Origin of the sequence: Finegoldia dalianensis, assembly GCF_046255015.1 — a bacterium.
Lineage (GTDB): Bacteria > Bacillota > Clostridia > Tissierellales > Peptoniphilaceae > Finegoldia > Finegoldia magna.
Genome location: NZ_JBDLBQ010000001.1, coordinates 1 through 230686, shown reverse-complemented (window position 1 = coordinate 230686; position 230686 = coordinate 1). Strand labels below are relative to the sequence as shown.

General features: G+C 29.3%; 230 protein-coding genes, 27 tRNA genes, 1 rRNA gene, 1 pseudogene and 1 other annotated feature (1 of these 260 cut by a window edge). Of the genes and pseudogenes, 63 read left to right on the top strand and 196 right to left on the bottom strand.

Annotated features, from left to right (window positions below; genetic code table 11):
- The 35 genes and pseudogenes from hrcA to ABDJ34_RS01125 form a co-directional block, all read left to right on the top strand.
- Positions 1–310: the end of a heat-inducible transcriptional repressor HrcA gene (gene hrcA / locus ABDJ34_RS01295; RefSeq protein ID WP_094205693.1), read on the top strand. It extends 737 nt beyond the left edge of the window; 310 of the gene's 1047 nt are visible here — the last part of the coding sequence; its start codon lies beyond the left edge, outside the window; its stop codon occupies positions 308–310.
- Positions 300–860 (top strand): nucleotide exchange factor GrpE, encoded by a 561-nt coding sequence (locus tag ABDJ34_RS01290; RefSeq protein ID WP_412701113.1) that lies wholly within the window; start codon positions 300–302, stop codon positions 858–860. The genes hrcA and ABDJ34_RS01290 overlap by 11 nt, the downstream gene beginning before the upstream one ends.
- A gap of 42 nt (positions 861–902) precedes the next feature.
- Positions 903–2729, top strand: a complete 1827-nt coding sequence (gene dnaK / locus ABDJ34_RS01285) for a molecular chaperone DnaK (RefSeq protein ID WP_412701112.1) — start codon at positions 903–905, stop codon at positions 2727–2729.
- Between the two features lie 98 nt (positions 2730–2827).
- The gene (dnaJ, locus tag ABDJ34_RS01280) at positions 2828–3946 is read left to right on the top strand and encodes a molecular chaperone DnaJ (RefSeq protein WP_412701111.1); all 1119 of its coding nucleotides are present in this window, start codon (positions 2828–2830) and stop codon (positions 3944–3946) included.
- Entirely contained in the window at positions 3946–4869 is a 924-nt protein-coding gene (gene prmA, locus ABDJ34_RS01275; protein ID WP_412701110.1) for a 50S ribosomal protein L11 methyltransferase, read from the top strand. The genes dnaJ and prmA overlap by 1 nt, the downstream gene beginning before the upstream one ends.
- Positions 4862–5587: an RsmE family RNA methyltransferase gene (locus ABDJ34_RS01270; protein WP_412701109.1), complete on the top strand. Its 726-nt coding sequence runs from the start codon at positions 4862–4864 to the stop codon at positions 5585–5587. Before prmA ends, ABDJ34_RS01270 begins: the two co-directional genes overlap by 8 nt.
- Entirely contained in the window at positions 5587–6879 is a 1293-nt protein-coding gene (gene mtaB / locus ABDJ34_RS01265) for a tRNA (N(6)-L-threonylcarbamoyladenosine(37)-C(2))-methylthiotransferase MtaB (protein WP_412701108.1), read from the top strand. Before ABDJ34_RS01270 ends, mtaB begins: the two co-directional genes overlap by 1 nt.
- Before the next feature lie 46 nt (positions 6880–6925).
- The gene (locus ABDJ34_RS01260) at positions 6926–7261 is read left to right on the top strand and encodes a histidine triad nucleotide-binding protein (protein ID WP_094203655.1); all 336 of its coding nucleotides are present in this window, start codon (positions 6926–6928) and stop codon (positions 7259–7261) included.
- A 94-nt stretch (positions 7262–7355) separates the two neighbouring features.
- The gene (gene rpsU, locus ABDJ34_RS01255; protein WP_002836438.1) at positions 7356–7535 is read left to right on the top strand and encodes a 30S ribosomal protein S21; all 180 of its coding nucleotides are present in this window, start codon (positions 7356–7358) and stop codon (positions 7533–7535) included.
- A 105-nt stretch (positions 7536–7640) separates the two neighbouring features.
- A complete protein-coding gene (locus ABDJ34_RS01250; RefSeq protein WP_412701107.1) occupies positions 7641–8258 on the top strand; it encodes an NfeD family protein in 618 nt (205 codons plus the stop codon).
- Between the two features lies 1 nt (position 8259).
- The gene (floA, locus tag ABDJ34_RS01245; protein ID WP_412701106.1) at positions 8260–9243 is read left to right on the top strand and encodes a flotillin-like protein FloA; all 984 of its coding nucleotides are present in this window, start codon (positions 8260–8262) and stop codon (positions 9241–9243) included.
- Positions 9243–9656 carry a hypothetical protein gene (locus ABDJ34_RS01240; RefSeq protein ID WP_316529322.1) on the top strand — a complete coding sequence of 138 codons (414 nt, stop codon included), beginning with the start codon at positions 9243–9245 and terminating at the stop codon, positions 9654–9656. Before floA ends, ABDJ34_RS01240 begins: the two co-directional genes overlap by 1 nt.
- Positions 9657–9762: 106 nt before the next feature.
- Positions 9763–10227 carry a ribosome maturation factor RimP gene (locus ABDJ34_RS01235; RefSeq protein ID WP_002836434.1) on the top strand — a complete coding sequence of 155 codons (465 nt, stop codon included), beginning with the start codon at positions 9763–9765 and terminating at the stop codon, positions 10225–10227.
- A gap of 9 nt (positions 10228–10236) precedes the next feature.
- On the top strand, positions 10237–11511 hold the full coding sequence (gene nusA / locus ABDJ34_RS01230) for a transcription termination factor NusA (protein ID WP_412701105.1): 1275 nt from the start codon (positions 10237–10239) through the stop codon (positions 11509–11511).
- A 25-nt stretch (positions 11512–11536) separates the two neighbouring features.
- Complete coding sequence (gene rnpM, locus ABDJ34_RS01225) at positions 11537–11800, top strand: RNase P modulator RnpM (protein ID WP_353317173.1); 264 nt, start codon at positions 11537–11539, stop codon at positions 11798–11800.
- 18 nt (positions 11801–11818) lie between these two features.
- Positions 11819–11947 (top strand): annotated as a pseudogene (locus tag ABDJ34_RS01220) (translation initiation factor IF-2 N-terminal domain-containing protein); the annotation flags it as partial.
- Between the two features lie 423 nt (positions 11948–12370).
- A complete protein-coding gene (gene infB / locus ABDJ34_RS01215; protein ID WP_394371397.1) occupies positions 12371–14110 on the top strand; it encodes a translation initiation factor IF-2 in 1740 nt (579 codons plus the stop codon).
- A gap of 7 nt (positions 14111–14117) precedes the next feature.
- Positions 14118–14483, top strand: coding sequence for a 30S ribosome-binding factor RbfA (gene rbfA / locus ABDJ34_RS01210; protein WP_094208602.1), 366 nt, complete (start codon positions 14118–14120; stop codon positions 14481–14483).
- On the top strand, positions 14473–15441 hold the full coding sequence (locus ABDJ34_RS01205) for a DHH family phosphoesterase (RefSeq protein ID WP_412701104.1): 969 nt from the start codon (positions 14473–14475) through the stop codon (positions 15439–15441). The genes rbfA and ABDJ34_RS01205 overlap by 11 nt, the downstream gene beginning before the upstream one ends.
- Positions 15425–16288, top strand: coding sequence for a tRNA pseudouridine(55) synthase TruB (gene truB / locus ABDJ34_RS01200; protein ID WP_412701103.1), 864 nt, complete (start codon positions 15425–15427; stop codon positions 16286–16288). Before ABDJ34_RS01205 ends, truB begins: the two co-directional genes overlap by 17 nt.
- Positions 16279–17205 carry a bifunctional riboflavin kinase/FAD synthetase gene (locus tag ABDJ34_RS01195; RefSeq protein WP_412701102.1) on the top strand — a complete coding sequence of 309 codons (927 nt, stop codon included), beginning with the start codon at positions 16279–16281 and terminating at the stop codon, positions 17203–17205. Before truB ends, ABDJ34_RS01195 begins: the two co-directional genes overlap by 10 nt.
- An 80-nt stretch (positions 17206–17285) precedes the next feature.
- On the top strand, positions 17286–17552 hold the full coding sequence (rpsO, locus tag ABDJ34_RS01190; RefSeq protein WP_002838220.1) for a 30S ribosomal protein S15: 267 nt from the start codon (positions 17286–17288) through the stop codon (positions 17550–17552).
- A gap of 46 nt (positions 17553–17598) precedes the next feature.
- Positions 17599–19743: a polyribonucleotide nucleotidyltransferase gene (locus ABDJ34_RS01185; RefSeq protein WP_412701101.1), complete on the top strand. Its 2145-nt coding sequence runs from the start codon at positions 17599–17601 to the stop codon at positions 19741–19743.
- A gap of 50 nt (positions 19744–19793) precedes the next feature.
- Positions 19794–20225 carry a dUTP diphosphatase gene (gene dut / locus ABDJ34_RS01180; protein WP_094223464.1) on the top strand — a complete coding sequence of 144 codons (432 nt, stop codon included), beginning with the start codon at positions 19794–19796 and terminating at the stop codon, positions 20223–20225.
- Between the two features lie 2 nt (positions 20226–20227).
- Positions 20228–22450 (top strand): DNA translocase FtsK, encoded by a 2223-nt coding sequence (locus ABDJ34_RS01175; protein ID WP_412701100.1) that lies wholly within the window; start codon positions 20228–20230, stop codon positions 22448–22450.
- Between the two features lies 1 nt (position 22451).
- On the top strand, positions 22452–22988 hold the full coding sequence (gene pgsA / locus ABDJ34_RS01170) for a CDP-diacylglycerol--glycerol-3-phosphate 3-phosphatidyltransferase (RefSeq protein ID WP_412701099.1): 537 nt from the start codon (positions 22452–22454) through the stop codon (positions 22986–22988).
- A gap of 67 nt (positions 22989–23055) precedes the next feature.
- On the top strand, positions 23056–24147 hold the full coding sequence (gene recA / locus ABDJ34_RS01165; protein WP_412701098.1) for a recombinase RecA: 1092 nt from the start codon (positions 23056–23058) through the stop codon (positions 24145–24147).
- Positions 24148–24177: 30 nt separating this feature from the next.
- Complete coding sequence (locus tag ABDJ34_RS01160; RefSeq protein WP_412701097.1) at positions 24178–25128, top strand: metallophosphoesterase family protein; 951 nt, start codon at positions 24178–24180, stop codon at positions 25126–25128.
- The gene (locus ABDJ34_RS01155; protein WP_353317166.1) at positions 25128–26711 is read left to right on the top strand and encodes an AAA family ATPase; all 1584 of its coding nucleotides are present in this window, start codon (positions 25128–25130) and stop codon (positions 26709–26711) included. The genes ABDJ34_RS01160 and ABDJ34_RS01155 overlap by 1 nt, the downstream gene beginning before the upstream one ends.
- Complete coding sequence (locus ABDJ34_RS01150; RefSeq protein WP_353317165.1) at positions 26711–26950, top strand: hypothetical protein; 240 nt, start codon at positions 26711–26713, stop codon at positions 26948–26950. Before ABDJ34_RS01155 ends, ABDJ34_RS01150 begins: the two co-directional genes overlap by 1 nt.
- The gene (locus ABDJ34_RS01145) at positions 26937–27599 is read left to right on the top strand and encodes a chromosome partitioning protein ParA (RefSeq protein ID WP_353317164.1); all 663 of its coding nucleotides are present in this window, start codon (positions 26937–26939) and stop codon (positions 27597–27599) included. The genes ABDJ34_RS01150 and ABDJ34_RS01145 overlap by 14 nt, the downstream gene beginning before the upstream one ends.
- 118 nt (positions 27600–27717) lie before the next feature.
- A complete protein-coding gene (gene rny, locus ABDJ34_RS01140) occupies positions 27718–29259 on the top strand; it encodes a ribonuclease Y (protein ID WP_353317163.1) in 1542 nt (513 codons plus the stop codon).
- Positions 29260–29327: 68 nt separating this feature from the next.
- Complete coding sequence (locus ABDJ34_RS01135) at positions 29328–30149, top strand: PHP domain-containing protein (protein WP_412701096.1); 822 nt, start codon at positions 29328–29330, stop codon at positions 30147–30149.
- Positions 30136–31302: a pyridoxal phosphate-dependent aminotransferase gene (locus tag ABDJ34_RS01130; RefSeq protein WP_412701095.1), complete on the top strand. Its 1167-nt coding sequence runs from the start codon at positions 30136–30138 to the stop codon at positions 31300–31302. Before ABDJ34_RS01135 ends, ABDJ34_RS01130 begins: the two co-directional genes overlap by 14 nt.
- A gap of 116 nt (positions 31303–31418) precedes the next feature.
- Positions 31419–32399, top strand: a complete 981-nt coding sequence (locus ABDJ34_RS01125; protein WP_227905275.1) for a tyrosine recombinase XerC — start codon at positions 31419–31421, stop codon at positions 32397–32399.
- Between the two features lie 75 nt (positions 32400–32474).
- On the opposite strand, the gene ABDJ34_RS01120 is transcribed toward ABDJ34_RS01125, so the two are convergent.
- The gene (locus tag ABDJ34_RS01120; protein WP_412701094.1) at positions 32475–32786 is read right to left on the bottom strand and encodes a LysM peptidoglycan-binding domain-containing protein; all 312 of its coding nucleotides are present in this window, start codon (positions 32784–32786) and stop codon (positions 32475–32477) included.
- 174 nt (positions 32787–32960) lie between these two features.
- Here ABDJ34_RS01120 and lexA point away from each other — a divergent pair, with 174 nt between their 5' ends.
- Positions 32961–33587 carry a transcriptional repressor LexA gene (gene lexA / locus ABDJ34_RS01115; RefSeq protein ID WP_002836400.1) on the top strand — a complete coding sequence of 209 codons (627 nt, stop codon included), beginning with the start codon at positions 32961–32963 and terminating at the stop codon, positions 33585–33587.
- 50 nt (positions 33588–33637) lie between these two features.
- Here lexA and ABDJ34_RS01110 read toward each other — a convergent pair whose 3' ends face one another.
- From ABDJ34_RS01110 to ABDJ34_RS00970, 29 genes are all read right to left on the bottom strand, one after another.
- Entirely contained in the window at positions 33638–34912 is a 1275-nt protein-coding gene (locus ABDJ34_RS01110; protein WP_412701093.1) for a methionine gamma-lyase family protein, read from the bottom strand.
- The gene (gene miaA, locus ABDJ34_RS01105; protein WP_353317158.1) at positions 34899–35843 is read right to left on the bottom strand and encodes a tRNA (adenosine(37)-N6)-dimethylallyltransferase MiaA; all 945 of its coding nucleotides are present in this window, start codon (positions 35841–35843) and stop codon (positions 34899–34901) included. Before miaA ends, ABDJ34_RS01110 begins: the two co-directional genes overlap by 14 nt.
- Entirely contained in the window at positions 35840–37723 is a 1884-nt protein-coding gene (mutL, locus tag ABDJ34_RS01100) for a DNA mismatch repair endonuclease MutL (RefSeq protein WP_412701092.1), read from the bottom strand. The genes miaA and mutL overlap by 4 nt, the downstream gene beginning before the upstream one ends.
- Positions 37716–40295 (bottom strand): DNA mismatch repair protein MutS, encoded by a 2580-nt coding sequence (mutS, locus tag ABDJ34_RS01095; protein WP_412701091.1) that lies wholly within the window; start codon positions 40293–40295, stop codon positions 37716–37718. Before mutS ends, mutL begins: the two co-directional genes overlap by 8 nt.
- 1 nt (position 40296) lies before the next feature.
- Positions 40297–41682 carry a tRNA (N6-isopentenyl adenosine(37)-C2)-methylthiotransferase MiaB gene (miaB, locus tag ABDJ34_RS01090; protein ID WP_412701090.1) on the bottom strand — a complete coding sequence of 462 codons (1386 nt, stop codon included), beginning with the start codon at positions 41680–41682 and terminating at the stop codon, positions 40297–40299.
- A 56-nt stretch (positions 41683–41738) separates the two neighbouring features.
- Positions 41739–42413, bottom strand: a complete 675-nt coding sequence (locus ABDJ34_RS01085; RefSeq protein WP_412701089.1) for a protein phosphatase 2C domain-containing protein — start codon at positions 42411–42413, stop codon at positions 41739–41741.
- 1 nt (position 42414) lies between these two features.
- Complete coding sequence (locus ABDJ34_RS01080) at positions 42415–43851, bottom strand: PASTA domain-containing protein (protein WP_353317153.1); 1437 nt, start codon at positions 43849–43851, stop codon at positions 42415–42417.
- A 90-nt stretch (positions 43852–43941) separates the two neighbouring features.
- Positions 43942–44733 (bottom strand): pyruvate, water dikinase regulatory protein, encoded by a 792-nt coding sequence (locus ABDJ34_RS01075; RefSeq protein ID WP_353317152.1) that lies wholly within the window; start codon positions 44731–44733, stop codon positions 43942–43944.
- A gap of 10 nt (positions 44734–44743) precedes the next feature.
- The gene (locus ABDJ34_RS01070) at positions 44744–46432 is read right to left on the bottom strand and encodes a glycine--tRNA ligase subunit beta (protein WP_412701088.1); all 1689 of its coding nucleotides are present in this window, start codon (positions 46430–46432) and stop codon (positions 44744–44746) included.
- A gap of 9 nt (positions 46433–46441) precedes the next feature.
- The gene (gene recO, locus ABDJ34_RS01065; protein ID WP_412701087.1) at positions 46442–47146 is read right to left on the bottom strand and encodes a DNA repair protein RecO; all 705 of its coding nucleotides are present in this window, start codon (positions 47144–47146) and stop codon (positions 46442–46444) included.
- Complete coding sequence (era, locus tag ABDJ34_RS01060; RefSeq protein ID WP_094205655.1) at positions 47146–48030, bottom strand: GTPase Era; 885 nt, start codon at positions 48028–48030, stop codon at positions 47146–47148. The genes recO and era overlap by 1 nt, the downstream gene beginning before the upstream one ends.
- Positions 48023–48418 (bottom strand): cytidine deaminase, encoded by a 396-nt coding sequence (gene cdd / locus ABDJ34_RS01055; protein WP_094205654.1) that lies wholly within the window; start codon positions 48416–48418, stop codon positions 48023–48025. The genes era and cdd overlap by 8 nt, the downstream gene beginning before the upstream one ends.
- Positions 48419–48425: 7 nt before the next feature.
- Positions 48426–49091, bottom strand: coding sequence for a diacylglycerol kinase (locus ABDJ34_RS01050; protein WP_265583425.1), 666 nt, complete (start codon positions 49089–49091; stop codon positions 48426–48428).
- 61 nt (positions 49092–49152) lie between these two features.
- Positions 49153–49614, bottom strand: coding sequence for an rRNA maturation RNase YbeY (gene ybeY, locus ABDJ34_RS01045; protein WP_094224673.1), 462 nt, complete (start codon positions 49612–49614; stop codon positions 49153–49155).
- Entirely contained in the window at positions 49595–50578 is a 984-nt protein-coding gene (locus tag ABDJ34_RS01040; protein ID WP_316532495.1) for a PhoH family protein, read from the bottom strand. The genes ybeY and ABDJ34_RS01040 overlap by 20 nt, the downstream gene beginning before the upstream one ends.
- Positions 50579–50610: 32 nt before the next feature.
- Positions 50611–54876 carry a PolC-type DNA polymerase III gene (locus tag ABDJ34_RS01035; RefSeq protein WP_353317148.1) on the bottom strand — a complete coding sequence of 1422 codons (4266 nt, stop codon included), beginning with the start codon at positions 54874–54876 and terminating at the stop codon, positions 50611–50613.
- Positions 54877–55926, bottom strand: a complete 1050-nt coding sequence (ispG, locus tag ABDJ34_RS01030) for a flavodoxin-dependent (E)-4-hydroxy-3-methylbut-2-enyl-diphosphate synthase (protein ID WP_353317147.1) — start codon at positions 55924–55926, stop codon at positions 54877–54879. It abuts the gene before it with no gap.
- Between the two features lie 50 nt (positions 55927–55976).
- Positions 55977–56981 carry an RIP metalloprotease RseP gene (gene rseP / locus ABDJ34_RS01025; protein WP_353317146.1) on the bottom strand — a complete coding sequence of 335 codons (1005 nt, stop codon included), beginning with the start codon at positions 56979–56981 and terminating at the stop codon, positions 55977–55979.
- 12 nt (positions 56982–56993) lie between these two features.
- Positions 56994–57773 carry a phosphatidate cytidylyltransferase gene (locus tag ABDJ34_RS01020; protein ID WP_412701086.1) on the bottom strand — a complete coding sequence of 260 codons (780 nt, stop codon included), beginning with the start codon at positions 57771–57773 and terminating at the stop codon, positions 56994–56996.
- The gene (locus ABDJ34_RS01015; protein WP_412701085.1) at positions 57770–58474 is read right to left on the bottom strand and encodes an isoprenyl transferase; all 705 of its coding nucleotides are present in this window, start codon (positions 58472–58474) and stop codon (positions 57770–57772) included. Before ABDJ34_RS01015 ends, ABDJ34_RS01020 begins: the two co-directional genes overlap by 4 nt.
- Before the next feature lie 128 nt (positions 58475–58602).
- Entirely contained in the window at positions 58603–59175 is a 573-nt protein-coding gene (gene pyrE / locus ABDJ34_RS01010; protein WP_412701084.1) for an orotate phosphoribosyltransferase, read from the bottom strand.
- Positions 59176–59185: 10 nt separating this feature from the next.
- Positions 59186–60082: a dihydroorotate dehydrogenase gene (locus tag ABDJ34_RS01005; protein WP_353317142.1), complete on the bottom strand. Its 897-nt coding sequence runs from the start codon at positions 60080–60082 to the stop codon at positions 59186–59188.
- Complete coding sequence (locus tag ABDJ34_RS01000) at positions 60075–60791, bottom strand: dihydroorotate dehydrogenase electron transfer subunit (protein ID WP_412701083.1); 717 nt, start codon at positions 60789–60791, stop codon at positions 60075–60077. Before ABDJ34_RS01000 ends, ABDJ34_RS01005 begins: the two co-directional genes overlap by 8 nt.
- Positions 60784–61635, bottom strand: a complete 852-nt coding sequence (pyrF, locus tag ABDJ34_RS00995) for an orotidine-5'-phosphate decarboxylase (protein WP_412701251.1) — start codon at positions 61633–61635, stop codon at positions 60784–60786. Before pyrF ends, ABDJ34_RS01000 begins: the two co-directional genes overlap by 8 nt.
- The gene (locus ABDJ34_RS00990; protein WP_412701082.1) at positions 61622–62818 is read right to left on the bottom strand and encodes a dihydroorotase; all 1197 of its coding nucleotides are present in this window, start codon (positions 62816–62818) and stop codon (positions 61622–61624) included. Before ABDJ34_RS00990 ends, pyrF begins: the two co-directional genes overlap by 14 nt.
- The gene (locus tag ABDJ34_RS00985; protein WP_002836363.1) at positions 62818–63246 is read right to left on the bottom strand and encodes an aspartate carbamoyltransferase regulatory subunit; all 429 of its coding nucleotides are present in this window, start codon (positions 63244–63246) and stop codon (positions 62818–62820) included. Before ABDJ34_RS00985 ends, ABDJ34_RS00990 begins: the two co-directional genes overlap by 1 nt.
- On the bottom strand, positions 63246–64166 hold the full coding sequence (gene pyrB, locus ABDJ34_RS00980) for an aspartate carbamoyltransferase (protein WP_412701081.1): 921 nt from the start codon (positions 64164–64166) through the stop codon (positions 63246–63248). Before pyrB ends, ABDJ34_RS00985 begins: the two co-directional genes overlap by 1 nt.
- 68 nt (positions 64167–64234) lie before the next feature.
- The gene (nth, locus tag ABDJ34_RS00975) at positions 64235–64861 is read right to left on the bottom strand and encodes an endonuclease III (RefSeq protein WP_094205639.1); all 627 of its coding nucleotides are present in this window, start codon (positions 64859–64861) and stop codon (positions 64235–64237) included.
- Entirely contained in the window at positions 64842–65675 is an 834-nt protein-coding gene (locus ABDJ34_RS00970) for a deoxyribonuclease IV (RefSeq protein ID WP_412701080.1), read from the bottom strand. Before ABDJ34_RS00970 ends, nth begins: the two co-directional genes overlap by 20 nt.
- 84 nt (positions 65676–65759) lie before the next feature.
- Here ABDJ34_RS00970 and rodA point away from each other — a divergent pair, with 84 nt between their 5' ends.
- Complete coding sequence (gene rodA / locus ABDJ34_RS00965; RefSeq protein WP_412701079.1) at positions 65760–66863, top strand: rod shape-determining protein RodA; 1104 nt, start codon at positions 65760–65762, stop codon at positions 66861–66863.
- Positions 66864–66871: 8 nt separating this feature from the next.
- Positions 66872–67342: an S-ribosylhomocysteine lyase gene (locus ABDJ34_RS00960; RefSeq protein ID WP_094207100.1), complete on the top strand. Its 471-nt coding sequence runs from the start codon at positions 66872–66874 to the stop codon at positions 67340–67342.
- Between the two features lie 21 nt (positions 67343–67363).
- On the opposite strand, the gene ABDJ34_RS00955 is transcribed toward ABDJ34_RS00960, so the two are convergent.
- From ABDJ34_RS00955 to ABDJ34_RS00880, 16 genes are all read right to left on the bottom strand, one after another.
- On the bottom strand, positions 67364–67996 hold the full coding sequence (locus tag ABDJ34_RS00955) for a thymidine kinase (protein WP_094208563.1): 633 nt from the start codon (positions 67994–67996) through the stop codon (positions 67364–67366).
- A 1-nt stretch (position 67997) separates the two neighbouring features.
- On the bottom strand, positions 67998–68582 hold the full coding sequence (locus ABDJ34_RS00950; protein WP_412701078.1) for a peptidylprolyl isomerase: 585 nt from the start codon (positions 68580–68582) through the stop codon (positions 67998–68000).
- A gap of 41 nt (positions 68583–68623) precedes the next feature.
- On the bottom strand, positions 68624–69322 hold the full coding sequence (locus ABDJ34_RS00945) for a response regulator transcription factor (protein ID WP_353317140.1): 699 nt from the start codon (positions 69320–69322) through the stop codon (positions 68624–68626).
- 8 nt (positions 69323–69330) lie between these two features.
- Positions 69331–70395, bottom strand: a complete 1065-nt coding sequence (gene selD, locus ABDJ34_RS00940) for a selenide, water dikinase SelD (protein ID WP_094207097.1) — start codon at positions 70393–70395, stop codon at positions 69331–69333.
- 11 nt (positions 70396–70406) lie between these two features.
- Complete coding sequence (locus ABDJ34_RS00935; RefSeq protein WP_308611201.1) at positions 70407–71045, bottom strand: helix-hairpin-helix domain-containing protein; 639 nt, start codon at positions 71043–71045, stop codon at positions 70407–70409.
- A gap of 100 nt (positions 71046–71145) precedes the next feature.
- On the bottom strand, positions 71146–72921 hold the full coding sequence (locus ABDJ34_RS00930; protein ID WP_412701077.1) for a C40 family peptidase: 1776 nt from the start codon (positions 72919–72921) through the stop codon (positions 71146–71148).
- Positions 72922–73154: 233 nt separating this feature from the next.
- A complete protein-coding gene (gene frr, locus ABDJ34_RS00925) occupies positions 73155–73712 on the bottom strand; it encodes a ribosome recycling factor (RefSeq protein WP_353317137.1) in 558 nt (185 codons plus the stop codon).
- Complete coding sequence (gene pyrH, locus ABDJ34_RS00920; RefSeq protein WP_094205628.1) at positions 73705–74424, bottom strand: UMP kinase; 720 nt, start codon at positions 74422–74424, stop codon at positions 73705–73707. Before pyrH ends, frr begins: the two co-directional genes overlap by 8 nt.
- Positions 74425–74546: 122 nt before the next feature.
- Entirely contained in the window at positions 74547–75221 is a 675-nt protein-coding gene (gene tsf / locus ABDJ34_RS00915; protein ID WP_094207094.1) for a translation elongation factor Ts, read from the bottom strand.
- A 78-nt stretch (positions 75222–75299) separates the two neighbouring features.
- Positions 75300–76112, bottom strand: a complete 813-nt coding sequence (gene rpsB / locus ABDJ34_RS00910) for a 30S ribosomal protein S2 (protein WP_094203599.1) — start codon at positions 76110–76112, stop codon at positions 75300–75302.
- Between the two features lie 115 nt (positions 76113–76227).
- Positions 76228–78294: a type I DNA topoisomerase gene (gene topA, locus ABDJ34_RS00905; RefSeq protein WP_094207093.1), complete on the bottom strand. Its 2067-nt coding sequence runs from the start codon at positions 78292–78294 to the stop codon at positions 76228–76230.
- A 19-nt stretch (positions 78295–78313) separates the two neighbouring features.
- Positions 78314–78856, bottom strand: a complete 543-nt coding sequence (locus tag ABDJ34_RS00900) for a class IV adenylate cyclase (protein WP_278725402.1) — start codon at positions 78854–78856, stop codon at positions 78314–78316.
- Position 78857: 1 nt separating this feature from the next.
- Positions 78858–79538: a metallophosphoesterase gene (locus ABDJ34_RS00895; RefSeq protein ID WP_412701076.1), complete on the bottom strand. Its 681-nt coding sequence runs from the start codon at positions 79536–79538 to the stop codon at positions 78858–78860.
- Positions 79539–79540: 2 nt separating this feature from the next.
- Positions 79541–81793, bottom strand: a complete 2253-nt coding sequence (locus tag ABDJ34_RS00890; RefSeq protein ID WP_412701075.1) for an ATP-binding protein — start codon at positions 81791–81793, stop codon at positions 79541–79543.
- A complete protein-coding gene (locus ABDJ34_RS00885; protein WP_412701074.1) occupies positions 81790–82866 on the bottom strand; it encodes a metallophosphoesterase family protein in 1077 nt (358 codons plus the stop codon). Before ABDJ34_RS00885 ends, ABDJ34_RS00890 begins: the two co-directional genes overlap by 4 nt.
- Positions 82867–82874: 8 nt before the next feature.
- A complete protein-coding gene (locus tag ABDJ34_RS00880; protein WP_035109486.1) occupies positions 82875–83114 on the bottom strand; it encodes a YdbC family protein in 240 nt (79 codons plus the stop codon).
- Between the two features lie 188 nt (positions 83115–83302).
- On the opposite strand from ABDJ34_RS00880, the gene ABDJ34_RS00875 reads away from it, so the two are divergent.
- Positions 83303–83920, top strand: coding sequence for a regulatory protein RecX (locus tag ABDJ34_RS00875; RefSeq protein ID WP_094224646.1), 618 nt, complete (start codon positions 83303–83305; stop codon positions 83918–83920).
- Entirely contained in the window at positions 83920–84195 is a 276-nt protein-coding gene (locus tag ABDJ34_RS00870; protein WP_094224645.1) for a GIY-YIG nuclease family protein, read from the top strand. The genes ABDJ34_RS00875 and ABDJ34_RS00870 overlap by 1 nt, the downstream gene beginning before the upstream one ends.
- A gap of 31 nt (positions 84196–84226) precedes the next feature.
- On the opposite strand, the gene rplT is transcribed toward ABDJ34_RS00870, so the two are convergent.
- The 15 genes from rplT to ABDJ34_RS00795 all read right to left on the bottom strand — a co-directional run bounded on the left by rplT (position 84227) and on the right by ABDJ34_RS00795 (position 98229).
- Complete coding sequence (gene rplT, locus ABDJ34_RS00865; RefSeq protein WP_225560683.1) at positions 84227–84580, bottom strand: 50S ribosomal protein L20; 354 nt, start codon at positions 84578–84580, stop codon at positions 84227–84229.
- Positions 84581–84598: 18 nt separating this feature from the next.
- The gene (rpmI, locus tag ABDJ34_RS00860; RefSeq protein ID WP_002836329.1) at positions 84599–84790 is read right to left on the bottom strand and encodes a 50S ribosomal protein L35; all 192 of its coding nucleotides are present in this window, start codon (positions 84788–84790) and stop codon (positions 84599–84601) included.
- Positions 84791–84803: 13 nt separating this feature from the next.
- Entirely contained in the window at positions 84804–85310 is a 507-nt protein-coding gene (infC, locus tag ABDJ34_RS00855; RefSeq protein WP_002838237.1) for a translation initiation factor IF-3, read from the bottom strand.
- Between the two features lie 171 nt (positions 85311–85481).
- A complete protein-coding gene (mprF, locus tag ABDJ34_RS00850; RefSeq protein WP_412701073.1) occupies positions 85482–87884 on the bottom strand; it encodes a bifunctional lysylphosphatidylglycerol flippase/synthetase MprF in 2403 nt (800 codons plus the stop codon).
- Positions 87885–87894: 10 nt separating this feature from the next.
- On the bottom strand, positions 87895–89634 hold the full coding sequence (locus ABDJ34_RS00845; RefSeq protein ID WP_412701072.1) for an ABC transporter ATP-binding protein: 1740 nt from the start codon (positions 89632–89634) through the stop codon (positions 87895–87897).
- A complete protein-coding gene (locus tag ABDJ34_RS00840; RefSeq protein WP_412701071.1) occupies positions 89624–91351 on the bottom strand; it encodes an ABC transporter ATP-binding protein in 1728 nt (575 codons plus the stop codon). Before ABDJ34_RS00840 ends, ABDJ34_RS00845 begins: the two co-directional genes overlap by 11 nt.
- Positions 91352–91431: 80 nt before the next feature.
- Positions 91432–93336 (bottom strand): threonine--tRNA ligase, encoded by a 1905-nt coding sequence (gene thrS, locus ABDJ34_RS00835; RefSeq protein ID WP_304064441.1) that lies wholly within the window; start codon positions 93334–93336, stop codon positions 91432–91434.
- A gap of 192 nt (positions 93337–93528) precedes the next feature.
- On the bottom strand, positions 93529–94824 hold the full coding sequence (gene hisS / locus ABDJ34_RS00830; RefSeq protein ID WP_412701070.1) for a histidine--tRNA ligase: 1296 nt from the start codon (positions 94822–94824) through the stop codon (positions 93529–93531).
- A 13-nt stretch (positions 94825–94837) separates the two neighbouring features.
- A complete protein-coding gene (locus ABDJ34_RS00825) occupies positions 94838–95965 on the bottom strand; it encodes a DUF6873 family GME fold protein (protein WP_412701069.1) in 1128 nt (375 codons plus the stop codon).
- 51 nt (positions 95966–96016) lie between these two features.
- A tRNA-Cys gene (locus ABDJ34_RS00820) sits at positions 96017–96090 on the bottom strand.
- Between the two features lie 3 nt (positions 96091–96093).
- A tRNA-Gly gene (locus tag ABDJ34_RS00815) sits at positions 96094–96168 on the bottom strand.
- A gap of 8 nt (positions 96169–96176) precedes the next feature.
- A tRNA-Phe gene (locus ABDJ34_RS00810) sits at positions 96177–96252 on the bottom strand.
- Positions 96253–96341: 89 nt separating this feature from the next.
- A complete protein-coding gene (locus tag ABDJ34_RS00805) occupies positions 96342–97067 on the bottom strand; it encodes a hypothetical protein (protein ID WP_094203584.1) in 726 nt (241 codons plus the stop codon).
- A 21-nt stretch (positions 97068–97088) separates the two neighbouring features.
- Complete coding sequence (locus ABDJ34_RS00800; protein WP_094205609.1) at positions 97089–97730, bottom strand: zinc dependent phospholipase C family protein; 642 nt, start codon at positions 97728–97730, stop codon at positions 97089–97091.
- Between the two features lie 58 nt (positions 97731–97788).
- The gene (locus ABDJ34_RS00795; protein ID WP_353317123.1) at positions 97789–98229 is read right to left on the bottom strand and encodes a macro domain-containing protein; all 441 of its coding nucleotides are present in this window, start codon (positions 98227–98229) and stop codon (positions 97789–97791) included.
- 86 nt (positions 98230–98315) lie between these two features.
- Between ABDJ34_RS00795 and ABDJ34_RS00790 the strand changes: the two genes are divergently transcribed.
- Positions 98316–99461 (top strand): tRNA(Met) cytidine acetate ligase, encoded by a 1146-nt coding sequence (locus tag ABDJ34_RS00790; RefSeq protein WP_412701068.1) that lies wholly within the window; start codon positions 98316–98318, stop codon positions 99459–99461.
- Positions 99462–99498: 37 nt separating this feature from the next.
- Here ABDJ34_RS00790 and map read toward each other — a convergent pair whose 3' ends face one another.
- The 4 genes from map to secG form a co-directional block, all read right to left on the bottom strand.
- On the bottom strand, positions 99499–100254 hold the full coding sequence (gene map / locus ABDJ34_RS00785; RefSeq protein ID WP_412701067.1) for a type I methionyl aminopeptidase: 756 nt from the start codon (positions 100252–100254) through the stop codon (positions 99499–99501).
- 8 nt (positions 100255–100262) lie between these two features.
- Positions 100263–101594 carry a hemolysin family protein gene (locus ABDJ34_RS00780; RefSeq protein WP_412701066.1) on the bottom strand — a complete coding sequence of 444 codons (1332 nt, stop codon included), beginning with the start codon at positions 101592–101594 and terminating at the stop codon, positions 100263–100265.
- Positions 101595–101764: 170 nt separating this feature from the next.
- Positions 101765–103777, bottom strand: a complete 2013-nt coding sequence (locus ABDJ34_RS00775) for a sodium-translocating pyrophosphatase (protein WP_094207075.1) — start codon at positions 103775–103777, stop codon at positions 101765–101767.
- Between the two features lie 24 nt (positions 103778–103801).
- Positions 103802–104026, bottom strand: coding sequence for a preprotein translocase subunit SecG (gene secG, locus ABDJ34_RS00770; protein ID WP_002836307.1), 225 nt, complete (start codon positions 104024–104026; stop codon positions 103802–103804).
- A gap of 205 nt (positions 104027–104231) precedes the next feature.
- Between secG and ABDJ34_RS00765 the strand changes: the two genes are divergently transcribed.
- The gene (locus ABDJ34_RS00765; protein ID WP_412701065.1) at positions 104232–104777 is read left to right on the top strand and encodes a DUF3793 family protein; all 546 of its coding nucleotides are present in this window, start codon (positions 104232–104234) and stop codon (positions 104775–104777) included.
- Positions 104778–104780: 3 nt separating this feature from the next.
- Positions 104781–105200: a flavodoxin gene (locus tag ABDJ34_RS00760; RefSeq protein WP_316514397.1), complete on the top strand. Its 420-nt coding sequence runs from the start codon at positions 104781–104783 to the stop codon at positions 105198–105200.
- A gap of 45 nt (positions 105201–105245) precedes the next feature.
- Here ABDJ34_RS00760 and ABDJ34_RS00755 read toward each other — a convergent pair whose 3' ends face one another.
- From ABDJ34_RS00755 to ABDJ34_RS00730, 6 genes are all read right to left on the bottom strand, one after another.
- Positions 105246–105719 carry a hypothetical protein gene (locus ABDJ34_RS00755; protein WP_035109473.1) on the bottom strand — a complete coding sequence of 158 codons (474 nt, stop codon included), beginning with the start codon at positions 105717–105719 and terminating at the stop codon, positions 105246–105248.
- Between the two features lie 76 nt (positions 105720–105795).
- Positions 105796–106284, bottom strand: a complete 489-nt coding sequence (gene coaD / locus ABDJ34_RS00750) for a pantetheine-phosphate adenylyltransferase (RefSeq protein WP_094224630.1) — start codon at positions 106282–106284, stop codon at positions 105796–105798.
- Positions 106277–106837: a 16S rRNA (guanine(966)-N(2))-methyltransferase RsmD gene (gene rsmD / locus ABDJ34_RS00745; RefSeq protein ID WP_316445269.1), complete on the bottom strand. Its 561-nt coding sequence runs from the start codon at positions 106835–106837 to the stop codon at positions 106277–106279. The genes coaD and rsmD overlap by 8 nt, the downstream gene beginning before the upstream one ends.
- 8 nt (positions 106838–106845) lie before the next feature.
- Positions 106846–108882 (bottom strand): ATP-dependent DNA helicase RecG, encoded by a 2037-nt coding sequence (gene recG, locus ABDJ34_RS00740; RefSeq protein ID WP_412701064.1) that lies wholly within the window; start codon positions 108880–108882, stop codon positions 106846–106848.
- An 88-nt stretch (positions 108883–108970) separates the two neighbouring features.
- The gene (locus tag ABDJ34_RS00735) at positions 108971–110596 is read right to left on the bottom strand and encodes a DAK2 domain-containing protein (protein ID WP_154272653.1); all 1626 of its coding nucleotides are present in this window, start codon (positions 110594–110596) and stop codon (positions 108971–108973) included.
- An 8-nt stretch (positions 110597–110604) separates the two neighbouring features.
- Positions 110605–110967 (bottom strand): Asp23/Gls24 family envelope stress response protein, encoded by a 363-nt coding sequence (locus ABDJ34_RS00730; RefSeq protein WP_002836299.1) that lies wholly within the window; start codon positions 110965–110967, stop codon positions 110605–110607.
- Between the two features lie 179 nt (positions 110968–111146).
- Between ABDJ34_RS00730 and rpmB the strand changes: the two genes are divergently transcribed.
- Entirely contained in the window at positions 111147–111362 is a 216-nt protein-coding gene (gene rpmB, locus ABDJ34_RS00725) for a 50S ribosomal protein L28 (protein ID WP_002836298.1), read from the top strand.
- 29 nt (positions 111363–111391) lie between these two features.
- Here the strand turns inward: rpmB and ABDJ34_RS00720 are convergent, their stop codons facing one another.
- From ABDJ34_RS00720 to ABDJ34_RS00605, 24 genes are all read right to left on the bottom strand, one after another.
- A complete protein-coding gene (locus ABDJ34_RS00720; RefSeq protein WP_353317118.1) occupies positions 111392–112024 on the bottom strand; it encodes a thiamine diphosphokinase in 633 nt (210 codons plus the stop codon).
- Entirely contained in the window at positions 112021–112560 is a 540-nt protein-coding gene (thiT, locus tag ABDJ34_RS00715; protein ID WP_094223403.1) for an energy-coupled thiamine transporter ThiT, read from the bottom strand. Before thiT ends, ABDJ34_RS00720 begins: the two co-directional genes overlap by 4 nt.
- A 16-nt stretch (positions 112561–112576) precedes the next feature.
- The gene (gene rpe, locus ABDJ34_RS00710; protein WP_353317117.1) at positions 112577–113227 is read right to left on the bottom strand and encodes a ribulose-phosphate 3-epimerase; all 651 of its coding nucleotides are present in this window, start codon (positions 113225–113227) and stop codon (positions 112577–112579) included.
- Positions 113227–114105, bottom strand: coding sequence for a ribosome small subunit-dependent GTPase A (gene rsgA / locus ABDJ34_RS00705; RefSeq protein ID WP_412701063.1), 879 nt, complete (start codon positions 114103–114105; stop codon positions 113227–113229). The genes rpe and rsgA overlap by 1 nt, the downstream gene beginning before the upstream one ends.
- Positions 114095–115978, bottom strand: a complete 1884-nt coding sequence (gene pknB, locus ABDJ34_RS00700) for a Stk1 family PASTA domain-containing Ser/Thr kinase (protein WP_353317115.1) — start codon at positions 115976–115978, stop codon at positions 114095–114097. Before pknB ends, rsgA begins: the two co-directional genes overlap by 11 nt.
- Complete coding sequence (locus ABDJ34_RS00695; RefSeq protein ID WP_412701062.1) at positions 115968–116705, bottom strand: Stp1/IreP family PP2C-type Ser/Thr phosphatase; 738 nt, start codon at positions 116703–116705, stop codon at positions 115968–115970. The genes pknB and ABDJ34_RS00695 overlap by 11 nt, the downstream gene beginning before the upstream one ends.
- Positions 116702–117751 (bottom strand): 23S rRNA (adenine(2503)-C(2))-methyltransferase RlmN, encoded by a 1050-nt coding sequence (gene rlmN, locus ABDJ34_RS00690; RefSeq protein WP_412701061.1) that lies wholly within the window; start codon positions 117749–117751, stop codon positions 116702–116704. Before rlmN ends, ABDJ34_RS00695 begins: the two co-directional genes overlap by 4 nt.
- Positions 117752–117800: 49 nt before the next feature.
- Complete coding sequence (gene rsmB / locus ABDJ34_RS00685) at positions 117801–119072, bottom strand: 16S rRNA (cytosine(967)-C(5))-methyltransferase RsmB (protein WP_412701060.1); 1272 nt, start codon at positions 119070–119072, stop codon at positions 117801–117803.
- 114 nt (positions 119073–119186) lie between these two features.
- Entirely contained in the window at positions 119187–119870 is a 684-nt protein-coding gene (locus ABDJ34_RS00680) for a zinc metallopeptidase (protein WP_412701059.1), read from the bottom strand.
- A 9-nt stretch (positions 119871–119879) separates the two neighbouring features.
- Complete coding sequence (gene fmt / locus ABDJ34_RS00675; RefSeq protein WP_412701058.1) at positions 119880–120812, bottom strand: methionyl-tRNA formyltransferase; 933 nt, start codon at positions 120810–120812, stop codon at positions 119880–119882.
- A complete protein-coding gene (gene def, locus ABDJ34_RS00670) occupies positions 120802–121290 on the bottom strand; it encodes a peptide deformylase (RefSeq protein WP_412701057.1) in 489 nt (162 codons plus the stop codon). Before def ends, fmt begins: the two co-directional genes overlap by 11 nt.
- Before the next feature lie 8 nt (positions 121291–121298).
- Positions 121299–123668 carry a primosomal protein N' gene (gene priA / locus ABDJ34_RS00665; protein ID WP_412701056.1) on the bottom strand — a complete coding sequence of 790 codons (2370 nt, stop codon included), beginning with the start codon at positions 123666–123668 and terminating at the stop codon, positions 121299–121301.
- Between the two features lie 6 nt (positions 123669–123674).
- Complete coding sequence (gene coaBC / locus ABDJ34_RS00660) at positions 123675–124841, bottom strand: bifunctional phosphopantothenoylcysteine decarboxylase/phosphopantothenate--cysteine ligase CoaBC (protein WP_412701055.1); 1167 nt, start codon at positions 124839–124841, stop codon at positions 123675–123677.
- Positions 124834–125031 carry a DNA-directed RNA polymerase subunit omega gene (gene rpoZ, locus ABDJ34_RS00655; RefSeq protein WP_094203559.1) on the bottom strand — a complete coding sequence of 66 codons (198 nt, stop codon included), beginning with the start codon at positions 125029–125031 and terminating at the stop codon, positions 124834–124836. Before rpoZ ends, coaBC begins: the two co-directional genes overlap by 8 nt.
- Entirely contained in the window at positions 125024–125611 is a 588-nt protein-coding gene (gmk, locus tag ABDJ34_RS00650) for a guanylate kinase (protein ID WP_353317106.1), read from the bottom strand. Before gmk ends, rpoZ begins: the two co-directional genes overlap by 8 nt.
- Before the next feature lies 1 nt (position 125612).
- Positions 125613–125864, bottom strand: a complete 252-nt coding sequence (locus ABDJ34_RS00645; RefSeq protein WP_002838275.1) for a DUF370 domain-containing protein — start codon at positions 125862–125864, stop codon at positions 125613–125615.
- Positions 125865–125871: 7 nt separating this feature from the next.
- On the bottom strand, positions 125872–126747 hold the full coding sequence (locus ABDJ34_RS00640; protein WP_412701054.1) for a YicC/YloC family endoribonuclease: 876 nt from the start codon (positions 126745–126747) through the stop codon (positions 125872–125874).
- A 70-nt stretch (positions 126748–126817) separates the two neighbouring features.
- Positions 126818–128554, bottom strand: a complete 1737-nt coding sequence (locus ABDJ34_RS00635; RefSeq protein ID WP_412701053.1) for an Rqc2 family fibronectin-binding protein — start codon at positions 128552–128554, stop codon at positions 126818–126820.
- A 9-nt stretch (positions 128555–128563) separates the two neighbouring features.
- Positions 128564–129013, bottom strand: a complete 450-nt coding sequence (gene smpB, locus ABDJ34_RS00630; protein ID WP_094205581.1) for an SsrA-binding protein SmpB — start codon at positions 129011–129013, stop codon at positions 128564–128566.
- A gap of 12 nt (positions 129014–129025) precedes the next feature.
- A complete protein-coding gene (gene rnr, locus ABDJ34_RS00625) occupies positions 129026–131131 on the bottom strand; it encodes a ribonuclease R (protein WP_412701052.1) in 2106 nt (701 codons plus the stop codon).
- Positions 131132–131207: 76 nt separating this feature from the next.
- Positions 131208–131822 (bottom strand): ATP-binding cassette domain-containing protein, encoded by a 615-nt coding sequence (locus ABDJ34_RS00620; protein ID WP_412701051.1) that lies wholly within the window; start codon positions 131820–131822, stop codon positions 131208–131210.
- On the bottom strand, positions 131809–132492 hold the full coding sequence (gene modB / locus ABDJ34_RS00615; RefSeq protein WP_412701050.1) for a molybdate ABC transporter permease subunit: 684 nt from the start codon (positions 132490–132492) through the stop codon (positions 131809–131811). The genes ABDJ34_RS00620 and modB overlap by 14 nt, the downstream gene beginning before the upstream one ends.
- Positions 132485–133291 (bottom strand): molybdate ABC transporter substrate-binding protein, encoded by an 807-nt coding sequence (gene modA / locus ABDJ34_RS00610; protein ID WP_412701049.1) that lies wholly within the window; start codon positions 133289–133291, stop codon positions 132485–132487. The genes modB and modA overlap by 8 nt, the downstream gene beginning before the upstream one ends.
- 67 nt (positions 133292–133358) lie before the next feature.
- Positions 133359–134153: a nitroreductase family protein gene (locus tag ABDJ34_RS00605; protein WP_412701048.1), complete on the bottom strand. Its 795-nt coding sequence runs from the start codon at positions 134151–134153 to the stop codon at positions 133359–133361.
- A 100-nt stretch (positions 134154–134253) separates the two neighbouring features.
- Here ABDJ34_RS00605 and ABDJ34_RS00600 point away from each other — a divergent pair, with 100 nt between their 5' ends.
- Positions 134254–136095, top strand: coding sequence for an ATP-dependent helicase (locus ABDJ34_RS00600; RefSeq protein WP_412701047.1), 1842 nt, complete (start codon positions 134254–134256; stop codon positions 136093–136095).
- 27 nt (positions 136096–136122) lie between these two features.
- Here the strand turns inward: ABDJ34_RS00600 and ABDJ34_RS00595 are convergent, their stop codons facing one another.
- Both ABDJ34_RS00595 and ABDJ34_RS00590 read right to left on the bottom strand, forming a co-directional pair.
- Positions 136123–136686 (bottom strand): redoxin domain-containing protein, encoded by a 564-nt coding sequence (locus ABDJ34_RS00595; RefSeq protein WP_002836263.1) that lies wholly within the window; start codon positions 136684–136686, stop codon positions 136123–136125.
- Between the two features lie 130 nt (positions 136687–136816).
- Entirely contained in the window at positions 136817–137773 is a 957-nt protein-coding gene (locus ABDJ34_RS00590; protein WP_412701046.1) for a DUF1002 domain-containing protein, read from the bottom strand.
- 177 nt (positions 137774–137950) lie between these two features.
- On the opposite strand from ABDJ34_RS00590, the gene ABDJ34_RS00585 reads away from it, so the two are divergent.
- Positions 137951–138037, top strand: a tRNA-Leu gene (locus tag ABDJ34_RS00585).
- Positions 138038–138305: 268 nt separating this feature from the next.
- Here ABDJ34_RS00585 and ABDJ34_RS00580 read toward each other — a convergent pair.
- From ABDJ34_RS00580 to ABDJ34_RS00565, 4 genes are all read right to left on the bottom strand, one after another.
- Positions 138306–138389: transfer RNA gene (locus ABDJ34_RS00580), tRNA-Leu, on the bottom strand.
- A gap of 3 nt (positions 138390–138392) precedes the next feature.
- Positions 138393–138469, bottom strand: a tRNA-His gene (locus tag ABDJ34_RS00575).
- Positions 138470–138594: 125 nt separating this feature from the next.
- Entirely contained in the window at positions 138595–139284 is a 690-nt protein-coding gene (locus ABDJ34_RS00570; protein WP_412701045.1) for a thermonuclease family protein, read from the bottom strand.
- 19 nt (positions 139285–139303) lie between these two features.
- Positions 139304–139978, bottom strand: coding sequence for a glucosaminidase domain-containing protein (locus tag ABDJ34_RS00565; RefSeq protein ID WP_412701044.1), 675 nt, complete (start codon positions 139976–139978; stop codon positions 139304–139306).
- Between the two features lie 116 nt (positions 139979–140094).
- Between ABDJ34_RS00565 and ABDJ34_RS00560 the strand changes: the two genes are divergently transcribed.
- Positions 140095–140170: transfer RNA gene (locus ABDJ34_RS00560), tRNA-Thr, on the top strand.
- Between the two features lie 30 nt (positions 140171–140200).
- Positions 140201–141088, top strand: a complete 888-nt coding sequence (locus ABDJ34_RS00555) for a DegV family protein (RefSeq protein WP_412701043.1) — start codon at positions 140201–140203, stop codon at positions 141086–141088.
- Positions 141089–141104: 16 nt separating this feature from the next.
- On the opposite strand, the gene ABDJ34_RS00550 is transcribed toward ABDJ34_RS00555, so the two are convergent.
- The 33 genes from ABDJ34_RS00550 to mraZ all read right to left on the bottom strand — a co-directional run bounded on the left by ABDJ34_RS00550 (position 141105) and on the right by mraZ (position 172927).
- The gene (locus ABDJ34_RS00550; protein ID WP_412701042.1) at positions 141105–142046 is read right to left on the bottom strand and encodes an RluA family pseudouridine synthase; all 942 of its coding nucleotides are present in this window, start codon (positions 142044–142046) and stop codon (positions 141105–141107) included.
- Positions 142025–142702, bottom strand: a complete 678-nt coding sequence (locus tag ABDJ34_RS00545) for a uracil-DNA glycosylase (RefSeq protein ID WP_412701041.1) — start codon at positions 142700–142702, stop codon at positions 142025–142027. Before ABDJ34_RS00545 ends, ABDJ34_RS00550 begins: the two co-directional genes overlap by 22 nt.
- Positions 142702–143148: a signal peptidase II gene (gene lspA / locus ABDJ34_RS00540; RefSeq protein ID WP_110058101.1), complete on the bottom strand. Its 447-nt coding sequence runs from the start codon at positions 143146–143148 to the stop codon at positions 142702–142704. The genes ABDJ34_RS00545 and lspA overlap by 1 nt, the downstream gene beginning before the upstream one ends.
- Positions 143149–143156: 8 nt before the next feature.
- Positions 143157–143933, bottom strand: a complete 777-nt coding sequence (locus tag ABDJ34_RS00535) for a YlmH/Sll1252 family protein (RefSeq protein ID WP_353317085.1) — start codon at positions 143931–143933, stop codon at positions 143157–143159.
- A gap of 1 nt (position 143934) precedes the next feature.
- Positions 143935–144207 carry a YggT family protein gene (locus ABDJ34_RS00530; protein ID WP_353317083.1) on the bottom strand — a complete coding sequence of 91 codons (273 nt, stop codon included), beginning with the start codon at positions 144205–144207 and terminating at the stop codon, positions 143935–143937.
- Positions 144204–144689, bottom strand: a complete 486-nt coding sequence (locus ABDJ34_RS00525; protein WP_094203538.1) for a cell division protein SepF — start codon at positions 144687–144689, stop codon at positions 144204–144206. Before ABDJ34_RS00525 ends, ABDJ34_RS00530 begins: the two co-directional genes overlap by 4 nt.
- A gap of 9 nt (positions 144690–144698) precedes the next feature.
- Complete coding sequence (locus ABDJ34_RS00520) at positions 144699–145379, bottom strand: YggS family pyridoxal phosphate-dependent enzyme (RefSeq protein WP_110058103.1); 681 nt, start codon at positions 145377–145379, stop codon at positions 144699–144701.
- Entirely contained in the window at positions 145379–146536 is a 1158-nt protein-coding gene (locus ABDJ34_RS00515) for an HlyD family efflux transporter periplasmic adaptor subunit (protein WP_353317080.1), read from the bottom strand. The genes ABDJ34_RS00520 and ABDJ34_RS00515 overlap by 1 nt, the downstream gene beginning before the upstream one ends.
- Positions 146537–146573: 37 nt before the next feature.
- Positions 146574–147800, bottom strand: a complete 1227-nt coding sequence (locus tag ABDJ34_RS00510; protein ID WP_412701040.1) for a peptidase U32 family protein — start codon at positions 147798–147800, stop codon at positions 146574–146576.
- 46 nt (positions 147801–147846) lie between these two features.
- Positions 147847–148491, bottom strand: a complete 645-nt coding sequence (locus ABDJ34_RS00505; RefSeq protein ID WP_094203534.1) for an O-methyltransferase — start codon at positions 148489–148491, stop codon at positions 147847–147849.
- The gene (locus tag ABDJ34_RS00500) at positions 148484–148822 is read right to left on the bottom strand and encodes a YlbF family regulator (RefSeq protein WP_094203533.1); all 339 of its coding nucleotides are present in this window, start codon (positions 148820–148822) and stop codon (positions 148484–148486) included. Before ABDJ34_RS00500 ends, ABDJ34_RS00505 begins: the two co-directional genes overlap by 8 nt.
- Position 148823: 1 nt before the next feature.
- Entirely contained in the window at positions 148824–150491 is a 1668-nt protein-coding gene (locus ABDJ34_RS00495) for a ribonuclease J (RefSeq protein WP_002836243.1), read from the bottom strand.
- The gene (locus ABDJ34_RS00490; protein WP_110058108.1) at positions 150492–150944 is read right to left on the bottom strand and encodes a Fur family transcriptional regulator; all 453 of its coding nucleotides are present in this window, start codon (positions 150942–150944) and stop codon (positions 150492–150494) included. It lies immediately after the preceding gene.
- Positions 150944–151186 (bottom strand): DUF1292 domain-containing protein, encoded by a 243-nt coding sequence (locus ABDJ34_RS00485; protein WP_094224597.1) that lies wholly within the window; start codon positions 151184–151186, stop codon positions 150944–150946. Before ABDJ34_RS00485 ends, ABDJ34_RS00490 begins: the two co-directional genes overlap by 1 nt.
- 2 nt (positions 151187–151188) lie before the next feature.
- Positions 151189–151602, bottom strand: a complete 414-nt coding sequence (gene ruvX, locus ABDJ34_RS00480) for a Holliday junction resolvase RuvX (protein ID WP_412701039.1) — start codon at positions 151600–151602, stop codon at positions 151189–151191.
- A gap of 52 nt (positions 151603–151654) precedes the next feature.
- On the bottom strand, positions 151655–151921 hold the full coding sequence (locus tag ABDJ34_RS00475; RefSeq protein ID WP_094205556.1) for an IreB family regulatory phosphoprotein: 267 nt from the start codon (positions 151919–151921) through the stop codon (positions 151655–151657).
- 13 nt (positions 151922–151934) lie between these two features.
- Complete coding sequence (gene alaS / locus ABDJ34_RS00470; protein WP_412701038.1) at positions 151935–154556, bottom strand: alanine--tRNA ligase; 2622 nt, start codon at positions 154554–154556, stop codon at positions 151935–151937.
- A gap of 10 nt (positions 154557–154566) precedes the next feature.
- Positions 154567–155754 carry an AI-2E family transporter gene (locus tag ABDJ34_RS00465; RefSeq protein WP_412701037.1) on the bottom strand — a complete coding sequence of 396 codons (1188 nt, stop codon included), beginning with the start codon at positions 155752–155754 and terminating at the stop codon, positions 154567–154569.
- A 2-nt stretch (positions 155755–155756) separates the two neighbouring features.
- Positions 155757–156164: an RrF2 family transcriptional regulator gene (locus ABDJ34_RS00460; RefSeq protein WP_002839398.1), complete on the bottom strand. Its 408-nt coding sequence runs from the start codon at positions 156162–156164 to the stop codon at positions 155757–155759.
- Positions 156165–156270: 106 nt separating this feature from the next.
- A complete protein-coding gene (gene leuS / locus ABDJ34_RS00455) occupies positions 156271–158679 on the bottom strand; it encodes a leucine--tRNA ligase (RefSeq protein WP_412701036.1) in 2409 nt (802 codons plus the stop codon).
- 37 nt (positions 158680–158716) lie between these two features.
- Positions 158717–158897: a binding site (T-box leader), on the bottom strand.
- Between the two features lie 47 nt (positions 158898–158944).
- On the bottom strand, positions 158945–160330 hold the full coding sequence (gene asnS, locus ABDJ34_RS00450) for an asparagine--tRNA ligase (protein WP_412701035.1): 1386 nt from the start codon (positions 160328–160330) through the stop codon (positions 158945–158947).
- Entirely contained in the window at positions 160327–161622 is a 1296-nt protein-coding gene (locus tag ABDJ34_RS00445) for a replication-associated recombination protein A (protein ID WP_316529803.1), read from the bottom strand. Before ABDJ34_RS00445 ends, asnS begins: the two co-directional genes overlap by 4 nt.
- A gap of 93 nt (positions 161623–161715) precedes the next feature.
- The gene (gene nrdR / locus ABDJ34_RS00440) at positions 161716–162168 is read right to left on the bottom strand and encodes a transcriptional regulator NrdR (RefSeq protein ID WP_002836229.1); all 453 of its coding nucleotides are present in this window, start codon (positions 162166–162168) and stop codon (positions 161716–161718) included.
- On the bottom strand, positions 162168–163250 hold the full coding sequence (gene ftsZ, locus ABDJ34_RS00435) for a cell division protein FtsZ (RefSeq protein ID WP_094224593.1): 1083 nt from the start codon (positions 163248–163250) through the stop codon (positions 162168–162170). The genes nrdR and ftsZ overlap by 1 nt, the downstream gene beginning before the upstream one ends.
- Positions 163251–163582: 332 nt before the next feature.
- Positions 163583–164305 carry a cell division protein FtsQ/DivIB gene (locus ABDJ34_RS00430; protein WP_412701034.1) on the bottom strand — a complete coding sequence of 241 codons (723 nt, stop codon included), beginning with the start codon at positions 164303–164305 and terminating at the stop codon, positions 163583–163585.
- The gene (gene murG, locus ABDJ34_RS00425) at positions 164292–165404 is read right to left on the bottom strand and encodes an undecaprenyldiphospho-muramoylpentapeptide beta-N-acetylglucosaminyltransferase (protein WP_412701033.1); all 1113 of its coding nucleotides are present in this window, start codon (positions 165402–165404) and stop codon (positions 164292–164294) included. The genes ABDJ34_RS00430 and murG overlap by 14 nt, the downstream gene beginning before the upstream one ends.
- A complete protein-coding gene (locus ABDJ34_RS00420; protein ID WP_412701032.1) occupies positions 165401–166510 on the bottom strand; it encodes an FtsW/RodA/SpoVE family cell cycle protein in 1110 nt (369 codons plus the stop codon). The genes murG and ABDJ34_RS00420 overlap by 4 nt, the downstream gene beginning before the upstream one ends.
- 4 nt (positions 166511–166514) lie before the next feature.
- Positions 166515–167840, bottom strand: a complete 1326-nt coding sequence (gene murD / locus ABDJ34_RS00415) for a UDP-N-acetylmuramoyl-L-alanine--D-glutamate ligase (protein ID WP_412701031.1) — start codon at positions 167838–167840, stop codon at positions 166515–166517.
- A 7-nt stretch (positions 167841–167847) separates the two neighbouring features.
- Complete coding sequence (mraY, locus tag ABDJ34_RS00410) at positions 167848–168810, bottom strand: phospho-N-acetylmuramoyl-pentapeptide-transferase (protein WP_316445296.1); 963 nt, start codon at positions 168808–168810, stop codon at positions 167848–167850.
- A 77-nt stretch (positions 168811–168887) separates the two neighbouring features.
- Entirely contained in the window at positions 168888–171125 is a 2238-nt protein-coding gene (locus ABDJ34_RS00405) for a penicillin-binding transpeptidase domain-containing protein (protein ID WP_412701030.1), read from the bottom strand.
- Positions 171125–171514: a cell division protein FtsL gene (locus ABDJ34_RS00400; protein WP_094205542.1), complete on the bottom strand. Its 390-nt coding sequence runs from the start codon at positions 171512–171514 to the stop codon at positions 171125–171127. Before ABDJ34_RS00400 ends, ABDJ34_RS00405 begins: the two co-directional genes overlap by 1 nt.
- Positions 171515–171549: 35 nt before the next feature.
- Positions 171550–172488: a 16S rRNA (cytosine(1402)-N(4))-methyltransferase RsmH gene (gene rsmH / locus ABDJ34_RS00395; protein ID WP_412701029.1), complete on the bottom strand. Its 939-nt coding sequence runs from the start codon at positions 172486–172488 to the stop codon at positions 171550–171552.
- 7 nt (positions 172489–172495) lie between these two features.
- Entirely contained in the window at positions 172496–172927 is a 432-nt protein-coding gene (gene mraZ / locus ABDJ34_RS00390) for a division/cell wall cluster transcriptional repressor MraZ (protein ID WP_035109458.1), read from the bottom strand.
- Between the two features lie 167 nt (positions 172928–173094).
- On the opposite strand from mraZ, the gene ABDJ34_RS00385 reads away from it, so the two are divergent.
- Complete coding sequence (locus ABDJ34_RS00385) at positions 173095–173766, top strand: class A sortase (RefSeq protein ID WP_094205540.1); 672 nt, start codon at positions 173095–173097, stop codon at positions 173764–173766.
- Between the two features lie 97 nt (positions 173767–173863).
- Here ABDJ34_RS00385 and ABDJ34_RS00380 read toward each other — a convergent pair whose 3' ends face one another.
- From ABDJ34_RS00380 to ABDJ34_RS00330, 11 genes are all read right to left on the bottom strand, one after another.
- Positions 173864–174589, bottom strand: a complete 726-nt coding sequence (locus ABDJ34_RS00380; protein ID WP_094207019.1) for an HAD family hydrolase — start codon at positions 174587–174589, stop codon at positions 173864–173866.
- Positions 174589–174969, bottom strand: coding sequence for a hypothetical protein (locus tag ABDJ34_RS00375; protein WP_412701028.1), 381 nt, complete (start codon positions 174967–174969; stop codon positions 174589–174591). The genes ABDJ34_RS00380 and ABDJ34_RS00375 overlap by 1 nt, the downstream gene beginning before the upstream one ends.
- A 94-nt stretch (positions 174970–175063) precedes the next feature.
- Positions 175064–175139: transfer RNA gene (locus ABDJ34_RS00370), tRNA-Lys, on the bottom strand.
- A gap of 18 nt (positions 175140–175157) precedes the next feature.
- A tRNA-Lys gene (locus ABDJ34_RS00365) sits at positions 175158–175233 on the bottom strand.
- A gap of 145 nt (positions 175234–175378) precedes the next feature.
- Positions 175379–176851: a hypothetical protein gene (locus tag ABDJ34_RS00360; protein ID WP_412701027.1), complete on the bottom strand. Its 1473-nt coding sequence runs from the start codon at positions 176849–176851 to the stop codon at positions 175379–175381.
- Entirely contained in the window at positions 176835–178118 is a 1284-nt protein-coding gene (locus ABDJ34_RS00355; protein WP_412701026.1) for a sensor histidine kinase, read from the bottom strand. Before ABDJ34_RS00355 ends, ABDJ34_RS00360 begins: the two co-directional genes overlap by 17 nt.
- A gap of 122 nt (positions 178119–178240) precedes the next feature.
- A complete protein-coding gene (locus tag ABDJ34_RS00350) occupies positions 178241–178930 on the bottom strand; it encodes a response regulator transcription factor (RefSeq protein WP_094207016.1) in 690 nt (229 codons plus the stop codon).
- Between the two features lie 36 nt (positions 178931–178966).
- The gene (locus ABDJ34_RS00345) at positions 178967–181870 is read right to left on the bottom strand and encodes a UvrD-helicase domain-containing protein (RefSeq protein WP_412701025.1); all 2904 of its coding nucleotides are present in this window, start codon (positions 181868–181870) and stop codon (positions 178967–178969) included.
- On the bottom strand, positions 181863–184541 hold the full coding sequence (locus tag ABDJ34_RS00340; RefSeq protein WP_412701024.1) for a PD-(D/E)XK nuclease family protein: 2679 nt from the start codon (positions 184539–184541) through the stop codon (positions 181863–181865). Before ABDJ34_RS00340 ends, ABDJ34_RS00345 begins: the two co-directional genes overlap by 8 nt.
- The gene (locus ABDJ34_RS00335; RefSeq protein ID WP_311437141.1) at positions 184534–186153 is read right to left on the bottom strand and encodes a nucleoside kinase; all 1620 of its coding nucleotides are present in this window, start codon (positions 186151–186153) and stop codon (positions 184534–184536) included. The genes ABDJ34_RS00340 and ABDJ34_RS00335 overlap by 8 nt, the downstream gene beginning before the upstream one ends.
- Entirely contained in the window at positions 186146–187111 is a 966-nt protein-coding gene (locus ABDJ34_RS00330) for an RluA family pseudouridine synthase (RefSeq protein ID WP_412701023.1), read from the bottom strand. Before ABDJ34_RS00330 ends, ABDJ34_RS00335 begins: the two co-directional genes overlap by 8 nt.
- Positions 187112–187171: 60 nt before the next feature.
- Between ABDJ34_RS00330 and ABDJ34_RS00325 the strand changes: the two genes are divergently transcribed.
- A complete protein-coding gene (locus ABDJ34_RS00325) occupies positions 187172–187561 on the top strand; it encodes an MltG/YceG/YrrL family protein (RefSeq protein ID WP_094208477.1) in 390 nt (129 codons plus the stop codon).
- Here the strand turns inward: ABDJ34_RS00325 and ABDJ34_RS00320 are convergent, their stop codons facing one another.
- Together ABDJ34_RS00320 and ABDJ34_RS00315 are read right to left on the bottom strand one after the other, a co-directional pair.
- A complete protein-coding gene (locus ABDJ34_RS00320) occupies positions 187562–188092 on the bottom strand; it encodes a DUF6648 family protein (protein ID WP_412701022.1) in 531 nt (176 codons plus the stop codon).
- A gap of 103 nt (positions 188093–188195) precedes the next feature.
- A complete protein-coding gene (locus tag ABDJ34_RS00315) occupies positions 188196–189194 on the bottom strand; it encodes an asparaginase (RefSeq protein WP_412701021.1) in 999 nt (332 codons plus the stop codon).
- A 142-nt stretch (positions 189195–189336) separates the two neighbouring features.
- On the opposite strand from ABDJ34_RS00315, the gene ABDJ34_RS00310 reads away from it, so the two are divergent.
- The 8 genes from ABDJ34_RS00310 to ABDJ34_RS00275 all read left to right on the top strand — a co-directional run bounded on the left by ABDJ34_RS00310 (position 189337) and on the right by ABDJ34_RS00275 (position 196959).
- On the top strand, positions 189337–190272 hold the full coding sequence (locus tag ABDJ34_RS00310; RefSeq protein ID WP_412701020.1) for a substrate-binding domain-containing protein: 936 nt from the start codon (positions 189337–189339) through the stop codon (positions 190270–190272).
- Between the two features lie 206 nt (positions 190273–190478).
- The gene (pstC, locus tag ABDJ34_RS00305) at positions 190479–191348 is read left to right on the top strand and encodes a phosphate ABC transporter permease subunit PstC (protein WP_412701019.1); all 870 of its coding nucleotides are present in this window, start codon (positions 190479–190481) and stop codon (positions 191346–191348) included.
- Positions 191338–192213, top strand: coding sequence for a phosphate ABC transporter permease PstA (gene pstA, locus ABDJ34_RS00300; protein ID WP_412701018.1), 876 nt, complete (start codon positions 191338–191340; stop codon positions 192211–192213). The genes pstC and pstA overlap by 11 nt, the downstream gene beginning before the upstream one ends.
- The gene (pstB, locus tag ABDJ34_RS00295) at positions 192213–192965 is read left to right on the top strand and encodes a phosphate ABC transporter ATP-binding protein PstB (protein ID WP_002836199.1); all 753 of its coding nucleotides are present in this window, start codon (positions 192213–192215) and stop codon (positions 192963–192965) included. Before pstA ends, pstB begins: the two co-directional genes overlap by 1 nt.
- Before the next feature lie 14 nt (positions 192966–192979).
- On the top strand, positions 192980–193636 hold the full coding sequence (gene phoU / locus ABDJ34_RS00290) for a phosphate signaling complex protein PhoU (RefSeq protein ID WP_154271189.1): 657 nt from the start codon (positions 192980–192982) through the stop codon (positions 193634–193636).
- Positions 193633–194301, top strand: a complete 669-nt coding sequence (locus ABDJ34_RS00285) for a response regulator transcription factor (protein ID WP_002838158.1) — start codon at positions 193633–193635, stop codon at positions 194299–194301. The genes phoU and ABDJ34_RS00285 overlap by 4 nt, the downstream gene beginning before the upstream one ends.
- The gene (locus ABDJ34_RS00280) at positions 194301–196004 is read left to right on the top strand and encodes a sensor histidine kinase (protein ID WP_353317055.1); all 1704 of its coding nucleotides are present in this window, start codon (positions 194301–194303) and stop codon (positions 196002–196004) included. The genes ABDJ34_RS00285 and ABDJ34_RS00280 overlap by 1 nt, the downstream gene beginning before the upstream one ends.
- A gap of 100 nt (positions 196005–196104) precedes the next feature.
- Entirely contained in the window at positions 196105–196959 is an 855-nt protein-coding gene (locus tag ABDJ34_RS00275; protein ID WP_353317054.1) for a DegV family protein, read from the top strand.
- A 33-nt stretch (positions 196960–196992) separates the two neighbouring features.
- On the opposite strand, the gene ABDJ34_RS00270 is transcribed toward ABDJ34_RS00275, so the two are convergent.
- The 3 genes from ABDJ34_RS00270 to amaP are packed head-to-tail and all read right to left on the bottom strand — an operon-like array spanning position 196993 to position 198328.
- On the bottom strand, positions 196993–197451 hold the full coding sequence (locus ABDJ34_RS00270; RefSeq protein ID WP_227905412.1) for an Asp23/Gls24 family envelope stress response protein: 459 nt from the start codon (positions 197449–197451) through the stop codon (positions 196993–196995).
- 22 nt (positions 197452–197473) lie between these two features.
- Positions 197474–197773, bottom strand: a complete 300-nt coding sequence (locus tag ABDJ34_RS00265) for a DUF2273 domain-containing protein (RefSeq protein WP_154254932.1) — start codon at positions 197771–197773, stop codon at positions 197474–197476.
- Between the two features lie 9 nt (positions 197774–197782).
- On the bottom strand, positions 197783–198328 hold the full coding sequence (gene amaP, locus ABDJ34_RS00260) for an alkaline shock response membrane anchor protein AmaP (RefSeq protein WP_094224567.1): 546 nt from the start codon (positions 198326–198328) through the stop codon (positions 197783–197785).
- A gap of 248 nt (positions 198329–198576) precedes the next feature.
- Here amaP and ABDJ34_RS00255 point away from each other — a divergent pair, with 248 nt between their 5' ends.
- Positions 198577–198909: a 3-hydroxyacyl-CoA dehydrogenase family protein gene (locus tag ABDJ34_RS00255; protein ID WP_353317053.1), complete on the top strand. Its 333-nt coding sequence runs from the start codon at positions 198577–198579 to the stop codon at positions 198907–198909.
- Between the two features lie 59 nt (positions 198910–198968).
- Here the strand turns inward: ABDJ34_RS00255 and ABDJ34_RS00250 are convergent, their stop codons facing one another.
- The 6 genes from ABDJ34_RS00250 to ABDJ34_RS00225 are packed head-to-tail and all read right to left on the bottom strand — an operon-like array spanning position 198969 to position 204962.
- Positions 198969–199988 carry a Gfo/Idh/MocA family protein gene (locus ABDJ34_RS00250; protein WP_412701017.1) on the bottom strand — a complete coding sequence of 340 codons (1020 nt, stop codon included), beginning with the start codon at positions 199986–199988 and terminating at the stop codon, positions 198969–198971.
- A gap of 8 nt (positions 199989–199996) precedes the next feature.
- Complete coding sequence (locus tag ABDJ34_RS00245) at positions 199997–201328, bottom strand: nucleotide sugar dehydrogenase (RefSeq protein WP_353317051.1); 1332 nt, start codon at positions 201326–201328, stop codon at positions 199997–199999.
- Positions 201321–201899, bottom strand: a complete 579-nt coding sequence (locus ABDJ34_RS00240) for an acyltransferase (RefSeq protein ID WP_154271195.1) — start codon at positions 201897–201899, stop codon at positions 201321–201323. The genes ABDJ34_RS00245 and ABDJ34_RS00240 overlap by 8 nt, the downstream gene beginning before the upstream one ends.
- Positions 201899–203086, bottom strand: coding sequence for a DegT/DnrJ/EryC1/StrS family aminotransferase (locus tag ABDJ34_RS00235; RefSeq protein ID WP_412701016.1), 1188 nt, complete (start codon positions 203084–203086; stop codon positions 201899–201901). The genes ABDJ34_RS00240 and ABDJ34_RS00235 overlap by 1 nt, the downstream gene beginning before the upstream one ends.
- A gap of 48 nt (positions 203087–203134) precedes the next feature.
- The gene (locus tag ABDJ34_RS00230; RefSeq protein ID WP_094205512.1) at positions 203135–203767 is read right to left on the bottom strand and encodes a sugar transferase; all 633 of its coding nucleotides are present in this window, start codon (positions 203765–203767) and stop codon (positions 203135–203137) included.
- A 1-nt stretch (position 203768) separates the two neighbouring features.
- Positions 203769–204962, bottom strand: a complete 1194-nt coding sequence (locus tag ABDJ34_RS00225) for a DegT/DnrJ/EryC1/StrS family aminotransferase (protein ID WP_412701015.1) — start codon at positions 204960–204962, stop codon at positions 203769–203771.
- A gap of 165 nt (positions 204963–205127) precedes the next feature.
- Here ABDJ34_RS00225 and ABDJ34_RS00220 point away from each other — a divergent pair, with 165 nt between their 5' ends.
- A complete protein-coding gene (locus ABDJ34_RS00220) occupies positions 205128–205541 on the top strand; it encodes a Fur family transcriptional regulator (RefSeq protein WP_412701014.1) in 414 nt (137 codons plus the stop codon).
- A 44-nt stretch (positions 205542–205585) separates the two neighbouring features.
- On the opposite strand, the gene ABDJ34_RS00215 is transcribed toward ABDJ34_RS00220, so the two are convergent.
- The 21 genes from ABDJ34_RS00215 to ABDJ34_RS00115 form a co-directional block, all read right to left on the bottom strand.
- Complete coding sequence (locus ABDJ34_RS00215; protein ID WP_412701013.1) at positions 205586–206356, bottom strand: XdhC family protein; 771 nt, start codon at positions 206354–206356, stop codon at positions 205586–205588.
- Positions 206346–207158 (bottom strand): selenium-dependent molybdenum cofactor biosynthesis protein YqeB, encoded by an 813-nt coding sequence (gene yqeB / locus ABDJ34_RS00210; protein ID WP_412701012.1) that lies wholly within the window; start codon positions 207156–207158, stop codon positions 206346–206348. Before yqeB ends, ABDJ34_RS00215 begins: the two co-directional genes overlap by 11 nt.
- The gene (locus ABDJ34_RS00205) at positions 207136–207726 is read right to left on the bottom strand and encodes an NTP transferase domain-containing protein (RefSeq protein WP_412701011.1); all 591 of its coding nucleotides are present in this window, start codon (positions 207724–207726) and stop codon (positions 207136–207138) included. The genes yqeB and ABDJ34_RS00205 overlap by 23 nt, the downstream gene beginning before the upstream one ends.
- 84 nt (positions 207727–207810) lie before the next feature.
- A complete protein-coding gene (locus ABDJ34_RS00200) occupies positions 207811–208614 on the bottom strand; it encodes a tetrahydrofolate dehydrogenase/cyclohydrolase catalytic domain-containing protein (RefSeq protein ID WP_412701010.1) in 804 nt (267 codons plus the stop codon).
- Positions 208611–209075, bottom strand: a complete 465-nt coding sequence (locus ABDJ34_RS00195; protein WP_353317046.1) for a metallophosphoesterase family protein — start codon at positions 209073–209075, stop codon at positions 208611–208613. The genes ABDJ34_RS00200 and ABDJ34_RS00195 overlap by 4 nt, the downstream gene beginning before the upstream one ends.
- Entirely contained in the window at positions 209056–209658 is a 603-nt protein-coding gene (rdgB, locus tag ABDJ34_RS00190) for an RdgB/HAM1 family non-canonical purine NTP pyrophosphatase (protein ID WP_412701009.1), read from the bottom strand. Before rdgB ends, ABDJ34_RS00195 begins: the two co-directional genes overlap by 20 nt.
- Positions 209658–211079, bottom strand: coding sequence for an Asp-tRNA(Asn)/Glu-tRNA(Gln) amidotransferase subunit GatB (gene gatB / locus ABDJ34_RS00185; protein WP_412701008.1), 1422 nt, complete (start codon positions 211077–211079; stop codon positions 209658–209660). Before gatB ends, rdgB begins: the two co-directional genes overlap by 1 nt.
- A gap of 1 nt (position 211080) precedes the next feature.
- Entirely contained in the window at positions 211081–212472 is a 1392-nt protein-coding gene (gene gatA, locus ABDJ34_RS00180) for an Asp-tRNA(Asn)/Glu-tRNA(Gln) amidotransferase subunit GatA (RefSeq protein ID WP_412701007.1), read from the bottom strand.
- Positions 212472–212753, bottom strand: coding sequence for an Asp-tRNA(Asn)/Glu-tRNA(Gln) amidotransferase subunit GatC (gene gatC, locus ABDJ34_RS00175; RefSeq protein WP_002836168.1), 282 nt, complete (start codon positions 212751–212753; stop codon positions 212472–212474). The genes gatA and gatC overlap by 1 nt, the downstream gene beginning before the upstream one ends.
- Positions 212754–212803: 50 nt before the next feature.
- On the bottom strand, positions 212804–214792 hold the full coding sequence (gene ligA, locus ABDJ34_RS00170) for an NAD-dependent DNA ligase LigA (protein ID WP_412701006.1): 1989 nt from the start codon (positions 214790–214792) through the stop codon (positions 212804–212806).
- Positions 214792–216966 (bottom strand): ATP-dependent helicase, encoded by a 2175-nt coding sequence (locus ABDJ34_RS00165; RefSeq protein ID WP_412701005.1) that lies wholly within the window; start codon positions 216964–216966, stop codon positions 214792–214794. The genes ligA and ABDJ34_RS00165 overlap by 1 nt, the downstream gene beginning before the upstream one ends.
- Before the next feature lie 129 nt (positions 216967–217095).
- Positions 217096–217929 carry an undecaprenyl-diphosphate phosphatase gene (locus ABDJ34_RS00160; RefSeq protein WP_094224548.1) on the bottom strand — a complete coding sequence of 278 codons (834 nt, stop codon included), beginning with the start codon at positions 217927–217929 and terminating at the stop codon, positions 217096–217098.
- Positions 217930–218031: 102 nt separating this feature from the next.
- On the bottom strand, positions 218032–219057 hold the full coding sequence (locus tag ABDJ34_RS00155; protein WP_412701004.1) for an ABC transporter substrate-binding protein: 1026 nt from the start codon (positions 219055–219057) through the stop codon (positions 218032–218034).
- Between the two features lies 1 nt (position 219058).
- Complete coding sequence (locus ABDJ34_RS00150; protein ID WP_035109446.1) at positions 219059–219832, bottom strand: ABC transporter permease; 774 nt, start codon at positions 219830–219832, stop codon at positions 219059–219061.
- 1 nt (position 219833) lies between these two features.
- Positions 219834–220643 carry an ABC transporter permease gene (locus tag ABDJ34_RS00145; RefSeq protein WP_412701003.1) on the bottom strand — a complete coding sequence of 270 codons (810 nt, stop codon included), beginning with the start codon at positions 220641–220643 and terminating at the stop codon, positions 219834–219836.
- On the bottom strand, positions 220633–221679 hold the full coding sequence (gene potA / locus ABDJ34_RS00140) for a spermidine/putrescine ABC transporter ATP-binding protein (RefSeq protein WP_154254914.1): 1047 nt from the start codon (positions 221677–221679) through the stop codon (positions 220633–220635). The genes ABDJ34_RS00145 and potA overlap by 11 nt, the downstream gene beginning before the upstream one ends.
- 12 nt (positions 221680–221691) lie before the next feature.
- Positions 221692–222231 carry a helix-turn-helix domain-containing protein gene (locus ABDJ34_RS00135; protein ID WP_102163593.1) on the bottom strand — a complete coding sequence of 180 codons (540 nt, stop codon included), beginning with the start codon at positions 222229–222231 and terminating at the stop codon, positions 221692–221694.
- Positions 222232–222373: 142 nt separating this feature from the next.
- On the bottom strand, positions 222374–223213 hold the full coding sequence (locus ABDJ34_RS00130) for a TPM domain-containing protein (protein ID WP_281682296.1): 840 nt from the start codon (positions 223211–223213) through the stop codon (positions 222374–222376).
- Positions 223214–223225: 12 nt separating this feature from the next.
- Positions 223226–223780, bottom strand: a complete 555-nt coding sequence (locus tag ABDJ34_RS00125) for a LemA family protein (RefSeq protein WP_311437151.1) — start codon at positions 223778–223780, stop codon at positions 223226–223228.
- Between the two features lie 8 nt (positions 223781–223788).
- Positions 223789–224964 (bottom strand): tRNA uracil 4-sulfurtransferase ThiI, encoded by a 1176-nt coding sequence (thiI, locus tag ABDJ34_RS00120; protein ID WP_412701002.1) that lies wholly within the window; start codon positions 224962–224964, stop codon positions 223789–223791.
- Positions 224965–226092 carry a cysteine desulfurase family protein gene (locus ABDJ34_RS00115; RefSeq protein ID WP_412701001.1) on the bottom strand — a complete coding sequence of 376 codons (1128 nt, stop codon included), beginning with the start codon at positions 226090–226092 and terminating at the stop codon, positions 224965–224967.
- A gap of 92 nt (positions 226093–226184) precedes the next feature.
- On the opposite strand from ABDJ34_RS00115, the gene ABDJ34_RS00110 reads away from it, so the two are divergent.
- From ABDJ34_RS00110 to ABDJ34_RS00100, 3 genes are all read left to right on the top strand, one after another.
- Entirely contained in the window at positions 226185–227030 is an 846-nt protein-coding gene (locus tag ABDJ34_RS00110) for a ribonuclease H-like domain-containing protein (RefSeq protein WP_412701000.1), read from the top strand.
- A complete protein-coding gene (locus tag ABDJ34_RS00105) occupies positions 227023–227634 on the top strand; it encodes a YczE/YyaS/YitT family protein (protein ID WP_412700999.1) in 612 nt (203 codons plus the stop codon). Before ABDJ34_RS00110 ends, ABDJ34_RS00105 begins: the two co-directional genes overlap by 8 nt.
- Before the next feature lie 83 nt (positions 227635–227717).
- Complete coding sequence (locus ABDJ34_RS00100) at positions 227718–228098, top strand: prepilin-type N-terminal cleavage/methylation domain-containing protein (RefSeq protein ID WP_412700998.1); 381 nt, start codon at positions 227718–227720, stop codon at positions 228096–228098.
- 94 nt (positions 228099–228192) lie between these two features.
- Here ABDJ34_RS00100 and ABDJ34_RS00095 read toward each other — a convergent pair.
- The 19 genes from ABDJ34_RS00095 to rrf all read right to left on the bottom strand — a co-directional run bounded on the left by ABDJ34_RS00095 (position 228193) and on the right by rrf (position 230678).
- Positions 228193–228268: transfer RNA gene (locus ABDJ34_RS00095), tRNA-Arg, on the bottom strand.
- A 215-nt stretch (positions 228269–228483) separates the two neighbouring features.
- A tRNA-Trp gene (locus ABDJ34_RS00090) sits at positions 228484–228558 on the bottom strand.
- A tRNA-Phe gene (locus ABDJ34_RS00085) sits at positions 228559–228634 on the bottom strand.
- 69 nt (positions 228635–228703) lie between these two features.
- Positions 228704–228780, bottom strand: a tRNA-Ile gene (locus ABDJ34_RS00080).
- Positions 228781–228800: 20 nt separating this feature from the next.
- Positions 228801–228891, bottom strand: a tRNA-Ser gene (locus tag ABDJ34_RS00075).
- 19 nt (positions 228892–228910) lie between these two features.
- Positions 228911–228999, bottom strand: a tRNA-Ser gene (locus ABDJ34_RS00070).
- Positions 229000–229004: 5 nt separating this feature from the next.
- A tRNA-Lys gene (locus tag ABDJ34_RS00065) sits at positions 229005–229080 on the bottom strand.
- 4 nt (positions 229081–229084) lie between these two features.
- A tRNA-Gln gene (locus ABDJ34_RS00060) sits at positions 229085–229161 on the bottom strand.
- A gap of 7 nt (positions 229162–229168) precedes the next feature.
- Positions 229169–229245, bottom strand: a tRNA-Arg gene (locus ABDJ34_RS00055).
- Positions 229246–229250: 5 nt separating this feature from the next.
- Positions 229251–229324, bottom strand: a tRNA-Gly gene (locus tag ABDJ34_RS00050).
- 38 nt (positions 229325–229362) lie between these two features.
- A tRNA-Tyr gene (locus ABDJ34_RS00045) sits at positions 229363–229447 on the bottom strand.
- Between the two features lie 26 nt (positions 229448–229473).
- Positions 229474–229549 (bottom strand) — tRNA-Thr (locus ABDJ34_RS00040).
- A gap of 5 nt (positions 229550–229554) precedes the next feature.
- Positions 229555–229631, bottom strand: a tRNA-Asp gene (locus ABDJ34_RS00035).
- Between the two features lie 42 nt (positions 229632–229673).
- Positions 229674–229749, bottom strand: a tRNA-Val gene (locus ABDJ34_RS00030).
- Between the two features lie 7 nt (positions 229750–229756).
- Positions 229757–229831, bottom strand: a tRNA-Glu gene (locus ABDJ34_RS00025).
- Positions 229832–230137: 306 nt separating this feature from the next.
- Positions 230138–230214, bottom strand: a tRNA-Met gene (locus ABDJ34_RS00020).
- A 4-nt stretch (positions 230215–230218) separates the two neighbouring features.
- A tRNA-Leu gene (locus ABDJ34_RS00015) sits at positions 230219–230307 on the bottom strand.
- 3 nt (positions 230308–230310) lie between these two features.
- Positions 230311–230385 (bottom strand) — tRNA-Asn (locus tag ABDJ34_RS00010).
- Between the two features lie 176 nt (positions 230386–230561).
- A 5S ribosomal RNA gene (rrf, locus tag ABDJ34_RS00005) occupies positions 230562–230678 on the bottom strand.
- Between the last annotated feature and the right edge of the window lie 8 nt (positions 230679–230686).

Genomic DNA, 230686 nt, shown 5'->3' with positions numbered 1-230686 from the left:
TAGTGAATACAGCGACTTAGACAAAGTCAAAAGCATAATAGAATACCTTGAAGACAAAGATAAAATAGTGAATATTCTTAATTCTTCAGATAATTTCTTGGACATTAAAGTGGGAGATGAAAATAACGAACAATCACTTGTTGAAAACACAATCATCAAGAGTTCTTATTTCTTCAACAAAAATAACATAGGTGTTATAGCTATTGTTGCTCCTATGAGAATGAATTATGAACTTTCAATAGAAGCTATGTTTAAATTATCTAGAAGAATTAATGGATTAATTATTAGGGGGGATTATTATGAAAGATAATGAAGAAAATTTAAAACAAAGTCAATCTTCTGAAGAGTTAAAAAACGAAGATCAAAACTTGGAAAAAGAAGATTTAAATAAAAACGAAAATGAGTCAATAAAAGAAGAAGTTGATAATGATAAAGATGAAATTGTAAATACTGAAATAGAGGATTTAAAAGACTCTTTAAAAAGATTACAAGCGGATTTTATCAATTATAAGAATAGAACAAATAGAGAAAGACAACAGTCTATTGAATTAGCCAACGAGTCTTTGATTTTGAAAATTCTACCTATAATAGATGATTTAGATAGAGCTATTGATAGTAAAGAAGAAAAAGATGAGTTCTCTAGTGGTGTTGAATTAATTAGAGACAACCTTCTATTATCACTAAAAGATTTTGGCTTGCAAGAAGTAGATTGTTCAGACAAATTTGATCCAAACTATCATCATGCAGTTATTACTGAAGATAGTGATAATGGTTCAGATATGATATTAGAAGTATTCCAAAAAGGATACATTTTAAATAATAAATGCATCAGACCTGCAATGGTCAAAGTTAGTAAATAAGAATTTTAAATATAGATAAAAATCTAAAAGGAGGATTTTATAATGAGTAAAGTAATAGGTATTGATTTAGGTACAACAAATTCAGCAGTAGCAGTTATGGAAGGTGGAGAATCTGTTATAGTTCCTAACTCTGAAGGTAATAGAACTACTCCATCAATTGTAGCATTTACTAAAGATGGTGAAAGATTAGTTGGTGAAACAGCAAAAAGACAAGCAATTACAAATCCAGACAGAACAATCACATCAATTAAAAGAGAAATGGGTACTGAATACAAAGTAAACATTGATGGTAAAGATTATTCTCCAGAAGAAATTTCAGCAATGATTTTGCAAAAATTAAAAGCTGACACTGAAAGTTATTTAGGAGAAGAAGTTACAGAAGCAGTAATTACTGTTCCAGCTTACTTTACAGACTCTCAAAGACAAGCAACTAAAAACGCTGGTAAGATTGCTGGTTTAAACGTAAAAAGAATAATCAACGAACCAACAGCGGCTGCATTGGCTTATGGTATTGATAAAGAAACTGATCAACACAAAGTTATGGTTTATGACTTAGGTGGTGGTACATTCGACGTTTCAATCCTTGAAGTTGGAGATGGCGTATTCGAAGTATTAGCTACACGTGGTAACAACAGACTAGGTGGAGATGATTTTGATGAAAAATTATTAAACTATCTTGCAGATGAATTCATGAAACAAAATAGTGTGGATTTGAGAAAAGATGCTACTTCTAAACAAAGACTTAAAGATGCAGCAGAAAACGCTAAGAAAGAACTATCTACAAGAGTTTCTACTAATGTTAACTTACCATTTATTTCTGCAGTAAATGGAACTCCAGTTCATTTAAATATGGATATTACAAGATCAAAATTTGATGAATTAACATCAGACTTGGTTGAAGAATCTTTAAAACCAGTAAGACAAGCACTAGAAGATGCTGGATTAAGTCACAACGATATTGAAAAAGTTTTATTAGTTGGTGGTTCTACAAGAATTCCAGCTGTTCAAGAAGCTGTTAAAAAATTAATAGGAAAAAATCCACAAAAAGATATTAACCCAGATGAATGTGTTGCTATTGGTGCAGCATTACAAGGTGGAGTATTAACTGGTGAAGTAAAAGATTTATTGTTACTTGATGTAACACCTTTATCATTAGGTATCGAAACTTTAGGTGGAGTATGTACAAAATTAATCGAAAGAAACACTACAATCCCAACTAAAAAATCTCAAGTATTTACAACAGCAGCTGACGGTCAAACATCCGTGGAAATCAAAGTGCTACAAGGCGAAAGAGAAATGGCAGCTGACAATACTTTGTTAGGACAATTCAACTTAACTGAAATTCCAGCAGCCCCAAGAGGAGTACCTCAAATTGAAGTAACATTTGATATTGATGCGAATGGTATTGTAAACGTAAGTGCTAAAGATTTAGGATCTGGAAAACAACAAGCTATGACAATTACTTCTTCAACTAAAATGAGCGATGAAGAAATCAAGAGAAAAGTTGACGAAGCAAGTAAGTATGCTGAAGAAGATAAAAACAAAAAAGAAACTATTGAAACAAAGAATAACGCTGAATCTGTAATTTACCAAGTTGAAAAGACAATCAAAGACTTAGGCGACAAAGTTTCAGAATCCGAAAAATCTGATATCAATTCAAAGGTAGAAGCTTTAAAATCAATCCTAGACTCAGGAGATAACAACGATATTAAAGCTAAGACAGATGAATTAACTCAAGAAATGTACAAATTAAGTTCTAAACTATATGAAAACACAGCTCAACAACCAGGAGCTTCACAAGAATCTAAAAAAGATGATGATGTTGTAGATGCTGATTATGAAGTTGTTGATGACGACGAAAATAAATAATAGCTAAAAAATCTTAAAAAAGGGGTAAAATTCTTACCCCTTGATTTTTTTGTATCTTTTAGTAAAATAGATAAGTCAGTAGATTAGGATGGTGAATAATGAAAAATTTGTACGAAATACTTGAGATTAATGAAAACGCAACTCAAGAAGAAATAAAAAAATCATATAGAAAATTAGCGAAAAAATATCATCCAGATATAAACAGTGGTGATCCTGGAGCTGAAAATAAATTTAAAGAAATTAACGGAGCATATGAGGTTTTAGGTGATAAAGAAAAAAGAAAAAAATACGATATGTACGGAGATAGAATATTTGATCAAGGATCAGGTGGAGGATTTTCAGATATCGGTGATATATTTGGTGATTTTTTCGGTGATATATTTGGTGGTTTTAGTTCTAGATCATATTCTAGAAATCCAAATGCCCCTAGAAAAGGTTCTAATATTCAAGTTGAACTGGAAATAGATTTTGAAGATTCAATTAACGGTATTAAAAAAGAAATTTCTTATAAGAAAAAGGTAAAATGTCATGTTTGTAATGGCGATGGAGCAAAGCCAGGAACAAAAAAGAGAAAATGCGATAAATGTAATGGTACTGGTATCATAAACGATACTAAAAGAACACCTTTTGGAATTTTTACACAACAATCAGAATGTGATAAATGTCATGGGGAAGGCTATGTAATCGATGAAAAATGTGAAAATTGTAAAGGTAAAGGATACGAAGTTCAAAGAAAAACAATAAACATTACTATACCTAAAGGAATAAACAATGGAGCTATCATGAGTGTAAAGGGCGAAGGTAATGATGGCGAAAACAATGGTAGTCCAGGCGACTTATATGTTATCATAAAGATTAGAGAACATGAATTTTTCAGAAGAATTAATAATGATATTGTTTTTGATATGCCTATCACATATGCTCAGGCTGTACTTGGTTCAAAAATTGAAGTTCCAACTTTAGATGGCATAGAAGAATTTGAACTTCCAGAAGGAACTCAACCAAATACAACATTTAAACTTAAATCAAAGGGAGTTCCATATTTAAATTCTAATACAAGAGGAGACATATTATTTACTGTTAAGATCATTGTTCCTAAAAAAATAAATAAAGCTCAAAAAGAAAAATTGATTGAATTTTCAGAAAGTATGAATCAAGAATTAAATGTAAATGAAAAGAAATCAATATTTGATAAAATAAAGGATATGTTTGAATAATGGAAAAATGGCTAAGCTTTGATATTAAATGTCCAAAAGGATATGACGAAATCATAAGTTCTATACTATACGATTTAGGAATAGAAAATTTACAAATAGATGATTATCAAGATGTTTTAGATTTTAAGAAAGATCAACCTTACTGGGTGGTAATAGACGACGAAGATTTTACACCACATGATAATGTAATCATTAAAGCTTTTTACGAAGATGATAAAGTAAATTATGAAGAAATTGAAGCAAAAATTAATGAATTCTCTATCAATAACAAGATAGATGTTCAAATTAGTAAGAACAAAGAAATTGATGATATGGACTGGGCTAATGAATGGAAAAAGTATTACGAACCATTTTATATTGGTAATATTCTTATAAAACCTAGCTGGATTGAAATAGATGAAACAGATCTCACCGTGTTAGAAATTAATCCAGGAATGGCATTTGGTACAGGACTCCACGAAACAACAAACTTATGTATTGAACAACTTCAACAGCTGCAGCTTGATAATAAGAGTGTTTTAGACATTGGTTGTGGATCAGGAATACTATCTGTAGCTTCTTCAAAATTAGGTGCTAAAGAAGTTTTTGCTACAGATATTGACCCATTAGCTGTAGAAGCAACATTAGATAATGCAGAACTGAATAAAATATCTAATATCAAAGCTGTAGAAGGCTCTCTACTAGATAAAGTTGATAAAAAATACGATGTAGTAATAGCTAATATTTTATTGAACGTATTAGACATTTTAATTCCAGATTTGCCAAAAGCGTTAGAAAAAGATGGCATTTTCATATGCTCAGGATTGATCAATTCTCAAAGAGATAACATTGTAAATATTTTAGAAAAAAACAACCTTGAAATTGTAGAAATATCTGAAAAAGGTGAATGGATAAGCGTAATAAGTAGGTTCAAAAATGTATAGAACTTTTCGAAATCCCAAAGATAAGATAGATGATAAAATTATAATAAAAGATGAAGATTATAATCACATCAAAAATTCTTTAAGACTTTCTAAAGGTGATTTGATTCATCAAGTAATTGGAGATACAACTTTTGTAACTAAAATTGAAGATATTACTCCCGATGAAATAATTTGTAAAATAATAGATGAAGATGACGTTCAATATGAATCTCCTTTGAACATTACTTTATATCAATGTATCCTTAAATCAGATAAAAATGAGTATATCATTCAAAAAGCCACTGAATTGGGTGTAAATAAAATTGTATTTGTAGAAACTGAAAGAACTGTTGTCAAATTAGATGAAAAAAAGTGGATTAAAAAACAGAATAGATTTGAAAAAATCGCACTAGAATCATCGAAACAGTCAAAGAGAACATCTATCCCTGAAATAGAAGGACTACTTAATATCAATGAAATATCAAATCAAGATAATAGTTTAAGTTTAGTATTCTATGAAAATGAAACAGAAAGCATTCAATCTTTGTTGACTAATTCAAATTATAAAGATATAAATATTTTCATTGGCCCAGAAGGCGGCTTATCTGAAGAAAATTTAAATGTTTTAAAGTCAAAAGGATTTAAATCAGTTTCATTGGGAAACAGAATTTTACGCGCAGATACAGCTCCAATTTGTGCTTTGAGTATTATTCAATATGAATTAGGAGATATAAAATAATGAAAAAAGTAAAATTTTCAACATTAGGTTGTAAAGTTAATCAATACGAAACAGAAGCTATGGCTGAATTATTTGTGAAAAATGGTTATGAGATTACAGAAGATTATAATTGCGATGTTTTTGTGCTTAATACATGTACCGTTACAAATTTGTCCGATAGAAAAAGTCGACAACAAATATCTAAGATTAGATCCGAGAACAGTAATGCAGTTATTGCTGTTGTAGGTTGTTACTCTCAAGTTAGTCCTGATGAAATAGAAAACATTCAAGGTGTAAATGTAATTCTCGGAACAAAATACCGAAAAGAAATCGTAGAACTATGTGAACTAGCAAAATCATCTAATAAAACTATAAACAAGGTCGAAAATATAGGTAAGAATAGAGAATTTGAAGAATTAACTATAAATACAGAGCATTCTATGACAAGAGCTTATATTAAAATTCAAGAAGGTTGTAGTCAATTTTGTTCGTACTGTATAATTCCTTACGCGAGAGGACCTATACGTTCTAGAAATATTAGAGATATTGTTTTAGAAGCAAAAAGATTAGCAGATAATGGTTTCAAAGAAATTGTACTGACAGGTATCCATGTAGCTTCATACGGAAAAGACTTAGAAAATGAAGATATTGGTTTAATTGATGTAATAGAAGATATCGGACAAATTGATAAAATAAAGAGAATAAGATTGAGTTCATTAGAACCAAGAATTGTCGACAAGCAATTTTTAGATAGATTAAGTAAAGTAGAACAATTTTGTGATCATTTTCATTTATCTTTGCAAAGCGGTTCTGATTCAATACTTCAATCTATGAATAGAAAATACGATACAGATTTATATGAAAAAACTATCAATTTAATAAGAGAATATTACCCAAATGCTGCAATTACTACAGATATAATAGTTGGTTTTCCTGGAGAAACTGATGAAGACTTTGAAAAAACATTAAACTTTGTTGATAAGATTCAATTTTCAAAAATACATGTGTTTAAATATTCTAACAGAAAAGGCACCGTAGCAAGTAAAATGAAAAATCAAGTATCTGGAGTTGTAAAAAAAGAGAGAAGTAAACTACTAATAGAAAAATCAAAATACTATACAGATAAATTTTTAGATAATATGTTAAATCAACCAATAAAAGTATTGTTCGAATCGAAAAATGATGATGGCTACATTAAAGGATATACAACAAATTATATAAGAGTAAAAAGAGAATATAATCCAAATCTTTCAAATAAAATAATAGACGTCATATGTAATAGAAGAGAAAATGAAGAACTTGTGTGTGAATAATTGAAAATTTAAATATTTTTTGGTATAATATCACCGGAGGCGAGTCATGGACTGTGTATTTTGTAAAATAGTTAATGGAGAAATACCTTCTAAAAAAATATATGAGGATGATTTGGTATACGCTTTTCACGACATCAATCCTGTTACTCCAGTACATTTTTTAGTTATACCTAAAGAACATATTTCTGGTGCTAATGATATTGATGAATCAAATTCACAAATAGTTGCTCATATATTTGAAGTAATTGCAAAACTAGCAAAAGAGTTCGATATTGATAAGTCTGGCTATAGAATAGTAAATAACTGTGGAGAAGATGGTGGACAAACAGTACATCACATGCATTTTCACGTGTTAGGTAAGAAAAAACTTAGCTGGCCATAAAAATATTGTTATTTTATTAGAATTGTGTTATACTATTTTGGTATAAATTCTGCTCTTTTGTGAGCATTCTTGCAATAAAGAGGGGAGGGAAACCATGTCAGAAATTAAAGTAGGAGAAAACGAATCATTAGATAATGCTATAAAAAGATTTAAAAGACAATGTGCTAGATCTGGAGTTTTATCTGAATATAGAAAAAGAGAACATTATGAAAAGCCTAGCGTAAAGAAAAAGAAAAAATCTGAAGCAGCTAAAAGAAAAAAAAGAAATTTCTAATGAAATTGATATTTAATGAAAGATTCCTTATAGGAATCTTTTTTTATTGCTTTTTTTAGTGTATAATTGTGTTATAAAGATATTTAGGAGGTGTTATCGTTTTCTATGGATATATTTTCTAATCATATTTTAAGTATGATTTTTTTAGCAGTAACATTTATTTGTATCACACTGCTTATGTTATCAAACAAGAAGATTAAATACGGTGTTCTAACTGCTGTTTTTTCTGTTCTATTTATTTTGTCTTATTATAATCACGGTGATATCAACATAGTAGGGATATTGGTATTTTTAATAGGGCTCTTATTCGTTGGATTAGAACTAATAGTTCCAGGTGGTTTTATTGCTGGAATTGTGGGTGTCTTATCAATAATTGTAGGTATAAGCATGATTATTAATAATCTGTACCTAGCGTTTTTAACAGTAGTTATTGCCATAACAATTGATGTTTTGTTTATATTAGTATTTTTAAGTAAAGATTTTGACTCAAGTAAATTCAATAAATTTGTTTTAAAGGAAACTAACTCAAAATCATTTACTCAGTCATCAAAAAAATACTTGAACAAAAAAGGAATTACTATAACACCTTTGAGGCCGAGCGGCAAAATCGAAATAGATGGCGATTATATTGACGCTATTACTAGGGGAGATTTTATTCCGAAAGGGTGCGAAGTTGTTGTTAGTGAAATAAAAGATTTTAAAATTATAGTAAGGAGAGTGTAAAATGCCATTTGAAATTCCATTTTTATTACCTATATTAATAGTTATATTGCTATTAGTATTCTTTTCGTTAGTTCCTGTAGGTTTATGGGTTACTGCTCAGTTTTCAGGAGTCCACGTTAAAATCTCACAATTAATAGGTATGAGATTACGTAGAGTTATTCCTAAAAACATTATAAATCCACTTATAAAGGCAACAAAAGCAGGATTAAATCTAACTACTAATCAACTTGAAGCGCATTATCTAGCAGGTGGTAATGTAAATACTTTAGTAAATGCATTAATCGCTGCACAAAGAGCGGATATTGAGTTAGAATTTGAGAGAGCAGCAGCTATTGATTTAGCTGGTAGAAATGTTTTAGAAGCAGTACAAGTTTCTGTTAACCCAAAAGTAATTGAAACTCCAAACATTGCAGCAGTAGCAATGAACGGTATTGAAGTCATTGTTAAAGCTAAGGTTACTGTTAGGGCCAATATTGAAAGATTAATTGGTGGTGCCGGAGAAGAAACTATAATAGCTAGAGTTGGTGAAGGCATCGTTACTACTGTAGGTTCATCAGAATCTCATACATCTGTTCTTGAAAATCCAGATTCAATCTCAAAAACTGTATTGAACAAAGGATTGGATTCAGGAACTGCATTTGAAATACTTTCTATTGATATAGCAGATGTCGATGTAGGAAGAAATATTGGAGCGAAACTACAAACAGATCAAGCAGAGGCGGACAAACGAATTGCTCAAGCAAAAGCAGAAGAAAGAAGAGCTATGGCTGTTGCAAAAGAACAAGAAATGATAGCAGAAATTCGTTCAATGAGAGCAAAAGTAGTTGAAAGTGAATCAAAGGTTCCACTAGCTATCGCTAAAGCTTTAGAATCTGGTAATTTGGGAGTCTTAGATTATTATAATATGAAAAATATTATAAGTGATACTGAGATGAGACAAGCTATCTCAGGAAATAGCGAAAAAATAAAAGAGGATGATAAGTAATGTTTTCTTTTCTATCTCTTGTAATTACGATAATAGTTGTAAAGTTTTTTGCTAATTATTTTATTCACATAAGTAGTTCGAGACGTTACCAAAAAAACTTTAACCGTAAGGATTATCGCAAGAAAAAGACATTAGAAGATTTAAGAAAAGATAAATCAAATACCAAATTATCTTATAATAAATCAAACAATTCTCAATACAATCAAAATAATATCAATAATTTTGAGCAAACAAATAAAAGAAAAGAAAATCAAAAATTAATTGATAAAGATTTTTTCGAAGAAAAAAACGACGAATTAGAATTGATTAGAGTTGAGATTAATGATGAATTTAAACATAAAGATGAATTGAAAAAAGCTATCATTATGAAAGAAATAATTGATAAGCCTTTGTCTTTAAGAAATAGAAGATAGTTTGATTATTATGATTAATTATGATACAATTAGTTTAGAATAAATTGTGGCTAAGAGTGGGGAATCCCACTCTTATTTATTTAAATAATTTACGAAAAGGAGATATATGAATAAGAAATATCTTAGGGAACTTATGAATAATGACCTCAGCCCTTTAATTGAAGATACTGGAATCGACTTTTATGATGTAGAATATTCAAATCAAAATGGAAAAAATATTTTGACTTTTTACATTGAAAAGGATGAAGGTCTAATATCAATTGATGATTGTGAGTTAATAAATAATAGAATAACTGACAAACTGGACGAAATAGATCCTATTTCAGATCCCTATTATTTAGAAATTGCATCAGTAGATATAACTACACCATTTACTAGAGATAAAGATTTCAAAAAAAATTTAGGGAATGTTGTAATAGTAAATTTATATCAAAAATTAGATAGTAAGAAAGAGTTCAAAGGTATTTTAAAAGATTTTAATGATCAAGAAATATCTTTAGAATTAGAAAAAAATCAAATTAAAATTGAAAGGAGTAATATATCATCGATTAAGCTTTCTTTATTCGATTGATAGTAATATATGAACAATGATTTTATAAAGGCTCTTGATGAATTAGAAAAATCAAAAAAAATACCAAGAGAAGTTGTTTTCGATGCTTTAGAAAAAGCATTGATTAAAAGCTATGAGAAAAATTTTGATTATCAAGACCATGAAAACGAAGAAAGTTCTGTAGAAGTTAACATAAATAGAGACAACGGTAAGGTGAATTTATATGCAATCAAAACTGTTGTTGAAAATGTTGAAGACAAAAATACTGAAATAAGTTTAGAAGAAGCTAAGACTATTAAACGTAAATACGATTTAGGTGATAAAGTGAAAATTGAAATAACACCTAAAAACTTCGGAAGAATAGCTGCTCAAACTGCTAGAAATATTGTTATTCAAAAACTAAAAGATGCAGAACGTGATAATATTTATAACGAATTTATTGACAGAGAAAAAGAAATAATCACTGGAACAGTTCAACGTGTTGAACGTGGGATTGTCTATATAGATTTGGGTAGAGTAGAAGGTATAATACCAGTTTCAGAACAAATAAAATCTGAAGAATATACTCCAAACAAAAGATTAAAACTTTTTATTAAAGAGGTTAAAAACACTACAAAAGGAGCTCAAATAATATTATCAAGGACAGATAATTCTCTAATAAAAAGATTATTTGAATTAGAAGTTCCGGAAATAAATGATGGAACTGTTGAGATTTTTAGCGTTGCAAGGGAACCTGGCTCAAGAACTAAGATCGCGGTATTCAGTAATGATGAAAATGTTGATCCAGTTGGCTCATGTGTAGGTTTCAGTGGAACCAGAGTTAAGTCTATTGTGGATGAGTTGAATGGCGAAAAACTTGATATTGTTATTTGGTCAAAAGATATTAATACTTTCATATCTAATAGTTTAAGTCCATCTGAAGTTATAGCTACATTCATTGACGAAGCTCAAAAAATATGCCGTGTAATTGTTTCAGAAGATCAATTATCTTTAGCTATCGGAAAAGAAGGACAAAACGCTAGACTTGCAGCTAAGTTAACGAACTGGAAAATAGACATCAAAGGACTTAACCAATACTTAGAATCTTATGAAGATGGTAGCTTGTCTGTTGAATTCGATGGAGAAGTAGATTTTCTAGAATCTAATGGTATTGAAGTTAGAGATGAAGATAAAGAAAAAATTTTTGATAAAATTAAATATCATGAATCAGATGATATAGAAGAAATTGAAGATATTGAGGATACTGAAGAAGATAATTCTTTAGAATCTGAAAACGCCGAAATTGCAGAAGATTCTGAAAATTAAATGTATTTAAGTTTTGGAGTATTAAATGAAAACTAAAAAAATTCCTTTAAGAAAATGTGTTGTTTGTGGTGAAAATAAACCAAAGCAAGAACTAATAAGAGTTGTTTTTAATAAAGAAGACGGAGTTTCTGTAGATTTGACAAATAAGAAAAATGGCAGAGGGGCTTATTTATGCAAGGATTTAAAATGTATAAACAAGGCAAAGAAAAACAGAAGACTAAATCAGGTTTTAAAAACAGATGTAGACGCACTTATATATGAGGAGTTAATTAACCATGTAGAAGATTAATCAAAAGGAGGTCTTTGTATGGAAAAGATAAGAGTATATGAATTGGCAAAACAATTGAATGTTTCAACAAAAGACTTAATGAACAAATTAAAAGAAAACAAAATAGAAGTTAAAAGTCACATGTCAACATTAGATAAAGACCAAATATCAAAAGTTAAATCTTTTTATGAAAAACCAAAAAAAGTTCAAAATAATCAAAAGAACAGTAATTCAAAAAAAGAAAATAGACAAGATGTAAATAAAATTTCAAAAGAAAACGTGGAAAGTAAATCGCATACTGAAGCTAATAAACAAGATGATAATTCTAAAAAAAGATTTAAACCAAAACATCCAAGAAATAATGATGATGAATCTGTATCTCATTTCGATAAGATAAAACATAAAAACAAATCTGAAATGAATGAAAAGCATGATTCTAAAGATAAGAAAAAGAATAAGAATTTTAAAAATAACAAAAATAAAAATTCTAACAAAAATAAAAATAATACAAATAACAAGAATAATAGAAATAATAAAAATAAAAAAGAAGAAGTCATCAAGAATGAGCCAAAAGAACCTAAGAAATTTATTATTCAACCTACAATTACAGTAAAAGATTTATCTGAGAAAATAAGTGTATCTATTAGTGAATTAATAATGAAACTAATGGAATTAGGTATAATGGCAAATCAAAACCAAGAAATTGATTTTGATACTGCTAGTTTAGTGGCTGGTGAATTCAATGTTATCGTTGAACAAGATGAAGTCGAAGATTTTGATGACGATGACGTGTTTAACCTAGATTTTGAAGATAAGGATGAGGATTTAAAAGAAAGACCACCTGTCATCACTGTAATGGGACACGTTGACCATGGTAAAACATCTATACTTGACAGAATTAGAAATTCTAGAGTAGCTGGTAGAGAAGCCGGAGGGATTACACAACATATTGGTGCGTATACTATTAGAGTTAACGACAAAAAAATAGTATTTTTAGATACACCAGGTCACGAAGCTTTTACAGCAATGAGAAGTAGAGGAGCACAAGTAACAGATGTTTCAATATTGGTAGTTGCTGCAGATGATGGTGTAATGCCTCAAACAGTAGAAGCTATAAATCACTCAAAAGCCGCAGGCGTTCCAATAATTGTCGCTGTTAATAAAATAGATAAAGAAAATGCTAATATAGAAAGAGTAAAAACTGAATTAGCTGAAAATGGATTGGTACCTGAAGACTGGGGTGGAGATACAGTTTTAGTTCCAGTTTCTGCTAGAACAGGTGAAGGTATTGATGAATTACTTGAAATGATTTTAATGGTCGCGGAAATGGAAGAACTAAAAGCTAATCCAAATAGACTTGCTGTAGGTACTGTAATTGAAGCTCAGTTAGACAAGGGAAGAGGTCCAACTGCTACAATTTTAGTGCAAAAAGGTACTCTAAAACATTCGGATATGGTATTTAGTGGACAAGCAAGTGGTCGTATCAGAGCTATGTTTAATGATCAAGGAAAGCAAGTTAAAAAAGCAGGTCCTTCAACACCGGTATTGATTTTAGGTTTAAACGAAGTACCTGAAGCTGGCGATATGATATACGCTGTCAAAGATGAAAAAGAAGCTAGAAATTATGCTCAAAAAATAAAAGACCATAACCGTGAAGAACAAATCAAGTCTTCTTCAAACGTGAACTTAGACGAGTTATTTGGAAAAATTTCAGACGGAGAAACTAAAGATCTTAATATTATAATAAAAACTGATGTTAAAGGTACAATTGACGCTATTAAACAATCATTAATAAAATTAAGCAATGATGAAGTAAAAGTTAATATAATTCACGGTGCTGTCGGTGGTATTACTGAATCTGATGTTAACTTAGCATCTGCATCAAGTGCTATAATCATTGGTTTTAACGTAAGACCAACTCAAGTGGCTTTGGATATGGCAAAAAATGAATCTATAGAAATAAGAACTTATAGAGTTATATATGATGCTATAGAGGATGTAAAAAATGCAATTACTGGTATGTTAAAACCACAATATCAAGAAGAAGTTTTAGGGAGAGCTACAGTTAGAGATACTTTCAAAGTTCCAGGAGTAGGTACTGTTGCCGGAGTATATGTTAATACAGGAAAAGTAACTAGAAATGCTGTGGTTCGTTTGTTGAGAGATGAAATATTAATTTTCGAAGGTCCTATTTCTTCATTGAAGAGATATAAAGACGATGTTAAAGAATTGACTCAAGGATATGAGGGCGGTATGGGCCTAGAAAATTATAATGACATTAAGCCAGGAGATGTACTGGAAGCATACGTGCTAAACGAAGTACAAAGATAGGAGAATTATGAATATTAAAAGAGTAAGAAGAATTTCATCAGAAATCAAAAAAGTTATTTCAAGTTCTATAATTAATTCACTAAAAGATCCTAGGATTGACAAACTAAATGTTTCTGTTACAGACGTAAAAGTAACAAATGATTTGAGTTTTGCTACAGTATATATTGCGGTAATAGGCGATGATGAAAAGAAAAAACAAACTCTTGAAGGATTGAATAAAGCAAAAGGATTCTTAAAAAAACAAATTGGTGAAAGTGTAGATTTAAGACATGTACCACAACTGATTTTCAAAATTGATGAAACTAGTGAAAAAAGTATGCATATTGAAAATCTAATAAAATCAATTCACGAGGAAAATTATAATGAAGATTAATAATGAAATCTTGAAATTTAAAGAGCAATTGAAGGATGCAAATTCAATTGCTCTAATTTCTCACTTAGACCCAGATGGTGATAACTTAGGCTCATTAACTGCTTTATCAAAAAGTTTACTAAATTTAGGGAAAAAGGTATATCCAATTGAGTTTGACAAAATTCCTGAAAATTTAAAATTTCTTCCTAATTTGGATTTGTTATCAGATAATACAGATATTAATATTAATATGATAATTTGTCTAGATTGTGCTAATTATGAGAGATTAGGTAAGATTGATGAGTTATTTAACAAAGCAAAATACAGAATAAATATTGACCATCATCAAAGTAATGAGTTTTACGGTGACGTTAACATAGTAAAAAAAGGTTATAGTTCAACTTGCGAATTAGTATTTGATTTAATAAATGAAATTAATCTACCAATTGATAAAGAAATTTCCATGTCACTTTTAACAGGAATTTCAACTGATACTGGAAGATTTTTATATTCTGCTACAACTGCTGATACATTAGCTAAAGCTTCTAAATTAGTTGAATATGGTGCAGACATGATGAAAATCAATGAATTAATTTATCAATCAAAAAAATTTGAAGCACAACTTTTAGAAAATGAAGTTTTATCCAAGACTGAAATTTATAATGATTATGTTGCAATTGGTTTTGTAATGACAGATCAATTAAATAAGTATAATGTTGAAGTTTCAGATATTGACAGTGTAATTAATACTTTCAGAGATACTGACAAAATCAAAATATCAGTATTGGTTAAACAACAAACTGAAAATGAGTTCAAGGTAAGTTTTAGAAGCAAAGGTAATATTGATGTAGGATTAATTGCCAAAAATCTTGGTGGAGGCGGTCATAAGAATGCTGCTGCCACAAGAATTACCGGTGTTTATGACGCAGTGTTAAATAAAATAAAAGAAGAAATTGATAGATATGGATTGCGTAATTAATGTTTTTAAGGAAAAAGGATATACATCTCAAGATGTTGTTTCTATATGTAAAGGAATTTTAAAAACTAAAAAGATTGGACACGCTGGTACTCTAGATCCTGATGCTACTGGAGTTTTGTTATTAGGCGTTGGAAAAGGAACTAAAATAACAGAATATCTAATGCAATATGGTAAAACATATATATTTGAAATGGTTTTTGGTACAAGTACAGATACTCTTGATTTGTCTGGTGATGTCACAGGTTTTTCTGATAAAACATACGATAAAGAAAAATTAAAACAAATTTTAGATGATTTAAATGGTAAAACCATTGAACAAATACCTCCGATGTATTCCGCGGTTAAAGTAAATGGAAAAAAACTTTATGAATACGCAAGAGAAAATAAAGAAATTAAGAGGAAATCTAGAAAAATTACAATTTATAATATTAAACCATTACATCTTCTAGAAAATTCATGTATAATCAAAATTAGATGTTCTAAGGGAACGTATATTAGAGTTTTAATAGAAGATATTGCCAAAAAATTAGATAGATTAGCATACATGAAATCACTTATCAGAGTAAATTCTGGTGGTTTTGATATAAAAGATTCAATAAAAATAGAATCGCTTAGAAAATGTAATATTGACGATGTATCATTTTCAGTCTACGAAAGTTTAACAGAAATGAAATCTATAAAACTTGATGATAATTTATATAAAAAAATTACCAATGGTGTTAAAGTGAACATCAACCACAAAAACATTGATAATATCAAAGTAGTTTGTAAGAATAAATTTATTGGAATCGGCAGTATTGAAGATAATATTTTAAAAATGAATAAGGTATTTGACATATGCAAATAATTGATTTAGACAAAGATAATGTAAAAATTAATATTGATGCTATTACTTTAGGAAATTTTGACGGATTACATTTAGCACATCAAAAACTTATAAATAAATGTGTTAGCTTAGGTAAATCAGGGGTTATTATATTCAAGTCACATACTTCAGAAGTTTTAAAATACGATAAGTTTAAAAACATATTAACAACGGATGATAAAATAAATATATTAAAAAGAATGAATGTAGATTACTGCTTAATCAAGTCATTTGATAAAGCTTTTTTATCCCTTAAGCCTGAAGAGTTTTTAAATTATGTGAAAGAGCATACTAATTTCAAAAATTTAGTTGTGGGCAAAGATTTCAAATTCGGAATTAATGCATCTGGTAATGTATCTACTTTAGAAGATTTTCAAAAAGTTTTTAATTATAAGCTCTACACTATAGATGACCAATTTATTAAAAGTGTCCCTATTAGATCGACAACAATTCGTAAATTTTTAATGAGTGGAGACGTTGAGAATGCTAATTCAATGCTCTACAGACCATTTAGTATTAAGGGAGTTGTCGTCGACGGTAAACATAGAGGAAGAAATTTAGGTTATCCTACTGCTAATTTAGAATGTAAACAATATATTATACCAGCAGCTGGCGTTTATTATACTAATGTTATTTATGATAACAAAATATACAAAGGCATAACTTCTGTAGGAGAAAATCTAACCTACGATGAGCATGATGTAAAGATTGAAACTCATATTTTAGACTTTAAAGGTGATTTGTATGGAAAAATTTTGACATTAGTATTCATAAACAAAATAAGAGATAATGTAAAATTTAATTCTGAGATTGAACTTATCAATAAATTAAAAAGCGATTATAATTTTGCAAAAAACCAAGATTTAGATTTACATTTACAAGATTATATGATAATATAAATAAGTACTACTGTTACATTGATATTCGAAACCTCAACGATATCGCTGTAATGGTGAATATTAAATTTATGGAGGAAATTATGTACAACAAAGAAATCAAAGAAGAAATAATCAAAGAATACCAAACAAAAGAAGGAGACACTGGTTCTCCAGAAGTTCAAGTAGCTTTATTGACTTACAGAATAAACTACTTAACTGAACATTTAAAGTCTCATAAGAATGATCACCATTCAAGAAGAGGTCTTTTCAAAATGATCGGTAAAAGAAGAAATCTTCTTAACTATCTTAGCAATAAAGACATTGAAAGATACCGTGATTTAATTAAAAGATTAAACATTAGAAGATAATTGAAAGAGCGGGTTTTTCCGCTCTTTTTATTTATAAGGAGAATATATGATAAAAAAATATGAATATGATTTATGCGGTAAAAAAATAGAAGTTACGATTGGAAAAGTTGCTGAACAAGCTAATGGAGCATGTTTAATTCAATCTGGAGAAACTGTACTTCTAGTTACTGCTGTAGGATCAAAAGAGCCACGTGAGGGAGTTGATTTCTTCCCATTAACATGCGATTTTGAAGAAAAACTTTATTCTGTAGGAAAAATCCCAGGAGGATTTATAAAGCGTGAAGGTAGACCTAGTGAAAAAGCTACATTAACTGCTAGATTAATCGATAGACCTTTAAGACCATTATTCCCTGAAGGATATCATAATGATGTACAAGTTATAGCTACTGCACTTTCTGTGGATCAAGATAATACTCCCGATATTTTAGCTATGATAGGATCATCTATCGCATTGAGCATTTCGGATATTCCTTTCTTAGGACCTACTGGTTCTGTAGCCGTAGGAATGATTGATGGTGAATTTATTATAAATCCTACGCAAGAACAAAGAGATAAGTCTGATCTTGAATTAACTGTAGCTGGTACTAAAGATGCTATCATGATGGTTGAAGCTGGATGTAATAATATTACTGAAAAACAAGTGTTAAAAGCTATTCTTAGAGCACATGAAGAAATCAAGAAAATTTGTGAATTTATTGAATCAATTCAAAAAGAATGCGGAAAACCAAAACAAGAATTCGTTCAACCAGAAAAAAATGTAGAGTTAGATGAAGAAGTAAAATCATTCTGTATTGAAGATTTAAAGAAAATTACAGTTAATGAAGATAAATTAGATAGAGAAGATCACATTAATACTCTTAAAAAAGATGTAGTGAATCATTTTGTTGAAAAATATGATGAAAGTATAGCTTCAAAAGTTTCTACTATATATGATGATTTAGAAAAAGCAGAAGTAAGACGTTTAATATTAGAAGATCATATCAGACCTGATAATAGAAAACTTGATCAAATTAGAGAAATAACTTGTGATGTTGATATATTACCTAGACCACATGGTTCAGGTTTGTTTAAAAGGGGTCAAACTCAAGTTTTATCTGTTACAACATTAGGAACTCCATCTGATGCACAAGTATTAGATGGATTAATTGAACAAGAAGATAAAAGATATATGCATCAATACAACTTCCCACCTTATTCTGTAGGGGATGCAAGACCTTTAAGAAGTCCAGGTAGACGTGAAATTGGTCACGGCGCTTTAGCTGAAAGAGCTCTATTACCTGTAATTCCATCAGAAGAAGAATTCCCATACACAATAAGAGTAGTATCTGAAGTATTAAGTTCTAACGGTTCTAGTTCTCAAGCATCTGTTTGTGGCTCAACACTTAGTTTATTAAATGCAGGTGTTCCAATAAAAGAACCTGTTGCAGGTATTGCCATGGGATTGATTAAGGAAGATGATAATGTTGTAATTCTCTCTGATATTCAAGGTTTAGAAGATCACTTAGGAGATATGGATTTTAAAGTTGCAGGTACAAAAGATGGTATAACTGCATTGCAAATGGATATTAAAATTACTGGAATTTCTGAAGAAATATTAACTGAAGCTTTAGAAAGAGCTAGAGTTGGTAGACTTCATATATTATCATTAATGAACGAATGTATAAGTGAACCAAATAAAGAAATTTCAAAGTATGCTCCTAGAATTATGGTAATTAATATTGCACCTGAAAAAGTAAGAGAAGTTATTGGACCAGGTGGAAAAGTCATAAACAAAATTATTGATGAGACTGGCGTGAAAATTGATACCGAAGATGATGGTAAAATTACAGTAGCTGGTGAAAACACTGAAAGTGCTCAAAGAGCCATAGATATGATTAAAGAAATAGTTAGAGAACCTGAAGTCGGTGAAAAATATTTAGGAAGAGTTACTAAGATTATGAATTTTGGTGCTTTTGTTGAAATATTACCTGGAAAAGAAGGTCTTCTTCACATATCTAATATAGCACATGAAAGAACTAATAAAGTTGAAGATGTTTTAAAAGAAAACGATGAAATAATGGTAAAGCTTATGGATATAGATGAACAAGGTAAGATGACACTGTCCAGAAAAGCTCTTTTACCAAAACCAGAAAGAAAAGAAAAGAAGAATTTTGATAAAAAATCTGAAGATAAAAATATAGAAGATAAATAATTAATAGTTGAGTAATATATTACTCAACTATATTTTTGAAAGGGGACATTATGAAAGTTAAAATAATTAATAAATCTAATAACCCTCTACCAAAATATTCAACAATTGGGTCTAGTGGTATGGATTTGAGAGCTTATACTGAAAATGATATAACTTTAAAACCACTTGAAAGAACTCTTGTACCTACTGGAATATATATTGCGATTCCAGAAGGTTATGAGGTTCAAATCAGACCAAGAAGTGGTTTGAGTATTAAACATGGAATAACTCTGATAAATTGTGTTGGTACTATAGACAGTGATTACAGAGGAGAATTAAAAATTCCTGTAGTCAATTTGTCGAATGAGGAATATACAATTTCATCTGGGGATAGAATTTGTCAAATGATACTTCAAAAATACGAAAATATTCAATTTGAGGAAGTTGAAGTACTAGATGAAACAGATAGAAATGATGGCGGATTTGGCCATACAGGCTACTAATTATGGCTAGAAATACTAAATCACGAAACAAAACTCAATCAAAATCTAATAGCAAAAAAAATGCTAAATCTTCGACAAAATTAATAATTATATTAGTGTTAATTATTTCACTTATTTTTATGGCTAGTAGCAGAGTTGGTGTTTTGGGAATTATTGTAAAAAATATATACTTTAATACTTTTGGCATCTTTTCATACGTTTTTATATCATTAGGTATACTGTATACAATATCGACGATATCTGATATAAACCATGGAAATAAACTAAGAAAAATTACTTATATATTGGCTGTTTCTTCAATTTTCGTAATGAGTTTAATTAGTATATCAAACTATCCAAATCTTAATATTAATCAAAGGATTGATTTGAATTTAAATTTAGCAAATGACTACAGTGGTATTGGAGTAATTGGAGCTATTATAGCATCAATATTAAACATTGCTATAGGCTACATAGGTTTATATGTTGCACTCGTTTTTTGTTCTTTGTTTTTTATATCTGCAATAATGAATTTAACTTTAAAAGAGTTATTTCAAGAATTTTTTACTTTTGTTAAAAAGACATTTATAGATATAAAAACAAAAAATAAAAAGAACAAAAAAAATAAAAGTATCGAAAAATCACACGAGATTAAGCAAAATAAACCTATAAAAGAAAGAATTTCTAAAAATCCTATTAAAGAAAAGTCTGATTTAAATAAATCTATAGAATATGAACCTCCAAAACCAAAACTCAACGATTATAAATCGAATGAAAAAGAATCTGGAGAACAACTATCTGTTATAGACTTTGGTGAATTCTCTGGACAAAGTAATTATACTTTTCCTCCATTAGAACTTTTGAAAAATGCGGAATATGCGGAGGATAATGATGATTCTGTATTACAGAAAGCAAAGATGATTGAAGAAACTCTAAAAAACTTTTCAATAGATGCGACTGTTGTTCAGATTGATAGAGGTCCTACTGTTACTTGCTACGAATTAGAGCCTAAAGCAGGCGTCAAAGTTTCAAGGATAGTTAATCTGGCAGATGACTTATCACTTTCATTGGCTACTAGTGGAATTAGAATACAAGCTCCAATTCCCGGTAAATCTGTAGTAGGAATTGAAGTAGAAAATGACGTTAAAAATTCTGTAATGTTAAAAGAGATTTTAATGTCTGATAATTTTGTAAAAGAAAAATCAATGATGCCAATAGCTTTAGGAAAAGATATTTCTGGGAAATGTATTGTAACTTCTGTTGATAAGATGCCACACCTACTTATAGCAGGAGCTACTGGTAGTGGTAAATCTGTTTGCATCAATACCATAATAATGAGTATTTTGTATAAGTCAAATCCAAATGATGTAAAACTTATATTGATTGATCCAAAAGTTGTAGAATTGAGCATATATAACAATATCCCACATCTTGCTATTCCAGTTGTTACGGATCCAAAAAAAGCAAGTGCCGCTTTAAATTGGGCTGTAAGAGAGATGGAAAGAAGATACCAAATATTTTCAGAGAATCATGTTCGAGATATCAAAGCTTACAATAAGAAAAATAAAAATGATGAACTTGAAAAACTACCTTATATTGTTATTATAATAGATGAGTTAAGTGATTTAATGATGGTCTCAGCAAATGATGTTGAAGATGCTATTTGTAGACTAGCTCAAATGGCAAGGGCATGTGGTATCCATTTAATCATTGCAACTCAGAGACCAACAGTGGATGTAATTACTGGTACAATAAAAGCAAATGTACCGTCTAGAATTTCTTTTGCTGTTAGTAGCCAAATAGATTCTAGGACTATTTTAGATCAATCTGGTGCAGAAAAGCTTATAGGAAGAGGGGATATGTTATTTTTCCCATCATCAATGGCAAAACCTAGTAGAGTTCAAGGCGCTTTTATTTCTGATGAAGAAGTAGACAATGTGGTTAAATTTTTAATAAATAAAAATGAAACTAATTATAAAGAAGAAATCATAGAAGACATAGATAAATCAGAAAGTATAGATCTTGAAGATGACGATACAGATATTCTATTTACAGATGCTGTAGAAATGATTTTGAAAGAAGATTCTGCATCAATTTCTCTATTACAAAGAAAATTAAAAATAGGATATGCTAGAGCGGGAAGAATTATAGATCAAATGGAAGAAAAAGGTATTGTTGGTCCTAGTGAGGGAAGCAAGCCTAGAAAAATTTTAATACCTAAAGATTATTTAGAAAGACGTGATTGATATGAATATTGCAAATAAGTTCACAACATTAAGAGTAATTTTAATACCATTTTTTGTAGCATCATTACTGATATTCAAAACAGACAATTATATACCTGCGTTAATATTTATAATCTCTGCAATAACAGATTTTATTGATGGTCAACTCGCTAGAAGGAAAAATTTAGTTACTACATTTGGAAAGTTTATGGATCCATTAGCAGACAAAATGTTGAGTTGCAGTGCATTAATTGTCCTAGTACAACTAGGAAAAGTTCCTGCATGGAGCGTGGTTATAGTTGTATTAAGAGAACTTACTATTAGCGGTTTCAGAATATTAGCTGCATCTAATGGAGTTACATTAGCAGCAAGTTATTGGGGAAAATCAAAAACTATGACACAATTTATCGCTATTGTTTTAATTTTAATTAATACTGCGGATAAATTAGGGTTTGCTTTAGATATGTACCTATATTATATATCGATTGTATTAACTGTAATCAGCTTATGTGATTATATTTTTAAGAATGTTAATGTATTAGATTTAAAAAATATATAATTATTTTTTGGTTTGTGGTATAATAAACACAAGAACTTATGTTCTGTTTAATTTTTAGGAGGTAGTCATGGATTTTGCTAATGGATCTGAAAAAGATCAAGCTTTAAGAGAAGCTTTTGCAAGCATTGAAAAACAATTTGGAAAAGGCTCTATAATGAAACTCGGAGATCATGTTCAAAAAGATATCGAAGCTATTCCTACTGGAGCTATAAATTTGGATGTTGCCTTAGGAATAGGTGGCTTACCAAGAGGTAGAGTTATTGAGATTTATGGACCTGAATCTTCTGGTAAAACAACTTTGGCACTCCATGTAGTTGCTGAAGCACAAAAGATGGGTGGTACTGCAGCTTTTATCGATGCTGAACACGCATTAGACGCAATTTATGCTAAAAACTTAGGTGTAGATACAGACAATCTTATCATTTCACAACCAGATACAGGTGAACAAGCTTTAGGAATATGTGATTCTCTTGTAAGAAGTTCTGCTGTAGATATTATTATCATTGACTCTGTTGCAGCACTAGTTCCAAGAGCTGAAATAGAAGGAAATATGGGAGACAGCCATGTTGGTCTACAAGCAAGACTAATGTCTCAAGCTTTACGTAAATTAACAGGTGTTATTTCCAAGAGCAATTGTACAGTTATTTTCATTAACCAACTTAGAGAAAAAGTTGGAATAATGTTTGGTAATCCAGAAGTTACAACGGGTGGTAGAGCTTTAAAATTCTATTCTTCAGTTAGAATTGAAATTAGAAGAGGAGAAGCTATTAGAAAAGGTGACGATATTGTTGGAAATCGTACTAAAGTTAAAATCGTCAAAAACAAAGTAGCACCTCCATTTAAACAAGTAGAATTCGACATTATGTACGGAGAAGGTATTTCTAAAATAGGTACAATATTAGACTTAGCCACTGACTGCAAAGTTGTAAAAAAAGCAGGTGCTTGGTACAGTTATGAAGATGAAAAATTAGGTCAAGGTAGAGAAAACTCCAAAGTATTTTTAGAAGAAAACCCAAAAATACTTGAAGAAATTATCGATAAAACTTATGAATTTTATGGATTAAGATCAAAAGAGGATTCGGAGGCTATCAAAAAAGAAAATAACGATGATATAAAAGACAAATCGAATAACGAAATAAGTGAGGATGAATTAGACTAGGGCAAGTATTACTTGCCCATTATTTCTATTATGAAGATATTATTTTTTACAGATACACATATAAAATCTAGAAATCCTAGATCTAGAATTGACGATTACGAAGATTCTATTTATAAAAAAATTGAAGAAATAAGAGAAATATCAATAAATGAAAATGTTGACATGATACTTCACGGTGGAGATTTGTTTGATAAAGCAGATGTTGGAATAAAAACAGCATCTAAATTTGGTAAATTATTTCAAACTTTTCCGAAGAAAATTCACATAATAAGTGGGAATCATGATATATATGGTTATAATCCAAACTCTATAGATAGAGCTATGATGGGACTATACAATTCATTAGATGTATTAGAACTAGTTGAAGAAGATAATCCTATTATCATGGAAAGGGATGGTTTGAGGGTTCAAATATCTGGCCAACCATATACTCATGATATTGATTCATCTGATAAATCCTATTATTATCCTAAAAGATTAGATAATGTAGACTATCATATACTAATGATACACAGCTTTTTATTGTATAAGAAATTTATTGAACAAATTGAGTATACTTTAATCGATCAAATTATGGATACTGATTGTGATATTGTTTTAAGTGGTCACTATCATACTGGATTTAAAACTGTAAAGGTCAATGAAAAGTTTTTTGCAAATCCAGGAAGTATTGCTAGAATGACTAATACTGAATCAGAAAGAAAAAGAATACCTAAGGTCTTGATAATCGAACTTACAAAAAATGATATCAAAATTGAAGAAATTTTTCTAAAAAGTGCTAAAAATAGTAGTGAAATTTTTTCTAATGATAAATTAAACCCGTATTCTATTAAAAACAAAAGCCTACTAGATATAAAAGAAAGACTATCAATGTTATCAAGCAATCCGATTATAGACATCAATAACAACTTAAAATCCATAGGAAGAGAAATGAAAATAGATGAAGAAATTATTGATGAAGCCATAAGGAGAATAGAATAATGTATATTACCGATATATATTTAACTAATTTTCAGTCATACGAACAAGGTCATTTTGAGCTTTCAGAAAAAGTAAACTTAATTACAGGTGCTTCTGATAGTGGGAAAACCGCCTTGATAAGAGCTCTATCATGGGTCTTATTCAATGATTACACAACGGATTTATTAATCAGAAATGGATACAATAATGTTGAAGTCAAAATTGTATTTAACAACGGTAATTTTATTTTAAGAGGTAGAAAAGGTAATACTAATTATTACTACATTAAAAACAATCCTGATAGTGAAGATATTAAGAAATATGAAAACTTCGGTAGAGAAATACCATCAGAAATTCAAAATGATTTTCTTTTTAAAAAAGTTAATCTCTTGAACGAGAAATACAATATTTTAATCGCTTCACAATTAGAAAATTCATTTTTACTGTCAGAAACAGATTCTACAAAAGCAAATGCTATCGGGAAACTAGTAAATATTGATATACTAGACAATGCATCCAGAAATGTCTCAAGAGAAATAAAAAGCACAAAAGGAGAATTAAATTTTAAAAAAAGTTTTATCAACGAAAAAGAAGAATCTCTAAATAAATATGATTATTTAAATGAAGAAAAAATAAAAATTGACAACCTAAAAGTTTTATACAATAATTTAGCCAAAAATTTTGAAAAATTAAATATATTGAAAACATTATCCATTAAACTTTCTGAATTAAATGTCAGGATTAAAAATGGTTATAAATACTTAGATAAATACAAGGGACTAGATATTTGTTCAGAAACTTTGCAGAATACAGAAGATAATATTTCTTCCTTCTCAAAACTTAATCAATTATATGAGTATTATCAGCAAATAATAAAAGGTATCAAATCTAGTAATGTAAAATTGAATAATTTAAGATATACGGATTTGGTATCAGAAATTATTGATAGCATCGATAAAAATCTTACACTATTGAAGTTTTTAAAACCATTACATGAAAGATTTACTTATGTAAATAGTAGTTTTAAAAATTATGAAAGTAAATTAGAAAAATTTAAACAAGTGCATAAATCCTATAATATCTTATTAAATACTCAAAATGATATCCAAATTTTAAATCAGTTATCTAATTTAAATGAAAATTACTATAGAATTAACCAAGAAATAAGGGATAATAGTCAGGTATTAACAAGTATTAATACATCTAAAGTATCAGAATTAACAAATAGAATTGATAGAAACAAAGAAAAATATATACAACTATATAAACTTAACATTTCATATCTAAAAATTAATAAAATCATTTTAGACCAAAATGATAAATTAGATAAATTGAATTCTATCAATAATTTACAAATTATATTATTAAATATTAACAAAGCTTTCGAATTGTTAACCAAACTAAAAATAATAAAAAACACCTTAGATGAAAAACAAGAGATTTATCAACAGAATACTATACTATTAGCTGAATGTAATTTTTTAATAGATGACTTGATAAATAAATACAAAGAAAATCTTTACAAAGAAAAAATATGTCCATTTTGTCTAAGTGAAATAGATGAAAATCATGTTACTCAAATAGTAAAGGAGTTAAGGAAATAATGAATACTAATGAACGTTTTAACAACATAAAAGAAAGACTTGATAAAGCTAAAGAAGAAAAAAATAGAGCCGAAATTGCGTTAGAAAATTTAGAGAAGCAAAAAGAAGATATACTTAACCAGTTGAAAGAATTAAATATAGATCCTGAAAATCTTGAATCAGAAATTACTAAACTTCAAAATCAAATCGAACAAGATTTACAAAAAGCTGAGGAGCTTCTTCCTGATGCAAAAATTTGATTTAACTCAAATTCAATCCAAAATCACTTCTCTGGAAATTAAGTATCAAAGTGAATTAGCGGTAAAAAAATCAATAGAAGAAGAAATATTAGCTACAAAAAAAAGCATTGATGCCCTTGAAAAGCAAATAGAAAAACTTGAGATCATCAAAATGCTCTATGACAAGACTTCAGAATATTCAAGAGAACAAGCTAAAATTCAAATAGAAAACCTTGTAAGTAGATGTTTAAGTTATATTTTTGAAAAAGAAATGAATTTTAAAATCGAAATAAAAATTAAAAATAACAATCCTTCTGCCAAGTTTTTTATAGAAGAGGACTTGGATATTGATGGTGAGATCAAAACTTTTACCTACGATATTGTCGATGCTAGAGGTGGGGGAGTAGTAGACATAGTTTCTTTGGCACTAAGAATTTCTTTTATCATGTTGTATGAGAATAGTCTTGCCAATATTATTGTACTTGATGAACCTTGTAAGCATGTTAGTGAAGACTATATACACAATGTAGCAAATTTTATCAATGAAATTAGTGAAGAATACAATAAACAAATTATAATGATTTCCCATAACGCTCACTTATCTGCTATTGGAGATATTAACTATAGAATTACAAATAGAAATAATACATCTGAAATAGATGTTATATAATTTTCTATTATATATCTAAATATTGACAATCAACGGTATTTGTACTACACTAAAAGAGTAAATTTATCCAAAAGATTTATTTAATGAATATTGAAAATTGAATAAAGGGGGTGTATTTATGAGCACCGCGACATCTTTAATAATTGGTATTCTTGCTGCAATATTAGGTATTGTAATAGGTTTCTTTTTGAGAAAAAGCATGGCTGAGAAAAAAATCAGAAGCGCTGAAGATTATGCTGTTAAAATAATTGAAGATGCAAACAAAGATGCTGAAGCTAAGAAAAAAGAACTATTAGTAGAAGCAAAAGATGAAATCTTTAAGATGAAAAGTGATTTAGATCGTGAAAACAAATCTCGATTGAAAGAAATCAGTCGTCAAGAAGATAGACTTAATTCTAAAGAAGAAAATTTAGAACGAAAAAATGCATCATTAGAGAAGAAACATAAAAAGCTAGATTCAGAATTAAAGAAAGCTGACGATATGCAACAAAAAATTCAATCCATAATAGATGAAAAGGAATTAGAATTGGAAAAAGTTGCAGGATTAACAAGCGATGAAGCCAAGGACATTGTTCTTGATAGAGTTAAATCTGAAACAATACGTGAGCAAGCTGCTATTATTAAAGAAATCGAATCCAAAACTAAGGAAGAATCTGAAAAATTTGCAAGAGAAATCATTAGTACATCAATTCAAAGATATGCTGCAGATCAAGTAGCGGAATCTACTGTGTCTGTTGTTAATTTACCTAATGATGATATGAAAGGTAGAATCATTGGTCGTGAAGGTAGAAACATAAGAGCATTTGAAACTTTAACAGGTGTAGATTTAATAATTGATGATACTCCAGAAGCTGTTGTATTATCAGCTTTTGATCCTGTAAGACGTGAAATTGCAAGAATCGCTTTAGAAAAACTTATAGTTGATGGAAGAATTCATCCTACTAGAATTGAAGAAATGGTTGAAAAAGCCAAGAAAGAAGTAGATAATACTATAAGAGAAAAAGGCGAAGAAGCTTGTGATGAAACTAATGTACATGGTTTACATCCAGAATTGATTAAAATTCTAGGTAAACTACATTACAGAACAAGTTATGGACAAAATGTTCTTAAACATTCTATTGAGGTATCTAATATCGCTGGAATGCTTGCAAGTGAACTAGGAGTAAACGTGAAATTAGCTAAAAGAGGTGGATTACTTCACGATTTAGGAAAAGCAATTGACCACGAAATCGAAGGACCACACGTTGAACTAGGCGTTAACGCCGCTAAAAGATTCAAAGAGCCTAAAGATGTTATCAATTGTATTGAGGCTCATCATGGAGATGTTGAACCGACATGTATCGAATCTATATTAGTTCAATCTGCTGATGCAATATCAGCAGCAAGACCTGGAGCTAGACGTGAATCTATGGAAAACTATATCCAAAGATTAGAAAATCTAGAACAAATAGCTAATTCATTTGATGGTATTGAAAGTTCTTATGCTATACAAGCCGGTAGAGAAATCAGAATTATGGTTAAACCAGAAGTTATTGATGAAAGCGCTATGGTTATATTAGCAAAAGATGTAGCTCATAAAATTGAAAGTGAATTAGAATATCCTGGACAAATTAAAGTAAATGTCATAAGAGAAAATAGGGTATCTGATTACGCAAAATAGGAATTAACTTAGAAGGTCAACATTTGTTGACCTTCTTCTAATATGAAAAACTTTAAAAGGATTTAAAAATGATTGATATGCACGTGCATTCTACAGAAAGTGATGGAAGATTAAGTATTGAAGTAATTCAAAAAACTGCAAATAAAAATCATATAGATGAAATTGCAATTACTGATCATGATATTTTAATGTCTGCTGATCCAGAACTTTGTAATACTAACATCATTAAAGCTGTAGAATTTGGTATAACTTACAAAAACAAAGAAGTACATATTCTTGGGTATTATGTAGATAGTTCCAATGAAAACTTACGAAAAATTTCTGAATTAGCCATAAATGATAGAGCAAATAGAATTGATATTTTTGAGAAAAATTTTGCTAAATTCAGAATCAAAATTGACAAAGAAAAAGTCCTAAATTATAGTAAGGATAAAGTTTTTTCTAGAAGTAATTTAGCTCAATATTTAGTAGATATTAATATATGCAAAAATAAAAACGAAGCTTTTAACGAATATTTATCTCCAAAAGGTAAATGTTATGTCGCAAAAAACTTCACATCACTACAAAACATTATTGATTCTATAAAATCAGCTAATGGAGTATGTGTTTTAGCACATCCTATAACATTGAATGATGATAATATTGTAGATGATATCATAGAAATGGGTATTGATGGAATTGAAGTAATTAATTCAAAGCATTCATTTACTGATATCAAAAAATATTTAAATATAGCTATAAAAAACAAACTAATATATACAGCAGGAAGCGACTGTCATGGAAAGCAGTTTGATGGTAACTATTTAATGGGAAATTTTGCATTAAATTATACAACACTTAAATCTATAAAAAAACTACACGAATTAAGGAGCAATTATGTTATCAAATAAAATTAACAGTATAAATCCATCTTTAACACTTGAGTTGAGTGCTAAAATTAATAAATTAAAAAAAGAAGGAATAAAAGTCTATAACTTTACAGTTGGAGAACCAGACTTCAAGACTCCAAGATATATAATTGATAAAACTTTAGAGTACTTGGATAACGGAATTGTGAGATATACTGATACTAGCGGAATACCTAATTTACGAGAAGAAATAAGTTTAAAACTTAACAAATGTAATCATATAAAATGCGATAAAGATTCTATAGTTGTATCCACTGGTGCTAAACAAGCAATAGTTAATAGCTTATTTGCATTAACAAATCCTAATGATGAAGTTCTTATACCATCTCCATATTGGTTAAGTTATCCTGAAATGTGTAAATTAACAGATTGTAAGCCTGTCATTTTACCATATAACGAAAACTTCAAAGTCGATGTCGATATATTAAACCAATATAAAAACTCAAACATTAAATGTCTTATATTAAATAATCCTTCTAATCCTACAGGAGTTATCTATTCAGAAGAAGAATTACTTAGTATTGGTAATTGGGCTGTCGAAAATAATGTATATATTATATCTGATGAAATTTACGAAAGATTATCATATGATAAAGATTTTATAAGTATAGCCTCATTATCTGATGAAATTAATGAGATAACAATAACAATTAATGGTTTTTCAAAGGCTTATGCAATGACTGGATTTAGGTTGGGATATTCTTGTAGCACTAATGAGGTCTCTAAGCTCATAAAAAGACTTCAAGGACATATTACATCCAATGCTAATACATTGAGCCAAATAGCCGGTTTAACAGCGTTAAAAGACGAATCTGATGAAGTAGAGCAAATGATTGGTGAATTTAAGTCCAGAAGAGACTATATAGTATCCAAACTAGATGAATTTGACATAGAATATATTTATCCAGCAGGAGCATTCTATATATTCATTAAAATAGATCAATTTTATAATAGTACAATTAATAATTCTTTAGAATTATGTAATGAATTGCTTTCCAAATATAACGTTGCATTCGTACCAGGTATTGTTTTTGGAGACGACAAATATATTAGAATGAGCTATGCAACAAGTATTGAAGACATTAAACAAGGATTAGAAAACTTAAAAAATTTTATAGTAGATCAAAAAATATAGCAAATTTTAATTGCTATATTTTTTTGACAATAGAGGAGGTTTTTGATAAAATTACAATGTCACAAAATAATAATTTTGTGACATTGTATATGAAAAATTTGGAGGTACTATGAACTATGAATAGCTATCCTATGATACTTATGGACTTTTTAGACTACTTAGAAACTATTAAAGGACGTTCGTCAAATACAGTTAAAGAATATGCTTACGATATCAATTTAATGATTAAATACATTATAGCGCGTAAGCAAAATATAAAATTAAAATCATTTGATGATATTGTTCAGATTGATTCTTCTAATGTAGATTTGAATTTTTTCAAAAATATTGATGTTATTGATCTGCATTCTTTTATGGGATTTTTAGATCATAATAGATCCAATGGTTCGTCTACACGCAGTCGTAAAACTTCTAGTATCAGAACGTTTTATAAGTATCTTATCAATATTAGAAAACTTGATATAATAAACCCTGCAGAACTCTTAGATTCGCCAAAAAAAAATATTAGACAACCAGTATATCTTACTCTAGATGAATCACTAAATTTACTTAAAGTTATACTACGTGAAAAAGATGAAGAAATAAAAGCTCGTGATTACTGTATTACAGTGTTATTTTTAAACTGTGGCATGAGACTATCAGAGCTTAGTAGCATAAACATCGATCATATAAAAACAAATACATTGAGAGTTATCGGTAAAGGAAACAAAGAAAGAACTGTTTATCTAAATGATATGTGTTTAGATGCTTTAGATAATTATCTTAAAATAAGACCAGAAATCGATAATGACGCACTATTTATCAGCAAAAAAAGAAATCGAATGAGCAATCGTGCAATACAGTACAGAATAGAACATTATTTAAAAGTTGGTGGATTTGACACTAGTATATACAGTGTTCATAAATTACGCCACACAGCAGCTACTTTAATGTATCAATATGGTGATGTCGATATAAAAGTATTACAAGAGATTTTAGGACATGAATCAGTGTCAACAACACAAATTTACACACATGTAGATAATAATAGTTTAAGAAATGCAGTAAATAAGAACCCTCTTAATAGCTTGAACAACGATTTAAAAAATAATAAGTAAGAAAAACAAAAAGATCAAGACATGCGCTTGATCTTCATTACTGTTATTAGATAGTATTAGGAGTATAACAGTATCTTATTTATTTATTAAAGGTATGTTCAAATGTTCGCCTACTTTAATTGAGCTACCCTCTATAAATCTATTGTATTGTTTTATTATAGATATAAATTGTCTTGTACTCATATTATCTGGTTTGAATTTTATAGAAATTTTCCATAATGAATCTGATGGTTCTACGATATAATACTCAGTGTTATATTCTTGATTCTGATAATTACCATAACTAAGATTAGACGTTAATACTAAAATCATCAAAGACAATGCTACAAAACAAATCGATATAAATCTAAAAAATTTGAACTTATTTGTAATTTTATATTTTTTCATATTTCCTCCCGTTCAGAAACTATTTTCTGTACATATGTTCTATGTTTTTATTCTACAACATATGTTCTTATATGTCAACAAAAATTTTTATGTTCTATTAAAAAAGGAAACAAATGTTTCATTTCTTGAAGAAATATGATATAATCAAGAAAAGAATAGAAAAGGAGTATATTAATGTACGATGATTTAACCTCTAAGCAAATAGAAATATTAAAATTTATAAAAAGATATATAGATTACAAAGGATATCCCCCTGCTATTCGTGAAATTGGTGATAGTTTGAATATCAATTCTACATCAACTGTTCATAACAATATTTTGAAATTAGAAATGAAGGGTTATTTAAGAAGAGATCCTTTAAAAAATAGAGCTTTAGAAATTATAGATAGTGTTTATGAAGAACAAGAAAACGAAATAAAAAAAGAGACTATAGATGTTCCTATTGTTGGAAAAGTTCAAGCTGGAATGCCAATTTTGGCCATAGAAAATGTCGAAGATACATTTCCTCTTCCTATTGAATATACATCACAAGGTGTAGTATTTATTTTGAAAGTCCAAGGAGAATCTATGATTGAAGATGGAATATTAAACGGTGATAAGATAATTGTACGAAAACAAAATACTGCAAATAATGGAGATATTGTCGTTGCATTAATGGATGAATCAGCAACTGTTAAAAGGTTTTACAGACATTCAGACCATATTGAACTAAGACCTTCTAATTCAACTATGTATCCTATTATTGTAAAAGATGTAGAAATTTTAGGAAAAGTTATTGGCCTATACAGAACTATTTATTAAATAATACCAAGAAAGCCTTCTTATTTTGCAATAGGAAGGCTTTTATTAATTTAGATTAGATTTTTATTTTTTAAATTCTTAACAACTTTCATACAAGCAAGTAATGCTTGATTATAACTTAGTGATCCTTGAAAATAAGCTACATATGGCTCTCTTAATGGACCGTCAGCTGAAATCTCTATACTAGAACCATCAATAAAGCTTCCAGATGCCATTATAACTTTATCATCATATCCTGGCATATCCCAAGGATAAGGAACTACGTGTGAATCTACAACAGATGATTCTTGAATAGATCTACAAAATTCAACAACTCTTTCTTCATTTTTTAAAATAATCGCACAAATTATATCACTTCTTTTATCTTCCACATCAGGTATTGTTTTAAATCCCAATTTTTTAAATACATGAGAAAATAATAATGCTGATTTCATAGCTTCTATTGTAATCTTGGGAGCCATAAATAACCCTTGCAGTGTGTTTCTAGTAGTGCCAAAAGTTATTCCTACTTCCTTCCCTATTCCTGGTGCTGTTAATGTATTCGCTACCCTATCGATGATGGATTTTTTACCAGCAATATATCCACCAGAAAGCGCTATTCCACCACCTGGATTTTTTATTAAAGATCCAGCAATAACATCACATCCAACCTCAATAGGTTCTTTGTATTCAGTGAACTCTCCGTAACAGTTGTCAACCATGATGATAATTTCGGGAAATTTTTCTTTGATAAATTTAGCCGCTTTTTCAATTTGTTCAATATTTATAGCATTTCTCAAGCTATATCCTGTTGATCTTTGAATAGCAATCATTTTTACCGAAGAGTCTATTTTAGATTCTACAGATTCTAAATCTATATTATTATCTACCAAATCGACATAGTCAAAGTCAATACCATACTCTTTTAAATTGCATGGTGAATTACCTTCTATGCCTATCACTTCTTGTAATGTATCGTAAGGCAAACCCGTAATATATAACAACTTATCTCCAGGTAATAATACGCCCTTCATCAATAAGCTTAAAGCGTGGGTTCCAGAAGCAATTGAAGGTCTAACAAGACAGTCTTCTGCCTTAAAAATATCCCTAAAAATCGCTTCACATTTATCTCTTCCAACGTCTCCATATCCGTATCCAGTTGTTGATGCAAAATCTGTAGCTTGTAACTTATTATCTTGGAAAGCTTTCAAAACCTTAAGTTGATTAACAAACTCCAAATTCTCCAATTCTTTAAATTTATCTGATAGTTGATTATTACTTTTTATTACTGTATCGTAGCTATAATCATCTACATCATACCATTCTTTTATTTTATCTTTTATCATATAACCATTCTTTCACATTTTCCAAACAAATTTTTTCAATATCTTCAAATTTTTTAAAATCTTTCAAATTCATCCAATGAATTCTTTCATCTTGTCTGAACCAAGTTAATTGTCTCTTGGCATATTTTCTGCTATTTTTTTTCATTAAACTAACCATATCTTTAAAAGAGATCTCATTATTCAAATACATGAAAGCTTCTCTGTAACCTATAGCTTGTATTGATTGGGAATTTTCATCTGTCATTTCATAAATGTACTTACATTCGGCCATAAAGCCTTCATCGATCATATCATCCACTCTTTGATTAATCCTTTCATAAAGGATATGTCTATCATCATTTAATCCAATTATATAAAAATCATAATCATCGTTATAATGATCGAATTTGTCATTTATTTCGCTAAATTTATGACCAGTAAGCTTATACACTTCAATTGCTCTAATAACACGTCTGACATTGTTCATATGAATTTTATTTGCCGACTCAGTGTCTATATCTTCTAAGATTTCGTGAAGTTTTTGATTACCTTGTGATTCTGCAATATTTTCCAATTCATATCTTAATTTTTCATCAGACTTAACAGTGTTAAACTCTAATTTATGTGTTATAGAATTGATATATAATCCTGTTCCTCCAACAATAATTGGAATTTTGTTTTTAGATGAAATTTCTTCAATTTTTTCTATGCAAAGGATTTGAAATTGCTCTACATTAAAATTCTCATCTGGTTCAACTATATCTATCAAATGATGTTTTATTTCTTTCTGATATTTTAGTTCGACTTTTGCAGTACCAATATCCATATACTTATAGATTTGCATAGAATCTGCAGAAATAATCTGACTGTTTAATCTTTTTGCTAAAAAAATACTCAACCTGGTCTTCCCTACTCCAGTAGGTCCGACGATTACAATACATTTTTTTTTCATTTTATCCTCATAAACATTTTTTCTAAATCTTTTTCATTCATTTCAATAAAAGTTGGCCTTCCATGAGGACAAGTTAATGGATATTCACATTTAAATAAATCTTCTAAAAGTTTAATTATTTCAAAGTTACTTAATGTATCGCCGGCTTTTACGCTCATTTTACAAGATCTCTTTATTACTTTAGACTCTATTACGTCAAAAGGATCATTTGAATTCTTAGCAATAGTATCCAAAATATCAGTAAATAAAAACTCAGCATTTGAATTTCCAAATAAATAAGGAACAGCACGAATAACAACGGAATCATCTGAAAAAACATCACTTTCATATCCCAATTCTTCAAATATATTCTTGTTATTCGTATATATTTCCATTAATTCATCAGTTAAAGATATATTAATTGGAAAAGCTAAATTTTGAGATATTACTTCTTTATCTTGGATTTGTTTTGTTAATTTTTCATAATTAATTCTCTCATGACATGCATGTTGATCAAACAAATATATTTTACTGTCAAACTCATCCTTAGCTAAAATATACGTTTTGAATAAAACTGTTAGTATATCAAATTTTTCATATTTTTTTAAAGAAGATTCAACTTTAATTTGTTCACTATCTTTATTAAATAAATTATTTTGATTTACTATCTTGTTAGCACCAAAAAAATCTTCGGTAGTTTTTGGCTTTCTGATAATATCTTCTGCTTCATCTTTATATTTTATATTTCTCAAATTGCTTAATTTTGAATTATCATTAAAAAGGTTATAAGAATAAGTTGGCTCTGATACCTTATCGTATTTATAGTTAGTTAAGTTAGAATCAGATTCAAAATAATTTTTTCTTAAATCTTTGTACTTGTCATCATCAGGAATTGACTGGCTAATATTTGCAATTCGTGAATTATTTTCTAATAAAAATCTAACTTTTTTATTAAGATCTTCCAATATTTCATCTAAAATAGAAATTTTAACTTTTTGTTTATTTGGATGAACATTAACATCTACAAGCTTTGGATTTATTTCAAAAAACAACCAAAATAATGGAAATCTTCCATTAGGTATTACAGATTTATAATTAGATTCTACAGTATTTCTTATGTCTTCAGATTTAACAAATCTTCCATTTAGAAATATATATTGCATTTGTCTATTAGCTCTATACAAATTATTATTTGAAATATAGCCATGGATTTTGTAATCTCGTGAATTTATATCTATATCAATTAAATTATTTGACATCGAAGTACCAAATAAGTTAATAATATTCTCCCTAATTGAAGAATTCTTTTTAGTCTCAAACAGAGTTTTGTTATCCTTAATGTATTTAATTGAAACTTCTGTATTGCAAATAGCAAATTTGTACATTGTAGTTGTTATTAGATTTGCTTCTGTCTGGTCTGACTTCATAAATTTTTTTCTTACAGGCACATTGTAAAATAGATCCTTGATTATTATCTTAGTTCCTACATTCATTGCAACATCAGATTCACTTATAACCTTTGAATTTCTAAACTCAACTTTCTTCCCTATTTTTTCTGATTTTGTTCTCGTACTAACAGAAAGTTTACTCACAGCAAGAATACTAGCTAACGCTTCTCCTCTAAAACCTAATGTCCTTATATCATACAAATCATCAAATTTTTCAAGCTTACTAGTTGAGTGTCTTTTAAATGCTAATTCTATTTCATTTTTTTCAATTCCAGAACCATTATCGCTAACAGATATAAAATCTTTCCCACCATTTTTAATTTCTACAACAATGGTATCACTTCCAGCATCTATAGAGTTTTCAACCAACTCTTTTATAACTGAAACAGGTCTTTCAATAACTTCACCTGCTGCGATTTTTTGAATTGTATCTTCTGACAATAACTTAATCATCTTTATCACCTAATTTCGAAGCCTTAATAACAAGCTCATTCAAAAGTTGTAGGGACTGAAGAGGAGTAATCTCATTTATATTAATACTTTTAATTTCATCCTTGAAATTTTCCAATTCATTAATGTTTTTTTCATCGTCATCATCGTTATTAACTGTAAAATCTGCAATTGGCAAATCAATTTTAGTATCTTCCTTGTCAATTTCTTTTAAAATTGATTTTGCACGTTTTATGAGAGTCTTTGGCATTCCAGCTAACTCAGCTACTTCAATACCATAGCTTTTATCAGTCGAACCTCTACTTATTTTTCTTAAAAATATAATAGAGTCATTAGTTTCTTTTATATCGACTTTCATATTAATGAGATTATCCAACTTTTTTTCTAATTCTGTAAGTTCATGATAATGAGTTGCAAACAAAGTTTTTGCTTTTATATTCTTTGAAATATATTCAACGATAGCCCACGCAAGACTAAGTCCATCAAATGTCGATGTACCTCGACCTATTTCATCTAGAACTAACAAACTATTTGAAGTAGCATACTTGATAATATTGCTCATTTCTTTCATTTCTACCATGAAAGTAGATTCACCTTTAAATAAATTATCGCTTGATCCAATTCTTGTGAAAATCTTGTCCACAATCGAAATATTTGCCTTGGTAGCGGGTACGAATGAACCAATTTGGTTCAATATGCAAATTAGGGCTACTTGTCTAAGATACGTAGATTTACCACTCATATTAGGTCCAGTAATTAACTGTATATCATTTTTCCCTGATCCTATTAAAATATCATTAGCTATAAATTCAGATTGACCCACACTTAACTCCACTATAGGATGCCTGGATTCTAGTACATCAATTAATCCATAAGTATTGATATCAGGCTTAATATAATTATTCAAATAAGCACATTTAGCAAGTGAATTTGACACATCAATGATTGCAATCAGATCAGCTGATTTTTTTATTCTAGACAAATTCTCTAGAATCATTTTTCTAATATTCTCAAATATCTTATATTCAAGTTCAAAGATTTCATCCTCAGAATCTAATATTTTTGATTCTATAGCTTCTAATTGTTTAGTCTTAAATCTTGATGAATTAGTTAATGTTTGTCTTTTTTCATAATCATCTCCAACTTTATTTAAGTTAGATTTGGTTACATCTATGAAGTAACCAAGTTTTTTATTAAATACAATTTTTAAGTTTTTAATTCCTAATCTATCTTTTTCAGACATTTCGTATTCTACTAATTCATTTTTTCCATTCACCCTGTTATATCTCAACTGATCCAATTCAGTAGAAAAATTAGATTTTATTAAGTTTCCTTCTGTCAAAGTTATTGGAGGATCATCAACTATTGATTTATCAATTAAATCGTATATATCTTGTAAATCATCTAATTTTTCTCCTAATAATTGCATGTTTTTCTTATTGCAATTTAAAAGATTTTTTAAATAAGGAATCTTTTCAATAGAAACCTTTAGAGCAATTAAATCCTTGGCATTGGCACTTTTATATGATAATTTAGCTATCAGCCTATCCAAATCGTATATACCATCTAGGCAATCTTCTAAATTAACTAATAACTCATAATCTTCAAAAATTTCTTCAACTCTATTTTGTCTAGTTAGAATTTCTTCTTTATCCATCAATGGTCTTTCTAGATAACTATGCAATAGTCTAGATCCCATAGAAGTTTTTGTATGATTCAATACTCCGAACAAACTACCATTTTTAGAATTTGTATATAAGTTTTTTTGAATTTCTAGATTAATAACGCTATTAGAATCAATTTCCATAAACTCATTAATATAATATTTACTAGAGCTATTGATATGAACTAAATCCTCTTGATATCTGAATACATATTTTAATAAATTCGCAACACAAATATTAGTTGTTTCACTGTTGCTATTATCGTATTTTATCTTGCTATTAATGAAATCTAAAGCATTAGTGCTATTATTAACAGTTGTTAATACAATAGAAAACTTAGTTGCTATTGTTTCTAATGATTTAACAGAAAACTCATGATCATTAAATATTATTTCTTTTGGAGTAATTTTTGAAATCTCGTTTTCGATTATTTTATAAATATCATCAGATGTATTATTAGTATACGAAATATTACCTGTTGAAATATCTATATATGAAATAGCTACTTCATTTAATTTTCTTGAAATACTCATCAAGTAATTAAAATTTCCAGTGTCAGAATTTTCATTTTCTATTACTGTAGCAGGAGTATAGATTTTAATGATTCCTCTTTTAACTAAACCTTTTACCAATTTAGGATCTTCAAGTTGTTCACATATAGCAACCTTATATCCTTTTGATACCAATTTATTAATATATACATCACTCACATGGTAAGGAATACCACACATTGGACATTTTTGGTTTTCTCCACAGTCTCTTTGTGTCAAAACAATTTCAAGTTCTTTGGAAGCTAGTAATGCATCTTCAAAGAACATTTCGTAGAAATCTCCTAATCTAAAAAATAATATACAATCTTTGTTCTGTTCTTTTATTTCTTTGTATTGTTTAATCATAGGAGTATAACCCATATTAATCCACCATTTCCCCTGTTAATGCAAAAGAATTAAAATCTACAATTTTTGTATTTATTAATTTCCCTATATAAGATTTATCACATTTAACATTTACTAACTTAAATGTTCTAGTTCTTCCTGTCATTACTTCTGGATTATTCTTACTTTCCCCTTCAATTAATACTTCTTGTATAGTACCAAGGTATGATTTGTTCTTCTCGTAAAAAATCGGATAAGCAACATCCAAAAGTCTATCTAATCTATCTTGTTTTACATCTTCATCAACTTGATCTTCAAACAAGTCAGCTTTTGTTCCTGGTCTTCTGTTATATTTAAATGTAAAAGCTTGTTCGTATCCAACCTTTCTAACCACATCTAAAGTGTCTTGAAAATCTTCTTCTGTTTCTCCAGGAAATCCTACTATAATGTCTGTTGAAAAAGTAATTCCTTGTACGCTTTTCTTTAATTTTTCTATCTTCTCTAAGTAAGATTCCTTAGTATATCTTCTGTGCATTCTTTCTAAAACCGAATTTGACCCAGCTTGAAAAGGTAGATGAATGTTTTCGCAAACTTTATCTAATTTACCCATAGCGTCAATTAATTCATCCGAGATATCTTTAGGATGACTTGTCAAAAATCTTAATCTTTCAAGTCCTTCAACATCATTAACCTTAGTTAATAATTCTGTAAACGTAACAGGTTTATCAAGAGTTTTTCCGTAAGAATTTACATTTTGCCCAAGTAAAGTTATATCTTTATAGCCTTGATCTACCATTCTTTTCACTTCAGATAAAATACTTTCAACAGATCTACTTTGTTCTCTACCTCTTGCATAAGGGACTATGCAATAAGTGCAAAAGTTATTGCATCCTGTCATTATATTTACATATCCAACATATTCATTGTCTCTTTTGATAGCAATATCTTCGTCAATATCATCTTTTCTTTCAATATCTACAACTAATTTTCCGCTGCTTAGGTGTCTATCTATAAGATATGGTAATGAATTTATGTTATTTACTCCAAAGACTATATCTACCTGTGGATATCTTTCTCTAATTATATCTCTTGCTGGACCAGTCTGCATCATACATCCACATACAGCGATTAGCATATCGGGATTCTCTCTTTTTAAGTTTTTTAATGCTCCCAATTGTCCATAGACTTTCATTTCTGCATTTTCTCTTACCAAACAAGTATTAAAAATTATAAAATCTGCATCTAATTTTTCATCAGATTGTTCAAACCCCATATTTTCTAGTAATGTTTTGATTTTTTCAGAATCATGCTCGTTCATTTGACAACCATGAGTAATTATCGAATAAGTTGGGGTATGTTGGTGTCTATTTATAAATAAATTAACATAAGAATTTGAAGGCAATTTATTATTGTTTTCTTCCATTTAAATCTCCTTTATAAAATATAAGCCATCGATATTCGACAGCTTATAAATAATTTCTATATTTTAATTAATGTAATTGTTATATTATCATCAGATTTATTAATTACATTTTTTAATAATGTATTGCATTTTTCTTTTACGTTTAAGTTTGATTTCAAAATATATTCAATACTCCTATTATCAATGAATTTGTAAAAACCATCTGTCGCCATTAATATTTGGTCATCATCGCTTAATTCTTTAATTATATAATCAGGTTTATCCATACTCAAAAAACCAAGTCCTCTTGTTATAGCATTTTTAAGATTTTCATTGTTTTTTACAACATGGTCTTTTGATATTTGATAAAACCCATATTCATTTTGTAAATAAGCTCTGCTATCTCCAACATTAAATAAATACATCGTATTTTCTTTAATAATAGAGGCTAAGAATGTTGTTCCTATATTATTTAGACAATTATTTGAATTTGAGAAATCCAAAATTTTATAACCTGCATGATGAATTGATCCATAAATCAAATCTTTCATGCTAAGTTTTTCCTCATAATGATTTTTAAAACAAATCAAAAACTCTTCAACAGCAATTTCTGATGCTTTTTCACCATATTTGCATCCTCCCATTCCATCCGCTATTAAAAATATTTTAGAATCTTTGAAAGTTTCATTTTTAAAGTAGTCTTCATTTTTTTCTCTAAAATCACCCTTATATGAAATAGAAAAATACTCCATTTTATTCCCCACTGTTATTTTCGTTTTTTCTAGTATTTTCATTATCAAATTCTTGATTATTATTTGAATTAGAATCATTATTATTTATACTAGAGTTATCAGTTTCATCTTCATTAGGTCTTTCATTTTCTTCAGGTGGAGTGTATTCATCTTCAATAGTTTCTGTTTTTCTTATTTTACCAGAACTTACAGTTATAGTTATGAAATCTCCATTTTGAATTTTTCTTCCAGCATCAATACTTTGGGCAATTACTACACCTTCATCATATACTGAGCTTTTTTTGTATCTAACTTTCTTAACATTTACACCTAGATTAGATAGCTCTTTTTTAGCTTTTTTCAAATTTAAACCAATTAAGTTAATCATTGTGTCTTCTTTTTCTAATCCAAGTTCTACCTTAATTTTTTTCTTAAATAAAAGCTTATCGCCAACTTTTGGACTCTGACCAATAACCACATATTTATTAAAATCTGACTTGTCCACGCTTACTGATTTGTCCACAACTAATTCAATGTCATTTGCTGTAGCTTGGTCAACAGCAAGCCTTAAGTTTTTCCCAACATAATCAGGTGCTTTTGGCCTCAAATTATAACAAAAAATAATTACTGCAGCAGCAAAAAAAGCTAATAATACAGATGTAAAATACACTAAAAAAGACTTAAGATAATTATGTGATTTCTTTTTATTTTTTATCTCTTCTTCCTCAAATAAATTTTCATCTATTTTATAGGACATATTTTTCTCATGCTCATTTTTTAAATCTAATTTAATTGTATTATCTATAGAATCATTATTTGAACCTGTCATTTTATAATTATTAATTTCATTTAAATCTTTCATAATACCTTGTGTATCATCATAAGAATTATTTCTTAGCTTTTGATAAAAGCTATTCAAATTACTATTTTCTATATCTATATTAGAATTTTCCAGAATTTCTAATAATACGCTTATATTATAATTTAACTGAGATTTACTATCTCCAAAATTTTTACCATCAAAGTTTTTAAAAATATCAATCTTAAGATTATTATTTTCATCTACTAACATATTATAAATTCGTAAATTTCCAAAAAATATTCCATTATTTTCAGAATAAATTAAAGATAATAAAATCTTTCTTAAAATATCTAATATAAATGGCTCTGAAACATTCTTTCTTTTGAACAAATTATCCAATGATATTCCATCAAAAAACTCATAAGTTAAAAAACACTTATTATTAGAACTAATCATTAGGTCATACATTTCAAGAATATTAGGATGATGTAAGTTTGATAAAGATTTTAAATTATTTGATAATGAATCAAAATATTTTTTGTCGTTATAATCCTTGAAACTAAGGTATCTATTTAATTTTTTATCATAAGCTTTAAATGTAGTAGAAAATTTGTCTTCATTTATTTTTCTTTGAATTTCGTATCTACTATTTTCCACATTTACCTCCAGTATTCTCTTAATATTTTATCATAATTCAATAGCTAAAACAAAAAAAGCTCTCAAAAAATGAGAACTTAAATTTTACTGTTATTTATCAATATATGAAATTATTTCATTAGAGGTTTCGTCAATTGTTTTATCCGTAACATTAATTATTTTACAGCCTATCTTGTTCATAATTTCTTTTGCATAATCAAGCTCTTTTTCTATCCTTGAATCATCTGAGTAGCCTAATTGCAAACCAATTTTAGCCATTCGATTTTCTCTGATATTATTAAGTTTATCAGAGTCAATAATCAAACCAATAATTTTTTTCTTATCAACTTTGAATAATTCAGATGGGACTTCTACTTCTGGTAAAATTGGAATATTACATACTTTATAATTTTTGAATGCTAAATTTAAACTCAATGGCGTTTTTGAAGTTCTTGAAACTCCTATTAATATAATATCAGCTTTTAAAATACCAAATTTATCCTTACAATCATCATATTTTACTGCAAATTCTAAAGCTTCCATCTTTTCAAGATATTCTTGGTCAACTTTTCTATTTAATCCAATATCGAATTTAGGTTGTTGCTTAAAAAACTTACTTGAAACTAATATAGGATATGATAGAACATCTACTAAATAAATCGATTCATTCATTTCTGTTTTCTCAATCAAATAATTCAGCAAATCACGATCTACGATTGTTGAAAATATTAGGATTTCTCCATTAATTTCGTTTAATATTTCATCAATCTGTTCTCTTCTAATAATTTTTGAGAATTTTTTTATTCTAACATTTTTAATATCAAAATGAACTTTAACAGCATCCAAAACTTGATTCGCTGTTTCACCCGTGGAATCAGAAATAACTACCATGGTTTTATTCATAACATTCTCCTTAATTTATTTTCTTAAATACACCTTTGAAAATTAATTTATAGTAAGGTAAGTCTTCATCAGAACAGTTTGCTAATTTTTCTAATAAATTGCACAAATTATTGGTATCTAATTCCATCGGAGTATACTTGCACTCACTAGAGTTTACCTCCAACATCTTTATAATTTGAATCATTAACTTGCCATTGTTTTTTGTGTTTATGTCATGAAGATTAGTCAATAAACGATTTAACTTAAAAATATTTAAATTGTTATAATTTATCACATCAACTTCATCAAAATCATACCCTAATTTTATACATTCATCCCTGTAAACATCAAGAATAATTCCTTTTATACTTTTTTCAAAATACTCATAATCTACTATTCCCTTGTCTTGGAGAAATACATATAAGATTTTAGTAATAAAATCACTTAAATTAAAATCTAATTCTGATCTAAGTATTATTGAAATCACAGATGTTATAGTTTTTCTTAACTTATAATTATATTTAAAATTATCATCACTACTAGATATTATGTAAGACATAACATATTCCATTTTATCAGAAATTGCAACAATTCTAGCAGCAGTTGAATTTGGAATGTTTTCAGATATGAATCTCGGTTTAATGTGTTCATATACTCCGTCATAAACAGTTTTATCTTCGCCATCAGACTTAGCATATAGTTTTCCAATTAAGCCGTGTAAATAAGGACATTTTTGTACAATTCCAGTTGCTTTATCCGCTTTACATAAAAATGCTATCCTTCTAACAGAATCAATAGTTTCGTTACTAACTGATAGCATTTTACATAATTCAATTGATATCTTTATTAGTCTTTGAGTTTTGTCATAAAAGTTACCATAATTATTGATATAATTGACTGTTTTCAAATCCTCAACAAAGTCTTCAAGTTTTCTATCTGATTTTTGGTTTATCAAATTATTTATTTCTTCTAATTTGTCATTAATTTCTTTAATCAAAATATGGGAATCTTCAGAACTCTTGTTTTTAGAGTAAACAAAAAAGTTTGAACTATTACCGTTATCGAATTCCATTGGTAATACCGTAAAATTCTCCATCAAAACTGTATAAAGTATTGATTTATCGATACACAAATATTTTTCGTCAAATGATCCTTCAACGCTTACAGGATAATCAAATTTATTTGCGTATTCGTTGAGTATGCTTTTGTTATTAATAATTGAACAACCATTTGCTCTAGCAAGTTTATTAGCGCTTTTTTCAAATGATTGTAATCTTTCTTCTTTTTTTAATATTATTTGATTTTTTCGTAACTCTGAAGAAAAATTGTTAAAAGTAGAAGAATTAACTAAGCTGTCATCTTTATCTTCTTTTAAGCCTTTGAATTCTATTGTTTTCTTTTCTTTTTCATTAAAAATTTTAATGTACAAGATAGACTCTCTAAATGATAAACTTTCAGAATCATATTTGTATTTGAAATTTACCGAATCAATAGCTTTATTTATTACATTTTCGTAATTTTCTAGTGTATATCCTAGATTTTCTATATTAGTAATGTAAATAAAAAAATGATCTTTTATTGTATCCAAATCTATATTTGAATATACTAATTGCAGTTTTTTTAATTCTTTTCTTATTTTTTCGTCAAGTGATCTATTTATAAATCCTATAAAATTCTCGGGAATATTATTAGTCACTATATCTATTAATAAGTTATACATTATTTCTCCTTATAAATATTCAAGGTAGCCTAATGACCCCAAATATTCAATTCCAAAATTGTTCATCGTGTATTTTAACAAAAATTTTAAAATTTCGTTTTCATTTATAGATTCATACTTTTTATTAACTATGTCATCATACCTATTTTTCATTAAGTATATCATATATTTTGCGTGTAAATTATCTATTTGGTAGTATTCTCCGTCAGAATCTACAAATCCACCATCTAAATAAAACCTGTTGTGACTATTTTGATAAAACATACTAGGTTGATATCCAAGATATGATACAAGTTTCAAAATAAACGCATTTATTAAAGCGTATTGATCTTCAGAATATTTGGATAAGAATATTACTGTTTTCAATATCAAAGCGTATACTTTTTCATTGCAAACTTCATTGTAAAAAATTGACTTTATTAAATCAACTATAACCAAACTAAATAATTCTGATTTATAGTTTGTTCTTATATTAAAATTAGAGTTAATTAAATCATAATCCACTAAATAATAGAATTGATTTCCTTTTTTTAAGGTAAAATCATTCACTGACAGAACATTAAATTCTATAATTGATTTCATGGAATTAATATTATTGATGAAAATTCCAATAATACCTTCTTCTTTACTGAAAACATTCAAAATTATAGAATTTTCTCCATAAATTATATGCTCCAACACAATAGCTTGTGTCTTGATGTAATCTTGTTCCATTAGTTATAACCCAAATACCTTAATCTAGAATCTTTATTTCTCCATTCTTCATCTATTTTAACCCATAGTTTTAGATTTACTTTTGCGTCTAATAATTGTTCAATATCAATTCTGGCATCAGTTCCAATTTTTTTAATCATTGATCCTTTTTTACCAATTACCATGCCCTTATGGCTTTTTTTCTCAACAATAATAGTAGCATCTATATCAATTAGATTCTTATCTTGTCTTTCTTTGAATTTTTCAATAGTTATAGCTATTCCATGTGGTAATTCATCAGATAAATTTATTAGTGCTTTTTCCCTAATTAGTTCTTGTACAATTTGTCTAATAGGTTGATCTGTTACGCTATCTTTGTCATAATACATTGGCCCTTCAGGCAAATTATTTTTTAAAGAAGTTAAATAACCTTCTACATTATCCCCATTTAATGCACTTATTGGAATTATTTCTTCAAATATTCCAACTTTACTGTACATTTCTACTATTTCATTGACATTATCGCTTGATATTTTATCTGTTTTATTGATTAGTAGAATGATTTTTGTATTAACTAATTTTAATTTTTTAATAATTTCAGAGTCTAGCTTTCCTATTTCTTCAGTAGTATCTACGATATATGTTATAACATCAACTTCGTTCAAAGTTGACATCGATACTTTAAGCATATAATCTCCAAGTTTATTTTTTGGTGTTTGTATCCCTGGAGTATCTAAAAATATTGCTTGCATATTTTCGTCAGTATATATCAATTGTATTTTATTTCTAGTAGTTTGAGGTTTGTCAGAAATAATTGTTAGTTTTTCTCCTAAAATTCTATTCAAAAGAGTTGATTTCCCCACATTACTTCTACCTATAACTGAAACAAATCCAGATTTAAACATTTACATCATCTCCACTAAAACCATGAGGTAATAAATCTTCAATATTATAAATTTTATACTCATTTTCATTTTTAGCTATTATTATTTTGGTATCTTCGTTAGAAAATTCTTTAATTACTTGTCTACAAACACCACAAGGATACGTAAAATCAGAATCTCCAATTATTAAAATAGTATCTATTAATTTAAATCCTTCAGAAACCATCTTCGAAATTGCTGTTCTTTCAGCACAAATAGTCGGACTGAATGAAGCATTTTCAATATTACAACCTCCATAATAGTTTCCTTCCTTGTCTTTGACACAACATCCTACGTTGTAATTAGAATATGGCGTGTATGCGTTTTGTTTATATTGCAATGCAATTTTATACATTTTATTAATTTCCATAATACTCCTAAATAATTACTTTAAATAATAATATTGCCACTAATGTCCCAATTATACCACCAACTATAACTTGACTCAGTGTATGAATTTTTCCTTCTACTCTACTTTCTGCAACCAAAAAAGCTATAAAATATGATAGTATTGTCACTAATGTATTATTAGCAAGAAGAGCAATTATTGTAGCGCTGCAAAAAGAAACCGATGCGTGACCACTCACGCTTCCACCTTGCAAATAAGTCCATTTATTCTGATATATAAAACTTTTTAAAACTAAAGTTATAACAACTACCAAAATCAAAGCTATAAATGTCAAATGAGTTGGTGAGTTCTGCAATTTTATAACTGCTGTATGACTAAGTGGTACAATCCTATCATAAAACATAAAATAACCTACAAAAATAGAATTAAAAGCAGCTAGTAGTACAGCCCCTGCACCTACATCTTTTGCTATTTTTGCTTTATCATCATACTTGTCATAAATCAAATCAACAATCGTTTCAATGGCGGTGTTAATCATTTCTGCCATTAATATAAATGTTATAGTTATGCACAAACAAGCCATTTCTACCCTTGATAAGTCAAACATTAATGATGCAATCATAACCAGAACGGTCATCAAAATGTCAGTTCTAAAATTTCTTTCATTTTTCAAACAATGAATAATTCCATCCATTGCATATTGAAAACTAGTAATAAAAGAAGTATTTTTAGAAATATTTTTATCCTTTGACTTCCTAATTAAATTCTTCATCTTTATAGATACCTATTTCTTTCAAGGCCGATTTTTCTTTATTTCTCATAATAATTTTATCACTTTCATCAATATGATCATAACCCAACAAATGAAACATAGAATGTACAACCAAGTACACAATTTCTCTTTTAATAGAATGATTGTATTCTTTAGCTTGTTCTAAAGCTCTTTTGCAGCATATAATAATATCACCCAAAAGATTTGTTTGAACTTGAAAATCATCTTCTAAAGGAAAGCTCAACACATCTGTTACACTATCTTTATTTCGATAATCTCTATTAAGTTCTTTAATTTCTTCTTCACTAACAAATGACAAAGATATCTCATAATTATCATCATTTAATTCTTGAAGCAAACATATTTTTATTGAGTTTTCAATATTCGATCTTAATTCATCATCAATTTGAAAATCATCTTGTCTATTACTTATCTGTATTATCATAATTTGACCTATTGTTATCTAATTTTTCATAAGCTCCAATAATTTTTTGTACTAGTGGATGTCTTACAACATCTGTTTTTTCAAATTCTAAAAAGCTTATTCCTTTTATGTCCCTAAGAATATTAGTCGCAACTAGTAATCCTGATTTTTTACCTCTTGGTAAATCTACTTGTGTAATGTCTCCCGTTACTATAGCTTTTGAACCATATCCTATTCTAGTTAAAAACATCTTCATTTGTTCATTGGTAGTGTTTTGCGCTTCATCTAATATAATATATGCATTATCTAAAGTTCTACCTCTCATATATGCCAATGGTGCTACTTCAATCAATCCTCTTTCTTTGAATTTTTCAAAATTTTCATAACCTAGTATATCAAACATAGCATCGTATATTGGTCTTAGATAAGGATCAATTTTTTCTTGAAGATCTCCCGGCAAAAATCCTAAACTTTCTCCAGCTTCTACAGCAGGTCTAGTTAAAATTATCCTATCCACTTCATTATTCCTAAATGCATTTATTGCCATCGCCATTGCCAAATAAGTTTTTCCTGTACCGGCAGGACCTATTCCAAAAACAATATCATTTTTATTAATCATTTCAACATAATTTCTTTGATTTACAGTTTTTGGCTTTAAAGGTTTACCTTTTGAATTGTAACAAATTATATAGTCCTTAATTTTTGAAATATTTTCTTGTTTTATTTTTTCTAAGTTAGAAAGCAAATAATCCAAATCTTGATCTGTTATTTCATTCCCGGATAAAGTATGTGTATTTAATGATTCTAAAAGATTACTAGCACTTTCAATATTCAAATCAGAACCACTAATTAGAATACCTTCTTCAGAAATCTTTAATATAACATCACAAGCTTCTTCAATTTTTTTTGCATTTTTTTCTAATTGACCAAAAATAAATGTTATTAATTTTTCATTATTAGTTTTGTAAATTAAATGTTTATCCATAATCACTCCATTTATCTAATTATAACATATCACTAAAAATCAAATAAACTTATTTGGTTTTCGTTTTGTAAACCATCTAAAACACCGTGGTTTTCTAGTATTTCTAAAGCTGTTTTATTAACTTTCGTTCTCATAGTAAAATCTTGTTTTGAAATAAAATCACCCTTTTGTATTTCTTCAAAAATAGCAATAGAGTTTGCATCGCTAACCCCTTCTAGTGCATTAAAAGGAGGTTGAATGAATCCTTTTTCTAATACTTTGAACCTAGCCTTATCAGATTTATACAAGTTAACTCTTGATTGTTTTATTCCTCTGCAATACATTTCTTCTGCTACTTCTAATACAGAGTATTTGTTACTATCCTTTGCTGTCATCTTAGAATTTGATTCTTTGTATTTATCCTTCAAAGATTGCATTTCTTCTCTAATTGAACTTAATCCTCTCACAATAACATCACCTGGATAATCTTGTAATTTTATAGTAAAAAATGTCGAATAAAAAGCTTCTGGATAGTGTACTTTAAAATAAGCAATTCTGTAACTCATCATAACATAAGCTACGGCGTGCGCCTTAGGGAAAAGATATTCAATTGTTTTACAAGATTCAATATACCAATCTGGAACACCATTTTCAGTCATATAATTTAGTGTATCCTCATCAAGAAGTCTATTTTTTCTTACTGTTTCCATTATTTTAAATGATCTTTTCTTTTCAAGGCCTTTATTTATTAGATAAATCATAATATCATCTCTTGTACAAATAGTATCCTTTAATTCAACAACACCATCTCTTATTAGATCTTGTGCATTATTTAACCATACATTTGTACCGTGAGATAATCCAGAAATTCTAACTAACTCAGAAAAAGTTTTTGGGGTTGTATCTCTTAACATTCCTCTTACAAAGTTTGTACCAAACTCTGGTATTCCTAACGTTCCTATATCTAAACCATCGATTAATTCTTCAAAGTGTAAAGCATCTATCGATGAAAAAATACTCATAGTCTCTTTATCATCCATAGGGATAGTTAATGGATCCACTCCTGTCATATCCGATAACATTTTTATAATTGTTGGAACATCGTGTCCAAGCAAATCAAGCTTTAAAATCCTCCCACTTATAGACTTATAATTGAAATGAGTAGTAATAATGTCACTATTAACATCATCAGCGGGATGTTGAACTGGACAAAAATCTTCAATATCCTTATCTCTTGGAACTATCATTACTCCACCCGGATGTTGACCCGATGTTCTTTTAACTCCCAAGATTCCTTTTTGTAAATATTTTATCTCTGAATTATTAATGTATTCGTTTTTATCTTCGAAATATTTCTTAATATATCCATAAGCTGTTTTATCGGAAATTGTACCAATAGTTCCAGCTCTAAATACCTTTCCTTCTCCAAATAATTCTTCAGTATATTTGTGAACAGTAGGTTGATATTCCCCAGCAAAGTTCAAATCAATATCTGGCTCCTTATCACCATCAAATCCTAAGAAAACTTCGAATGGTATATTATGACCTTCCTTTTTTAATGGTTGTCCACATACAGGACAGGTTTTATCTTCAAGGTCCACTCCCGATCCAATATTTTCATCATGTATAAACTCAGAATGTTTGCAGTTTTCACAAATATAATGCGGAATTAAAGGATTAACTTCGGTTATATCAGCCATTGTCGCAACAAAGCTTGAGCCTACAGATCCTCTTGATCCAACCAGATATCCATCTTCATTGCTTTTCTTTACTAATTTTTGAGCGATAATATATAATACGGCATATCCATTTGAAATTATAGATGACAATTCACGTTCTAATCTATTTTCAACAATCTCTGGTAAATCATCGCCATATATACTTCTAGCTTTTTTATAAGTCATTTCTCTTAATTCTGTATCAGAGCCTTCAATAACTGGTGGAAAAGTTCCATCTGGTATTGGCTTAATATCATTTAGCATTTCTGAAATTTTTATGGTATTATCTATTACTATTTCCTCAGCCACATCTTTTTCTAAAAAGCTAAATTCATTTATCATTTCATCAGTTGTTCTGAAAAACAACGTAGGGAATTTTTCGCCATAAATTTTTCTAGGTTGACCTTCTAATATTATATTTCTAAAAATATAGTCCGTTTTTTCGAAGTATTTTGCATAAGAATCTGCAACAAGAGGTTTATTGTGCTTTTTTGATAAATCATATAGTTTTCTAGTTAATTCTTCACAACTTTTTAAGTTAAAGCTCATTCTTTTTGACTTTACTCCATCATAATAAAGTGGTGGTTGAACCTCCAAAAAATCATACCTTGAAATAATCTCATCTAATTTTTCATCTGATTCAAATCCAAGTATTGCTTTTATTAATTCTCCATCTTCGTTTCCAGATCCAATTACAAGACCTTCTCTTCTTTTATTCAATTCAGATTTTGGTATTCCACCTTCTCTGTAAAAATATTTTAAATTAGAAGCAGTCACAAGTTTATACAAGTTTTTCAAACCTACTAAGTTTTTAGCGTATATTGTTGCAATATGAGATTCTCTTTTAGATATGCTCCAATCAGAATCCATTTTATTTATATTGATATCAAATTTAACTCCTCTTTTTTCAAGATCTTTGACCATACAAATGAATACTTCTCCTGTTGCTCTTGCATCATCACAAGCTCTGTGATGGTTGAATAAATTAACGTTGTATTTTTTTGTCAAAGTATCAAGTTTATGATTTTTGAGATGAGGTTCCAATGCCCTTGCAAAAGCTAGTGTGTCTATATATGTTCTTACGGGTTTAATTCTCAAATCAAGACAATTTTTCTTGATAAATCCCATATCGAAATCTGCATTATGTGCTATTAAAGTGCAGTCACCAACAAATTTTAAAAACTCAGGTAATACTTCGTCTATTTTAGGCATATCTTTTACCATTTCATTTGTTATAGACGTTAATTCCGTTATTTTTTCTGGTATTGGAATTTCTGGATTAATTAACTGGTTAAATTCATCTACAATTTGATTGTCCACAATCTTTACAGCACCAATTTCCGTAATTTTTTCTGTTGCATTTGATAATCCTGTAGTTTCTATATCAAAAACTACAAATTCTTGCAAATTCATAGAATCATAAGGATTTGTTATTATCCTAAAATCATCTTCTATTATTTTAGCTTCCATTCCAAAAAGTGGTTTTATTCCATTTTTGCTACAAGCATCATACAATTGTGGATAACCTTGTACTACGGATTTATCCGTTAAACCCAGCGCTGGATGTCCCCATTTTTTTAGAGTTTTACAGCATTCATCCAAGTCAATAAATCCATCTAGTTGGCTCATTTGAGAATACATGTGTAGTTCTACACGTTTTTTCTCATATTCATCTTTTCTAGATTCCGGCTTTTCAACTTCTTGCATTTGTCTTATTGAAAAGGACTTTCCAGAAGTAAATCTATCAAATTCCAACCTTCCTGTTAATAAAAGATAAACTCCCGATTTCAATTTATCACCAAATGCTTCAAATTCTTTTTTCTTCAAAAATTTCTTTGCAAAAACAGCTCCACTTTCATCCCTTAGATCCAAAGAGATAATAAAACTTTCTCCATCTTTTATGCTTCTTATATCTACATCAATAATCTCAGCTCTGATACAAGTATCATCTTCATTTTCTATAATTTCTTTAATTTTAATTGGAGACTTGGTTATGTCTTTACCACATTTTATTCCCGTTTTTTTAACTTCTTCTTTTTCTTGCTTTGGAGTATCTTTTATGGATTTAGCTATTTTTTTTCGAATTGAATTATCGTACTCGATTAAATTTTGTCTATAATCATCGTTATCCTTTAACTCAACAATTTCAGATTTTACAGAATAACTTAAATTATATGATTTACTTATTAATTTTATTAATTCATTATCCTTTTGATTTGATATAAACTTATCCCTTATTTGCTCAAAATTAAAAATAAGTGAAATTTCAGAATCATTTATTTTTGAACTTTCGAAATCAATACAAGTAGAATATTCACAAAAATCATTTGATTTTAAAATTTTAATCAAAGCATCTTTTGAGAAATTGATTTTTGAATCTTCATATTCTGTAAAATTGATATTAATTTTTGCTATAAAATTTAATAAGTCTTTTTGTATAAATTCTGCCAAGTTGTCTTTATTCTCATCTTTTTGAACATTTATCAAACAATCTAACTCATCATTATCTTTATTGTAAGTTAATTTATCAATGTAAATTGGATATTTTGAATCATATTTTAGGCCGATTTTTTTTAATACATCGTTGAGTAATAAATGCATTTATAACCTCTCTATCTCTTCGATTAATACATCTAATAATTCTTCTTCCTTAACTTTTCGTACAATTTCTCCTTTTTTAAATATTAAGCCTACTCCATTTCCACCTGCTATACCAATATCAGCTTCTTTTGCTTCTCCTGGTCCATTTACAACGCAACCCATAATAGCAACTTTAATGTGTTTATCTATTTTATCCAATTTTTTTTCAGCTTCATTCACTATACTTATCAAATCAATCTTGGTTCTAGCACATGTTGGACATGAAATTATTTCAATTCCTTCATTTAATAAACCTAAACTCATTAAAATTTGTCTTCCTACAATAATTTCTTCTTTAGGATCACCAGTTAAAGAAACTCTGATAGTATCTCCAATTCCTTTTGACAAAATACTTCCTATTCCTACACTGGATTTGATAATTCCTTTAGTAGAAGGACCTGCTTCTGTTATACCGACATGTAGAGGATAATTACATAGCTCTGACATTTTTTCATAAGCTTTTATTGACATATTAACATTAGAAGATTTTAATGATAATTTGATATCATCAAATCCCATATCTTCAATCATTCTTATTTGATCAAGGCAACTATAACATATTGAATCCACATTTACTCCATGATATTTGTCAATGAATTTTTGATTAATAGATCCACTGTTTACACCAATTCTCATGGAAATTTTATGATGTTTGCAACAATCTACAATTTCTTTGACTCTATCTATTCCACCAATATTGCCAGGATTAATTCTGATACAATCACACCCGTTTTCAATTGCAGCTAATGCTAATTTGTGATGAAATTGAATGTCAGCAATAAATGGTATATTCGTCATACTTTTTATAATTGGTATCGCCTTAGCATCTTCCAAATCATTAATTGCACTTCTAGAAATATCACATCCTATAGATTCAAATTCTTTAATTTGTTTAACAGTGCTTTCAACATCTTTTGTATCGGTATTAGTCATAGATTGAACTGTAACTCTTGCTCCATTTCCCACAGCAACATTTCCTACGTAAATTCTTTTTGTATCTTCTCTTTTCATTACTTCACCTTTCAAATTTAAAAAGGCCCATAAAGGCCTAATCAAAACATTTAAAATAATTTAATAACATCTTTAATTGTAACTATGGCGATTAATGCTAAAAGCAAAATTAATCCTACCATGTGTATATAGCCTTCTTTTTCTTGAGATATTTTTTTACCAAATATCATCTCAATTAGTATGAATATCGCTCTTCCTCCATCTAAAGCTGGAATAGGCAATAAATTAAAGACACCTAAATTAATGTTAATATACGCTAATAAAAAAATTAAATTAGCAACACCTGTTTTTGCAGCATTGCCAATCTCTTTGACCACGCCAACAGGTCCACTAACTCCCCCTAAACCTAATTGACCAGTTATAAGCATCCCTAGGAATTTATATAACATCCCTGTCAAATTAAGAAAAGTTATCAAGCCTTTTTTAAAGCCTTTGACTATACTAAAATTTTTAATATTATATTCTTCTTGAAAGTTTACTCCAATTTTTCTAATATTATTTTCTAATCTTGGAGTGACTTTTATATTCTTTGATTGAGAATCTCTTATTACTCCAATATTTAAATCACCTTGTGATTCTTTGATACTTTTTAATAATTCTTCTCCATCACTTACATTCTCCCCATTTATAGATACAATTTGATCTCCTGTTTGTATACCCGAAGAGTATGCTGGTGAATCTTTTATCACACCGGATACTTCTGTACTAACTCTACTTACAGACATTAATAAAATTAACAAAATAAAAGCTAATATAAAATTCATAATGGCACCAGCTAAAATTACTTTAAGCCTTACAAGCGGAGATTGATTATTCAAAGAATTCGGGCTGTCGTTTTCTTCGTCTTCCCCTTCTAGCTGACAATAACCTCCCACAGGTAACATTCTCAAAGAATAAAGAGTTCCATTTGATTCTCTTTGGAAAAGTTTTGGTCCCATACCTATTGAAAATTCCAAAACAGATACTCCATTCATTTTCGCTACGATAAAATGTCCAAATTCATGTATTAAAATTACAAGTAAAAATATTATAATTGATGAAATTATTGTAATCACATTTCCTCCTAATTAAAACCCTAAACAATATAATATTGAAAGATAAGGCAAAACAAAAATAAAACTATCAAATCGATCCATTACTCCACCATGTCCAATAAAAATATTACCAAAATCTTTCACATTGGCTTTTCTTTTAATTTTAGAAGCGCTTATATCCCCAATTTGAGATATAATCGAACCGAATAAAGCTATGATAACTATCTTAACAACATTTAAATTACCGTAAAATATAGAAAAAATAGCTCCAATTATCATGCTTCCTATAATTCCACCAATAGCTCCTTCAATAGTTTTTTTAGGACTAATCTTTGTCAATTTGTGTTTTCCGAATAACATTCCTGTACAATATGCTGCTGTGTCTGTCCCCCATGAACATATATAGATAAGCCAAATAAATTCAGTTCCAGAAATAAAATACATTAACGAAAAAGTAATCGTAATATATATGTGTAAGAAATAGTTATTTAATACTTCTTTGATAGGTTTGTCAAAAATTGTATACAAAGTCAATTCTATCAAACTAAAACTACACAATAAAACAATCGCAAATAATTCTTTTTTAAAATAAATACTTAAATTAAAACTAACATTAAACAATATATTAATAATCAAATTATTAATGTTAATGCTATTGTAATACTCCTTGTTAATTACATTTTCTAGTTCGTAAATTGCAACAGTGCTTAGGAATAAATTCATTATTAAAAGATAAATTCCACCTTTAGAAACGCAAAAAATAGATAACAATAAAATTATTATTCCTGTTAATGTCCTTTTTAAAAATTTCATTTCAATCCACCAAATCTTCTATTCCTATTTTGATACCAATAAATTGCATCTATAAGTGATTCTAATTTGAAATCAGGCCAATATATATCCGAAAAATAAAGTTCTGCATAAGACATTTGATAAAGCAAGAAATTGCTTAGCCTTTTTTCTCCGCCTGGTCTTATTAGCAAATCAACGTCTGGTTGATTTCTCGTGTATAAAAGTTTTGAGAACTCATCATCAGTCAGGATTTCTCCATCTACTATCGCAGTATTCACAGCTCTTAATATCTCTTGTCTTGAACCATAATTAATAGCTATATTTAGAATAAGTTTATCATTATCTTTTGTTGAATCCAATGCGTATTCAATCTTTTGAATTACTTTTTCGGGCAATACACTAATATCTCCCAAAATATTAATCTTGACTCCTTGAGTTACTAGTTTATTTAATTGGTCATCTATATATTTTATGAGTATTTGCATCAAAAAATCTATTTCTTTTTGTGGTCTTTTCCAATTTTCTGTCGAAAAAGCATACAGGGATAAATATTTTATTCCAATATTTAATGAGTTTTCGACAACATCAACAACTCTTTTCATCCCTTCATTATGCCCAAATACTCTGGGTTTATTTCTTTTTGTAGCCCATCTTCCATTTCCATCCATTATTATGGCAATATGTTTAGGCAGTCTATCTTGATCTAAATTTGATAAATCCATTTTCAATTCCTTTTAGTTTATTCTTAATTATTGTATCATATTTTGATTTTTTCTTACACAAAAAATAAGCCTTAATATTTGAATATCTCATTAGAAAATCTTCAAATTAGGCTTATTTTTATAATATATTATTTGCTTTTAATTTCTCTTGAACCAGGTTTTACCAATTCTATTCCTTTTTTACATAAAGGACATTCTTCCGGTTTGAAAATTTCAATATCAATTTTTGTTGCACTGTACAAAGGTAAATCAATATCCAGATTTACACTTCTATCTACTAAGCAACAAATTCCTACTACTTCAGCTCCCAAATCTTCCAAAACTTTTTTAGTCTCATATGAAGATTTAGCAGTGGTTACAACATCTTCTGAAATAATAACTTTCTCGCCTTTTTTTACTTCAAAACCTCTTCTAAGACACATTTCGCCATCTTTTCTTTCAGTAAATATAGCTGGTTTATGTAGTTGTCTTCCTAGTTCATAAGCTACTATTATTCCTCCCATTGCAGGTCCAACAACAGTATCAAATTCAATATCTTTAAGCTTTTCAGCAATAACTTTTATTACTTCTTCAGCTTTGTCTGGATATTGTAATAATTTTGCACATTGACAATACTTATCACTGTGATTTCCAGATGACAATAAGAAATGACCTTCTAACAATGCATTACTTTCTTTTAATAATTCAACAACTCTATCCATCATTTTCCTCCTAAATAATATTCCTGATATCTTCTATTGATTTAAAATTATTTTCTTTAAGGTAGTTTTCCATGCCATTTGCTATTTCAACCATAACATTTGGATTCACAAAATTTGCTGTACCAACTTGAACTAAGTGACAACCTACCATAATAAATTCTAGTGCATCCTTGTAATTTTGAATTCCACCCATACCACAAACAGGAATTTTAACATTTTTGCACACATCTCTACACATTCTTAAAGCTATTGGTTTTATGCAAGGTCCTGAAAGACCAGCAGTTATATTGTCAAATACTGGTTTTCTTTTATTAATATCTATCGCTAACGCATTAAAAGTATTAACAAGACTAATCGCATCCGCTCCCGAATCCTCACACGTTTTAGCCATTTCAACTATATCATTAGCGTTTGGAGATAATTTTACCATTAAAATTTTATCGGTATGCTTTCTTACTTCTGATACAACTTTTTCTGCTATATCGCATTTTATTCCAAAAGCCATTCCTCCCTCTTTAACGTTGGGGCATGAAATATTTAACTCAATTATTTTTATGTCAGTGCTTGATATAAGTTCAACTGCTTCAATATAACTTTTTATATCAGAACCACCAATATTTGCAATAGTAACAGTATCCAAAGACAACATATAGTCCAGATCCCTATTAATGAACTCTTGAACAGATGGATTTTGTAATCCTATACTATTCATAATTCCAGAAGGTGTTTCATAAATTCTTAAACCAGTATTTCCATTTTTAGGTTGAATTGTTAATCCTTTTGTTGAAATACCTCCTAATTTATTTAGATCTGTAAAGTTCTCATATTCTCTTCCGAATCCAAATGTGCCAGAAGCTCCAACAACAGGATTTTTGAATTCTACGCCGCAAAAGTTTGTTTTAAGCATCAAATATCACCTCATTTTTTTCAAAAATTGGGCCATCTTTGCAAACTCTTTTAAGTCCATTAGTTGTATGAACAGTACATCCTAAACACGCTCCTATTCCACAGGCCATGTGAGCTTCTAGTGAATAAAATTCTGTCGCATCAAGATTTCTTTTCTTTAAAGAATTCATCATTGGATTTGGACCGCAAGCATAAATATATTCATAATTGTTTTTTACGTATTCCGTTATATATCCTTTAAATCCAATTGATCCATCTTCGGTAGAAATGATTGTTTTATTTTTATTTAAAATCTCATCTTCCATATATGTTGTATTTCTGTATCCAACATACAAATCCACGTTTTTTAATTTTCTGGACAAATATTTCATTGGAGCAATCCCAATACCACCAGCAACTATAGCACATTTAGCTTCTGGATGTAATTCGAATCCGTTTCCTAAAGGCCCAAGAATTTTTATACTTTCTCCCACTCTCATCGACGAGATTATAGATGTTCCTTTGCCTACGACAGCGTATAAAAATGTTATACTTTCCTCATCTAAATCACAAATACTTAGAGGCCTAGGAAGAAGTGGTGATTCATCCCATGCTCTCAACATATAAAATTGTCCAGGATCACCTTGGAATTTTCCTTTTAAAACCAATTTAAAAATTCCATCACTAATTTCTTCATTAAGTATTATTTCAGACTCGATATATTTATTCACCGTAAATATCCTTTCTCATATCTTCTACAGCTTTTCTAGCATATTTACCGATATTTTCTTCTCCATCATCAAAATTTCTGTAATTTAATATGATGCCTCTTGATGAATTCACAATTCCTTTTTTAAAATTGTCAAGGTAAACTCTGATATCTTCTGGTTTTGCTCCTTGTGCGCCGTAACCTGGAATTAAAAACATTATATTTGGATATCTCTCTCTAATCTTGTTTGCATTTTCACTCTGAGTTCCACCTACTACAAATCCTAAAGAACTTAAAGTGCATTCTCCTAGATAATCCTTTGCGATATTATTCAAATTATCACCTATTTCGTAATATAGTGGTTGACCTTTATAATCCTTATATTGGATATCTTTTGAACCTGGGTTTGATGTTCTCATTAATACGAATATTCCTTTTTCTTCGGATTCAAGGTAAGGTAAGTAATGTTCTAAAGTATCATATCCCATAAATGGATTTACGGTTATAAAGTCAGCTTCAAAATCACCTTCAAAATGTGCTTTTGCATATTCTTTTGCTGTATTTGCGATGTCTCCTCTTTTTACATCGGCAATTGATATTAAATTATTATCTTTAAGATATTTGAGAGTGTTTTTGTAAGCTAATAATCCTTCTATACCATGTGCTTCGTAGTAAGCAATTTGCACCTTAAAACATGCTACTAAATCTTTTGTATTATCTATGATTTCCTTATTAAAATCAAATAAATATTCGCTAACTTTCTTTCCTTTTTTCATATTTTCTGGTACATAATTTGTACTAGTATCTAGTCCTACACATACTATAGATCTTTCGTTTATTCTTTCAGAAAGCTTATCTATTATCATTTTTAGCCCCTTTCTCAAATTTAACTTTTCCATTTACGATTGTCATCTCAATACTACCCCTAAATTTTTCGCCAATAAATGGACAATTGTTTGATTTTGAATTAAATTTTCCTACTTTGATTTCTTTATTAATATCAATTATAACTAAATCAGCATCGTATGTCGGATTTATAACACCTTTGTTTTCCCCTAATATCTTAGCTGGATTGTAACTCATTAATTCAGATATTTTGTTTAATGATATATCATTTTCTTCATGCAATACTTTATATGCAATATTAAAGGCTGTCTCTAATCCAATCATTCCACATGCACCTTTATCTTTATCATCTTTAGTATGAGGTGCATGATCCGTTGCAATAGCATCTACTGTATTATTTTTTATCATTTTTATTATGCAATCTATATCTTCTTGAGTTCTTATTGAAGGATTTACTCTAAAATCACTATCTTTCATATATATGTGATGAGGAGTAACTTCGCAAGTAATTGGCGCATTTTTTTCTTTGTAGAATTTTATCGCTTCCAATGAGTCAATAGTGCTAACGTGACAAAAATGAACTCTACATCCTGTTTTTAAGCTTAAGTAGCAATCTCTAATTGTTTCTAAATCCTCTGCATACCTTGTAGAAATCTTTGTTAGATTATGGTCTTCTGCATGTACCATTATACCCTTGTTTATTTTTTCTATTTCTGTAAAGATATTAAAAGCTAGTAAAGAGTCTGTTATGCCTTTCCCGTCTTCACTAAAAAATTTGATATTATTATCTGCTTTTTCAAAATTAATCATTTCTATAGATTTTAAATCTTTTGTTGTGGCCATGCATTGATATATATTTATTAGATCAATTTCTTTTGATTTATCTATAATTTGATTGTAGATTTCATTATTATCCACGACTGGTTTAGTGTTACCCATCAAATTACAACTTGTGTAGCCTCCAGCAAGGGCTGACAGACTACCAGTGTGTAAATCCTCTTTGTTTTCTTGACCTGGATATCTGAAATGAGTGTGCAAATCTATGAATCCTGGCATTACAATTTTATTGTTTATATCAATGATTTCATCACATTCTTCAAATATTTCTCCTATTGCTTTTATTTTACCATTTTCTATTAAAATATCAGCAAATAGATCTTTATCTCTATCTATGATATGACAATTTTTAAGCAGCAGTTTCATTATTCCTCCACGTTATATAGATGATCACAATAATCACATTTATAAGTTCTAGTATCCTTATCAACTAAACTAAATTTTTGTACAATACTTCGTTCAGACTGAGTAATACATCTAGGATTTTTGCATTTAATAAAGCCTTCGAAATGTTCTGGCAAATTCAAGCTAATTTTTTCTTTTATTTTTTCATTTTCAATTATATTAACGGTCATATTATCATCGAATACTCCAAGTATATCAAAATCTATATCAATAACATTTTCGATTTTAATCATATCTTTTCTTCCCAATTTACCTGATTGTGCATTCATAATCAATGCAACTGTATAGTCAGCCTTGTCTAACTTTAAAAGTTGGAATATTTTATAACCCATTCCACATTTAATATGATCGATTACAATACCTTTTTCAATACTATTAATGTTTAACATTATCTCACCCCTAATAATTTCAATATTAACGCCATTCTAACAATTACACCGTATCTAACTTGCTTAAAATAAACTGCTCTTGGATCGCTATCAACTTCTGTAGCTATTTCATTTACTCTTGGCAATGGATGAAGTACAGCTAAATCATCTAAAGCTAATTTCATCTTATCATTATCTAATATATACGAATCTTTCAATCTAACATAATCTGCTTCATTGAAGAATCTTTCACGTTGGACTCTAGTCATGTATAAAATATCAAGTTCACCAATTACATCTTCCATTTTTTCAACTTCTTTAAATTCTATATTTTTTGATTTTAAAAATATCTTAATATAATCAGGTACTTGAAGTTCTTCTGGAGATATTAAGACGAATTTGTTGTTTTCATATCTTGACATTGCTTTTATCAAAGAATGTACTGTTCTACCAAATTTTAAATCCCCACACAATCCTATTGTCATGTTGTTTAATCTTTTTTTAGTCATCCAAATTGTCAACAAGTCTGTCAAGGTTTGAGTTGGGTGTTGATGACCCCCATCACCTGCATTTATCAATGGAACTTCTGCATAAGAACTAGCTAAAACCGCTGAACCTTCTTTAGGGTTTCTCATTGCAATTATATCTGTATAATTCGATACTGTTCTTATTGTATCAGCTAAAGATTCACCTTTTGATGTTGATGAGCTTGCACTTTCTGAAAAACCTATGCAATCTCCACCTAATCTATGTATTGCTGATTCAAAACTTAATCTTGTTCTTGTTGAAGGCTCAAAAAAAAGAGTCCCTAAGATTTTTCCATTACACAAATTAGAAAAATCAGAAGGACTCTTTATAATTTCTTCTGCTAAATTTAATATTTCGTTTATCTCTTCTACATTAAAATCATCTGCGTTAATTAAATTTCTATTTTTTAACATAACTATCTCCTTTGATTTATTTTCATTATAATAACATCAAAAAAGATATCTGTCAATAGTTTTTTTAATTAAGAATTGTAAAATTTACATCTGTCGTTCAATATACATTCTTCACATTTTGGATTCCTAGCCTTACATAAATTTCTTCCGTGCCAAATAAATAAGTGATGACTTTTTGACCATCTATCTTTTGGTATTACTTTCATCAAAGCTATCTCAGTACTTAATACATCTTTTTCATTTACAATTCCAATTCTGTTAGTTACTCTAAAAACGTGAGTATCCACAGCTATAGCTGGTGTACCAAATGCATTGCTCACAACTACATTTGCAGTTTTTCTTCCAACTCCTGGTAATTTCATTAATTCCTCTATAGTATCAGGAACTTTTGAATCATAATCATGATATAAAACATTACATGTATTAATAATATTTTTTGATTTTGTTTTGTACAAACCACAACTTTTGATGTACTTTGTTAATCCATCTACACCTAAGCCTAATATAGCTTTAGGGGTATTGTGTTCTTTAAATAAAACAGCTGTAACTTTATTAACTCTAACATCTGTACATTGTGCCGATAAGATAGTGGCAATTAATAATTCGAATGGAGTAGTAAAATCCAAACCTGCTTTTGCATTAGGATATAAGCTATCTAAATCATCCAAAATTTTATTAATTTTCTCGTAACTCATGAAACTTTCTCCTTATTTTTTCAATTTCAATTTTATATCCATCTAAGTTGTTAGGCGTTTCCAGTATTATTGGTCTGCCTTCTAACCTTTCATTAAAGATTATATTAAAAAGGTCTGATTTTCCAATCAATCCTTTACCAAACTTTTCATGTCTATCCTTATTTGCTCCAAATGGCATCATAGAATCATTGCAATGAATCACTTTAATTTTTTCAATACCAATTAACTTGTCAAATTCATCAAGATAATCATCAAATTTAACCAGTTTAATTCCTGAGCTAAACAAATGACATGTATCGATACAAACATACAATGGAATACTAGTATTACTAATAATATAAGCAATTTGATTTAAATCAAATCCAACTTCACTACCTTTTCCACTCATAGTTTCAATACATATCTTCTGACCATTTGAAACATCTATTTGATTTAAGCCTTCTACAATTAAATTAAGTCCTTTCTCAATTCCTTGATTTTTATGACTTCCTGGATGAAGAACATAATTATCAATTTCCAAATCTCGAATTTTTTTCATATCCTCATTTATAAGCTTGATTGCCAGTTCTCTTAGGTCTTCTCTATCACTACATAAATTCATGGTATATGCTCCATGACATACTATTTCGTTTATATCATGAGTATCTCTAAGCTTCAAAAATTTTTCTATTTCTCTATCAGGAATTAATCTAGACTTAGATCCTCTTGGATTTCGTGGAAAGAATTGAAAAGTGTCAGCATTTATTTCTAAGCATTGTTCTATAGTTTTGTGAAGTCCTTTTGATGTAGATAAATGACATCCTATTCTATTCATAAAACCTCCTAATCACCTCTAAATCATTATTATATCACACCTTAATATTTTAATATGTTATAATACTAGTTGAGGAAGTGAGACATGTTTAACATTAGCAAAAAAAATATATCAAAAATAGATAAAATTCTAATTATAAGCGTTTTAATACTTGTTATTTACGGTCTTGTAGTATTATATAGTGCTGGATCAAGTCTTTCAAACCATTATTTCAGAAAACAATTAATAGCTACAATTATAGGAATAATTGTTGTTTTTTTTATAATTTCACTAGACAACCACATAATAAAAAAACTTAACATTCCAATGTACATAATTTGCAATGTTTTACTGGTTCTAGTTTTATTTTTTGGTGTTGGTGATGAATGGGGCGCAAGAAGTTGGTTTAAGTTTGGACCAATTAATTTTCAACCTTCTGAAATAATGAAGATAGTTCTTATTATTTCGCTAGCAAATATTATAGAATCTAACAAGAACAGCCTTAATAATCCTAAAATTTTATTAAAAATACTAATTTTTGCTTTCATTCCTGTTGCCCTAATTTTAAAACAACCAGACGCAGGAACAGCTATGGTTTATACATTCATAATAATAGTAATGTTGTTTACAGCTGGAATTGATTGGAAATATTTAATAGGAGCAATTATCTTAGGTATAGTCAGTTTACCTTTTCTATACTTGAGGCTTGATCAATTTCAAAGAGATAGAATATTAAATTTTGTTCATCCCGAAAGAGATTTATCCAATACTGGATGGCAAGCTCTCCAAGGTAAAATAGCAATAGGATCAGGAAAATTAACTGGTGAAGGTTTCTTAAACGGAGTTCAAAGTCAATATAATTTTATTCCTGAAAAACAAACAGATTTTATTTTTGCAGTATTAGTTGAAGAATTTGGATTTATAGGTGGATTTATATTGATTTTATTATATGCCCTTATGCTTTATAGATGTGTGGTTATTGCTCAAAACTCAGATAATTTATACTCAAAATTATTGACAATTGGATTTGCAGCAATGTTTTTATTCCACATATTTGAAAATATTGGAATGACTATTGGGGTAATGCCAATAACTGGTATCCCTTTACCATTTTTTAGTTATGGTGGAACATTTCAAATTATCAACTTAATTTCAATTGGATTGATTATATCTTCATCAATTCAAAAAGACCCATTGAACTTTATTTAGGAGGAAATATGAATAAAATAGAAAGTTTTAAAATTAATCACTTAAAATTATTACCAGGAATTTATGTATCAAGAAAAGATTACTTAAATAATGAAGTATTAACTACTTTTGATTTAAGAATAACTGCGCCTAACAGAGAACCCGTTATGAACACAGCAGAAGTTCACGCAATAGAACATTTAGCAGCTACATTTTTAAGAAATAAACTTGAAAATGAAGTTATTTATTTTGGTCCTATGGGTTGTAGAACAGGCTTTTATCTAATCTTGGTCGGAGATAAAAAATCTGAAGATATCGTAGATTTAGTTAAAGAACTCTTTGAATTCATATCTAATTATGAGGGCGATATACCTGGTCAATCAGCAAAGGACTGTGGCAATTATTCAGATATGAATTTAAATATGGCAAAATTCTATTCTGATAAGTACTTGAAGGTTCTAAATTCTATTAAAACAGAAAATTTAATTTACCCAGAATAGAAAAAACACAATTTAGTTATACTAAATTGTGTTTTTATTTTTTTGATCTTTATCTAAATATGTTGTTTGTAGTTCTGTTAGCTTCTTTTCATTCATTTTTTCAATATAGTGTTTTCTACATAATGGCATATATGCCTCACTAGCACCCAACTGTATTCTGTTTTTATCGTCTGATATACGATAACTTACCCATGCATCATTTCCACACACAGCACACACAGCGTGGTGTTTTTCGACGTAATCACATATAGGCAATAATTCCTTAACAAGTTGAAATGGCTTGGCTTTATAGTCCATGTCAAGTCCAGCAGCAATAATTGTGAATCCTTTTTCCAAAAGATAGTTAATTTGTTTTACAAAATGATCTGCTTTTGAATTAATAAATTGTACTTCATCTATAGCAATTACATTTACATCATGAGTTTTTGTATATTCAACTATATCGTCAATATTATCGACATTTATTGCTTCAATTTCGTTTTTATCATGTGTTACTACTTTTTCCTTAGAATATCTAGAATCCATCTTCGGCTTAAACACAACTACATTATATTTAGCTATTTTAAACCTATTCACTTCTTTCCATAAACTAGATGTTTTTCCAGAAAACATAGATCCAGTATGCACTATTAATTTGCCTCTATATTGATGCATATTAATTCCTTGAAATCTCTATTGATTGAATAATAATATCATCCAACGGTTTATCTGAAAAGTCAGTATTTACGTTAGCAATTTTGTCTACAATATCCATTCCACTATAAACTTGACCAAATACAGAATGTTTTCCATCTAACCAAAAACATCCCCCATTATTTTTATAGTATTCTTTTTGTTCTTCATCCAAATCACATTCGTCAAGATATTTAATATAATCTTTTCTAATTGAAGTGTTTTGAACTATAAAAAATTGAGATCCATTAGTATTTGGTCCAGAATTAGCCATAGATAAAGCTCCTCTTATATTTTTCAAATTATCAGAAAATTCATCTTCAAAAGGCTTTTCCCAAATACTTTTCCCACCATAGCCTGTGCCTTGTGGATCTCCTCCTTGGATCATAAAATCTTTGATGACTCTATGAAAAATAGTTCCATCATAATATCCTTCTTGTGCATGAGTTACAAAATTTTCCACACAATTTGGAGCATCATTTTCAAACAAACAAATTTTTAATTCTCCCATGTTTGTAATTATATTTGCAATTAATTGATCTTTTTTAGGTATATCAGTTTGATACATATTCCCTCCATAAATAATTAAACTGCTTTTTAAAAAGCAGTTTAAACTTTTGTATTTGATGAGAAGTAATATCCTTCTCCCCATTTTGTTCTAATTATTAATGATTCGTTATCTTTGATTTTTTCCCTCAATCTTTTAATGTGAACATCAACAGTCCTGATATGAGACTGTGCATCTTCCCATAATTTCGCAGCCAATTCCTTTCTTGAAAGAACCTTATCTTTATTAGAAACAAGTGCATATAGCAATTCAAATTCTCTTCCTGTTAATTCTATATATTGACCATATCTTTTTACAGTTCTTGATATTAAATTAAATTCAAATTCACCAATTTGTATTACGCTTGTTTTATTATGGTCATTTACTAAATCTGATTTCGTTCTTCTGAGAACTGCTCTAATTCTTGCTTTTAACTCAAGCATATTAAATGGATAAACTACATAATCATCTGCACCATATTCCAACGCTAAGATTTTTTTCATATCATCTGATTCATCACTAACAAAAATTGTCGGAATGGAATATAATTTGCTAATTTCTTTTTTGAAATCTAAGCCTGTACCATCCGAAAAATTCATATCACTAAGCAAAAAATCATAGTAACTTTTTTTTAGTTTTTCAAGTGCATCTTCAATTGTAGAACATTCTGAAACTTCATAATTTTCATCATTAGAGAAATTCAAAATGATCTCATCTTTATACACATTAGATGGAAAAACTAACAGAATTCTAAGTTTCATAAGTTTAATTAGATTACTTCAATAAAGTGATCTGTCTTTTCCTTTACTCTTCCTATTATACTTCCAACTTGGCCTGATTCATGTAATTTTTCTACAAGTTTATCAGCATCTTCCTTAGATAATGCAATTAATAATCCGCCTGATGTTTGGGGATCAAAGACCAAATCATCTACAAAGCTACTAACATTTTTGCTGATTTTTACATCATTTCTGATAAAGTTTCTGTTGTCATAAGCTCCTTTTGGAACTAATCCTAAGTTAACAAACTCTTCTACTCCTTCAAAAATAGGTAAGTTTTGTGAGTCGATTTCTATTGTTAAATCAGATCCCTTAGCCATTTCAAGTGCATGGCCGCACAAACCAAATCCTGTTACATCAGTAGCAGCATGAACTTCTAGTCCATCGCAGGCTTCCTTAGCGTATTTATTCAAAGTAGACATAGATTTGATAACTTCATCAAATAATTTTTGATTATCCATTCCACCTTTTATAGCAGTGTTTACAATTCCTACACCTAATTTTTTAGTTAATACAACCACGTCTCCAACTTTAGCTGTAGAGTTGGCCCATACTTTATCTGGATGATTGATTCCAGTTACAGACAACCCATATTTAGGTTCATCATCTTGTATAGTATGACCACCAACTAATAGACATCCCGCTTCTTTAGCCTTATCAGCACCGCCTTTTAAGATTTCAACCAAAATATCTTGATTCATGCAATCTGAAAAACAAACAATATTTAAAGCTAACAATGGATCTGAACCCATAGCATATAAATCACTTAAAGAATTTGCCGCAGCTACTTGACCAAATGTATATGGGTCATTAACAACCGGCGTAAAGAAGTCTAGAGATTGAATTAAACATAAATCATCTCTTACTTTGTATACAGCACAATCATCGCTTGTATCTAATCCTACTACTAAATTATCGTCATTTACTTTTTCAAGATGACTTAATACTTCAGCTAATTTACCAGGTCCAATCTTTGCTGCGCATCCAGCTGTTTGAGTAAACTCAGTTAATTTAACATCTTCTGGTTTAATTGTTTTGTACTTTTTGTCTAACATTTTTATCTCCTTTAATCTATAGTTATTAAACTTTTTAATGATTCAAAAGTTTTATCGCCTATTCCATCTACATTTTTTATTTCTTCAATTTTTTTAAATTGATTTTTCTCTCTAAATTCTATTATTTTTTTAGCTTTAGAAGGTCCAATACCTGGTAATGTTTGCAATTTATTGCTATCAGCAGTGTTAATATTTACAAGACTATTTGAATTATTATCTTTTATTGTAACTATATCTGAGCTTTCTATGTTATTGTTTTGTGCTTTTGAAGTTTCTGTTTTTGATGGGATATAAACTTTCATCTCATCTTTTAGCTTCATTGCCAAATTTACACTCTTAGTATCAGCATCTTGTGTAAATCCACCTGCTAATTCCACAATATCTTTAATTCTATCATCTTTTTTAAAAGAATAGACACCAGGCTTGTTTACACAACCATCTATTTGACACATAGTCGTGGAATTATCTTCTCTGTTTTGTGTATTATTTTCAGATTTTTCATTTATGCTCTCTGTTGATTTTGTATCAACTAGCGTTTGAATTTGATTGTTATTCAAATTATCTGAATTAGATTTATAATAACCAAAACCAACTAAAACAATTATAGCTATACCAATTAAAATTTTATCTTTAGAAAAATTAAAATTCATAATGCGCCTCTTATATCTATATACACTATAATATCATATGCACAAGCAATTCGTCCAATAAAAAAAAGCTACCGGTATTAAATACCAATAGCTTATGATTTTAGTTTAAAATTCTTCTTGCTGTTACAAATGTACTTGAGTAATAGTTTGAGTCAATGTCTGAAATAATTACACCAGTTGAAGGTGTTGATGCATGAATCATTTTTCCATTACCAACATAAATCCCTACGTGAGAAATACTACCTGAGCCATTTGTACTAAAGAATAACAAATCTCCTTGTTTCAAATTACTTTTACTTACAGGATATCCATTATTTGATTGTGCAGCTGAATTTCTATAAAGAGAAATACCGCAAACTTTATTATATAAATAACTAGTTAATCCAGAGCAATCAAATCCTACTCCTGGTTGTGCAGAACCCCAAACATATTTTTCTCCTAAATAATTATAAGCAGCTTGAGCTACAGCACTTCCAGAACCGCCTTCATTAGATCTTACAACCTTAGAGTTAGATTCTTTTTTGTAAGAATCCTTTACTTCAGTATCTATCGTTTGGTTTGATTCAACTTTATTGTCTTGAATATAATTTACAGAAATATATTTTCCTTCAGAAAGTTTTAACCAATATTTTCCTTTGATACCACTAACTTTAGTACCTTTTTCTAATACAGAAACTACGTTAGAATCCATGCTGTCTTTATCTCTAACATTTACAGCTTCCTTTACATATCCAGTATAGTTAGCTCCTTCAAATTTTGTAGAATTTGATTTCCTTACTTGTTCTTTGTTTTTAACTTCTGAAACTTGAAGTTCATCATTTTTCTTTTCTTCAATTTTAGTGTTTTGCAAGTATTTTATACTAATAAAACCATTATTTCCATTTACAGAAGTTTTGAACCATCCATCTTCAACTACACCTTGTACTTTAGTGTTTTTCTCTAATACACCTAGTTTATTAGAGCTGATTGATTTTTCACTTCTTAGATAAACTGGAGATTTTACCCACATATCTACTGACTTTTCAGTAGATTTAGATTTTACTTCAGATTTTACTTTCTTAACTTCAGGATTATTTTTTGAAACTTGTTTTTTAGCTTCAGAAACTACTTTTTTATTTGATTTTTCATTGGTCAAGAAGTCTTTACTTACGTATGCTTCTTTGTTTTTATAGCTTATTTTTGCCCATGATTTATTGCCATCATCTTTAACAACAACTTTTGTATCTTTTGTTAAAACACCTATTGCTTCAGATTCTTTATCCGCCTTTTCTCTTACAAATAAATCACCTGTCGTAGATTTTGTTATATTTGAATAAATCTTTTCTTCTTCATTTTCAGAATTTCTTGAAAGAGTCAATGAGGCAACTTCAGATTTTTCTTTTTTTAAGCTAGATTTTGAATTTTCATTACCTTCTGAAATTTTCCCAACATTTGCAGTAGATAATTCCACTTTTTTAGCTTCATCTTTTTTTGTATCTACTTTTTCACTATTTTGTTTGTATGTAGAAACGTTATTTTCAGCAGAAGTCTTTAATTCTTGTTTATTATTTCTAACTTGTTTTACATCCGAATTAATTTCTTCTTTAACTTTCTCAGCTTGTTTATTAGATATAGTTTTTGTGGAATCATTTAATACGTTTCTTACTTGTGAATTTCTTATTTCTTTAAGAGCTTTCTCTTTTTCTTCTTTTTCAGCATTTGGAGTCAATACATCATTGCTTTTTATTGCAACTGAATATTTAGAATCATTTAATTTATTAGATTCAACATTATTGTCTCCTATTAAAGTTGTGGAACTTAAATAAGGCGATACAAAAGTTCCTACAGCTATGACTGAAGCTAATCCGATAGATAAGCCAAGTCCTTTTTTGTTCATATTAACTTCCTCCTAATACATCCTAAGATAATATTAAAAGAATTAAAAAAATATGTCAAGTAAATTCAACAAAAAAGTTACAAATAAGTTTCAAAAAAGTAATAATTGTAACATTTTTGTCATAATTACTGATTTCTCCTCTTTTATATAAGATACTTAAAAATAAAAATTTTATTAAAATAAAAAAATCTATTCACAACATGATGAACAGATTTTTAATTTAATATTAATTTTTAGATTTCCATTAGTTCAGTTTCTTTATCAGAAACAATATTGTCAATTTCTTTTGTTAACTTATCTGTTAATGATTGAATATCATCTAATAATACGTGCAATTCATCTTCAGATATTTCAGCATTTTTTTCCATTTTTTTTGCATCGTCAACAAAATCTCTTCTTATAGATCTTATAGTGACTTTAGATTTTTCGCCATATTCTTTAACAACTTTTGTCAATTCTTTTCTTCTGTCTTCAGTTAATTGTGGAAATGGTAATCTTATAATATTGCCATCATTGGAAGGAGTTATTCCCAAATTAGATGCTTGAATTTGTTTTTCAATTTCTTTCATTATTGATTTATCCCATGGCTGAATTGTAAGTAATCTAGCTTCTGGAGCGGAAATCGTAGCAACTTGTTTTAAAGGTGTTGAAGTTCCATAATAATCTACCATAATATTATCTAATACGCTAGGATTCGCACGACCAGCTCTTACTGTTTTTAGATCTTCCCTTAAAGCATGCAATGTTTTCTCAGCTTTTGTTTCCATATCTTTTAAAATTTGTTTACTCATTTTTATCCCCCTCAACAATTGTTCCAATATTTTCTCCATGAGAAACTCTAATTATATTTTTAGGATCATCTATACCAAAAACTACTAATCCCATATTATTTTCCATGCAAAGTGATGTAGCTGTTGCATCCATTATTCCTAAGCCTTTGTTTAAAATATCAATATAAGTAAGTTTATCGTATTTGATTGCATTTTTATTTTTATTAGGATCAGAATCGTATATACCATCTGTTCCTCTTTTACCTGCTAAAATAACATCAGCGTTAATTTCTACTGCTCTTAACGCAGCTGTTGTATCAGTAGAAAAATATGGTAATCCTGTTCCTGCAGCAAAAATTACAATTCTACCCTTTTCAATATGTCTTATCGCTCTCCTTCTAATATAAGGTTCTGCAACTTGTTTCATATCTATTGCTGTTTGTACTCTTGTTTGAATACCTTTTGCTTCCAAAGATGCTTGCAATCTCAAAGCATTTATTGTTGTTCCTAACATTCCCATTGAGTCCGATGTAGCTCTGTCAATTTTAGATGATCTTCCTCTCCAGAAATTTCCACCACCAACAACAATAGCAATTTCTAATCCTTCTTCGTGGACAGCTTTTATAGAATCGCAAATATTTTCTATAATATCATCATCTAATCCGTGTCCTTGGTCTCCACTTAAAGCTTCACCGCTTAATTTTAGTAGAACTCTTTTATATTTTAAACTCAAAATTTCCTCCTAATTAATAATAAGGTTTTCTTTAATTAATCATACCAAATTAACATTTTAAAATCAATATGATACTATGTAAAATAAAAAAAGCTGCAATATAGAAATTGCAGCAATAATTTTTATTGACCCATTTGTTTTTTTACTTCTTCAGCAAAATCTTCGTTTTTCTTTTCTAAACCTTCGCCAACTTCAAATCTAGCAAATCTACGAATTTTAATGTTTTCACCTATTTTTGCAATTAAATCTGTTAATAATTCTTCTACAGATTTATTAGGATCTTTAATGAATGGTTGTTCTAATAGACAAATTTGTGAGTAGAATTTGTTTATTCTTCCTTCAACTTTCTTTTCAGCAATCATTTTTGCTTTATCTTCAGGAATATTTTTTCCGTCGTTTTCGTTCATAGCTTGATGAACTAATACTTCTTTTTCTTTTTCTACTTCTTCAGATGGTACTTCATCACGACTTACGTATTTTGGATTTGATGCTACAACTTGCATTGCTATATCTTTTGCGAAATCCTTAAATTCTTCATTTTTTGCAACGAAATCAGTTTCGCTATTGATTTCAACAATAGCAGCAATTTTTCCACCGTGAATATAAGTTTCAACAATACCTTCAGATGCTAATCTTCCAGCTTTTTTTTCTGCTCCAGCAAGTCCTTTTTCTCTCAAAAGGTCAATTGCTTTTTCAATATTTCCATCTGCTTCAGTTAGGACTTTCTTACAGTCCATCATTCCTGCGCCAGTTTTTTCTCTTAATTCTTTTACCATACTAGCAGTAATTTGTGCCATTTTATTACCTCCAATTGAATTAAAAAGCGACTGTCAAACAATTATTTAATTTTAAGTTTAACCGTCGCTTATTTTTTATTATTCTTCGTCTGATTGTTCTTCAGAATTTTCAACAAATTCTTTTAAATCTTCTTCTGATACTGATTCTTCGTTTTCAGATTCTTCTGTATCATTTTCAGTTTCAGAATAAACTTCTTCTGAATCTTCACGACCTTGATTTGCTTCAATAACAGCATCAGCAATTGTAGAAGTTAAAAGCTTAACCGCTCTAATTGCATCATCGTTACCAGGAATAGCAATATCCAATTCGTCTGGATCACAGTTAGTATCTACGATACCTACAACTGGTATTCCTAATATTTTTGCTTCGTGAACAGCAATGTATTCTTTTTTAGGATCAACTACAAAAAGTACACTTGGCATTTTTGTCATTTTTCTAATACCACCAAGGTTTTTTTCTAGTTTTTCTCTTTCTCTTTCTAATTGGCTAACTTCTTTTTTAGGTAAAAGATCGAAAGTTCCATCTTCTTCCATTTCATATAATTGGTGAAGTCTATTAATTCTTGTTTTGATAGTTTTGTAGTTTGTTAACATACCACCTAACCATCTTTGGCTTACATAATGTTGTCCACATCTTTTAGCTTCTGTTTCGATTGCTTCTTGAGCTTGTTTTTTTGTTCCTACGAAAAGAACTTCTCCACCATCTGCGACGATGTCTCTTACATAATTGTAAGCATCATCAATTTGTTTTACAGTTTTTTGAAGATCTATAATATAGATTCCATTTCTTTCTGTAAATATAAATTTTGACATTTTTGGGTTCCATCTTCTTGTTTGATGTCCAAAGTGAACCCCAGCTTCTAACAATGATTTCATTGATACTACTGACATTTTTTCTACCTCCGTTTTTTTCCTCCAGACGACTCATCTACAAATGCGACAATTAAGCAACTGCATCAGTATCATCGGCTGTGTGTTTTACTTTCAAAGTATATCATATATGCTTTTATTTTTCAAGCTTTTTATAATCACATTTTTCATTAGAACAAAGAATGGATTCTCCATGCCTATTTTTTCTATGAACTAGTAAACTACCACATTCAGGACATTTCTCACCTGTAGGCTTATCCCATAAAGCGAAGTCGCAATTTGGATAATTTTCACATCCATAAAAAACTTTACCTCTTTTAGAAACTTTTTCTATTATTCTGTGACCACATTTTGGGCATTTTACTTTAGTATCTTTTACAATAGTTTCAGTATATTTGCAATCAGGAAAAGCACTGCAACCAATAAACTTTCCATTTCTCCCATGTTTTATTACCAAATCACTGCCACATTCAGGGCATTTGCGTCCAATTGGTTCGTCTTTAACTTTAAATTTATCTTGTGCATTTTTTGCATTGATTAAATCTTCATTAAATCCATCATAAAAATCTCTAATTACTTTTTTCCATTCAACGTCGTTTTCAGCAATATTATCTAATTCATTCTCCATTTCAGCAGTGAATTTTTCATTAATAATTGAATCAAAATATTTAACTACAAATTCACAAACTTTTTCTCCGATTTCTGTTGTATAAAATTTTTTCTCTTTTAATTCAACATAATTTCTAGACAAAATACTGCTTATAATCGATGCATAAGTACTTGGCCTACCAATGCCATCTTCTTCAAGTGTTTTTACAAGGCTTGCTTCTGTGTATCTAGGTTTTGGTTTAGTAAAATGTTGTTTAGATCCTATTTCTTTTGAAATTATAGAATCTTTTTCCTTTAATTCAGGCAATTCGCTATCTTTGGTATTCAAAGAATATACTCTTGTAAAACCGTCAAAAATCACCACGTTACCATTAGATCTAAAAGTATAACCATTGTTATCAAAATCTATCGATGTAGATAAATATCTTGCATCTTTCATCTGACTAGCAACAGTTCTTTCCCAAATCAATTTATATAATTTGTATTGATCATCTGTCAAATATTTTTTAATTTCATTCGGTCTTCTTTTTACTGACGAAGGCCTAATACCTTCATGAGCATCTTGTGATCCTTTTTTCTTTTTAGAATAATCGTATCCTTTTGTGGCATATTGTTTTCCGTAGAGATTATTAATAATATCTAGGCAATCACTCACGCAAACATGAGAAATTCTTGTTGAGTCCGTTCTCATATAAGTAATCAAACCTACTGAACCTTCGCTACCCAAACTAATTCCTTCATACAACTGTTGAGCTATTCTCATAGTTTTAGAAGTTTGAAAATACAACTTTTTATAGGATTCTTGTTGAAGTGTAGAAGTAGTAAAAGGAGCGTAAGGTTTCCTAGATTTTTTTTGTTGTTTTATAGAATCTACAACAAAATTATCTGACAAATCATTTAAAATTTTATCCGCTTCATCCTTGTTTTTTATATTGATTTTATTAGATTTATCGTTTTTTGAATAATATAGCTCAGAATCAAATTCGAATTTTCCCTTGGATAAATTTGCATGAATAGACCAGTATTCTTCTGGTTCAAACTCTCTTATCTCTTTTTCTCTTTCACAAATTAATCTTAAGGCTACAGACTGTACTCTACCGGCGCTTAGTCCAGATTTAACTTTCTTCCATAATAATGGAGAAATGCTATAACCTACTATACGATCTAAAACCCTTCTTGCTTGTTGAGCATCTACCAATTTTAAATCGATAGCTTCAGGTTTTTTTATTGCTTCTTTTACAGAGTCTTTAGTTATCTCTTGAAATTTTACTCTATTTTCTTCCTCTGGATTTATATCTAATAAATAGCACAAATGCCAAGAAATAGCTTCTCCTTCCCTATCAGGGTCGGTTGCCAAGAAGATTTTTTGAGAATTTTTGTAATCTTTTTTTAAAGAATTGATTACACTGGCCTTACCACGCACATTAATATATTGTGGTTCGAAATCATTCTCTATATCTATGCCTAGTTTACTTTTTGGTAAATCTCTTAAATGACCAATTGTAGCTACAACTTTATATCCTGACCCTAACATTTTTTGAATTGTCTTTGCTTTAGTTGGAGATTCTACTACCACTAGCTTTTTATTTGCCATTAAAAGTCTATCCTTTCTGTTAACTTTCTTGTAATTTCGATCTTAGTTCACTTATAGATTCAGTTGAAATTTGATCTTTATTTATTCCTAATTTATTTATTATCTCTTTTAAATGTTCTTCATCTTTGACTTCAATTTCCAAATATGGATACGGATAAAAATCTTTATCCCAGCAATCAAAATCCAGTCTTGCATCCATAAACTCAAATGATTTTCTTTCTTTTTTTGATGAAGATTGCTTATCCAATTTAACAAATTTTAATATTTGTTTCAAGTTTTCTTCGCTATCAAATTCTATAGTATATTCATCGTAATGTCTAACGTTCGTATCATTAACTCTCTTTTTGTAAGTAAGAAATTTCTTGTTTACATTATTAAAAATATCTTTCGAAATTCTAATTCTAAGATAATCACTACTATCAATTAAATCAAAATTATTAGATTCAATTAAAATATTTTCTTGAATTTCATGAGCTATCATTTTAGCTCCCATTTCAACAGCTTTATCCATCAAACCATTAAAATCATCAGTAAATACCTTGCATTCTAATTCTTTTTCCATACTATTCCCTAATTTTCTTAACTTTAAAATCTATATAATCCGAAGACACACAATGTACATTTATTCCATCTATTGTTCCTTCGACGACATTTTGATGTCCATATCCGTGCAAATGTCCATATATTAAATCTGTAACATTATAATTTTTTAAACAATTAAATATCTCATTAGGTTGTTTATTAATATCAAAAGGTGGATAATGAAGCATCATAATAATATCATTGTTATTTCGGACGCTTTCCAAGCTCATATTAACTCTTAAAATTTCTCTTTGAAAAATTTTTACATCTTTCTCTGTAGCTTCTTTGCTAGTTGGATCAAGCCACCCACGTGATCCACATATATTGATATCTCCTAAATCTAGTGAATCATTTTGAATAAAATTAATAGATTCTAATTCTAATTTTCTTAGTTTACTTATACCAGACCACCAATAATCATGGTTACCTCTAGTTAGAATCTTTCTACCTGGACTCTTATCGATCCTTTTCAAATCTACAAAAGCATCATATAGTTGCATTGCCCAGGAAATATCTCCTGGTATAAGTATAATATCTTCATCATCTAATTTTTCTAGATTATGAAATATCTTTTCTTCATAATTATCCCAATTATCACCGAACACATCCATCGATTTTTCTTTTGTATAATCCAGATGTAAATCACCTATCGCATATATCATAATTACTTTAACTCAATTTTCTTATATATTATGTCTAGTTCATTTAACAATTGCTCATCTCTGTTTTGGCAAGAAAAAAGTATTATTTGATTATTATTTGAAATTTTAAATAACAAATCCAGACATTTCTTATATCTTACATCATCTAATTGAACAAAACAATCATCTAGTATCATCAAATAATCAAGACCCATTAATTCTTCAAGCACACTTATTCTAATAAAAACAGAAAGCAAGTCAAATGTTCCAGAACTTAAATGTTTTTGTTCGTAAAATTTTACTCCATCATAAATGCTAACATCTAAATTTTCATCAACTCTGAATCTATCCTTGTATTTAGTTGAATAAGCCATCATTTCTGAAACTTTCTTGTTAATTCTAGGTATAAAATTTTTGTGTAGTTTATTTATACTTTTATTGATCAAATCCATAGCCAATTCTATAGAAGTAATTTCACTTTCGTATTTTTGAATATTCTCATTGATATCTGCTAATTTTTCTTCTTTTTCCAATAGAAGATTTACAGATTTTTCAAGTATTTTTGTCCTTTCAAATAATTTTGCATTTTCTTCAATAGATTCGTCAATTTCTTTATTAAGTAAGTTGATGTCTTTTATATCATTATCCTCAAGTTTTATTGAATCTGAATTAAAATCTTCTAATAAGATACTAAAATCATATTCAGATGATATCTTTTGAAGTTGAGCATCTTTATCAGAAATTCTATCCATCAATTGGTTATACTCTATTTTTTTTCTTCTATAATCTTCAACATCTATATTCTTCAAATTTCTTGATGAAGATAAAATATTGTTAATCTTAGACTTAGAACTTTCATCTTCATTTATAATTGAATCCAATTTTGAATCAATATCTTGAAGTTGTCCCTCAAGTTTGCTCAAATAATCAATGCTTTTATCCATATTTGAGTCATATCTAAAGTCATTAATTACTTCATTGTAATTTTTATAACTCATATTAGTAATTTGATTAATCTTTTTCACAATCTTATTTAATTGACGATTGTATGATAATCTCTGAAATTTGTTCGATATAATAACTAAAATATAATACAGTACAAATAATACAGGAACAATTACTATTTCTTTTGTATACCCCATCATATAAATCATTCCGGCAATAATTAAGGTAACTATAACCCCAATAATAGATAATTTTATTTTTAATTTAGAAATTCCATTTAATTTTTCAATTAAATCATTAATTTCATCAATATAATCTCTTATAGTTTCATAATTACTAAGTTTTGCTTTTAATTGGTAGTAATCCTTACTTAATAATTTCTTTTGCTTCGATAACTCATTAAATGTAATTCTATTGTCGTTTAATAATTTATTTTGATATTCCAAACTATTGACATCATCTTCGTCAATGTCATTGATGTATTTAATCTTTGATACTCTGTCTAATAAACTTGCTTTTTCTTTTAAAATCTGCATTTTATAACTTTTTGCATCTTCTATTTTTTCTATATCGTTCTTCTTGTGCAAATTAACTAATTTTTCTTTATTTAAAAGAAGTTTCTCGTGTCTAAGCTTGTACTCATTTAACTTATTTAAACTATCTTCATATTCTTTTTTGTCTTTATTAATATTTTTGATTTCATCTTCTAAATCAAACTTTTTTTGATATAAACTCCCCAAAGGTTTTGCCTTAGATTGTTTAGTCCCAATATTTGATTTCATCTTTTCCAGATTATCTAGAGCTTTTTTAAATGAAACAGAATCATTATTGCTATCTGATGAATTCAATAGCATATCAACAATAGAACTTACATTCTTATTTTCTGCATCTAATTCTTTCAAATTAGAAAAAACAGTGGATTTAAAGATATCTGAAGGCATTTTAAAAAAGTATTCACCAGGAAATGATAAATTATCTTGATTAAAACCATCTAGTTCAGTTTCGTTATTGCCAGTAGTCTCATTGAAAATATTAAAATATTTTTCTTTGAAATTACGATAAATTACAAATCTCTTATTATCTTTCTCCACTAAAATACTGCCCTCATAGTTTTCGCTATTCCAAGGGCGATATTTTTCGTAGTCTTCAGTATATACAGTTCTCTTTAAATAAGGTTTAATAAATCCATAAAATACACCTTCTATAAATTTGGATATAGTGGTCTTCCCTGACTCATTTAACCCATAAATTAGATTAAATTTGTCTCCAAATTCTATTGTGTAATTATTAAATCTGCCAAATGATATCAAATCTAATCTAATAATTTTCATAAATTATTCTCCATTAAGGACTTAATTCCTAAATTAATTGCTCTTTTAACCACAGGATCTTCTTTATCCAAGTTTTTTGTTTCCTCAATAAAATAACCCAACACATTATTTCTGTTAAATTCATAAATTTTATCCAAATTTATATTAGATTCTGTGTTGTCAATTATTTCTACATATTCGCAATATTTTTTTAAACTTTCTTGTAAAGAATCTATATCTAAATCAAATCCTTCTTCTAATTGTCCCTTTAAATTAATTCTAATGTAATTTTTCTTATCTTCAACTAAACATTTAGACAATGAACCCACTAAATCGTAATAACTAAATTTATCTGATATATTATAGTCAAATTCATTGAAGTTTGATTCTGAACAATCTAAAAAATCGATGTCAAGTCTATTATCAACTATACTTCCAATAACAGCACCGTGCAACCCTTTTTCTTTAAAACTCAATGGTTCAATAGAACCTGGATACACAAATTTATCATTAAAAATCGTTGGTTTATGTATATGGCCTAAAGCCACATAATCAAAACCCAAATTATTTACTTTATCTTGATCAAAAAACATATAACAATTGTTATCATTTAATAAATCAGAATGAATCATTAAAACATTAGTTTTTAACTTGTCCAGTTTTAAATCATCAAAAATGTTTATAAAATCGTAGTTGTTTTTATTGTAACTTATCCCATAAATATCAGTGTCATCAAATTCTATTTTTTCAAGAGTATCCTTTTTGAAAATATTCAGATTATCACTAATATTTACCATATCCCATAAATTATCATTATAAATAGGATCGTGATTACCACCTATAATGCAAATTTGTGAATTTGTTCTAGAAAATAGATCCATTAAACGATTCATATCACTTAGGCTAAAATTTTCCAAATTATACAAATCTCCAGACAGAAAAATATAATCAACATTTTCATCAATACTATATTTGATTAATTTTTCAACTGATGTCCAAATTCTTTGCCTTCTTATTTTAGACATAGATTGTGGAATTGAAGATTTTTCAAATTTCATGCCTAAGTGAAAATCAGCTGAATGTATAAACTTCAAAATATATCCTACTTTTCTGAATCTAATTGTTTCAATTCATCTTCTATTAATGCATGTAATACTCTTAATTCTTCTTCTGTGAATGTAAGACCTTTACTCATTCTTGTATGATCAGGATTCCATTCTCTAATATCGTATTTTGCATCGTAATCCGACCATTTTACGATATTTAATTCCTTGTTCCAGTTGTTAGCTTTTGTGGATAAAACCCCAATTCTTTCTACTATTTCAAATTTTAAATCAGCCATAATTACCTCCATTTTTATAAATATATTATAGCATTATTTTAAAATATGCAAATATATGTTTTTGTGTTAGAATATCATAGAGGTGAATTTCATGAAAAAACAAAAATTAGCTCAAATTATAGCTATTATTCTAGTGGCGATGATGGTTGCTCCATTCATACTCAATGTAATAATGAACATAAGATAAAATGATAATTCAAAAAATTGAGTTCAATGATAAAAAAGATAAGTTTGTAATTGAGACTGATACAAAAGAAAGTTTTTTATTAAGTTATAATGATTTTGAAAAATTTAAAATTCATAACGAAATGATAATAGATGATGAATTGTATGCTCACCTATTGAACATATCAAAATTTGGAGAAGCTTTTGAAATCAGCCTTAATTTTTTATCTTATAAATTACGAACTGAAAAAGAAATAATTACAAAATTAAAATCCAAGAAATTTAGCACAGAAATTATTGATGAAGTAATTACTAAATTAAAAAATCTAGATTTACTGAACGATTATAACTATGCAAAAATATTTATTAACGATAAAATTAATCTTACAAATTACAGTAAAAGACGAATAATCAACGATTTATACCAAAAAGGTATTGATAAAATAATTTACGAAGATTATTTAGAAGAAGTTTTTGGGTACAATATGGAATTAGACAAAGCTACTCAAATAGTTGAAACTAAAATCAACATTTGGAAAGAAAAATATGAAGGCTACGAGCTAAGGAATAAAATAGTTACCTTCTTACTCCAAAAAGGTTTCAGTTATGATGTTGCAAAACAAATTAGTGGTATGTATTAATGTATTATTTATATATTTTAGAATGTGCTGATAAGAGTTTATACACAGGCATTACAAATGATTTTTTAAGAAGAATTAAAATGCACAATAAAGGCAAAGCTAGTAAGTATACGAGAGCAAGGCTTCCCGTAAACTATGTTTTTATGAAAAAAATTGATAATAAAAGTGATGCATTAAAATTAGAAATTAAAACGAAAAGTCTAACTCGTGATAAAAAGTTAAAATTAATCAATTCAGAAGAGAATGAAATTAATTCTATATTAAAAAAAGCTTAAGTATGATATAAATCAACTTAAGCTTTTTAATTTACAAATTGTTTTTTGCTAATTCAACTAATTTAGCGAATTCTTTTTCATCTTTAACAGCCATGTCAGCAAGAACTTTTCTGTTCAAGTCAACGCCTGCTACTTTTAATCCGTGCATAAATTTGCTGTAGCTTAAATCATGCATTCTTGTAGCTGCATTAATTCTAGCAATCCATAATTTTCTGAAATCTCTTTTTCTTCTTTTTCTTCCAACGTATGAATAAGCTAATGATTTCATAACAGCTTGGTTAGCAGTTTTGAATAATGTATGTTTTGAGCCGTAATATCCTTTAGCTTGCTTTAATACTTTTTTATGTCTTTTTCTATTATTTGTACCACGTTTAATTCTAGCCATTTATATTTCCCCCTCTAACTAAGGAATCATTTTATCGATTCTTCTCATATCTGCATCGCTAACTGTTGTACCTTTTCTTAAGTTTCTGATTCTCTTTGCAGATTTCTTACCTGTTAAGTGACTTGCATAAGCTTTGTATCTTCTTAACTTACCTGTACCAGTTCTTCTAAATCTCTTAGCAGAACCTCTATGTGTCTTCATTTTTGGCATATTATTTCCCCCTCTAATTATCTTTATCAGTCAAAGGACCCATAAACATTATCATCATTCTACCTTCCATAGAAGGTTTCTTTTCTATTTGTCCTACATCTTTTGTTAATTCATAAAATTTATCAAGAACTTCCTTACCCAAATCTTTATGACCAAGTTCTCTACCTCTAAATCTAACAGAAACTTTTACTCTGTTTTCATTGCTTAAAAATTTAGATGCTTGATTAGCCTTAACTTCTAAATCATGTTTTTCAATATTTGGTGAAAGTCTTATTTCTTTTACGTTAATTACTTTTTGATTTTTCTTCGCTTCTTTTTCTTTCTTTAATGCATCGTATTTGTATTTTCCATAATCTAATATTTTGCATACAGGTGGCTTAGCGTTTGGTGCTACATTTACCAAATCTAGATGCTTATCTTCAGCCATTTTTAAAGCTTCTTTAATAGGAATTACACCTATTTGTTCACCTTCATCATCGATTAATCTAACTTTAGAAGATCTTATCTCCTCATTAATCATTAAGTCTTTTATATTATTCACCTCCAAAAAAATAATGGCGGGTAAAAATACCCGCCAAAAATTAATAATCAAATTAAATTTTAACCTTATGAATTCGAAATTATAAGGTGAGAGCGGATATCTCTACTTATCAACAACAAATATTGTATACTATGTCGTACATTTTGTCAACTATTTTTTCTTTGAATTTACAACATTAATTAAAATATATGGTAAATTAAAGTCTGAAGTATATGCTATATACTTATTCGACCAATTAGGCTTAAATTTATCCTTGTAGTTTCTTAAACCTTTAAAATTATATATCTTATTTTGAGTATTGTAAACAATATTTAGAAGTTTTTCCTTCTTCTTTGAATAAATCTTATCTCCAACTTTAGACAAAGGAGCCATTCCTAGGTAAAATTTTTCAAAATTATTTTCTTGACCCCATAAAATTAACTTGATAAATATAAAATCCATCAACCCATCTTCATTTGATCTATCATATCTCATTAGATCGATAGAAAGTGTTTTATCATCATAAAACGGTTGAAGATTTGCAAAAGCAAGTAATTCATCGTCTTTGTAAATACATGCAATTTTTGTTCTTTTCAGATAATATTCGTCAAAAAATCCTAAACTAAATCCCATTTCATTTTTATTTCCTAACCATTTATCCGAAACAATTTTCATTTGAGATAACAGGTTATCGGTTGGATCTTCAACTTTAAATTCATAATTTCCTTTATCGAAGTTATTGAGTACATGTCGCCAAGTTCTATTTTTCTTTCCTACCAAAGAAAATTGAGTTAAGTCTACTGTTGCGTCTTGTCCAACCTTAACGAATCTAAAACCTTGATCACAGTATAATTCAAGATTTTCTCCATTTATTTCATAAAAACAAACATTCATGTGATATTCATTGCAATAAATAATAAAATCATCAATTGCTTCAACGAAATTTTCTTTCTTACCTATCGGATCACCTAATACTATAACGCTGTTTTTTACAGGTCGATACATGATCATTACTGTATTTGTCTTATCAAAATACACATTCTTATCATTCAAATAAACTAAATGACTAAATTCATTTCCACCAAATTCTTCCATGAATTTATCAATTTTATCAAAATCCTCATCTGTTAATTTTGTAAATGTGATCTTCTTAGTTCGTGTATATTGAGCAAGGTAAGATAATATCAGAACAAATAAAACATATAGAAGTATAAATTTCTTGTTTTCAACCAAATAATTTAGAGAATATTTTCGATGTGATGTCAAAAAATTTACCTTGCGAACAGTATTGCTAATAAAGATAAATAATACTGTGACAACTGATAATTTACCGATTGTGTTTATAAAATATTTTGACTTTATTTTGATAGCTTGTTCTGTGAATCCATCCTTCATAATATACATTACAATTCCCAACAGTAAGGTAATAATCGATTCTTCAATGTCTAATCCTTTTAATAATGTTGAAAATACTGAAACTATTAATACTGCTTCAGCTATATAAAAAGATTTCTTAACCGATTTTTTTATTCCTTGTGAAAGAAGTATTAGTAACCCACCTGATGTAAGAGTTATAAATCTAGCCAAAATCACTACATCTTTCTTAACAAATCTCTTTAAAAATTTTATTCTTAATAACATTGATGGAGTGGCAACACTTAAACATAATATTAGCCCAACGATTAGAGTAAAAATAGACAAAATATTAAATGCGAACTGTTTCTTGTATTGATCAGTATTGTAATTGTCGTAAATTCTTTTTAATATCATAATTAAAGAAATTATCCATGGAATAACACTACTTACAATTCTGTATATCAATATAGCAATTATTGCAGCTCTAGGTTCTATCAATTTACATAAAAAGTGTATTTCTATTAAATCCGAAACAACAAATCCGTCCTGCATCAAGCTAACTTGCCCAAATACATTTGAAACACAATAAATAAGCACCAAAGATGAAAGATTTACATTAGTAAATTGTTTTATCGTAAAAACGAAAAATAATATATTACATATTGTAACAACAGTTTCATAAGCAACTGATAAAACTTTTTTTCTAAGGCTTATATTATCTTTTACAACAAAATCTAAATAATATGGACATTTATTTTTAAAATAAATAACACAAATACCAATAACCAATATTACTAAATAAATCAAAAATAGTGTCCATTCTGGTTTCATTAAAAATATCGTGAATATACTAATTAAAGATAAAGCGATAAAATTAGAAATATTTTTGTTTAAATTCTGATCCTTATACTCATCTTCACCAATAAATACTGATTCTATTCCCTTTATCCACACAAATTTTCTTAATGATTCTAGAACCCAAAACTTTTTTATATCCTTGAAATCAAAATTTTTATTATATAAAAAATAAGAGGTTGATGAAATAAGAAATACTAAAAGTCCAAATAAAGCAATTTGTAATTTTTGAGCAATACTCAAAAAAATCTTATATTTAAAAATATGATTAGGTGCTATAAAATTGTTCCTTACGATATATAAGACAATAATTGTGAATATTATAGTGTATGTTGTCCTAATGTATTTTAGTTTTTTATCCATTAATCCCCCTTTAATTGGATGATTGCTCATCATACATTTGTTTGTAGAAACCATCTTTTAGTAATAGCTCATCATGAGTTCCACTTTCTATTATTTTACCATTGGATAAGGCAAAAATCTTGTCTACATTTCTAATTGTAGATAATCTGTGAGCTACTATCAATGTAGTTCTTGAATATTTTAATTTTTCTAATGGTTGTTGGATAATTTGCTCTGTTTCAGTATCAATATTTGATGTAGCTTCATCTAAAATTAATATTCTAGGATTTCTAATGTATGCTCTTGCAAAGGAGATTAATTGTCTTTCTCCTTGTGAAAGATTAGAGCCTTTTTCTTTTATAGGTTCATTTAAACCTTTTTTAAGCAATGTATAGCATCCTAATTTTTCTAACGCATGTATCACTTCCTCGTCACTATAATCCTTATCTAAAGTGATATTTTCTTTTAATGTAGTTTCAAAAAGAAACGGATCTTGTAGTACAACCGCAAAGTTTTCTCTCATAATATCTTCATTTAAATTATTGATATTTATCCCATCAATTAAAATTTCACCACTTTTTACATCGTAAAACTTCAATATTAAATTAAGGATTGTTGATTTTCCACTACCTGTAGTCCCTACAAAAGCTGCACTAGTTGATTTTGGTATTTTAAATGAAATATCCTTTAATACATCATTTTTATCATAAGCAAAATAAACATTTTTAAATTCAATATCTCCCTTTAGGTCTTCTATCACACCATGTGACTTTTCAATTGTATCTAATTTCATTATGTCAAATATGTGACTTGCAGATGCATAAGCTTGTTCCATATCTCCAAATCTTGTAACGATTACGCTAACATTCGAAAATATCTTTGAAGTATAATCAATAATGATATAAAGGCCACCAACCGTAACTGGATAACTTTTCGTTATCTGACCATATCCAAAATAAAATAAAATTATAACTGTTGATAATAAACCAATTATATCAATTGCCCTGTATCCACCATAACTTCTCAGTTTTGTAAGGGCCAAATTATTATCAAAAATTTCTTTGTTAATTTTATCAAATTTATTCTTTATAGTTTTCTTGACATTTAATGCTTGAATTATTTCCATATTATTAATATTTTCATTAATATTTGCATTTATTTTACTAACTAGATGTCTGATTCTTTTGTTATGCTTTGCTGACTTGTATCTATAATCATAAAATATTAAGAAAACCAATGGAAACAATATAAGAAGCATCAGCGACACTTTTATATTTGTTACAACCATCATAATATATATTGCAATTATCATTATCGCAGCAGTTGTAATATCTGCAAGAATTAATTGAAACATTATCTTCAATCTCATAGTATCATTCGTAATCCTTGATACGATACTTCCCGCTGCCAAATTATCGAAATATTCTATAGGTAATTCATTGATATGTTTGTAGATATCATTTTGTACAAAATATGTTACATTGTTTGCTGCCAATTCAAAATAAATCATACTCAAGTTACTGAAAATTCCACAAGCAACGTAGATCACCAAATAAATAGCCAAATATTTTATAATCGATGAAAAATTACCAACTATATTATTCTTAGCGACAAACTCATTTAATACAAATCCTATTACAATCGGTCCCAAAATTTCCATTGAAGTTCTTAATAAGGAAAAGACAAATCCAATCACCAATTCTTTTGATTGCTTCATGGAATACATTTTTAGTTTTTCTGATACAAATTTATTTCTTAATTTACTCTTCATATCTGCCCCTTACTAATTGGATATTATATTGATTGTAATACCATTGTTTGTTTTCCATTAATTCCGAATGAGTACCCATCTCACTTATTTGACCATCTTTCATTACTATTATTAAATCAAAATCGTCAATCTGATTTAATCTATGAGTCGATAAGATTACTGTTTTTTTCAGTTTTTTTAACTCTCTTAAAATATTTTTCTCAGTTTGAGTATCCAATGCGCTTAAGCAGTCGTCTAATACAACCAAGTTTGAGTCTTTTAATAAAGCTCTTGCTAATGAAATTCTTTGTTTTTGACCTCCAGATAACGACAGTCCGTTTTCACCACACAAAGTGTCAAATTCATCAGGAAAATTGACTATATCCTTATAAATATCCGCACTTTTAGATACTTTAACCACTTCTTCATTTGTGGCCTCTATCTTGGAAAGTTTTATATTATTTTTTATTGTATCCGAAAAAATCATACTTTTTTGAGACACATACGCCATATTATCTCTTGCTGATTTTAAATTTAATAAATTCGTGTATTTACCGTTGATTTCAAATTCATTTTGCCTTGGATATAAGAATAATAATTGTTTAAGAATAGTTGACTTTCCTGACCCTGTCTTTCCAACAATAGCCACCCTCATGTTCTTCTTGAATTCAAAAGAAATATCTTTAAGTGCGAATTCTTTAGAGTAAGGATATTTAAAACTATAATTTTCAAACTTAATACTTTCTATATCATCAATTTCCTCGTAATCTTCGTTTAAATCTAATTCATCTTTATAGTCAAGTATATTATCGATTCTATCCATTGATGCATCGGCTTGTTGATATACATTTATGAAGTTTCCTAATGCATACATTGGCCAAATTAACATATTTAAATAATAAGTAAAAGATACCAATTGACCAACAGATATTTGATTCTTACTTATTAAAAATGTTCCATATCCGATTGCTATAACAAAAGTCATTGCTGGAATTATTCTTTGAAAAGGAGCCATCATTGCTCTGTATTTTACAACATCCATGTTTTTTTGAACCAACATTTTAGATCGATTTTGAAACGAAAAATATCTAGCATTTTTTATCCCAAAAACTCTTATAATTCTAATACCTTCAACATCTTCTAACACACTATTGTTTAGCTTATCAAATGTAGATTGCACTATTGAGTATTTTTCATGGATTTTCTTACCAATCTTTAAACACAAAAATGCCAATATAGGAAGAGGTATTATAGAAACAAGTGTTAAACGAACGTCAACGACGACCATCATTATAATTATTATAAACAAAGGAAATACTGTAGAATCGAAAAATGTAAGAGTTCCAAATCCCATCAAATCGCTTAAACTATTGACATCTCCAGTAGCTCTGTTCATAAGTTCTCCCGTTTTGAAAGTTTGAAAATATTTCATGGATTCGTTTAAGTATTTATCCATAAGTCTATTTCTAGTTACATAGTCTATTTCATTCGAAGCTCTGAATGTGTAATAACACCATCCCATTGCAAAAAAATATTTAATTCCTATTACTAAAACATCAATTAAAAGTATAATTAAAAAAGGTTTTAATTCTATCGAATTGTTTAATACTCTATCGGTTAATTTCCCTGTAATATATGGGGGAATTAATCCGACCAGGTCACTTAATAAAAGAAATGTAATAGCAAGAATTAATTTATTTTTGTAATATTTTAGAAACCAATAAAATTTCTTGTACATTTTACCTCCTTCTATTAAAAATTTGCTCTGAAAAATTCAGAGCAAATTTTTATATTGTAAAATAAGCTTTATTTATAGAATTATTTTCTATTTTGATATTCATCTACTAATTCATCAATAAATTCATCAGTATTCTTAGATCCTACATCTCCGAGATCTCTTTTTCTTACTGATACCTCATTGTTATCAATTTCATTTTGTCCAATTATTAAAGAATAGTTCACTTTCTTCAATTGAGATTCCCTGATCTTAAGACCGATTTTTTCACTTCTATCATCGACTTTCACTCTCAATCCACGTGCTTTCATTTTTTGTTGTAATTCATACGCATAATCATTGAATTTATCGCTAATAGGAAGAATTTCTACTTGAACTGGTGATAACCATAATGGGAATTTTCCAGCATAGTGTTCTATTAGTATTCCCATAAATCTTTCTTCACTACCTAAAATTGCTCTATGAATCATTGCTGGACGTTTTTTAGATCCATCACTTGCGATATAAGTCATATCAAATCTTTCTGGCATTTGGAAATCTAATTGAATAGTTCCACATTGCCAAGTTCTACCTATTGCATCTTCCAAATGGAAATCTATTTTAGGGCCGTAGAAAGCACCGTCACCTTCATTAATTTTATATTCAAGACCTTTGTGTTCCAACGCACTCTTAAGTGAATTGATTGCTAAATCCCAATCTTCATCTGATCCCATTGAATCTTCTGGACGAGTTGACAATTCAACTTCGTATTTAAAACCAAACTTAGAATAAATATAATCACAGAAATCTATAATCTTAGTTACTTCTTCTTCTATTTGTTCAGGTAAACAGAATACATGTGCATCATCTTGTACGAAAGTTCTAACTCTGAATAAGCCATGTAATGCCCCAGATAATTCATGACGGTGAACTTGACCAAGTTCTGCAACTTTAATTGGAAGCTCTCTGTAGCTGTGCAATTCATCTTTGTAAACTAAAATTGATCCTGGACAGTTCATTGGCTTTATTGCATAATCATCACCATCTATTTGAGTGAAATACATATTTTCTTTGTAGTGATCCCAGTGACCTGATTGATGCCATAAATCTTCGTTCAAAATCAATGGAGTTTTGATTTGTCCATATCCTCTATCTAAAAGTTGTTCCTTCAAGAATTTTTCTAGTTCATTTAACACAACCATTCCATTTGGATGGAAAAATGGGAAACCTGGTCCTTCTTCTTGAATTGAGAATAGCCCCATTTCTTTACCAATTTTTCTGTGATCTCTTTTCTTAGCTTCTTCCATTCTTTCTAAATATTCGTCTAATAATTTTTTCTTAGGGAATGAAATTCCGTAAATTCTTTGAAGCATCTTGTTATTTTCATCACCTCTCCAGTATGCACCGGCAATTGATAATAACTTGAATGCTTTAATATTTTTCACTTCTAATAAATGAGGTCCTCTACACAAATCAACGAAGTCTCCCATTTCATACAATGTAATTGTAGCATCTTCATCAAGATTTTCTATTAAGTCAACTTTATAATCTTGACCTTCTTTCTTAAATCTTTCCAAAGCTTCTTCTCTTGAAATCTCAACTCTTACTAATTTAGGATTTTCCTTAACTATTTTTTTCATTTCAGCTTCAATTTTTTCTAAATCCTCAGGTACAAACTTGTGATCTGTATCTAAATCATAATAGAATCCAGAATCAATTGATGGTCCAATTGCAAATTTTGTATTTGGATACAATCTTTGAATAGCATAAGCCATTAAGTGAGATGAAGTATGCCAGAAAACTTGCTTTCCTTCTTCATCATCAAATTTTACGAATTGAACTTCACAGTCAGAATCAATAGTTTCCATTAATCCCATTATTTTACCATCTACAACTGCTCCGACACAGTCTCTTGCTAATCCTTCAGAAATTGATTTGCAAACATCTAATAAACTAATTTCTTCATCAAATTCTTTTACGGATCCATCTTTTAATTTTACTTCAAACATAAATACCTCCTAATAAAAAAGAGACCCTCATCCCGATAGGGACAAGTGTCTCGTGGTTCCACCCTAATTTTTTCTCATTTGACAATAGGCTCCAAATTAGTATTCAGCATACTGATCTCTTAAGTAAAATTTCAGCCTAAGTTTTACTCTCTCTGAAAGTTCTTATATGCCTACTGGGATTTTTCATCGCCTTTATTTTAACTTTTCAATAATTTGGTTAAGCTCTAATAATTCTTGATTACCATTTTCCATATTTCGTAAAGTGAATTTATTTTGCTCAATTTCATCTTGTCCTATTATTATAACATATTTTACGGATAATTTGTCAGCATAATTAAATTTCTTTTTTAATTTATCATCTTCAAGATAACTCATACATCTTACAGAAGAACTTCTCAAATCATTCATCAACTTCACTGCATTTTTTTCATAACCTTTCATAGGAATAATGATGCAATCAAAGTTAGTTTGTTGTCCTTTAACCAAATTTAATTCTTGAAGTTGATAAAATAATCTAGTTAAGCCGATACTCATTCCTACTCCAGGCAACTTGCTTTTAGTAAAATTATTCGCTAGACTATCATATCTTCCTCCAGAACAAATAGATCCGATTTCACGATATTCCTTAAAAAATGTTTCAAATACTGAACCTGTATAGTAATCAAGTCCTCTAGTTATAGATAAATTTATTTTAATATTATCTGGACTAACACCCAAAGATAAAATATCGTCATATACAAATTTCAATTCTTCAAGTCCACAAACAAATAATTCATTATCAATATTCAATGATTCAAGTTTTTCGATAATTTCTAGGTTAGTTCCATCGATTTTTAAGAAATTTAAAATCGAATCAATTTTTTCATCATCCAAGTTTAGCTTAGATAATTCTTCTTTTACATTATCTATTCCTATTTTATCTAATTTATCAATTATTCTCAAACATGATTCAAAGTCTTCAATACCTAAATAAGAGAAATATCCATTCAATATTTTTCTGTTATTAAATTGAAATTCAAAGTCTGGAACATCTATTGATTTTAAAGCTTCATACATACATTTTACTATTTCCGCATCATTATATAAGCTCAATTTTTCATTTCCTATGATGTCTATATCGCATTGATAAAATTCTTTATATCTTCCTTTTTGATTTCTTTCTCCTCTATAAACCTTAGCTATTTGATATCTTCTAAATGGGAATGCTAAGTCTTGCATGTACATTGAAACGTATTTTGCGAGTGGCACAGTTAAGTCAAATCTCAATCCTTGATTTTTCTTACTACTATCAATTCTATACACTTGCTTACTTGTTTCTCCTCCACCTTTAGATAGTAAAACGTCTAATTTTTCTATAGCAGGTGTATCGATTGAAAAAAATGCATTTTTAATAAAAACATCTTCTATTCTTCTTTTAATTGTATCAAACACCATTTGGTCTTCAGGAAGAAGTTCCATCATTCCCGGTAATGTAGATGGTTGAATCATAATTGACCTCCTATTAATTAAAAATTATAGATCCGCGATCTATAAAATCATCATCTGTATAATAGTATTTTATATTTTCTTTTTCTAAAAATTCAATAAGTTTATTTTTAAATTTATAATTTTCAAGATTGCCATAAAACACAACCCCTAAATCAGCACAATATCCACAAGTCCCACCAATAAATCCTGTATCATAACCTTCTAGTTTTATTTCACCAGAATCTATCAAATATGCCTTAATATTTTGTTTCTGAACACTATCATATATGGATTTATCACTGGTAATTACAAATTTATCAGTAACTATTGTTGAACATTTTGAATATCCTTGTTTGACCATTATTATTTTCTCATCTTTAAGTAATTTTAATACAACAGGATCTACAGATTTTTTATTACAGACTAAATGATTTTCAATTGAAAAGTTATTTAACAAGCAATCTTTCGGGTATGTGTTCGTTATCTCAAGCTCCGTTACATATAATGCTATATAATTTGGAAGATATGCCCTATAATGAAAATACGATTCTTGAGTACAAATGAATGCATTTTCATTTATTTTCCTAATTTGCATATCTACATGGTCACTAACTTTTTCATCCATTTTTTTACTATCGAAACTGTAAATAACTTCATAATCATTGCCTTTTAAAAATTTTATCAAGCCATTTTTAGCTTTAAAACTAATTATCGCAAATTTCTTATGAGATTCTTCAAACATATCATTCTTTATTTCTAATCTATTTTGATCATCCAAATGTTCTTTTATAATTTCATCGAAAATAAATCCATTGAACTTAAATTTAATTATATCAAATAAGTTTGATAGTGCATAATCCATTAAAAATCTAAAAATTTTAAAAAGTATTGATTTATTAATTTTATCTAAATATATCTCTTTGATTAGCAACTCTTTATCATCTAAATCTAACACCAAATACCCTATTAACTTAGTTTCTTCAAAAATCACGAAATGATTTCTATTAGATATTTGTTTTTTCAAAGATTTAATTATTGTTGTTCTATTTTTCGCCAAATTTGAATCAAACTTATTTTGAAATAAAAAATTATTTCTCAGTTTGTATACAAAATCTGATAATTCCTCAATATACTCATCTTTTAATAAATCAATAAAAATCATATTAACTCCTTTACATATAAAAAAAAGGAAAGTCTATAATAAACTTTCCTTTGGAGGCGACACCCAGATTTGAACTGGGGGTGAAGGTGTTGCAGACCTCTGCCTTACCACTTGGCTATGTCGCCGTATGGAGCGGAAGACGAGACTCGAACTCGCGACCCTCGCCTTGGCAAGGCGATGCTCTACCACTGAGCCACTTCCGCACACATTTTGGTGCCCAGAGCCGGAATCGAACCAGCGACACAAGGATTTTCAGTCCTTTGCTCTACCGACTGAGCTATCTGGGCTTAATGTATCAAACATTACTTTACTAGTATAAACGATTAAATTTGTTTTGTCAAATTTTTTTACAACAATTTAAATCCGACTTTACAATTTACTTATACCTTTGTAATACTCTGTCATTTAACCCATACCACAATGCATCTTCTATAGAATTATTTAAAACAGTTTTCAAAGTTTTAACAATTTTTTTGTACAAATTTTCTAATTGCCACATATTCAAAAATTTTTCTTCAGAAATCACTACACTATCATTAATAGATTTCATCACTAACTGTTTGTCCATCTTGCTATTAATGCTAAATATCTTGTCTTTTAAGATGTTTTCACAATAATTATCTATTATTGAATCTTGTACTCTAAATGCATTTGATTTGTTTTTAATTGAACTAATCATCTTATTTTTTAAAAACTTAGCACTTCTGCTTTCAGTATTATGAAGAAGAATATCCGATTTTTTAATCGTAGATGCTGGAATATGTCTTAATGCATAAAACTCCAACTCATCACTTATATTCTTATTATTAAATCCTTCAGTATAAGCTTGAAGATAATAAGTGAATTCAATTTTATTAATATCTTCTGATATCAAATCAAAAATAGCTTTAATAATATTTTCTCTATCATTTCTATACGACAAATGGTTAATTAAAACATTGTAAATTTTATTAAGAGCGTTATATTTGACATAACAAGGTTGTATTTTGTTTTCTTGTTGAACAATATCAAGCATTAAGTATAAAGCTAATAAATCGTCTTCGAAAAGAAATTTTTTCTCAAGCTTTTTCTTTAAATTGTTCGTGTTATAAGCTTTATACATAACTCCTACTCCTAATTATATTTAAAAAACAAAGGACTTTTGATAGTATCTTTCTGTAGAGAATACTTCAATAGTTTCAAATATAAAACAGAAAATAGAATAATTCAAACCGTACGCAAAGTCCAAATCTCTTGTTTTATCTTCTGAAATGCTATATTCATCTACTATATCTTCAATATAATTCTTAACCAATGTTTTTAACATCACACATTCATCATTATCTATGCTTATTTGACTTGATGTTATTGCTTTTTTGTCAAATATATGATTTTGTGCTAACTTATTCAAAACTCTTTCGTAATTCATGTGATCTTTAAGGTGTTGATTACACCTCCATCTTTTTGCATGTGGAAGACACACATAATCACTTAGATAATGACTTATTACTCCAAGTTTTGTACTTAAAATCTTATTTTGCAATGAATTCAATCTTGTTAAATCTGTAAATTGAAAAAGATAAATTATCGTGATAATTTCTTTTACAATATAATTTATACTTTCTTCTTTGTAATGTGCTATTAGCTTGTATTTTGGTAAAATATCTGGACTAACAGCTCCCCATTCTAATTTTTTTATATTTAAATTGATTCCATAGGAATCTTTAATGTCTTGATTTATTTCTCTAACAATTCTCTTATGAGTTTCTGGAAAAATATTAATCACTACCTTTCGTCATTGGACATAATATTATTTTAGAGTAATTTAAGTTAAAAGTCAATTATTAACTTTTGCACATAAATACAAGAAAATCGCTAATTCTCAACGATTTTTCGTCTATAACTTCATTTATAAGATTAACAAATTCACTAGAATATTTTTCAGTTAAAAAAGAATAATCTATGTTAAGCGAATGAATTTCAAATTTTTTCATTTCACAAAAAACATTATAGATTAGATTTTTGAAAATATTTTTGTTGTTATTTCTTAAATCATCTGGCAAATTAGCCAATATCACGTAATCCGAAGTTATATTAAAAGCTGGAATGATTTTACTTTCGCCTTTTTCTATTCCACTTATTTTTGTAAGAGGTTCTAAAATTCTTTCTCCAGCTTTTTCAACTAATTTTTTTGAATTCTCTTCCAGAAGTGAATTTTCGATAAAATATAAAATTGCATCGCTTTGTAGCTCAAAAATATTGCCTTTAACAAATCTTATATCCATAAAATCTACCCCTTTTTATTTACTATATTACCAATATCAATTATAATACAACATAAGAAAAAAGTATATGAAAGGAATCAATAATTATGAATATAGCTATAGTAAGTGAATACAATCCGTTCCATTTTGGGCATTTACATCAAATAGATCAAATAAAAAAAATTTTCCCAGAATCAAATATAATTGCAATCATGAGCGGAAATGTAGTGCAACGTGGTGAGTTTTCTATTTTAGATAAACTTCATAAAACTAAAATTGCTTTGGAACACGGAATAGACTGTGTTATTGAAATTCCTTCTGTATTTTCTTTACAATCAGCGCAAAATTTCAGTTATTACGCTATTAAAGTAATAGACACTATTGGATGTGATTATGTTTCTTTTGGAATTGAAACAGAAATAAAAGATCTAATTTCATACAAAGATTTTCTACTAGAAAATGAAAGTAATATTAAACAGTTTATACTAGAAAACAAAAATATTTCATATAATAAAAACATAATGATATTTTCAAAGCAAAACTACTCTGAATATTCCGATGAAATATTCAAATCAAATAACATTCTTGCTTTGGAATATATGAAATCATTAGATAAACTACACTCTAAATGTAAAATTCTGCCAATAAGAAGAGTCAATAGCGAATACAATTCAAATTCCTTAGAATGTATTTCTTATAGTGCCTCTTCTATTAGATCTAATTTGAAACTATTAGAAGAATTCAAAGACAAAATTCCATCCTTAACTTACGAATATCTAAAACACAATTCTATTAGATCTAACAAAAAACTTTTAGACATATTATCTTATAAATTATTTGTGGAAAAGTCAGAATTAGATAATATAACGGGTTATGAGAAAGGATTAGATAATCTTCTATCAAATGCATTGAATGAAAATTATGATGATTTTTTTGAAAACATAAAAAATAAAAAATATACCAAAAATCGACTTCAAAGATTGATTTTAAATTATATTTTAGGAGTAGATAAAAAATTTGTAGATGATATCGTAAATGCAGATATTGAAGCTGTTCGCCTATTGGGATTCAAAAAAAACTTCGATTTGTCCGCAATTAAAAAAAATTGTAAAATTTATTCTTTGAACAGAGATTTTTCAAGTTTATCTGATAATTACAAAAAATTATTTGAATATGATATAAAAGTCAGTAGACTAATATATTCTACAAAAAAGGTTAATGATTTTTATAATTTTCCAGTAATAAAAAAATAGAGAATATTTTGAGGAACCCCAAAATATTCTCTTTATTTTATTGTCCTTGTTGTTTAGTCAAAATTCTTGGGCCATCTTTTGTGATGGCTAATGTGTGTTCATATTGGCATGATTTTTTTCCGTCAATAGTTCTAGCTGTCCATCCATTTTTATCAATTTTCAACTTATGAGTTCCTATATTAATCATTGGTTCAATAGTTAAAACCATTCCCTCTTGTAATCTAAGACCTCTGTGTTCTTTACCATAGTGAAGAACCATTGGATCTTCATGCATACCTCTTCCAATCCCGTGGCCTGTGAATTCGCGTACTACAGAATAGCCATTAGTTTCTGCTATTGATTGAATTTTAGCTCCTATATCTCCTAGTCTATTGCCTATTACCGCTAATTTAATTCCTTCATACAAACATTCTCTTGTAACATCCATAAGATTTTGAGTTTCTTCGTCTATTTCACCAACTGCATAACTCCAACAGGAATCACTCATCCAACCATTCAATTCAACTACTGTATCTACTTTTAACAAATCACCTGATTTTAAAATATAATCAGATGGATATCCATGGCATATTTCATCATTTACAGAGCAACATGTAGCGTATGGGAATCCCTCAAATCCTATTTGAGCTGGTATTGCTCCCTTGCTTCTAATAAATTTTTCGCAAAAATCATTAACTTGCATTGTAGTCAAACCTGGTTTAACAAATTCCCTTAAAGCTTCATGCATTCCAGAAATAACATTTCCAGAAATATCCATTTTTTCTATTTCATCTTTATTTTTTATAATAATCATTTAATCACCTATTCAAAAAAGTTCTTAGGTAATGTAATTTTTACCTTTTTAATTCTTTTATCTTCCACAAAAATTATATTGTACAAAACATCATCTATTTCTATTTTTCTTTTAAAGCCATCTTCAGGTATATATCCCAATCGATTTATTAACATACCGCCTAATGTATCATAATCATCCGATAGCTCATCAATCTCAAGTCCAATGTTAGAATTAATTTCTTTTATAGAAGTACTACCTTTTACTATATAATTAAACTTGTCAACCTGAATAATATCAGGAGCTTCATGATCGTATTCATCTTCGATATTTCCAACTATTTCTTCAATTAAATCTTCCATCGATACAATACCTGAAAAACCACCATATTCATCAATTAAGATTGCCATGTGAATTCTTTTTTTCTTCATATCTGAGAATAAATCATTGATATTTTTAGTTTCTGATATAAAATACGCTGGCTTTAAAATCTTTCTTAAGTCAACATTATTAAATCCATGTTTGTAAGCTTCACTCATGTAATCTTTAATGTAGATGATGCCCAGTATGTTGTCAATATCACCTTCATATACTGGAATTCTTGAAAATTTTAGTTCCATTAATTTATCCAAATAATCTTCAAAACAATCTTCAAGGTCAATTGCAAATACTTCTGTTCTTGCTGTCATTATTTCTTCAGCTGTTTTTTCATCAAAGTTAATAACAGCATCAATCATATCTTTTTCGTTTGAATTTATTATTCCTTGTTCCTTTCCGACCTCTACCATTGATTTTATTTCTTCAACAGTAATTTTGCTCTCCACATTCAAAGTTTTAATTCCAATTATACTCAGTATAAATTTTGTTGACTTAGAAAGTAAAAAAACAAATGGTTTTAAAATAAAGTAAATAAATTTTACAGCATTAATCGAAAATAACGCAAAAGAATCCGCCACACTCAAAGCAATTCTTTTTGGAATCAATTGTCCAAACAAAATATACAAAAACGATAAAACAATAAGTACAACACACACTGATATCCAATAAGTTACAGATTTATTTAATCCTAAAAAAATCATCTTTTTACTCAAACTTACACTTAAACTAGATGCACATATTGCTGAAGCAACAAATCCAATATAAGTTAATATAACTTGAATAGTAGACAAAAATTTTGTGTGTTTTTCAAATTGTTCTAAAACAGATTTTGCCTTTTCATTTCCGTCATCACTCATAACCCTAAGCTTATTTTTATCACAAGATACAATTGCTATTTCACTTGCTGAAAAAAAAGCATTAATTACTATAAGTATTAATAAAATAACCAATTCTACAATAAGATTGGGCCCGACTTCGTCCATTTAATCCTCCTAAAATTATAGATAATAATATTATACAATAATTTTGAATTAAAATAAAACAAAATTAAAAACGGAATGTTTTCTGCAATACAAAGATAACATTCCGCTTAAAATCATTTAATTCAATTCGTGTTTTAGAAAAACACTTCAAATACTAAAATATTCGATTTTTAGAATAAGTTTAGTATTACTCCACCATGTTGAGCAATCAATGGTGCGAATACTAATGATACTACCGTCATCAATTTAATTAATATGTTTAATGATGGACCTGAAGTATCCTTGAATGGATCCCCAACAGTATCTCCAACTACAGCTGCCTTATGAGCATCTGATCCTTTTCCACCGTGTTGACCAGATTCAATATATTTCTTAGCATTATCCCATGCTCCACCACTGTTTGACATGAATATTGCCATTAAGACACCTGTTACAAGTGAACCTGCTAAAAGTCCACCTAAAGCTTCTGCACCTAATAAGAATCCCATTATAACTGGACAAACTACAGCTAACAAACCTGGAACAAGCATTTGTCTTAATGCAGCACCTGTAGAAATGTCGACACATTTTTTGTAATCAGGTTGTTGAGTACCTTCCATAATTCCTGGGAATTCTTTAAATTGTCTTCTAACTTCAACAATCATATCATTTGCAGCTGTTCCTACAGCATCCATAGTCAATGCTGAGAATAGGAATGGTAACATACCACCAATGAACATACCAGCTACAACTTCTGGACTTGTAACATCTATTTGTTTCAAACCTACTACAGCTGTATATGATGCAAATAATGCTAATGCTGTTAATGCAGCACTACCGATTGCAAATCCCTTTCCTATCGCAGCGGTAGTATTTCCAACTGAGTCTAATTTATCTGTAATATTTCTAACATCTTCTGGTAATTCGCACATTTCAGCAATACCACCAGCATTATCTGCTATTGGACCATAAGCGTCTACTGCAATTGTCATTCCACAAGTAGATAACATACCTATAGCAGCTACTGCAATACCATACAAACCTTCTGTAGGGTTTGTAGCACCATTTGATGCAAAGAATGAAATTATTATACCAATAGCTATAACAATAATTGGACCAGTAGTTGATTTCATTCCTGTAGCCAAACCTGAGATAATATTTGTAGAAGAACCTGTTTCTGATTCTTCAGCAATTTTTTGAACTGGCTTTTTATCTTCAGATGTGTAGTATTCAGTAAATTGTGAAATTATCAATCCAACTAATATACCAGCTAATACAGAGAAGAAAGCATTATTACTACCAAGAATAGATCTTGATAAGAAGAATGATCCTGCGATTGCTAATATTGAACTGATAATTGTACCTGTATTCAAAGATTTTTGAGGATCTTTTCCTCCTCTAACTGTAAATACACCTATAATAGATGCAATAACACCTAAAGCTGCTGTTGCTATTGCAAATGATACACCAGCTTCTTTATAAGCTAATAAACCTAATGTAATACCTGATAAAATACTACCAGCATAGGATTCAAATAAGTCGGCTCCCATACCAGCAACATCCCCTACGTTGTCCCCAACATTATCTGCAATTACTGCAGGGTTTCTAGGGTCATCTTCAGGGATACCAGCTTCAACTTTACCAACCAAGTCTGCTCCAACATCAGCTGCTTTTGTATAGATACCTCCACCAACTCTGGCAAATAAAGCTATAGAAGAAGCACCAAAACTAAATCCAGTAACAACTTCAGCATCTTGGAAAATAATATAAGAAAGAGTTATACCTAAAATTCCTAATCCAACAACGCACATTCCCATTACTGCTCCACCAGAAAATGCTACGTTTAATGCTCCATTCATTCCTTCTTCTTTTGCCGCATTGGCTGTCCTAACGTTTGCCTTTGTTGCAGCTTGCATACCGATGTAACCTGCAAGTACACTAAATATTGCACCGGCTAAAAAACAAATTGCTGTCTTATAATCGATTGCAACACCTAGAATTACACATACTATAACTACAAAAATAATAAGTGCTTTGTACTGGCGAGAAAGATAAGCCATTGCTCCGTCGTGAATAAATCCAGATATCTCCCTCATTCTTTCATTACCAGCACCTTTTTTACTTATGCTACTAAATTTTATTGCAGCAAATAATAAAGCGATAATACCTGCTGCAATAGCTAAATAGTAATACATATTGTCCATGATTTACTCCTTTCAACTATTAAATTATTTTATATATGCTAACGCCAAAGCTGAAACCAAGAATATAACTGATGATACAATAACAACTCTATTAATATAATTATCCTTAGTTAATCTTCCACCATGTCCGCCGACATTAGTTTCGCCTGTTAACGCTGCCATCCCTTCTGATTTAGTTTCTTGACTCATCACTGCAATTATTATTACAATGCTGGCAATAACTAAAATTACTGAAAAAATAGTCTTCATTTATACACCTCATTTCAATTAAGTTGATATATAAAATATAACATAGACATTCGATATTATCAAGATACTTCATATATCATTATTGCACAAAGATATTATACCACAAATTTCTTTGAATTTAATTGATAATCAGTATTGATTTATCAAAAATCATGTGCTATACTTATTGTGATATCAATTATCAATACTTATTATAGAGGTGGTTATGTTACAAGACATATTATTAGAACATTGTTATCCCACACTAAGTAATCTCAAATTTGCAAATATGATAAATGTTGATTATACAGATAGCATATTTGAAGACATATTTAAATTAAACGAAAAATTATCAGAATATAATTTTAGCTTAATTATTTTAAAGCAAACTAGAAAAAAGTTGTTGCTGTACTTAATAAATTACAATTTAATAGAAAACTATAATGATAAGAGGCTGCAAAATGCTTTGAAAAGTTATGGTTATCCTGCGGATAATTTTAATAGCAGCATAAATTTTTTAAAGAAAAGATTACTTGAAAATGAATTTCCTCATGAAATCGGATTCTTTTTAGGGTATCCCTACGAGGATGTGCTTGGTTTTATCAATTTCAACGGAAAAAATGAATGTATTTCTGGAAAATGGAAAGTATATTCTGATGTAGAAAAAGCAAAAGATATATTTAAAAAATATGACTATGCTAAGCTCGTAACAAAAAGATTATCATTACAAGGAAATAACTTGTTTGATATAATAAATTATTTTAAGGAGTAAATTATGAATTTATTAATTTTATACTGGTCTCAAACTGGTAACACTGAAAAAATGGCTCAAATTATTAAAGAAGAATGTGAGTCAAAAGGATCTAAAGTCGAAATGGTATTTAGTGATGATTATAAAAACTACGATATAGACAATTTCGATGTCATTGCTTTTGGGTGCCCTGCTATGGGTGATGAAGAACTAGAAGATACTTCATTTGAACCGATGTTTTCTGATTTAGAAAATACATTAAATGATAAAAAAATTGCTCTCTTTGGTTCTTATGAATGGAACAACGGTGAATGGATGGGCTTTTGGAAAGAAAGATGTTCGAAAAATAATTTAAACGTTATTGATACTGTAATTTGCTATGATACACCAGACGAAAATTCTACTGCTGATATCAAAAAATTCGCAGATAATTTATTAAAATAATACTTAAAAAAGCTTGGTAGTCATCTAAAACTACCAAGCTTTTTATTAGCCTTTTAATTCATTTCTGTTTTCTTGTAATTCTTCCAATAGATTGTTCAATTTGTCTTGAGTTGTTTCCAACATTTCATCGATATATTGGATAGATTGACTCTTTAATAGTCTAGCATTGTTTTCAGCTTGAGAAGTAATTTCTTCTGCATTTTTTTGAGCTGCAATAGTAACATCGTGTTCATTTACCATTGTTTCAAATCTGTTTCGAGCTTCTTGGTCTATTTTTTCTGCTTCTTTGTAAGCTTGAGTTCTAATATTTTCAGATTCTCTGTTAGCTTCATCAATAATTCTATTCTTTTCAGCATTAGTCCATTGAGCTTGTTTGATTTCTTCTGGTAAATTTTCTCTCATATCTTTTAAAACTGATAGAAGTTCTTCTCTTTCAACCATAACTTTTTTAGAAAATGGAACTGTTGATGCTTCATCAAGTATGTCTTCCATTTCTTCTATTAACTTAATAATATCCATGTAACCCTCCTGCATTGAGCTAATTATTCTTACAATTATTATAATAAAAATATCAAATTAATTCAAGATAAAGCATTTATTTATCGTTAAATTTATCCTTTATATCTTCAATGATATTTTCAGGAACAAGTTCTGATATATCAGCGCCGTAGGAAGCTATCTCTCTTACTATAGAAGACGAAAGAAATGCATATTTGCCATCTGCAACTAAAAACAATGTTTCTAATTCATTATTTAATTTCTTATTAGCCAAAGACATTTGCATTTCTGATTCAAAATCACTAACAGCACGTAGTCCCCTTATAATTGTACTACATCCTATTTGTTTTGCAAAATCTACAGTCAATCCTTCAAATTGATGAACTCTTACATTAGATAAATGGCTACAAGATTTTTTAATCATCGAAACTCTTTGTTCAAGAGAAAATGTGCTTTTCTTTTGAATGTTTTTTACAACAGCTACATTTACTTCTTCAAAAATTTTTGCACTTCTTTCAATAATATCCATGTGTCCATTCGTAATTGGATCAAAACTACCCGGATATAATACCTTTGTTTTATTCATTATCATTCCTCAAAAAATATATATTCTTATTTTTACCATATTGTTTTTGTTTTTCTAGTTTCAAATTTTTGAAATATTCATCAGACAATTCTTTTTCGGATTCTAATATAACAAGACAATCATCATTTAAAAGATCATTATCTATTAGCATCTGAATGGATTCTTTGTAATAATTTAATCTTTCATAAGGCGGATCGATAAAAACATAATCAAATTTTAATCCTTGTCTTCTGATATTTAATAAATTTTTCTTAAAATCTCCTTTAAAGACTTTTGCGAATTCCTGTGATTTTGTATGCTCAATATTTTCATTGATGCATTTTATATTATCATTAGAAGCTTCACTAAATACTACTAAATCACATCCACGACTTATGAACTCTATACCAACTGCTCCACTTCCTGCAAATAAATCTAATGCTTTAGAATTAGGTTTTACTTGAAAAATCACGCTAAATATAGCTTCTTTTATTTTACCCTCTGTCGGTCTTGTAAATCTATCTAAATCGGTATTTAAGTTCATACCTCGCATTTTTCCTGAAATAACTTTCATTTCTCACCTCAATTAAAAATAACATTTTCTAGTAATTTATCTTTAAACTTATTAATTTCTTCATCCAAATAAATATATTCTTTAGTTTCGCATAAATCATTAGTATATATATACTCAGTTATCACAGCAGCTTTTTCTATCAAATCATAGTCTTTTTCTAGATCTGCTATGTTTAGAAGTGGTATTCCTGATTGTCTAGTTCCTAACAAATCACCACTACCTCTCATCATCAAATCCTTTTGTGATAGTTCAAATCCGCTGTTCGTCTTAACCATAATATTCATTCTTTCCATTTGTTCATCAGAATGTGCATTGTTGATAAGAATACAATAAGATTGATCTGAAGATCTGCCCACTCTACCTCTTAGTTGATGAAGTTGTGAAAGTCCAAATCTTTCTGCATTATATATAACAATTACATTTGCTTTTTTGACATCAACGCCAACTTCAATAACTGTTGTAGATACCAATATTTTTGTTTTTCCGTCTACAAAATCTTTCATAATTTCTTCTTTTTCTGCAGATTTCATTTTACCGTGTAACATTCCAACATTTATACCAGAAAAATACTCACTAGATAACCTATTGTAAAGTTCTGTTACATTCTCTAAATCCAATGCTTCAGATTCTTCTATCAATGGACACACAACATAAGCTTGAAACCCATTTTCAACTTGTTTTCTGATAAAAGCTGCTATTCTTTTTTCATAACTAAATCCAACAGAATATGTTTCTATTACTTTTCTGCCTTTAGGCATTTCATTTATTGTTGATATATCCAAATCCCCATAGTAAGAAAGTGCTAAAGTTCTTGGAATTGGAGTAGCTGTCATCACAAGAACATCTGGATTTTGTCCCTTGTCTGAAATTTTCTTCCTTTGTCCTACACCAAATCTATGTTGTTCATCGGTAATTACGAGTCCAAGCTTTTTAAATTCCACAAAATCTTGAATTATTGCATGCGTACCAACTATGACATCAAAATAACCCGACTTTATTCCTTCTAAAACAGAATCTTTTTCCGATTTTGTTAAATCAGATTTTAATAAACAAACTTTTAACCCAAATTTTGAAAAATCATCCGATAAGTTTTCATAATGTTGTGTCGCTAAAATATCCGTAGGAGCCATAAAAGCTGATTGATAACCACTTGAATATGATTTGAATATCGCTGCTTCAGCTACTATTGTCTTTCCACTTCCTACATCTCCTTGAACCAATCTATTCATTCTCTTTTCAGATGTCATATCACTTTCAATATCTCTAATTGCTTCTAACTGTCCTTTTGTAAGTTCAAATTTTAAAGACTGTATGAAAAGATCCATGCTTTCGTCAGTTTGAAATTTTATATAATTTTGTTCGTTTAGTGTTGTCTTCATTGATTTCATTGCCAATTGCATTATAATAACTTCTTCAAGAACAAGCGCTGTCCTAGCTCGTTTAAATTGTGCATAATCCACAGGTCTGTGTATGTTTTTTATTGCATTTCTTTTGTTCTCAATATCGTAGTTTTTAATCATACTATAAGGAATAACATTTTTAATTTCATCAATACAATGTTTAATAGCAAAATCAATGAATTTAATCATATCATTATTTGTAACGCCTTTTTTTACTTTGTAAATTGGATAAATAATGCCCAATTTCCCACCAAAAGTTTTACTTAAAATTGGTGACGATATTTTGAATTGATTTTGAACTCTATTTATTTTCCCATACAAATAGTAGGTAGTGTTTGGTAGAATTTGATTTCTGATAAAAGGCTGATTAAACCATGACACACTTATTTTAGAAGTATCGTCAAAAGCAATAGCAGATGTTAAGTTTAAATTTCTTCTAAGATATCTAGTTACAGGCTTTGAAATAAATTTGACTTTTATAACGCAGCTTTCTTCATCTCGTATATCTATTATATTTTTTATTATTGATCTATTTTCGTACCTATACGGGAAATAATTCAATAAATCATTAACATCAAAAATACCCATTGAGTTTAAAACTTCTAATTTTTTCTTTCCTATTCCTTTTACTTCTGATAATTGCATAACTCACCACACAAAAAAATCCCTACATTAAACATACAAATAATAGACCGATAAAATCGATCTATTATTTGTAATTATTTGTAAGGAGTTATTCTATTGAAAATACATAGTAATATAAAGGTTGAGATCCTTCGACAACCTCAATATCAATGTTTTTATATTCTTCTTCCAAACTATCTTTCAATTTATTAGCCATCATTTCATCACAGCCTTCACCATAATAAATTGTAACCAATGAATCGTCTTTTTGAATTAGTTGTCTCAATAAATCCATTGAAACTTTATTAATATCATTACCGACCGCTCTGATATTCTTTTGGTCAAGACCGATAATGTCATCTTTCTTTACTTTAATATCTGACATATTTAAATCTTTTACAGCAAAAGTAACTTCACCAGTCTTAACTGTTGCTATTACATCGTTAAAACTATCAAAGTTTTCTTCTGCACTTGCTTCTTCATTGAATGCTAAAAGAGCTGAAATAGATTGTGGTACGGCTTTTGTCTCTACAACAAATACTTCTTTATCAACTATTTGTTTTGCTTGATTAGCTGATAATATGATGTTCTTATTGTTAGGAAATACAAAAACTGTCTTTGCATTAACTTTTTCTATAGAATTAACTATATCTTCAGTTGAAGGATTCATTGTTTGTCCACCAGTAATCACTTCATCAACATTTAACATATCGAAAACTTTACTGAATCCTTTACCACTGCTAACCACTACAAATCCAAAATCTTTTTCTGGTTCTGAAGGTTTAGTAGAAGCTTGACTAATTTCTTCTTCAGTAGAATGCAAGTTTTGATGTTGTAATCTCATATTATCTATTTTGATATCTCTTAAAGCACCTAATTCCATGGCAATTTCTAGAACTTTACCAGGATTATTAGTATGAATATGAGTTTTGATTACTCCATCACCTTTTACAACTAGTAAACAATCCCCAAAGTTTTCTAATTTTGATCTATATGAATTTTCATCTGCATCAGTCATTATAAAAAATTCAGTACAATATCCGAATTCTATTTCTTCATCTGATACAACATTCGTATTTTCATTAATAGTTCTAGAAGATTCGTCAATTACTGTTTCGGAAATCAATTTTTCATTATCGTAATTTAAAACGCCTTCTAAGAATAACATTAAACCTTGTCCACCTGCATCAACTACGTCGGCTTCTTTCAAAACAGGTAACATTTCTTTAGTTTTAAGAAGTGCCTTGTTACCTTCAGATATAATATCTGTCAAAAATTCTTTGATGTCTTCATAATTTTGGTAGTTTTGATCAGCAAACTCACCCATACATCTAGAAACTGTAAGAATTGTTCCTTCTGTTGGTTTCATTACAGCTTTGTATGCAGTTTTATAACTTTCAACAAATCCATCTCTTAATGCAAATATATTAAATTCAGTATAATCTTTAAATCCATTATAAAAACCTCTCATGATTTGAGAAGTAATTACACCAGAATTCCCTCTAGCTCCCATAAGAGAACCATCACTCATAGCTTTAGCTAAATTTGCAATACTCAAATCAGTTACGCCATTAACTTTTGAAATAGCTGATTTAATTGTCAATGTCATATTAGTACCAGTATCTCCATCTGGAACTGGAAAAACATTTAAGCTATTTACTATTTCTCTTTTATTTTCTAAGTTCTTAAATCCCGCTAGAAGGCAATTCTTGAACAGTGTTGCGTCATTCTTCATTGTGCCCCCTATTTTTCTTCGTTTATTCTCATATCTTGAACAAGAACATTAACACATTCTACTTCAAGACCAGTTTTATTTTCTACACTATATTTAACTGTATCAATAATATTTTGGCAAACCACAGCAATTTTAGTACCATATTCCAAAACTACAGTTAAATCTATTACAATTTTATTATTTTTGGTATAAACTTTTACTCCCTTACTCATATTGTCTTTATTGAGTAACATTAAAAATCCATCTGATAAATTTTTATAAGCTAGTCCAACAATTCCGTAACAAGTCATAGCTGTTTCACTAGCAATAGTTCTAACGATATTATCTGATATTAATATTGAACCATATTCGTTATCAATTTTAGTAGTCATATTACCTCCTATTTGTGATACCTAACTAATTATATTATACTCTTTTGATGTTTAAGATTCTAATTTACATATTAATACTATATTATTATAACATATTTTAGCTCTAAAAGCTTGAAATTCAGTTTTAAAATATGCTATAATATCAAGAGACATTTGAAAAAGAACCAGGAGGTGTAATTATGTCCAAAAAATGTGAAATTTGTGGTAAATCAAGAACTTTCGGAAATAATAGATCATTTTCTTTAAGATCTTCAAATAGAAGCTGGGCACCTAACATCAGAAAAGTTAGAGCTTTAGTCGATGGCAAACCAAAAAGAATCAATGTATGCACTAGATGCTTAAGATCAGGTTTAGTTGAAAGACCTCAATTTATCAAAACAACAGAAGAAGAATAAAACAAAGAGTCGAAAACTTCGACTCTTTTTTAATCTCTAGAATCAATTAAAAGGCCATATCCCTCTATTAATTCTATATATGCTTTTTTATTTTTTATTTTATTACTAATCGTCAATGTTGAACAAAAATCAACATCTAAAAATTCGCTGTCGTATTCAAAACCATTTAACCTAATTTTCATTCCACTATTCGATAAAACTACAATGGAAATATAGTCATATCTCATAACACATTCTGTGCTTTCTCCTAAGAATTTAATTATATTATTGTTACCAATAAATATAAGTTCAATTCCTTTTTCATAGCATTTTTTTGAATAAATTAAATTCGACATTGTGTGATCTAATCTGGTTCCTGTTGCCCCAAAAGCATATATTGTATTACAGTTCTTTTCGATTAATATATTTATTGCGGCTTCAAAATCAGTAAAATCTTTTTTGCAATTATATTTTTCAAAAATCTTGTTGTTTTCTTCTAGAAAAATTTTGTCCTCATTATTTATAGAGTCAAAATCTCCTATAGCGAAATCAAAATCTTTATGATAATCTATGAAATATTTCGTTCCACCATCTACAGCTATTTTAAAGTCTGATCTTTCATAATATTCTTCAAAAAGATTCTTATCAGATAATTCCCCTGCGCAACAAATCAAACCAATCATTTTTTACTTACCTTTGATACAGGTTTAATTAAAATTAATATGACAACTATAGCTATAATTCCATTAGGAACAATGTAGGTGATGTTATATAAGAACGATCCGAGTAATGCAGGAATATCTGATGGCAATGTGTCTTTGAAAAATACATAACCACTTAAAATCGCAGCTACTCCTCTCATTAAAATAGCGAATATACATGCTAAAATCATTTTATAATTAATTTTGCCACTCAAAGTTTCTTCATTACATCCTAACCCTGATAATCCTAAAGCCATATAAGCTATTGGATAATCTAGCATATATTGTATTGGATGGATAACGTAAGGATCAACAAAGCTATCCAAAACTCCATACATTAATCCAATTACAATCCCTGGTTTTAGCCCCCATCTTAGTCCAAATAATAAAATCGGAACATATCCCGCTAGGGAAACAGATCCTCCTCTTGGCATTTTAAAAATAACAATGCTATTTAGTACAGCTGTCAAAGCTAAAGTAATTGCCCCTTCAACCATAAATCTCAAATTTTTGTTCAAGATATCCTCCTTTTAACTATAATTTTTGATTGTAAATATCTAGTTGCAATTCTATGTCATGATTAAAAACATCTGAACCACTTACAATTAGATTAGCTCCAGATTCTAACACTTTATCGACATTAGAAGTTTTCACTCCTCCATCAACTTCCAGTAAAATATCTTTTTTTGATGTTTCTATCATTTTTCTTGCATCTTTTATTTTTGAATATTGACTCTCTATAAAGGATTGTCCTCCAAAACCTGGATTTACACTCATTACAAGTATTATATCTAAATCATCAATAATATAATCACAACATTCCAATCCTGTGGATGGATTAAGTGCTAATCCACATTTTTTTCCAGCTTTATGAACAGTTTGAATAGTCCTATGTGGATGAAAAGTTGCTTCTGGATGAAAAGTAATTATATCAGCTCCGGCATTCAAAATGTCATTTATAATATTTTCTGGTTTGTTAACCATCAAGTGACAATCAAGAATAAAGTCCGGATATTTTTCTCTTATTTGTTTTATAACTGCTGGACCAAAAGAAATATTTGGCACAAAATTTCCGTCCATAACATCCAAATGTAAATATTTTATTCCCTTATTTTTTAGTATATCTAAGTTTTTTTCTAACTCAAAAAAGTTACATGCCAACAAAGACGGACTTAAATTAGCCATTAATACCTCCTAATTTTTTTGTATTCTTCAACTATCTTCAAATAATTATCATATCTACTCTGGGATATTTCTCCAATTTCAACAAGTCTTTTTATTTCACATTTTGGTTCATTAATGTGCTCGCAATTATTGAACTTACATCTTAAACTATTTTTTCTAAATTCTACAAAATTATTTTTAATTTCTGATTTGTCATTTAAAAAAGACAAATCAAAAGAACTAAAACCCGGTGTGTCTAAAACGTAAGTATTGTGATCTACCATTTTAATTTCAATGTGTCTTGTCGTTTGCTTTCCTCTCTGAGTTTTATCACTTATTTTACCAGAAATAAAATACTCACTTGGAAATAATTTTTTTAAAGTACTGGATTTCCCCGCCCCGCTGGGACCAATAACACAATTGATATGATTTCTGAATTCATTTAATAATTCTTCATTAGTGATTGAAGATTCATTTGAGTTGAATATTACTTTATAGCCGACATTTCTGTATATATCAGCATAAATTTTTTTCTCATCTTCAGATACCAAATCAGACTTATTAAATACAATGACGCAATCAATGCTGTTTTTCTCAATCATTAATAGATATTTGTCTAGTAACATTAGATTAATATTAGGTGACTTAATGCTACTTAGAACAAAACATTTATCTATATTACTCACTTCAGGGCGGTGCAAAAGCACAGATCTTGGATGTATTTTTAAAATAAATCCAAGACCATTTTCTACGTTTATATCTACTTTATCGCCTACAACTGGAGTTATTTTCTTGTTCCTAAAATTCCCCTTTGCCTTCGAAGGATACACTTCGTTTCCAACGCTTACGTAGAATAATTCCCTTTGAATTTTCGTAATAACACCTGTTTTATCCGACATTAACTAATTCTCCATTAATATAGACTTTAATATCATTATTAGGTTTTACTTTTACTTTAATTCTGATATCTCCTTCAGAAGCATTATGATTTTCTTCATATATTATATTATTTTCAGTTTCATCTTTAATAGTTACTGTATAAATTCCTTTTTCTACAGGTTTACTTATTCTGAATACTTTATCAATCATTTCAGGTTCTTTTTTCCCTTTACTGATTATAACATCAATTGAACTATCTTTTTTTAGTTTCTTTCCAGCATCATATTGTTGCCATATAACTTGGTTTGTATCATATGAATTGCTAAATTTCTTTTCAATATTTCCTATATTTAGTCCGATTGATTTTAATTTATTACTAGCTTGACTTATATCCGCTCCTATTAAATCAACCATCTCTACTAGTTCTTCTTTTTTACCTAAAGAAATTACAACATCAACTTTAGAGTCTTTACTTATGCTAGTTCCTGCATCTGGATGTTGTTGCATAATTTTTCCAGCTTCAAAATTATCGCTGTTTTCTTTAGTTATTTCACCAATCTCTAAGCCTAATTTATTTAGTTGAATTTTAGCATTTTCAATAGTCATATTGGATAAATTAGGTACAGACACCTGTTCCTCGCCTTTGCTTACAACTAATTTTATAATAGTTCCTTTTTTCACTTCTGTACTGGATTCAGGATCTTGTTCTAATACTTTTCCTGGTTCAACATTACTTTCAGTCTTATATTCTGAAACAACAGCAATTAAATTATTAGCCTTAGCTTTATTTAAAGCTTCGGTTTCCGTTAAACCGGTTAATGCAGGAACTAAAACTAGGTCTTGCTTATTCTTGTTAATATATTTCTTGCCAAATATAATTGCAACAAATACCAAAGCTGCTAAAACTATAGGCAATAGAATCCACATAAATTTTTTAGATTTATTTTTATTATCTTTTGTAGAAGATTGTTTAGGCGTTTTATAAACTGCTTCTTTTATTTCAGGTTGTTCATCATTTTCCTTAATTATTGGATTTTTAGTAGTTTTTTGATATAAATCAGAAGAATAGTTTTGATAATTTCTCAACATTTCTTTCAATTCTGTAGCTGATTTAAATCTATCATTGGGATCTTTTGCCATCGCTTTAACTATTATATCATTAAGACCTTGTGGTAAATCATGACGAAGATTTATAGGCGGCACCAATGGATCTTGAATATGTTTCAATGCAATTCCAACAGCATTTGGTGCATCAAACGGTACTTCTCCTGTAGCCATTTGATACAATACAACACCTAATGAATATATATCACTTTTCTCATCGATAAATTTACCCTTTGCTTGTTCTGGTGAAATATAGTGAACAGTTCCCAATACAGTTGAAGTATATGTCAATGTTGCAGACGAAGAAATTCTTGCAATGCCAAAATCTGTCGCTTTTAAATTGTTAGACTTATCAATTAACATATTATGTGGTTTAATGTCTCTGTGAATAATTCCATTTTTATGAGCACATTCTAAAGCACTTGCTATTTGAACACCATAATTCACAATATCTTCGATCGGCAGAATTTGTTTTTCATCTATTATATCTTTTAAAGTCTTACCATCTACATATTCCATTACAATGTAATTATATTTACGACCATCAACATATGAACTTCCAACATCGAACACACTTACTATATTAGCGTGCGTCAAAGATGCAGCAGATTGTGCTTCCATTGCAAATTTTCTCAGAAAATCTTGGTCTTCCATATATTCATTTTTTAATACTTTCACAGCGACATATCGGTTTAAAACAGTGTCCAAAGCTTTGTACACTTTAGCCATACCACCAACGCCTACTTCTTCTATTATCTCGTATCTATCGCCTAAAACTTTACCTATCATAATTTTCCCCTTCATATAAATAAAGCGTAATAGTTATATTATCAATACCTTCGATATCATTTGCTTCATCAATCAGATTTTGAGTTATTTTATCCAAATCTGTTTCTTTTTTAATAATATCAACAATATCCTCATTTTCTAATTGTGAAGTCAAACCATCTGTGCACATTAATATCAAATCATCTTGAATAAGTTTAATATTAAAAATGTCTATATCTACAGTATCTTGAATTCCTAAAGATCTTGTAATAACATTTTTTTGTGCAAAATCTAAGGCCTCTTCTTCAGTTATAGTTCCAGATGATAATAAATCATTCACAAGAGAATGATCTACGGTAATTTGCTTTAATTCTCCATCCCTGTATAAGTACAATCTACTGTCTCCAACATTTGCGACAATAGCATTATCATCATAAACTAAACAAGCAACTATCGTTGTGCCCATATTTCTATGTTCAGAATTATTTTCACTATCTTTGTAAACTTCCTCATTTGCTAAAGTTATCGCTTTTATCAGTGTATTCTCGTAATCTTTTTCATTTTCATTTTCTTTTACGTAGTTTATAACAGTTTCGACAGCTTTTTTGCTTGCAACTTCACCAGCTTTATGTCCACCCATTCCGTCGCACACAACAAGTAAGCTAAAATCATCTGTAATATAATTCATATGATAATCTTCATTAAGCTTTCTTACCAATCCGATATCTGTGCTTGAAGCATATTTCATTCCACACCTCTTTTAGTCATATTGTTAATTCTTAATTGCCCACAGGCTCCTTCAATATCAATGCCTTGCTTTCTTCTTATTGTAGTATTAACATTGTTTTTATTCATGTAATTCATAAATTCCATCATCTTGTTTCTATCTGGAGATTTTTGATTAAATTCTTCAATAGGATTTAATGTTATTAAGTTCAAAAGACAATTTCTATTTTTTAATAAATCGACTAGCTTGTCCATATATTTTTTTGAATCATTTACACTTTCAATTACAGTATATTCAAATCCAATTCGCCTTTTGGTTTTATCAAAATAATAGTCGCAAGCATCTAGAATTTCTTCAATTGAGTATTTGTTTCCAATAGGCATTAGCTGATTTCTCTCATTATCAAATGGATTATGAAGTGAAATAGTTATGTTTATACCTATATTTTCATCTGCAAGTTTAATTATTTTATCTACTAATCCACATGTAGATAATGTTATATTTCGAATAGACATATCTTGTCCTTCTTTGTCTGTAATCAAATCAATAAACCTTATAACATTATCGTAATTATCTAATGGTTCCCCTATGCCCATTAAAACCATATTATTGATTCGTATACCCAAATCATTTTCTACCAAATATATCTGAGCACACATCTCATAAGGTTGTAAATTTCTTACGAAACTTTTCTTTGTCGATGCACAAAATTTGCATCCCATTTTACAACCAATTTGTGTTGATAAGCAGATTGAAGTGTGAGTTTTATATTCCATAAACACCGTTTCTACGATATTACCATCACTCAACTCTATAAGATATTTTTTCGTGTTGTCTAATTTTGAATCAATCCTTTTGATAATAGAACAATTTTTGATATCATTGTAGTTGTCTAGTTTTTCTCTTAAATCATTTGAAAAATTAGTCATTTTATCAGGATTGAATATTCTATTTTTATGAATAGCTTGAAAATACTGCAATGCTCTGAAAGATTTTTCTCCATTATTCACAAAAAATTCTTTCAGTTCATCGACAGTCATATTTTCCAAGACAATTTTATTTTGCATATTATTCACCAATCTAAATTATATCAAAAATCTCAAGTTTTGTAATCTATTAGTCTTTTACAAACTTTGAAATGAAAAAGCCCTGCGTTCCTTTTTGGAATGGCATAAGTTTTATAAATTCATTTTTATCTCCATAAAAATCAATATCTTCTCTTTTTAAGTTTAATTTGTTTTCAATATAATCCACATTTTCTTCGTTCTCTTCTTTTAAAAGAGAGCATGTAGAATATACTAATATGCCGCCTTTTTTTAAATATTTTTCACAATTTTCAAGAATTTTTCTTTGTATTAAAACCAAATCTTCTACATCTTTTTTCGTTCTGAATAACTTTATCTCTGGATTTTTATTGATAACACCTGTTGCAGAGCACGGTGCATCCACAAGAATTCTATCAAATTTATTTATCAAATCTTCTTGTAAAATAGTTGCATCAAAATTCATATATTGAACATTTTCAACTCCACATTTATTCACATTCTCTTTTATTCTATATATTTTATTCTCGTTAATATCATTACAGTAAATAATCGATTGATTATTTGTTATCTCTTGAATGTTGCATGATTTTGACCCAGGAGCTGCACAAATATCAAGAACTATGGAGTTCTCCACTGGCTCTAAAACCTCTGCGCACAAACTACAAGAACCATCTTGGATAATAAATTTACCTTCTTTAAATTCGTTCGTATCTATTGTCGATTCAGGATTTTTTACGATAAAACTATCTTTTAAAAAAGGATGTTGTTCTAATACGAATCCTTGATTTTCTAAATTTGTTTTTAAATTATTTTCCTTCAATTTATTTTGTTTAATTACAAAATCAGATTTGTAAAAGAAAGATTTGAGAAGTTTTTTTACAGTTTTTTTAGAATAAGATTTGTTCAACATCTTAAGTAATTCTTTGTTTATGGAGAATTTAATTTCATCTCCTAAATCTTCCTCATCCAAATTAATCCTGCAAACCTCCCTTAGAACAGCATTAACATAATCTTTATAATGTGTTAAGTTGTTAGCCAATTCTACTGCTTCGTCAACTACAGCATAATCAGCTGTTTTCATAAATAGTATTTCCGTAGTGGCCATTCGCAGGATTTCAAGAACAATTTTATCAAGCTTATTTAGTTCCAAATCGCTGCACTTAGATATTACATAATCTATAAAAAATCTATTTTCTATTTCTGTAAATACACACCTTTTAATGTACGCGATATCTCTCTTGTCCAAATCACCATAATCATAAGTCTTTAATAATTCAGAAGAGTATCCTGATTTATTATTAATTGAGTTGGTAATATTAATTATTTCGTTTCTAATATTCATAATCTCTCATTTCTTTTAATTATTTTAATTACATAATATATTTTACACTAAAACAGCAAAAATAAAAAAATTGAACCTAAAAGGATTAACCTTAGGTTCAATCTACATTAATTTTTAATCTCTATCTCTTGATATCAGTATTAATCTTACCAATTGTAACAGTGAAACCAAAGCACTTGCAATATAAGTTAATGCAGCTGCTTTTAAAACTTGTTTCGCAGGTTCTATTTCATCATCAGCCAATAGTCCATTTGATAAAGCTCGTATAGCTCTACTACTAGCATCAAACTCAACTGGCAATGTAATTAGTTGGAATAAAACGGTCGCTGAAAATAAAATAATTCCAAATTCTACTAATGGTCTCATGCTAAACATAAATCCAAGTAAAATTAAAATCCACACTGATTTCGATGCGAAATTCACAACAGGAAACAAAGATTCTCTAAATCTCAAGAAACCATAATTTTCCTTGTCTTGAATCGCATGACCTACTTCGTGACTTGCCACAGAAACTGCAGAAATCGACTGACTATTATACACTGCATCTGATAAAGCCAAAACTTTTTTTGATGAATCATAGTAATCAGTCAAGCTTCCTTGAACATTTACTATTTCTATATCTGACAAACCTTCGTAATCAAGCAGAACTCTTGCCATTTCTTTTCCAGTCAATCCTTTTGAATTAGTTGTTTTCTTATACTTATCAAAAGTATGAGTAACTTTGATTTGTGAATAAAACGCCAATATCAAAGCTGGAATTAACAGCAGCATAGTTCTATCATAATAAAAATTAAACAATGATTCCTCCTACAAAATTATTCCCTCTTCAAATGAATTTCCATTCAAATATTCGCTAACATTAAGAGGTTTTTTATTTGGAAGTTGTAATCTTGTGATAATTATAAATCCATCTTCACAAGCAACCTTAATTCCATTTTTGTCTACTTTTACAACTTCCCCATTCTTATTATCATTATATTGTTCTATTATGTTGATATTGTGAACTTTTACAGTTTTATCGTTTAATTTAAAAAACAAACCTGGCCAAGGAGTCAATCCTCTAAATTTATTGTAAATTACATCTGCTTTTTCATTAAAATTAATTTCACCCATAGATTTCTGAATTTTACCTACAGTAGAGGCTTCATCTTCATTTTGTTTTTCTCTTGAATCGAAATATTTTTGGTAATCATTAATTACTTTATTAATTAAATCAGCACCCATTATCATTAATTTATCGTGCAATTCTTCAAGCATAATTTCTTTGTTAAGCTTAATTTTATCTACAGCTAAAACATCCCCAGTATCAAGTCCTTGTTCAACTAACATTATACTTACACCGGATTCTTTATCGCCATTTATTAGAGAGTAATTTATCGGAGAAGCTCCTCTGTATTTGGGCAAAATTGATGCGTGAACATTTAAAATCTTGTTTTTAAACCTATCCAGTATTCTTTTTTTGATTAATTGACCATAAGCTACCACCACAATAAAATCAGGATTAAGTCTATCTAATAGATTAAAAACTTCATCGTCATTTATATTTTGTGGAGTAATAACATCTATTCCTAAATCCATAGCTCTTTTTTTAACTGCCGTAGGTGAAAACTTATTTCTATTTCTTTTTTTATCTTGTTGTGATATCACTAATTGAATTTCGTTATTTGGGTTGCCATATAATCTTTGCAAACTCTCAACTGCAAAATCTGGAGATCCCGCAAATACAATTTTATTTTTCATTATTTAATCTCTCAATCTCTTCATCAGAAAGATCCAATACTTTATCAGTGTACAATACGCCATCCAAATGATCTAATTCATGACAAAAACAATGTGCTTTGTAATCAGTGCCTGTTTTCCTTTGAATGTTTCCGTCCAAGTCTGTGTATTCTACAGTAACAGTCTTAGGTCTTTCAACATATCCATTTTTACCAGGAACTGACAGACAACCTTCAACATTAATTTGCTTTTCATCTGATCTTTCTATGATTTTAGGATTTATCAAAACCATTTTGCCATCTTCATCTTGCATGTCTATTACTACTATCCTCTTAAGCATTCCTACTTGAACACAAGCCAATCCTATTCCTTTATTTTCATACATTGTTTCAAACATATCATCTACTATTTGTTTGATTCTATCATCTATTTTTTCAACCTCTCTTGATTTTTTTCTCAAGATTGGATCATTTTCTAATCTTATTTGTCTTAATGCCATTTTATCTCCTAAAAATAACTTTGAGGATCTAACGTTATTTTAAGTGTTATTCCCTCTAAGTTAATATTGTATTCATTATTTATCAAAACTTTTTTTATTATTTCTATTATTTTATCTTCTCCATTTGGAAATTTATAGTACAAATCAAACCTGTACATATTATTAATTCTCTCTATTGGAGAAGGATGAGGCCCATTTATTAATGTTGTAGATAGTTTGTATCTTCTGATAAGGGCAGCAACGTAATTTGAAACTTCATTGATTTTTTTCATAGCAACATTTCTATTTTTACTGGAAATATTGATATTTAATATTCTGAAAAAAGGAGGATAATTAAATGATTTTCTTAGCTTTATCTCCTTTTCATAAAACATCTTATAATCATGAAGTGCCGCCGATGTTATAGCAAAATTATCAGGCTTATATGTTTGAATAATCACATCTCCTTCATATTCTGCTCTTCCTGCTCTTCCAGCTACTTGAGTTATCAATTGAAAAGTTTTTTCATTAGATTTGTAATCTCCTAAGTTCAAACTAATATCTGCAGCCATTACTCCGACTAATGTAACATTTGGAAAATCAAATCCTTTCGACAACATTTGCGTTCCGATTAATATATCTATTTCTTGATTATTCATCATATCATAGATTTTTTTGTAATCTTTTTTTGTGTTTGTAGTGTCTCTATCCATTCGTGCAATTCGTGCATTTGGAAAAAGCTCTCTAGTTTCTTCTTCTAATTTTTGAGTACCTGCTCCAAACTCTTTTATAAATTTCGAGCCACAGTTTGGGCATACTTTCGGCTTTAGAGCTGTTCTTCCACACATGTGACAAATCAATCTATTTTTTGTTTTATGATATGTCATGGAAACATCACAGCTATCACATTTTAGCACAAATCCACATCTTCTGCATGAAATAAAAGAAGTGTGACCTCTCTTGTTTAAAAACAAAATAGTTTGTTTTTTGTTGTTTAAATTTTCTTGAATTTTATTGAGTAGAACTTTACTGAACATTCTTATGTTTCCAGTTTCAAGTTCTTTTCTCATATCTACAATCGTGCATTCAACAGGGTTTGTATCATTAGCTCTTTTATTCATTTCAATAAGATTGTACTCACCTTTTAAAGCTTTGCTGTATTCTTCAACTCCAGGAGTTGCTGAACCCAATAAAAGCTTTGCGTTATTATATTCTGCTCTAAATCCGGAAATATCAATAGCGTTGTATTTAGGATTTTTTTCACTTACATAACTTGTTTCATGCTCTTCATCTATTATTATCAATCCTAAATTTTTAAACGGAGAAAATACTGCACTTCTAGCTCCAACTACTATTTTATATTCTCCATTATACATTTTTCGAAATTGTTCAAATTTTTCGTTAACATTTAGCTTAGAGTGAATTATCGCAACTTTCCCTGGAAACCTACCCTCAAACCTTTCAATAGTCTGCGGAGTCAATGATATTTCTGGAACCAGAACTATACTATCTTTACCTTCATTTAACATTTTTTCAACCAAATGCAAATACACTTCAGTTTTACCACTACCCGTTACACCATGTAACAAATTAAATTGATTTTCTAAAATCGAATTATAGGCTTTTTCTTGCTGTGAATTTAGTTTTATTTTTTGATAAGTTCTAGTATCGTCCACGACAACTCTGTCAACTTCTTTAAAATAAATTTCAACAATTTTCTTTTCTTCAAGTGCTTTTACTACGCTTGAAGTCGTATTGGTTTTCGCTAAAAGCTTACTATAAAGTATGTTATTAGTAGTTTTTAGCATATCAACTATTTTTTGTTGAGCATTTGCTCTCTTTGAAATAACTGGATTATCTTCTATAAGTTTCACGTATTTTAATAATTTTGGAGTAATTTTTTGATCATATACTAAATCCATTTTCAAAAAATCAGATTTTACATATTCCATTAGCTTTTTATGGCTAATATCTGAAATTTCTTTAATTTCTGAATATTCTTTCTTGGTTTTAAGAATATTGTACAAATCTTCATCCACATTTTCTAGTTTATCATTTGCAGTGAAATATTCTTTTAATTCTTCAAAGTTTCCAGGTGGCAAAATAGTTTGAAAAGCAGAGCTATAATCGCTTAAATATTTATCTACCATGAAAAAAGCCATATCGATTGATTCTTGTGTTACAATAGGATTCAAGTCTACTACTGATATTATTTCTTTGTAATCAATATCTCGTTTAGGGTTATCATTAATTCTAACCACTAACGCTAATTTGTTAATATTTGATTTGCCAAAAGGGACTATAACTCTCATTCCAATTTCGACATCTTCACTTGAATAATATGAGTATAGCCTGTTAGTCATCTTTGATTTGTTTCTAAAAATAACATCAATATACATGTTTACCTACTTTATCAAATCCAATATCTTATCTGCGATATTTAACTTTGTGTCCTTATCAATTTCTAATATATTATCTTTACTGATTACAGTTACCTTATTATATTCTGAATTAAATCCAATGTCTTTTTTTGATACATCGTTTAATACTATAAAATCTAGATTTTTTTTATCTAACTTTTTCTTAGCATTTTCTAATAAATTATTTGTTTCTGCGGCAAATCCAATAAAGATTTGATTATCTTTTTTATTTAATGATTTTAAAATATCTGGGTTTTCTTCTAATTCTAAAGAATTAATGCCATCTTGTTTTTTTATTTTTAAATCTTTTCTGTTCTTTACTTTAAAATCACTTACAGCTGCCGCCATAATTAAACAGTCAAAGTCTCCAATATAACTTTCTATTTTTTCTTTCATTTCAATTGCAGACTCCACTTTTATGTTTTCAATACCATATGGATTTTCTGCTGTTGTTTTTCCAGAAATAATTGTTACATCGGCTCCTCTCATAAAAGCTTTCTTAGCAATCGAATATCCCATTTTCCCACTGGAATCATTCGTTATATATCGTACAGGATCAATTCTTTCTACTGTTGCTCCTGCAGTAATCAAAATTTTCTTACCTTGTAAATCTTTTTCGCAAAAGTATTTTTCAACTTCTTCAACAATTTCCCAAGGTTCTTTTAATCTTCCGTTTCCTTTTGTATTACAAGCAAGCATTCCACTATTTGAATCTACAATTAAGTGTTGTTTTTGTTTCAAATCTTGGATATTTTTTTGTGTCGCAGGATTATTCAACATATTGGTATTCATACTTACACAAAACATTATTGGCTTGGTATATGCTAGCGCAGTAGATGATAACAAATCGTCTGCGATACCATAATTTATTTTAGCCATAGTATTTGCACTAGCAGGTGCAATCAAAAATAAATCTGCCCATTTTGCAAGCTCTATATGTTCAACAACCTTGTGTGAATTATTATGAAACATTTTGTTTTTAACGTCGCATTTGCCAATTGTTTCAAAAGTCATTGGACTTACAAATTCACAAGCTGAATCAGTCATAATTATTTTGATATTATAGTCAAGTTTTTTTAGTCTACTTACAACATCTACAACCTTGTAAATAGCAATTCCTCCAGTAACACCTAAAAGAATATTTTTACTCATTTGATTTGTTTTCCCAAACCTTTTTTTCCATAACTTCTTCTAAAGCTGTAGTAACTGGTTGAGCTTTTGCTTTCTTTAGTTTTGTGTCTTTGCCATCTATTAACATTCTTGCTCTTTTGCTTACCATTACACAAAGTGCATACCTACTATTGTTTATTTCTGATAATTTTTTAAATGATGGATTAATCATATTTTTCTCCTTTTACAACTCTAAATTTTTCTGCATCAATTATAGTTTCAATATTTTTTACAGTTTCATCTACATCTTCATTGATAACTGCATAATCATATTCATCAATAAAACTCAATTCTTTCTTGGCGTTTTGCATTCTAATATTAATTGTTTCTTCATCTTCTGTATTTCTGCCTTCAATTCTTCTCCTAAGTTCAATTAAATCCGGCGGAAGAATGAAAACAAAAACAGCTTCTGGATAGTTTTCTTTTACTTTTAATGCTCCTTGAACATCAATCTCTAGAATGACTATCTCTCCTTTATTTATTTGATCAAAAACAAATGATTTTGGAGTCCCATAATAATTATTGTGCACATTGGCATATTCGATGAAATCTCCCTGTTCGATTTTCTTCTTAAACTCATCCAAGCTCATGAAATAATAATTTTCTCCGTCTATTTCATAGGGTCTCTTCTTCCTTGTTGTAGCGGATACAGAATATACAATATCATTTTTTTGTGATATTAATTTTTCACAAACAGTTCCTTTACCAACTCCCGATGGGCCAGAAACAACTAATAAAAATCCGTCTCTCATATTAATCTTCCTTATTATTTGATTTATCTAATCTCATTTGTAAAGTCTCTGGTTGAAGACAACTCAACACAACATGACTTGAATCCATAATTATTACACTTCTGGTTTTTCTTCCAAAAGTAACGTCTATGAGATTATTATCTTCTTTTGCTTTTTGAACAATTCTTTTAATTGGATTTGTTTCAGGACTAACAATTGCAATAATCCTGTTGCTATTAACTAAATTTGAAAAACCTATACCTAAACTTTCCATTTTCCCTCTATTCAATATTTTGTACTTGTTCTCTTAATTTTTCAATCAAACTTTTAACTTCAATAACACAAACTGAAATAGATTCATCATTCGATTTTGAAGAAATTGTATTAATTTCGCGATTCATTTCTTGAATTATAAAATCCAATTTACGACCAATGCAATCTTTAATATCCATTGTCGATTTAAATTGAACTATATGTGAATCAAATCTCTTTAATTCTTCGTTAATGTCAGCTTTATCAGCCATTAAAGCAACTTCCAAGTACATTCTATCCTTATCAATTTTTTCTTCATCTAACAATTCAGATATTTTATTAAACAAATTTTCTCTGTATTCTTTTACACTATTTTCAGTTAAACTTGATATCTTAGATATTTGATCTTCTATTTTTGATAAATTAGTCGATAAATCTTCTTTCAAATTATCGCCTTCAATAGATCTCATTGAATAAATTTTATTCACAGCTTCATCTAAAACTTTTAGAATATTATCGTGCAAAAATTCATTGTCCAAATCTTTGTAAGTAAATGTCATTACATCATCATATTTTACTAAATCTCTGACACTAATATCCGATCTCATATCTAACTTTTGATTTAATGAATCTAGTTTTTCCTTGATTTTTTGAGCTAATTCATAGTTAATATCCACACTGTCAACTGATAGTTGATATTTTTTGATTTTGATATAAACTTCGACTCTACCACGTTTTAACTTATTTTTGATTAATGATTTCATATCTTCCAACATAAAATTCAAATAACTGGGCATTGAAAAATTGAAATCCAAATACCTATTATTAACAGATTTGATTTCAATATCTATGCTGCAATCTTCTAATTCCAAACTTGAAGATCCAAATCCTGTCATAGACTTCATTTCTATCGCCTCCCTTGATATTGTTAGTGTATATTAATCTTTAAGAATTTACAATAATTTATTACAATTTTTAAACAATTTCTTTGATTTTATCAATATCGTAAGAACTCATGTCGACATTAACAGTGTTGAAATTATTGTAAAAAACCATTCCTGGTTTTGCTCCCTTAGCTTTTTTAACATTTTTCTTTTCAGTATAATCAACTTCAACGTATTTTTCTTTACCCATTGATGAAAAATACGCCGCTAAAAAACAAGCAATGCCGTAGTCTTCTTCAGTCAAGTTTTCGTTTCTCATTATGACGTGTGAACCTGGCATATCTTTTACGTGAGCAAAAATATCTTCTTTGTTAGCTTGTTTCAAAGTAAGATTATCATTTTGGTAATTATTTTTACCTACAAAAATATCAACGTTATTTTCTGTTACAAAATGTCTTGGCTTTGATGGTTTTACTTTTGCAGTTTTTTTCTTAGATTTTTTTATCAAACCTATTTTTACCATCTCATCCTTAATCTCTGATAGTTCCTGATATTCTGTCACTCTCTCCAGCGTTTCTAGAAGTTGTAGCAAATATTCGTTTTCTTGTTTTATAAGAGGAAGCTCTTGTGTAATCATTTTTTCTCTAGTTTTTAATTTGCTAAATTTTTTGTAATAATTTTGTGCATTTTCATTTCCAGATTTTATTGGATTCAATGGAATTTCAATTGGGTTCATATCATCATAGAAATTCTGTACATTTATTTTATCCACGCCTTTATGGATCAAATGCATATTTGAACTTATCAAATCAGCATAAACTTTGTAAATATCTCTTTTCTTAGCTTCTTGCAAATCTACAGTTAAATTGCTCAATTTATTTGAATTTCTTTGAATTTTATTTGAAACTATTTTCTTCAAGTGCGAAGATTTTTGTGTAATTGAATCATTCGAACTGTGTTTTTTATAATAATAATCCAACATTTCGTGAATATCATCAAAGTTTTTCTTTTGATATCCGTATTTTTCTAATTTAATTACATGAAAATCCTTTAATTTTTCATCTTCATCAATGACTATAGAATAATCATAATCACAATTTTTGATAGCTTCTCTAACGTCAATAAATGCTTGATTAAATCGAGATTTTTCATCTTCGGTCAAATCTTCGAGCCTTATATTAAAATCCAAATCTGCTCTCAGGCATATTTCTCTAGAAATAGTGGGAGAAAATCCAGTATAATTCATATAAAAAACTTTTTGTAGTTTAGTAGTCCGCTCAGCTATTTCTGTTGGAAGATCATCTGATTGCAGAATGTTTCTCTTGTCATCTTCCAAGCACGAATACTTGGTTTTTGGAAGTATTTGTCTGATGCTTTTAGTGTCGAAGCTAATTCTTTTGATTGCATCTACAATCATCTTACTTTCTTTTTCAATTAAAATTATATTAGAATGCTTGCCCATAAGTTCTACAACTAATGTGTAGTTCATGTCATAACCCATCTCATCTCTGCTATTGATGTCAATATTAACAACTCTGTCCATCGATTCTTGATAAATATCAGTTATAACTGCTCCTTGTAAGTATTTTCGCATCAGCATACAGAAATTATACGCCTCAATTGGATTTTTCTTATTTTCATTTGTAAAATGCATCCTCGGTAAGGATGAGGATGCAGAAATAAGAAGTTTATAATTTTGTTTGTTATTATAGATAATTAAATCCAATTCGTTTTTATCCGGTTGATTAACCTTACTGATTTTACCGTTCGTTAATTTTTCTTTTATATCATCTACTATCGCTTTTGTTACAATTCCGTCAAAGCTCATTATTACTCCTTATCTTCTCATTGCTCTTTGCATATTTCTCAAATCATCACGTTTTTTCAGAGTTTCTCTCTTATCATACAGATTCTTACCCTTTGCAAGAGCTATCTCTACTTTTACAAGTCCATTTTTTTCATAAACTCTTAAAGGTATCAAAGTATAACCTTGTTCTTTTGTTTTTCCTATTAATTTTCTGATTTCAGATTTATGCATTAAAAGTTTTCTTTTTCTTAAACTATCCACGTTAAAAATATTTCCTTGAGTATACGGACTTACATTCATCGAATAAACAAAAACTTCTGAATTTTCTATCATGCAATAACTTTCCTTAATGGAAACTTTTCCTTTTTTGATAGACTTTACTTCAGTTCCTTTTAGTTCAATTCCACATTCGTACACATCTTCGATAAAATATTCGTGACGTGCTTTCTTATTGTTTGCTAATAATTTTATATCACTCATTATTTTCCTTTTCTAATTTACAAATTCAAAATCTATTTGACGTTTATCTTTGTCACTATTTATAACTTTAACTCTAACTTTTTGCCCAATATGGTATGATTTTTTAGTTCTTTCTCCATAAACTGTGTAGTTTTTATCGTCAAATACGTAATAATCATCTATCATAGATTGAAATTGTACTAAACCTTCAATCGTGTTGTCAAGTTGTACAAAAATTCCAAATTTTGTTAGCGAACTAATAATTCCCTCAAATTCTTCATCTATGTGTTGTTGCATATATTCTGCAGATTTCATATCAATAGCTTCTCTCTCAGCTTCCTCAGCTCTTCTCTCAGTTGCTGAGCATTGTTTTGCAATGTCTTTGATATATTTCATGAATTCTTTTTCGTTATTAGTATCTGGCTTATGATTTATAAAATTCTTCACAATTCTGTGTATAAATAAATCCGGATATCTTCTGATTGGAGAAGTGAAGTGCGTATAGAACATCGATGCAAGTCCAAAATGAATGCTAGGATTTTGGCTGTACTCAGCTTTTTGCATAGATCTTAATAAAAGCGAAGATAATAGAGGTTTTTCAGGCTTGCCATCTAGTTCATTTAAAATTCTTTGGTAATCCTTTGAATACAAATTCTTACCTTTCAAATGGTATCCAAAATTAGACAAAATTCTTTTAAAAGTATTCACCTTTTCTTCGTCAGGTTCTTCATGAACTCTGTATAAAAATGGTCTATCCAAATATCCAAAATGACTTGCCACTGTTTCGTTTGTAATCAGCATGAACTCTTCAATCAATTTATTTCCAATTCTTCTCTCATCTTTTGTGACATCAACTACTTTAGAATTTTCATCTAAAATAATTTTAGTTTCTGGAAAATCAAAGTCAATGCTTCCTCTGTTTTTTCTTCTAACACTTAGAATTTCATACAATTCTTTCATTAGTAATAAATTATCCGTGAGTTTTTCATCATCATAAGGATTTTCTATGTCTTCCAAAAAGTCTGACACATTTTTGTAGACTAATCTATAATCAGAGTTTATAACAGACTCATAGAATTTGTAGTCAAGAGTTTTACCCGTTGGCGAAATTTCCATTTTAACCGTTAAACAAAGCCTGTCTTCATTAGGGTTTAGTGAGCAAATTCCATTAGATAATTCTATAGGTAACATAGGAATTACTCTATCCAACATATACACACTTGTTCCTCTTCTAAAAGCTTCCTTATCAAGTGCAGTATTCTTTCTAACATAGTGGCTGACATCAGCAATGTGAACATATAGTATGAAGTTGTCACCTTTTTTTGAAATACTAATGGCATCATCAAAATCTTTTGCATCAGACCCGTCAATTGTAACTGTAAATAAATCTCTAAAATCCATTCTAGATTTCTTTTCTGATTCATCAACCTGCTGCTCTATTTCCCTAGCTTGTTCTTTAACTTTCTTTGGAAATTCATATGGTAATTTAAAAGTCTTTGCTATAGAATAAATATCAATTCCAGGATCGTCCTTGCCTCCTAAGACTTCAACTATAACACCTTCTGGATTTTTGTGTTTTTTAGATGGAGTTTTGATTAATTTAACTACGACTTTATCGTTGTTTTTCGCCCCATTCTTATTACCAGATTGGACAAAAACGTCGAATCCGTATTTTTTATCATCTAATATTACAAATCCATAACCCTTTGCTTCATCAAAAGTCCCCACAAGTTTTTTTGTTTCTCTGGATAGAATTTGTAAAACTTTCCCTTCAGGACTTCTGTTTGGTTTTTTTTCTACTGTTATCGTAACTAAAACTTTATCTTTATGGATTGCACCATTTAAATCTTTTTTGGCTATAAATATATCATCAATGTTTTCATCATCGGGAATAAAATAGCAAAAATCACTTCCAGATCCTTGAATTGTACCTGGATATGCTTTTTGCTCTGTAATTGGAATTATATTAGAATTTTTATCAAGTAAAATTTTCTTATCTTTTTGTAGTTCATTAATAATCTTATGAAAAATTTTCTTATCTTTTTTTTTAATATTTAATCTTGAAGATAATTCATCAAAAGTTAAAGGAATATAATCATTAGAATTTACGATATTAAGTACCTTTTGCTTTATTTTCATTAAATACCTCCTAGTTGTTTCCTATCTATATTATACCCTAAATTGTAAGAAACTACCTAATTGATGTATTTAACGTTTATTTTACAATTCTTCCCTTATCAATAAAAATTAATCTATCAGATAAAATTTCTGCTTCGTGTCTATTATGGGTAACCATGATAATTGGAATATCCAATGATTTTTTGATTTCGATCAATTCTTCATAAAACTTATTCTTAAATTTTTCATCAATTGAACTGAAAGGTTCATCCATTAATAGCAAACGCGGCTTATTTGCTAACGCTCTTACTATTGAAACTTTTTGTTTTTCTCCGCCTGATAAAGTATTTGGAAAATTTCCCAAAAGATATTCAATCCCTAGTTTTTCTATAAGTGAATTTGTGTAATTTTTATCAGGATTCATAAAGAAAATATTGTCTTTAACACTCATATTTGGAAATAATGCGTAATCTTGAAAAACATATCCTATATTTCTTTCCTGTGGTTTCAAATTTATTTTATCTGAAAACAAAATATTATCATCAAGAATAATCTCTCCTTTATCTGGAGTTAATAAACCTGCTATCGAGTTTAAAATAGATGTTTTTCCGCTTCCAGACTCACCCATAATGCACAAAATTTGATTCTCCACGATAAATTCAGCATTAAGAACAAAATGATTTAATTTCTTTTCGATATTACACTTCAGCATTTCTATTCCTTCTCTTTTCTAACCATCTATTCAAGAAATATATCAATGAAAATGAAAATATCACAACAACAATCATTAGAGTATTAGCCATTGTTTTATCGCCACGTTCGACCGCATAGTACATAGCTAACGGAATTGTTTGAGTTTTATTTGGAATATTTCCAGCAACCATCATAGTTGCTCCAAATTCTCCTAAACTTCTAGCAAAAGCAAGTACCAACCCACTGATTATCCCTGTATAAGCTAACGGAATTGCTATTCTGAAAAATATTTTCCATTCACTAGCACCCATTGTTCTTGCTGCATTCAAAATTTTCTTATCAATACTTTGAAATGAAGCTTTGCAGTTTTGATACATGAGTGGAAACGAAACTATTACAGATGCTATGACACATGCCTTCCATGTAAAAATAACGCTCCATCCAAAATTATCGTAAAAAATTTTACCAATTAATCCGTTATTTCCTATTACAATTAAAAGTATGTATCCCAAAATTGATGGTGGTAAAACTAGAGGCAATGTGATAATTGCCTCCAAAACACTACCGTTTTTCTTGTTAAATTTTACCATCATCCATGCAATAAATATAGATAAAATAGAAGTTATAATGGTTGAGATTATGGATACCTTCAATGAAATTATAATAGGCATCATAATATCATTATTCATCGCTAGATTCAAAACCTGCTTCCTTGAAATATTTTGTTGATAATTCATTTTGCAAAAATTCGTATAATTTATTTTGCATCTCAGTGTTCTTAGAATAAGTTGTCTTAGTTATTGGATAAACAATAGGCTTGTGAGAGCTTTCATCAACATTAAAAGCTACTTCAACCATATCATCAGTTACCGCATCAGAAGAATAAACAAATCCTACTTCAACTTCTTTACTGTCAACAAATCTCAAAGTATCTTTTACATTTTTACCATATACAAATTTTTCTTGAAGTTTATCTAATAAATTATAATGAGTTAAACTTTGTTTTGTATATTGTCCAACTGGAACTGTTTCTAATTCAGCAACAGCTATCTTACCTTTAATATTTTCTAAATCTTCAATTTTAGAAATTTTAACATCTGTTTCTTTGTGTTTAACAATAACTAACTTGTTTTTTAATAAACTTCTTGATTCTTTTACAAGTTTTTCTTTTTCAAGAGCTTTTACTTGTTTTTGTCCTGCTGAAACAAATACATCACAGGGAGCTTTTTGTTCAATCTGTTTTTGTAATTTTCCTGAACTTGCTAAGTTAACATCTACTTTAACATTATTTTCTTTTTCAAATTCAGGAATAATTTTCGCTAATGATTCTTCTAATGAAGCCGCTGCAAATAAGCTTATGTTTTCATTATTTGTCTTTTCTTCTGTTTTCTTTTCTGCTTTTTGTTCAGTATTTTGTTTTTCATTTTTTGCACAACTAGCCAAAATTAAACACCCTACTATCATTAATAATAAGTACTTTTTCTTCATTCCATTATTCTCCTTAGCATATAACGCTATGTATTAAAAAAGCCCTTTAAAAGGCTTTTTTTCTTGATTAAAAATTAACTGATGCGATATATTTGCAATTGTCTTTATCATTTAATTCTTCTTTTACAATCCAATTTGCATCTATATTATTATAATTAGCTAATTCTGTATAATAGTACATTACAATTCCTGCATCTATTAAATTTTCTATTCCTTTGTAATCTTTAATATACAGATCAAAATCGTCATCATTTAATACAAATCTCCATGGTTGTTCGTTTTTAGTTGAAGGAGCAAATCTCAAATAACTAAATAACTCATCCAAGCCATAATTTTGTAATTTATCTATATCGATTGGAGTAGACAATGATTTGTCGCAAACAAATTCTTCAACACCAATTCTTGAGCTAAATTTCTTCTTACCAAATCCAAATTCGTTTGGAGCATATCCCATAGCAAGTAAGAAATCTACGTTAGAATTATCTCCAAAAGCTGATTTTTTGGATTCTTCTGAAGCATTGGATATAGTCACCCAGCAACTTCCTACATTTAGTGCATCTAATTTAGTGATTAAATTTTCAAAATAAAATGCACCAAATATCATTGATAATTCATTATTCTTGTCAGCTTCCATGGCAATATAATGGTTAGCTTTTATCATAGTTCCATCGTATCCACCTTCTCCATCAAGAGCACTGTAAACCACAGAACCATCTTTGTATAATTTAAAATTAACTTCGTATTTCTTTGCTAAATTATTTATATCAAAAATAATAGATTCAACTTTTTTTAAATCTGAATCGCTAAGATTTTTTGATTTAAAATCTCTTACTGATTTTCTATTTTCTAAAAATTCATTCATTGACATTTTAATTACCCCTTATAATAAATCTTATAATTAAATAATACTACAAATTGCGAATAATCACAAACATTTTGATATAATAATTAATGGTGATAATATGAAATTTACTGAAAATCAGCAAAAAGCAATATCTCATTTTAAATCTCCTGCATTAGTATTAGCAGTTCCTGGAGCCGGTAAAACCACCGTACTTCTTAATAGAATTAAATACTTGGAAAAAGTTCACAATATTGATCCAAAAAGTATTTTATCCATAACATTTAGCAAATCTCAAGCAGTAGATATGAAAGAAAGATTTTCCGAAAAATTTCCAGAAACAGATTCCGCGTATTTTTCAACGATTCATTCTTTTTGCTATTATATTATAAAACTACATTATAAAATGAATAATAGAATATTTAAAATTCTTGAATCTAATAATGATATCAATAAATATCTTGTTATTAGAAATATAATTAGAAAAGTCAATAAAACAAACTCTAAAGATGAAGACGTTGAAAAATTTTTGCAATATTATGGATACTGTAAAAATATGATGATATTCAAGGATTTTCCAAAATTCGATATTCAAAATTTTGAACAAATATACCTTGAATATGAAAACTTCAAGAAAAAGAATTTTTATATTGATTTTGATGATATGCTTACTAAATCATTTGAAATCCTCAACGAAGATGATTATATATTAAAAAGAATTAAACGTAAGTACAAATTTTTTCAAGTAGATGAAGGACAAGATACTTCCAAAATCCAATTTGAATTAATCAAAAAAATCGCCTACCCTGAAAATAATTTGTTTATTGTAGCAGATGACGACCAGTCAATTTATTCTTTTAGAGGCGCAGATCCTAGTTATTTGCTAAATTTTAATAAGATTTTCCCAGATGCTAGTATTTATTATATTGACCAAAATTTTAGATGCAGCGACAAAATAGTTAATGCTAGTAACTTGTTTATTAAACAAAATAAAAATCGATACAATAAGGATGTTACTTCCACAAAATCATCAGACAGGAAAATAATTATCAAATTTCCTCAAAACTTTTTGTCGATGTTTTCTTATCTAAAAAACAATATAAATCCTGAAAAAAAGACTGCAATTTTATACAGAAAAAATATTTCCTCTATTGCCTTGAGTAAGTATTTACACGATCAAGATATTGATTTCCACTCTAGATATCAAAAAGATGATTTTTACAATCATTTTGTGCTCAATGATATTTTAAAAATGATTGCATTTTCTGAAAACAAAACGTCTGTCGGACTTTTTAGGGATATTTATTACAAATTAAACAGCTATATCAAAAAAACTTCCATAAATCAACTGGAAACTTATGATGAATCAATGCCTATTTTAGATCGTCTTTTGGATGATTCAACTCTAAGTAGATATTATGTAGACAGATTTATGGACTTAAAATCATTTTTTTCAGGAATAAAAAGAGCAAAAGGTTCCAAAAAAATTGATATAATTATGAATGATATTGATTACAAAACATATATTGAAGACAGTGTTCTACTACAAAACCAAAAAATATCATTAGATCTTTTGATAGAAATCTACAAATATTTGTTTAAAGATTGTGAGTGCTACGAAGATTTTATTAATGAAATTGAAAATTTGAAAACAATACAAAAAGATTCGATAAAACATACTAGTAATCTTAATTTATTAACTGTCCACTCTGCAAAAGGTTTGGAATTTGATGAAGTATTCATTATAGATTTGATAGATGGCGAGTTTCCTACAAATATCGACTCCAACAACAAGAATTACGAAAATATATTTGAAGAAGAAAGACGAATGTTTTATGTAGCAATGACTAGAGCTAAAGATAAATTAACCCTGTTATCTCCAAAAACTAGAAATTCCATTGAAGTTGATACATCACAATTTTTAAAAGATATCATAGAAATTGAAAATAATTTAAAAAACTAGCTGTAATTTTACAGCTAGTTTTGCTATTTATAAGTTACCTACTAGGTCAATTCCTGGTTTTAAAGTGTCTTGGCCAGGTGCCCAGTTTGCTGGACAAACTTGATCACCGTATTTGTCTACATATTGTGCAGCTTGTAATTTTCTTAATAATTCGTGTGCGTTTCTACCAATTCCATCAGCAGATACTTCGTATAATACAACGTCTAAATCAGGATTGATCAAGAAAGCTCCTCTTTGACTTTGACCGTCAGCTTCTTTTAAAACTCCAAATTGTTTTGATAAAACAAATGCTCTATCTGATAACATTGGATATTCGATTTTTTTAATCTTTTCAGATTTATCATGCCATGCTTTGTGAACAAATTCTGAATCTGTAGAGATAGAATATATTTCACAGTTTAATTCTTTAAATTCTGAGTATAGGTTTTGTAAGTCTTCTAATTCAGTAGGACATACAAAAGTAAAATCTCCTGGATAGAAGAACAATAATGACCAGTGACCTTTTAAATCTTCACTAGAAACTTCTGTAAGTTCTTCATTGTGATATGCAGGAACTTTAAATTCTTCAACGTGTTTTTTAATTAATGACATAAATAATCATCCTTTCCTATTTAATTTACAATTTAATTATACCATATTTTGTAATGATTACAAGTTGCATTGATATTATTTCATATATTTCACTATATTAAAAAAAGAGGCTCAAAAGCCTCTAATTTTGTTATTTATTTGAATCAAAAGAATCTGCGATGGATTTTATGATTGAAGAGAAAAAGTTGATTATTTTGTCAATAATACCTGCATCCTCTGCCTTTTTATAAATATCCTTAGCTCCTTCTATTACTTTATCAGAAATATTAGACAATTCATCCTTAATATCTTTTGAATCAATAGATTTCACACTAGAATATTTTTCGAAAAAATTAACCAATTCTTGTTTTTGATCTTCTGTGATTACATTTTCAAGATTATTCTCTTTGATTGCGTCGTTGACAATCTTTTTAATTTCTTCAAGAGTTGGAGCTTGACCATTATTGTTGATATTTATATTCGCAATATTATCTTTTATTACAACAATAACATCATTTAATTTGTCTCTATTAAAGTCACTTTTATCTTTGTTTTCTTTATTAATATCACTAACAACTTCTAGTTCTTCTTGGGCAACTTTTATTCTGTCACTGTCAAGCTTTTCACCATTTGACTCAAAAGCTTTGAATACACCAGTGAGTGCTGATTCTCCCGTTACTGGTCTCACTGCAGCCACCATTATTGTACAGTCTTTTACACCTGCTGTAATTGCAGCATTTTCATATTGTTTTTCAGTAATTAATGTAATGTTTTTTGGCGTTGTAATATTTACTTTTATACCTTTGTTTTTGTTTTCTTTTTTGACCAAAACGCTTGAAATCATACTACCAGGATTTGAATCGTCCCCTCCGATGTATTTCAATAAATCATTATAAGTAACCATAACAGACTTTATATTGTCATCATTTTCAATATTTAAAAGTCCTTTTGTTTTTCTGATTTGAGATTTATCTAAGCTTTCACCATACACAAAAGTTGGCTTTCCCCATCTCTCATCAACAACCTTCGTGTCTATCTCTCCGGCAAAACTTATAGTTGATGATAATGAAATCAAAATAGCTAATAAAAAAACTGTAATTTTTTTCATAGATTGTTATCCTCCGTTCACATTGATTATAGCACAAAATCAAGCGTTCAAAGTCTACAAAATTATTAAGAAAAACTAAACAAAATAATCTAAATCTCAAAGACTAATAAATTAATTTCAAATTTTTACAAAAATTCCTTTACATTGTTTTTACTTTATGCTATACTTATAAAGTCAGCCGGAGTGATGGAATTGGCAGACGTACTGGACTCAAAATCCAGCGGTGGCAACACCGTGCGGGTTCAAGTCCCGCCTCCGGCACCATATACAAGATAGCTTTTAAAGCTATCTTTTTTTTGTAAATTTTAAAACCCAGGTAAAAATTTTTACCTGGCTTATTTTCGTTTTGTTATTAAATAATAGCTAAAATTTCTTAGAGAAATCAAAACACAAAAACTAAAATCATACCAATAAAAATTGTTACGTTTCTTGTTACGTTTTATCATTAAATGTGAAATCAATTAAATTAAATACACAAACAAAAAAGACTCAATTCAAATGATTTAATCATTTGAATTGAGTCGATATAATTTGGTGCAGGAAAGAGGACTTGAACCCCCACGTCAAAGACACTAGATCCTAAGTCTAGCGCGTCTGCCAATTCCGCCATTCCTGCTTATGGGGTGGATGAAGAGATTCGAACTCTCGATCTTCAGTGCCACAAACTGACGCCCTAACCAACTAGGCTACATCCACCATAGCCTCAATTGACTACTTTATAAGTGTACCATAATAAGGTATGATTGTCAAGCATTTGTAAAATTTATTTCAAGTGAACTTGACTTTATTATTATAGCATCGTGTTTTTAATTTTGCAAGTATTATTTTGAAGATTTTGAAAAACTTTCGTCTTGCGCTTCTTTTTCTGTTACGAAATATTTCTCACCTTTTTTGAAATTGATTTTGACATCTTTGTAACTCTTCTGATTAGGCATGTGATATATTTTCAATCCTTTATTGTTGATATTTCCTTTTATCATTCCCCTACCTTTAGAATCGGTGTATTTTAAATATAAATTTGGATTGTTTACATAAAAATCTTTCCAGAAGCCTTTTTTATTCTCCCTTGCATATTGTTCGGCTTTTTTTAATCGTTCAGAGTATTTTTGATTGGTTGTCTTAGTGTATAATTTGGCCATTCCTTCTTTTAGTAATTTTTCATTAATAAATTCATCATTTAAGAACAAATAGCCAAGTTTTCTTTCATAGACATCCTGTTTTTCTTCGTCGAATTCTACTCTGACTTTTTTGTTTTCAAGCAAGTTTTTTGTATATTCACTTGCAATTTTACCTTCTTTGACATTTCGACTTTTATCTTCCGCTACACTTTCTGGTGTATCAATTCCTATAAGCCTTACTCTTGTCCTCTGTCCGTCTATATTTAATATAACAGTGTCTCCATCAACAACTCTGACTACTTCGTATAAATTATTTTGATTTTCTGTTTGAATAATTGTGTTACAGCTTGTTAAGGATATTAGTATTAATAATCCTACGAAAAATTTCTTCATGTTTTCCTCTCACTTTTTATTATTTATAGCTTGATAAAATCTTTTCAGCTATTAGTATCATATGATTATTGACTTTTTCTCCCCAATTCTTATCACTAGCATAATTTTTGTTCATAGCGTAAGAATTGTACCCTTTAAAATACTTCCCATTGTCGCTAAGATACAATATTTTGATTTTTTTGCCTATATCTTGAATTCCTTCATCAAGTGAATCATATTGACTTGCTCCGTTGTAAGGATCAGAGTCAACAGCATTGAATCCAAACAAATTATTCTTGTCTTTTGCTATTCTGCTTTGTCCAAAATCAGATTCATGATTTGCTATAGCTAATAAATACAAGACGTTCACACCGTATTTCTTTTCTACTTTAATAAATGAATGCGCATTGCCATTTAAATCAGTGCCTTCTAATGCAACCTCTAACATTCGTTCAGATATTTGAGATTTGTGAGTTGGATAAAACATATTATCTTCTGTAATTTTTAAAGCGCCTACTCTTTTAAATTCATCCAAATCCTTTTCTAATTTATTTAGTGTTTTCAACTCACTATCTTCCAATTCACTTCTTTGATAAGTGATTTTGTTAGAAAAAGAAAAATAATTTTCAGAATAATTAATTATTAAACAGGCACAAAATACTAACATAAGCAAGAATATCCCAACTCTTTTTTTTATTAGTTTCTTGTTTTTCATTCTGCCTCCTAGAATATGACTAGTATTTTATCATAATTTTTGCTAATTTCCTATTGATTTTCATTATTATAATAATCTTGAATTATTGCACTCTAAAGCTTATAATAAATGTATATGCTGTTGTGGCTCAGTTGGTAGAGCAATTGATTCGTAATCAATAGGTCGGAGGTTCGATCCCTCTCAACAGCACCAATAAAAAACAATACTTATCTGGAGGTAAAAATGTCTATAAAAATAATCACAGATTCTGCTTGTCAAATAACAGATTCTAATAAAAATGAAAATTTAATAATACTGAATATGCCAGTTATTAGTTCTGATAAAGAATACATAGAAGGTCAAACAATTAATTCTTCAGATATGTTTTCTAGAATGAAAAATGGAGAAGTTTTCAAAACTAGTCAAGTTCCATATAAAACCTACTATGAATCATTTAAAAATGAATTAGAAAGTGGAAATGATGTTATATGCATTACACTATCAAGTGGATTAACTAGCACCTTCCAAACTGCTACAATGGCAATGAATGCATTATTAGAAGAAAACAAAGATTATAAAATAATAGTTAAGGATTCTCTTTGTGCCTGCTCCGGAGAAACTTCAGTCATTAACAAAGCACTCAAACTTGTAGAATTAAATTATTCGTTCGAAGAATTAAACGAAAAATTGGATGAAATTATCTCCGCACAAGAGCATATTTTTACTGTTATTAACTTAGAGTATTTGTACAGGGGTGGAAGATTATCTAAGACTCAAAAGGTAATGGGATCATTATTGAACATAAGACCTGTAATGAGCGTAGATAAAAATGACGGTAGCTTATATGTTGTAGAAAAAGCGCGTGGCGAAAAGCAAACTTTTATTAAAATGAAGAATTTAATGATTGAAAAATGTAACAACAATGTGAATTTAAATCAAACACTTTATGTTTGCTATGGAGAAGATGAAGATGAAGCAGATCTTCTTATTGAAAAAATTAAAGAAGATTTCGATTTCAAGAAAATTGTTAAATGTCCTTTAGGCTGTGTAATAGGCGCTCACACTGGACCAAATATGTTAAGTATATATTTCAGTAACAAAGATTTGGGAGAAGATCTATCTGAAGTATAAAAATAAACCTTCTAAGTTATAACTTAGAAGGTATTTTTGTGTAATCTAGTTTTGTTTTTTTTATAGCTGTGATAAAGTCCTGTTTCAAATTTCCAATTACATTGATATTTTCGTGAGTTTGAGGATGAACAAATTGAAGGTTGTATGCGTGTAGAACTTGACTGTCGAAAAGTATTTTTTCTTTTTTCAATCCATATAATTTGTCTCCTAAAATCGGATGATGAATATAATTCATGTGAACTCGAATTTGATGAGTTCTACCCGTTTTGATTTGGACTTTTACAAGAGAATAATCGTCATTATAATCAAGTCTTTGATAATGAGAAACAGACAATTTCCCTTCGTCAGAAACCATCATCTTCTTTCTATCTTTAGGATTTCTAGTCATATATTCTTCAATTATTCCACATTCATCGATTTTTCCATGAATAATACACAAATAAGTTTTTGTAATTTCGTGATTTTTGATAATCTCTTTTAATTTTGAATGTGTATCGTTGTCCTTTGCAATTATTATTAGTCCTGTAGTATCTTTGTCTAATCTGTGAACTATTCCCCTTCTATAATCTCCGTCAACATCACTCAAATTTTCAAAATTATACATCAAATAATTCACCAATGTATCAGAATATATAGTCTCTGTTGGGTGAACTATTACATTTTTGTCTTTATTTATAATCGCAAGATAATCGTCTTGATATACGACATCCAAATTGTATTTTTGAGGTTTTATAGTTTTATCAGGTTTTTCATACTCCAATTTAATCTTATCGTTCAGATTTAACTTATAGTTTTTTTTCTGGATTTTTTCATTTACCAGTACTTTTTTGTCTTCGATAAGTTTTTGAATTTCACTTCTTGATAATTCAACTTCATTAGCCAAAAAAACATCCAATCTTGAGTTTTGATTAGAATCGCCTATTAAAAATTCGTACATCATATATTTTCTATCTTCCAATCAATAGGTTCAAGCCCGTTATCCTTCAAATAATCGTTAGTTTTTATAAAATGATTGCAACCGAAAAATCCCCTATTTGCAGAAAAAGGAGAAGGATGTGGTGATTCTAATATAAGAGCATTCTTGCTTCTAATTAAATCTTTTTTCATTCTAGCGTTGTTTCCCCACAATATGAAAACTATAGGTCTATTAGAATTTCCTAATAATTCTATAATTTTATCCGTTAAAATTTGCCAACCAATTTTAGAATGAGAATTTGGTTTGTTTTCGATTACTGTAAGTGAAGTATTTAATAACAAAACTCCTTGTTTTGCCCATTTCATCAGATATCCATTATTAGGAATCGGATAACCAAATTCATTTTGCAATTCCTTGTAAATATTGATCAATGAAGGAGGTGTTTTAACATTTGGTTTAACAGAAAAACTAAGTCCATGAGCTTGATTAGGATTGTGATATGGATCTTGACCTAAAATCACAACCTTACAATCTTCAAATGGAACTAATTTCAACGCTTCAAAAATATAATTCATATCAGGATATACCCTGTAATTTTGATAATCGTGTATCAAAACTTCTCTTATTTTTTTATAATAATCCTTGTTCCATTCATCTTTTAATAAATCATCCCAACTATTTCCTATACTAACACTCATTATTTCTGTCCTTTTAAACTAAATATCACAAGTAAAATACAAGATACTACAACAGCTATATCTGCAACATTGAATACTGGAAAATCGTAATTAAAAGGTAATCTTACAGAAATAAAATCGATGACATAACCTCTGAAAATTCTGTCGATAAGATTTCCCAATGCACCTCCAAGTAATAGCCCGTATATTACTTTTTCAAAACTAACCAAGCTTTTGTAATTCTTAAAAATATACACGATTACAAATCCAATTATTAGTAATGTAATTATCATTAAAATAATTTTCTTATTTTCAAGAATTCCAAAAGCCGCTCCTCTATTTTCAAGGTAAGTAAGCTTCAAAAATTTATCAAAAATGATAACATCTCCTTCTTTTAGAGAAATTGCCATATATTTTGTTAAATGATCCAAGCCAATTACCAAAATCATCATTAAAATAGTAACCATTTTTACTCCTAAATGTATTTAATATATTTTATTCTCAATTTGTCTTTTTTTGTGCTTCCCAAATATTCTATAAGCCTGTATCTACCATATCCTCTTATTGATACAAGAGAGTTTTCTTCAACTGATTTGCTTGTATTGGATATTACTTCATAATTAAGCTTGATTTTCTTGTTTTTTATCATAATCTGAGCATCTTTCCTAGAAATATTTGCCATCTCAGAAACCAAACAATCCAATCTCTCTGAGTTAATAATTCCAGTAAAAGATTTAACCTTTTCTTCATCTTTTTTTATATTTTCTTCAATAATCGATGTCGAAATATTAAACTTTTTTATCTTGGCCAAATTCAAATTCAAAAAATTAATCATCGTATTTGTAGCACACAGATAAAATCTTTCATCATGAGTAAAAATATCTCCGATTTTTTCACGATTAATTCCTAAATTCAATACAGCTCCTAAAATATCTCTGTGAGTAATTTCCTGATCCGTTTGTATTTCTAAAAGACCAATATAATCGAACATATTAATGTATTCTTCTGCGTAGCAATACCTATCCCACATTATAATAATGCTGTTTTCACAGTTTATTGGACAATTTGTAACCATATACCCTACATCGGTCTCTGTATTCAAAATTGAAGTAGCATACTCTATTTCTTTTGGATTCATAAAATCAGTTGCATAAATAGTTTTTGTCCTTTTAACTGAAATAAGACTATCAATAAATCTATCGATAGTCTTCTTAATTTCTATATCTTGAATGTAATTTAATTCATAACTCATTTTAAACCAATCCTATTATAACCGATCCAATAATTTGAAGAAATATCAATGTTATTAATGGTGACCAATCTATAATGCCTCTATCAAGTCCAAACATATTTAAAAGTTTTTTTGCAGGATACATTATATAATCAGTAATCAAATAAATAGAATCAACTAAGGCATTGTCTCTTGATAAGTGAACAAATGACAATATAACTCTAATAAATATCGACCATTCTATTAGCTTTAAAATGGTTAAGAAAAAATTAACGATACTAAATCCATTTATCATAATTGGAAAAATCCATTATTTTTTGTAATTTGATCCTTAATCTTGCCGTCTATTTCTACCCCTTTTGGAACTAAAACAAAAATATCTTTAGTTACTTTTTGCATTTTACCATCAAGTGAATAAATAGCTCCACTAACAAAGTCAAATATTCTTTGCTTTACATCCTTTTCAAGCATTTCAATATTTAATACAGCAACTTCGTTTTTTAATATAACATCAATAACCTTTGGTGCATCATCAAAACTAATTGGTTCGTGAATATTAATCTTAACTCTGTTTAAAGGTTTTGATTCCACAGGTTTAGTTGTAGAATTATTCATGCTTACTATATTGTTTTTTGTTTCGTAATTTTGTTTTGGTTCATAATCATTTGATTCAGCTTCAACATGATCTGAGTCATCATAGTAGTATTCATCATCGTAATATTCGTCGTAATCGTCTTCTACCCCTACTAATTTTTTAAATGAATTCATAAATGACATAACGTCCTCCTAATTGTAATTTCTTTTGCCAAAAATAAAGCTTCCAACTCTTACCATATTGGATCCTTCTTCAAGCGCTACTTTGTAGTCGTGGCTCATTCCCATTGATAAGTATTTCATTTCTATATTTTTGTATTCTGTATTTTTTATTTTATCATAAATTTCTCTCATTTTCTTGAAAACCCATCTAATTTCTTCAGGATCTTCTGCAAATGGAGCAATGCTCATCAATCCTTTTACTTTGACGAACTCTCTTCTTTCTATTTCTTCAATAAAAGAATCCAAATCATCAAGATATAAACCAGATTTTTGCTCTTCTTCTGCAACGTTTAATTGAATCAAGCAATCTTGCGGTTTATTAATTGCACGAGCTCTTTTTTCTATTTCTTTTAAAACACTCATTCTATCTAATGAATGAATCAAACAAGCTTTTCCTACAACATCTTTAACTTTATTAGATTGCAAATGACCAATCATATGATAATTAACACAATCTTTTAATTCATCATATTTCCAGCTCATTTCTTGGGGCTTGTTTTCACCAATATCAGTTACTCCACAATCAATAGCTTCCTTAATCCTGTCGATGTCCACAGTTTTTGTAACCGCAATAAGTTGTGGTGTTTCTCCATGAGATGCAAATTTTTTCAAATTTTCATTAACTTCATTTAGATTGTCTTTAATACTCATTATTTTAAAAGTTCCCCCTCTTTGACAAACCTTGGATTTTTTACAATATAATCGTATAACTCCAAAGTGTTTACTTTTCTGTTATTAACATCAATCTGTCCATCAATACCCGTTGAAACATAAGCAAATTTATCATCAGTTTTTAAAACTTTTACAGCTACAAATTTTATAATTCCTGTCTCTTTTTTGATGTAAACGCCTTGTGTAGAATCTTTTGTAATAATTGACTTGTTAGGTATTTTGAATACTTTTGTTTTTTTATCAATCATAGTTATAGGCACAAATCTTTTATTCATTAAATAATTAATACCATCATTCATATCGCATACAATAGTTATGATATCTCCATTTACTTTTATGTCTTTTATATGCGCTGAATATTCGTTTTTATCAACATGGATTTCTATTTCGTCGTTATTTTTTAAATTTCTATTTAACTTAGAACTTTCCACATCAAAGGCCAAAGACAAATTCATACTATCAACTACTGATAAGCCTTTAGAAGTATAACTTTCATCTATATCTCTTAGATAAAAATCACTACCCATAATACTTGAAGAATTATATCCTACAAAGTTTTCATAATTATCAATATTGTTTTTTAACACTCCACTAACTGTTGTCTTTACAGTAGATGATTTTGAATTTAAAACTTGTTTCAATATTTCCAATTCTTTTTTAGAATGAAAATACTCTTCTTCTGTTATATTCTTTTTCTTATCATATTCAGACAGAAACTTATCATCAAAGTTTCTATTTCTTATAGAATTTGATAGTGTTTTAATATCTGTATCTTTAATCTCAAATTTACTTGTAGTCTTATCTGCGTGATTTATTTCCAAATCGTTCAATTTGTCATCTATATATTTTGTACTCATTTGTAGGTTAATATCTTTCGGTACGTTTATTACATTAGATCCCACAGGATATTTGACATTTTCAGCCGCTTTCGTACCCACATCATTTAAATAAATGTACTCATCTTTTAGAACAAGAGCATTTACATTTATTTCGTTTTTTATTTTGGAAATATCGTTCACAAGATATAAGTTTCTTTTGAATAAAAAACCTAATAAATTGTGAACAATAAATACTAATAGTAAAAAAGAAATAATTATTATAAAAAATTCTTTTTTGTTAAGTTTTTTCGTTTTCATAATCTGATTATATCATAGTATAAATTACATTCCAAAATTAATTATCACTCTTTTTTCTCATCATAGAATTCGGTTGAAGTTTTTGATCAATCTTTATTTTAAAAATTTGTTGAGCCTTATTTGCCACTTCAATTTCATTCATTTTTTCATCATACATTTTTTCGATCTTCGTGGTAATAAATCCATCTTCTGGTCCAAAAATTTCTACTTCGTCTCCTTTGAAAATTCTATTTCTTTGTTCAAAAGTCGCAATATTATTTTCTTCATCATAATCCAATAATAATCCGACAAAATCATATTTTCTAATGTAAGAGGATGATTCGTACAATTGGTCATTTTCATCAGGTTTTTTTTCAAAAAATCCTGTAGTAAAATCTCTATAAGAAACTTTTTTAATCTCTTCTAAAAGTCTCTTCGCTGTTTGTCCGTCAAATTCATTATTGTAATATTTGTCAATAGCAATTCTATAGCTTCTAACTACCGTAGCTACATAGTATTGACTCTTTACTCTACCTTCTATTTTCAAACTATCAATTCCTGCCTCGATTAATTTATCTAAATGCTCAATCATACACAAATCTTTTGAATTGAAAATAAAAGTTCCTTTCTCATCTTCTTCAATCGGAAAATATTCTCCAGGTCTTTTTTCTTCAACAAGTCTGTACTTCCATCTACATGCTTGTGCGCAGTCTCCTCTGTTTGCATCTCTTCCTGTCATGTAGTTACTCAATAAACATCTTCCCGAATAAGACATACACATCGCTCCGTGTACAAAACATTCTAATTCAGAATCAGGAATATTTTTCTTGATGTCTTGAATTTCTTTCAAAGATAATTCGCGAGCCAAAACAATTCGTTTGATTCCTTGATCCATCCAATATTTTACTGTTCTAAAATTTGTCACAGATGCTTGTGTTGACATGTGAACTTCAATATCTTGATTAATACTTCTAATAATAGAATAAATTCCTGGATCAGAAACAATAAGAGCATCTACATTAATATCGATTAAGCTTTGAATGTAGTCTTCAATCCCTTTCAAATCGTCATTGTGGGCTAATATATTCATAGTTATATATATTTTCTTGTCTCGACTATGAGCGTATTCTACTGCTTCTTTCATATCATCTAATGTGAAATTTTTAGATGCAGTTCTCAAACCATAGTCAGGACCTGCCATATACACTGCATCTGCGCCATAATCTATGGCTGTTTTTAATTTATCTAAATCACCTGCCGGTGCTAATAATTCAACTTTTTTCATTTAATCTCCTCAAAAATAGTCGGAAATCATAGACTTCCGACTATCGCTATTTTAATTTAGTTATGCTCATTCCATCATCTATTGGAATTATAGTTGTATCGTATTTTGAACTATCAGAAATAATTTCTAAAAATTCTCTTAATCTCTTAACAATTGTTATCTTTCTGTGTCTATGTTCATAGAATTCTTTTTCGCATACCATTCCTCTAAACAAAACATTGTCACATACAATAACTGAATTTTTGTTAGATAATCGTACAGCTTCTTCAAAATATTTTATATATTGTCCTTTAGCAGCATCGATAAATATCAAATCAAATTTTGTATCCATATTTTTCATTACTTCGTATCCGTCTCCAAATATTAATTCGATATCGTCATAGCCATACTTTTCAAAGTTTTCTCTGGCAAAATTTGCGTTCTTTTCGTAATTTTCAACAGTAGTAATCTTTGCATCAGGACATGTTTTTTTCATGACAATTGAACTATATCCAATAGCTGTGCCTATTTCTAAAATAGATTTTGGCTGTTCTGTCAGTAAAATCATCTTTAATAGCTGTCTAACTTCTGGTTCAACTATCGGTATATGATTATTCTTAGCAAATTCTTCTAGTTCTAAAATAGTTTCATCGTTACTTTTTGATAATTGTCTTAAATAATCTTGTAGTTGTTCATTTACAATACTATTCATCTTCTAATTTTATGCCACCTTCTAATGCATCGTAGACATCTTTCAAAATCATAGAAAATCTTGCATCTGCTTGTAAATAAGCTGCTATATCGTGATTTGTCATGATAATATTTTGTAAGTTTTGAAGTTTTTGTACATCTTCAGGATCTTCTTTTCCTGTTTGTTGAATTTTTAATTGATACTCAAAAAGATGCTTTTTAAAATCATCTATCATATTTTTGTTAGTTTCATTCTTCTTATAAACTTCTTTATGAAGTTTTTTGAGCTCTTGAAACTCCTGAGAATTGTTCAACATTTGTGCTAATTCTTCAGCTTTTTTCTTATATTCCATATTATACCTCCATTATTACTGGCAATATCATCGGATTTCTCTTAATTTCTTGATACAAGAATTTCTTTAGTGTTTCTCTTATATTGTGTTTAAGAGTAGACCAGTCATATATATTTTTTGTATAACATTCATCTAGGACTTTTTGGACAACAGATTTGCAATCTTCCATTAAATCATTATTTTCTTTAACATATACAAATCCTCTTGAAATGATGTCAGGACCAGCTATAACTTCTTTATTTCTAGCATCTAAAGTAATTACTACAACTATTAGTCCATCTTCTGATAAATGTCTTCTATCTCGTAATACAACATTTCCCACATCTCCTACTCCAAGTCCATCTACTAAAATATTACTTGCAAATTTAGTGTCAACAAGGTTAATACTTTTTCTTGTAAATTCTATAGTATTACCATTATCAGCGATAACTATATCTTTTTCTTTCATTCCAAGATCAAGTGCTAAATTCGCATGACATTTCAAATGTCTCATTTCACCATGAAGTGGAACAAAAAATTTAGGTCTGACTAATGAATGCATCAACTTTAATTCTTCCTGACAAGCGTGTCCACTAACATGCACGTCAGCCAAGGAAGAATAAATAACTTTTACTCCCATTTCCATTAATTTATTGATAACTGAGCTAACTTGATTATCATTTCCTGGAATTGGTGTTGCAGATAAAATAACTGTATCTGTTGGATCCAAATGAACTTTTCTATGAGTTCCATTGGCCATTCTTGTCATTGCACTCATAGGCTCCCCTTGAGAACCAGTTGTTAGAAGAACTATTTCGTTTGGACGGTATCTATTGATATCATTTATATCAATAATAGTTTTTTCATTAACTTTAATGTATCCCAACTCACGAGCTACATTAACAGTGTTGATCATTGATCTGCCCGAAAGCGCCACTCTCTTATTGAAATGTTCAGCTGCTGAAATAACTTGTTGAATTCTGTGAACATTAGACGCAAAAGTAGCTACAATTATTCTAGCAGGTGCATCATCAAATAAATTTATAAATGTTTTTCCCACGCTTTTTTCGCTTAAAGTATAGCCTTGTCTTTCAACATTTGTACTATCAGCAAAAAGTGCAAGGACACCCTTGTTTCCAATGGCAGCAATTCTACCAAAATCCATTCTATTGTTATCAATTGGAGTGTAGTCAATTTTAAAATCACCAGTAAAGAACAAAACTCCCACAGGAGTTGTTATAGATAAACTTGCAGCATCAGGAATTGAGTGACATACTTTTACAAATTCTACGCTAAATGCTCCAAGTTTTATTGATTTCTTATAATCAACTGTGTGAAGTGACTTCAAGCTTAACTTGTGCTCCAATATTTTGTTTTCTAAAAGTCCCATTGTAAGTTTTGTACCATAAACAGGAACGTCTAATTTTTTTAATACATAAGGAATTGCCCCGATATGATCTTCGTGACCGTGAGTAATTACAATGCCTCTGATTTTTTCCTTGTTTTTTTCTAGATAAGAAATATCTGGGATTACTATATCAACTCCCAACATTTCTTCATCTGGAAATGTCATTCCACAATCCACAACAATAATATCATCTTTGTATTCAATTACTGTCATGTTCTTTCCTATTTCGTTAAGTCCTCCTAGTGGAATAACTTTTAATTTATCAATATTCTTTTTTGCCATTTATTTCTCCTCATTTTTAATTTTTTCTTGGCAATCAGAACATATTCCATAAAACTTTAAATCGTGATTTTGGATATCGAAGTTGTAATCCTTGCTTATTTGCTTTTCGATATCTTCTAATAAATCGTATTTCACTTCGTCAACTTTACCACAATTCGTGCATATTATATGGTGATGATGATGGTCTTCATCCTCATCTACCAATTCATATCTGTATCTTTTATCATCAAAATCTAACTTGTAAACCAAGTTAAGTTCTTCAAAAATTAATAAAGTTCTATAAACCGTAGCTATTCCAATCTCCGGATCTTTTTTGCTTACTATTTCGTTCAATTCTTCCGGAGATAGGTGTGAATCCATATTTTCTAACAACGCTTCAAAAATTACTTCTCTTTGCTTAGTAACTTTATATCCCGCATTGATTAGCTTAGTTTTCAATGTTTCTATGTTCATTATTGCTCCTTTTGTGAATTCATTAGATCTTCGTATGCTTCAATAGCATCGTTTAATTCTTGCTCATTTTCTAATCCAATAAATTCAACTTGTTCCTCATTTTCTATATATTTCAAAATAACATTTTCTCCATTTAATACATCTTCTAATACGCAATAATTATCATCGTCCATACCAAATGTATTTATTATTTTAAATTCTTTTTCATTGTTATTTTCATCGTATAATTTTATAGTTTCCATAATTATTTTCCCATATCCAAATAAGTTTGCAGAATATAAGTAGCTGCAACACTATCAATTACATCTTTCCTTTTTTTTCTTGAGACATTTTGTTCAATCAATACTCTTGTAGCACTGATTGTTGTAAGTCTCTCGTCAACATATTCAATATCTAGATCAGTGTGTTTTCTTAGTTCTTTTACAAATGTTTTAACTTTTTTAGCTTGAGGGCCAATAGTATTATTCATATTTTTAGGTAGACCTACTATAATTTTACTGACTTCCTTTTCTTTAATTATATCATTTATGATTTCTATGTCTTCAATCTTGCTTTTTCTCTTAATAGTCATCAAAGATTGGGCAGTCAATAAGAATGGATCACTTATAGCGATACCAATAGTTCTATCTCCCACATCAAGTCCAATATATCTTTCCATAATTATTTACATATTTTGAGAGCTGTTACAAGTAACAGCTCTACATTATCCTTTATTTATCTATTTCGTTCAAATAAACTTCTAGCATTTCTCCCAATAAATCATCTCGATCTATTTGTCTAATCAAATTTCTCGCATTATTAAAGCTTGTAATGTAAGTAGGATCACCTGATAATATATATCCAATAATTTGATTTTTAGGATCATATCCTTTTTCCTCTAAAGCTTGGTAAACTTTCTTCAAAGTTTCCTTTATTGATTTCTGTTCAAGTTTTGATGCTTCAAATCTAACCGTATGGTTTAAATCCTTACCTTCCATTTTTTTGCCTCCTTTAAGCATTAATTTTTGATCTTACTGTTTCAATTCCCTTTTGTAGTGCTTCATTAACTTTAGAGTTATCTTTTGCACCAGCTTGTGCAAAATCTTTACGTCCGCCGCCATTTCCACCGCATATTTTGGCAACTTCTCTTACAATATCTCCTGCAAATACACCTTTTTTAACTGCAGAATCCGTAACTAAAGCTATAAATGATACTTTTAAATCATCTGAATTAGCTAGTATTACAACTCCATCTTCTAATTTTGATTTAATATTTTCTCCAAAATCCCTAAATGAATTATTGTCCAAACCACTTAATTCAAATGTGCAAACTTTTGTACCATTAACCTCTACAGCATCATTAATAACTGAATCAATATTTGAAGATAAATCCTTATTTGTTATATCTTTAAGTTTTTTCTTCAATTCTTTAATTTCTTCAGTGTTCATTTCAATTCTTCTTGTGATTTCATCTTCATTAGATGCCTTTAACGAATGCTTAACAATATCAATCAAACTATCTCTATCTTTTAAATATTTGTATACTGCGCGACCAGTAATTGCTTCAATTCTTCTGACACCTGCAGCTACACTTGATTCAGAAAGAATTTTCAACATTTGAATGTCACTTGTTGTCTTAACGTGAGTTCCTCCACATAATTCTTTAGAATAATCTCCCATTTGAACAACCCTTACAACATCTTGATACTTATCTTCGAAAAGACCTCTAGCTCCAATTGATTGAGATTGTTCTAATGACATTTCATCAATTTTTACAGGAATACCTAAAGCTATTTTTTCATTGACAATTTGTTCAACTTTTTCTAATTGTTCTTTAGTAACTGCTTCAAAATGTGTAATATCAAATCTTAATCTTTCTCCATCAACATAAGAACCAGCTTGATTAACGTGATCTCCTACAACATCCTTTAATGCTTGATGCAATAAGTGTGTAGCGGAGTGATTTTTCATAATATCTCTTCTATTAAGTTCATCTACTTCGATTGTAACTTTATCGCCTACATTTAAGCTTCCTTCCATAACTTTTACGTAATGCAAGAATACTTTCTTTCCAGTTTTTTTCGTGTCGTAAACTTCAGCTTTGAAATTATCATTATAGATAATTCCCTTATCACCTACTTGACCTCCACCTTCTCCATAGAAAGTTGTACGGTCTAATACTATTATACCCATATCTTCAGCATTTAAATTATTATCATTTTCACCGTAGATTTCGATAACTTCACTTTCATCTTTTAAGGAATCATATCCATCAAATTTTGTTTCAGGAAGTCCTTCGCCATATTTTTTGTCAGAAGACCAACCCATGTTAGATTCATTTCTTGATCCTCTAGCTCTTTGTTTTTGTTCTTCCATTAATTTTTTGAATTCATCTTCATCTACAGTTTTGTTGACTTCACCAACCAATTCCTTAGTTAAATCTATTGGGAATCCATAAGTGTCATATAATTTAAATGCATTTTCTCCACTAAACACATCTGATTCAGTTTCTTTTAGCATAGAATCCAAAATACTCAAACCTAAATCCAAAGTTTCTTGGAATTTCTTTTCTTCAGCATTAGCTATTTTTACAATTCTATCTCTTTCTTCTTTTAATTCAGGATATCCAGATTCATAAACTTTTATGCAAGAATCTATAACTTTTTCTATAAAACTGTCGTTTATTCCCAATAATTTTCCGTGTCTACAAGCTCTTCTTATAAGTCTTCTTAGTACGTATCCTCTTTGCTCATTACTTGGAATTACACCATCATAAATCAAAAATGTCATAGCACGTACGTGGTCAGCAATAATTCTGATTGATACATCATTTTGATGATTTTCCTTGTATTTTACGCCTGAAATTTCTTCAATAGTTTTGATTATATCTTTTACAAGTCCAATTTCAAAAATATTATCAGCATTTTCCAAAACCATTGTAATTCTTTCAAGACCCATACCAGTATCTATGTTTGGATGAGCAATTCTTTCGTATTTTCCGTCAGCGGTTTTGTTGAATTGTGTGAATACCAAATTCCATACTTCCAAGAATCTTTCGCCCTCATCACCTGGTTTTGCATCTTCTCTTGGATCAAATTCAAATCCTCTATCTACGTGAATTTCAGAACATGGTCCACAAGGTCCTTGATCTAGTTCCCAGAAGTTGTCAGCTTTTCCTAATTTAACAACTCTTTCTGGACTAACTCCTACATCATTTACCCAAATATTGTAAGCTTCTTCGTCTTCTTCATATACAGTTATCCACAATATATCTTTTGGTACTTCTAATTCATTTGTCAAGAAGTCCCAAGCCCATGTAATAGCTTCTTTTTTGAAATAATCTCCAAAAGAAAAATTACCAAGCATTTCAAAGAAAGTACCATGTCTTTGAGTCTTCCCTACTTCGTCAATATCAGCTGTTCTGATACATCTTTGTGAAGATGTTGCTCTGTCTTTTTTTAGTTTTTTCTCACCTGTAAAATACTTCTTCAAAGGAGCCATACCAGCATTTATAAGTAGAAGACTTTTATCATCTTGTGGTATAAGAGGAAATGATTTGATCACAAGATGTCCCCTTTCCCCAAAATAATCTAAGAATTTTTTTCTAATTTCATTTAAACCATAATCTTTCATTATAACCTCACTAATTTTTAAAAAACATTTTAATTTTATCCTTAAAATGTAAATATAATATTTTAACTGTAGCAACGAATGGAACTGAAAGAATCATACCTACAACTCCAAACATTCCTCCACCTATAATCAAACTAACAATTACTAACAATGGATTAATGCCAATTTTCGAACCTAATAATTTGGGAGCAAGAATATTATTTTCAACCCATTGAATAGAAACAAATACAATTACTACAACCACCGCTTTTAAAGGGCTGTCCAAAAAAGCCAAGATAAAGGCGGGAGTAACCGCTATAAAAGGACCAATATACGGAATAATATCTCCTACCATAGTAAGTATTCCAATTATAATTGCAAAATCGACTTTCATAATGATTAATGCAATAGCAGTCAATACTCCAACGAAAATTGCCATAATCAATCTTCCACGAATGAATTCACTGTAAGCTTTATCCATATCAGAGCAAATTCTCAAGAATTTATCTTTATTTTCACTCGGTATAAATCCCATAATAAAATCAATGCACTTTTCTTTATCTAATAACATATAAAAACTTACTACTGGGACTAAAATAATTCTAAGTAAATTACTAAATATATTTCCAGTGATATCTCCAGTTTGAGAAAGCTTATCCAGGATTGAAGTTTGGATTGTTCCAAGCTTTTGGTTAATTGTTTGCATCGCATTAGACATGATTTTACTAACGTTAGGATATTCTTTAAATATTTTATTGTTGATAGCATTTAGTTTCACAGAAATATCCGACATAAAGCCAGGTAAGCTTATTATCATTTTTTTAATTTGTTGTATAGTTTGTGGAACGACAATCATCCCCAATAAAATAATCAAGAGGATTACTATAACGTAAATGATTAAAATAGCTATTGACCTTTTAACTCCCTTATTTTCAATATATTTTACCAAAGGATTTATAATATATGAAAGCACTATTCCTATCAATAAAGTATTAATTGTATGATATATGATTGGATATTTTGAAAATAAAGCTGCAATTCCCAGCAATATAAGTATTAGTATTGTAGTCTTTTTTATTTTATGAAAATTAAATACAATTTTGTATTTTTCGTCTACTTTACTATTTCCCACAGTAATCAGAAAATAAGTTCCAAAAACCATGAAAATAATAGTTATAAATATTAATGCATTTCGCAAAAATTCAGAATTAATAAGCATATCTATTTCTCTTTGCTAATTAAATCTTGCAAACTCACGTTTTTTATACTGTTAATCATATCATCGTGCATTTGAGTCCAAATAAGCCTAGATGGACAAGTGTCTTCTCTTGAACAAAGTCCTGGAACTACAGAGCATTCTGTCACTCCAAAAAACTCTTCTAAACATTCCAAAATTTCAGCTACTGAAATTTCTTTTGGAGATTTTTTCAATAAATAACCACCTTGCACACCTCTAACTGAAATCACCAAATCTTGTTTTTTCAATTCTCGTATAAGTTGTTCTAAATAATTATTACTAAGTCCTGTGGCTTTAGATATTTCATTTAAACTAACAGGATTATCTCCATATTTTTTGCCTAAATATATCATAGCCGCAAGCCCGTATCTTCCTCTCGTAGATAATCTCATAAGCCCTCCTATTTATGATAAATTTTATCATAGTAAAATAGTTGTGTAAATATCCTATTGCAATAATAATAGTAGATTAAGAAAACTCAATCTACTATTACCAAAATTATTTGACAATTATATTAAAAATTCTACCTTTTACATAAATTTTCTTAACAACATTTTTGTTTTCAAGATATTTTGCTACAACATCATCCTTGATAGCTTTTTCAAAAACTTCATCTTCAGAAGCATCTCTACCTATCTCTACAGTAGTTCTTAACTTACCATTTACTTGTATAGGAAGTTCTATTACATCCAAAATAGTTTTCGATTCATCATATTCTGGCCAACTTGCTTCGTGAACATATCCTTCATATCCCATTCTTTGCCAAATTTCTTCTGTTATATGAGGGCAAACAGGATTTAATAATATCAAGAATATCTTATATTGTTCTTTAGAAATTTTATCTAAGTTGTTGAATTCATTCAATAATGTCATAAGTTGAGCGATTGCTGTATTAAATTTTAAGTTTTCATAATCTTCTGAAACTTTTTTAATAGTTTGATGAATCAAAGTTTCCATTTTTTCAAAATTAGAATCTTCATCCACTAATTCTTGTGTTCTCCATACTTTATCTAAGAATTTTCTACAACCTTTAACTCCATTTTCAGACCAAGGAGCTGATTTTTCAAAATCTCCAATGAACATTTCATAACATCTCAAAGTATCTGCACCAAAATCTCTGACGATATCATCTGGGTTTACAACATTACCACGAGACTTACTCATTTTTTCGTTGTTGTCACCTAAAATCATTCCATGACTAGTCCTCTTCATATATGGTTCTTTTGTAGGAACTACTCCAATATCATACAAGAACTTGTGCCAAAATCTTGAATACAATAAGTGAAGTGTAGTGTGTTCCATTCCACCGTTATACCAGTCAACTGGAACATAATAGTCTAAATTTTCTTTACTTGCTATCGCTTCATCATTGTGTGGATCAGTATATCTCAAATAATACCAAGAAGATCCTGCCCATTGTGGCATAGTATCAGTTTCTCTTACAGCATCTCTACCGCATTTTGGACATTTTGTGTGAACAAATTCATCTATATTTGATAGTGGTGATTCTCCATTATCTGTTGGTTCATAATTATCGACCTTAGGCAATACTAATGGTAAATCTTTTTCTTCCAAAGGAACCCATCCACAATGTTCACAATAAACCAATGGAATTGGTTCTCCCCAATATCTTTGTCTAGAAAATACCCAATCTCTTAATTTGTAGTTTGTCTTCTTGTGACCTATTTCTTTTTCTTCAATGTATTCATACATTTTTTGTTTTGCTTCGTTTACACTCAAGCCATTCAAAAATTCAGAATTAATAAGATTTCCTTCGTTTGTTTCAGTGAATGCAGAATTTTCTATGTCAGATCCTTCAATTACAGGAATCATTTCAATGTTAAATTTTTTAGCAAATTCATAGTCTCTGTCATCGTGTGCAGGAACTGCCATAATAGCACCTGTTCCATAAGTCATCAATACATAATCTGATACATAAACAGGAATTTCTTTGTTAGTCAATGGATTGATTGCTGTTAAGCCATCAATTTTGTATCCTGTCTTTTCTTTAGATAAATCTGTTCTTTCTAATTCCGATTTCTTAGCTACTTCTTGTCTGTAGCTTCTAATTTCTTCGATATTTTTAATTTGATCACTATATTTTTCAATCAAAGGATGATCAACAGAAATAACCATGTAAGTTGCACCAAATATAGTATCTGCTCTTGTTGTAAAAACAGTAATTTTTTCGTCAACTTCTTTTAATGGGAATTTAATTTCTGCACCGTATGATCTTCCAATCCAGTTTATTTGTTGAGATTTTATTCTATCCAAATAATCAACATCTTTTAAATCATCTATAAGTCTATCAGCGTATTCAGTTATTTTAAGCATCCATTGATTCTTAACTTTTCTGATTACTTCTCCACCACATCTTTCGCAATGACCGTTTATTACTTCTTCATTTGCAAGTCCTATTTTACATGAAGGACACCAGTTAATAGGCATTTCTTTTTTATATGCAAGTCCTTTTTTAAACATTTGAATGAAAATCCATTGAGTCCATTTATAGTAATCTGGGTCTGTTGTGTTTATTTCTCTGTCCCAATCAAAAGAAAAACCGATTGATTGCATCTGTCTTTTGAAGTTTTTGATGTTATTTTCTGTAACAATTTCAGGTCTTATTTTATTTTTAATAGCAAAATTTTCTGTAGGAAGTCCAAATGCATCCCAACCCATTGGATACAAAACATTATATCCTTGCATTCTTCTTTTTCTTGAAACGATATCCAATGCAGTGTATGGTCTTGGATGGCCTACGTGTAGTCCTTGTCCAGAAGGATAAGGAAACTCTACTAATGCATAGAATTTTTCTTTTGACTTATCATCAGAAGTCTTAAAAGTTTTGTTTTCTTCCCAATATTTTTGCCACTTTTTCTCAATTGAATTCGGATTATATCTATCCATTTTTACCTCCAAATAATAAAAAATTCGCCTCTTACAAAGAAGAGACGAAATAAAATTCCGCGGTACCACTCTTATTGGTTAATCCCACTCAAATCTTTAACGCAGATATACGAATATTCTATTAATAAACAAGTTCAATAATCTCAAATATTGATTCGCACCAACCACCAATTCTCTGAAAATTTTTAATTATTTACTACTTTTATTCAAATATTATTATAAAAACTTACTATTATGATATCACATAACAGAATTAAATTCAATATTAGTATTCACAATGTCCAACAGTTCTAGGGAATGGAATGACATCTCTTATGTTTGACATTCCTGTCATATACATAACCATTCTTTCAAAACCTAAACCAAATCCACCGTGTTTAACTCCACCGTATTTTCTTAAATCAAGATACCATTTGTATTCTTCTTTATTGAATCCTAATTCATTCATTTTCTTATCCAACAATTCGTATCTTTCTTCCCTTTGACTTCCTCCAATTAATTCACCAATTCCTGGGACTAAAAGATCTGTTGCCGCAACTGTTTTGTTGTCGTCGTTAAGTCTCATGTAGAACGCCTTGATTTCTTTTGGATAATCAGTAACAAATACCGGCCCGTCAACAACTTTTTCACTCAAATATTTTTCGTGTTCTGTTTGTAAATCCATTCCCCATTCAACAGGATATTCAAATTTTTCTCCTGATTTTTGTAAAATTTCAACAGCTTTAGTATAAGTTAATTTTTTGAATGATTTATTGGCAACTTTTGTTAATCTTTCAATTAAGTTCTTGTCTACAAAACTGTTGAAGAATTTAATTTCTTCTTCACAATTTTCCATAACATCTTTTATGATATATCTAACCATATCTTCAGCCAAATTGCATACATCATCCAAATCAGCAAAACATATTTCAGGTTCCATCATCCAGAATTCTGCAGCATGTCTAGGAGTATTAGAGTGTTCACTTCTGAAAGTTGGTCCAAATGTATACACATTTCTAAATGCTAATGCGTAAGCTTCTGCTTGTAATTGACCGCTTACAGTTAAGTTAGTAGATTTTGAGAAGAAATCTTGTGAAAAATCAACATTTCCATCGTCATCTTTTGGAATATTATCTAAATCTAATGTTGTAACTCTGAACATTTCTCCAGCGCCTTCAGCATCACTACCTGTTATTATTGGCGTATGAACATATACGAATCCTCTTTCATTAAAGAATTTATGAATAGCAAATGCCAATCTACTTCTAACTCTAAATACAGCATTAAATGTATTTGTTCTTGGTCTTAAATGTAATATTGTTCTCAAAAATTCAAAAGTATGTCTCTTCTTTTGAAGTGGATAATCATCTGTAGATTCTCCTTCAACTATAATTTTTTCTGCTTGAATTTCAAAAGGTTGTTTAGAATTTGGAGTCAAAACTAATTTACCAATAACAATAATTGCTGAGCTTAATTTTAACTTTTCACACTTTTCAAAATCTTCATTATCTTTTCCTACTACTATTTGAACTGGGTTGAAGAAAGTTCCATCGTTTAGTTCAATAAATCCAACATTCTTACTGAATCTTGAGTTTTTAATCCAACCTCCAACTTCAACTTCTTTGTCAGAATATTTTTCGTAATCTTTAATTAAATCTCTAATTAATATCATTCTTTACTCCTCGTTTTTTTATATATTTTGCTTTCATATCCAATATCTTTTGGATCGTAATATTTTTGATTTTTCAATTCGTCTGGTAAATATTGTTGATAGGAGTCGTCATTGTGCGGATACTTGTATCCAACTCCCCTATCCAATGATTTTGCCCCACTATAGTGCGCATCTTTTAAATGACTAGGAACATCGTAAATCTTATTTTGTCGAATATCTTCCAAAGCCTTGTCAATCGCGACATAAGACGTATTAGATTTCTCGCTAGATGTAAGATAAATTACACCATTCGATAAATTTATCCTACATTCTGGTAACCCTATTAAATTTACTGCGTTGAACACATTGATAGCTACAGTCAAAGCTTCTGGATTTGCTAGTCCAATATCTTCTGATGCAAAAATCACCATTCTTCTAGCAATAAATTTAGGATCTTCTCCACTTTCAATCATTCTTGCTAAATAATACAAAGCTGCGTCAATATCAGAACCTCTCATAGATTTAATGAATGCCGATATAACATTATAGTGATCTTCTTCTTTGTCATATTTCAACACAGGTTTAAATACAGAATTTTTTATCGCATCTTCATCTATAATTAAACATCCATTTACTAAATCTGAGCTTTCGACTGCAATTTCCAAAGCATTCAATGCACTTCTTGCATCTCCATTTGCAGAATTGACAAGAACATCAATAGCTTTTTCATCAATTTGAATGTTCATTTCTCTAAGCTTTTTATCTTCTGTAAGCGCATTTTCTATGATATTTCTAATATCTGTATCAGTCAACGGTTTCAACTCGATAATTTGACATCTAGATAAAAGAGCCTTGTTAACTTCAAAGAATGGATTTTCTGTAGTAGCACCTATCAGTGTAATTGTACCGTCTTCAACATATCCAAGCAAAGCATCTTGTTGCGATTTATTAAATCTGTGAATTTCGTCTATAAACAAAACAGTCTTTTTATTATACATACTCAAATTATTTTTGGCTGTTGAAATGACTTCTCTAATATCTTTAACTCCACTAGAAATAGCAGATAATCTTTCGAACAACGAATTAGTTTGGTTCGAAATTATTTCTGCCAAGGTTGTTTTTCCAGTTCCGGGAGGCCCATAAAAAATCATAGAAGGAATTTTATCAGCCTTTATCAACCTATTCAAAAGCTTTCCTTCTCCAACCACATGGGATTGTCCAAAATATTTATCCAAACTTTTAGGTCTGAGTCTATTTGCTAACGGCGAACTATTTTCTTTTTGTAATTGTAAATTATATTCAAATAAATCCAAAATATTTCCCCTTTAACATTTATTTTATTTATATCTTACCACAAAAACTAAATATCGTTAAATAAAAATTAAAGGTCGGATAATTACCCGACCTTATTCATTATCTAATTTTGATATTTCCTCGTTAAAAGATTTAACATCTGTAAATTCTCTATACACAGAAGCAAAACGAATATATGCCACCTTGTCAATCTTCTTAAGCTTTTTCATTATTAATTCACCTATTTCAGATGAATCTACCTCCCTTTTATTGCTATGTGTTAATTCAACTTCTATCTCTTTAGTAGCCTCAAGCAACACTGAATCTGGAACGGGTCTTTTTTCACAAGACTTTTTCATTCCACGATACACTTTATCCCTATCAAAAGCTTCTCTGTTTTTATCTTTTTTTACCACTGTAAGGTTATTAAAATCATATCTTTCATAAGTGGTAAATCTTTTGTGACAAGAAATACATTCTCTCCTTCGTCTAACTATCTTATCATCTTCCGATGCTCTAGTATCTACAACTTTTGTATCAGATGCATTACAGAACGGACATTTCATTAGAATCCTCTTCTCTTCAAGAATGAAGGTATTTCTATATCGTCGTGATCTTTTTCAGAAGTTTCTTCTGATTTTTGAGAAACTGAATCAGTTTTTTTGTTTGATTTTAATTTGTTAGCCATTGGATTGTCAGAATCAAATCCTGTTGCAATAACAGTAATCTTGATGTCATCTCCTAGTGAATCATCGATACCAGCACCAAATATAATATTAGCATCTGGATCTACTTCTTCTCTAATTAATTCTGCAGCTTCATTAACTTCGAATAATCCTAATTCTTTTCCAGTAACGTTAATTAACACAGCTTTTGCTCCACCAATTGATGTTTCTAATAAAGGAGATTTAACTGCAAGTTTAGCAGCTTCCATTGCTCTATTATCTCCGTTTGCTTTACCAATACCCATATGAGCAATACCTTGGTTTAACATAATTGATCTAACATCTGCAAAGTCTAAGTTGATTAAGTTAGGTACAGCGATTAAATCAGAGATACCTTGAATACCATCCATTAGAACTTCGTCAGCCATCATGAAAGCTTCAGACATTGTAGTTCTCTTGTCTGAAATTTGTAACAATTTATCGTTAGGAATAATTACCAAAGTATCAACTTTTCCCTTCAAAGCTTCGATACCTTGTTCAGCTTGCATTTGTCTTTTTCTTCCTTCGAATGTAAATGGTTTTGTTACAACACCAACTGTAAGTATTCCTTTTTCTTTTGCGATTTGTGCAACTATTGGTGCAGCACCAGTACCAGTTCCACCACCCATACCAGCAGTTACAAATACCATGTCTGTTTTGTCAAGTGCTTCTTCGATTTCGTTTCTACTTTCTTCAGCAGCTTTCATACCAACTGCAGGATTAGCTCCGGCTCCCAAACCCTTTGTAATCTTGCTTCCAATTTGCAATTTAGTATTAATATCTAAATTATTTAAAATTTGTTTGTCAGTATTAACTGCAACAAATTCTACACCTTGCAAACCTTCTTCTTTCATTCTCTTTACGGCGTTATTTCCGCCGCCACCAACACCAATTACTTTTATTTTGGCTAAATCATTATCTTCTAGTTCCATATCAAAAGTCATAACATCCTCCTAATTTGTAATTAAAATTCCTTTTAATCTCTTTAACTTAATTATACTACAAGTTCAACAATATTTTTAATGACATTTAGCGTTTTTCCACTTCTCATTTGTTTTGTACTTGTAGTATAATCTTTATTATATTTAATTATTTTCAGCTACATTTAGCTATTTTGTTTTGTATCTCTAACGTTTTTGAAGTTTATTGCTTTTTCTTTGAGTTTGATGTAATTTTTAAATCATAAAACTAATAATATACCAATGTATTATAAATACACCATATTTTTTATGCATCTTATAAAATCTTTTTTAGAAGGCAAACTCCAAAACTGTAATTACTCAGTTTGTTCTAGATTTTCTTTTATCAAAAATGGTTTTTGAGGATCTTTAGTATCTAGCATTTTTGTGTTTATACTTTTAGTACTAATTTCTTTTAAAATCTTCGAAATATTATTTGATTTCTTCTCTGAGTCATTTAAATCTCCAAAAAACACTTTTATTTCGTTTTTTGTAACCATAGTTACATCGTTTGAATTTACGACGTTAATTTCAGTTAATTGTCCTAAAATTTTGTGTGAATAAAGATTATACAAAAACTCATAAAATTTTTCGTCTGATTTTAAATTACTAATTTTTAACAAATTTTCATTTGCTCCAACAATTTTAACAATTTTTGAATAGTCTATTCTATCCTTGTTCTTTGCAATTTTAAAATCTGAATCTACGAAAATTTTATCTTTTCCAACTTCAAAATAACAAATATCATTTGCCTCTTCGACTGTTATTTCAATAGTATTTGGATAAATCTTCTTGATATTTGCATTTCTAATATAAATATCTTTATTAATTTTTTCCTGTAATTTTTTCTTATTAAATCTAAAAATATTTTCGCCTAATGAGTAATTAGCATAATCTTTTATTTCAGATATTTTTATTATTTTATTGTTTTTAACTGTGATTTTTTTTATTGAAAAATAGTCAAGTGTAGCACATAAATACGCTATGAATCCAATCAATAGCGATATTGCTACAATAATTACTACTCTATGCTTTCTCATCTTGTTCTACCAATCTGTAAAGTTCGTCTACAATATCTTTACAAGCAGTTGGATAAGACATTTTCTTCGAGTTTTCTGAAAGTTCTTGTAATAATTTATCGTCACTTAATATTTCATTAATTTGGTCAAATAGGGTATTAGCATTCACGTCTTTTTCCAATATAACCTTACTTGCTCCTATTTTTTCAAATGCTCTTGCGTTGTGTTCTTGATGATTTTCTGTTGTATATGCTTTTGGAACAAGTATTGACGCTTTACCCAAGAAGGATAGTTCAGCTAGTGTTATAGCCCCACTACTTGTAACGATCAAATCAGACACAGAATAAGCTTTATCTATGTCATCTATATATGGATAGATGTGTAAATTTCTAATGTCATTTCCTGATTTTTGTATAAACTCATCATAATTTAATTTGCCTGTAGCTAAAATTACCTCAAATACATCTTGATTAGATATTTTATCAACCATATCAAGTGTTGCTTTGTTTAATATTTCAGAACCATTTGATCCGCCAAATATGAATACAACTTTTTTGTTTTCTGATATTTTGTATTGTTCAATTGCTGCATCTTTGTTTTTTCCAATATCAGTAAATCTGTTCCTAATTGGATTACCAGTTACAACCGCTTTTTCTTGATTTTTGAAGTATTTAATAGATTCTTCAAATGTGACAAAATATCTATCAACATATCTTGATAATATCCTATTAGTAACTCCCGGAAAACTATTTTGTTCGTGAAAAGCTACTTTCGCTTTAGTTTTTGTGGCTTTGTATAATATAGGTCCACTCACATATCCACCAGTTCCAATAACAAGATCTGGTTTAAAATCTTTAAGAATTTTGTTTGCTTCTTTTAATCCTTTGAATAATTCTTTCAAAGCTTTAAAAGAATTCGCATTTATTTTTCTAGGGATTCCTCTAACATGTATAGTTTTAAAATCTATTCCCAATTTTGGAACAATACTACTTTCCAATCCTTTTTCAGTTCCTACATAAAGTATTTTATTATTTTTATCTCTTTTTTTTAATTCTTCAATTAATGAAATGGCTGGATATATATGTCCACCTGTTCCGCCGCCAGATACTATTATATTCATTGTCTCTCCTCTTCATTGTTTCTGTCTACATTTAAAATTATCCCTACTAATGCCAACATAATCATCAAAGACGTTCCACCATACGATATAAATGGTAATGTCAATCCTGTTGGAGGAATTAATCCCGTAACCACCGTCATATTAACATACGCTTGTATCCCGATTACGAAAAGTATTCCAGATACCAATAATCTTGAATAAGTATATTTTGTTTTCATCGCAATTCTGATTCCAAAAACTAAGAAGGCAAAATAAGCAACAATTAAAATCAAAGCTCCTAAAAAACCAAATTCTTCACAAATAATCGCAAAGATAAAATCGTTATGAGCTTGCGATAAATACAAAAATTTCTGTTTACTCATACCTAATCCACTACCCAGAAAACTACCGTTAGACACTGCTGCCAACGATTGGGATAATTGCCATCCCTCATCTTCTAAATTCCCCAGTGGATCAATAAAAGCTATAATCCTGTCAATTCTACTGTAACCTATTTTTACTTTAAATATAGATATGTATCCAAATACAAGTGCAGTTATAAATGTAGATATAATGTATCTAATATTTAAACCACTTACCATAAATACGCAAAAAACACTTCCTATGATTACTATTGCTGTTGATAAATCGGGCTGGATAAATACAACACCTCCTGATATCGCAACTAATATAATCATTCTCAAAAACCCTTCTTTGAAGGTTTTAATTTTATTGATATTTTGCGATACAATAGCTGCTGCTAAGTTAATCGATGCAAATTTAAGAATATCCGATGGCATAAAGCTAAATGATTTAATCTTGATCCAACGTTTTGCGTAATTTATTTCTTTTCCCAACGGTGTAAAGACAAGCATACACAATAAAATTGCAAAAGCAAATATCCATAATGCATTTTTTTTGTAATTCTCATTATTAAATACACTGGTAAATTTCATGAAAATAAAACCAAGCAATGCAAAAATTCCTTGTCTTAGTCCATAATAATACCAAGCTCTATGTTCATTAACTGCCGTTGGCCAACTTGAACTTAGTACCATAATTATTCCAAAAATTGTCAGGAAAATTGTTATATACAAGATACCTTTCCCATCTTTTGAAAGTTTCATGCTTCTATCCTCGCAAATTTTTTACTAATTCTTTAAATTCATTTCCTCTTTCTTCATAGTTATTGTACATTCCCCAACTTGCACTAGCTGGAGAAAGTAGCACCACATCTCCACTTTCAGCTATTTTATTAGCTTGAATAACCGCTTGTTTCATATCATCTACTAAAAATATATTTTCAAATCCATATTCTTTTGCTTTTTTTTCGAACAACTCTCTAGTTTGCCCCATTAAAATCAATGCTTTAAACTTGTTCTTACCAGCTATGAAAAAATTATCCAAGCTTACTTTTTTGTCGTATCCACCAGCTAATATAATAACATTCTTATCAAAAGATTCTATTGCTTTAACACTTGCATCAACATTGGTTCCCTTAGAATCGTTGTAGTATTTTACTCCCGATAATTCTCTTACTAATTCTAGCCTATGTTCTACACCAGAAAAACTCATTAAAGTTTGTCTGATACTATCATTATTAATACCTATCAGCTTTGCTAAAGTAACACAGAATAGAACATTTTGATAATTATGATAGCCTATTAATTTAACATCTTTTAAGTCAATTATTTTGTTGCAATCTGAATCAGAAAAATATATTGAATCGTCTTTGATGAATGAACCTTTTTTCACATCGTTTGAAGTAGACACATCATATACATTTGATTTTGTAAAATTTTTGCATTCTTCGTAGTATTCATCATCAACATTAAGTACCGTGTAACATTTATGGTCTTGATACTTTAATACATTCCTTTTTGCGTTTACATAATTTTGCATACTTCCGTGCCAATCAATATGATCTGGAGTAATATTGATTATGCAAGAATATTGTGGTTTAAAGTTTTTCGTACTTTCTAGTTGGAAGCTTGAACATTCAATAACAAAATATGTGTCTTTGTCGCTGTTATAAATTTCCCATAACATTCCAACACCAATATTTCCTATTGAAATAGCTTTTCTTCCTGAATCATTCAACATTTTAGTCATCAAAGAAGTTGTAGTTGTTTTCCCATTCGTGCCAGTAATTGCTACAATTTTAATATCTTCAAAAATTCTTTGTGCCAATTCCAAATCACTAACAACTTCGATATTTAATTCATTCGCCTTTAATATCACTGGATTATCCATTCTAATTCCAGGACTTTTTAAAATAATATCGTATTTATCAATAGTATCTATAGTCTCTATTTGAACGTCTAATTCATTTAATATTTTTGTTTTCTCTTCGTCAATATTATCATCAATAGCTCCCAAATCATATCCTTTTAATTTTAATGTTTTTAGAGCTGATATTCCTGTTCTAGCTAATCCAAATACTAATATTTTTTCCATAATTCACCTATAATATATCTATTAATGTAATTAAACTTGTAATTACTGATACAACCATAAAAGTTGATACTATTTTTTGTTCTTTGTAGCCTTTTAATTCATAATGATGATGAATTGGACTCATCAAAAATACTCTTTTTTTATTTCTCAATTTGTAGCTAGTCATTTGAATTATTACGGATAACACTTCAATCATGTACACAAATCCTAAAATAATTAAGTAAAAACTCAATCCGTACATAGCCATAATCATTACCAAAGCGCCACCTATAGCCATCGAACCTGTATCCCCCATAAAAACTTTAGCTGGATTTGAATTGTACACCAAAAATCCCAAAAGGCTACCTGCAAATATAATACTGAATATACTAGCTGTTGAATTTAAGTTATACAAAATAATACTTGTAGCAATGAACACAGGAATTGATACAGAAGTTGCAAGTCCGTCTAATCCATCAGTAAGATTAGTAGCATTAGATGTTCCCATCATTACGAAAATCAAAAATGGATAAGTTATTATTCCAAAATCTACTGTTTTATGGAAGAAAGGAATAACTTGTTTTGTAAAATTTGGATTTACTTGTTTAATCAAAAAACAAGCTATGATGGAAAACAAAAGTTGTAACACAAGTTTTTGTTTTTCGTTTAATCCCAATGAACGTTTCATTACTAATTTCATGAAGTCATCTATAAAACCTATCGCTCCAAATGCAAGCATTCCATAAATCGCCAACAAAACTTCACTATTAAATAATCTGAATACAATCACAGTAATCAATGTAGATATTATAAATATAATACCTCCCATAGTTGGTGTTCCAGCTTTTGAATAGTGTGATTTGGGGCCGTCATCTCTGATTTCTTGACCAATATGTTTTTGTCTTAAAATCCTGATTATAAACTTTCCTAATATCAACGAAATTACGATAGATAATAACATCGACATTAAAATTTCACTTTTAAAATTCATATTTATCTCCTTAAATTATGAACAAAATTATGTCCAATTTTATACCTCATAAGTATTTATTATACCACACGAAAAAATTATTCTTCAGTATTTTTCTCTTGTTCAGTATAAATTTTAATGTAAGATTTTGGATCCATCAATTTGTTTTCTTCAGGATCAGTTTTTACTACTTTACCTTTTTTACCATTTTTGATTTCGATATTTTTAATACCGTATTTCTCTAAAGTATCTACAGCATCTTCAACTGTGAATCCTACTATTTCAGGAATTCTAATCATTGAGTCCTCTACACTTCCCGTCGTAAGTTCAATTATATCTCCCTTATTCACTTTAGAATATGCAGCTGTTTCTTGAGAATTTACAATTGAATTCAAATTCGAATTTGAATTTGTAACCTTAGACTTTAATCCCAACGAATTTAATTTATCAACTGCTAACTTCAATGTAAGCCCTTCTAATTCTGGAACAGTAACCTTATATGAATCGTCAGCATCCAGTCTGGTTTTATTTATTCTCTTATATTCTATAATTCTAGAGAAAATCTTACCTGCAGAAGGTGCGCATACAGCACTTCCGCCGTTTTTTCTTTGAGGCTCATCTACAACGATTAAAACAGTGTATTCTGGGTGATCTGTTGGAAAAGATCCAAAAAATGATGCAGTTGTTTTACTGTCAGTGTATTTGCCGTCTTCGATTTTTATACTTGTTCCTGTTTTACCACCGATTCCAAATCCTTGAATTGCAGCTTTTTTACCACTTCCATCATCTACAACTCCCTGCAACATTTTATTAATTTGCTTTGAGGATTGTGCAGAAATTATTTGTCTTTTTACTTTTGGCTGAACTTTTTCTACCTTTTTTGTATCCTTTGAAATAAATTCCTTTGCAACATGTGGTTCTATCAACATTCCACCGTTTACTATTGAGTTTAAAGCAGTTATCATTTGAATCGGCGTTGCCGAAATACCGTGACCATAAGAAAGTGTAGCAAGTCTTGCTGCATCTATATCTTTCACGCTTTTCGGAGCTATTCCCAATTCTTCAGCCGGTAAATCAATATCTGTTTTTTGATTAAATCCAAATCCATTTACGTATTTTTGAACATTTGCTTTTCCCAAATCTCTACCAATATTTACATATGCAATGTTGCAAGAATTGTTAAAAGCTTCTTGGAAAGTTTCGTCACCATGAGGATTCCAATATCTTTCGCATCTTATGACAACGCCTGGAATATCCCTGATAAATCCATTGCAAAAATAATGTGATTCTTGTGTTGCTGTATGCTCTTCAGTAGCAGCTGCACTAGTTATAGTTTTAAATACACTTCCCGGCTCATAAGTCCATGAAGTTGCTTTATTTTCCCACATATTAAAATAAAATTCACTCATTTTATCATCATCATTTTCTTTTTTCAAATCATTTAATTCATTTATTTGATCTCTTAAAAGCGGAGTTTTAGGATCATTGGGGTTAAAATTCGGATAAGATCCCATACCCAATACATCCCCATTATTTGGATTCATAACAATTATCGTCGCAGATTTTGGCTTAAAATTATTCTCTATGTCTTTTAAACTATCTTCTACAAAACCCTGGATAGTACTATCTATAGTTGTTTTTAAATCATATCCATTTTCTGGATTTATTATCACAGAACTATCATCAGATAAATCGATCGATCTATTAACTGAACTGTTCAGAATTCTTTTTCCGGGTTTCCCTTTTAATTTAGCATTATAAAAGCTCTCCAACCCAACAACGCCATCATTATTTACATTTGTAAATCCTAAAACTTGAGCTAACATTTCCTTGTTTGGATAATACCTCTTTTTCTCAGAAACGATGCTAATAAATTTCTGATTACTAATAGGTAGTTTTTTTATGTTTTCTATTTCTGTTTTTGATAATGAAGGTTTAACTAGAACTGTTTTCTTTTTATCTAAAACTTTTCTTAATTCTTCGGGTTTAATACTTAAAGTTTTTCCTAACGAATCAATTAAGTTTGATTTCGATTGATCATTTAAATAAGTAGCATTTACATACAAATTATTGGATACCACATTATCTGCCAATGTCTCTCCATTAGTATCTAATATTTTCCCTCTTTCAGCATCAATATTAATAGTATTGGTGCTTTGTTTTGCCGATAGTTTTCGGTATTTATCTCCGGAAGGAGTCAATTGTAAATAAATCAGTTTACCAACTATTAATAATACAATAATTGTCAGTATACAAAATAAAACTACAATACGAGAATTGTAGTTTTTATTGAAATTTTTATTAATTTTTCCTTTGCTTAAATTGCGCCTTCTCATTATTTTTCCTCTAATTTTAGGTACATAATTTGAGCATTTTCAGGAAATTGCATACCCAAATTATTTTTTGCTATTTCTTCAATATTTTTACTAGTTAATTTACTTTCTATATGAGATTTTATCACATCTCGGTTGCCTTCTGTAAGCATTACTTGATTTTTTACTTCTTTTAATTCACTGGACATGCTTTGAATTTTAGAATAACGATTCATAACCAAAATGGATAAACAAATAACTACGCATATCATTACTTTATTAAAAGTAGAAAAGAGATTTGTTCTTCTACTAGGTCTATTTAATTTTTTTGTTTGTTCAATTTTTTTGACTTCAAATTCTTTTTTTTCTACATACTGTGGAAAAACTTCAATTTTTCTTTGTGCATTACCCATTTTTGTCTCCATTTATTAATCAAATCATATAATTATCAAATAATCTTTTCAGCAACTCTCAATTTTGCACTTCTAGCCCTAGAATTTTGTTTTAATTCTTCTGTTGAAGGCTCTATCGGTTTTCTAGTAATAATCTTAATTTCAGGCTTATGATTACAAACACATACCGGAATTTCTGGAGGACAAATACAACCTTTTTGTCTTTGTTTGAAAATATCTTTGCAAATTTTATCCTCCAAAGAATGAAACGTTATTATGCAAATTCTACCTTCAGGATTGAGCAAATCTATGCAATCTCCAACTGCTTGTTCTAAAACGTCTAATTCTTTATTAACTTCAATCCTAATTGCTTGAAAAGTTTTCTTTGCACTGTGGCCTTTTTGATTCATTCTTACTTTTTTAGGAATCGCTTTTTCGATGACTTCTACTAATTCGAAAGTAGTATTAATAGGTTTGATTTCCCTTTCATTGCATATAAACTGAGTAATTCTTTTCGCCCATTTTTCTTCTGAATATTCGAAAATAATATTTTCCAAATCCTCTTGTGAATAAGTGTTGACGATATCCTTGGCGCTAATTGGATTAGTTTGATCCATTCTCATATCCAAAATCGCATCATGCATATAAGAAAAACCTCTACTATCTTCATCGATTTGATAAGAGCTAACACCTATATCCATTAAAATTCCATCAACTTTTTCAATCCCTATATTTTGTAAATCGCTTTTAATATTTTTAAAATTATCCTTTATAAAGATAACCTTATCTCCATATTCTTTTAAGCGTTCTTTTGCTACTGTTAATGCGTCTTCATCTTGATCAAAGCAAATTAGCTTACCATTACCAATTCTTTTTGCAATTTCTCTGGAATGTCCCGCGCCTCCAACAGTGCAATCCACATAAACTTTTCCGTCTCTAATATTCAAATTTTCGATGCATTCATTTAATAAAATTGGCACATGTTTGAATTCCATAATTCACCTACAAATCAAGATCATTTAAATCATCAGCTAAATCGTCATAGTTTAGTGAAGAATCATTAGAATATTGTTCCCATTTTTCTTTATCCCATATTTCAATACGATTGGATACTCCAATAATAGCAACTTCTTTTTTGATATCTGCATAATTTCTCAAGGATTGTGGAATCAAAAATCTTCCTTGTTTATCAATTTCTTGATTACTAGCACCAGCAAAAAACACTCTTGAAAACGCTCTTGCTTGTCTTCTAGTTAATGACAATTTATTAAGCTTTTCGGTCATTTGGATAAAAGCAGATACAGGATATACGAAAAGACATTCATCCATACCTTTTGTAATGTAGAATTCTTCTCCTATTTCATCCCTAAACTTTGAGGGCATAATAACGCGACCTTTTGAGTCAATATTATGAAAATATTCGTTAATAAACATTTTTCCCTCCACTTTGTTCCACTTTCATTCCACTACATTAATAATATCTTTAATATATGATGCTTTCAATGTTTTTATACGTTCTGAATATACGTTCTTATTGATATTTACTTAAATTTAAATATATGTTAAAATACTCTACGTAATAAAAATTAAAGAGGATGAATATGAGAAAGAAATTTGGAATTTTTTTAATGACGATAGGTATTCTACTTTTTGCTTTGTATTTTGCAGCAAGATTAATACCTAACTATTATAGTGAAAATGATATAAGTAAAGATATATCATCCACAGAAATGGAACAAAACAACAAAAAGGAATTCAAAAACGACTTTGACGCTGTAAACTCCATTAGCACAACTACATCGTTGTTTAATTTTACAGCTATAAGCGGAGAAAATGTTATTGGACAAATTATTATCCCTGATTATAATTTGAGTTTACCTATTCATCGTGGAGTAACTGATGAACACTTATTAAGTGGTGCAGCTACAATGAAAGAAAACCAAAAAATGGGAGAAAAAAATTACACACTAACAGGTCATTACATGAAAAGAAATGGCTCTTTATTTAGTAAAGTGTATGATTTAACTAAAGGTACCAAAGTTTACATTACCGATAAGAAGAACATCTACGAATATGAAATCGTAGATAGAAAAGTTACTGACTCATATGCATTTTATATGTTAGAAGACGACAGAATTGAAAAATATGATAATAAACCTATTCTTTCTTTGATGACATGTGATATGCCAAATGATCCTAATAACAGAGTATTCCAAATAGGAAAACTTGTTAGATCATTTAAATATGACAAAAATTATTTCAAACAAAATTAGAATAAAAATTTAGACCACAGATGAAATTCAAAATTTTCTGTGGTCTCTTCATATAAAAAACTCTCCTCACAACTGTAAAGAGAGTCTGTTATGCTTTTTAAATATCCAAAATTTTACCATTTTTAGGAAATTCGTATATTACATCTTTTCTTTCAATGATTATTTTGGTTTTTTCATTTATTTTTTCGTTAGCTCTTATTAGTTCAAATAACTCTTTGGTAGGATTAATCGCTGTTGGTTTTCCCATCATATTAATCATAGAAAAATCACCCGAAGTATCCCCGTAACAGTATGAATTATCGACATCAATTTCATAACGTTCAACAATTTCATCGATCACAGTCTTTTTACTATTTTTATCCCACATTGGAACCACTTCTCCAGTGTACATTCCTGAATTTTTCAAATACAAGGATGCTCTGTATTCAGTTACTCCATAGCTCTCAGCCATTTCTTTTACTAAAAAGTCCGGGCTTCCTGAAATAAAGAATATCAGATGATTATTTTCTTTGTGAAATTTAATCATCTCACGAGTATATCTGTAAACTTTCTCTTTAACTTGACTGATTACTTGATTGGATATATATTCATTGAACTCACTACTAAATCCTTTGAGCTTATATTTATAGACATCAACTAATTGATTGAGATACTCATCATAGTCAATTTTTCTTTTTTCGTATTTTTGGTATGCTGGATAAACTTTTTCGTAGTATAATTTTTGATCTATTATTTCAAAATTAACCAATTTTTTGAAATGTTCAATCATTAGTGAATCTCTGGCTATTGTTCCATCAATATCAAAAAACGCGCCTATTTTCATTATTTTGTACTCCTAGATTCTTCAACTAATCTGTCAAATTTTTCGATTATATTACGAAATTCTAAGCTTTTTTTCTTTTCAGGTATAGGTTTTATGATATCCAAAATCAAAGAATATGCTAAACAAACTACAGCCGATGCAAATGTAAAAGTAAACATCATTAACAAAGTGAGTCCAAACTTACTTAAAATCGACAACATCGACATTACAAAAAGAATAGCTGATAAAATAAAAATAGCAGTTGTGAATATATATTTTTTTTGTTTATTGTGTAATCTATTATGTAGAAAATGTACTATAATCATTAATAAAGCTACAAATACGAAAAATAAAAAAGTAAAACCTTTGTACTTCCATACTACAGATAATATTGATTTCATGTTCGTCCTCCTTTTTTTATTATATCATATATATTGAACTTTTAAGTTAATTTAATTTTCTAAAATAAAAAATCCGAGTCAATCCCGGATTAGATGGTGCGCCTTCAGGGACTCGAACCCTGGGCCCACTGATTAAGAGTCAGTTGCTCTACCAACTGAGCTAAAAGCGCATATTAAATTTAAAAAAGTGGTGCGCCTTCAGGGACTCGAACCCTGGGCCCACTGATTAAGAGTCAGTTGCTCTACCAACTGAGCTAAAGGCGCATATCTTTACCACAACAATAATATTATACACTATTTTAAGAATTTGTAAAGAGTTTTAAATATTTTTCAAATTCAAATTATTGTAATAATGTAAAAAGAAGCAGATAAATATATAGATTATCTACTTCTTTTTTTCTATTAATTTTTATTGTCTTAGGTTAGTAATAAATGATGATGGAATTTTATCGTTGTTTTGAAATTCTTTTTTCCACATTTCTGCATAATTTCCTATTGCCCATTCACTCATTATAATAGAATCATCTTTCGTAATTGGTATACTACCTATTAATTTATTATCGTTAGAATAATCATAAATTAATATTTCATCCGTCGTTTGAACTATTAGTATTCTTTTATCAGGAGAAGAATATGCATCTATCGCACTGCTCTTTAAATTTTTTATAGATTGCCAATTCATAGATAATTCATCTGGTGATAAATTCAAATGTGAAACGATGTTAAGGATTACATTTTTCAACTCAATCTCATTATTTTCTTTGAATGTATATTGTGTTTGATAATTCCATTTACCAGAATTTCTTACAATTCCAATATTTTTGTAATCTTCATTTTTATCGTTTAAAGAAATTTCGGAATTCGAATCTGTTGATTCTTCTGCTATAGAATTCTTTAATACATTTACAGCCTCTTTACCACCGATTTGATCAATATTAAGTTCATTATTATTGCTCATTTTATCGATATCATATATAGAATAATATTCAAATTGATTCTTATTTCTCATGATTGAAATGTATTCTGGACCTAGATATGTTATTTCTGCAGATGTGTCAAATTCCAATTTTTTATTTTCTTTAGAATTATCTCCTGAATAAACTGGCTTAGCTAAGAATTGCTCTACATAGTTATTATCAAACTCATTCTTTTTATATTCCATAGTCCAGAACCCATTTTTTCTAGGGAAAAACAATGAAGATGTTTGATAAATCTGTGCGCGATTTTTCTTGTCGATATCCAATAAAATAGTCCTATAAGAAATATCTGCTTTTTCATTTCTTACAACTTTATTTTTTATTCCTATTAAAAGAGCAATATTTTCTTTGTCTTTTAAATTGTTTCCTTTATTTTCATAATATTTACTCTCATAGGTTGACTGATAATTCTCAATAAAAGTTCTGCTGACTTGATTTTCAGTTTTTTTCATGTAATAAAGTACTCCGTTGTATGGTAAAATTATATTGTTTTTATCCATTACAACAACATCTTGATAAAACTTGCTGCCATCAGAAATTGTAATGACCATTTTCTTATCTTTAGAAAATTTCTTACTTATATTTTCATCGCTTGTTTTTTTACTTAGATAATTTTGTAAACTGACAAATTTAGACGAAAATTTAGGGTTTATAGTAAATCTTTTTCCAAAAACAACTATAGATTCATCAACATAAAGTTTACCTATTTCATCTGAAACTTTGGATTTAGAATCAGAAAAGCTTTCTTTCTTATCAATTTGCCACACACCTGCTGCGACCAATAAATTATTTTCTGGAACTTTAATATTTTCAACTGCAGATTGTTCTTTATTTCTGAACATTATGAAAACAATCAACAAAATTAAAACTATCGTACCTACCAAAATACTAGTTGTCTTTTTCATTTTCATCATCTCCTAATGGCAATGTAAACGAAACTGTAGTTCCTTCATCTAATTTAGATTTAATCATCAATTCTCCCTTGTGAAGTTTTACTATTTCTTCACAAATAGAAAGCCCCAAACCTACATGTGAATTTGAATTAGAGCCTTTGTAAAATTTTCCAGTTACAAGTTCTATTTCTTCAAATGAAATTCCAATCCCTGTATCTATTATAGATACTTCTGCAAATTTTTCCGTTTTTTCAATATTAATAATTATCGTTCCTTTTTCTGGAGTAAATTTTATAGCATTATCTAAAATATTAATGAAAACTTGCTTAATTCTATCTTCATCAAATGTAGCGATGAGTTCTGGACTTTCATAATTTAATATCAAATCAATTCCTTTTGAACGAACTTTAGGAAGCAATTGGTTTTTGATATGTTCTGCTAATTCAATTAAGTTTTGTTTTCTCTTCACTATTGAAATTCTTCCGGAAGTAAATCTTGAAAAATCAAGTAACTCTTCAACCATATTTGTAAGTCTGTCGCATTCGCTATCGATTATGTCAATTCCCATAGTTGTTGTTTCTAAATCTGAAGGATCATATTTTAATGTTTGTGCCCATCCTTTTATAGAAGTTAACGGTGTTCTCAATTCATGTGACACACTTGAAATAAATTCGTTTTTCAATTGTTCTTTCTTGTTAATATTGTCCGTCAATAAATTCAAAGTCATTCCAAGTCTTCCGATTTCATCTGTATCATTTTCTTTTGCTCTTACTTCCATATTACCTTTAGCCATTCTTTCGGCAGTTTTTGCAAGACTATTTATTGGTTTGATAATGCTTTTAGTTAAAATTTTACTCAATAAAATACTAAATAATATTACCAAAAATCCGAACAAAGCGAACGATACTGACTTCACTCTTATTGCCCTGTCTACTTCTTTTAAACTTGAAATGTATCTTAAAACTCCGACTTGTTTTCCCCTGGATTCAATAGGCACTGAAACAGAAATAATATTTGAATCAGAATAACTAACTTTTCCAGTGTATCTTCCACTTTGACCATTTATCGCGCTAACTACATCAGATGTTTCTATTTTTTCACCCAAATTAGGGCTTGCTATTGAGTCAAACACGACAACTTGATTATTATCCAAAATTTGCACTTGGCAGTCAGTTTGTCTGTAAAATTGGTTTTTGTCTTCGGCAATTACTTCATCTAATTCATAGTCTGCCATATAAGAACTATATAAATTAGTAGAGTACCTTATTTCGTTATTCAAAACCCCTTCCATTGTAGAATAATAATAAAACTTAGTAGCATAAATCGAAAATATAACAAGTATTATAGCGGTAATACTTGTTAAAAATACAAAGGAATACATTATTTTGTTTTTAATACTCATTATTTTTTATTTTCCCATCTGTAACCAACTCCCCAAACTGTTACGATATATTTTGGATGAGTTGAATCTTCTTCAATTTTACTTCTCAACCTTCTCATATTTACATCAACAATTTTAGCATCACCTATGAAATCTTCACCCCATGCTTTATCCATTAATTCATCTCTAGTTATTGCTTTCCCAGGATTTTGCATCAAAAGTTTTATTATGTTAAGTTCTGTTGGCGTCAATGTAATTTCTTTTCCATTCTTATAAAAAGTTCTTGAATACATATCAAGTTTGAATGTTTCATCTTCAATAATTTGACTATTGTTTTGTTTTTGCGGACTTCTTCTCAAAACAGATTTTATTCTAAGTATCAATTCACGCGGATTAAATGGTTTTGTCAAATAATCGTCTGCTCCTCTTTCAAGTCCTTCAATTTTATCGTTATCTTGAGTTTTTGCAGTCAACATTATAATAACAATATCCGGAAATTTATTTCTTAAAATTTTACAAACTTCAAATCCGTCAATCCCAGGAAGCATTATATCTAAAACAGCTACATCTGGCTTGTTTAATTCTGCTAATTCTACGCCTTTTTCTCCAGACTCAGCTTCTAATATTTCAAATCCTTCTCTTGCTAAATTTATTTTTGTAAATTGTCTTATATTATCTTCATCTTCCACTAAAAGAACTTTAATACTCATATCACACCTCATGTATTATTATAACTCATAATTTAGCTAATTCAATTGATTTACATAATTGTTAAGAAAAACCTCAACCTCTTGTTCGTAATTTTGGTCGTAATTTTTTTCAATAATGTATCCTTTTCTTAAATTTACAAGAATCATTTTAATATTTTTGTTGTATTTTTTGTTCAAAACATAAGAATAAAACTTCAATTGCATGTGGTATTTTTTGTACAAGTATTCTTGTGATTGTGAACTAATTTTATAATCATAAACTTTTATTTCTTCATCACAAAATTCCACTCTATCCATAAATCCAGATATCATTAGATTCTCGTACAATAAATTAAAATCCATTTCATTTTTATAATTTGAAAAATCTGTTATCAATTGATTAAAGTTTTTAGTTGCGACATTGAAAATTTCCTTCTCATCATTATTTAAGAAATCTACTTCTTTTATACATGGATAATTACTTCCGTCAGATAATTTCGCATACATATGAACCAAATTACCAAGTAATATATAATTTATTGAAGATTTTTGAAGATTACTATCAAAAATTTCTTCATTGGAATTCAATATACTCGTAATACCAATTGGAATAAGTTTTTCGACTTTTACTTTCTTTGGTTCTGGTATATCGAATTTTGTTTGTATTTTTTCGAGTAAAAAAGGTTTCTCATTTAATTCTAAAAATCTTATACTTCCTCTTTGTTGCAAGTCCTCAATATATGGACTTATTTGTTTGAAATGTCCCGATTTTTTTGAATTCGAAAATGATAATTCTTTTTTTGCACGTGTGAATGCCGTATAGTACACGTTATCAACTTCGTAATCATCCTCTTCTTCTATTAATTTCTTAACTTTTGTCATTCTAAATTTTGAAAAAGGAAAATCTAGTACGAATTGCATCTGAATGTTTTCGTTGTCTATAAATAATAGAAATTTATCTTTGTTAATTGATGGCTTTGACAAATTATCCACTATGACCTTACTAAAACCTAATCCCTTTGATTTGTGAATAGTCATAAGTTTTACCAAATCACTGTGTTCATCTTCAAAAGACATTTGATATAAGTTAGTATTATTTTCAAAATAATCTACAAAATCTTCTATACTATAGTTGTTGGCATCAAATTGCTTAGCAATTTCCAAAAATTTAATTATATTTGCCTTTGCTTGGAGATCATTAAATAATCCTAAGTAGTCAATCTGTTCAATATAATTAGACATTGAATCGTAAATCGTATATTTCGTAAGATTTTCCGTAAAATCTACAACTTGTTCATCAATTTTTTTCATAGTAGATTGATAGTTATCTGCTTGTTTCAATATTTCATTGTAATCCACATCATATACATTAGATAGTATTCCTACTTTACTTATGTCATCACCGTATCGTGCGTATTTTATGAACTGAATCAGATTTAATATTTCTCTGCATTCTTCAAGTCCTTGTTTGTCAAAAATATAATAAGGAATATTTCTATTTGCTAAACTTTTTTCGTATTCCGAAAAGTCATTCTTAGTTCTAGCTAAAATAGCAGTGTCTTTAAAATTATCTTCATTGATGTATGAAACCAAGATATCTGCGGAATCATCTTTTGTTTTTGCGTCCTTATTGTTGAGTTTAAATTCATCTCTTCCGATTACTTCGCCCACTTCATTAACTGCGACTAAGCTATCGTATCTATCCTTCATTTTATTGGAATAAATGTAATTAATAGGCTCCATTATATTTGGATGAGTTCTATGATTTTCATAAAAAGTGATGTCTTTTCCGCCACTTTTTTTTATGTCTTCTCTAGTTTTTTCAAATACTTTTATGTTCGCTCCCCTAAAACTATATATGGCTTGTTTCGGATCACCAACTATGAAAAGATTATTTCTATCCAAAGCCTCATTGTCGCTGCACAGTGTATAAAAAATATCTCTTTGTAGATTTGATGTATCTTGATATTCATCTATCATAAAATATTTATACTTTTCTTTACACGATTTTAGAATATCACCATTTTCCAGAGCTTTTTTACACATTATTTCAATATCGTTAAAATCTAAGAAACTTTTTTCATTCTTTTTTATTGAATATTCTCTATTAACTTCTATCAAAATATCGAAAAAACCTTCATACAAACCTATATAATCTTTTTCTTTATTTGAAAGTATCGCATCAACTCTCTTATTAACTTCATCAATTATTTCCTGAACATTTTCTTTCTTGCTCTCTCCCAAATTTTCATAGCTTTTTAATAAAAATCTAGTAAATTCTTGGAGTTCTAAATTTTGATTATCATCATGCAAAAATTTATATAGTCTACTATTTTTCGTCAACCCTTTGATACTATCTGATTCTTCTCTTAAATCGAATAGATAATTTTTGATTCCGATTATATCCTCATCATCAATATTTCTCAAATTAGTTAATTGAAGAATTGTTTCTCTTTTAATAACTTCAAATTCTATGTTATCCGTCCTTAATTTATTGAAAGAATCTCTGATAATTTTAAGCGTGTCTGAATATGAAATGTCTAACTCACTACCAAGCTTTTTAATAAAATCAATCCTATCTTCTAAGATTTTATCAAAAATTTCATTAATCATTTTGTTAGATTGATCATCTTCTATAATTTGAAAACTAGGATCTATTGATAAATAGTACGAATTATCCGACACGATTTTTTTGCAAAAAGATGAAATGGTGGATACATTTATGTCGTCAATTAGTCTGGGATTGTTTAGCTTTTGAATAATTCTATCCTTCATTTCATCAGCAGCTTTGTTCGTAAAAGTAATGCACACGATACTTTTAATGTCGATACCTTTTTCGTACATATATCTAAATCTTTCAGAAACTACTTCTGTTTTACCAGTTCCTGCACCTGCATTTACACAAACATTTTGATTTATCGTTGAATAAGCTAATTTTTGATTGTCGCTGAATTTAATCATTGCTAGCTTTCCCTTCCGTGTTTTTTAATTTGCAAATTTTATTAAAATCACAATATTTACAAGAATTGTCATCATTTGCTTTTATGAATAAGTTCTTATTCCTAATATTTTCTCTGAATTCTTTTACTTTCTGAATCATAATTTCATCCAACTGATCCTTTGAAATATTTTGAAGATATTCATATTCTTCATTATCTTTAATGCTTTTATATTTGCAACTTACAACATCACCGTACGAAGAATATATTGCAAATTGAAATCCTTTGTTTTTGTCCAAATCTTTTGCTTTCCTGAAACTATTTTTCGATAATTTATAGTCTATTAATCTAATTTTACCCGAATCTGTTCTATCAACCCTGTCAATTCTTCCAATAAATTTGGTGTTTTCATCTAAACTAACAATAAAATCTTCTTCTAATTTATAAGGGTAAAACTTTTCAGCTTCGTTTTTCATATTGTAAATGTCAGCTATGACAAAATCCTTGAGTTTGTTCAAATATTTTTCGTAATCAAATTCATTTTCCTTAATATCAGTGTTTAATCCGAACTTTTCAAACGAATTTTTAAGCAATTCATCCAAACTTGAAACATCTAACTCACATTTGCCATCTATAGCATCTCTTATTTTCGAAATATTTATTCCGTAAAATTCTTCCAATGTGTTGTGCAAAATAGTTCCAATATCCAATTGTCTAGACTTTATTTGCGGTTTAAGCTTCAAATAATATCTAAAATAAAACTTCATTGGGCATTCAAAATATGTTTCAAGCTGAGTTGAAGATAATTCTTTCTTCAATATATATTGTGTTGTTTTGTCATCCACTTCAAAATCAGAAATATCCTTTGAGGATATTCTGTTTTCTATTCTATTTAAATGTTGTTTCAAAGAATATTTTTCATAAGCTGACACGCTGTGAAGTTTTTTTGTGTCAATTTTTTTGATATTTTTCATGTTAATTTTCTTTATTTTTTGACTTGATTTTATGTTCTTATCCAAAATCAGCCTTGATTTTATGTTGCTCTCAGTATTGTAAGATAGATAAATTTTTTTATTCGCTCTATTTATAGAATCAATAAATCTATCAATATTTCTTTTTCTATTTTCTGCGTCTGACAAAATGTCGATTCCTCTTTTTTGTAGAAATTCTATATTATCTTCATTGTTAAAGAAATCATAATTAATTTTTCCTGGAATCACATCATCATTCATATTAACTACGTATAAAACATCGTAGTTTGAAAGTCTAATATCCGTAAGGGAATATATTCTAATTCCATCTACTAAATAATCTGTAGAATCAACCTTCAAATTTTTTATCAAATCCATCAAATAAGAGTTAATATTTTTCGATTTTTTAACAAGTTCAGCATGATTTTTATACAAATCCTCAAGTATTATCAAAAGTTTTTCAGAAAATAAATTAAATCCTTTATCATAACTTTCTTTTTTTTGAATTATTGCTATAAGATTAGCTAAAACATTAATGTTTGTTTCTATAAAATATAAATAATACGATTTAATCTCTTTTAAAATTTGTAAATTAGTTTCATAATTAACATTTACTTTCAAAATTTTAACTAAATCTTCCCAATCATCAAACTCAAAATCTGACAATATACTTCTGAACGTGACTTTATCCTTCAAATCAAATTCTATAAAACAACTATCTAGTGTAGAAAAAATATATTGCTTTAAAGTTTTCGTATTATCAAGTAGATTAATTATATCTAAGAAAAATTTGTAGTCACGATAAGAAATATAATCATCTCCAAAAACTGGAATATCATGTAATTTCAAGGAATTCAATATTTCCCTTTTTGAGGAATCTTTTTCTAAAAGAATTGCCATTTTATTATAATCATAAGTGTATGAATCTTTTGATATTTCATTAATTAGCCTGTCTTTTTCCAAAATTTCATTGGTTAATTTAACTACCTTCTTTTCAATGAATTTATTTGGTTTTGATTTATCTTCCTTTTGAATAACATCAAATCCAATATCACGCAATTGATTTACTAATTCACTTTTGTATTCATTATAATAATCCACGTAAATATAGACATTAACATCATAATTTTTCAACTGATTTATTACTTCCAATTCAATTGGTCGAAACTCACTAAATCCATGAATGTAAATATCCTTGTTTTTTTGAAGATTAAGATTTTTTGTGTCATAGGCATCAAATTTATCAAGAAAATTATACTGTTTCATAATGCTCTGATATTTTTCATACACTTTACTTAAAATATTTAAACTAACATTGTGACTAGAGATTTCTTCAAGTTCATCTATTTTTTTATTTGAATACTTACATGTAGATATAAATCTTTTGGATGAATTTATCGTTCCATTAGAATTGAAAAATTTATTATCCTCAAACACCCCTTCATTGATAAGCTCTTTAATTGCTAGTCTCAAAATCAAATCTGTCAGATATGTTGAAATGTCTGAAGCATTTACTAGATCATCTATAGTCCAAATCTTCACGTCGCATAGCACCGATTGTTCTTTTAAAAACTTATTTCTAATATTTTTAATTAGCTTTCTATTTGGCAAAATTAAAATAAAATCAGTGTTGCCATTTCTAATTTGATTTTTTAAATAAGATATATTTTCATCAAAAAGCTTTGAAGAATTTGAATTAGTGTACACAATTCTCTTATTCATTGTAATCTCCTATGAATTCTTGTAAAATTGAGTTTTTAGGGACTATTGAATCGTCTTTTATTTCTATAAAATAATTCAAAATGGATTTTAACCTTTCAATCTCTGTAAAGTTTGGACCGTTTTTGTCGTAATTTTCCACTAATTTCAAAACGTATTTTTTCAAAATATTAATTTCATAAATTAATGATGAGTCTATTATACTGTCTGCTTCATTTTGATATGGAAAAACATTAATATATTCAGCAGCGTGAACTCTTGGCCATTCAGACAATGTATCATCTACGCTTTTATCTCTTTGAACAAAATCTCTTACCATTCTTCTCATAAGTCTCATATCTGTTGTTGAAATCCTGTTGTGACAATCAATACTTAGTTGTGTCAATGCTGATACATAAATTTTGTATTTGTCCTTGTCTGGAACTAGACTTGTAAGTTTTGGATTAAGTCCGTGAATTCCTTCCACAATTATAATTCCATTTTTGTCAAGTTTGGTGTAAGTATCGCCATATTCTCTTTCGCCAGTGATAAAATTATAAATTGGCAAATTAACATAATCGCCTTCCAATAATCTCATTAAATCTCTGTTAAATGTTTTTAAATCAAGTGCATTAATCGATTCGTAATCCCTGTTGCCGTCTTCATCCAAAGGAGTGTCGACTCTATTTACAAAATAATTATCCATCGAAATAGGAATAGGATTTTTGCCTCTTACAGCTAATTGCACAGAAAGCCTTTCAGCCATTGTGGTTTTCCCTGATGAAGAAGGTCCAGATATTTGAACTAATCTCGCATTGTTATAGATAATCTTGTCGGCAATGTATGAAATTTGATTTTCAAAATAAGCTTCATTTACGCTAACCAAAAAATCCATATTTCCATCCTGAATTTTTTCATTCAAACTTCCCACATAACCAATATCCAACATTTCAGTCCATTTTTTTGATTTGGAAAATATTTTTGAGAGAGCTTTTTGTTCTTTAAAATCGGTAAATTCACCAGTTCTACTGACACTTAATGCTACTCCTGGAAAATAGTTGATAAGTTTGTAGTGTTTCAAAAATCTCGTAAATGGAGCTACAAATCCTTCTATACCGAAGTAATGATTGTGACATTTGTACAAATACACTTCATCCTTGTCTAAACTTTTTAGTAGTCTCGATTTTTGAATGTATCCTTCCTCTTCAAAAATATCAAAAGCTTCTTTTCTGGAAACTTTTACTCTTTCAATTCTAAGATTTTGATTAATCAAATCATCCATCAATTCTCTAATTTCTTCCAAATCTCTAAAATGAATTTCGTTGTTATTTTCGAATTCAAGATACATATAGTTTCCAATTGTATATTCAACTACCAATTGATCTTCGGGAAATTTTATTTTAAATGCCAATAGCAACAGCAAAATTCCTGTTTTCATCAATGTGTCTTGTGAATAAACGCTGTTTTCATTTACAAACTCAATCGTATCTCCATCATCTATACTACTCATAATATCGACAAGTTTATTGTTCTTTAATGCAACAATACTATCTTCAAAACCACATTGAATGCCATAATCATAAATCGTCTTATCTTCATAGTCGTATATTTTGTTGTTGTTAATTATCTTAATCATATTTACTCTCCAAATCGTTCAATATTTTCTCAAATAAATCATCTCTTTTGCTTTCAAAAACCATAGATTCATATTTTGGGTATTTTTCCATTTTTTCTGGAAATATTAGCTTATACGAATGTAATAATTGAAAATTTAAATCGTACTTATTTTTGAAATATTTATTAACTTCTCTGTTTCCATATTTAATATCGCCAATTATCGGGTGATTAATGTGTGACAAATGAGCTCTGATTTGATGTGTTCTTCCAGTCAATAAATCTACATTGACCAGTGAATATTTCCCGAAATTTTTTACATTCCATACCTTTGTCATGCTTTTCTTTCCACTAGAATTGACCACAGATTTGTTCTTATCGTTATCTTTTTCTAGCGCCAAATCAATTGTTTGGTCTTTGAGATTACCAACAACAATAGTTTCGTAAATCTTAGTAACTTCGTGTTTTTTGAATAAATCATTAAAATATTTCAAGCTATCATAAGTTTTTGCACCTACAACAATGCCAGAAGTATTTCTATCCAATCTATTTACTAAAGCTGGTGTAAATGTAGAGTTTTGTGTTGGAGTAAACTGATTTGTTTTTATCAAATAGCTTACCATCATATCCACTATATTTTTCCCATAATCTCGAGAATTAGCTGCGTGTGATAATACTCCTGTTTTTTTATTAATCAATATTAAATCATCATCTTCATAGATTATATCCAAGTTAAAATCCTCAGCGGAGTATACCTTATTATCTTGATATTTTTCAATAACTTCATCGTACAAATAAATATTTACCACATCGTCAATTTTCAGATTATAATCAGGTTCTGTCCTTTTTTTATTAACTTTTACTTTTTTAGTTCTTATAAGTTTTTGGATATGATTTTTGCTCATTTTTGGCATCAATTTCATAATAAACCTATCTACCCTTTGGTTGCTATTTGAATTATCTATATTTATATGTCTCATTATTGCTCCTATTTGAAAAATTGTTAATAAATCATTATAATTTAATAAGGAAGGTGAAAAATGAAAAATTTTATTGATACAATAGTAGACTTTATTTATAAATTTGCAAAGCTTTTATTATTATTGCTCATTTTAGTAGCTACAACATTTTATGTTTACAAAACAATTAATTCAATGTTTTCCAAAAACTATACAAGTTCTCAAACTTACTCAAAGGATTTAAAAATCCAACAAGTTACTGAAGAAGTTAAAGACATTGAAATCACAATTCCACCTGAGGCAAAAGACTTGGATGTTTCAAAGATTTTAATCAGTGGAAACATAATTACCGATGAACAAGAATTCTTAGATTACTTAAAGCAAAACAATGTTACTGCTTTTAAGGATGGCAATTACAAATTAAATAAAAATATGACTACAGAAGAAATAGTAAATCAAATAAAGAAATAATTAATATCCCTTATTGACATAAGAATCGATAAGGGATTTTTTCTTTATTGGTTCAAAAACATTATTTGATATCAAATGTTGTTTGATATTTTCATTTATTGTGTGAAAAATCATCTTTTCATAATCTTTGAGTACAATTTCAAAAAGATTATCCCTCATTCTGTAAGACAAAATGTCTATGTAATATGCTTCAACATTCTTGTATTCTATTAATTCCAAAATCTTTAAAATTGTATTATCTTTTTCTAGGTAATAGTTTCTGCATTTGTTTAAAGATGCAAGATATTTCTTAGGTTTTTTGTTTTTGTATCTGTTAGCTATTGTATTGTATTCCTTAGCCTTTAAATTATAATATTGATAGTTAAAAACTCCCTCATTTACTGTTTTAATATCAGCGAAAGGTCTTAGATTGAAACTATTAATCAATACGTTGTTTCTTGAAATAAATTCCTGTTTTGTTATTTTCTCCTCATCTAACAAATCAATCAATTCATTTCTTTTTTTTACATAAAAATCTACATTTCTTTTCATAATTTTCCTCTAACTAAATTATAATTCATATTTCATACTTTTCAAAATTTGCAAATAAAAAACGGTAAAATATTTTTTTAAAATTATTTTACCGCTAATATTCTTATTCTATTATTGAAATATCATGATTTATAATTGAGTAAAATTCGTCTTGTATTTTTTGAATATCTCTGTTGTATTTTCCCATTACATACATCATTTTACATACTACTGATTCTAATGTCATATCTTTTGATTCCAATACGTCTAAATTTTCTCTGATTCTCATTCCTACTTGATATACTCCAATATCTGAACCTTCTTGTGGAACTTGAGTTGTCATCACTATTATTTTATTTGTAGAGTATTGTTCCATTAATCTTAAAAACTCTTCGGATATTCCTGCAGGCATTCCACCCACTCCATAACTTTCCACGATAATACAGTCGTATTTTTCGAAAATATTTTCTAAAATATCTGCTCTCATTGATGGAATTAATTTCAACAAATACACGCTTTCATCTAATTTATCGTAAAATTCTACATTACTTTCTGACTTATCATCAATATATCTTAAAACTTTACCATCGTGAATTATAGCAATTAATGGATAATTAATTGAATCAAATGCATCAAAACTTTTTGTTCTAACTTTTCTGGCTCTATTTCCGCAAATAACTTTTCCATTGAACACTATATTAACTCCGTGTGATTTTTCTTTACTCGCAAATATCAATGCATCAATTAAATTATTCTTTGCATCTGTAATATCATTTGAAATGGATTTTTGAGCACCTGTAATTACGATTGGCTTCGGACTTTTTTGAATTAAATAACCCAACGCAGATGCAGTGTACGCCAAAGTATCCGTACCATGTGTTATTACAAACCCATCGTATTTATCATAACTCTCTTTAATTGTTTGTTTGATAAGTAGCCAATGCTCTGGTCTTATGTCTGTTGAATCAATACTGAATAAACTGATAGTATCTAATTCAAAATCAAATTTTCTAAATTTTACATATTCTAATATATCTTTTGCTTGAAGACCCGGCGCTAATCCTTTATCTGTAGCAACTGAAGCAATAGTTCCTCCAGTTGTAATTAATAGTAGTTTTTTCATACAATCCTCCTAGAAATAGTATAACACTTTATTTTTAAAAAATGTAAACAAATAACTTTACATACAATTTACAATAATATTATATGAATTTTAAACATTACATGTATTCTATTAGTGAATTAAATATGAAAGGATGATTTATTTGAAAATCAAAAAATTTATGTTAGTTGCTATGATGCTTGTATTTGGAGTATTCATGGTAGCATGTGCAAAACAAGATGATGGAAAAACATCAGACAACTCAAACAAAACAGAAACTACTTCTACAGATTCTAAATCAAATGAAAGTGCTGGAGGAGAAATCCACGTAGTATCAAGAGAAAATGGTTCAGGTACTAGAGGAGCTTTTACAGAAATCACTAAAATCTTAGAAAAAGGTGCTGACGGTAAAGAACAAGACAAAACAGTTTCTTCTGCAATTGTACAAAACAGTACTAACGCAGTTATGATGACTGTAGGTCAAGACAAAGACGCTATTGGATATATTTCATTAGGATCTTTAAATGACAAAGTTAACGCAGTAAAAATCAATGGTGTTGAAGCAACTTCTGAAAATGTTCAAAAAGGTGATTACAAAATCTCAAGACCTTTTAATATTGCTTATAAAGGAGAACTAAAACCACTTCCAAAAGATTTCTTAGATTATATTCTTTCAAAAGAAGGACAAGAAATTGTTAAAAAAGAAGGTTATGAACAACTTCCTGAAGAAGCTAAAGCTTACAACAAAAATTCTCAAAAAGGTAAAATCGTAGTTGCAGGTTCAACTTCAGTTTCTCCGTTAATGGAAAAATTAGCAGAAAGCTACAAAGCAATGTATCCAGAAGTAGAAATCGAAATCCAATCAACAGGATCTTCAGCCGGTATGAACTCAGCTATTGAAGGCGTATGCGATATCGGAATGGCTTCAAGAGAATTAAAAGACAAAGAAAAAGAACAATTAAAAGCTCAACCTATCGCTATTGATGGTATAGCAGTTATAGTTAACAAAGAAAATACTAACACAACAGATTTAACTCTAGAACAAGTAAAAGATATCTTCACAGGCAAAGTTAAATCTTGGTCTGAAATTTCTAAATAATTCCTCTCAAAAAGCAGATCTCTTATGAGGTCTGTTTTTTATTTTGAAAAATTTTATTTTACATTTGTAAAATGTAATACTCCCCTATTTCTACAGATTTTTACTTTATTGCTTAAAAAACTTTACATTTAATTAACATTGTTATCGCATTAATTTTACAAGCCCTTGATATTATTAAGGTGATAAAAATAAAGAAAGGATTTAATATGAAAAAGAAATATTTATCTGAATCAATAATGAAATACGTATTTTTAGTATCAGCATTGACTTCTATCTTTGCGATAGTTTTAATATGTTTTTTCATTTTTGGTGAATCAATGCCTTTTATAAAAAAAGTTGGCTTAACTAATTTTATATTTGGTAAGGATTGGGCTCCAGTCGATGTCCCTGCTCAATTTGGTATACTTCCAATGATTATCGGTAGTATTTATGTAACTATTGGCTCCATAATTATAGGAGTTCCTATTGGAATTTTCACAGCGATTTATCTTGCAAAGTTCTGCCCCAAAAAATTATATAATTTTTTGAGACCTTGTATTGATTTAATGGCTGGTATTCCATCCATAGTTTACGGTTTCTTCGCTTTGGTTGTTATAGTTCCAATGATTAGAAAAGCTTTTGGAGGAACTGGTATGAACATAGTCACAGCTTCCATTCTTTTAGGAATTATGATTTTACCAACGATAATCACATTATCTGAAAGTGCAATAAATACTGTTGTAGATTCTTATTATGAAGGAAGTGTTGCGCTTGGAGCTAGTCACGAATTAGCTGTAATGGGGGTTGTAGTTCCTGCTGCAAAGTCCGGTATATTATCGTCAGTCATACTTGGAATTGGACGTGCTATCGGGGAAACAATGGCAGTATACTTAGTTGCCGGAAATCAACCTATAATAGCAAAAAGTATTTTTTCAGGAACGCGTACTATGACAACTAACATCGTATTGGACATGGCTTATGCATCTGGTACTCATAGAGATGCATTGATTGCAACTGCGATGGTATTATTCGTATTTATACTTTTAATAAATCTAATATTTAATTTGATTAAGAGAGGTGTAAATAATGGAAAATAATTCTATTGATGTATCAACAAATAGTTTAAAAAATTTAAGAAAAAATAAAACTAAAAGTAGACTCATTAAAGGTTTTATTTATTTGATGGCTTTTATTACTTTAGCTGTATTGTTTTATTTAATTATTTACATGTTAGTTAATGGTATTCCTCATTTGAAACCTAGTATGTTCTCAAACCACTATACTTCTAAGAACGTATCAATGATGCCTTCAATTAAAACTACTGTTATGTTAGTTTTGTTGACATTATTAATTGCAAGTCCTATCGGAATATTTACAGCAATTTATTTGTCTGAATACTCTAAGAAGAATTCTAAAGTAGTTACTCTTATCAGACTTGCAACAGAAACATTATCTGGTATTCCATCAATTGTTTATGGTTTATTTGGTATGTTGTTATTCGTAATGAGATTAAAGTTTAGATATTCTTTAATATCTGGAGTTCTTACAATGTTCATAATGGTGCTACCATTAATAATTAGAGCCAGTGAACAAGCCTTGTTATCAATCGATGACGAATTAAGAGCTGGAAGTTATGCATTGGGAGCCGGAAAGTTGTATACTATAAGAAAGGTACTACTTCCTGTCGCAATGCCTGGAATCATGGCTGGAATTATCCTTTCAATAGGAAGAGTTGTAGGAGAAACAGCTGCATTGATGTTTACATTAGGAACAGACCCTCGTGTGCCATCAAGTTTGATGCAATCTGGAAGAAGTTTAGCATTACACATGTATGTATTATCTTCTGAAGGATTCCATGTAGAAGAATCTTATGCAACTGGCGTTGTATTAGTAATTTTAGTTTTAATAATAAATATAGTTTCCAATTTAATAGGAAAAAAATTGACGAAAGGAAGTAAATAATGTCTAAGATAAGTATAAAAGATGTTGATTTATATTATGATGATTTTCAAGCTCTAAAGAAAATCAATATGGAAATGAAATCTAATGAGATCACCGCTTTTATTGGACCTTCTGGCTGTGGTAAATCTACAATGCTTAAGTGTCTAAATAGAATGAATGATCTTATTGATGGCTGTCGAATCGAAGGCTTAATAACTTTAGATGGCAAAGACATATACGATAAAAATTACGATGTAAACTTGTTGAGAAAAAGAGTCGGTATGGTTTTTCAAAAACCTAATCCATTTCCAATGTCAATCTACGATAATATAGCTTATGGTCCAAGATTACATGGAGAAAAAAATAAAGCTAAGTTAGATGAAATTGTTGAAAAATCTTTAAAAGGTGCGGCTATTTGGGATGAAGTAAAAGATAACTTGAAAAAGAACGCACTTTCTATTTCAGGTGGACAACAACAAAGAATTTGTATCGCAAGAGCCTTGGCTGTTGAACCTGAAGTATTATTAATGGATGAACCTACATCAGCTCTTGACCCTATCTCAACTAATAAAATCGAAGATTTGTGTCAAGATTTGAAATCAAAATATACTATTATAATGGTAACACACAATATGCAACAAGCTGCTCGTATTTCTGATAAGACAGCATTTTTCTTGACAGGTGAAGTTATAGAATTTAATAATACTGATATACTGTTCTCAAAACCTGAGGATAAAAGAACAGAAGATTATATTACTGGTAGATTCGGTTAAAAAGAGGTGGTATTATGAGAAAATATTTTACACATCAATTAGAAGAATTAAAACATAATTTAATTTTTCTCGGAGCAAATGTTGAAAGACAAATTGAACAAAGCACTTACGCATTGGAAACTCAAGACTTGGAAATAGCACAAAAAGTTTATGATTCTCAAGAAACTATTTATGAAATGTCAAAAGAAGTAGAAGATACTTGTTTGAGACTTCTTACTACACAATCTCCTGTCGCAAAAGACTTGAGATTTATTTCATCAGCACTTAGAATTCTTTCTTGTATGAGTAAAATCGGAAACCATGCACAAGAAATTTCAGAACTTGTTATGTTGATTGGTAAATCACAACTTCCAAAAGATTTGACGATGATAAGATCCATGGGTAAATGCGCACAAAAAATGCTTGTAGAAAGTATCAACGCTTTTACTGATGATGATGTCGAATTGGCAAATTCTGTAATCAAAAAAGACGATGAGGTTGATGAGCTTTTTGCACACTTCATGGAAGAATCAATAGAATTGATTAAATCTGGTTGTGAAAATCCTGAACAAATTATCGATTTAATTCAAGTCGCAAAATACATTGAAAGAATTGGCGATAATGCAGAAAGAATCGCAACTTGGGTAATATTCTCAGTTACTGGCGAAAGATACGAGGAAAATGCACAATGATTTGCTGTGTAGAAGATGACAAAAGCATAAGAGAATTAATTATCTATGCACTTAATAATGAAGGCTACGATGCAATGGGATTTGGAGACTATGGAGAATTCAAATCCACATTGTATTCTTCTAGCATTGATTTAATTATTCTAGATATTATGCTTCCGGGAAAAAGCGGGCTTGAAATTTTAAAAGAAATAAGAAATAACGAAAAAACAAAAAACATCCCAGTAATGATGCTTACTGCCAAGACTACAGAATACGATAAAATAGTAGGTCTTGATAGTGGCGCTGATGATTATATGATCAAACCTTTTAGTATTATGGAACTACTAGCAAGAGTCAGAGCGCTACTAAGAAGATCCTCACTAAGTAAAACAAAATCTAAAATTATCTATAAGAATATTGAATTAGATTATGATAAGAGAACAGTTAGTGTTGATGGAGAAAATGTAGAATTAACTTACAAGGAATTTGAATTACTGTACTATCTCCTATCAAATGTCGGCAAAGTTTTGACTAGAGAAAATATCATGACAAAAATTTGGGGATTCGATTTTGAAGGAGAATCACGTACAGTTGATGTTCATATAGCCACTTTAAGACAAAAACTTAAAAACGCTTCCAGCATAATCAAAACGATAAGAAATCTGGGATACAAAGCTGGTGAATGATGAAAAGAAAAATATACACTAGAATTTCTCTTGTCATTATAATAGCTTTAGCAATTGGATTAGGCTTACAAACATTTATATTTTATAATTATAACAAATCTAAAGAAGAAACTTCTCTCCTACGTCAAATACAATACGTGGATTCTATCAGCGATAATAGTCGTGATAAGACTATTACAAATATAAAAAAATTTAAAAGGATTAATCCTTCAAATCGATTTACAATTATTGATGAAAATGGAAGTGTAGTATATGATACTGATACAAATGTAGACTCTTTGGATAATCACTCAAACAGAGAAGAAATACAAGATGCAAGAGAATCCAAAATCGGCTCAATAACACGTAAGTCTGATAGTTTTGATAAAAGTATGTATTATGTTGCTATACTTCAACAAAATTCTGATGTTCTTAGAGTTAGCTGCGAATCTTCTAGTTTTTTGAAAACTATTTTGGATTTATTGCCTTATACCCTATTGATATTAGCATTATCATTAATATTATTAATCGATATTAATAGAAGACAAATAAGACAAATCTTAGACCCTATAGAAACTATTGCCAATGAATTAGATGATAACATCGTTAATGACAAAGAATCAAAATTATTAGAACAACCAGTTTACGATGAGCTTATACCTTTTATCAATATTATTAGACGCAAAAATGATACAATAAAAAAATATGTAGATGAATTAGAAGAAAGGTCAACTACAATTAAAACTATTACAGACAATATGAGAGAAGGTCTTATCCTACTTGATAAGAATATGAATGTTTTGTCAGTTAATAAGTCTGCTGAGTTTTTATTTGGAGCAAATGATTCAAAGTATGAAGGAAGACCCTTTATTTCATTAAACAGAGATTTAAAAATCCATTCTGCAATAAAAAATGTAATATCAACTAAAACAGCGCATCATATAAATATTGAAATGCAAGGAATTCTATTATCAATGTATATTGCACCTGTATTAGATGAAGATACTATAAATGGAGTTTTATTGTTCTTAGTAGATGAGAGTGACAAGATTAAGGCCGAAAAAAGAAGAAGAGAATTTTCAGCGAATGTTAGTCATGAATTAAAATCTCCTCTTACTTCAATTAATGGTTATGCTGAAATGATAGAAAACAACATGGTTAGTCCAGAAAATGTAGGTAAGTTTGCTACAATAATACACCAAGAAGGATTGAGATTATTAGAATTAATCGATAATATTATTAAACTTTCCAAGTTAGATGAATCAGAGGATAATATTGAAAAAAGTTTATTTAATCCTGAAAAAATAATCGATGAAATAGTCACTTCCAACCAAAACAAATTGGATAATAAAAAAATTGAACTTGTTACGGATTTACAGGAAAATTGCTTGATATACGGTAACGAAAATTTAATTAAAGAAATGATTGAAAACTTAGTTACAAATGCAATTAAATACAACAAGATTTCAGGTAAAATTAAGATTTCAATATTCAAAGAAAATGACAAAACTAAAATAATTTGCGAGGATACTGGAATTGGTATAGCTGAAAAATACCAAACTAGAGTGTTTGAGAGATTCTTTGTTGTTGATAAATCACGTTCTTCACAAGAATCTACAGGGCTTGGATTATCAATCATCAAACACATAGTTGATATTCACAATGGATCTATTACTCTTGAATCTAAATTAGATGTTGGAACAAAAATCACGATAACGATTTAAATACGGCAACTGCTTGTCGTATTTTTTTCGTTAAAATGATATAATAGTTATGTTAACTTGTATATACAAAATTATTAAACGATTTAGAAAGGAATAAAAAATGCAAAAAATTGCTATTCTAACTGATACTACATCTGATGTAGATCCATCAATTATTAAAGAATACAATATTGTAGAAGTCCCTCTTCAAATCATTTACAATTCGGAAGTTACGTATAAAGATAAATATGAAAAAAATATTGACGACGTTATAAACGACATTAATAGTAACACTATTAGTAGTTCGCTTCCCTTAACAAGTGATTTGATTGACAAAATAGAATACATCATATCAGAAGGATACACACATATAATAGCTACATGCATGAGCTGCGGAATTAGCGGGACTTATAATCTATTTCAACAAATATTAAACTTATACTCTGATAAAATTACATATCATTTGATAGACTGCAGATCATGTTCAATGGGAATGGGTTTTCTAATTGAAAAAGCTGTAAAAATGAAGGAAAATGGCACAAGTTTCGAAGAAATAGTAAAAGATTTAGAAAAACTCAAAACAAAAGAAGATTTCTTTTTTACTGTAGACAAATTGGATTATCTTTACACAAGTGGTCGTATTAAACGCTCAAGTAAAGTCGTAGGAAATCTATTAAACATAAAACCAATTATAACTTGCATCAAAAAAACTGGAAATTTGGAAGTTATAGATGCAGTAAGAGGCAGAAAAAAAGTCAACCAACAAATCCTTAATTATATAATTGACTTCGCAGCTAACGATCAAATAGACAATATCTATATAATGCATTCAAACCTACAAGAAAATGCAGATGAATTAGAAAAAGTAATACAAGATTATTATCCTAATGTTAAAATTTATAAGAGACCTATTTCTAGTCTTTTTGTTATACATACAGGTCCCCATATCTACGGAGCTGTTGTAACATTAAAATAAGGAAGGCATGATGCCTTCCCTTTTTAATTTAGTTTATTTTAATCCACTTTTATTTTCTTCTTCTTTTTTGTTTTTCAAGTTGAATTCTTTTCTTGTCATAACATCAACTACTTTGCAGTTAACTTCTACAACATCTAATCCAGTCATCTTCTTTACACTTTGTTTTACAACTTCTTGTAGTTGTTGGAATACTTTTACAGCTGATACGCCATATTCTAATATTACTGATACATCAATTGCAGCTTCTTTTTCTCCAACTTCAGCGTCAATACCTTTAGTTGCATTATATCCACCAAAAGTTTCTTGAATTCCTGAGAAGAATCCACCTTCCATATCTAAAACACCAGGAATTTCTCTAACTGCTATTGCAGCGATTTTTTGAACTACAGAGTTATCAAAAGTTAATTTTGATTCGTGTTTTTGTTCCTTTTCTTTTTCAGCTTTTTCTTCATTTACCTTATTTACTTCATTGTATTTTTTTTCTTCCATCATTCTAATCTCCTTTTATACTATATTATTTCCTAAATAAATTCATCAAAAATCTGATAAATTTAGGATTACCTTCTTTATACAATCCATAACCATAACCTATACCAAAAAGCAATAGTATTAAGATTGTTGACCAAAAACCAAGCTTCAAAAATGAAAGTGCAATTATTACACCTAAAATTCCATACTTAGTTGGTTTCCTTAACCCGGATAAATTTTTTATTAACCTTTCGTCAAATTTATCTTTTGAATCTTCTTTTACAAAAATTATTTTCTTTTGTTCATCTGGGGATTGAAAATTGTCTAACATTTTGTTATTATTCATTCTTACCCCCTATACTACCCTTTTATTTGTAGATTTTGCCAAATCCAAGAATTTTACAGTAATATCTTTAACTTTGTAACCAGTTAAAGTTTCCAAATTAGTCTTGATATCATTTTTGATGTTTTCACCAAGACCTCCTACATTTGACATATCCCTTACTCCAACCTCTACATCACAATTCATATATGGTTCATTTGAATTGTTGACTCTTACATTAACATTAGAAGTTCTGACATCATTAAATCTATTTACTGTACTTTTTACAGTATTTTCAAGTGCATCTGTAGATATCATAACTTCTCCATCCTTGTCTTTCGAGATCAAGAAATCACTTAAACTATCAGAGAGTATTGCTTTAAACATTATTATAAGTGCCCCTAGTAAAATTAAGGCTCCAATAACTGCTAATATATAAAAGCATACCTCATTCATCATGAGCTCTCTGAGATTATAACTAACTTGTCCAAAATTGAATACTGTGAAAAACATTACTAAAGAAAACAAAATTAGTAATATTGAAAACAATATATGAACAAATTTTTTAAATCCACTCATAAAACCTCCTTGTAAATTATTGATATATTTGTTACCTAATATATATACCACTTTTGAATAAATTCTAAACAGTAATTTGTTAAATTATAAAAATTTACTCTTTATTAATTGTTTTAAAAATGGTTTTAACCTCTAGCGCCTTAATTTAATTATACCCTTCTTATAAATTTCTAAACATTTTAAAAATTAAAAAACGCGAAAAATTACACAATTTGTTCAATTACGATTTGTAAAATTTTTTAATAGGAATGATTCCATTAAAATTGAAGAAAGAACAACCTGGATATCTACTAAACTCAATATTAGTTCCGTTATTAGATGCAGCAATGACTCTAAAGGCTTTAGACATAGCTGACATCGAAGATATCGACAACGCTTGGAGATACGGAACAGGTTCTCCATTTGGACCTTTCGAAATACTAGATGTAGTCGGTCTTAAAACTGCTTATAATATCACTTTAAATAAACCAAATGTAAATGATGAAAAATCTGTAACGTATCAGATTGCACAAATGTTAAAGAAATATATAGATGAAAACAAATTAGGTATAGGAACAAAAGAAGGATTCTACAAATACTAATTAAATTGAAACAAGCTCTTGATAAAAATCAAGAGCTTGTTTGTTTTCAAAATATTATATTAGTCAATCCAACCGTAAGCTTTCATTAATACTTCAACTGGCTTTCTTCCTTCGTGACCATTGATTAGCGGCTGAGTATCTGTATTTATTGCGTGAACAAAATCTTTATATAATGGAGTATGTCCGTTTCCGTACACATTATCGATAGATTTATCATTTTCCAATTCTCCGGTTTCAGATTCATCTTCAAATACCCAAGTTTTTATTTCGTTAACAGCTAACCCACCGATAACAGCAGTTCCTGTTGAGCCAAATACAGAAATAGTTTCTTCAAGATTTTTAGGATAAACATCGGCACTACCTTCCAATAGTCCAATTCTACCGCTCTTAAATCTCATTAAAATTACGCCGTAATCTTCCATTTCTATGTCTCTTAGGAAAGTTTCAGTTTCAGCTTTTACGCTTACTAATTCATCATCCATCATCCATAACAACAAGTCTAGTGCATGTATACATTGATTCATCAATGTACCACCATCTAATGCTTTTGTTCCTCTCCATGGAGCTAAGTTATAGTAGTTTTGATTTCTGTTCCATAAAACCCTTGCTGTGATGTTTGTCATCTTTCCAAATTTATTAGCGTCAATTGTCTTTTTCAATTTTTGAATTGGAGGATTAAATCTATTTTGGTGACACACTCCAACTTTTAATCCTTTTTCATCAGCTAACTTATTAATTTTATCTATTTCTTCCAAACTCATAGCCATTGGTTTTTCAATCAATACGTGTTTTGATTGTTCTAAACAGTAAAGAGCTATCTCACCATGATAACCACTTTCTGTTGAAATAGAGCACATATCGATGTCGACTTCTTCTAACATTTTTTTATAATCAGTGTATACTTTTACATCTCTGTCAGAAAATCTTTCCAAATATTCATCTCTTTTTTCGATGGCTCTTTCTTCAATAATATCGCATACTGCAACTAATTCCATTTCTGAATCATTGTTTGCAATTCCTTCTACGTGTTTATAAGAAATTCTACCACAGCCAATGATTGCGCATTTAATTTTTTGCATATTACCTCTTATAATAATTCTATTTTATCTTTATTGTTTTCTACGTTTCTTGTAGCGTATTTTGTATCAAATACAAATGGTGCATTGTCTACAACCATTTGATAATCAACATTTGTGTGATCTGCAGTTATAACAACTAAATCATAACCTTTAACTACTTCTGGATTAATTTCTTTTAATGAGTAAGTCTTAGATCCATCTGGATTGAAATATGAAGGATTGAATCCATCATAGTAATCGATAATAGCTCCTTCTTCTCTGAATTTATCCATTACAACAAATGCTGGAGAATCTCTTAAATCGTCGATGTCTTTTTTGTAAGCAATACCTAGAATTAAAACTTTTGAACCATTTAAAGGTTTTTTAAATTTTCTAGATAAAATCTTCATTGATCTATCTACAACCCATTCAGGCATACTATCATTTACAGTACCACTTGCTTCTATGATTGGCATGTGTACATCGTATTCTCTAGCTTTCCAAGTCAAATAGAATGGATCTAATGGTATACAGTGTCCACCTACACCAGGACCTGGATAAAATGCTTGATATCCATAAGGTTTTGTCTTAGCAGCGTCGACTACTTCCCACATATTGATATCCATTTTATTAGCTAATTTGGCAAATTCATTTACCAATCCGATATTAACATTTCTATATGTGTTTTCAAGAATTTTTTCCATTTCAGCAACTCTTGGTGAAGATACAGTCATAACTTCTCCTTCAAGTACATTTCTGTACAATGCTGCTGCAACTTCTGTAGATTCTGAACCAATTCCTCCAACAACTTTTGGAGTATTCTTAGTTTTGTATTGTTTGTTGCCTGGATCTACTCTTTCAGGAGAGAATGCTAAGTAAAAATCTTCTTCACATTTCAAGCCTGAACCTTTTTCCAATATAGGTCTCATTAATTCTTCAGTAGTTCCTGGATAAGTAGTGGATTCTAAGACAACTATAGATCCTTTTTTCAAATGCTTAGAAACATCTGTAGTTGATTTTTCAACGTAAGAAATGTCTGGTTGTTGGTAAATATCCAAAGGTGTTGGTACAGCAATAGCTATGAAATCACAACTTGCAACTGATTCAAAATCACTTGTAGCTCTTAATTTTCCAGATTCAACAATAGCTTTTAATTCTGAATCAACAACATCACCAATATAATTAACTCCATCGTTAACCATTTGAACTTTTTCAGGTTGTACATCAAATCCAATAACAGTATAACCGGCTTTTGCCTTTTCAACTGCTAATGGCAATCCTACATAACCTAATCCCACAACCCCTACTACTAGAGATTTATCTTCGATTTTGCCCAATAATTCTTCTTTTAAATTATTCATTTGATACCTCACTCAATTTATAATCATTTAATAAATATTTCTTGTCACAATTTTCACATATATAATCTGTGAGGGAAACTCTTTTTAGGTTTTCTCCACATGAACATGCATATCCATGATGTCTAGCTGGATTTCCTACTACAATTTCGTAATCCCCGACATCTTTTGTAACAACTGCTCCTGCTCCAATTATAGCATATTTGCCAATTGTGTTTCCACAAACAATAGTCGCATTGGCACCAATAGACGCGCCTTCTTTAATAGTTGTTTTTCGATATTCATCTTTTTTCTCAATAAAAGCCCTTGGATTAATAACATTTGTAAACACACAAGAAGGTCCTAGAAACACACCATCTTCACAAACAACACCAGTATACACACTAACATTATTTTGAACTTTACAATTATTACCAAGCGTAACATCTGGAGAAATAACGACATTTTGACCAATGTTACAATTTTCTCCAATAGTGCTACCTGACATCACATGACTAAAATGCCAAATTTTAGTACCTTTACCAATCTTTGTCTCTTCATCTATATAGCAAGACTCATGAGCAAAAAAGTCCATTATACTATCTCCTTTATAGAATTAATAATATATTCTCTTTCTTCATCGTTCATTTCTGGGAACAATGGAATTGCAAAAGTCCTTTCTGAAAGATATTCCGCATTAGGAAAATCTCCCTTTTTATATCCTAAATCATTAAAAGCTTTTTGTAAATGCATTGGGACTTTGTAATAAGTTCCAGTAGCAATGCCTTTTTCTTTTAATTTTGATTCTATTTCCTCTCTGTTTTCAGATTGTAAAATAAATAAGTGGAAAACGTGCTTTCCGTCCTCAGTTTCAGTTGGCATTACCAATGAAGTATCCTTCAAAGCTTCGATGTATCTGTGTGAAATACTTCTTCTGTTTTCTGTATACTCATCTAAGTGTTTCAATTTAATTCTCAAAATAGCAGCCTGGATTTCGTCTAATCTTGAATTGTGACCGATTAAATAGTTGTAGTATTTCAATGGATTGTAAACAGTGTTGTCTCCTGAATTTTGTTCCACAACCTCAACTTCTTCATCATTTAATATAGCATAAGCTTTCATTCCATTTTCGCCACTACCGTGAACCTTCAAAGCTCTTATAATAGTTGCCAAATCATCATCATTAGTTGTGATCATCCCACCATCACCAAAGCATCCTAAGTTTTTTGTAGGGAAAAATGAGAAACAAGCTACATCTCCTAAATTACCTACATTTTTGCCATTATATTGTGAATTAATTGCTTGTGCTGCATCTTCAACAACATACAAATTATGTCTTTTTGCAATATCATTTATTTCATCCATTTTACATGCATTTCCAAATAAATGAACACAAATAATTGCCTTTGTTTTGTCTGTAATCTTTTCTTCTATTTGAGAAGGATCGATATTATAAGTATCCAATTCAACATCACAAAATACAGGTGTAGCTCCAACAAATCTTATAGCTTCAGCTGTTGCAAAGAAAGTGTAATCAGTAGTTATAACTTCATCTCCTTCTTTGATTCCCAAAGACTTCAACGCTATAATCAGTGCATCAGTTCCATTTCCAACTGTAATCGCATGTTTTACGCCAATTTTATTAGCTATTTCTTTTTCAAATTGTTTAACATTTTCACCCATTATATATTGTGCATTTTTGAAACACTCTAATACACTTGCATTTACTTCTTCTTCAATGTTTTTATATTGTCTTTTTAAATTCAACAATGGTATATTCATTAAAATCCCCCATTTAATTTCTCTTTATCTATATGAATAACTAATTAGTTATAAAATCTTCAATGTTTGAAGAATTATTTTAATATCATTTAATAAATTAATATTTTCAATGTATTGTTTGTTTAGTTCGATTTTATTAGGCATAATTTCTTCAACATATGTCTTTTCAGGATTGTCAGATTTATCCAAAATTTCTGATTCATCTCTGTATTTTATACTCGCCAAATCCGTAATTCCTGGTCTAATTTTCAAAATATCTTTGTCTGAATCAGAATACATATCGACGTACTTTCTAACTTCAGGTCTCGGACCAACAAAACTCATATCTCCGACCAATACATTGAACAATTGTGGAAACTCATCTAATTTAGTTTTTCTCAAAAACTTTCCTACTTTCGTTATTCTAGGATCGTCTCCAACTGTTATTGCCATTCCCAATTTTGGAGCATCCACAACCATTGTCCTAAATTTCAAAATTGTAAAGTCCTTATTATTTTTCTTAACTCTTTTTTGCTTGAAAAACACAGGACCTTTTGAATCTAATTTTATAGCAATGGAAATTATAATCATTGGGATTGCCATAACCAAAATTCCAAATAAAGATGCTAAAATATCAAATAATCTTTTGATGAAAAGATTAAATTTGCTATTTTTAAGGATTTCATCTACTCGATTGTCCATATTATTTACCACTAACTATATCCTTGTAAGTTTCGATAACATATGCTACTTCATCATCTGATAATAATGTGTGAAGTGGCAATGTTATTTCATTTTTGTATTGTTCAAAAGTATTAGGATAATCTTTTATATCAAATCCCAAATTTTTGTATCCTGTCATCATTGCAATTGGTTTGTAGTGAACATTAGTAGCAATGCCTTTTTCTGCCATCTTGACGATTATATCGTTGCGAGTTTGTTCATCTATACCCTCAACTCTTGTTAAATACAAATGACCGTTACTTGTATAATCTTTTCCAAAATGATTTAAATAACTTATTGAAGTATTATCAAAACCATCATTATACATTTTGATTATTTCTTTTCTTCTAGCTAATAAATCGTCGTATCTTTCTAATTGAGCAAGCCCAATTGCTGCTAATATATCCGGCATATTGTATTTGTAATAAAGGCCTTTAATGTCGTATTCCCATGCACCTAATTTTGTTTTTGCTAATGCATCTTTGTTTTGTCCATGTAAGGAATATAATTGTAAATCATTGTAAATCTTATCTACATCACCAATGTTTATAGCAAGCATTCCACCTTCAGCTGTAGTAAAGTTTTTAACAGCATGGAATGAAAAAGATGCAATATCTTGGAATGATCCAATTTTTTTACCCTTATATGTTGAACCTAAAGCATGTGCACTATCAGAAATCAAAGCAACTCTTCCCAAAGATTCTTGTATCTCATTTGAAGGTCTGAATATTGATTTCTTAGCTTCAATTATCTCGTAAATTTTATCGTAATCAACAGGAACTCCAGCGATATCAACTGGAATAATAGCCTTAGTATTTTCATTTATGGAATCATATAATTTATCATAATCCATAAAGTAGGAATCTTTTTGAACGTCTACTAATTTAATTGTAGCATTCAAATGATCTATAACTGAACAGCTTGCAGTATAAGTGTAAGCCGAAGTAATACATTCATCCTTCTTACCATTTACGCCCAAAATCCTAAGCGCACATTCCAATGCAGCAGTTGCTGAATTAAAGCAACAAGTCTTTTTTGATTGTGTATATTCTTGTAAGTTTTTTTCTAATTGTTTGGTTTTCGGTCCAGTTGTAATCCAACCGGATTTTAATGCGTCTACCACTTCTTCAATTTCTTTATCAGAAATATCAGGTGGTGAAAATAAAATGTTCATAAACAACTCTCCTTATTTCACTAACTATATATTATACCACTAATCTGTGAAATTTTAGATATTAATAACGAAAAAGTTGACAAATTGTAGCATTCTTCCAAATTTAAAATTGAAATATTCATAAACATTTCATAATAAAATGATATAATATTTATAGGTGATAATATGAAAAACGAAATCTTGTTAAACAATGGTTTAAGAATCACAAAAGCAAGGAAACTTATGATATCGATTTTAGACAAAACAGAACAACCTATATCTGCAGAAGATTTGTATGAGATTTTTAAGGAGAAGGAAGAATCCAATTTGTCTACAATTTACAGAAATTTGAAAATATTAAAAAATAAAGGAATAGTTGAAATTGTATGTGAAATTGATGGTATTTCATACTACAGATTAAAAGGTAAAAAACATAAACACAGCATAATTTGTGAGTCTTGCGGCAAAATAATTCCTATCGATCATTGCCCTATCGAAAAAATAGAGACGGATTTGGAAAACAAAACCGGTTTCAAAATCGACTCACATACTCTTGAATTTAGAGGTGTCTGTCCGGATTGCCAAGATAAAAATAAATAACTTAAACAAAGCATGACTTTGATGTAAGTCATGCTTTGTTTAATTTATTTTCCGTTTTTAACTTTTAAAATTTGAGACATTATCGAAATAGCTATTTCTTCTACAGATCCATCATCAATATCAAGTCCTACTGGAACATTAATACTATCGACTAAGCTCTTGTCCACATTTTTTTCTATCAAATTTCGTTTTAACGTGTCTGCTTTTTTCCTTGAGCCTAACATTCCGAAGTATTTATGAGGTTTGTTCAAAATATTAAAGGCAACTTCTTCGTCGTGCTTATGGTCTCTAGTTGCAGATATAATAAAAGTATCTGGTGTAAATCTCAAATCATCAATCGAATCTGCGATTTCTTTATTGATATATTTTTTAATATTAGAAAAATCTTCGTTATAAATGAAATCGTCCCTATCATCAACAACTATAACTTCAAAATTTGTTAAAGTTGCAATTCTGGCTAATTTTTGAGAACAGTGACCAGCTCCAAAAATAATCAAAGTTGGTTTAGGAAAAAACACTTTACCAAATCCACTAGCTCTACCTCCACAACTCATACTTACTTTTTCTCCCTCATTAAGAACATAATCAAATTCGAAGTCACTATCTTTTTTTAAGTTTTCAATAGAATCATTGATTACTTGGTGTTCGATAGCACCACCTCCTACAGTTCCAAAAGTTTTTCCGTCTTCACGAACAGCCATAATGTTTCCTTGTTTCCCAGGAACTGATCCTCTATTTTTAAACAATGTTACCATCATACATTTATATCCATCTTCCAAAGACTTATACATTTCTAACAAAACATCATTTTGCATACTTTTTTCTCCTGTTTTCTAACATCATAATAGCTTCCAAAACTGCCCCACCAATTGCTCTAGCTTTATCGCTAATTGTAAAACAATTTTCTACTTCTTTATATCTTGGATCAATATCGATTATTTTAAGTCCTTTTTTGACCTCAAAATTATCTCTAATCATTCCGCGTATAACGCCATCTAAAGTCGCTCTTATATAATTATCTCCGACTTTTGCTATAATCTCTTCCTTATTAACAATATCTGAAATACTTTTAATATGTGTAAATTGACCATCAAAATCAGAGTATATAACTCTTTCATTGGAAAATCCATCAATAATTCCTGGAATACTTGTGTTTTTCTTTGCGAATCCTTGTTCGATAATTTTTGCTAAATCATGACCACGCATAGTTTCAATCACAATATCGCAATCAACACCTGCTTCAAAACCAGGGCCTAATCCTATCGTAATCTCGGCCATTTCTTTTTTTAATCCAGTGTTTTTCTTCGCTAATATAGCATCCACCACTACATCAAATTTCATCTTATTTAATATTGTAAGTTTTGGATCTACTATTATCACGGGATTGTATAGTTCTAAGTATTGCCCAATTTCATCTAAATTTTCGCACAAAACAGCTTCTATATCTTCTACAACTGTTTTTTTCTCGTAAACCGCCTCAGAAAGTGACACTTTTCTTCTTATACTACTTGGATTTGAAACTTCAGTAACAACACATTTGAACCCAGCGCGAACAAGTTTTTGAATTGTACCTGTGGCTATATCACCTGCGCCTCTAACTAAACAAATTATCTGCATTTAAAATCCTTTCATAATCTTCACTCGTGTCTATGTCCATTAGTTCTCTTTCAAAATTTACATCTACATATTTTACATAATTCAAATTCTTGTTTTTAACTATTGAACCTTTTTCATCGTTTTTCAGTGACAATAATTGATTGAAAAATTTATTGGAGAAAATTACAGGGTTTCCTATTTTGTCTTTGAATTTCAATTGACAAATCTTGTCTTTCTCAAATGAATTAATTAATTTTTCTATTGAAATTTCTGTTAATAATGGCTGATCTGAAACTAGAAAACAAATACCATCCATTTCTTTGAAATATTTGACTCCTAATTTGATTGATTCGCTTTGTCCAATTTCATTGTTAGGATTATTAATAGTTTTGATTCCGATTTTTTTGCAATATTTTCTTATCGTAGAATTATTCGTAATTACAACTCTATCACAAAAGTTTGATTTTGCTACCAAATCAATAATATATTCAAAAATAAATTTATCATTATATTTCAGCATTAATTTGTCAGATTTCATTCTCTTGGACAAACCACTTGCCATTATTACTGCACCTATTTTCAAAATCATCACCTAATCTATTATACACTTTTAGTTTATTGCAATCAAAAAACCTCTTCATCAATTAAGATAAAGAGGTTTCTGGAATAAAAATTATTGTCTATTCAAAGCGCCTTCAACCATTTGCAACAATAATACTCTTGTTGTGATTTTTCCAACACTATTTGCCAATACTTTTACGTTAACTTCTGGATTAACATCGCCTGATAATTTTCCGTTTTCATCCAAGCTAACTCCAACATCTACTACATAAGAATCTTCAGTAAAGTAAGAATCATCAAACATTTTAGCTTTTCCAACTGCAGTTACAACCAAATCAGCATTTTTAGTAAATGATTTTATATCTTCTGTTCTAGAATGACACATTGTAACAGTCTTGTTTTCTTTTATAAGCATATTGAAAAGTGGTTTACCTAAAACTAATGATCTGTTTACGATTACTACGTTTTTAACGTCAAAGTTGTAGTATTTAACTATTTCAACAACAGCTCTAGCTGTAGCTGGATAATATGCATCTTCTTCTGCTGCCAAAACTTTTCCTAAGTTAACCATTCCCATCGCATCTATATCTTTTTCTGGAGCGATTATATATTGAATTTCTTTTTCCAATTTTTTATCTTTTAATGGTCTGAACATCAATATACCATCGTGTGTTTCATTTAGTTCTTTGATAGTTTGGATTAATTTTTCATTTTCTCCTTCTTCTAAAACTATTTGATCACAAGTTATGTTCAACTTAGCACAGTTGTTTTTTACAGCTTTTTCGTAAGAAATATCTCCTGCATTTTCACCAACTCTTACAGTTGCAACATTAACTTCTCTGCCTAATTTTTCTACACCATCGATAATTCTTTTACCTAAATCTTCTCTAAGTTCTTTAATGTCTAAAACGTTCATAAAAGTATCCTTTCTATTTGTTCTTTTTTTGTATCGTATATTAAAAATCCAGCTTGACCATCTCTTGGATAAGTTACAGATCCTGGATTGATAACCCAAACGCCATCAATTGTTTCATTAAAATACCTATGCGTATGTCCATACAAACACATTTTGCAATTTAAAGATTTGCTCTTTTCGACTAATCTTGTCACTCCTGAAGATACATTGTACTTATGCCCATGTGTTATGAAAATATTTTTATCAGAAATTCTAATAACCTTGTCATATTCACCACCAGCAACATAAAAATCGTTATTTCCTTTTACATAGATGACTTCTACTTTTAAAAAATCTTCAAGTAAAATTGCATCATCGCACACATCTCCTAAGTGAACGATGATGTCAATTTTTTTATCAAATAAATAGTCATAAACTTTTGCGATTTTGTTATGTGTATCACTAATTATTGCTACTTTCATTTAAACCTTTCAAGATGATTTTGGCGTTTTCCAAAGCTCTTTTTCTGTGACTAATCTTGTTTTTCTCACAATCTTCCATTTGTGCAAAACTTTTATCGTAGCCATCTGGCATGAAAATACTATCATATCCGAAACCATGTTCTCCACATTCTTCAAGTAAAATCTTGCCATCTACTCTGCCTTTTGCTTGATGAATTTCATTATTTGAATCTATGATTGTAATTACAGTTTCAAAATAAGCACTTCTATCTTCTTTGTCTTTCAATTCAGATAAAAGTTTTTGACGATTTTTACTATCGTCGCACTCATCGCCTGCAAATCTCGCAGAGTATACTCCAGGTCTTCCATCCAAAGAATTTACGAAAAGCCCAGTGTCATCACTCATTACAATATCATCTGTGTATTTTTTTAAAAATTTAGCTTTGATAAGTGAATTGCCTTCCAAAGTTTCTGCATCTTCTACTGCATCTTCATTTATACCCAATTCGGATTTGGAATACACATCATATTTTAAATCAGAAAGTATTTCTTTTATTTCAGAAACTTTTCCTTTATTTCCTGTAGATAAATATATTTTATTCATTAGATTTTCTCTTTGATTAATTCATTGAACTTTTGAGGATTTCCTTTACCTTTTGATTTTTTCATACATTGACCAACCAAGAAACCTATAGCACGATCTTTACCATTTCTAATACTTTCGATAGATTCTGGATTTTCTGCTACCACTTCATCCACTATTTGTTGTAGTAAATTATCGTCATCAACTTGTAATAATCCTTTTTCTTTGACATAAACTTCTGGGTCAAAGTTTTCATTGAACATTTCTCTCAAAACTTTTTTTGCAGTTTGATTATTTATTTTCTTAGCTGAAGAAAGTTTAATCAATTTTGCCAAATTTTCAGCAGACATATTCATTTCTTCTACTTCAATTTCATTTTCATTTACTTGACGAAGTACATCTCCCAATAACCAATTCGAAGATTGAACAGGATCATTAGAAATTTTTACAACTTCTTCGTAGTAGTCAGCCAAGTATCCATTTCTTGTAAGAATATCAGCGTCATATTCATCAATCTTGTATTCGTTCATGAATCTTTCTTTACGCATTTGTGGAAGTTCAGGCAAATTATTTTTGATTTCCTCGATATATGATTGTTCCACATAAGTTTTAGGAATATCTCCTTCAACTGAGAATCTGTAATCATTTCCTTCTTCTTTGTGTCTCATAACTATTGTAGTTTGAGTGTCCTCATCCCATCTTCTGGTTTCTTTTTCGCCGATTTTATTTTCTTTTGCCAATTGGATGTGTCTTTCTTGTTCATAAACCAAAGCTTTTGATACTGATTTGAATGAGTTCAAGTTTTTGATTTCAGAAATTTTAGTTTTAAAATCAGAATCTTCATCGTAAACATTGATGTTAACATCGCATCTCAATGATCCTTCACTCATCTTAACATCTGATATTTTCAAATATTTAATTCTTTCTCTTAAAGTTTCTAAAAATTCTCTGGCTTCATCAGGAGTGCTCATATCTGGCTCACTAACTATTTCAATTAGTGGAACTCCCGCTCTGTTATAATCCATTAAAGTGTTTCCACTTTCGTTGTGGATTGATTTACCTGTATCTTCTTCTATGTGAATTCTTCTAATTCTAACTTTTTTACCTTTAGTAGATGATTTTAATTCAATATATCCATTTGTGCAAAGTGGTTGGTCCTCTTGCGTGATTTGATATCCTTTAACTAAATCAGGGTAGAAGTATTTTTTTCTGTCCATCTTAAATTCATTAGCAATGTCACAATCAAAAGCTAGTCCTGCCATGATAGCATATCTTAAAGCTTGTTTGTTCATGTGAGGAAGTGCTCCAGGATGACCTAAACAAATCGGACATACATTTGTGTTTGGAACTTGTCCGAATTCATTCTTACAACCACAAAACATTTTAGTTTTAGTTGATAATTCAACGTGAATTTCCAATCCTATAAGTGTTTTTAAGTTCATGCTATCTCCTTTCAAACGCTAAAGCTGCATTCAATAAATTTTCTTCGTCGTGACTATTTGCAATTAGTTGCAAACTAGTTGATATTCCTGATTTGTAAGGAATTGAAATAGCACACAATCCACTCAAGTTTACAATTACATTGAAAATACCTGAATCGTATACAGCCAATGGATCGTCTTTTCTACTGTCTAATTCATAAGGTAAGCTTGTCATTGTAGGTGTAGCAATGAAATCAAAATCCTTGAAAATATTTTTAAATTCTTGTGAAAGTAGATTTCTAACTTTTAAACCTTGTTTGTAAACTTTTTGGTCATTGGAACTTGCTAGATAAAAAGTTCCCATAGCAATTCTTCTCTTAACTTCTTCGCCAAATCCTTCGCTTCTTACCTTAACGAATAAATCTCTCGTATTTTCATAATCATCTGTCAAATATCCATATCTAATTCCATCAAATCTTGACATATTAGATGACACTTCACTAGTAACTATTACGTTGTATAACGCATTTGCGTATTTTAAATATTCAAAGTCGATTTCTACTAGATCGGCTCCTAATTTTTTTAGAATCTCCAATATTTCTTGGTATTCTTTGATAACTGTTTCATCTTTGCTATATTTTTTTAAATCAACAACTGCAATTTTTTTACCCTTAAAATCATAATCTTTCTTTTGAACATTTACTTCAGATTGAATTGTAGTCATATCATTGTCATCGTGACCTGAAATTACATTGTAAGTATCCATTATATCTTCAACAGAATTTGATAATATACCAACTTCATCCAAAGTATTTGCCATTGATTGAACTCCAAATCTAGAAATAGAACCATAAGTTGGCATAAATCCAACGACATTACAACAAGATGCTGGTTGTCTGCTAGATCCACCTGTGTCAGTTCCCAAACTTACAACAGCCATTTCAGCTTTGATACTGGCAGCTGATCCTGATGAAGAACCTCCTGGGATTAATTTTGTGTCTACAGGATTTTTTGTAGGGCCAAAATAACTTGTTTCAGAAGAAGATCCCATGGCAAACTCATCCATATTAACTTTTCCAACTATAACGCAGTCTTCTTCTTTTAATTTTTTGATTACAGTGGCATCATAAATTGAAACATAATCCTCTAACATTTTTGATCCACAAGTCATCTTCAAATCTTTTACATTGATATTGTCCTTAACGCTTACTGCAATACCGAACATTTTTCCCAATTTTTCGTTATTTTTTGATTTTTCAATTAGCTTTTCAACTTGTTGGTCAATGAATGATTTGTCGTAAGTTATAAACACATTCAAATCTTTTTTTGATTCTATTAATTTATCCAAATCATTGTAGTAGTCCCTTAAACTTTCAGGGTTTTCTACAAATTTATTTCTAAGATTTTCTATCATTATTCCACCACTTTCTTCAATTTAAAATAACCATACTCACGAGATTTTGCATTTTTTAACGCAACTTCTCTTGGAATTGATTCTTTTGGTGTATCTTCTCTAAGTATACTGTGATATTGTGGCAAGAATTCCATATATTCCACTCCTTCAGTATCACATTCCATAATCATACTTGCAAAATCCAATACAGTATTATATTTTTCATATAAATCATCCACGTTTTCAGTTAACTCTAGGTTAGCCAAATCATAGATTTTTACTACTTCATCTCGATTAATCATACTAACTCCTTTTTAATTCATGATTAAATTTTATCATAAATAAATTAAATTTATAAGTTGTCTAAGAATGAATTCAATTCATCTTCTGTCATTAATTTTACACCCAAATCCTTCGCTTTTGTAAGTTTGGATCCAGCTTTTTCTCCATACACCACATAATCAGTGTTTTTGGATACAGAAGATGAAACTTTTGCCCCCAAATTTGATAACTTATCTGTAAGTTCTTTTCTAGAATAATTCACCAAACTTCCCGTCAACACAAAAGTTAAATTATCCAATTTCTTTTCAATATTTTCAGGGTTTTTAATTTTAATTCCTTTTGATAGAAGTGAATCAATAGAATGAGAAATAGTTTCGTCATGGAAAAATTCTACGATTTCTTCGGCAATTACATTTCCAATATCTTCGATTTGAATTAATTCTTCAAACTTCGCTTCTCTCAAATTATCAAAGCTTTTATATTTTTGTGCCAATTCAAAGCTCGTCTTCTCACCTATTTCAGGAATTCCCAATGCAAAGATGAAATTAGCCAAATCAACATTTTTACTTTTTTCAATTGCATTGATAAGATTTTGACTCTTCTTTTCTTTAAATCCTTCTAATTGCAACAACTGTTCTTTTTTTACATCGTAAATTTCTTCAATCGATGTGATGTTTAATTTTTCAAGCAAAACTTCCAAAGTTTTTTCGCTTAATCCGTCGATATTCATTGCATTTCTACTTGCAAAATGAACCATTCTCTTAACTAATTGTGGAGTACAACTCATTGAGTTTGGACAGAAAATATGAACTCCATCTCTAAATAATTCACTGTGACAATATGGACAGTAATGCGGGATTTCAATTTCTTTGGTATCTTCTTGCTCAGGATTTACGACTCCCATTATTTCTGGAATTACATCGTTTGATCTTCTAATGAAAACTTCTGAGTTTAATCTGACTTGTTTTCTTTCAATATCGTCAATATTATTAAGTGTAGCTCTCTTTACAGTTACATTCCCAATTTCTACAGGTTCCAACAAAGCCGTCGGAGTTACTTTTCCAGTTCTTCCAACATTCCATTCCACTTCTTTGACAATTGTTGTAAATCTTTCAGGTTCAAATTTGTAAGCTATTGCCCATCTTGGAAATTTATTGGTGTAGCCTAATTTTTCTCTAGTTTTAAAATCATTTACTTTAATTACTACACCGTCTGTCAAAACGTCTATTTCATTTCTCAATTCAAAAATCTCATCAATAAATCCTGAAATTTCTTCGAATGACGTAGCGTGTTTTTCGTATGGATACAATTTGAAATAATTATTTCTCAAAAACTTCATCATTTGTTCTTGAGTTTCAAGCCCGTTTTCTTCCAAATAATTTACATTGTAGAAATAAGCATCCAAGTTTCTTTCTCTTGTTACCGCTGGATCTAAGTTTCTAAGGGCTCCCGCTGCAGCATTTCTTGCATTTTTTAGTTTTGGTTCATGAGTTTGGTTGTATTTTTCTAATGATGAAAGTGGCATTACTCCTTCGCCTTGAATTTCCATCAATCGCGTGTCTTTTATTTTCAATGGAATTGAATTGATAGTTCTCACTTGACTTGTAATAACTTCTCCGATAGTGCCGTTACCTCTTGTAGTAGCCATTACCAAATATCCACCGTCATAAGTCAAATTTACTGTCAAACCGTCAAACTTAAATTCTACATAAAATTCAACAGTTGGCAATTTGTTTACATGATTTTTATTGTAATTTTCTACAAACTCAATGGTTTTATTGACCCAATTTCTAACTTCTTCTTTGCTTTGCGCTTTTCCTAAACTGTACAAAGTATTCAAGTGTTCATGCTTTTCAAATCCAGATAAAACTTCTCCACCAATTCTATTTGTAGGAGAATTTGGTAGAATAATTCCCGTCTCTTTTTCAAGATTTACAAGCTCATCATACAAAACATCGTACTCTGAGTCCTCAATCAAAGGATCATCCAAAGTATAATAATGAAAAGCGTATTTATTTAGTATGTCTACTAAATATTTTATTCTGTCTTCCTTTTCCATTATTCAACCCTTGTTAGTGGTGCTAGTGATGAATTTAGCTTCTTCAATCCTTTTTTGTCGAAATTAATCGTCAACTCATCTCCATTGTCTTTTTCTACAATTCCAACGATTACACCAGTTCCGAACTTCTTGTGTGAAACCTTATCTCCAGCTCTGTACTTTTCATTGTTTTTAGTAACATTATTTTGTTTTTTAGTGATTGAAGCTGATGCTTCTGTCCTATAATCGTCAACTACTTTTGTGTTGAACGATTCTCTAAAACTAACCTCTTTATTAGGAGATTCGTCTTTATATTTATTTTCCATTTCCTCTATAAACCTCGATTCAGCTTTTGTTTGAAATTCATTAAATCTTCTTCTCGATTGTACACTTGTAATGTACAATTTTTTCCTTGCCCTTGTGATTGCCACGTAGCACAATCTTCTCTCTTCTTCTACATCTTCATCTACTCTTGATGGAATAGTACCTTCTTCTAGTCCAGTGAAAAATACAACATCAAACTCCAATCCTTTTGCCGCGTGGATTGTCATCATTGATACACCTTTAGTATTGTCATCTGTTTTATCCAAATCAGTCATCAAAGAAGATGTTTCCAAATATTCTCTCAAGCTTTTATCAGGATTATCTTGAACAAATTGATATAAAGACGAAATGTATTCGTCAATATTTTCCAACCTTGTCATATCGTCTCTATTAGTTGATTTTTCTAGATTCGCTCTGTATCCTGTTTTATCCAAAATATTTTCCATAAGTTCTGCAACATTCAAATCGTCTTTTGGAAAGCTTTTGATTAAATAATAAAACTCTTGAAGTTTTTTTGCTGTAGCATTTGAAAAATCAGGAAGATCTGTGTCTCTGATGTATTCCATCATGCTAATTCCTCTTGCTTGAGAATATTGCAACAACTTATCCATAGTTGTTTTGCCAATTCCTCTTTTAGGCTCATTGATAATTCTATTCAAAGCCATATTATCATTCAAATTTTCAACAATTCTAAGATAACTTACGCAGTCTTTGATTTCTTTTCTATCGTAGAATTTCAATCCACCTACAACTCTATTAGGAATTCCTAGTCTATTCAATTTTTCTTCGAAGAGTCTTGATTGTGCATTAGTTCTGTACAAAATCGCCATTTCTTCGTATGGATTTTGTCGATATCTTTCTTGCTCAATCCATTGAACTACTTGGTCTGCCTCATCTAAATCAGAATACATTCTCCTATATATAGGCATATCCCCTTCATTTTTTGCAGTCCACAAATTTTTATCTTTTCTAAGTGAATTGTTTTTAATCACAGTGTTTGCCAAATCCAAGATAGGTTGTGTTGAACGATAATTTTGTTCTAATAAAATAACTTTTGCATTCTTAAAATCTTTTTCAAAGTTTTGAATGTTTTGTATGTTTGCTCCTCTCCAACCGTAAATTGATTGGTCAGAATCTCCTACACAGCAAATATTATCGTTTTTAGAAACCAAATTTTTGATAAGCTTGTACTGAGTATCGTTTGTATCTTGGTATTCATCGACAAACACGTACTTAAATCTTTCAGAATATTTTTCTCTCAAGTCGGGATTTTCTTCGAACAACAAATTAGTCTTCACAATCAAATCATCAAAGTCTAACGAATTGTATCTTTTTAATTTGTGTTCGTACTTTTGGAATAATTCCATAGTAAAAGTGCTTAAACTTATATCAAAATCTTCTTTGTCGATATTTTTTTCTGTAGCACCTGCGTTTTTTAATCTAGAAATTGTATTGATTTCGTTTTTGATTTCGACATTTTTAGGATCTACTCCCATATCCTTTAAACATTCTTTTACAAGAGATATTTGATCTGCTCTGTCATAAACTGTAAAGTTTCTTTCGAAACCAATTCTTTCTATTTCTACTCTCAATATTCTAGAACAAATGGCATGAAAAGTTCCTATCCACATGCTGTCTACGTCTTCTTGTAAGATGTTTTCAACTCTTTCTTTCATTTCTTTGGCAGCTTTGTTTGTGAAGGTAATTGCCAAAATTTCGTATTTTGAACACAATCCTTTCTCCAAACAATATGCAATTTTCGTAGTCAAAACTTTTGTTTTACCACTTCCTGCTCCTGCCAATATCAACATAGGACCATCTGTATTTTCGACTGCTTCTCTTTGTCTGTCATTTAAATTATCTAAATTCATCATAACTCCTTATGTATCAATAAAAAAATAAGTCGCTACAACTTATTTTTTCAAATATATATTCGTCTATGTTTTCTAATGTTCATTTAGGAATAATTGCAACTATTCCTCCTCATTATTATATCACAACTATCTGATTAGTCCGAAATAAATTAGAACCAATACACCAAGAGCAATTCTGTAATAACCGAACACTTTGAAATCATTGTTTTTGATGTAATTCATTAAGAATTTAATTGTGATTACAGATACAATAAAACTTACTGCAGTTCCCAATAATAACACGAATGCTTCCATTGCTGTAAAACTAAATCCAAATTTCACAAGTTTTAGTAAACTTGCTCCAAACATTGTTGGAATTGCCAAGAAAAATGTAAATTCAGCTGCAATTGTTCTGGATAATCCTATAGCAATACCACCTAGAATTGTAGCTCCTGAACGTGAAGTTCCTGGGAACACCGCTGCAATTACTTGAAATAATCCTACAATAAAAGCTTGTTTGTAAGTAATTTTATCAATACTATCGACTAATTTTTTGTGTGATTCTTTGTTTTTGTTTTCAATTATAATAAAAAGAATACCGAAAATTATTAGTGCTAATGAAATCACAAAATAATTATAAAAGTGTTCTTCGATAAAATCATCAAATTTTATACCAATAATTGCCGCTGGAATGCAGGCAACAATTATTTTTGCCCACATTATCATTTTGCTTTTACTAATTGATATCAAATGAGTTTGACCTTTCTTAAATGGCCACACTTTGTTCCAATAAATTACTACAACTGCCAAGATTGCCCCCAATTGAATTACAACGGTAAACATTGATTTGAAAGCATCTGACATGTTCAATTTGATAAATTCGTCCAATAATAAAATATGACCAGTTGAACTAACTGGCAACCACTCTGTTACTCCTTCAATAATTCCTAAAAGAATAACTTTTAATATTTCTATAAACATATTTCCTCCAATTTCTTAACTACTCATATTATATGAAAAATCCGTTTATTATTCAATCTCAAATGAAAAAAGTGCAAAAGTAAATCTCTTGCACTTTCTAGGTTAATTTGCTTTTATATCAGCCCATATATCATCGTATTTTTCTACAAAATCTGATGGATCTTTAAATATTTCCATATTCTTATGCTTTGATAAATCTGGGTATGCTGTAGCATCTTCTTGAACTTCCTTATCCAAAAGTTTTTTGGCTTCTGTAGATGGAAGAGAATAACCAATATATTCTGCATTAATTTTTGCATTCTCAGGATCTGTCAAAAAATTTATAAATTTTTCGGCATTTTCCTTGTGCTTTGCATTTTTCAAAATAGCTAACGTATCAAACCACAAGTTTGATCCTTCTTTTGGAATTACATATTCCAAGTTTTCATTCTCACCTTTAGCGACGATTGCATCACCAGAATACATTACTGCAATATCCGCTTCTTCATTTACCATTTGATTTTTCGTTTCATCTACAAGATAAGCAAGAACAATATCTTTTTGTTTTATCAATGACTCTTTTGCTTTTTCTAACTCAGCTTCATTTCTAGAATTCATTGAATACCCTAACCTTTTTAAAGCTACTCCTAAGGTATCTCTAGTGGAATTCATCATTATGATATTATCTTTGTATTTTTCATCCCACAAAATATTCCAGCTATCCACATTTTCTTTTACTTTATTTTTATTGTAAAGAATTCCCACAGTTCCCCACATATAAGGAACTGTATATTCGTTTTTTGGATCATAATCCAAATTTTTAAATTTCTCATCGATGTATTTGAAGTTTGGAATTTTGCTGTAATCAATTTTTTCAAGCATTCCTTGCTTTATCATTTTCTCAGCCATATAATCTGAAGGAACTACAACGTCGTAATTATTCCCTCCCTCTTTTACTTTCATGTACATATCTTCATTTTGCTCAAAAGTATCATATATTACTTTAATTCCCGTTTCTTTTTCAAACTTTTCTATCAAAGCTGGCTCGATGTATTCTCCCCAATTGTACACATACAAAACATTTGAATCATCTTTAGAGCAAGAAGTTAAAACCAATATAGTTAATAAAAATAATAAAATTTTTTTCATCTTACAATTCCTCCAATAGATTTGTTCTCTTGTGAAGAATCAATAATAGAATAACCATTACTAAAAACATAATAGTACTCAACGCATTAATTGCTGGATTTACACCTTTCTTTGCCATAGAGTACACTGTAACAGATAAGTTTGACACGCCATGACCTGTTGTAAAGAAGCTTATTACAAAATCATCAATACTAAGTGTAAATGCCAACAAGCTTCCTGAAAATACTCCTGTTTTTATTTCTGGCAGCACAACTTTTCTCAAAGTATAAAAAGGAGTTGCTCCCATATCCATTGCGGCCTCTGGCAAGAATTTATTCATTTGCGATAATTTTGGCAACACCGCAAGTATTACATAAGGAGTTGTAAATGTGATGTGTGACAATAACATCGTGAAAAATCCGAATGGAAAATTCATCAAGTTAAATATTACCATCAAACTTACTGCTGTCACTATATCTGGGTTTAAAACAGGTAGATAATTCATATTTAAAAGCAAAGTTTTCTTGTAACCTCTCAAATAATAAATTCCTATCGCTGCTATTGTCCCTAAAATTGTTGCAATTATTGTGGCTAATATCGCAATTAATATTGTGGTTTTAAATGAAGACAAGATTTCTTCATTATGCAATAATTCCTTGTACCATTTGAATGTAAATCCTACCCAGCTTCCTTTCAAACGAGAATCATTAAATGAAAATACCATTAATACAGCAATTGGTCCGTAAAGAAATAGAAATACCAATGCCAAATAAAATTTCTTAAAAAATTCCTTCATTTTATTCTCCTTTCTCATTTGTAAAAGCTAATGAAATTAAAATCATAACTATCAAAACAACAGAAATCGCACTACCATAATGCCAGTTTCCTGCTATTCTAAATTGATGCTCAATTATATTACCAATCAAATTGTATTTGTTACCACCAAGCAATGCAGATATTTCGAATGTAGATATCGCAGGAATAAATACCATAGTAATTCCTGTAATAACTCCAGGCAAACTCATCGGAAACACTATTCTCAAAAAAGTTTGCAACTTTGATGCTCCTAAATCGTAACTTGCTTCTACTAGTGAATAATCTGATTTGTCTAGTATTGAGAAAATAGGAAGTATCATAAAAGGTAAGAAATTGTAAACCATCCCCATTAAAATAGCTCCTTCAGTGTAAAGCATTTTTATTGGAGAAAACCCAAAATGTATCAACACGCTGTTGATTATTCCATTTTTGCCAGTTAAAATAATCCACGCATAAGTTCTCAACAAAAAATTCATCCACATTGGAATAACTATCATAAGCATCAACACAGCCTTGTACTTTTTGTCTACTTTACTGATAAAATAAGCTGTTGGATATCCTATCAACAAACAAATCACTGTACTAATAAAAGCCAATCTTATTGAATTCAAAAGCACTTTTACATATTTTGATGTAAAAAATCTATGAAAGTATTCCAGCGAAAATTGTGGATTGGAAAAATCTCTCAATGATCCAGTTGTAACTGAATAATAAACTATAAGAAACAAGGGAAATACAATGAAAAATAATATCCAAATAGCATAAGGAATGGATAATTTCTTAAGCTTCATTGTCGCACCTCTTCATAATATGAATATTATCTGGATCAATGTTAATGCCTACAATACTTCCTTGAGGTTTGTTGATAGTTGATTGTGCCTTGTATTTGAAATCTCCAGTATCCACAAACATTTCGTAGTGAATTCCTTTGAACCTGTCGCTAATAACTGTCCCTTTAATTTGTCCTTTATCTGGAGCAACTATCTCCACATCTTCAGGTCTAATAACTACTTGTACATTTTCGTTTTTCGCAAATCCTTTATCCACACACTTCCATTTATGATTGGAGAATTCTACCATGCAATCTTCTAAAAATACCCCGTCAATTATGTTACTTTCGCCAATAAATTTAGCTACAAACTCATTCTTAGGCTCATTGTAGATATCTTCTGGTGTTCCTATTTGTTGAATTACACCATTATCCATAACAACAATAGTATCGCTCATAGTTAAAGCTTCTTCTTGATCGTGTGTTACATAAACAAATGTAATTCCTATTCTCTCTTGAATATTTTTGAGTTCGTTTTGCATTCCTTTTCTCAACTTCAAATCCAATGCACCCAAAGGTTCATCTAACAACAAAACACTTGGCTCATTAACCAAAGCTCTTGCTATAGCAATTCTTTGTTGTTGACCACCACTCAAATTATTTATCTTTCTTTTTTCAAAACCAGACAAATTAACAAGTTTCAAAACTTCTGTTACTTTTTCTCTGATTAATTTTTCGTTCATTTTTTTGATTCTCAAACCAAAAGCTATGTTTTCGAAAACATTCATATTAGGAAATAGAGCGTATTTTTGAAAAACCGTGTTCACATTTCTCTTATAAGGTGCAATATGACTGATGTCTTTTCCTTCAAAAATAATCTTTCCAGTATCTGGAGTTTCAAATCCAGCAATTAATCGCAAAGTCGTAGTCTTACCACAACCTGACGGTCCCAATAATGTCAAAAATTCTTTATTTCTAATGTAAAGATTCAAATCTTTTAAAATATGTTCATCTTCAAAAGATTTATTAATACCGATTAATTCAATGATATTATCCATTAAACATTCCCCCTAAAAATTTGGTGGTGACATAATCCATATCACCTTGCAGATTTTTGTGCCATTATTTTCTAACATTCTAGTTTTATTGCACTTAGTGTAAAAACAATCACCCTTGTTTAGTTTATGTATTTCATTGTCGAGATAAATGTTGCAACTTCCCTCAAGGACATACCCAAACTCTTCTCCTTCAAATGGATTATATTCTTTAGTCTCTCCTTTTTGATTAAGCGTAATTATAACAGGCTCCATAGTGTTGACTTGGGATTTTGGAACCAGCCATGTAATAGTAGAATTCATGCTTAAATCTTCACTTGACTGATAATCGTCTTTCGTGAAAATCTCTTTTACCGTAGGCTTATCCATAAAAAAAGTTGCCATATCAGTTCCCAATGCATTTAATAAGTCATTAAGTGAATCTACAGAAGGACTTGTCAAATCTCTCTCTAATTGTGATATGAAACCTTTTGTCAAATCAGACCTTTCCGCCAATTCTTCTTGGGTCAAACCAAGTTTTAACCTCAATGATCTTATTTTTTCTCCTATTTCCATTACTATCTCCTTACTTAAAATATTAAACCAAAAGTATTATAACATAAAAGCATACAAAACTAAACAAAAAGTTAAAAATATTTTACTAAGTTTCCGCAAAAAAATACTCTCAAAATTAATTGAGAGTATTTCATAAATTTGATTAAAAGCTTCTTCCAGCTCCTCCGCCTCCGGATGAGCCTCCTCCTCCAGAGAATCCACCGAATCCTCCAGAAGATCCACCACCAAAACCTCCGCCGAATCCGCCGAAGTCATCATCATCGAATCCTCCTCCAAATCCAGGGAAGAATATAGTACCGCCACGTCTTCTGCCTCTGTGTCTATTATTTCTACGATTATTCCTTGAGATAAAGTACAAAACAAGCAGAATTATTACCATTCTTAGTACAGAATTAAAAACTTGTGGATCTGTTTTTCTGTTTAAATTTTCTTGGTATTTGTCAAAATCTCCAGTTAATTCAACATCATACTCAGCTGCAACTTCACTGACAACTGCATTGAATCCTTCTTGTAGGGCATTAGAATAATTTCCGTCTTTTAAATCATCTAGCATATATTCATCAATTATTCTACCGACTTTACCATCATTGAGTCTTCCTTCTATTCCATAACCTGTAATGATATTGATGTGACGATTACGACCCTTAGGTTCATTTAAATCTTGTGACAATAAAATCAGAACTCCGTTTTTCTTAGTGGCATCTCCAATTTTCCATTTATTGAATAAATCAACGCCATAATCAACAGGATCTCTTCCTTTTAAATCTTTTATGGTTACAACAAGTACTTGTGAGCCTGTTTTTTGCTCAAGTTCTACATTCGTCTTAACTATTTTATCTTTAACTTCCTGGCTAATCACACCCATCTCATCAAGATAAAAAGTATCCGGTGATTTCGGCAAATCTTGGGCAAAAGCATTTACATTAAAAATTAATAAAAAAGCTAAAACAAATGAGAATATCAATCTAAATTGCTTTCTCATTATTTATTTGTCCTATTCAAAGTTAACTTGTGGTGCTTTTTGTGCAGAAGCATCTGCTTCAAAGTATTTTTCAGAGCTGAATCCCATTAATCTAGCAAATATTACTGTTGGGAATCTCTTAACTTTTTGATTATATGATTTTACAACTGTGTTGTAATTCTTTCTTTCTGTAGCGATTCTGTTTTCTGAACCTGCTAATTCATCCATAAGTTGTGTAAAGTGTGAATCTGATTTTAATTCAGGATATCTTTCTACAACAACATTCATACCGTTTAATGCACTTGTCAATTCATCGTTTGCTTTTGCTAATTCTTCTGGATCTTTGGCATTTTTTACACCAGCTCTAGCTTCAGAAACTTTGATGAATACATCTTCTTCATGCTTTGCAAATCCTTTTGCTGTGTTAACTAAGTTTGGAATCAAATCCGCCCTTCTTTGAACAACGTTTTGAACTTGTGCATAAGCCTCATTCACATCTTCCTTTGATTGAACTAATCCGTTGTATTGTGGCACTAATAATAATGCTAATACAACAATAATACCTATAATAACTCCTGCTTTTTTCATACTTCCTCCTATTGTCTAATCTTAATTAATTCCATATTATCTATACATTCTTGAACCAAGCCTTCAATATCTAAGTTTTCTTCTTCTCTTTTGACATCGTAAATTCTTGGTTTAGTAACTGGTCTTTTCGGCGTAAATACCGTGCAACAATCTTCAAAAGGCAAAATTGATGTTTCGTACGTTCCTATTTCTCTTGCAATTTCTATGATTTCTGTTTTATCACTTGCAATTAAAGGTCTTAAAATAGGAAGACTCGTAACTTCATTGATAACTGAAACCCCTTGAATAGTTTGACTTGCAACTTGTCCCAAGCTTTCTCCTGTAATCAAAGCATCAATTTTGTTTTCATTTGCTATTCTTTCTGCAATCCTCATCATAAATCTTCTAGAAATGATAGTCATCATTCTTTCCTTGCAGTTTTTAGTGATAGCTTTGTACACTGGAAGCAAGTTCACAGAATAAAAGTTAATATTACCAGTATAATACGAAACTTCATCTGCTAATTGCTTAACCTTTTCAAATCCTCTTTGACTTGTAAATGGATAGCTATGGAAGTGCAAACAATCCACACGAACACCTCTTTTCGCCATAAGAAAAGCAGCTACGGGACTATCTATACCCCCAGATAATAACAATAAACCTCTTCCAGAACTACCAATTGGAAGACCACCCCAACCTTTTATTCTATCGGTGTAAACATAACAATTATCCTTAATATCTACATAAACAAAAAAGTCAGGATTTTTGATGTCAACCTTAACATAATTTCCATATTTTTTTAATATAGTACCACCTAAAAGTGGGTTTAATTCTGGAGATTTTGGTTCAAAATTTTTGTCAACTCTATGAACATCAACTTTGAAAGTTTGAAGTTTATCTTCGATAATTTTACCTTCTATTATCTTTAATACCCCGTCTTGCATACTTTCAACCGTTTTTTCACATTTTATGCAAGGACTAATGTACACAATCCCGAAAACTTTTTTAATATGATCTATAATTTCATCAAAATCATTGACATCAGCCTTGATGTACAACTTACCTTGCTCTTGATAATATTCTTCGATTTTATAATCAGAAATCGCATCCAGAATCTTACTTATTGCACGTTTTTCAAAAGTGTGTCTGTTCTTTCCTTTTAATGTTAGTTCTCCAAAACTAACCGAAATATACCAATCTAACATTTATCTCCTCATAATATCTCTAATATCTTCTAATCTAAGCTTTAATTTTTCTACAAACACATCCAAAACATCCTCAGGTGTATCATCTGTAAATGAAATTCTTATACATCCATCTGAAAACTCATCAGGCGTGTTAATACTTTGGATAATTCTGGATTTTTTGGAACCATTACATGCACTCCCAGTAGAAATATATATTTCATCTTGCTCCAAATAGTGTAGCAATACTTCACTCTTAATGTAATTAAAGCACACATTCGTAATGTATGGACTATATCCTTCTAGCTTAGAATTAAAATACACACCGTCAATTTTTGATAACTCATCCATCAAGTATGACTTCATCTTGTATAATCTGTCGTAAGTTTCATCAATTTTAGAAAAAACTTCTTCACTCGCACATTTCAATGCCACAATTCCCGCTACATTTTCAGTTCCTGGAGAAATTCCTGATTCTTGTGATCCACCTATTATAAGAGGCTTAACTCTTTCGGGATTTCTAATGAAAATTGCACCAATCCCTTTTGGAGCATGAATCTTATGACCACTAATTGTGTAAAAATCAATCTTCGCTTCATTAATATCTAATTTAATCTTGCCAAAACCTTGAATCCCATCTACATGAAACAAAGTATTCGGATTTTTTTCTTTAATTTTTTTGCCCAATTCTGTAATTGGAAGAATTTTTCCAGTTTCATTATTAACATGCATAACTGAAACTAAACGTGTTTTTTCATTTATCAAATCAATGATATCATCAGCTTTAAAATCATCACTTACATTTACAAAATGAACATTCCTATTTTCCTTCAACTTATTATAAGTTTTAAACACAGAAGAATGTTCTATATTTGTAGTTATAAATTCTTCTTTTTTATCATTAGTAACACTTCCATTGATAGAAATATTATTACCTTCAGTTCCGCAAGATGTAAAGAACACATTCTCTGGCCTAACATTTAATAAGTTTGCAATTGAATTTCTGGAATCAGTAACAAGCTTTTCCGCTCTCATTCCAAAATCGTATAAACTTGAAGGATTCCCAAAATCAACAGTCATTGCATTAACCATTTCTTTTACCGCATTTTCTGACACTTTCGTAGTAGCAGCATTGTCTAAATATATCATTATATCCCTTCATTTCTATTTAAAATCATAATAATATTATAACATGTAGAGAAAATTTACCAAAATAATAGTATAATGGAAATGGTGATAAAATGAATGAAAATCAGGCTATTATAAATATAGAAACAACAGGAATTGATCCTCACAAAAACCATATTTATCTTATAAATATCTTTACAAATGATAGATACTATAATTTCTACTCAAAAAATAATGAATCTGAAGAAAAAATCATAAAATCAGCTTATAAAATCTTACAAAACAAACAAATTATTAGTTTTAGTGAATTTGACGTAAAATTTATCAATACCAAGATAATCAAATATACAGAATTTGATATCATTAATAATTGCATTTACTTGCAAAAATTAATAAAAAATTACTACAAAAACTCATTCACTTCCCTTAAAGCAAAAGATTTGGCATCAAAATTATTCGATATCAAGATAGATGATAAATCAAAATCAGTGAAACTATACAAAAAGATTTCAAAATCAAATCGTATTTCAGATGAATTAATAGAATTTTCTAAAACATCAATGAATTTTAAGATAAAATTGTACAATTATATGAGAAAATTCTTTGAAGAAAATTGTGATACGTTTGAAGTATACACAAATTTTGTTAGATATTTGTTATATGATATTAAGAAAATAAAAAATAACTTAGAAATTAGTTTGATTACAGATAATAAAATGGAAATTGATGCCATGTATGAATCAACTCAAATCAAATCACAGGGAATGTTTATAACTTTATGTTTGAGTTTGCATGAAGGATACATTGAAGATGATTTTGTTGAATGTTCAATGACAAGTATGGACAACAATTATAATTTAATAAACAATTACTACCCTTTAGTCATAAATGAAGAGTTTATTTATGATAATATTAAAGAATTAGTAAAATACACACTTACGGAGATTTTTAATGAATAAAAAAACAAAACAAATATTGTTTGCAATATTAGGAAACTTAATAATAGGATTTAGTATCGGAATACTCAGACTATCAAAATTAGGTGTAGATCCTCTTAGTTTTATGAATAGTGGATTTTCAGACTTTTTGAATAAAGATTTTGGAACTGTAATTACTGTGACCAATTTCATATTAATAGTTATAGTTTTTATTGGTCACAGAAAATCTATCGGACTTGGGACAGTCATAAATATGGCGACTGTAGGATACAGTGCTGATTTTTCGTACATGCTACTAAAATTTATGGATACTGACAAATTTTGGGTGAACTTTATTCTGTTGATAATTGGAATAAATGTTATGAGTATAGGAGTTGGAATTTATTTGGAAGCTGACCTAGGTGCCAGCGCTTATGACGCTATGCCCTATGTTGTGAGCAATATAGTTAAGAGAGATTTATCATATAAGTATACAAGGATCGTATTAGACATAATATGCATTGTAGTTGGTCTATTATTTGGAGAACAAATAGGAATAGGAACTATATTTTTAGGATTTTTATCAGGCCCACTAATTGTATTTTATAGGAATTTGGCTAAAAATTTAATTTTTGAAGAGATTTAAAAATATTTAATTATTCGTATTGAATAATCCTTAATTTTGATTATAATAAAAGTAAGTAGAATAATAAATAACCGGAGGAAATTATGAAACTACAAACGTTAAAAAAGAAGAAAAAAGCCTTTACATTGCTAGAATTATTGGTAGTACTTGCCATACTGGCTATTCTTATAGCAATAGCTATCCCAGTCTACAAAGGGCAGAAAGAAAAAGCAGCTATAACTGCCCACAATGCAAACGTAAGAGTATTAGAAACAGCTGTGGAAAGCTATAGACAAGATCATGGTGAATATCCAAAAAATGTAGATGCTTTGAAAGGCAATTACATTAAGAGCGTACCAAAAGTTCCAGTTAGCAATAACGAAAACTTAAAAAACCAAAAATATTTAATCAACAAAACTACTGGCGAAATTTCTCCTGCAGAAATTCATAACGATAATGAAACAGACAAAACACCAAAACAATAAAACAATATAATATCAAAGCTGCATAAATAAGCAGGTTTTATATTGAACTTAATGACATTCAAAAAGATAGCTAAAATTAGCTATCTTTTTTATATGGCAGAGATTGAAGGAATCGAACCTTCATCACTCAGATTCGGAGTCTGACATTTTACCAATTAAACTAAATCTCTGTATCATATCATTTATAACTATAATTTACATTATAGTTTTTTATAAAACAATACATAATTTACGTATTATAAATTTTACTTACACTGAAAATATATAATCTCATAAAAAATTGTTACGTTAATTGTTACGTTTTATAATCGTAGATTAAATATATACAACATAAAAACGGCTTGATTCAATGTCTAATAACACATAGAAACAAGCCGTTAAGTCGTGGCAGGGGATAGAGGACTTGAACCCCTGACATCCGGTTTTGGAGACCGACGTTCTACCACTGAACTAATCCCCTTGGTGCCCAGAGCCGGAATCGAACCAGCGACACAAGGATTTTCAGTCCTTTGCTCTACCGACTGAGCTATCTGGGCACGTACTTTATTTAGGAAATGATTTCAACATTATAAAAAAATATTTCTTGAATAAATCAAGAAATAAATTGGTGGGCCTTCAGGGACTCGAACCCGGGACCTACCGGTTATGAGCCGGGCGCTCTAACCAACTGAGCTAAAGGCCCAAGAATAAATCATATATTCTTGGCGGAGAAAGAGGGATTTGAACCCTCGCATCCCGTTAAGGATCTACTCCCTTAGCAGGGGAGCCTCTTCAGCCACTTGAGTATTTCTCCTAAATAAAGTAATTTAAAATGGCGGAGAGGGTGGGATTCGAACCCACGCGGGGTTGCCCCCAAACGGTTTTCAAGACCGCCTCGTTATGACCACTTCGATACCTCTCCACATTTGGTGGCTCATCCGGGACTCGAACCCGGGACACCCTGATTAAAAGTCAGGTGCTCTACCATCTGAGCTAATGAACCATATTGGCTGGGGTGACAGGACTCGAACCTGTGGAATGCAAGAGTCAAAGTCTTGTGCCTTACCAACTTGGCGACACCCCACTATTATTGGCGCACCTAGGGGGATTCGAACCTCCGGCACACGGATTAGAAGTCCGTTGCTCTATCCAGCTGAGCTATAGGTGCTTAATTGGAGCGGGTGAAGGGAATCGAACCCTCGCAACCAGCTTGGAAGGCTGGGGCTCTACCACTGAGCTACACCCGCATATAGGTAATTAATCTTATTATTTTGTAAAATTTAATTGGTGGAGGAGGGTGGATTTGAACCACCGAAACATAAAGTAACGGATTTACAGTCCGTCCCCTTTGGCCACTCGGGAACTCCTCCATAATCCTTTATTTAAAAAGGATTTGTGGAGCTGGTGGGAGGACTTGAACCCCTAACCTACTGATTACAAGTCAGTTGCTCTACCAATTGAGCTACACCAGCATACTTGGCGACCCGGAACGGACTTGAACCGTCGACCTCCAGCGTGACAGGCTGGCATTCTAACCAACTGAACTACCGGGCCTTGTGTTAGAATTTTGTTTTCGTTTTGTTTATAAAAAATATATGGTGGGCGATACAGGGCTCGAACCTGTGACCCCCTGCTTGTAAGGCAGATGCTCTCCCAGCTGAGCTAATCGCCCATATATCTGGTGACCCTACCGGGATTCGAACCCGGGATACCGCCGTGAAAGGGCGATGTCTTAACCGCTTGACCATAGGGCCTAATTCTATGATTTATGTTTTATTAAATTTTATTGGCTACAATTCACAACCTTGCGGTTACCGCTTTCTAGACCTATCCCAATTAGCGACAGCTAATTGATGGAAGGTCTGATGCAACTAGTTTCCCAAGAGGCGTTAGCCGATTGGCAGAAACTATCTGCTGACCATAGGGCCTTATTACTAAGGTTTGTTATTTAAATTCATTCGTTTGTTAACAACTTACTTATTTATTTTATCATTTTATAAGCATTTTGTCAACACTTTTTTTCAATTTTTTTACTCAGGTTTTACATAATATTTTATGTATGGTTGCGGGAGCAGGATTTGAACCTACGACCTCCGGGTTATGAGCCCGACGAGCTACCAAACTGCTCTATCCCGCGTTATTGGTGCCGAGGATCGGAATCGAACCGATACGGTGTTTTACCACCGCAGGATTTTAAGTCCTGTGCGTCTGCCAGTTCCGCCACCCCGGCATTTGGCTCCCAGGGTGGGACTCGAACCCACAGCCTATCGGTTAACAGCCGAGTGCTCCACCATTGAGCTACCTAGGATTATTGGTAATAAATGAGCCCTTGTTTTATGAATTTAATGTTTTCACTCGCTCAGCCTCACTTCAAAAACCTTCTTTTTAATATTTAAATTTGAAGGTTTTATCGTTCGAAGCGTCGCTCGTAAAATACATTAAATTCTTCAAGGTCTCATTAAGTGGTTTGCACGCCACTTTCTTGTTTGGCGACTACCTACTCTCCCACGACGTTTCCATCGTAGTACCATCGGCGTTAAGAGGCTTAACTTCTGTGTTCGGCATGGGTACAGGTGTATCCCTCTTGCTTTTATCACCATACTTATTCA

Coding starts and splice junctions, on each gene's coding strand:
- mutL (WP_412701092.1), bottom strand. CDS start 37,723: ATGATTAAGTTATTGTCAGAAGATACAATTCAAAAAATCGCAGCAGGT.
- ABDJ34_RS00150 (WP_035109446.1), bottom strand. CDS start 219,832: ATGAAGGAATTTTTTAAGAAATTTTATTTGGCATTGGTATTTCTATTT.
- gatB (WP_412701008.1), bottom strand. CDS start 211,079: ATGAACTTAAAAACACTTATAGGATTGGAAATTCACGTTGAATTATCA.
- mraY (WP_316445296.1), bottom strand. CDS start 168,810: ATGAATTTTAAAAGTGAAATTTTAATGTCGATGTTATTATCTATCGTA.
- coaBC (WP_412701055.1), bottom strand. CDS start 124,841: ATGAGTAAAAATATTCTTTTAGGTGTTACTGGAGGAATTGCTATTTAC.
- prmA (WP_412701110.1), top strand. CDS start 3,946: ATGGAAAAATGGCTAAGCTTTGATATTAAATGTCCAAAAGGATATGAC.
- rny (WP_353317163.1), top strand. CDS start 27,718: ATGAGCACCGCGACATCTTTAATAATTGGTATTCTTGCTGCAATATTA.
- ABDJ34_RS00360 (WP_412701027.1), bottom strand. CDS start 176,851: ATGAAAAAGACAACTAGTATTTTGGTAGGTACGATAGTTTTAATTTTG.
- ABDJ34_RS00490 (WP_110058108.1), bottom strand. CDS start 150,944: ATGAACATAGAAACATTGAAAACTAAGCTAATCAATGCGGGATATAAA.
- ABDJ34_RS00970 (WP_412701080.1), bottom strand. CDS start 65,675: ATGAATAGAATAGGATGTCATTTATCTACATCAAAAGGACTTCACAAA.
- gmk (WP_353317106.1), bottom strand. CDS start 125,611: ATGAGAGACGGATTTTTATTAGTTGTTTCTGGCCCATCGGGAGTTGGT.
- ABDJ34_RS00720 (WP_353317118.1), bottom strand. CDS start 112,024: ATGATTGGTTTGATTTGTTGCGCAGGGGAATTATCTGATAAGAATCTT.
- ABDJ34_RS00460 (WP_002839398.1), bottom strand. CDS start 156,164: ATGAGATTATCTACGAGAGGAAGATACGGGCTTGCGGCTATGATATAT.
- ABDJ34_RS00845 (WP_412701072.1), bottom strand. CDS start 89,634: ATGAAGAGTAAATTAAGAAATAAATTTGTATCAGAAAAACTAAAAATG.
- recG (WP_412701064.1), bottom strand. CDS start 108,882: ATGCAATTATCAGAAGTAAAAGGAATAGGAAAGAAAAAATTAGAAGTT.
- ABDJ34_RS00335 (WP_311437141.1), bottom strand. CDS start 186,153: ATGATTAAGATAATTAACAACAACAAAATATACGACTATGAAGATAAG.
- rpsB (WP_094203599.1), bottom strand. CDS start 76,112: ATGTCAGTAGTATCAATGAAATCATTGTTAGAAGCTGGGGTTCACTTT.
- ybeY (WP_094224673.1), bottom strand. CDS start 49,614: ATGATAATACAGATAAGTAATAGACAAGATGATTTTCAAATTGATGAT.
- ABDJ34_RS01175 (WP_412701100.1), top strand. CDS start 20,228: ATGGCTAGAAATACTAAATCACGAAACAAAACTCAATCAAAATCTAAT.
- ligA (WP_412701006.1), bottom strand. CDS start 214,792: ATGGAAAAGGAAGACAGAATAAAATATTTAGTAGACATACTAAATAAA.
- ABDJ34_RS00535 (WP_353317085.1), bottom strand. CDS start 143,933: ATGAGTTATGAATTAAATTACATTCAAGATATAGAAATTAAGAAGACT.
- dut (WP_094223464.1), top strand. CDS start 19,794: ATGAAAGTTAAAATAATTAATAAATCTAATAACCCTCTACCAAAATAT.
- ABDJ34_RS00195 (WP_353317046.1), bottom strand. CDS start 209,075: ATGAAAGTAGCAATAATTAGTGATACACATAACAAAATCGCAAAAGTT.
- ABDJ34_RS00430 (WP_412701034.1), bottom strand. CDS start 164,305: ATGAGAAAGCATAGAGTAGTAATTATTGTAGCAATATCGCTATTGATT.
- ftsZ (WP_094224593.1), bottom strand. CDS start 163,250: ATGACTTTTGATATGGAACTAGAAGATAATGATTTAGCCAAAATAAAA.
- def (WP_412701057.1), bottom strand. CDS start 121,290: ATGGCATTAAGACAAATAAGATTAGAAAATGATCCAATCTTGAGAAAA.
- thiI (WP_412701002.1), bottom strand. CDS start 224,964: ATGTTAGATTGGTATATTTCGGTTAGTTTTGGAGAACTAACATTAAAA.
- hisS (WP_412701070.1), bottom strand. CDS start 94,824: ATGATTCAACCATCTACATTACCGGGAATGATGGAACTTCTTCCTGAA.
- ABDJ34_RS00500 (WP_094203533.1), bottom strand. CDS start 148,822: ATGGAATATAAGAAAAAAGCTGAAGAATTAGCACAAATGTTGAACAAT.
- cdd (WP_094205654.1), bottom strand. CDS start 48,418: ATGGAAATTAATAAAATGTATAAAATTGCATTGCAATATAAACAAAAC.
- ABDJ34_RS00990 (WP_412701082.1), bottom strand. CDS start 62,818: ATGAAACTGCTGCTTAAAAATTGTCATATCATAGATAGAGATAAAGAT.
- ABDJ34_RS00475 (WP_094205556.1), bottom strand. CDS start 151,921: ATGGAAGGTAAGGATTTAAACCATACGGTTAGATTTGAAGCATCAAAA.
- ABDJ34_RS01070 (WP_412701088.1), bottom strand. CDS start 46,432: ATGTATAACTTATTAATAGATATAGTGACTAATAATATTCCCGAGAAT.
- rpmB (WP_002836298.1), top strand. CDS start 111,147: ATGTCCAAAAAATGTGAAATTTGTGGTAAATCAAGAACTTTCGGAAAT.
- ABDJ34_RS00825 (WP_412701069.1), bottom strand. CDS start 95,965: ATGATTTTTATTGATTTATTAAAAGATGAGTATATTGAGGAATTATCA.
- pknB (WP_353317115.1), bottom strand. CDS start 115,978: ATGATAGGTAAAGTTTTAGGCGATAGATACGAGATAATAGAAGAAGTA.
- ABDJ34_RS00565 (WP_412701044.1), bottom strand. CDS start 139,978: ATGAAAAACAAGAAACTAATAAAAAAAAGAGTTGGGATATTCTTGCTT.
- ABDJ34_RS00245 (WP_353317051.1), bottom strand. CDS start 201,328: ATGAATAATTTAAAAGAAGAATTATTGGGCAAAATCGAAGATAAATCT.
- ABDJ34_RS00695 (WP_412701062.1), bottom strand. CDS start 116,705: ATGAAATATGCTTCAAGCACAGATATCGGATTGGTAAGAAAGCTTAAT.
- smpB (WP_094205581.1), bottom strand. CDS start 129,013: ATGAGTGATATAAAATTATTAGCAAACAATAAGAAAGCACGTCACGAA.
- ABDJ34_RS00805 (WP_094203584.1), bottom strand. CDS start 97,067: ATGTATAAAGCTTATAACACGAACAATTTAAAGAAAAAGCTTGAGAAA.
- ABDJ34_RS00155 (WP_412701004.1), bottom strand. CDS start 219,057: ATGAAAAAAATTTTATTATTTTTATTAACTATATTGGTTTTAACTTCT.
- ABDJ34_RS01250 (WP_412701107.1), top strand. CDS start 7,641: ATGGATATATTTTCTAATCATATTTTAAGTATGATTTTTTTAGCAGTA.
- ABDJ34_RS00380 (WP_094207019.1), bottom strand. CDS start 174,589: ATGAAAATAGGCGCGTTTTTTGATATTGATGGAACAATAGCCAGAGAT.
- ABDJ34_RS01260 (WP_094203655.1), top strand. CDS start 6,926: ATGGACTGTGTATTTTGTAAAATAGTTAATGGAGAAATACCTTCTAAA.
- murG (WP_412701033.1), bottom strand. CDS start 165,404: ATGAATATAATAGTATCTGGCGGCGGAACAGGTGGACATATATATCCA.
- ABDJ34_RS00775 (WP_094207075.1), bottom strand. CDS start 103,777: ATGGACAATATGTATTACTATTTAGCTATTGCAGCAGGTATTATCGCT.
- ABDJ34_RS01240 (WP_316529322.1), top strand. CDS start 9,243: ATGTTTTCTTTTCTATCTCTTGTAATTACGATAATAGTTGTAAAGTTT.
- ABDJ34_RS00735 (WP_154272653.1), bottom strand. CDS start 110,596: ATGAAGAATGACGCAACACTGTTCAAGAATTGCCTTCTAGCGGGATTT.
- ABDJ34_RS00165 (WP_412701005.1), bottom strand. CDS start 216,966: ATGAATTTAGATAATTTAAATGACAGACAAAGAGAAGCAGTCGAAAAT.
- miaA (WP_353317158.1), bottom strand. CDS start 35,843: ATGAAAAAAAAATGTATTGTAATCGTCGGACCTACTGGAGTAGGGAAG.
- truB (WP_412701103.1), top strand. CDS start 15,425: ATGGATTGCGTAATTAATGTTTTTAAGGAAAAAGGATATACATCTCAA.
- ABDJ34_RS01160 (WP_412701097.1), top strand. CDS start 24,178: ATGAAGATATTATTTTTTACAGATACACATATAAAATCTAGAAATCCT.
- ABDJ34_RS00345 (WP_412701025.1), bottom strand. CDS start 181,870: ATGATTAAATTCAGCGACAATCAAAAATTAGCTTATTCAACGATAAAT.
- ABDJ34_RS01050 (WP_265583425.1), bottom strand. CDS start 49,091: ATGGATGGAATTATTCATTGTTTGAAAAATGAAAGAAATTTTAGAACT.
- ABDJ34_RS00890 (WP_412701075.1), bottom strand. CDS start 81,793: ATGAAAATTATTAGATTAGATTTGATATCATTTGGCAGATTTAATAAT.
- ABDJ34_RS00760 (WP_316514397.1), top strand. CDS start 104,781: ATGAATTTATTAATTTTATACTGGTCTCAAACTGGTAACACTGAAAAA.
- rnpM (WP_353317173.1), top strand. CDS start 11,537: ATGAAAACTAAAAAAATTCCTTTAAGAAAATGTGTTGTTTGTGGTGAA.
- ABDJ34_RS00485 (WP_094224597.1), bottom strand. CDS start 151,186: ATGGAAACTATAAAATTATACGATGAAAATAACAATGAAAAAGAATTT.
- ABDJ34_RS01150 (WP_353317165.1), top strand. CDS start 26,711: ATGAATACTAATGAACGTTTTAACAACATAAAAGAAAGACTTGATAAA.
- ABDJ34_RS00955 (WP_094208563.1), bottom strand. CDS start 67,996: ATGCATCAATATAGAGGCAAATTAATAGTGCATACTGGATCTATGTTT.
- ABDJ34_RS01020 (WP_412701086.1), bottom strand. CDS start 57,773: ATGAAATTTTTAAAAAGGACATTAACAGGAATAATAATTTTATTGTTA.
- ABDJ34_RS00385 (WP_094205540.1), top strand. CDS start 173,095: ATGAGAAAGAAATTTGGAATTTTTTTAATGACGATAGGTATTCTACTT.
- ABDJ34_RS00840 (WP_412701071.1), bottom strand. CDS start 91,351: ATGTACAAGAAATTTTATTGGTTTCTAAAATATTACAAAAATAAATTA.
- ABDJ34_RS01235 (WP_002836434.1), top strand. CDS start 9,763: ATGAATAAGAAATATCTTAGGGAACTTATGAATAATGACCTCAGCCCT.
- ruvX (WP_412701039.1), bottom strand. CDS start 151,602: ATGGAAAGATATATTGGACTTGATGTGGGAGATAGAACTATTGGTATC.
- miaB (WP_412701090.1), bottom strand. CDS start 41,682: ATGGAAGAAAACAATAATAAATTGCCTTCAAATTCTTATGTTAATTTA.
- ABDJ34_RS00645 (WP_002838275.1), bottom strand. CDS start 125,864: ATGGAAAGTTTAGGTATAGGTTTTTCAAATTTAGTTAATAGCAACAGG.
- ABDJ34_RS00110 (WP_412701000.1), top strand. CDS start 226,185: ATGAATGAAAATCAGGCTATTATAAATATAGAAACAACAGGAATTGAT.
- ABDJ34_RS00555 (WP_412701043.1), top strand. CDS start 140,201: ATGTCTATAAAAATAATCACAGATTCTGCTTGTCAAATAACAGATTCT.
- mprF (WP_412701073.1), bottom strand. CDS start 87,884: ATGGATAAAAAACTAAAATACATTAGGACAACATACACTATAATATTC.
- nrdR (WP_002836229.1), bottom strand. CDS start 162,168: ATGAAATGTCCGTTCTGTAATGCATCTGATACAAAAGTTGTAGATACT.
- ABDJ34_RS01040 (WP_316532495.1), bottom strand. CDS start 50,578: ATGGATAAACATTTAATTTACAAAACTAATAATGAAAAATTAATAACA.
- lspA (WP_110058101.1), bottom strand. CDS start 143,148: ATGGTTACTATTTTAATGATGATTTTGGTAATTGGCTTGGATCATTTA.
- gatA (WP_412701007.1), bottom strand. CDS start 212,472: ATGATAGAAAATCTTAGAAATAAATTTGTAGAAAACCCTGAAAGTTTA.
- ABDJ34_RS01195 (WP_412701102.1), top strand. CDS start 16,279: ATGCAAATAATTGATTTAGACAAAGATAATGTAAAAATTAATATTGAT.
- rpsU (WP_002836438.1), top strand. CDS start 7,356: ATGTCAGAAATTAAAGTAGGAGAAAACGAATCATTAGATAATGCTATA.
- recO (WP_412701087.1), bottom strand. CDS start 47,146: ATGGAACAAGATTACATCAAGACACAAGCTATTGTGTTGGAGCATATA.
- ABDJ34_RS00400 (WP_094205542.1), bottom strand. CDS start 171,514: ATGGGTAATGCACAAAGAAAAATTGAAGTTTTTCCACAGTATGTAGAA.
- rsmD (WP_316445269.1), bottom strand. CDS start 106,837: ATGAAAGTTATTTCAGGAAAAATGCGAGGTATGAACTTAAATACCGAT.
- ABDJ34_RS00950 (WP_412701078.1), bottom strand. CDS start 68,582: ATGTATCAAACTGATATACCTAAAAAAGATCAATTAATTGCAAATATA.
- ABDJ34_RS00130 (WP_281682296.1), bottom strand. CDS start 223,213: ATGAGAAAGCAATTTAGATTGATATTCTCATTTGTTTTAGCTTTTTTA.
- ABDJ34_RS00350 (WP_094207016.1), bottom strand. CDS start 178,930: ATGAGTATTAAAGTTCTTTTAGTGGAAGATGAAGATAATATAAGACAA.
- ABDJ34_RS00640 (WP_412701054.1), bottom strand. CDS start 126,747: ATGAAGTCTATGACAGGATTTGGATCTTCAAGTTTGGAATTAGAAGAT.
- secG (WP_002836307.1), bottom strand. CDS start 104,026: ATGAAGACTATTTTTTCAGTAATTTTAGTTATTGCCAGCATTGTAATA.
- ABDJ34_RS01130 (WP_412701095.1), top strand. CDS start 30,136: ATGTTATCAAATAAAATTAACAGTATAAATCCATCTTTAACACTTGAG.
- ABDJ34_RS00780 (WP_412701066.1), bottom strand. CDS start 101,594: ATGGACGAAGTCGGGCCCAATCTTATTGTAGAATTGGTTATTTTATTA.
- ABDJ34_RS00235 (WP_412701016.1), bottom strand. CDS start 203,086: ATGAATATACCATTGTTGAATTTAAAAAGACAATATAAAAACATTGAA.
- gatC (WP_002836168.1), bottom strand. CDS start 212,753: ATGATTAATCGAGATGAAGTAGTAAAAATCTATGATTTGGCTAACCTA.
- lexA (WP_002836400.1), top strand. CDS start 32,961: ATGTACGATGATTTAACCTCTAAGCAAATAGAAATATTAAAATTTATA.
- ABDJ34_RS00215 (WP_412701013.1), bottom strand. CDS start 206,356: ATGCAAAATGATGTTTTGTTAGAAATGTATAAGTCTTTGGAAGATGGA.
- ABDJ34_RS00465 (WP_412701037.1), bottom strand. CDS start 155,754: ATGCTTATTAATTCTGAATTTTTGCGAAATGCATTAATATTTATAACT.
- map (WP_412701067.1), bottom strand. CDS start 100,254: ATGATTATTATAAAAAATAAAGATGAAATAGAAAAAATGGATATTTCT.
- ABDJ34_RS00135 (WP_102163593.1), bottom strand. CDS start 222,231: ATGGAAATAGGAGAAAAAATAAGATCATTGAGGTTAAAACTTGGTTTG.
- potA (WP_154254914.1), bottom strand. CDS start 221,679: ATGGATAATATCATTGAATTAATCGGTATTAATAAATCTTTTGAAGAT.
- ABDJ34_RS01205 (WP_412701104.1), top strand. CDS start 14,473: ATGAAGATTAATAATGAAATCTTGAAATTTAAAGAGCAATTGAAGGAT.
- ABDJ34_RS00330 (WP_412701023.1), bottom strand. CDS start 187,111: ATGAGACATATAAATATAGATAATTCAAATAGCAACCAAAGGGTAGAT.
- ABDJ34_RS00795 (WP_353317123.1), bottom strand. CDS start 98,229: ATGGATATAAGATTTGTTAAAGGCAATATTTTTGAGCTACAAAGCGAT.
- ABDJ34_RS00270 (WP_227905412.1), bottom strand. CDS start 197,451: ATGATGGAAGAAAAAAAATACAATGAAGTAAATAAGGTAAATGAAGAA.
- modA (WP_412701049.1), bottom strand. CDS start 133,291: ATGAAGAAAAAGTACTTATTATTAATGATAGTAGGGTGTTTAATTTTG.
- ABDJ34_RS00315 (WP_412701021.1), bottom strand. CDS start 189,194: ATGAAAAAACTACTATTAATTACAACTGGAGGAACTATTGCTTCAGTT.
- tsf (WP_094207094.1), bottom strand. CDS start 75,221: ATGGCACAAATTACTGCTAGTATGGTAAAAGAATTAAGAGAAAAAACT.
- ABDJ34_RS00730 (WP_002836299.1), bottom strand. CDS start 110,967: ATGACTACTAAAATTGATAACGAATATGGTTCAATATTAATATCAGAT.
- ABDJ34_RS00600 (WP_412701047.1), top strand. CDS start 134,254: ATGAAATTTACTGAAAATCAGCAAAAAGCAATATCTCATTTTAAATCT.
- ABDJ34_RS00590 (WP_412701046.1), bottom strand. CDS start 137,773: ATGAAAAAAATTACAGTTTTTTTATTAGCTATTTTGATTTCATTATCA.
- ABDJ34_RS00525 (WP_094203538.1), bottom strand. CDS start 144,689: ATGTCATTTATGAATTCATTTAAAAAATTAGTAGGGGTAGAAGACGAT.
- ABDJ34_RS00420 (WP_412701032.1), bottom strand. CDS start 166,510: ATGAAACTTTCAAAAGATGGGAAAGGTATCTTGTATATAACAATTTTC.
- ABDJ34_RS00145 (WP_412701003.1), bottom strand. CDS start 220,643: ATGAAGCTTAAGAAATTATCCATTCCTTATGCTATTTGGATATTATTT.
- ABDJ34_RS00605 (WP_412701048.1), bottom strand. CDS start 134,153: ATGAATGAATTTTTAGAAAATAGAAAATCAGTAAGAGATTTTAAATCA.
- topA (WP_094207093.1), bottom strand. CDS start 78,294: ATGGCAAATAAAAAGCTAGTGGTAGTAGAATCTCCAACTAAAGCAAAG.
- ABDJ34_RS00985 (WP_002836363.1), bottom strand. CDS start 63,246: ATGTTAAACATTAATAGTATTGAAAAAGGTATTGTAATCGATCATATT.
- ABDJ34_RS00375 (WP_412701028.1), bottom strand. CDS start 174,969: ATGAAATCAATATTATCTGTAGTATGGAAGTACAAAGGTTTTACTTTT.
- ABDJ34_RS00790 (WP_412701068.1), top strand. CDS start 98,316: ATGAATATAGCTATAGTAAGTGAATACAATCCGTTCCATTTTGGGCAT.
- ABDJ34_RS00545 (WP_412701041.1), bottom strand. CDS start 142,702: ATGAGTGTTAGTATAGGAAATAGTTGGGATGATTTATTAAAAGATGAA.
- rpsO (WP_002838220.1), top strand. CDS start 17,286: ATGTACAACAAAGAAATCAAAGAAGAAATAATCAAAGAATACCAAACA.
- pyrE (WP_412701084.1), bottom strand. CDS start 59,175: ATGGATAGAGTTGTTGAATTATTAAAAGAAAGTAATGCATTGTTAGAA.
- nusA (WP_412701105.1), top strand. CDS start 10,237: ATGAACAATGATTTTATAAAGGCTCTTGATGAATTAGAAAAATCAAAA.
- yqeB (WP_412701012.1), bottom strand. CDS start 207,158: ATGCAGATAATTTGTTTAGTTAGAGGCGCAGGTGATATAGCCACAGGT.
- pstC (WP_412701019.1), top strand. CDS start 190,479: ATGAAAAAGAAATATTTATCTGAATCAATAATGAAATACGTATTTTTA.
- rbfA (WP_094208602.1), top strand. CDS start 14,118: ATGAATATTAAAAGAGTAAGAAGAATTTCATCAGAAATCAAAAAAGTT.
- priA (WP_412701056.1), bottom strand. CDS start 123,668: ATGTATATTGATGTTATTTTTAGAAACAAATCAAAGATGACTAACAGG.
- ABDJ34_RS00325 (WP_094208477.1), top strand. CDS start 187,172: ATGAAAAATTTTATTGATACAATAGTAGACTTTATTTATAAATTTGCA.
- ABDJ34_RS00320 (WP_412701022.1), bottom strand. CDS start 188,092: ATGAAAAGAAATGTAGATTTTTATGTAAAAAAAAGAAATGAATTGATT.
- asnS (WP_412701035.1), bottom strand. CDS start 160,330: ATGATATTAATTAGAGATTTAATTAAAGATTACGAAAAATATTCTGAC.
- ABDJ34_RS00100 (WP_412700998.1), top strand. CDS start 227,718: ATGAAACTACAAACGTTAAAAAAGAAGAAAAAAGCCTTTACATTGCTA.
- frr (WP_353317137.1), bottom strand. CDS start 73,712: ATGAGTAAACAAATTTTAAAAGATATGGAAACAAAAGCTGAGAAAACA.
- alaS (WP_412701038.1), bottom strand. CDS start 154,556: ATGAAAGATTATGGTTTAAATGAAATTAGAAAAAAATTCTTAGATTAT.
- infC (WP_002838237.1), bottom strand. CDS start 85,310: ATGATTAATGAGGAGATAAGATCTTCTAAAGTTAGATTAATCGATGAT.
- rpe (WP_353317117.1), bottom strand. CDS start 113,227: ATGGCTAATTTAAGTCCGTCTTTGTTGGCATGTAACTTTTTTGAGTTA.
- floA (WP_412701106.1), top strand. CDS start 8,260: ATGCCATTTGAAATTCCATTTTTATTACCTATATTAATAGTTATATTG.
- ABDJ34_RS00595 (WP_002836263.1), bottom strand. CDS start 136,686: ATGTCATTAATTAAAAAACACGTTGAAGAATTTAAAGTTCCTGCATAT.
- ABDJ34_RS01005 (WP_353317142.1), bottom strand. CDS start 60,082: ATGCTTAAAACAAACTTTTGCGGCGTAGAATTCAAAAATCCTGTTGTT.
- rsgA (WP_412701063.1), bottom strand. CDS start 114,105: ATGTCGGATAAAACAGGTGTTATTACGAAAATTCAAAGGGAATTATTC.
- ABDJ34_RS00405 (WP_412701030.1), bottom strand. CDS start 171,125: ATGAGAAGGCGCAATTTAAGCAAAGGAAAAATTAATAAAAATTTCAAT.
- era (WP_094205655.1), bottom strand. CDS start 48,030: ATGTTTAAATCTGGATTTGTTTCAGTTATAGGTAGAAGTAATGTGGGG.
- ABDJ34_RS00520 (WP_110058103.1), bottom strand. CDS start 145,379: ATGAGTATTAAAGACAATCTAAATGAAGTTAATGAAAATTTGAAAAAA.
- ABDJ34_RS00515 (WP_353317080.1), bottom strand. CDS start 146,536: ATGAAAACGAAAAAACTTAACAAAAAAGAATTTTTTATAATAATTATT.
- rlmN (WP_412701061.1), bottom strand. CDS start 117,751: ATGCAAAATAAAATTGTCTTGGAAAATATGACTGTCGATGAACTGAAA.
- mtaB (WP_412701108.1), top strand. CDS start 5,587: ATGAAAAAAGTAAAATTTTCAACATTAGGTTGTAAAGTTAATCAATAC.
- nth (WP_094205639.1), bottom strand. CDS start 64,861: ATGAGTTACGAGAAAATTAATAAAATTTTGGATGATTTAGATAGCTTA.
- leuS (WP_412701036.1), bottom strand. CDS start 158,679: ATGGATAGATATAATCCGAATTCAATTGAGAAAAAGTGGCAAAAATAT.
- ABDJ34_RS01110 (WP_412701093.1), bottom strand. CDS start 34,912: ATGATAAAAGATAAAATAAAAGAATGGTATGATGTAGATGATTATAGC.
- ABDJ34_RS00765 (WP_412701065.1), top strand. CDS start 104,232: ATGTTACAAGACATATTATTAGAACATTGTTATCCCACACTAAGTAAT.
- murD (WP_412701031.1), bottom strand. CDS start 167,840: ATGGAAAAAATATTAGTATTTGGATTAGCTAGAACAGGAATATCAGCT.
- ABDJ34_RS01185 (WP_412701101.1), top strand. CDS start 17,599: ATGATAAAAAAATATGAATATGATTTATGCGGTAAAAAAATAGAAGTT.
- rplT (WP_225560683.1), bottom strand. CDS start 84,580: ATGGCTAGAATTAAACGTGGTACAAATAATAGAAAAAGACATAAAAAA.
- ABDJ34_RS01075 (WP_353317152.1), bottom strand. CDS start 44,733: ATGAATAAAACCATGGTAGTTATTTCTGATTCCACGGGTGAAACAGCG.
- ABDJ34_RS00285 (WP_002838158.1), top strand. CDS start 193,633: ATGATTTGCTGTGTAGAAGATGACAAAAGCATAAGAGAATTAATTATC.
- rpmI (WP_002836329.1), bottom strand. CDS start 84,790: ATGCCAAAAATGAAGACACATAGAGGTTCTGCTAAGAGATTTAGAAGA.
- rdgB (WP_412701009.1), bottom strand. CDS start 209,658: ATGAATAAAATATATTTATCTACAGGAAATAAAGGAAAAGTTTCTGAA.
- ABDJ34_RS01085 (WP_412701089.1), bottom strand. CDS start 42,413: ATGGAGTATTTTTCTATTTCATATAAGGGTGATTTTAGAGAAAAAAAT.
- ispG (WP_353317147.1), bottom strand. CDS start 55,926: ATGAAAAGAGAAGATACAAAAAGAATTTACGTAGGAAATGTTGCTGTG.
- ABDJ34_RS00530 (WP_353317083.1), bottom strand. CDS start 144,207: ATGATAAATGGATTTAGTATCGTTAATTTTTTCTTAACCATTTTAAAG.
- ABDJ34_RS00265 (WP_154254932.1), bottom strand. CDS start 197,773: ATGAATAATAACAAAATGTTAGACAATTTTCAATCCCCAGATGAACAA.
- ABDJ34_RS00900 (WP_278725402.1), bottom strand. CDS start 78,856: ATGGAAAAAGAATTAGAATGCAAGGTATTTACTGATGATTTTAATGGT.
- ABDJ34_RS00275 (WP_353317054.1), top strand. CDS start 196,105: ATGCAAAAAATTGCTATTCTAACTGATACTACATCTGATGTAGATCCA.
- mutS (WP_412701091.1), bottom strand. CDS start 40,295: ATGGGTTATACTCCTATGATTAAACAATACAAAGAAATAAAAGAACAG.
- modB (WP_412701050.1), bottom strand. CDS start 132,492: ATGAATAATGATATTATGATGCCTATTATAATTTCATTGAAGGTATCC.
- ABDJ34_RS00930 (WP_412701077.1), bottom strand. CDS start 72,921: ATGAACAAAAAAGGACTTGGCTTATCTATCGGATTAGCTTCAGTCATA.
- ABDJ34_RS01125 (WP_227905275.1), top strand. CDS start 31,419: ATGAATAGCTATCCTATGATACTTATGGACTTTTTAGACTACTTAGAA.
- ABDJ34_RS00755 (WP_035109473.1), bottom strand. CDS start 105,719: ATGGATATTATTAAGTTAATAGAAGAAATGGAAGACATACTTGATGAA.
- mraZ (WP_035109458.1), bottom strand. CDS start 172,927: ATGTTTATTAACGAATATTTTCATAATATTGACTCAAAAGGTCGCGTT.
- ABDJ34_RS01270 (WP_412701109.1), top strand. CDS start 4,862: ATGTATAGAACTTTTCGAAATCCCAAAGATAAGATAGATGATAAAATT.
- ABDJ34_RS00945 (WP_353317140.1), bottom strand. CDS start 69,322: ATGAAACTTAGAATTCTGTTAGTTTTTCCATCTAATGTGTATAAAGAT.
- dnaK (WP_412701112.1), top strand. CDS start 903: ATGAGTAAAGTAATAGGTATTGATTTAGGTACAACAAATTCAGCAGTA.
- ABDJ34_RS00895 (WP_412701076.1), bottom strand. CDS start 79,538: ATGATATATGCGATAGGTGATTTACATCTGGATTATACAAAAGAAAAA.
- ABDJ34_RS01145 (WP_353317164.1), top strand. CDS start 26,937: ATGCAAAAATTTGATTTAACTCAAATTCAATCCAAAATCACTTCTCTG.
- pyrB (WP_412701081.1), bottom strand. CDS start 64,166: ATGTTAAAAAATAGAAATTTAATTAACGCAGATGATTTTAATGTAGAA.
- ABDJ34_RS00255 (WP_353317053.1), top strand. CDS start 198,577: ATGATTCCATTAAAATTGAAGAAAGAACAACCTGGATATCTACTAAAC.
- thrS (WP_304064441.1), bottom strand. CDS start 93,336: ATGTTTGAAGTAAAATTAAAAGATGGATCCGTAAAAGAATTTGATGAA.
- ABDJ34_RS00160 (WP_094224548.1), bottom strand. CDS start 217,929: ATGTTTATAGAAATATTAAAAGTTATTCTTTTAGGAATTATTGAAGGA.
- pgsA (WP_412701099.1), top strand. CDS start 22,452: ATGAATATTGCAAATAAGTTCACAACATTAAGAGTAATTTTAATACCA.
- rsmB (WP_412701060.1), bottom strand. CDS start 119,072: ATGAATATTAGAAACGAAATAATTAATATTACCAACTCAATTAATAAT.
- ABDJ34_RS01135 (WP_412701096.1), top strand. CDS start 29,328: ATGATTGATATGCACGTGCATTCTACAGAAAGTGATGGAAGATTAAGT.
- ABDJ34_RS00495 (WP_002836243.1), bottom strand. CDS start 150,491: ATGGCAAAAAAGAATATTGATAAATTAAAAGTTATTCCACTAGGAGGA.
- ABDJ34_RS00505 (WP_094203534.1), bottom strand. CDS start 148,491: ATGAATAGTATTGTAAATGAACAACTACAAGATTATTTAAGACAATTA.
- amaP (WP_094224567.1), bottom strand. CDS start 198,328: ATGAGTGGATTTAAAAAATTTGTTCATATATTGTTTTCAATATTACTA.
- selD (WP_094207097.1), bottom strand. CDS start 70,395: ATGTTAGACAAAAAGTACAAAACAATTAAACCAGAAGATGTTAAATTA.
- ABDJ34_RS00935 (WP_308611201.1), bottom strand. CDS start 71,045: ATGAATTTTAATTTTTCTAAAGATAAAATTTTAATTGGTATAGCTATA.
- rpoZ (WP_094203559.1), bottom strand. CDS start 125,031: ATGATTAATCCATCATTTAAAAAATTATCAGAAATAAACAATAGTAGG.
- phoU (WP_154271189.1), top strand. CDS start 192,980: ATGAGAAAATATTTTACACATCAATTAGAAGAATTAAAACATAATTTA.
- ABDJ34_RS00240 (WP_154271195.1), bottom strand. CDS start 201,899: ATGGACTTTTTTGCTCATGAGTCTTGCTATATAGATGAAGAGACAAAG.
- ABDJ34_RS01035 (WP_353317148.1), bottom strand. CDS start 54,876: ATGCATTTATTACTCAACGATGTATTAAAAAAAATCGGCCTAAAATAT.
- ABDJ34_RS00870 (WP_094224645.1), top strand. CDS start 83,920: ATGTATTATTTATATATTTTAGAATGTGCTGATAAGAGTTTATACACA.
- ABDJ34_RS00960 (WP_094207100.1), top strand. CDS start 66,872: ATGAATAAAATAGAAAGTTTTAAAATTAATCACTTAAAATTATTACCA.
- ABDJ34_RS01015 (WP_412701085.1), bottom strand. CDS start 58,474: ATGGATTTATCAAATTTAGATCAAGATAGACTGCCTAAACATATTGCC.
- ABDJ34_RS00105 (WP_412700999.1), top strand. CDS start 227,023: ATGAATAAAAAAACAAAACAAATATTGTTTGCAATATTAGGAAACTTA.
- ABDJ34_RS00230 (WP_094205512.1), bottom strand. CDS start 203,767: ATGGACAATCGAGTAGATGAAATCCTTAAAAATAGCAAATTTAATCTT.
- ABDJ34_RS00635 (WP_412701053.1), bottom strand. CDS start 128,554: ATGAGCTTTGACGGAATTGTAACAAAAGCGATAGTAGATGATATAAAA.
- ABDJ34_RS00280 (WP_353317055.1), top strand. CDS start 194,301: ATGAAAAGAAAAATATACACTAGAATTTCTCTTGTCATTATAATAGCT.
- ABDJ34_RS01155 (WP_353317166.1), top strand. CDS start 25,128: ATGTATATTACCGATATATATTTAACTAATTTTCAGTCATACGAACAA.
- ABDJ34_RS01290 (WP_412701113.1), top strand. CDS start 300: ATGAAAGATAATGAAGAAAATTTAAAACAAAGTCAATCTTCTGAAGAG.
- pyrF (WP_412701251.1), bottom strand. CDS start 61,635: ATGATAATAGATAAGCTTTCTGAAAGAATAAACGAAAGATCTATAGTA.
- ABDJ34_RS00875 (WP_094224646.1), top strand. CDS start 83,303: ATGATAATTCAAAAAATTGAGTTCAATGATAAAAAAGATAAGTTTGTA.
- pstB (WP_002836199.1), top strand. CDS start 192,213: ATGTCTAAGATAAGTATAAAAGATGTTGATTTATATTATGATGATTTT.
- ABDJ34_RS00620 (WP_412701051.1), bottom strand. CDS start 131,822: ATGCTGAAGTGTAATATCGAAAAGAAATTAAATCATTTTGTTCTTAAT.
- ABDJ34_RS00125 (WP_311437151.1), bottom strand. CDS start 223,780: ATGAAAAAAGCAGGAGTTATTATAGGTATTATTGTTGTATTAGCATTA.
- ABDJ34_RS00340 (WP_412701024.1), bottom strand. CDS start 184,541: ATGAATAAGAGAATTGTGTACACTAATTCAAATTCTTCAAAGCTTTTT.
- ABDJ34_RS01120 (WP_412701094.1), bottom strand. CDS start 32,786: ATGAAAAAATATAAAATTACAAATAAGTTCAAATTTTTTAGATTTATA.
- recA (WP_412701098.1), top strand. CDS start 23,056: ATGGATTTTGCTAATGGATCTGAAAAAGATCAAGCTTTAAGAGAAGCT.
- ABDJ34_RS00200 (WP_412701010.1), bottom strand. CDS start 208,614: ATGAACGTTTTAGACATTAAAGAACTTAGAGAAGATTTAGGTAAAAGA.
- rsmH (WP_412701029.1), bottom strand. CDS start 172,488: ATGGAATTCAAACATGTGCCAATTTTATTAAATGAATGCATCGAAAAT.
- coaD (WP_094224630.1), bottom strand. CDS start 106,284: ATGAATAAAACAAAGGTATTATATCCGGGTAGTTTTGATCCAATTACG.
- dnaJ (WP_412701111.1), top strand. CDS start 2,828: ATGAAAAATTTGTACGAAATACTTGAGATTAATGAAAACGCAACTCAA.
- rodA (WP_412701079.1), top strand. CDS start 65,760: ATGTTTAACATTAGCAAAAAAAATATATCAAAAATAGATAAAATTCTA.
- fmt (WP_412701058.1), bottom strand. CDS start 120,812: ATGAAAAATAAAATTGTATTTGCGGGATCTCCAGATTTTGCAGTTGAG.
- ABDJ34_RS00115 (WP_412701001.1), bottom strand. CDS start 226,092: ATGATATATTTAGACAATGCTGCTACTACGAAAGTGTCAGAAAATGCG.
- ABDJ34_RS00225 (WP_412701015.1), bottom strand. CDS start 204,962: ATGAACATTTTATTTTCACCACCTGATATTTCTGATAAAGAAATTGAA.
- rnr (WP_412701052.1), bottom strand. CDS start 131,131: ATGAAAATAAAGCAAAAGGTACTTAATATCGTAAATTCTAATGATTAT.
- ABDJ34_RS00570 (WP_412701045.1), bottom strand. CDS start 139,284: ATGAAGAAATTTTTCGTAGGATTATTAATACTAATATCCTTAACAAGC.
- ABDJ34_RS00205 (WP_412701011.1), bottom strand. CDS start 207,726: ATGATTTTGAAAATAGGTGCAGTAATAATGGCAAGTGGTTTGTCCAAG.
- ABDJ34_RS00220 (WP_412701014.1), top strand. CDS start 205,128: ATGAAAAACGAAATCTTGTTAAACAATGGTTTAAGAATCACAAAAGCA.
- ABDJ34_RS00510 (WP_412701040.1), bottom strand. CDS start 147,800: ATGAAAAAAGTTGAATTATTAGCACCGGCAGGTGATTTAGATAAATTA.
- ABDJ34_RS00880 (WP_035109486.1), bottom strand. CDS start 83,114: ATGGCTGATTTAAAATTTGAAATAGTAGAAAGAATTGGGGTTTTATCC.
- ABDJ34_RS00250 (WP_412701017.1), bottom strand. CDS start 199,988: ATGCAAAAAATTAAATGCGCAATCATTGGCTGTGGTAGAATTTCTTAT.
- pstA (WP_412701018.1), top strand. CDS start 191,338: ATGGAAAATAATTCTATTGATGTATCAACAAATAGTTTAAAAAATTTA.